At 56.2% G+C, this 170,494-nt stretch carries 145 protein-coding genes and 1 tRNA gene; 85 read left to right on the top strand and 61 right to left on the bottom strand.

Annotation, left to right across the window (positions count from 1 at the left end; translation table 11 throughout):
• The first annotated feature begins 245 nt into the window (after positions 1-245).
• Together VN577_04250 and VN577_04245 are read left to right on the top strand one after the other, a co-directional pair.
• On the top strand, positions 246-443 hold the full coding sequence (locus tag VN577_04250; GenBank protein ID HWR14015.1) for a hypothetical protein: 198 nt from the start codon (positions 246-248) through the stop codon (positions 441-443).
• Positions 444-484: 41 nt separating this feature from the next.
• Entirely contained in the window at positions 485-2,371 is a 1,887-nt protein-coding gene (locus VN577_04245) for a TonB family protein (protein ID HWR14014.1), read from the top strand.
• 6 nt (positions 2,372-2,377) lie between these two features.
• On the opposite strand, the gene VN577_04240 is transcribed toward VN577_04245, so the two are convergent.
• The 3 genes from VN577_04240 to rlmB are packed head-to-tail and all read right to left on the bottom strand — an operon-like array spanning position 2,378 to position 6,330.
• The gene (locus tag VN577_04240; protein HWR14013.1) at positions 2,378-3,808 is read right to left on the bottom strand and encodes an MBL fold metallo-hydrolase; all 1,431 of its coding nucleotides are present in this window, start codon (positions 3,806-3,808) and stop codon (positions 2,378-2,380) included.
• Between the two features lie 51 nt (positions 3,809-3,859).
• Complete coding sequence (locus tag VN577_04235; protein HWR14012.1) at positions 3,860-5,578, bottom strand: hypothetical protein; 1,719 nt, start codon at positions 5,576-5,578, stop codon at positions 3,860-3,862.
• The gene (gene rlmB, locus VN577_04230; GenBank protein ID HWR14011.1) at positions 5,578-6,330 is read right to left on the bottom strand and encodes a 23S rRNA (guanosine(2251)-2'-O)-methyltransferase RlmB; all 753 of its coding nucleotides are present in this window, start codon (positions 6,328-6,330) and stop codon (positions 5,578-5,580) included. Before rlmB ends, VN577_04235 begins: the two co-directional genes overlap by 1 nt.
• A 69-nt stretch (positions 6,331-6,399) precedes the next feature.
• On the opposite strand from rlmB, the gene VN577_04225 reads away from it, so the two are divergent.
• From VN577_04225 to VN577_04205, 5 genes are all read left to right on the top strand, one after another.
• Complete coding sequence (locus tag VN577_04225) at positions 6,400-7,578, top strand: acetyl-CoA C-acetyltransferase (GenBank protein ID HWR14010.1); 1,179 nt, start codon at positions 6,400-6,402, stop codon at positions 7,576-7,578.
• A 295-nt stretch (positions 7,579-7,873) separates the two neighbouring features.
• On the top strand, positions 7,874-9,643 hold the full coding sequence (locus VN577_04220; GenBank protein HWR14009.1) for an asparagine synthase-related protein: 1,770 nt from the start codon (positions 7,874-7,876) through the stop codon (positions 9,641-9,643).
• Between the two features lie 36 nt (positions 9,644-9,679).
• Positions 9,680-11,095 (top strand): N-acetylmuramoyl-L-alanine amidase, encoded by a 1,416-nt coding sequence (locus VN577_04215; protein HWR14008.1) that lies wholly within the window; start codon positions 9,680-9,682, stop codon positions 11,093-11,095.
• Positions 11,092-11,667: a hypothetical protein gene (locus VN577_04210; protein ID HWR14007.1), complete on the top strand. Its 576-nt coding sequence runs from the start codon at positions 11,092-11,094 to the stop codon at positions 11,665-11,667. The genes VN577_04215 and VN577_04210 overlap by 4 nt, the downstream gene beginning before the upstream one ends.
• 56 nt (positions 11,668-11,723) lie before the next feature.
• Complete coding sequence (locus VN577_04205) at positions 11,724-12,128, top strand: PPOX class F420-dependent oxidoreductase (protein ID HWR14006.1); 405 nt, start codon at positions 11,724-11,726, stop codon at positions 12,126-12,128.
• Between the two features lie 48 nt (positions 12,129-12,176).
• On the opposite strand, the gene VN577_04200 is transcribed toward VN577_04205, so the two are convergent.
• Both VN577_04200 and ribD read right to left on the bottom strand, forming a co-directional pair.
• Positions 12,177-12,824 carry a riboflavin synthase gene (locus VN577_04200; GenBank protein ID HWR14005.1) on the bottom strand — a complete coding sequence of 216 codons (648 nt, stop codon included), beginning with the start codon at positions 12,822-12,824 and terminating at the stop codon, positions 12,177-12,179.
• Positions 12,825-12,830: 6 nt separating this feature from the next.
• Positions 12,831-13,994 carry a bifunctional diaminohydroxyphosphoribosylaminopyrimidine deaminase/5-amino-6-(5-phosphoribosylamino)uracil reductase RibD gene (gene ribD, locus VN577_04195; protein HWR14004.1) on the bottom strand — a complete coding sequence of 388 codons (1,164 nt, stop codon included), beginning with the start codon at positions 13,992-13,994 and terminating at the stop codon, positions 12,831-12,833.
• 88 nt (positions 13,995-14,082) lie between these two features.
• On the opposite strand from ribD, the gene queF reads away from it, so the two are divergent.
• Complete coding sequence (gene queF / locus VN577_04190) at positions 14,083-14,490, top strand: preQ(1) synthase (protein ID HWR14003.1); 408 nt, start codon at positions 14,083-14,085, stop codon at positions 14,488-14,490.
• A gap of 47 nt (positions 14,491-14,537) precedes the next feature.
• On the opposite strand, the gene VN577_04185 is transcribed toward queF, so the two are convergent.
• The gene (locus tag VN577_04185; GenBank protein ID HWR14002.1) at positions 14,538-14,963 is read right to left on the bottom strand and encodes a BrxA/BrxB family bacilliredoxin; all 426 of its coding nucleotides are present in this window, start codon (positions 14,961-14,963) and stop codon (positions 14,538-14,540) included.
• A gap of 106 nt (positions 14,964-15,069) precedes the next feature.
• On the opposite strand from VN577_04185, the gene VN577_04180 reads away from it, so the two are divergent.
• Positions 15,070-16,110, top strand: a complete 1,041-nt coding sequence (locus VN577_04180) for a UDP-N-acetylmuramate dehydrogenase (protein ID HWR14001.1) — start codon at positions 15,070-15,072, stop codon at positions 16,108-16,110.
• A 6-nt stretch (positions 16,111-16,116) separates the two neighbouring features.
• On the opposite strand, the gene VN577_04175 is transcribed toward VN577_04180, so the two are convergent.
• Entirely contained in the window at positions 16,117-17,004 is an 888-nt protein-coding gene (locus VN577_04175; GenBank protein HWR14000.1) for a hypothetical protein, read from the bottom strand.
• A 130-nt stretch (positions 17,005-17,134) separates the two neighbouring features.
• Positions 17,135-17,533 (bottom strand): hypothetical protein, encoded by a 399-nt coding sequence (locus VN577_04170; protein HWR13999.1) that lies wholly within the window; start codon positions 17,531-17,533, stop codon positions 17,135-17,137.
• Positions 17,534-17,626: 93 nt separating this feature from the next.
• Here VN577_04170 and VN577_04165 point away from each other — a divergent pair, with 93 nt between their 5' ends.
• From VN577_04165 to VN577_04145, 5 genes are all read left to right on the top strand, one after another.
• Positions 17,627-18,559 (top strand): mechanosensitive ion channel family protein, encoded by a 933-nt coding sequence (locus VN577_04165; GenBank protein ID HWR13998.1) that lies wholly within the window; start codon positions 17,627-17,629, stop codon positions 18,557-18,559.
• On the top strand, positions 18,560-19,351 hold the full coding sequence (locus VN577_04160; protein ID HWR13997.1) for an SDR family oxidoreductase: 792 nt from the start codon (positions 18,560-18,562) through the stop codon (positions 19,349-19,351). It abuts the gene before it with no gap.
• Positions 19,352-19,454: 103 nt separating this feature from the next.
• Positions 19,455-19,757: a GlsB/YeaQ/YmgE family stress response membrane protein gene (locus tag VN577_04155; protein ID HWR13996.1), complete on the top strand. Its 303-nt coding sequence runs from the start codon at positions 19,455-19,457 to the stop codon at positions 19,755-19,757.
• 112 nt (positions 19,758-19,869) lie between these two features.
• On the top strand, positions 19,870-20,409 hold the full coding sequence (locus VN577_04150; protein HWR13995.1) for a sigma-70 family RNA polymerase sigma factor: 540 nt from the start codon (positions 19,870-19,872) through the stop codon (positions 20,407-20,409).
• Between the two features lie 79 nt (positions 20,410-20,488).
• A complete protein-coding gene (locus VN577_04145) occupies positions 20,489-21,130 on the top strand; it encodes a hypothetical protein (GenBank protein ID HWR13994.1) in 642 nt (213 codons plus the stop codon).
• Here the strand turns inward: VN577_04145 and VN577_04140 are convergent.
• Positions 21,127-21,498, bottom strand: a complete 372-nt coding sequence (locus VN577_04140; protein ID HWR13993.1) for a response regulator — start codon at positions 21,496-21,498, stop codon at positions 21,127-21,129. The two genes, VN577_04145 and VN577_04140, sit on opposite strands and share 4 nt — an antisense overlap.
• A 160-nt stretch (positions 21,499-21,658) precedes the next feature.
• Between VN577_04140 and VN577_04135 the strand changes: the two genes are divergently transcribed.
• The 3 genes from VN577_04135 (at position 21,659) to VN577_04125 (ending at position 26,132) form a co-directional block, all read left to right on the top strand.
• Entirely contained in the window at positions 21,659-22,528 is an 870-nt protein-coding gene (locus tag VN577_04135) for a hypothetical protein (protein ID HWR13992.1), read from the top strand.
• Positions 22,529-22,722: 194 nt separating this feature from the next.
• Positions 22,723-25,035, top strand: coding sequence for a S8 family serine peptidase (locus VN577_04130; GenBank protein HWR13991.1), 2,313 nt, complete (start codon positions 22,723-22,725; stop codon positions 25,033-25,035).
• A 2-nt stretch (positions 25,036-25,037) separates the two neighbouring features.
• A complete protein-coding gene (locus VN577_04125) occupies positions 25,038-26,132 on the top strand; it encodes an MBL fold metallo-hydrolase (protein HWR13990.1) in 1,095 nt (364 codons plus the stop codon).
• A gap of 51 nt (positions 26,133-26,183) precedes the next feature.
• Here the strand turns inward: VN577_04125 and gcvPB are convergent, their stop codons facing one another.
• Together gcvPB and gcvPA are read right to left on the bottom strand one after the other, a co-directional pair.
• On the bottom strand, positions 26,184-27,695 hold the full coding sequence (gene gcvPB / locus VN577_04120; protein ID HWR13989.1) for an aminomethyl-transferring glycine dehydrogenase subunit GcvPB: 1,512 nt from the start codon (positions 27,693-27,695) through the stop codon (positions 26,184-26,186).
• Positions 27,692-29,017, bottom strand: a complete 1,326-nt coding sequence (gcvPA, locus tag VN577_04115) for an aminomethyl-transferring glycine dehydrogenase subunit GcvPA (protein ID HWR13988.1) — start codon at positions 29,015-29,017, stop codon at positions 27,692-27,694. Before gcvPA ends, gcvPB begins: the two co-directional genes overlap by 4 nt.
• A 193-nt stretch (positions 29,018-29,210) precedes the next feature.
• Between gcvPA and VN577_04110 the strand changes: the two genes are divergently transcribed.
• A complete protein-coding gene (locus tag VN577_04110) occupies positions 29,211-30,167 on the top strand; it encodes a cysteine synthase family protein (protein HWR13987.1) in 957 nt (318 codons plus the stop codon).
• Positions 30,168-30,199: 32 nt separating this feature from the next.
• Here VN577_04110 and gcvH read toward each other — a convergent pair whose 3' ends face one another.
• The 3 genes from gcvH to VN577_04095 form a co-directional block, all read right to left on the bottom strand.
• A complete protein-coding gene (gene gcvH, locus VN577_04105) occupies positions 30,200-30,583 on the bottom strand; it encodes a glycine cleavage system protein GcvH (GenBank protein HWR13986.1) in 384 nt (127 codons plus the stop codon).
• Between the two features lie 90 nt (positions 30,584-30,673).
• A complete protein-coding gene (gene gcvT, locus VN577_04100) occupies positions 30,674-31,831 on the bottom strand; it encodes a glycine cleavage system aminomethyltransferase GcvT (protein HWR13985.1) in 1,158 nt (385 codons plus the stop codon).
• 85 nt (positions 31,832-31,916) lie between these two features.
• Complete coding sequence (locus VN577_04095) at positions 31,917-32,546, bottom strand: TonB family protein (GenBank protein HWR13984.1); 630 nt, start codon at positions 32,544-32,546, stop codon at positions 31,917-31,919.
• Positions 32,547-32,691: 145 nt separating this feature from the next.
• Between VN577_04095 and VN577_04090 the strand changes: the two genes are divergently transcribed.
• From VN577_04090 to VN577_04080, 3 genes are all read left to right on the top strand, one after another.
• Positions 32,692-33,513, top strand: coding sequence for an alpha/beta hydrolase family protein (locus VN577_04090; protein HWR13983.1), 822 nt, complete (start codon positions 32,692-32,694; stop codon positions 33,511-33,513).
• Positions 33,514-33,576: 63 nt separating this feature from the next.
• Complete coding sequence (locus VN577_04085) at positions 33,577-36,777, top strand: hypothetical protein (protein ID HWR13982.1); 3,201 nt, start codon at positions 33,577-33,579, stop codon at positions 36,775-36,777.
• A 750-nt stretch (positions 36,778-37,527) separates the two neighbouring features.
• Positions 37,528-38,322 carry a slipin family protein gene (locus VN577_04080; protein ID HWR13981.1) on the top strand — a complete coding sequence of 265 codons (795 nt, stop codon included), beginning with the start codon at positions 37,528-37,530 and terminating at the stop codon, positions 38,320-38,322.
• A gap of 71 nt (positions 38,323-38,393) precedes the next feature.
• Here VN577_04080 and VN577_04075 read toward each other — a convergent pair whose 3' ends face one another.
• A complete protein-coding gene (locus VN577_04075) occupies positions 38,394-40,790 on the bottom strand; it encodes a VCBS repeat-containing protein (protein ID HWR13980.1) in 2,397 nt (798 codons plus the stop codon).
• A 342-nt stretch (positions 40,791-41,132) separates the two neighbouring features.
• Here VN577_04075 and VN577_04070 point away from each other — a divergent pair, with 342 nt between their 5' ends.
• The 5 genes from VN577_04070 to VN577_04050 are packed head-to-tail and all read left to right on the top strand — an operon-like array spanning position 41,133 to position 46,785.
• Complete coding sequence (locus tag VN577_04070; protein ID HWR13979.1) at positions 41,133-42,362, top strand: glycosyltransferase family 39 protein; 1,230 nt, start codon at positions 41,133-41,135, stop codon at positions 42,360-42,362.
• A 17-nt stretch (positions 42,363-42,379) separates the two neighbouring features.
• A complete protein-coding gene (locus VN577_04065; protein ID HWR13978.1) occupies positions 42,380-43,825 on the top strand; it encodes an FAD-linked oxidase C-terminal domain-containing protein in 1,446 nt (481 codons plus the stop codon).
• Positions 43,822-45,099 carry an FAD-binding oxidoreductase gene (locus VN577_04060; GenBank protein HWR13977.1) on the top strand — a complete coding sequence of 426 codons (1,278 nt, stop codon included), beginning with the start codon at positions 43,822-43,824 and terminating at the stop codon, positions 45,097-45,099. Before VN577_04065 ends, VN577_04060 begins: the two co-directional genes overlap by 4 nt.
• Positions 45,096-46,409 (top strand): heterodisulfide reductase-related iron-sulfur binding cluster, encoded by a 1,314-nt coding sequence (locus VN577_04055; GenBank protein ID HWR13976.1) that lies wholly within the window; start codon positions 45,096-45,098, stop codon positions 46,407-46,409. Before VN577_04060 ends, VN577_04055 begins: the two co-directional genes overlap by 4 nt.
• 43 nt (positions 46,410-46,452) lie before the next feature.
• Entirely contained in the window at positions 46,453-46,785 is a 333-nt protein-coding gene (locus VN577_04050; protein HWR13975.1) for a hypothetical protein, read from the top strand.
• Between the two features lie 60 nt (positions 46,786-46,845).
• Here the strand turns inward: VN577_04050 and dps are convergent, their stop codons facing one another.
• The 3 genes from dps to VN577_04035 form a co-directional block, all read right to left on the bottom strand.
• Positions 46,846-47,343 carry a DNA starvation/stationary phase protection protein Dps gene (gene dps, locus VN577_04045; GenBank protein ID HWR13974.1) on the bottom strand — a complete coding sequence of 166 codons (498 nt, stop codon included), beginning with the start codon at positions 47,341-47,343 and terminating at the stop codon, positions 46,846-46,848.
• A gap of 78 nt (positions 47,344-47,421) precedes the next feature.
• Positions 47,422-49,551 (bottom strand): thioredoxin domain-containing protein, encoded by a 2,130-nt coding sequence (locus VN577_04040; protein ID HWR13973.1) that lies wholly within the window; start codon positions 49,549-49,551, stop codon positions 47,422-47,424.
• A gap of 22 nt (positions 49,552-49,573) precedes the next feature.
• The gene (locus tag VN577_04035; GenBank protein HWR13972.1) at positions 49,574-50,575 is read right to left on the bottom strand and encodes a M20/M25/M40 family metallo-hydrolase; all 1,002 of its coding nucleotides are present in this window, start codon (positions 50,573-50,575) and stop codon (positions 49,574-49,576) included.
• A 164-nt stretch (positions 50,576-50,739) separates the two neighbouring features.
• Here VN577_04035 and VN577_04030 point away from each other — a divergent pair, with 164 nt between their 5' ends.
• Entirely contained in the window at positions 50,740-54,276 is a 3,537-nt protein-coding gene (locus tag VN577_04030) for a PxKF domain-containing protein (GenBank protein ID HWR13971.1), read from the top strand.
• A gap of 63 nt (positions 54,277-54,339) precedes the next feature.
• Here the strand turns inward: VN577_04030 and VN577_04025 are convergent, their stop codons facing one another.
• The 3 genes from VN577_04025 to VN577_04015 form a co-directional block, all read right to left on the bottom strand.
• Entirely contained in the window at positions 54,340-55,119 is a 780-nt protein-coding gene (locus tag VN577_04025) for an alpha/beta fold hydrolase (protein ID HWR13970.1), read from the bottom strand.
• A gap of 192 nt (positions 55,120-55,311) precedes the next feature.
• Entirely contained in the window at positions 55,312-56,544 is a 1,233-nt protein-coding gene (locus VN577_04020) for an aspartate aminotransferase family protein (GenBank protein HWR13969.1), read from the bottom strand.
• 36 nt (positions 56,545-56,580) lie between these two features.
• Positions 56,581-56,817, bottom strand: coding sequence for a hypothetical protein (locus VN577_04015; protein ID HWR13968.1), 237 nt, complete (start codon positions 56,815-56,817; stop codon positions 56,581-56,583).
• Between the two features lie 338 nt (positions 56,818-57,155).
• On the opposite strand from VN577_04015, the gene VN577_04010 reads away from it, so the two are divergent.
• From VN577_04010 to VN577_03980, 7 genes are all read left to right on the top strand, one after another.
• Complete coding sequence (locus VN577_04010; GenBank protein HWR13967.1) at positions 57,156-59,972, top strand: ATP-binding protein; 2,817 nt, start codon at positions 57,156-57,158, stop codon at positions 59,970-59,972.
• Positions 59,965-61,398 carry a sigma-54 dependent transcriptional regulator gene (locus VN577_04005; protein ID HWR13966.1) on the top strand — a complete coding sequence of 478 codons (1,434 nt, stop codon included), beginning with the start codon at positions 59,965-59,967 and terminating at the stop codon, positions 61,396-61,398. Before VN577_04010 ends, VN577_04005 begins: the two co-directional genes overlap by 8 nt.
• 74 nt (positions 61,399-61,472) lie before the next feature.
• Positions 61,473-61,838: an STAS domain-containing protein gene (locus tag VN577_04000; GenBank protein HWR13965.1), complete on the top strand. Its 366-nt coding sequence runs from the start codon at positions 61,473-61,475 to the stop codon at positions 61,836-61,838.
• Between the two features lie 86 nt (positions 61,839-61,924).
• Positions 61,925-62,707: an ABC transporter permease gene (locus VN577_03995; protein ID HWR13964.1), complete on the top strand. Its 783-nt coding sequence runs from the start codon at positions 61,925-61,927 to the stop codon at positions 62,705-62,707.
• On the top strand, positions 62,707-63,534 hold the full coding sequence (locus VN577_03990; GenBank protein ID HWR13963.1) for an ATP-binding cassette domain-containing protein: 828 nt from the start codon (positions 62,707-62,709) through the stop codon (positions 63,532-63,534). Before VN577_03995 ends, VN577_03990 begins: the two co-directional genes overlap by 1 nt.
• Positions 63,535-63,575: 41 nt before the next feature.
• Positions 63,576-64,172, top strand: a complete 597-nt coding sequence (gene yihA, locus VN577_03985) for a ribosome biogenesis GTP-binding protein YihA/YsxC (GenBank protein ID HWR13962.1) — start codon at positions 63,576-63,578, stop codon at positions 64,170-64,172.
• A gap of 125 nt (positions 64,173-64,297) precedes the next feature.
• On the top strand, positions 64,298-64,510 hold the full coding sequence (locus VN577_03980) for a hypothetical protein (GenBank protein HWR13961.1): 213 nt from the start codon (positions 64,298-64,300) through the stop codon (positions 64,508-64,510).
• Between the two features lie 57 nt (positions 64,511-64,567).
• On the opposite strand, the gene VN577_03975 is transcribed toward VN577_03980, so the two are convergent.
• Together VN577_03975 and VN577_03970 are read right to left on the bottom strand one after the other, a co-directional pair.
• Positions 64,568-65,899 (bottom strand): APC family permease, encoded by a 1,332-nt coding sequence (locus VN577_03975; GenBank protein ID HWR13960.1) that lies wholly within the window; start codon positions 65,897-65,899, stop codon positions 64,568-64,570.
• 143 nt (positions 65,900-66,042) lie between these two features.
• Positions 66,043-66,756 (bottom strand): DUF5694 domain-containing protein, encoded by a 714-nt coding sequence (locus VN577_03970; GenBank protein HWR13959.1) that lies wholly within the window; start codon positions 66,754-66,756, stop codon positions 66,043-66,045.
• Positions 66,757-67,225: 469 nt separating this feature from the next.
• On the opposite strand from VN577_03970, the gene VN577_03965 reads away from it, so the two are divergent.
• From VN577_03965 to VN577_03940, 6 genes are all read left to right on the top strand, one after another.
• Complete coding sequence (locus tag VN577_03965; GenBank protein HWR13958.1) at positions 67,226-67,537, top strand: cytochrome c; 312 nt, start codon at positions 67,226-67,228, stop codon at positions 67,535-67,537.
• 260 nt (positions 67,538-67,797) lie between these two features.
• Positions 67,798-68,568, top strand: coding sequence for a 4Fe-4S dicluster domain-containing protein (locus VN577_03960; protein HWR13957.1), 771 nt, complete (start codon positions 67,798-67,800; stop codon positions 68,566-68,568).
• On the top strand, positions 68,568-69,746 hold the full coding sequence (gene hybB / locus VN577_03955) for a Ni/Fe-hydrogenase cytochrome b subunit (protein HWR13956.1): 1,179 nt from the start codon (positions 68,568-68,570) through the stop codon (positions 69,744-69,746). The genes VN577_03960 and hybB overlap by 1 nt, the downstream gene beginning before the upstream one ends.
• The gene (locus VN577_03950) at positions 69,733-71,430 is read left to right on the top strand and encodes an ATP-binding protein (GenBank protein HWR13955.1); all 1,698 of its coding nucleotides are present in this window, start codon (positions 69,733-69,735) and stop codon (positions 71,428-71,430) included. The genes hybB and VN577_03950 overlap by 14 nt, the downstream gene beginning before the upstream one ends.
• A gap of 3 nt (positions 71,431-71,433) precedes the next feature.
• The gene (locus tag VN577_03945; GenBank protein ID HWR13954.1) at positions 71,434-72,792 is read left to right on the top strand and encodes a sigma-54 dependent transcriptional regulator; all 1,359 of its coding nucleotides are present in this window, start codon (positions 71,434-71,436) and stop codon (positions 72,790-72,792) included.
• A gap of 42 nt (positions 72,793-72,834) precedes the next feature.
• Positions 72,835-73,374: an archaemetzincin family Zn-dependent metalloprotease gene (locus VN577_03940; GenBank protein ID HWR13953.1), complete on the top strand. Its 540-nt coding sequence runs from the start codon at positions 72,835-72,837 to the stop codon at positions 73,372-73,374.
• 36 nt (positions 73,375-73,410) lie between these two features.
• On the opposite strand, the gene VN577_03935 is transcribed toward VN577_03940, so the two are convergent.
• Positions 73,411-73,830 (bottom strand): ParB/Srx family N-terminal domain-containing protein, encoded by a 420-nt coding sequence (locus VN577_03935; protein HWR13952.1) that lies wholly within the window; start codon positions 73,828-73,830, stop codon positions 73,411-73,413.
• Between the two features lie 169 nt (positions 73,831-73,999).
• A complete protein-coding gene (locus VN577_03930) occupies positions 74,000-74,260 on the bottom strand; it encodes a hypothetical protein (protein ID HWR13951.1) in 261 nt (86 codons plus the stop codon).
• Positions 74,261-74,576: 316 nt separating this feature from the next.
• On the opposite strand from VN577_03930, the gene VN577_03925 reads away from it, so the two are divergent.
• Positions 74,577-77,081 (top strand): sodium-translocating pyrophosphatase, encoded by a 2,505-nt coding sequence (locus VN577_03925; protein HWR13950.1) that lies wholly within the window; start codon positions 74,577-74,579, stop codon positions 77,079-77,081.
• Between the two features lie 56 nt (positions 77,082-77,137).
• Here VN577_03925 and VN577_03920 read toward each other — a convergent pair whose 3' ends face one another.
• Positions 77,138-77,662: a YetF domain-containing protein gene (locus tag VN577_03920; GenBank protein HWR13949.1), complete on the bottom strand. Its 525-nt coding sequence runs from the start codon at positions 77,660-77,662 to the stop codon at positions 77,138-77,140.
• 137 nt (positions 77,663-77,799) lie between these two features.
• Positions 77,800-78,657 (bottom strand): hypothetical protein, encoded by an 858-nt coding sequence (locus VN577_03915; protein HWR13948.1) that lies wholly within the window; start codon positions 78,655-78,657, stop codon positions 77,800-77,802.
• Positions 78,658-79,090: 433 nt separating this feature from the next.
• Here VN577_03915 and VN577_03910 point away from each other — a divergent pair, with 433 nt between their 5' ends.
• Positions 79,091-79,711 carry a hypothetical protein gene (locus VN577_03910; protein HWR13947.1) on the top strand — a complete coding sequence of 207 codons (621 nt, stop codon included), beginning with the start codon at positions 79,091-79,093 and terminating at the stop codon, positions 79,709-79,711.
• A 97-nt stretch (positions 79,712-79,808) separates the two neighbouring features.
• Positions 79,809-80,480 (top strand): class D sortase, encoded by a 672-nt coding sequence (locus VN577_03905; GenBank protein ID HWR13946.1) that lies wholly within the window; start codon positions 79,809-79,811, stop codon positions 80,478-80,480.
• On the opposite strand, the gene thiO is transcribed toward VN577_03905, so the two are convergent.
• On the bottom strand, positions 80,464-81,525 hold the full coding sequence (gene thiO / locus VN577_03900; protein HWR13945.1) for a glycine oxidase ThiO: 1,062 nt from the start codon (positions 81,523-81,525) through the stop codon (positions 80,464-80,466). The two genes, VN577_03905 and thiO, sit on opposite strands and share 17 nt — an antisense overlap.
• 88 nt (positions 81,526-81,613) lie before the next feature.
• Between thiO and VN577_03895 the strand changes: the two genes are divergently transcribed.
• Genes VN577_03895 through VN577_03885 form a run of 3 tightly spaced genes read left to right on the top strand, consistent with a single transcriptional unit; the run spans position 81,614 to position 82,978 of the window.
• The gene (locus VN577_03895; GenBank protein ID HWR13944.1) at positions 81,614-82,108 is read left to right on the top strand and encodes a zinc ribbon domain-containing protein; all 495 of its coding nucleotides are present in this window, start codon (positions 81,614-81,616) and stop codon (positions 82,106-82,108) included.
• A 26-nt stretch (positions 82,109-82,134) separates the two neighbouring features.
• The gene (locus VN577_03890; protein ID HWR13943.1) at positions 82,135-82,488 is read left to right on the top strand and encodes a tetratricopeptide repeat protein; all 354 of its coding nucleotides are present in this window, start codon (positions 82,135-82,137) and stop codon (positions 82,486-82,488) included.
• Between the two features lie 43 nt (positions 82,489-82,531).
• Entirely contained in the window at positions 82,532-82,978 is a 447-nt protein-coding gene (locus VN577_03885) for a DoxX family protein (GenBank protein ID HWR13942.1), read from the top strand.
• A 13-nt stretch (positions 82,979-82,991) separates the two neighbouring features.
• Here VN577_03885 and VN577_03880 read toward each other — a convergent pair whose 3' ends face one another.
• Positions 82,992-83,252, bottom strand: a complete 261-nt coding sequence (locus tag VN577_03880) for a hypothetical protein (GenBank protein ID HWR13941.1) — start codon at positions 83,250-83,252, stop codon at positions 82,992-82,994.
• A 108-nt stretch (positions 83,253-83,360) separates the two neighbouring features.
• On the opposite strand from VN577_03880, the gene VN577_03875 reads away from it, so the two are divergent.
• Positions 83,361-83,915: a DUF2911 domain-containing protein gene (locus VN577_03875; protein ID HWR13940.1), complete on the top strand. Its 555-nt coding sequence runs from the start codon at positions 83,361-83,363 to the stop codon at positions 83,913-83,915.
• A gap of 64 nt (positions 83,916-83,979) precedes the next feature.
• On the opposite strand, the gene VN577_03870 is transcribed toward VN577_03875, so the two are convergent.
• The 4 genes from VN577_03870 to dnaE all read right to left on the bottom strand — a co-directional run bounded on the left by VN577_03870 (position 83,980) and on the right by dnaE (position 91,590).
• Positions 83,980-85,026: a 2-oxoacid:ferredoxin oxidoreductase subunit beta gene (locus VN577_03870; protein ID HWR13939.1), complete on the bottom strand. Its 1,047-nt coding sequence runs from the start codon at positions 85,024-85,026 to the stop codon at positions 83,980-83,982.
• Position 85,027: 1 nt separating this feature from the next.
• The gene (locus VN577_03865; protein ID HWR13938.1) at positions 85,028-86,866 is read right to left on the bottom strand and encodes a 2-oxoacid:acceptor oxidoreductase subunit alpha; all 1,839 of its coding nucleotides are present in this window, start codon (positions 86,864-86,866) and stop codon (positions 85,028-85,030) included.
• Positions 86,867-86,992: 126 nt separating this feature from the next.
• On the bottom strand, positions 86,993-88,042 hold the full coding sequence (locus VN577_03860; protein ID HWR13937.1) for an acetyl-CoA carboxylase carboxyltransferase subunit alpha: 1,050 nt from the start codon (positions 88,040-88,042) through the stop codon (positions 86,993-86,995).
• A 56-nt stretch (positions 88,043-88,098) separates the two neighbouring features.
• The gene (dnaE, locus tag VN577_03855; GenBank protein ID HWR13936.1) at positions 88,099-91,590 is read right to left on the bottom strand and encodes a DNA polymerase III subunit alpha; all 3,492 of its coding nucleotides are present in this window, start codon (positions 91,588-91,590) and stop codon (positions 88,099-88,101) included.
• Positions 91,591-92,147: 557 nt separating this feature from the next.
• Between dnaE and VN577_03850 the strand changes: the two genes are divergently transcribed.
• Both VN577_03850 and VN577_03845 read left to right on the top strand, forming a co-directional pair.
• Positions 92,148-92,981: a hypothetical protein gene (locus tag VN577_03850; GenBank protein HWR13935.1), complete on the top strand. Its 834-nt coding sequence runs from the start codon at positions 92,148-92,150 to the stop codon at positions 92,979-92,981.
• Entirely contained in the window at positions 92,974-93,963 is a 990-nt protein-coding gene (locus tag VN577_03845; GenBank protein HWR13934.1) for a 50S ribosomal protein L11 methyltransferase, read from the top strand. The genes VN577_03850 and VN577_03845 overlap by 8 nt, the downstream gene beginning before the upstream one ends.
• Here the strand turns inward: VN577_03845 and VN577_03840 are convergent.
• Genes VN577_03840 through VN577_03815 form a run of 6 tightly spaced genes read right to left on the bottom strand, consistent with a single transcriptional unit; the run spans position 93,931 to position 100,664 of the window.
• Positions 93,931-95,070 carry a nucleotidyltransferase family protein gene (locus VN577_03840; protein HWR13933.1) on the bottom strand — a complete coding sequence of 380 codons (1,140 nt, stop codon included), beginning with the start codon at positions 95,068-95,070 and terminating at the stop codon, positions 93,931-93,933. The two genes, VN577_03845 and VN577_03840, sit on opposite strands and share 33 nt — an antisense overlap.
• Positions 95,071-95,436 carry a lasso peptide biosynthesis B2 protein gene (locus tag VN577_03835; protein ID HWR13932.1) on the bottom strand — a complete coding sequence of 122 codons (366 nt, stop codon included), beginning with the start codon at positions 95,434-95,436 and terminating at the stop codon, positions 95,071-95,073.
• 34 nt (positions 95,437-95,470) lie between these two features.
• Positions 95,471-95,773, bottom strand: a complete 303-nt coding sequence (locus tag VN577_03830) for a PqqD family protein (GenBank protein HWR13931.1) — start codon at positions 95,771-95,773, stop codon at positions 95,471-95,473.
• Positions 95,770-97,107 (bottom strand): O-antigen ligase family protein, encoded by a 1,338-nt coding sequence (locus VN577_03825; protein HWR13930.1) that lies wholly within the window; start codon positions 97,105-97,107, stop codon positions 95,770-95,772. Before VN577_03825 ends, VN577_03830 begins: the two co-directional genes overlap by 4 nt.
• Positions 97,104-98,348: a hypothetical protein gene (locus VN577_03820; GenBank protein ID HWR13929.1), complete on the bottom strand. Its 1,245-nt coding sequence runs from the start codon at positions 98,346-98,348 to the stop codon at positions 97,104-97,106. Before VN577_03820 ends, VN577_03825 begins: the two co-directional genes overlap by 4 nt.
• A 33-nt stretch (positions 98,349-98,381) precedes the next feature.
• Positions 98,382-100,664, bottom strand: a complete 2,283-nt coding sequence (locus tag VN577_03815; protein HWR13928.1) for a polysaccharide biosynthesis tyrosine autokinase — start codon at positions 100,662-100,664, stop codon at positions 98,382-98,384.
• Between the two features lie 297 nt (positions 100,665-100,961).
• Here VN577_03815 and VN577_03810 point away from each other — a divergent pair, with 297 nt between their 5' ends.
• The 14 genes from VN577_03810 (at position 100,962) to VN577_03745 (ending at position 117,979) form a co-directional block, all read left to right on the top strand.
• Entirely contained in the window at positions 100,962-101,969 is a 1,008-nt protein-coding gene (locus VN577_03810) for a GDP-mannose 4,6-dehydratase (GenBank protein HWR13927.1), read from the top strand.
• Positions 101,970-101,991: 22 nt separating this feature from the next.
• Complete coding sequence (locus tag VN577_03805) at positions 101,992-103,200, top strand: glycosyltransferase family 4 protein (GenBank protein ID HWR13926.1); 1,209 nt, start codon at positions 101,992-101,994, stop codon at positions 103,198-103,200.
• Positions 103,197-104,369: a glycosyltransferase family 4 protein gene (locus VN577_03800; protein HWR13925.1), complete on the top strand. Its 1,173-nt coding sequence runs from the start codon at positions 103,197-103,199 to the stop codon at positions 104,367-104,369. Before VN577_03805 ends, VN577_03800 begins: the two co-directional genes overlap by 4 nt.
• A gap of 2 nt (positions 104,370-104,371) precedes the next feature.
• Entirely contained in the window at positions 104,372-105,730 is a 1,359-nt protein-coding gene (locus tag VN577_03795; GenBank protein ID HWR13924.1) for a hypothetical protein, read from the top strand.
• A 68-nt stretch (positions 105,731-105,798) separates the two neighbouring features.
• Positions 105,799-106,899 carry a glycosyltransferase family 4 protein gene (locus VN577_03790; GenBank protein HWR13923.1) on the top strand — a complete coding sequence of 367 codons (1,101 nt, stop codon included), beginning with the start codon at positions 105,799-105,801 and terminating at the stop codon, positions 106,897-106,899.
• A 147-nt stretch (positions 106,900-107,046) separates the two neighbouring features.
• Positions 107,047-107,922: an ABC transporter permease gene (locus tag VN577_03785; protein HWR13922.1), complete on the top strand. Its 876-nt coding sequence runs from the start codon at positions 107,047-107,049 to the stop codon at positions 107,920-107,922.
• 1 nt (position 107,923) lies between these two features.
• A complete protein-coding gene (locus tag VN577_03780; GenBank protein HWR13921.1) occupies positions 107,924-109,186 on the top strand; it encodes an ABC transporter ATP-binding protein in 1,263 nt (420 codons plus the stop codon).
• Entirely contained in the window at positions 109,176-110,264 is a 1,089-nt protein-coding gene (locus VN577_03775) for a glycosyltransferase family 4 protein (protein HWR13920.1), read from the top strand. The genes VN577_03780 and VN577_03775 overlap by 11 nt, the downstream gene beginning before the upstream one ends.
• Positions 110,264-111,382 (top strand): glycosyltransferase family 4 protein, encoded by a 1,119-nt coding sequence (locus VN577_03770; protein ID HWR13919.1) that lies wholly within the window; start codon positions 110,264-110,266, stop codon positions 111,380-111,382. Before VN577_03775 ends, VN577_03770 begins: the two co-directional genes overlap by 1 nt.
• Positions 111,383-111,420: 38 nt before the next feature.
• Positions 111,421-112,608, top strand: a complete 1,188-nt coding sequence (locus VN577_03765; GenBank protein HWR13918.1) for a glycosyltransferase family 4 protein — start codon at positions 111,421-111,423, stop codon at positions 112,606-112,608.
• Positions 112,605-114,959 (top strand): glycosyltransferase family 4 protein, encoded by a 2,355-nt coding sequence (locus tag VN577_03760; protein ID HWR13917.1) that lies wholly within the window; start codon positions 112,605-112,607, stop codon positions 114,957-114,959. Before VN577_03765 ends, VN577_03760 begins: the two co-directional genes overlap by 4 nt.
• Complete coding sequence (locus VN577_03755) at positions 114,956-115,678, top strand: class I SAM-dependent methyltransferase (GenBank protein ID HWR13916.1); 723 nt, start codon at positions 114,956-114,958, stop codon at positions 115,676-115,678. Before VN577_03760 ends, VN577_03755 begins: the two co-directional genes overlap by 4 nt.
• Positions 115,679-115,700: 22 nt before the next feature.
• On the top strand, positions 115,701-116,837 hold the full coding sequence (locus VN577_03750; GenBank protein ID HWR13915.1) for a glycosyltransferase family 1 protein: 1,137 nt from the start codon (positions 115,701-115,703) through the stop codon (positions 116,835-116,837).
• Between the two features lie 53 nt (positions 116,838-116,890).
• Positions 116,891-117,979, top strand: a complete 1,089-nt coding sequence (locus VN577_03745; protein HWR13914.1) for a glycosyltransferase — start codon at positions 116,891-116,893, stop codon at positions 117,977-117,979.
• A gap of 22 nt (positions 117,980-118,001) precedes the next feature.
• Here VN577_03745 and VN577_03740 read toward each other — a convergent pair whose 3' ends face one another.
• From VN577_03740 to VN577_03730, 3 genes are all read right to left on the bottom strand, one after another.
• Positions 118,002-118,964, bottom strand: a complete 963-nt coding sequence (locus VN577_03740) for a polysaccharide biosynthesis/export family protein (GenBank protein ID HWR13913.1) — start codon at positions 118,962-118,964, stop codon at positions 118,002-118,004.
• Between the two features lie 124 nt (positions 118,965-119,088).
• Positions 119,089-122,223, bottom strand: coding sequence for a LamG-like jellyroll fold domain-containing protein (locus VN577_03735; protein ID HWR13912.1), 3,135 nt, complete (start codon positions 122,221-122,223; stop codon positions 119,089-119,091).
• A 184-nt stretch (positions 122,224-122,407) separates the two neighbouring features.
• Positions 122,408-123,691, bottom strand: coding sequence for a sigma 54-interacting transcriptional regulator (locus tag VN577_03730; protein ID HWR13911.1), 1,284 nt, complete (start codon positions 123,689-123,691; stop codon positions 122,408-122,410).
• A 174-nt stretch (positions 123,692-123,865) separates the two neighbouring features.
• Between VN577_03730 and VN577_03725 the strand changes: the two genes are divergently transcribed.
• Positions 123,866-124,219 carry an ArsC/Spx/MgsR family protein gene (locus tag VN577_03725; GenBank protein HWR13910.1) on the top strand — a complete coding sequence of 118 codons (354 nt, stop codon included), beginning with the start codon at positions 123,866-123,868 and terminating at the stop codon, positions 124,217-124,219.
• 207 nt (positions 124,220-124,426) lie between these two features.
• Positions 124,427-124,747 carry a hypothetical protein gene (locus VN577_03720; protein ID HWR13909.1) on the top strand — a complete coding sequence of 107 codons (321 nt, stop codon included), beginning with the start codon at positions 124,427-124,429 and terminating at the stop codon, positions 124,745-124,747.
• Between the two features lie 52 nt (positions 124,748-124,799).
• Here the strand turns inward: VN577_03720 and VN577_03715 are convergent, their stop codons facing one another.
• From VN577_03715 to VN577_03705, 3 genes are read right to left on the bottom strand one after another with little or no spacing between them, the layout of a single operon-like run.
• Positions 124,800-126,953, bottom strand: coding sequence for an efflux RND transporter periplasmic adaptor subunit (locus VN577_03715; GenBank protein ID HWR13908.1), 2,154 nt, complete (start codon positions 126,951-126,953; stop codon positions 124,800-124,802).
• A complete protein-coding gene (locus VN577_03710; protein HWR13907.1) occupies positions 126,950-127,852 on the bottom strand; it encodes an efflux RND transporter periplasmic adaptor subunit in 903 nt (300 codons plus the stop codon). The genes VN577_03715 and VN577_03710 overlap by 4 nt, the downstream gene beginning before the upstream one ends.
• Before the next feature lie 11 nt (positions 127,853-127,863).
• Positions 127,864-130,266, bottom strand: coding sequence for an efflux RND transporter periplasmic adaptor subunit (locus VN577_03705; protein ID HWR13906.1), 2,403 nt, complete (start codon positions 130,264-130,266; stop codon positions 127,864-127,866).
• 144 nt (positions 130,267-130,410) lie between these two features.
• On the opposite strand from VN577_03705, the gene VN577_03700 reads away from it, so the two are divergent.
• The 3 genes from VN577_03700 (at position 130,411) to VN577_03690 (ending at position 132,470) form a co-directional block, all read left to right on the top strand.
• Entirely contained in the window at positions 130,411-130,749 is a 339-nt protein-coding gene (locus VN577_03700; protein ID HWR13905.1) for an STAS domain-containing protein, read from the top strand.
• 69 nt (positions 130,750-130,818) lie between these two features.
• Positions 130,819-131,781: a protein-methionine-sulfoxide reductase catalytic subunit MsrP gene (msrP, locus tag VN577_03695; protein ID HWR13904.1), complete on the top strand. Its 963-nt coding sequence runs from the start codon at positions 130,819-130,821 to the stop codon at positions 131,779-131,781.
• Positions 131,781-132,470 carry a protein-methionine-sulfoxide reductase heme-binding subunit MsrQ gene (locus VN577_03690; GenBank protein HWR13903.1) on the top strand — a complete coding sequence of 230 codons (690 nt, stop codon included), beginning with the start codon at positions 131,781-131,783 and terminating at the stop codon, positions 132,468-132,470. The genes msrP and VN577_03690 overlap by 1 nt, the downstream gene beginning before the upstream one ends.
• Here the strand turns inward: VN577_03690 and VN577_03685 are convergent.
• Positions 132,467-133,420 carry a YihY/virulence factor BrkB family protein gene (locus tag VN577_03685; protein HWR13902.1) on the bottom strand — a complete coding sequence of 318 codons (954 nt, stop codon included), beginning with the start codon at positions 133,418-133,420 and terminating at the stop codon, positions 132,467-132,469. The two genes, VN577_03690 and VN577_03685, sit on opposite strands and share 4 nt — an antisense overlap.
• A gap of 183 nt (positions 133,421-133,603) precedes the next feature.
• Between VN577_03685 and VN577_03680 the strand changes: the two genes are divergently transcribed.
• Together VN577_03680 and VN577_03675 are read left to right on the top strand one after the other, a co-directional pair.
• Positions 133,604-133,879, top strand: coding sequence for a hypothetical protein (locus VN577_03680; GenBank protein ID HWR13901.1), 276 nt, complete (start codon positions 133,604-133,606; stop codon positions 133,877-133,879).
• Between the two features lie 67 nt (positions 133,880-133,946).
• A complete protein-coding gene (locus VN577_03675; protein ID HWR13900.1) occupies positions 133,947-134,102 on the top strand; it encodes a hypothetical protein in 156 nt (51 codons plus the stop codon).
• A gap of 2 nt (positions 134,103-134,104) precedes the next feature.
• On the opposite strand, the gene VN577_03670 is transcribed toward VN577_03675, so the two are convergent.
• On the bottom strand, positions 134,105-136,237 hold the full coding sequence (locus VN577_03670; GenBank protein ID HWR13899.1) for a glycoside hydrolase family 97 protein: 2,133 nt from the start codon (positions 136,235-136,237) through the stop codon (positions 134,105-134,107).
• 205 nt (positions 136,238-136,442) lie between these two features.
• Between VN577_03670 and VN577_03665 the strand changes: the two genes are divergently transcribed.
• Together VN577_03665 and VN577_03660 are read left to right on the top strand one after the other, a co-directional pair.
• Complete coding sequence (locus tag VN577_03665; GenBank protein HWR13898.1) at positions 136,443-138,734, top strand: cbb3-type cytochrome c oxidase subunit I; 2,292 nt, start codon at positions 136,443-136,445, stop codon at positions 138,732-138,734.
• Between the two features lie 8 nt (positions 138,735-138,742).
• Positions 138,743-139,243 (top strand): transposase, encoded by a 501-nt coding sequence (locus VN577_03660; protein HWR13897.1) that lies wholly within the window; start codon positions 138,743-138,745, stop codon positions 139,241-139,243.
• Positions 139,244-139,276: 33 nt separating this feature from the next.
• On the opposite strand, the gene VN577_03655 is transcribed toward VN577_03660, so the two are convergent.
• Complete coding sequence (locus tag VN577_03655) at positions 139,277-139,813, bottom strand: redoxin domain-containing protein (protein ID HWR13896.1); 537 nt, start codon at positions 139,811-139,813, stop codon at positions 139,277-139,279.
• Positions 139,814-139,936: 123 nt separating this feature from the next.
• On the opposite strand from VN577_03655, the gene VN577_03650 reads away from it, so the two are divergent.
• From VN577_03650 to VN577_03640, 3 genes are all read left to right on the top strand, one after another.
• On the top strand, positions 139,937-140,197 hold the full coding sequence (locus tag VN577_03650; protein HWR13895.1) for a 4Fe-4S binding protein: 261 nt from the start codon (positions 139,937-139,939) through the stop codon (positions 140,195-140,197).
• Positions 140,198-140,317: 120 nt separating this feature from the next.
• Positions 140,318-142,669 (top strand): NADH-quinone oxidoreductase subunit NuoG, encoded by a 2,352-nt coding sequence (gene nuoG, locus VN577_03645; GenBank protein ID HWR13894.1) that lies wholly within the window; start codon positions 140,318-140,320, stop codon positions 142,667-142,669.
• Between the two features lie 204 nt (positions 142,670-142,873).
• On the top strand, positions 142,874-143,212 hold the full coding sequence (locus VN577_03640; GenBank protein HWR13893.1) for a cupin domain-containing protein: 339 nt from the start codon (positions 142,874-142,876) through the stop codon (positions 143,210-143,212).
• A gap of 7 nt (positions 143,213-143,219) precedes the next feature.
• On the opposite strand, the gene VN577_03635 is transcribed toward VN577_03640, so the two are convergent.
• Together VN577_03635 and VN577_03630 are read right to left on the bottom strand one after the other, a co-directional pair.
• Positions 143,220-144,206, bottom strand: a complete 987-nt coding sequence (locus VN577_03635; protein ID HWR13892.1) for an alpha-ketoacid dehydrogenase subunit beta — start codon at positions 144,204-144,206, stop codon at positions 143,220-143,222.
• Positions 144,207-144,227: 21 nt separating this feature from the next.
• Entirely contained in the window at positions 144,228-145,331 is a 1,104-nt protein-coding gene (locus VN577_03630) for a thiamine pyrophosphate-dependent dehydrogenase E1 component subunit alpha (GenBank protein HWR13891.1), read from the bottom strand.
• Positions 145,332-145,536: 205 nt separating this feature from the next.
• On the opposite strand from VN577_03630, the gene VN577_03625 reads away from it, so the two are divergent.
• From VN577_03625 to VN577_03605, 5 genes are all read left to right on the top strand, one after another.
• Positions 145,537-146,190, top strand: coding sequence for a PAS domain S-box protein (locus VN577_03625; protein HWR13890.1), 654 nt, complete (start codon positions 145,537-145,539; stop codon positions 146,188-146,190).
• 441 nt (positions 146,191-146,631) lie between these two features.
• On the top strand, positions 146,632-147,018 hold the full coding sequence (locus tag VN577_03620) for a DUF488 domain-containing protein (GenBank protein HWR13889.1): 387 nt from the start codon (positions 146,632-146,634) through the stop codon (positions 147,016-147,018).
• A gap of 8 nt (positions 147,019-147,026) precedes the next feature.
• Positions 147,027-147,632, top strand: a complete 606-nt coding sequence (locus VN577_03615; GenBank protein ID HWR13888.1) for a hemerythrin domain-containing protein — start codon at positions 147,027-147,029, stop codon at positions 147,630-147,632.
• A 12-nt stretch (positions 147,633-147,644) separates the two neighbouring features.
• A complete protein-coding gene (locus VN577_03610; protein HWR13887.1) occupies positions 147,645-148,310 on the top strand; it encodes a hypothetical protein in 666 nt (221 codons plus the stop codon).
• 61 nt (positions 148,311-148,371) lie between these two features.
• Positions 148,372-150,018, top strand: coding sequence for an AarF/UbiB family protein (locus tag VN577_03605; protein HWR13886.1), 1,647 nt, complete (start codon positions 148,372-148,374; stop codon positions 150,016-150,018).
• Here the strand turns inward: VN577_03605 and VN577_03600 are convergent.
• Entirely contained in the window at positions 150,015-150,773 is a 759-nt protein-coding gene (locus VN577_03600; protein HWR13885.1) for an alpha/beta fold hydrolase, read from the bottom strand. The two genes, VN577_03605 and VN577_03600, sit on opposite strands and share 4 nt — an antisense overlap.
• A 168-nt stretch (positions 150,774-150,941) precedes the next feature.
• Positions 150,942-151,856 (bottom strand): hypothetical protein, encoded by a 915-nt coding sequence (locus VN577_03595; GenBank protein ID HWR13884.1) that lies wholly within the window; start codon positions 151,854-151,856, stop codon positions 150,942-150,944.
• Positions 151,857-151,952: 96 nt separating this feature from the next.
• Here VN577_03595 and VN577_03590 point away from each other — a divergent pair, with 96 nt between their 5' ends.
• The gene (locus VN577_03590; GenBank protein ID HWR13883.1) at positions 151,953-152,474 is read left to right on the top strand and encodes a polyhydroxyalkanoate synthesis regulator DNA-binding domain-containing protein; all 522 of its coding nucleotides are present in this window, start codon (positions 151,953-151,955) and stop codon (positions 152,472-152,474) included.
• Here the strand turns inward: VN577_03590 and VN577_03585 are convergent, their stop codons facing one another.
• Together VN577_03585 and VN577_03580 are read right to left on the bottom strand one after the other, a co-directional pair.
• Positions 152,475-154,040 carry a wax ester/triacylglycerol synthase domain-containing protein gene (locus VN577_03585; GenBank protein HWR13882.1) on the bottom strand — a complete coding sequence of 522 codons (1,566 nt, stop codon included), beginning with the start codon at positions 154,038-154,040 and terminating at the stop codon, positions 152,475-152,477.
• A gap of 12 nt (positions 154,041-154,052) precedes the next feature.
• Positions 154,053-155,267 (bottom strand): hydroxymethylglutaryl-CoA reductase, encoded by a 1,215-nt coding sequence (locus tag VN577_03580; GenBank protein HWR13881.1) that lies wholly within the window; start codon positions 155,265-155,267, stop codon positions 154,053-154,055.
• Positions 155,268-155,418: 151 nt separating this feature from the next.
• Here VN577_03580 and VN577_03575 point away from each other — a divergent pair, with 151 nt between their 5' ends.
• The 3 genes from VN577_03575 to VN577_03565 all read left to right on the top strand — a co-directional run bounded on the left by VN577_03575 (position 155,419) and on the right by VN577_03565 (position 159,347).
• A complete protein-coding gene (locus tag VN577_03575) occupies positions 155,419-157,137 on the top strand; it encodes a GMC family oxidoreductase (protein ID HWR13880.1) in 1,719 nt (572 codons plus the stop codon).
• On the top strand, positions 157,115-157,525 hold the full coding sequence (locus tag VN577_03570; protein ID HWR13879.1) for a hypothetical protein: 411 nt from the start codon (positions 157,115-157,117) through the stop codon (positions 157,523-157,525). Before VN577_03575 ends, VN577_03570 begins: the two co-directional genes overlap by 23 nt.
• 220 nt (positions 157,526-157,745) lie before the next feature.
• Positions 157,746-159,347, top strand: coding sequence for a long-chain-fatty-acid--CoA ligase (locus VN577_03565; protein HWR13878.1), 1,602 nt, complete (start codon positions 157,746-157,748; stop codon positions 159,345-159,347).
• A 49-nt stretch (positions 159,348-159,396) separates the two neighbouring features.
• Here the strand turns inward: VN577_03565 and VN577_03560 are convergent, their stop codons facing one another.
• Entirely contained in the window at positions 159,397-162,579 is a 3,183-nt protein-coding gene (locus tag VN577_03560) for a carboxypeptidase regulatory-like domain-containing protein (protein HWR13877.1), read from the bottom strand.
• A gap of 485 nt (positions 162,580-163,064) precedes the next feature.
• Positions 163,065-163,140, bottom strand: a tRNA-Ala gene (locus VN577_03555).
• Between the two features lie 147 nt (positions 163,141-163,287).
• Between VN577_03555 and ribA the strand changes: the two genes are divergently transcribed.
• Positions 163,288-163,908: a GTP cyclohydrolase II gene (gene ribA / locus VN577_03550; protein ID HWR13876.1), complete on the top strand. Its 621-nt coding sequence runs from the start codon at positions 163,288-163,290 to the stop codon at positions 163,906-163,908.
• Between the two features lie 34 nt (positions 163,909-163,942).
• Here ribA and VN577_03545 read toward each other — a convergent pair whose 3' ends face one another.
• From VN577_03545 to VN577_03525, 5 genes are all read right to left on the bottom strand, one after another.
• Positions 163,943-165,040, bottom strand: a complete 1,098-nt coding sequence (locus VN577_03545) for a hypothetical protein (GenBank protein ID HWR13875.1) — start codon at positions 165,038-165,040, stop codon at positions 163,943-163,945.
• Positions 165,024-167,564 carry a protein kinase gene (locus tag VN577_03540; protein HWR13874.1) on the bottom strand — a complete coding sequence of 847 codons (2,541 nt, stop codon included), beginning with the start codon at positions 167,562-167,564 and terminating at the stop codon, positions 165,024-165,026. Before VN577_03540 ends, VN577_03545 begins: the two co-directional genes overlap by 17 nt.
• Positions 167,565-168,313: 749 nt before the next feature.
• A complete protein-coding gene (locus tag VN577_03535; protein HWR13873.1) occupies positions 168,314-168,766 on the bottom strand; it encodes a hypothetical protein in 453 nt (150 codons plus the stop codon).
• An 8-nt stretch (positions 168,767-168,774) separates the two neighbouring features.
• On the bottom strand, positions 168,775-169,551 hold the full coding sequence (locus VN577_03530) for an RHS repeat-associated core domain-containing protein (protein ID HWR13872.1): 777 nt from the start codon (positions 169,549-169,551) through the stop codon (positions 168,775-168,777).
• Between the two features lie 486 nt (positions 169,552-170,037).
• The coding region (locus VN577_03525) for a hypothetical protein (protein ID HWR13871.1) at positions 170,038-170,494 on the bottom strand (457 nt) is incomplete at its 5' end.

The following is a 170,494-nucleotide window of genomic DNA, read 5'->3' as shown; positions in this document are numbered from 1 at the left end:
GGCTGGGGGTGGAATCGCTGGAATCGGGGGCAGCGCTGGCTAAGTTGAAGCTACTACAGGAGTTTACGCGTAGCCGGTAACGCCGATGTCTAGGGCAATCCCCTAGGTAGAAATATTTTTGTGCTTGGGCTAATTTCGGTCTGCCGAATTGGGCCGTACTCCGTTAGCATACTAAGCACAGCTGGGGCGGATGCGTTCGCTCCAACCACACCAGCCGGTTTCCGGCCTGACCTTAAAGAGGACAAATGCAAAGCATTCACGACGTTCTTCGCCTGAAAGAACAGCAGATGGAGACACTCCAGAAAGAAATCGACGCGCTGAGATTGGCGATCAAGATCATGGACAATGCGGGTGTGGATTCAGGCCCGAAGCCGGTAGCTTCCGCGGCAAGCGCAAGCCAATCGGATGCGCGGCCAACGGGCACTGTTAAACACTTTCCGTGAGCAGAAATAAACAACCCAATGTTGGCAGCGGAGCAATAGCAATGGCGGAATCGGCGACAGCTCGGGCAGCAGTTTCGGAACGGAGAAAGTCGCAACGTAACTCGGTTTTCGATCACGTCCTGATCCCGGTGGAGATGGAACCGGCGGGGTTCGGGCTGATGATGGACGTGAGCGAGTCAGGACTTGGTGTGCAAGTGCTGAACTCGGTGGAAGTGGGAACGGACGTTGAGTTTTCGTTCACGCTTCCGGATTCGTCGATCAAGATCGAAGGCACGGGCCAGGTGACCCGCTACGACCATGAGGGCCGCGCCGGCATCAAGGTACATCAACTGAAAGGCGGCAGCGCGGGCGAGTTAAAGCGCTGGTTGAAGTCCCTGCCTGCATCGACGATCCAAAAGGGCTCGATGGAATCCGGCTCGGAAGCGGCGACGCTGGACCGGGTGCGCGAGGTGAAAGCGCAGATTGCCGCTCATCGGTTGGACCTGGAACGCTCACTGCAACTCATCGTCGAAAAGGTGATTGAGTTCACCGGGTCCCACGGCGCGGCCATAGCACTGGGCACCTCCGACGATATGGTGTGCTGCGCCAGTGTGGGGTTGGCGCCAGAACCCGGCGTGAAGATCGATGCAAGTTCAGCGCTAACGGGAGAGTGTATCCGTACGGCGAAGACGGTCCGTTGCGACGATACAGAACTGGACCGTCGGGTGGACCGTGATGTTTGCCGCGACTTGAACCTGAGGTCGTCGCTGATCATTCCGGTGATGAAGGGCGGCGACGTGCGAGGGGTGCTGGAAGCTTTTTCCCCGAACCCCAGGGCTTACGGTGAGCAGCACACGAGTCTGCTTGAGCGACTCGCGGAGATGACGTCGGAGCTTGCTTTCACAAACGCGGATAAAGTCGCAAAGCCAACGATCGTGCCACAGGTTGTGAAAGAGCGGAAGCCGTCGTTGCTAAACGCAGAGGTTGCGACTGCGGTGAAGACGGCGCAAGAAGCGAGCAAACCGGAGTCCGACGGGACGTCGGCGCTTGAGAGCATTGAGATCGGCGACCTCTTCAAGCAGGCGGTGTCAGGACCGGAGCCGGTGGCGATGGCAAGTTTGCCGGCGGAAGCTCCCGTGGAAGAAGCCGTCGAAACTACGCCGGTAACTTCGATGTTTGGGGCAATTCCCTTCGCGGACGAGGCGTTCCACAAAGCGACCAGGGAAACGACGCGTAGCCGGATGATGGTGATCATTCCCGCGGCCGTGTTTGTACTGCTGCTGGTGTTCGGCATCATTGCGTGGCGTTCGAAGAAGGCGTCAACGGATGCTCCTAAAGTGATACCGCCCTCTGAAGCGGCGAGCCAGCCGGTCGCGGCGGCTCCCGTGCAACCGGCTGCGACGCAGCCGGCGGAAAACCACGCTGCCAATCAGGCTACTGGGGATTCTGCTAAGAGTCCGGAAGCGAAGACAAGGCAGCCGGAACATGTGGCCGAAGATTCGGTACGCAGGCCAGCGGAAGACAATCGGTTGATCCTGACGCCGGGACGACAAAGCTTTCAAAGCGATGACGGGCCGATCAGCGCACCGTCGATCACGGGCATCAGCATGTCCCCGAACATGGGAAGCGTGAAGTTGCCCGCCAGCGCGAACACACCCGTGCTTTCCGTGTCCTCGAGCAGTCTTACCGGTGGAAGGCTCATCCAGAAAGTGAACCCGGTGTACCCGGTATTCGCGAAGCAGCAACGTTACGAGGGTGAGGTTGTGCTCGCGATACGAATCACGAAGCTGGGAACGGTGGAGAACATTCGCCGGGTGAAAGGAAACGCGGTGCTGGCCGGGGCCGCGATCAGGGCCGTCAGTGAATGGCGATACGAGCCGTACCGCCTGAACGGACAACCTCAGGACGTTGATACCAACGTCAGCGTGACTTTTAAGCTTCCGAAATAGCTAAAGTTATACGTGAACTTTTTCGCGGAACTCCGCGATGTCCACCTTCCAACCGAGTGTCTTCGTGATCGCCGCCTGCAACAGGCGTGAAGCTTCAGGCTCGCCGTGAACCAGAAAAGTCTGATCAGGCTTTCCCTGGAAGGTCCCCAGCCATTCGAGAAGCTCCGCAGTGTCGGCGTGATCGCTGAACTGCTCGATGGCTGCGACCTGCGCACGGATGGGAACAAACTCTCCGAAAATCTTCACTTCCCTTGCACCGCTCTTAATGGTGGCACCGCGCGTGCCGGGTGACTGAAATCCGATAAACAACACGAGGTTGCGCGGGTCGGGCAGGCGGAGCAGGAGGTGATGCAGGATGCGTCCGCCGGCAACCATGCCGCTCGACGAAACGATGATGCAGGGATACTTCACGTCGTTGATGCGCTTGGATTCTTCGGGAGTCTTGGCGAAGGTGAAACCCTCCCACTCCAGCGGTGATCCGAGCTTCGCAACCAACTGCCTGGTCTGATCGCTGAACTCTTCGGTGTGCTTTAGAAAGATTTTGACAGCTTCAATCGCCATGGGACTATCGGCGAAGACAGGAACCTTCGGGATCTCTCCGGCCTCCATCAGTTCCTTCAACATGAACAGAAACTTCTGAGTGCGCTCGACGGCAAAAGCAGGAACTACGACACTGCCGCCACGCTTGACCGTCTCGCGGATCAAGCGCGCCAATTCTGGGCGAGGATCAGTCTTGGGATGCTCGCGATTGCCATACGTGGATTCCATCACCAGCAGATCGGTACTTTGTCCCTCGGTGGGCCCGGAGCGGACGACACGGCCCGGCGCGACCTGCGAGTCGCGCACGCGTCCGATATCTCCGGTGAACATCATGCGCCGGAAGTCGCCGTTCAACTTTACCTTCGCTTCGACCATGGACGATCCCACGATGTGCGCTGCGCGCACGAAGCGGAAGCTGAAGTCGGGACGGAGTTGGACTTCTTCGCCGAAGTTCACCGGACGAAACTGAGGCAGGCAGTTTTGCGCTTCCTCGAAGGTGTAAAGAGGCAATGCAGGCGAGTGCTTCGACGTTTTCCGTTTGTTGTGGAAGGCCGCGTCTTCTTCCTGCAGGTGGCCTGAATCCGGCAGGAGAATGGAGCAGAGATCGATGGTGGCGGGCGTGGCATAGATCGGACCACGATAGCCACACTTCACGAGGCGCGGAATCCAGCCGGAGTGATCAAGGTGGGCGTGCGTCAGAATGACGGCGTCAATCTGTTCCGGCGGTACCGGCGGATCGGCCCAATTACGCTCGCGCCATTCCTTCGGGCCCTGAAACAAACCGCAGTCGACAAGCACCTGGAATCCCTGCTTGCCGCGTTCGTCGTTGGTGGTATTGATGAGATGCTTGGAACCGGTTACGGTACCGGCGGCGCCTAAGAACTGGATGTAGGCCAAAAGTTCACCTCGATATTGGTGTGAACGAAATGAAATTGTAAATGTACGGCGCTACTTCACGTCGAAACTGTTGTTTGACAGATCGGCTTCGGGGACACTTCCGTCATTGACGGTCACCGAAGTCGGTTTGCCCGGTACTGAGATGCGAGTTATTTCTTTCTGTCTGGCGCGAACGAGCATGGGAACGCTTTTTTCTCCGGTCGCGCTGTGCACCGTTACAGACACTTCAGCGCCCACGGCTCCGGTGTTCTCGACCGTCACGGCGACGACATGGGAGTTATTGAGTGTCTCGCGAGATGGTGCGCTTGCGATCTTGAAGTCGGGAAGGCCACGGTCGCGGTACACCCAGTCGTCAAAAAACCATTCCAAGTCCCGCTTCGAATGTGCGGCAACGAGACGCTGCACGTACGAGGGATCCTTGTCCTGATCGGCTTTGTAGTCCTTGAGCACGGCCTGAAGCGCGACATCGCCGATCAAGTCGCGCAGCATCCACCACACGTACATTGCCTTGAAGCGGAAGTAAACCTCGTCGGTAGTGGAGACGAGCGCTTGCCGAGCGTCGCCGGAGGGCTTGGTGTTTTCGGTATTCTGAAATTCGGCGGCAGCAAGCGGAGCCATGCGGCTTTCGAGGAAAGCCAGAGCCGAACGTCTTCCATCCTGACGTTCCCGTACAAGCGCCTGTGCGAATTGCGAGAGGCCGTCGCGAATCCAGCGGCGTGGGCTGTTCACGCTAGCCATTGCAAGCTGCTGCGCCATCTGTATCTCAGTAAGCTTTTTGTCTTTGCTGCTGAGCGGCGTGAAGAGTATGGCCCCTGATTCGAACGGAGCATCACCCGCATCCGGCAGTTCAACCACCTGGATCTTTGTTGTCGCCTTCCCGAACCAGTCTTCAAGCCATGGTTGAACTTTTTCCGCGGCCATGGCCGTGTCAGACGCGGCCGAATCATGGCCAGTCAGGAAGTACAGCGAAATGGATGGGCGTGACAACATTTCGAAAGGGGCGATGGCGAATGTGGGAACAGTCTCGGAGAGCTGCGAAAAACTGTAACTGGTACATCCGGTACGAGCACCCTCGACGGCACTGCTGCCACCACCGATACCTTCGAAGGTTCCGTTGGCCACGACGGTGTAGGAGCGATCTTCATCGGTGATCCAACAGACGCGGGTCTTCAGGACGCTGGCCGACTGGCGACGTTGCCAACCGGCAATGACATCAAACAGCGTGTTATCGGAAAGCCTGCCAACCTCAGTCGCAATTGGATACCAGGCAACGTGTCCGATGCCTCGAACCCCGGAGAAATCAGCACCGATGCGATCCCACTGGCTTGACAGCGCCTGGGCCGCTGGAACCCCAATCTGTGTAAGCCTGGTTGCGTCCTTCGGAATAGTGCCGCTGTAGCCGATATCAAGGACGACCGTTCCCTTTGGCGGGACGGGTTGAGGCAACGTAACAATAGCTTCCGTAAGCTTGCCGGTGTGGTCGATATCCGACGCAAAGGGCTGCTGCAAGTACTGAACCGGGGCGCCACCGACTTCAATCATGCGCCAGTCGAACGTAGACGATACCTGGAGAACCGCGACCGTCTGCGGATGCTCTGTGTCGTTGCGGAGAGTGACATTCCCGCGGACTGCGATGGCAGCTTCCTCGGGATTGGTGCGCACCTCAAGATCGTACTTTGTGAAGGTGAATGCGTTTCGGTCCAGCGAAGCGGCCGCAGCGAGCGGCGCCAGCAGCAAGACGAGAAGCAGAAATCGGAACAGCGAGGCCATCAGGACTTTTTCGGTTTCGACAGCGGGTTGCGCCGTTGGCGGACAACTTCGTACATGACGATCGCCGCGGCTACGGACACATTCAGGGACGGCACGCGACCCAGCATAGGGATGGAAATTAAGAAGTCGCACTTACGGCGAACGTGTTCGTGGAGGCCCGCACCCTCGGCGCCGAGGACCAGCGCACAATCCATGTTGTAGTCCACTTCGTCGTAGCTCTTGTCACCACGCTCGTCGAGACCAATGGTCCAGACATTGCGCTCCTTCAGTTCTTCCAGAGTGCGATTTACATTCGTCACCCGCGCGATGGGCATGTACTCGCTTGCGCCAGCTGAGGCTTTTGTGACAGTGCCGGTGACGCCTGCAGCACGCCGTTCCGGGATGACTACTCCGTCGGCTCCGGCTGCGTCTGCGGTGCGGATAATCGCGCCAAGGTTGTGAGGATCTTCGACTCCGTCGAGCACGAGGAGGAAGTGATGAGCGCCACGCTTTTCGACCAGGAGGTCATCGAGATCGCTGTACTGCTTCTCTGAGGTGATTGCGACAACGCCCTGATGCGATTGCGTGTTGGCGAGACGAGCAAGCTGGTCGCGCGATACCTGACGAACTTGAACGCCTGCATCCCGTGCGGCTTCGAAAATGACCTGGGCCCGGGCATCGCGACGTCCTGCCATGATGGCAACGTAGTCGAAAGAGCGTCCGCCGGCTTTCAGGGCTTCGACGACTGCATTGATTCCAAAGATGACGGCCATTGCTTCCACTAGTAGAACACAAATGTGCGATAAACGGCTGACCTGAAAGGCCTTTGCTAGACTCTTTCTGTGACAGACATTTTCATTCTTTCCGCTGTGCGAACGCCAATCGGCAAGTTCGGTGGATCGCTCGCATCTCTTTCCGCAGCCGATATGGGCGAGGTAGCCGCACGCGCCGCGCTCGAACGCGCCGGGGTTTCGGCCGATCAGGTTGAAGAAACGATTTTCGGCAACGGACGACAGGCAGGCGGTGGTCCGAATGTGGCGCGGCAGATTTCCATTCGCAGCGGCGTTCCGGAAACTGTCCCAGCCTACACGGTGAACATGGCATGCGCGTCAGGCATGAAAAGCTTGACGCTTGCGTATGACGGAATCGCAAGCGGCGACCGGGAGTGTGTGCTCGCCGGGGGAACGGAATCGATGTCGCGACTTCCCTACTACCTTGAGGCGCGTTGGGGATTGCGCATGGGGAACCAGGAACTCGTGGATGGTATGTATCGCGACGGGTTCTTCTGTCCGATGGCAAAAATGGTGATGGGTGAAACCGCCGAAGTGCTGGCGGATGAGAACAAGATAGGGCGGGAGGAGCAGGATCAGTTTGCGCTCGCTTCGCAACAGAAGGCGGAGAACGCGATCAAGGCAGGAAGGTTCAAGGATGAAATTGTTGAAGTAATCCTTGAGATGAAGAAGGGTAAGTCTGTGTTCGGAGTGGACGAACATCCCTTCCCTGGTGCGAGCATGGAAAAGCTGGCGAAGCTTGGCCCCGTGTTCTCAAAGACGGGGACCATCACGGCGGGCAATTCATCCGGCATCACGGATGGCGCAGCCGCGATGGTGCTGGCGAGCGGCGAATTCGTAAAACGAAACGGCTTGAAACCACTGGCACGGATCGTGGGGTATGCGTCGGCGGGAGTGAATCCAAGGACGATGGGAATTGGTCCGGTTCCCGCCATGCAGAAACTCGAGAAGAAGATTGGGCTTGGGGTGAAGGATTTCGACTTGGTTGAACTGAACGAAGCCTTTGCCGCGCAGGTCCTGGCTTGCGACCGGGACCTGCATTTTGATCGTGACCGCTTGAACGTAAACGGCGGCGCGATTGCACTCGGGCATCCGATTGGATGCACCGGAACGCGCATCACCGTAACGCTTCTCCATGAAATGTTAAAGCGGAACTCGAAGCGAGGCGTGGCGACGTTGTGCGTCAGCGGAGGAATGGGGATGGCGCTGGCGATCGAGAACGCGACGTAAAAAATTAACCCGTCATCTGGTTAGATGACGGGTCTTATCGAAGCTCTATCCGGTTTCGCAGCCTAGCTGGTGGATAGGCTTGTCGAACTCAGTCGGAGCCGCATGGCAGAGTGTTCAGATGACACCCATCCTAAGGGCAATCGGCAAGCCAAAGTGAGCGGTCATCAACGAACGCAGATTCAGCAACTTACAAGCCGCTTACTTGAGTAATTGGCGGTAACTTACTGCAAAACATTGCACATCGAGGATTGCACTTCTCCCACTCGCCTGCGTTATAGTCCTCGCAAGTGCTCCCGTGAATGGATTCCTTGCGGTTATCAACCTGGACGGATCGGCCGTCGACCGAGACGTGCTCGCGCGTATGTCGAAGGAGATGCAAGCGCGAGCTTGCGTCCGGCAGGAGACGTGGGTCAATGGTGAAGCTGGGTTTGCAGTCGGCTGGCCCGACGCAAGCACGCGCGAGGTTGCGGTGTCCGGTGAGATAACGGTGCTGGGGGATATCCGACTGGATGCGCGACAGGAGATTGGAGTAGGGGCTGGCGAGCTTTCGGATGCGCGGGTCATCGCTGAGGCTTACCGAAAGTGGGAGCGCGGATGCGTTGGGCATTTGCTGGGCGACTTCGCCTTCGTAGTCTTCGATTCGAAGAGGAATGAGCTTCTCTGCGCACGCGACCACTTCGGGATCAAACCTCTTTTCTACGCGGTAACGAAGTCGGCGCTGATCATCAGCAACACGATCGAATGTGTCATCGCACATCCGGAGGTCTCGGACGAGTTGAACGAGATCGCCCTGGCGGACTTCCTGTTGTTCGATCACATACAGGATACGAGCGCAACGAGTTATCGCGATGTCCTGCGATTGCCTCCGGCGCACCTTTTAACCCTGAACCGTGGCTTGAAGCTTGAGCGCTACTGGACACTTCCTACGGATTGCGTGACACGGTTCAGGAGTTCTTCCGAATACGTTGAACACTATGTCGAGCTGCTGAAGGTTGCCGTTCAAGATCGAGTTCGTGATCACGCACGCGTGGCCGTAATGATGAGCGGCGGCCTAGATTCGACTTCCGTTGCGGCACTGGCGAAGGCACAGGGCCGTGATGTGGCGGCTTTCACGCTCATCTCGGAAGCGAATGGGCCGGACCCGGAGAAGCGGTTCTCGAAGATCGCGGCCGATGCGCTTGGAATCCCTCTGGTTCAACATCATCAAGAGGCGTATCAGCCGTTTGCCGGATGGGACGAGTTGCCGCATCGGAAGCCTGAACCCAGCATGGATTTGTTTCCCCAAAGTGGAAACGACTTCTTCAGCAAGGTTGCGGAGTTTAGCCCGGCGGCGCTGAGCGGGTATGGAGGGGATCCGGGATTGTATCCGTCGGCGGAGTTTGTGAGGAAGTCGCTACGATCGGCGAAGGCGATTTCCCTGCTGGCTTCTTCCCTGTTGTATGTGCTCAGGCATGGCAAGTTGCCGAATGTAGGTTTGCGGACGGCGCTACGGCGTAAAGGCGATCCCGATCCGGGTCGCATTCCCGGGTGGTTGAATCCGGAGTTTGTGAAGCAATGCGATCTGGAAGAACGGTGGGTTGAGGCACATCGGTTGACAAGAGTGCCTGAGACGATGCGTCCGGAGGCATACCGAGTCTTGATGTCTCCGGGGTGGGAGCAACTGTTCTGGTTGCAGGAGGCGGGGTTCACGGGAGTTCCGCTGGAAGTTCGGCATCCGATGTTTGACCTGCGGGTGTTGAAGTTCCTGCTGGGGATACCTCCGATTCCGTGGTGTGTGGATAAAGAGCTGTTGCGGGTGGCGATGAAGGACCGGCTGCCGAAGGACATTCGGTTTCGACCGAAGACGACGGCGGGTACTGCCGTGCCGGTGGCAAACGGAATCGCTGTCGGCGATCTGAAGAGGTTTGGAATCGATCCGCTGATCAAGCAATACGTGAATTCGCTTCCGGAGGAGTTCCTTCCTTCAACGCAGTATGAAACGTGGAGCACATTGCGTCCGTGGCTCTTGAATCTCTGGCTGCGCAAGTCGCGGATACGCAAAACGGTGGAATCCGCGGAAGCGTAACGCTGTTAAACTTTCGGTTTGAGACATCGGCCACAATTGATTGCCTGGCTCGTGCTGCTTCTGCTGGCACTGGCGCCTGCCGCCGAAGAAAACCGGCTGGCAGTCTTCACGCCACAACTGACTTTCTCCGCCCCGGTGGTGGACCGCGATGGACGTGAATACGTCAGCGTGACGGATTTGTTTGATCCGTTCGGTCAAACGACTCTGGAGCGCGATGGAAAGAAGTGGAAGCTGCGAACGCAAGCTGGCGGAAAGAAGGTGGAGGCGGAATTCTCGGACGGATCGAATGAAGTCAAGCTGCGGGGTAAGAAAATTACCTTGAGTGGACCATTCTGGAGCCAGAACCAGCGTGGATATGTGCCGGTCGCCGCAGCACCGTTGCTGGTGACCCAGTTCACCGGACTAAAAGCAGATCTGCATGAGTATGCACGCCGGCTGTTTGTCTCGGATGTTTCGACGACGTACACGGTTGAGGTGCAGAAGGGGAATCCGCCGAAGGTGGTGGTGCACTTCTCTTCTGCGGTGAACCCCAGCGTGGCGACCGAATCAGGGCGAGTTCGGCTGACGTTCACGCGCGAACCGCTGGTGCCGGCAGCACAGAATCCAATGTCGCTCGATGATGCGACCATTTCACGGGTTCTGTTCACGGAAATCAACGGCGCTGCTGAATTGACATTCAATACCAGTAGCTCCGTGCTGGTGACCTTCAGCGATGGAAACAAAACGATCACGCTGACGCCACCACCGACCGTTGCCCAGAGTGCTCCGCCGCAGGCAGCAATTCCAATTCAACCGGGCACGGCTGCGACGCCGACTCCGACCGCTCCAGCGCCGACAGGTCCGGCCGCTCCTTCGGCACCGAGGTTCGTGGTGGTCATCGATCCGGCGCACGGTGGCAATGATCCCGGCGCTGCGCTTGGGGGCGGACTGTTTGAAAAAGATGTTGCCCTTGCCATCGCGCGTCGCATCCGCGCAGACCTGGAACAGCGCGGGATTTCGGGGATCCTACTGCGAGACAGCGATACGAACCTAACTATCGATCAGCGCGCAATCGCAGCCAACACCTCGCGTGCGGGACTCTATATCGCCGTGCATGCCGATACACTCGGCACCGGCGTACGGCTCTTTACGGCACGATTCAGTTCGCCAATCCATCTGCCGGATCACGGATTCCTGCCGTGGAACCTGGCACAGGCGAAATATCTGGACCTAAGCCACACGGTGGCTGCAAGCCTGATAACGGAGCTCGAAACGCGGCGTATCCGTGGCTCGCCGCTGGAAGCCAGTTTGAGGCCGCTGCGAAATATCGCGAAACCGGCGGTAGCGATCGAAGTTGCCCCGCCGCAGGATTCGGTGCAGGGACTGACGTCGGCGGTGTACCAGCAGGCAATTGCCAGCGCGATTGGAGCGAGCATCGCGAACCTGCGGCCGAGCCTGGAGGCTTCCCGATGATGCCCCGCAACTTGTTGATCACGATTGCGCTGCTGCTGGTGGCCGTGGTGGCTATGGGCGTTTACGGATATCACCTCCGCCGGGAAGCGTTGGAACTTCAGCAGAAGGCCGACGCGAGGCCGGTTGCGCCTCCTGTCGCCGGGACAGCGGAAAAAGTAGTCCTGTTCACACCTGACGACGCACGCGGAATTCTTTTGCAGCGCGAAGTGAACGCGAACCTGCCGTCCGAAAAGACTGCCCGCGCTCGCGAAGTTCTGCGGTTGCTCATCTCCGCCTGGCAGGACAAGAATTCAGCACATCAGATCGGCGCCGGGGCGGATGTCACGGAAGTATTCCTGATCGAAGGCAAGCGGGCCATCGTGGACGTGAATGGGATTTTTGCAGATCAGCACCGGAGTGGTGTGCTCGTCGAGGAACTAACGATGGCTTCCATAGCGAAGACGCTGGCGGCGAATGTCCCTGGAATCTCCGAGCTGAAATTGATCGTGGACGGTCACGAGCGAGAGACGCTGGCGGGGCACGCGGACTTGACCAATTTCTACAGCACCGATCTGCAATGGCAGACAGAGTGAGCGAAACGTTTTGCAATCGGACGCATCTTTAAGTTCAGCGGACGGAAGGAGGCTCGATGGCTGAAGCCGTTTCGATTCCTGAGAAGTACGCGGATCTCCTCTTAAACAAGGTGGCATTCGCTCATCTGGCGACGATCATGCCCGATGGGCGTCCACAGGTGACACCAGTGTGGTTCGACTTCGATGGCAAGAACATCATCATTAACTCCGCGCGTGGACGACAGAAAGACCTGAATATCCGGCGAGACCCGCGCGTAACGCTTTCCATCATGGATCCAGAGAATTCTTACCGGTATGTTGAGATTCGAGGACGAGTCACGGACATCACGCAGGAAGGCGCGCGCGAACAGATCAACAAACTGTCGAAGAAGTACCTGGGTAAAGATGTGTATCCGGGCCCGCCGGACGAAGTCCGAGTCACCTACATCGTGAAGCCCGAAAAAGTCCACGGATGGGGATGAGTTTGTGAAACTGGAGCCGAGGTGATATCAGCTCCAGTTTGCGGGTTACTAGAATCCCTGGCTGACGAGCCGATCCAGATCCATTGCGCCCTGGACGCGCTCACCGCCCATCATCTTCTCTACGTACTTTGCGATGATGTCGGTTTCAAGGTTGACTGGGTCGCCGGGCTTCAGCGACTTCAAGTTTGTCGCTTCGGTCGTGTGCGGAATGATCGCGATGGTCAGATGCTGGCCTTCGATCTTCGCCACGGTCAAGCTGATTCCCTCGACCGCGATTGAGCCCTTGTAGACGACGTACTTCATCATCTCAGCGGGAATCTCGATGTGCATCCAGTAATCCTGGGCGCCCGCAATTGGCTCCAGCCCCATGAACTTGCCGGTGCCGTCTACATGACCCTGAACAACGTGACCGCCGAAACGACCGTCAGCTTTCATGGGAAGTTCGAGATTCACCTCGGCCCCTTCGGAGATGCGAGAAAAGGACGTGCGCACCCAGGTTTCATCTGCCAAATCAGCCCCGAACGAAACTCCCGGATTGATCCGGACTGCCGTGAGGCAGACGCCACTGACAGCGATGCTATCTCCGAGTTTTAGTTCTTTCGACAACTGCTTGGACGTGACCGTCAGCCTGCGGGTTCCGCCCGTCGGTTCTATCTTTGTGACTTTGCCTGTTTCTTCCACGATTCCGGTGAACATGATTGCTTACTCCGTATAAGGATCTTTCAAATAACCTTCGACGGCGAAATCTTCGCCGAAGCGATGCAGACGCACTCGCCTGACCTGGGCGGCATCGGTGATGTTACGGAAGCCGCGCCCACCGGCGAATGATATGGATCCGGTACCGCCAAGAATTTTCGGCGCGTAGTACAAAAATATTTTATCGACCAAGCCGGATGCGAGCGCCACCCAATTCACGTTTGCGCCGCCTTCCACGAGAACGCTGGTGATCTGCTGTTCGCCGAGATGCCGCATAACTTCCGCGAAATCGGGATGCCCGGCCTCTCTCGCCATGGGTACTTGTACCACCTGCACTCCGCGTTTCTCCAACTCGGCCTTGCGTTTCTCTTCCGCAAATGAGCAGAAAACGAGTACGTCCTCGCGGGCGGTCACCACGAGGCGCGATTCCAGCGGCAGGCGCAAGCGAGAATCCAGCACGACTCTCAGCAATCTTCGGCGGCGCGGAAGACTGGTACGGTCGGTGAGCAATGGATCATCGGCGATGACGGTGCCGACACCCACTAGGATGGCATCCACCTGGTGGCGCAAAACCTGAACGTGTGCGCGTGCCTCTTCACTGGTGATCCAACCGCTAGTGGTTACGGCCGCTCCGAGGGCAGTTGGTGTTTCCGATTCTCCTGGCGGAGGAGCGATCTTACCGTCGAGCGTCATCCCCGACTTGAGGGTAATGAGAGGAAGTTTCGTGCGCACAAATTTTGCGAAACCCTCATTCAGATATCGCGCTTCCTCTTCGAGCAAGCCGACGTTCACTTCGATTCCCGCCGTGCGCAACTTCGCAAATCCATTGCCGCTTACTGCCGGATTGGGATCCTGGATCGCGGTGACTACACGCTTGATTCCGGCAGCGATGACCGCATCCGCACAGGGGCCGGTGCGTCCCTGGTGAGAACAAGGCTCGAGGTTCAAATAGAGCGTAGCCCCGTTCGCCTTCGGGCCCGCTTCTTCCATCGCGAGCACCTCAGCATGCTTCAGTCCGTCGTACGTGTGAAAGCCACGGCCGACGACGGCACCTGAGCCATCCACGATAACGGCTCCAACGCAGGGATTCGGCGATGCCAGTGCAATTCCCTGCCGGGCAAGGTCAAGCGCCTCACGCATGAATCGTTCGTCTTGAGGGTTAGAAGGCACTTATTTGATTGTCGCAAAGGCAGTGCGCATCGGGCTAGAGAGGAATGTCACAATTGCCGAAAGCTCGGGCTATTACAATAGAGCCGTAATGCCTCCCAAAAAACCAGCAGCATATACCGAAGAACACGCAAGGTCGGGCCTGAAGGCGCCCCTGCCCTCGATTGAAACTTTTCCCAACCATTATCCAAGCTACGAAGTGACGTTGGATAACCCGGAATTCACGTCGGTTTGCCCGAAAACGGGGCTGCCTGACTTCGGCACCATCACGATCACGTACATGCCAGACAAACTGTTGCTGGAGATGAAGTCGCTGAAGGAATACATGCTGGCGTACCGCAACATCGGAATCTTCCAGGAAAATGCGACGAATCGCATCCTCGAAGACGTGGTGAAGGCGTGCAAACCGGTGTGGTGCACGGTGGTTGGAGATTTCCGACCACGCGGAGGTATGGGCACAGTCGTAGAAGCGCACTGGCCGCGCAAGAAACGCCGCTAAAGCAAAGAGCCCGGAACGACTCCGGGCTCCGAGAACCTATTCCGCGCCTAACGGCTTGCAACTCCGCAGAATTTTTCGAATACCCTGGTGAGTTCGTTTGCGATGTCGTGCGCGTCGCGATGCTCGATGTCGCTGCGTTGCATCATGTGGAGGACCTTGCCGTCCTGCATCACGACAATGGAAGGAGATGTCGGCGGGTATGCACCGAAATGAGATCTTGCGGCTTCGGTAGCGTCGCGGTCTTGTCCGGCGAAAACGGTACCGATGTTCTCCGGTTTCACAGTGCTCTCGAGGGCCATGCGCACGGCCGGACGCATACGTCCTGCGGCACATCCGCACACTGAATTCACCACCACCAAGCTGACACCGGGACGCTTGATGAACTGTTCCACATCAGCGGCATTCCGCAGTTCCTGAACTCCAATACGAGTCAACTCCTCACGCATTGGAATAACCATGATTTCCGGATACATATGACCCCTCAATTCTCTTCTATTTGTTTGCCGGTCGAATTAAACACTATTTTACTCGGGATTCGCAACATGGATGGCCAGTATTGAAGATGTATAGTGATGCGAGATGAAGCTACAGGAAAACGTCCCCTTAGCACCGTATACAACTTTCGGCGTTGGAGGTCCGGCGAAATACCTAGCCGAAGCACTCTCTGAATCCGATGTTCGCAACGCAGTGGACTTCGCACGATCGAAGAATCTGACGCTGTTTGTGCTTGGGGGCGGAAGCAATCTTGTTGTGTCGGACGATGGCTACCCGGGAGTGGTTCTCAAGATTGGGATTCGAGGCACAGACATAAGCGGCGACCGCGAACGTCGCCTGTTCCAGGTGGGAGCCGGCGAAGATTGGGATACCTTCGTGGCGCAGACGGTGGAGGACAACTGCTCCGGCCTCGAGTGCTTGAGCGGCATCCCTGGCACCGTGGGGGCAACCCCGGTTCAGAATGTGGGAGCATACGGCCAGGAAGTCGCCGATACTGTCGAGCAGGTTTATGCCCTCGATTTGACGACAGGTCTTGTCCGAGAGCTTACGCCCGAACAGTGCGGATTCAGCTATCGCACGAGCATCTTCAACACGACGGAAAAAGGACGCTTCATCATTCTCGGAGTTCGATTCGCGCTGATCCCCGGAGGTGAGCCGAAGATCGCTTATCGCGATTTGCAGAGCTATTTCGCCGGAGGATCGGGCAAGCCTTCACTTGCTGAAGTTCGTAAAGCCGTTCGCGAAATTCGCCACCGCAAGGGGATGCTGATCGTGGAAGGCGATGACGACTGCCGGAGCGCGGGGTCGTTCTTCAAGAATCCCATCGTCAGTAACGAGAAGTTCGCTGATGTCCAGGGCATCGCTGAAAAGCGTGGAATTACAGTGCCGAGTTTCCCTGGCGGTGACGGCATGGTGAAGATTCCTGCCGCGTGGCTGGTGGAACAGTCTGGCTTCGCGAAGGGCTACACACGTGGTCCGGCAGGCATCTCCCGGAAGCACTCGCTGGCGATCGTGAACCGCGGAGGCGCAAAGGCCAGCGACATCATTGCTCTCAAGAATGAGATCCAAAGCGCTGTCGCCGGCCAGTTTGGGATCGAGTTGAAACCCGAGCCGGTATTTCTTTGATTACTTTTAGTCGGTAGGGCCGATGGCGTGCTCAAAGCTCAAGTAGAGGATGACGCCTTTTTGCCCCGAACTCGGTCCCACACCGATCGGCACGGCGACGCCGGGAACAATCTGTAATCCACTCTTCAAATTGTGCGCCCAGCGAATGCCCGGCGAGAGAAGCAGATCGTGTCCGCGCTGTGTCTGGCTCTTCCCCACCACCGACTCGTAACCGTACCAGGCTGTTTCCATCATCACGTTGAAATTCGGGCGCGCGAGCCAGATCAGACTTTGGCCAAGATTCCATCCGGTGATGGTAGCGCGGTCTCCAAGTTCGTTCTTCGCATGGGGGATGATGGTGGTTCCGGCGTTGATATGCGTAATGAACTTTCGATTGAGGTAAATGCTGAATGGGAGATTCCCCTGGTAGCCGATGCCTCCGGAACCGCGGCCGTAAATTGCGTTGCCGGTGGGCAGCAACAGGCTGAACCGCGGGCTGAACGAGAACCGCTGTCCGCCACCACCCACGAGTTGGTAACGATAGTTGAGGGCGACATCGCCTAGACCGCCGCCGCTGCCGGGATGGTCGGCAGAGTGCGACGCGACGAGGGTATAGCTCAACTGGTGCTTGGGGCTTCCGGGGAACGGCCACTCCTGGGTGAAGGAGTAGGCCCAGGTGTTCGAGTCCCAGTCGCGAGTAAACGTGCTGATGTGCTGGATTACGTTACGTTCCTGATTGAAGGCTTCCTCGATCAGAAAGCTGTTGTCTTCAATGGCAGAGACTTTCTGGGTGTCGCTGGATGGTGGGGGAGACGCGGTCTGGGCAGAGGCTGTGCCGGCCACGAGCGCCATGGCAAGAATAAGGACGGGAAGGGATTTCACTATGCCGGGTGCCATGTTGAAAATGACTTTCAATTTCAGTTCATTTTGCCCGTACGATTGCTTCTGTACAGTGACTTGTATCACAACCAATTGTTTACATGCCGCGGAGAGAAAGGCCATTAAGGTCGCCATGCCCCTGCCTTCCGAAGCCCGGCAACAACGACTACGGCCGTTGGACCGGCTTGGGCATGTTGTATGACGTTTTCATCTTGTCTTTGACGGACTTAGCCAGTTTCTCGATCTCCTCTGCCTTCTTGATCACGTCGAGTGAAAGGATGTCTTCATTCGTTTTGTCGACGTATTCCTTGAGCTGTGTCGCCAGTTCGAGAAGCTTGTCGGTATCTTCCTTCAACTTCTTCTGGCGATCCTTGTTCAAGTTCTTCATCTGTTCACGAATCTGCTTAATCTCGTCATCCTGTTGCTGGTTGCGGTCGCGTCCGAACTGGGGACCCGGAGAGCGAACAGAGGCGACATGGGCGGCTTTGGGCTGTGATCTTTGCGACGCCGGGATGAAGGTGCTGGATACGAAGAGAAGGAATATCGCCAGATAGATAGCGCGCACGATTGACCTCGATGAAAGGAACCCGTTTGGATTATACGATTCAGGAGCAACCCGCTTACGCCGCAGCCCGGCTGTTATAATCGCGCCGAAAGCATGTCTGGGCCCCTCGTACTGATAGACCTGAACGGACTCATGCCCACAAAAGAGTGGCATAACCTGCAGGAAGTGATGCAACAGTGGCGCAGTGACGCGCTCGAGTTGCTTCGCCACGACATACCGCGCATTCTGGTCATCCTGCTGGTTTCATTGGTCCTGCTGTGGTTTCTGCGCACGATCACGCATCGTATGCGCGCGTTGAGCAAGCGGCAGGCACTTCCCTCTGGAATTCGCTCGCAGCAACTGAGTACGCTGGCAGGCGTCATCAAGGGCGTCGGTATCTTCGTGATCACGTTCAGTGCTCTTATTCAGATCCTGGGCGTGCTGAATATCGACGTGAAGCCACTCATAGCTTCCGCCGGAGTTGCGGGACTAGCCATCGGGTTCGGCGCACAGACTCTCGTCAAAGACGTGATCAACGGCTTCTTCATTCTGCTGGAGAACCAATATGACGTCGGCGACGTGGTGAAGCTCGGGGGCACGCAAGGCACCGTCGAGGACATGACACTACGCCGTACCGTCCTGCGCGACGCCGACGGGACGGTGCATACAATTCCGAACAGCGAGATCAAGATGGTCTCAAATCTCACCCGCGACTGGACCCAGGTGGCGCTGCACATCACAGTGGCCTACAGCGAGGACAGCGAGCGAGTGATCAAGTTGCTGCGCGACATCGCCGAGGAGATGTGGAATGCGCCGGAGTTGCGCGACTTGCTCGTGTCGGCCCCCGAAGTGCCGGGAATCGATCGCATCAGCGGGGGCGATGTCGATTACCTGATGCTCGTGAAGACGCGTCCGGGAAAGCAGTACCAGGTGACCCGCGACTTACGTCAGCGCGTGAAAGGCTGCTTCCAGAAAAACAATATCCAGCCCGGCGGGCCAGGCCGGATGTACGTGGTGGATGCGGGAGAAGCTTCCAGGAAAGCCTAGATGGAAACCGGTCTGCGGGACAGGGTGGCGATTGTTGCAGCTGCGAGCCAGGGACTCGGGCATGCCGTTGCGTACGCTCTTGCCGCCGAAGGCGTGAAGTTGACGATCTGCTCACGAAGCGAGGAGCGCATTGTCGCCGCCGCGGCGCAGATTCATCGGCAGCATCGAACGGATATCCTCGCGCAGGCCGTCGATCTCACCAACGCCCAAGCGGTCACGGAACTGGTAGAGAGCACGTATGAGCGCTACGGGCGAATCGATATTTGTGTCGCTAATTCCGGCGGGCCGCCGTCGCGTGGATTTCTAGAGACTACGCCGGAAGAATGGCAACGTGCGTACGAGAGCAACTTCCTGAGCGTCGTGCACTTTGCCCGAGCCGTGATTCCCCACATGCAGAAGGCACACTGGGGCCGCTTCCTTGCCATCACATCAGTTTCATCCAAGCAGCCAATCCCCAACCTTGTGTACTCGAACGCATTGCGCCCTTCCGTATCCGCCCTGCTGAAGAGCCTATCCCTGGAGTTTGGGAAGGACGGGATTCTCTTCAACAGCGTGGGGCCCGGATACACCGCCACGGCACGACTGAAGGAAATTGCTTCGGCCAGGTCCGAGGCCACCGGAATCCCGGAAACGGAAATCTTTGAAAGTTGGGCAGCCGATACGTCCCTAAAGCGGGTCGGCACGCCGGAAGAAGTTGCCGACGTTATTGTCTGGCTCGCATCGGAACGAGCTTCCAACGTTACGGGCCAAACGATCCTGGTAGATGGTGGGTCGTATCGAGGCGTTCTGTAGCTTTCCATATCCAGCCACATTCGGCAGCTCTCGAATTGAGCCATCCCCCACCCGAACTTCCTAACTCCAAGTCTAGAACGACACCAAAACTGCGGGAGGAAACATGGGAGCCATAATCGGCTGGATCATCTTCGGTTTGATTGCCGGGGCGATCGCCAAACTGTTGATGCCGGGACGCGACCCAGGCGGATGGATTGTCACGATTGTGCTAGGCATAGTTGGCGCCGTGATTGGCGGATGGATTGGCAGTGCCCTTTGGGGCAGCTCCGGCGTGAATGACTGGAGCATCGGCAGCTTTGCTCTGGCCATCGGCGGGGCCATTCTGCTACTTGCGATCTACCGGATGGTAGTTGGCCGACGTCGCACAACCGGGACAGTGGTCGACCGCGACCGCTGGGCAGCATAAGAAAGCTTGCGTTCTTGGAGCGGAGGCCTAGACCGGTTCCGCTCCAAAACCTGAATCCTCCATTGCTTCCTCGTAGTCCAATGGCCTGATGACACCCGACTCAGGCGTTCCATTGCAAGCGTTACTCGAAAACCGGAAGGCGTTCGTCTCTTTCGTGCGCAAGCATGTGACCTCGGCCGAAGATGCTGAAGACATCGTGCAATCGGCCTTTGTTCGCAGCGTGGAGCAGGGTGACACGATCCGTGACACGGAATCGGTGGTGGCCTGGTTTTATCGTGTACTCCGGAACGCCATCATCGACCATTACCGGAAAAACGCGTCGGAAGCGCGCAAAGCCGAGAACCTTGCCCGTGAGTTCGGGGATGCTGTGGAACCCGCCCCTGAGATCCGAAACGAGATCTGCCAGTGTCTCTGGCCGGTGATGGAGTCACTGAAACCGGAATATCGCGAGGCGCTCAGCCTGGTGGACATCCAGGAAAAATCGCTCCGGCACCTGGCAGAGGGATCCGGCATCTCGGAAAACAACGCCGGGGTGAGGGTACATCGTGCCCGGCAAGCCCTCCGGAAACAGATCCAGACCACCTGCGGGAGTTGTGCAACCCATGGCTGCATTGACTGCCGCTGTAAGTCGAAATCAGCTGTTCACAACTGATGCGACCGAGTCGCTAAACCTGACATCTGGCGTCAGTTCCTGACGCATCTCAACGGACGTGGTTGTCTTGGGGACCGTAGTGCTGGAGATTCTCGCGGGCTTGATCCTGGTGACAGGATGGTACATTGCCTTTTCCCGCTACAACCGGCGCCAGGCGGCCGAAGTTCTTCTCTGGATCAAAACCGCGTTTTCCGGTCATGCCCAGATTGTGGGTGTGCATTGGAGCTCTGCTTCGCAATTCCAGGTCAGATTGCGGCTGGCGCCTAATATCTTCCAGCATTCGTTGATCGTGGTGAAACTGCTCCCACGGGAATTTGCCTTGCACTGGTTAGTCAGCAAGCTCCGCAACCGGCAGGAGCTCGCAACTTTTGAGGCAGACCTCGATATTCCCCCCGCCTTCAACCTGGAAGTCCACAATCAGCGCTGGTGTGGGCGGACTCGCCGGAGCACAAAGATCGACCCGGAACACAGTTCCATCGAGACCATCGGGCCATTTGTGATTACTACCCGGCAAGAGTGGGAGCGTGACATTACTTCGATGATCAACGCACTGGTTGCGTCGCGGGACAGTGACTTCCTGTCCGTGAGCTTCCGGCGCAATTCCCCGCATCTTTCCGCAACGGTGCCACTCCGGTGCCTGGCGCCCCAGAGCGCGATGGGAAACAATGTTTTCAATGTGTTGCGGGAACTAGCCGACTGTGCGGGCGCGTCGCGGTTCTAGCCCTTCAATTTCGACAACAAGTCTTGAGGATGCACCGGCTTCGCCAGGATCTCGAACTCGTGTCCCTGCGCGCGGGCATTTTCCAGCAGATCCGCAGTAGCGGCCTGTCCTGAAAACAGCAGTATCTTGCAGCTGGGAAGGAACTTGCGGATGTGGATGGCCGCGTCAATGCCGTTCATGTCGGGCATGATGACGTCGCTGATCACGAGATCGGGGCGAACGTCTTTGGCGCGCTCGACGGCGGCTGTGCCTGTGTAAACGGCAGCCGCGTCAAACCCATGCTGATTCAAGATGATAGCCAAAGTATCGGCTATCACCCGCTCGTCGTCTACCACCAACACTTTTGGTTTAGGCTGCGCAGTCGTCATCTTTGTAGCACGTTGTTGGATGCAAGATTCAGTTGAGGAGCAACTCGGATTTTCACGCCCCAAAAAGAATTATAGAGTATTCCCCTTTTGGAACAGTCCGTAGCGAGGCCAACCCCCTTCCGGCAGCATGGCTTCCTATGTGCGTTAACTGGAGTTTGCCATGCGCCAAACAGCGTTGTTGACTATCTTCCTTCTCGCCGTCCTTTCGGTTTCTGTAGCCCAGAATCCGGGTACGTCACCAGCTACGGGATCCGACTCCTCCGCCCAGCAACCAGATTACGCACCACCACCGGAGCCCGCTACCACGCCCCAGCAGAACGCTCCCATGGGGCAGGATCCGAATACGACCGCGCCTGCCGACCAGGATCAAAATGCGCCGGTATTCGATCAGCGTAGTGCCAGCAACAATACGCAGCAGTCCGGCGAATACAGCGTTCCCGCCGGCACCGAGATTAAGGCCGCCCTCGACAGCGCGCTATCCACGAAGACGAGCCAGATCGGAGACCAGTTCACGGCAACGGTCATCGAGCCGGTAAGGGACGCCGGTGGTGCCGTAATGATCCCGGCCGGAGCCAAGGTACGCGGCGAGGTGACCGAGGCCGAGGAGGGCAAGACGCTACCCGAACTGCGCGGCAAAGGACGCCTGAACCTGCGGTTCCGTGAGATCGAACTGCGCAATGGAACCGTGTTACCGCTGCTCGCAACCTTAACGTCGGTCAACAGCACCGAGAATGCAAAGACCAGTTCCAAAGCCGGTGATGAAGGAGAAGTGCAGAGCGGTCGCAGCGGCAAGGAAGCCGCAAAGGACATCGGAATTGGAGCAGCGGTCGGAACGGTGGCCGGATTGATTTTTGGTAGCGCGCTGAAAGGACTTGCCATCGGCGCGATCGCCGGGGGTGGATACGTGCTCGCAACCAAAGGCAAGGACGTAGAACTACCCGCCGAAACCGGTCTGAACCTGCGCCTCGATCAACCGATTCAGCTATCGCCGGGCGATGTCAACAACGCTGACGGTAGCGGGGTACAGTAGCTTTTCGGTTCAATCGGTAAAGGGCGGTCTCCGTGAACCGCCCTTTTGTACTTGCATCCACGAACGCCCCGCCTCAATTGTCCCAGTTCGGGATTTCCAGATTCCGGAATATAAAACTCTTTTGCTCCGCCCGACTAACTTGGGCGTATAGTGCGAGCCGCTAAGGACCCAATCTCTAACTTTCGAGGTGTGCTATGGGTGCAAAGCGTTTCATTGCCTTCTTTATGCATGAATCTGAAGCCGGCGCTGCCGCTTCTCTCATGAAGAACGCTACCGCGACTGACAGCTTCATGATCGGTGAGGTTGAGGACGTGGATATCGAAAAGATGGAAAAGGCTGGACTCAAGCTCCAACCGCTCGACGAACCAACTCCGCATCCGATCCGCAAACGCGAGCCATTTACCGCAACACGCGCCAAGGCCGCCGGACTCCCTACTGCCGGTGTAGCAGTGACAGCAGGAATTGGAGGAACAGCAGGAGCACGAGTTCCTGCTCCCGTACCGCCTCCTCTCTCCATGCCAAGCGCTCCGCCGCCGCTGGACAAACCAAACTACTATCGCGTCTACCTGGCAGGTCCCTTGATCGAACCGTGGAGAACAGCTCTGCAAGCAACGGGCGCGAAGATCGTCGAGAGCCTCCACGACTTTGGGATGACGATCCGCATTGCTCCGGCAGACATCGAAAAGGTGCGGAGATTGCCCTTCATCAGTTCTGCCGAACTGCATGATGAAGAGGACTCTCTGCCCCGTGCAGCAGATGTTGAACGTCTTCGCACCGAAGACCGGACCGGTGTTCGTGCGTACATCCCCTACGACCTCATTCTCCGCGAGGCCGATTCCCTTCCCACGGTTCTCACCTGGCTCAAACAACACAACATCGACGTGGCTGGGAAGGGCGTGAAGAAAATTCGTATCTATCTGCTCGAAGATTCGGACCTTCTTGAGCAGATCACTGCGATGCCAGAAATCGATCGCGCCGATCCCTATGTCCCCCCAAGGCTTCACAATGATCAGGCGCGAATCCTTTTGGGAGTAGACGGAAATCCCGGCCATGTACTCCCGCTCGAGGGCGATGGTCAAATTGTCGGCATTGCCGATACAGGAATCGACGAGAATCATCCAGATTTTACGAATCGGATAGTTAAGGCTGTCCCGCTAGGGCGGCCCGGAAACGCTACCGATACTCACGGCCACGGAACGCACGTGGCGGGTTCCGTCCTTGGCGATGGCAATGCATCGCAGGGTCTGTTCCGCGGCACCGCTCCGAAAGCGAAGTTATTTTTCCAATCGCTACTCGACTCCCAAGGAGGACTCGGCGGACTTCCTTTCCAACTCCAGGATCTTTTCGATGAAGCCTACCGGGCGGAGGTGCGTGTTCACAACAACAGTTGGGGTTCTGCGACCGCATCGTTCTATCGCATCAACAGCGAGGAAGTGGATGACTTCGTCTACAGCCACAAGGACATGGTGGTGGTGATATCGGCTGGCAACGAAGGCACCGAGCACGATCCTCCCGAGGGAACCCGTAACGCGGCGACCGGCTTCGTGGACTGGCTTTCCATCGGTTCTCCCGCCACGGCTAAGAACGCGCTTTGCGTTGGTGCATCCCAAAACAACCGCAATACCGGCGGATATGCCGCCTTCAAGTACGGTGATGCCTGGCCCGACCAGTTCACCCATGCCCCGATAAAAGATGAATTGGTCTCCGGCAATCCCGATTCCATGGCAGCTTTCAGCAGCCGCGGCCCATGTAACGACTATCGCATTAAGCCCGACATCGTTGCGCCGGGTACGGACATCATTTCGTGCAAGTCTTCCATGGCGCCCCTGAGGCATTTCTGGGGACCGCACGCGAACGCGCAGTATGCGTATATGGGCGGCACGAGCATGGCGGCACCTTTGGTGACGGGCTGCGCTGCGCTCATCCGCGAATACTACATGAAGCTGAACCCGAGCCACGCGCCAAGTGCGGCTTTAGTCCGCGCAACGCTGATCAATGGTGCTCGCTGGTTGCCTGGCGCATCGGCCGCAGCAGACTTCAACATGCCTCCGAATTACCACCAGGGTTTTGGGCGCGTGGATGTTGCCAACTCAGTACCGGCAGCCCCAGGTAGTGCGTTTCGGCTGCTCTTCTTCGACAACTGGCAGGATCCCGCGACGGCTCTCTTCCAATACACCGGCCAACGGTTTCGGTTCCAGTTTAGGACTGACGGTTCGCAACCATTGCGCATCTGCATGGCCTATACCGATGTGCCCGGGCGGGCGCTGCAAAACGATCTCAACCTGTTCCTGCAGGATCCCACTGGGAAAAAGTGGATGGGCAACGAACAGCTTCCAAACGGACTGCATCGTCCTGATCCCACCAACAATGTTGAGATCATACGAATACAGAATCCCCCTGCCGGCGACTACCTGATTCAAATCACCGCCACGAACCTGCTCCGTCCCCCGCAGGACGTGGCGCTCGTGGTTACTGGCGCATTTACTACCGACCTCGTGAGGATATGACCGTGCTGAAACTACACGTGGTACAAGCGGAGTTTGGCGATTGTTTGTTCCTGGAGTACGGAAGCGGTGGAAACTCAAAATTCATCCTGATCGACGGCGGGCCCGCCGACATATATCCACTGCACCTGAAACAATTTTTGGAGAGCATTCGCCAGCAAAGCAGTCCTCTAGAAGCGGCTGTGTTGAGCCATTCCGATGCGGACCATATCACTGGCCTGCTTGATTATTTTTCCGACCTTCAGACTTCAGGCGGGGCAGGCTCACTGCCCAGACCCGCGGTTCTTTGGCACAACTCGTTCTCGAAGACCATTGACGTGAATAACGCTCTCGCACCGCGGATGCAGACGTTGCAGGCCCAGTCGCCTCAGGCTTTCTCTGCCGATTCCGGCATTGCCATTCACGGCGTTGGTGAAGGAAATGCGTTGCGCCTGAAGGCTCTGCAACTGAATATTCCACTGAACGATGGCTTCCCCAACAGCCTTGTTCTAGCAGACACGGCCCCTAACCCAATCTCGTTCGACAACCTGGAACTGCATGTAGTTGGTCCGACTCAGGAGGATCTCGACGAACTTCGTCAAGAATGGGACGATTGGCTCAACGAGCACGAGGATGCAATTAACTCGGGCAATCCGTTCGTGATGGCGAATTCCGATCGCAGTGTCCCGAACTTGAGCAGCATCATGCTGTACGCGAAAGCCGATGGAAAGACAATCCTGCTCACTGGAGATGGCCGCAGTGACCATCTGCTGAATGGCCTGGAAACTGCTGGGCTTCTGCAAAACGGCAAGCTTCACGTGGATGTGCTCAAACTCATGCACCACGGCAGCGATCGCAATGTCACCAAGACTTTCTTCAAGAAGGTAACTGCCGACACTTACGTCGCATCTGCGAATGGCAGAGACGACAATCCTGATCTCGCCACGCTAATCTGGATCGCCGAAGCCGCACAGGAGCAGCAGCGCGAAATCACCATCTTCGTAACCAATGACACTCCGTCGGTGGCAAGTTTCAAAGAGCAGTACCCTCCGGCGGAGTACGGATATAAGCTGAAAATCATGCCGAAGACAAAACACAGTCTTGCTCTTGACTTGGCATGAACTAAAAAGCCCCACCTTTTCAGGGTGGGGCGGTATTTCGAAAGTAATTCTCTACTCAGCCGCTGACTGCGCTTTTGGTTTCCAGCGCAGGATTGGCTGTCTCGCTGCGCGTACTTCATCGAGGCGCGAGATGCGCGTGGTATGCGGCGCATTCAGTATGATCTCCGGATTCTCTTCGGCCTCTTGTGCAACTGCCTTCATGGCGTCGATGAAAAGATCGAGTTCTTCCTTCGACTCGCTCTCCGTTGGTTCGATCATCAGTGCTCCGTGAACAATCAGCGGGAACGAAACCGTGTACGGATGGAATCCGTAATCGATTAGTCGTTTCGCGATGTCGCCGGTCTTGATTCCCTTCTTCTGCTGGATGCGGTCGTTGAAGACCACTTCATGCAGCGACGGGGTCTTGTACGGCAGTTCGTACACGCCTTCCAACTTCTTGCGGATGTAGTTTGCGTTCAGCACCGCGTCTTCGGTCGTCTGCCGCAGACCATCCGGGCCGTTCGCCATGATGTAAGCCAGCGCGCGGACATGCATGCCGAAGTTGCCGTAGTACATCCGCACACGACCAATCGATTGCGGACGGTTGTACTCAAACCCAAGCAGCCCGCCAGCCTTCTCGACGACCACTGGTGTCGGGAGATATGGCTCCAGCACCTTCTTCACCGCGACCGGACCCGACCCCGGACCGCCACCACCGTGTGGCGTCGAGAACGTCTTGTGAAGGTTCAGGTGCATGACATCGACGCCGTTCTTGCCGGGCTGGGTTTTGCCGACCAAGGCATTCATGTTCGCGCCGTCCATGTAGAGCAACGCGCCCTTTCGATGCAGGATCTCGGCAACCTTGTGCAGCTCGGTTTCGTAGACGCCAATCGTGCTTGGATTGGTGAGCATGAGCGCGGCGACATCTTCCGTCACCTGCGCCTCGAGTGCGGCCAGATCGACCATGCCCTTGTCATTCGACTTGAGGTTCTCAACCGCATAACCCGCAATCGCCGCGGTAGCAGGGTTTGTTCCGTGGGCGGAATCGGGAATGAGTATCTTCTTGCGCGGATTCCCCTGCGCTTCCAGATGTGCCCGCACCATCAGGATGCCGGTAAGTTCTCCGTGTGCACCTGCCGCCGGCTGAAGCGTGATCGCATCCATGCCGGTGATCTCGATCAGGCAGTCGCTCAGAAGCTTCAGGATCTTCAGCGCGCCCTGCGATAGCTTCTCCGGTTGATACGGATGCGCATTCGCGAGACCTTCACGCCGCGCGGCCACCTCGTTGACACGCGCGTTGTACTTCATCGTGCAGGAACCGAGCGGGTAAAGGCCAGTATCGACGCCGTAGTTCCACGTCGAGATGCGTGTGAAGTGCCGAATGATCTCGATTTCGCTCACCTCAGGCAAAGCCGCGTCTTGTTTGCGCTCTACGTTGCCGAGCAACTTAGAGGCGTCCACTTCCGGCACGTCGAGCGGAGCCAGTTTGTAGCCCTTCTTCCCCGGCGAGGACTTCTCGAAGATGAGGCCTTCGTTCTGGATAACGTGCGTCGTCGCTTTCTTGATCTTGTCGTTGATGCTCACCGCGACACCTCCTTCGCGACCGCGTCAATCTGCTCGCGCGAGTTCATCTCGGTTACGCACCAGACAGCCGTATTGCCGAGTTCCGGATAAAACTTCTTTAGCACGAATCCGCCGATAATCTTCTGCTGGATCAGCGCTTCATTGATCGCGTAAGGATCAGCCTTCGACTGCACCACGAATTCATTGAACCGCGGCGCGCCGTCGAAGAGCACCTTCGCACCGGCCTTCTTGAACGCATCCGCCGCGTAGGCCGCCTTCGCGAGATTTTGCTTGGCTAATTCCCGCATGCCTTCGCGTCCGTAGATGGTCATGAAGATCGTCGCCATAAGCGCGATCAGCGCCTGGTTGGTGCAGATGTTCGAGGTCGCCTTCTCGCGGCGAATGTGTTGCTCGCGCGTGGAGAGCGTCAGCACGAATCCGCGCTTTCCGTTTTTATCGACGGTCTCGCCGACGAGGCGTCCGGGGATCTGGCGAACGAACTTTTCTTTCGTCGCGATCACGCCAGCGTATGGGCCGCCGAAGCCGAGCGGCACGCCGAACGACTGCGCTTCCATCGCAACAATGTCAGCTTCCACGGGAGGCCGCACGATTCCAAGCGAAACCGCCTCGGCAATCGCGACAGCTACCAAAGCACCTTTCTTGTGGGCCAGGTCAGCAATCGCCGCGACGTCTTCAATGGTGCCGAAGAAATTCGGAGACTGAATCAATACGCAAGCCTGGTTCGTTAGCGTCTTGTCGAGCTCGTCGAGGTTCACGCGACCGTTCTCGCCGAAGCCGACGTTCGCGATCGGCATGCCCTGATACTTGCCGTAGGTCGCCAGCACTTCGCGATATTCCGGATGAACGCTGCGCGCCACCACGCATCCGGTCTTCCCGGTGATGCGCTCGGCCATCATCACGGCCTCGGTTGCGGCGGTGGACCCGTCGTACATGGACGCGTTCGCCACTTCCATGCCGGTCAGTTCGCAGATCATCGTCTGGAATTCGAAGATCGCCTGTAGCGTCCCCTGCGCGATCTCCGCCTGGTAAGGCGTATAGGCGGTGAAGAACTCGCCGCGAGAGATGAGCGAATCAATGACCACCGGACGATAGTGGTTGTACGCGCCCGCGCCGAGGAACGAAGCGTAACCTTTGCCGTTTTCGTCGCCGCGCTGGCGGAAGTAATCGAGGATCTCCGACTCCGCCATCTGGCGCGGAATCTTCAGGTCGGTTGTCAGTCTTGCATTCGGTGGGATCGGCGCGAACAGGTCGTCGATACTTTTGACGCCTATCTCGCGCAGCATCTGTTCTCTGTCGCTGGGAGATTTCGGAAGATATCGCATGTAAGGTAAGCTCCCCTGCGCGCAAAATCCCGACGGTAGCGCTATCTGAAGATTTCGCGGCTCAGTGGGTAACCCCTGATTGTAAATGGAAGTGTCCGCGATGGGTATCGTCGCTTCTCAACAAAAATGCGACGTTTTCCACTTCCGGGAAATCCAGAGACTTAGCCTTAACCCAAACGAACTGAAGGACCCAATGCCTTATAGCGAAAACGTGTCTCTGGCGATCGGCAATACCGCACTCGTAAAGCTTCAGAAGATTATCCCCTCGAACGGCGCTGAAATATTCGTCAAGCTTGAGCTTCAGAACCCCACTGGCAGCATGAAGGACCGCATGGCCCTGGGGCTGATCTCAAAGGCCGAAGAAGACGGCCGCCTGAAACCCGGCGACACCTTGATCGAATACACCGGCGGGACGACCGGAGCGTCCCTCGCCATGGTCTGCGCGGCGAAGGGATACAAAATTCACGTTGTCAGCTCACGCGCCTTCAGCCAGGAAAAGCTCGACCAGATGGTCGCGCTCGGCGCCAAGCTCACGCTGGTTCCCTACGATGGCGGCGGCATTACCAAGCAACTTATCCTCCAGATGATCGAAGAGGCCCGCAGGCTCAGCCGCGAGCCTCACACCTACTGGGCCGACCAACTCAACAATGCTGACAGCATCGCCGGATATCACGCCTTGGGCGAGGAGATATGGGAACAGGCCGGTGGAAGAGTCGATGCCTTTATCCAGTCCGTGGGCACGGCGGCGTCGCTACGCGGCGTCGCAACTGTCCTGAAACGTCACAACCCGAAGGTGAAGATCATTGCGGTCGAACCGGGAGAATCCAATGTGCTCTCGGGCGGGAAGCCCGGCGCACATGACATTGAAGGGATCGGTATCGGCTACAAACCGCCGCTCTGGGACGACAGCATCGTGGACGAAGTCCTCTCGGTCAATACCGAGGATGCGAAAGAGATGGCGCGCGAACTGGCACGCAAAGAAGGCATTTTCGCCGGAACATCCTCGGGCGGAAACGTTCAGGCGGCGCTTCGCGTCGCAGAGAAGTTGGGGCCCCAGGCGAGAATTGTCACGTTGATGATCGACTCGGGATTGAAGTACGTGAGTACCGATTTGTATCGGCGAGAGGAAAACGAATCAGCACCGGCGTAGGCCGATGCTGATTCGTCAAACTCCAGGAACGGCTACTTCTCTTCCGCTACGAATGCCTCGTAATCAGCGGCAGACATCAGAGAATTCGCTTCGGCGGTGTTGGCCAGCGTGATCTTGATCATCCATGCGCCATGGGGATCGCTGTTCACCTTTTCCGGCGCGGTCGCCAGGTCAGCGTTCACTTCGGTTACCGTGCCGGAAACCGGAGCATAAAGGTCGCTGACGGCCTTGACCGATTCGACGGTTCCGAAGCTCTGCCCCGATGTGATCGACGCACCCACTTTTGGCAACTCAACGAAAACGATGTCGCCCAGCGCCTGCTGCGCATGGTCCGTGATGCCGATTGTGCCGGTGTTGCCTTCCACCTTGATCCACTCGTGCTCTTTCGTGTATTTGAAGTCCGCCGGATAAGCCATCTATCTCCCTCTCAATGTCTTGTATTTTCATGGCACCGATTTACTTGTGCCATATGACTCGAAAATGAAATGCGCGTCAGCCCCTGACCACTAAGTCTTCTTCGGCCTTTTATAAAACGGTGTGGGCACCACCTTCGCCTTCACCGCCTGGCCGCGAATCTCAACCGCAACTTCCGTGTCCACCGCCGAATGAGACGGAGGCACGTACGCCAATGCAACGTTCTTCTTCAAGAATGGCGCGGGCGATCCGCTCGTCACGTACCCTATTTCCGCTCCGATCGGACTCAGCACCTTGTACCCGTCTCGCGCGATACCTCGGTCCACCATTTCAAGCCCGACCAGAACGCGCCCAACACCTTTTTCCTTAGCCCGTGCCAGCGCGTCCTTACCGGTGAATTCCGGCTTCTCCATCTTGCAGAAGCGGTCCAGTCCGGCCTCCCAAACGTTGATACTGTCTGAAATCTCGTGTCCGTAGAGTGGAAGTCTTCCTTCCAGACGTAACGTGTTGCGAGCACCCAGTCCGCAAGGCAGGACGCCGAGGTCCTTTCCGGCTTCCATCACCTTGTTCCATACCATTGAGCTGGTCTTTTCATCGCTGGGAACGTAAATCTCGAAACCGTCCTCCGCCGTGTAACCGGTCCGCGCGATCAGGATGTTCTTTAGTCCGCAGACTGTCCCGTGCGTAAACCAGTAGAATTTCACCTTGCTTAAGTCGGCATCCGTTAGCCGTTGCAGCAGGTCGACGCCCTTCGGCCCCTGAATCGCGATCTGCGTGAATTGGTCGCTCAGGTCCTCTACTTTGCAGTTGAAACCTCGAGCGTTATCGCGCACCCAACCGAAATCTTTCTCGCGGGTTCCTGCGTTGATGACGATCAGGTAATCATCGTCTGCCATCTTGTGAATGATCACGTCGTCAACGAAAGTGCCATTCGGATACAGCATCGCCGAATACTGCGCCTGTCCGATGTTCAGCTTCGACGCGTCGTTCATGCAGATATGCTGGATGGCCGCGAGCGCCTCGGGTCCGTGGACGTGAATGTCGCCCATGTGGCTGACGTCGAAGATGCCAACACCCGAGCGCACGGCAAGGTGCTCTGCAATCAGTCCGCCGGATTTGCGGTCGCCAGACGGCGGATATTCCACGGGCATGTCCCAGCCATTGAAGTCCACCATCTTGGCGCCCATCTGACGATGAACTGCGTTTAATGCGGTTTTTCGGGGAGCATTCACTTCGACGGCAGATGACACAGGGAGCCCTCAGACAGAAGATTTCACCGCTAGCTCAACAAACGGCCTAGGGTATCACTCGGACTTATAGGGAATCAAACTGGCGCTAAGAGGGGAAGTTGAAGTAGACGTCGTGCTTGGAAGGGATCGGCTGGCCGTCCATGACGGCCGGGCGAAACCGCCATCTTTGTACTGCCGCGATGACTTTCTCGTCAATGTGCGGAGAGATGCTTTGTAGCAACTTGGTGTCGATCACGCTGCCGTCGCTGTCGATTGTCACCTCGACAATGACCTTGCCCTGAAGTCCCGGCGGCAGATCGGCATTGCTCACATCGGGCTTGGGGAAGATAACCGGGATTGCCGGGCGTACGTCGTGTCCGTTCGCCATTGCTTCGTAGAGCGAACCGTAGGGCGTTCCGGCGGTGGCGTTCTTGTCGGCGACTTCGCCCCGCTGGTCGAACTTCGGCTTCTCTTTGGGCTTGATTTTGTCGGACTTGGCTTTTGACTTCGGCGGTGCCGACTTCAGTGCCATCTTGTCGCGTTCGAGTGGAACCGGTTCGTCCGCGCCTTCCGGCATATAGGTCAGAACGTAAGTGGTTCTCGTTCCGCTTCCCAATTGTGTGTAATTTGGGCTGACGAAGATTGCCTCGGGACGATGCAGGATGATTCCCAGGACGATCAGGTGCAGACCGGCCGAAACGATCATCCCGTTGGATGGCCGCTTTCTAGTCGACATGGGCTCGGTCAGCATGTTGGGACAGTTTAGCCCTGTTTCCTTTGACGTATAAGTCTCGGAAAGGTGACGTTCGGTCACTGCACAGATTTCTGGGACGAAATTCAACCCGGTCGGGTCGGAACCGTATGCGGTAGGATGTTAGCCCATGCGAGCACTATCCAGACATCTTGCAGTCATACTCCTGCTGTCGCTTGCCGCTGCGGCGCAAGCTCCACAACTAAAAGAAGCCGAATTTCAAAGCAAGTCCATGGGACGTGCGATGCACTACCGCGTTTATGTGCCTGCGTCGTACGCGCAGGGAGAGAAAAGGTATCCCGTGCTGTATCTGCTGCATGGACTGTACGGAAACCAGAAAGACTGGTCGGACCGGACCGAGATCAAAAGCTACCTCGATGGCGCGGACCTCATCGTCGTGATGCCTGATGCGAATGATTCCTGGTATGTGAATTGGGATACGGATCCCAAGCAGCGCTACGAGGACTACATCATTAAGGACCTCGTCGCCGAGATCGAAAGCAATTATCGAATCGACGTGAAGCGCGAATCCCGTTTCATCGCCGGACTTTCCATGGGCGGCTACGGCGCGCTTAAGTTCGGGCTGAAGTATCCACAGATGTTCTCATTTGCCGGAAGCTTCAGTGGAGCCCTGAATGCACCGACGCGCCTTGAGGATCAAGAGCAGAACTTCGCCAACCAACTCGACAAGGCCTTCGGAGCGAAGGACAGCAAAACTCGCGCTGACAACGACATCTTGCGCCTGATTAAGGTCGCCGACGTGAACGCAATTCCCTATTTGTATCTCGACTGCGGCAGCGACGATTTCTTGCTACAGGCAAACCGCGACTTTGTTGCCGTTTTGCCAGGCTTGCATGTGCGTTATCAGTATCAGGAGCGTCCCGGGAAGCACGAGTGGCCGTTCTGGGATCGCAGCATCCGCCAATTCCTGCCGTTGTTGCAAGCGCACTGAGTTGTCGGGCGGTAAAAGCATCATCTATTCTTTGCACTCAGTTTTCTTAGTTCGGAGAGATTCGTGAGTCGACTGTTTTCGTTGCAGCGCCTGGTGACAATCACGTTTGCACTTCTGTTCGCGGTCAATTGCTTCGCCCAGCAGATCCCCGAGAACACATATCAGGACCTGCGGTGGCGGGCGATCGGACCGTTTCGAGCGTCGCGCGTCCGCGCTGCGACCGGGGTTCCGACGCAGCCGAACGTCTTCTATATGGCGCCGGTGAATGGCGGCGTGTGGAAGACGGACGATTACGGTCGAACCTGGCAACCGATCTTCGATTCGCAGCCGACGCAATCGGTCGGCGATATTCAGGTTGCGGACTCGGATCCGAATACCGTCTATGTTGCTTCCGGTGAAGGATTGCACCGGCCCGATCTTTCTGTCGGTAACGGTATCTACAAGTCGACCGATGGCGGCAAGACGTGGAAGTACACCGAAGCCCTAAAAGATGGTCAGCAGATTCCACGCCTTGCGGTCGATCCGCGCAATGCTGAGCACCTATTTGCAGCGGTTCTTGGACATCCGTACGGACCGAATGAGGAACGTGGCATTTTCCGTTCGATGGATGGTGGATTCACGTGGAAGAAAGTCCTCTACATCGACGAGAACACTGGCGGTTACGACGTAGTAATGGATCCGAAAGACCCGCAGGTGATTTACGCGACGATGTGGGAATCGCGTCACGCGCCGTGGGAAGACAAAAACGACTACAGCGGAACCAAGGGCGGCGTTTTTAAGTCCACCGATTACGGCGCAACTTGGACGAAGCTCACGAAAGGCTTGCCGGAAAATCTAGTGCAGGCGAACGTCGCGCTTTCGCCGAGTAATCCGAACATTCTCTACGTGGTGTTTTCGACGACAGAAAAATCCGAGTACGCGACGAACAAAGGAATGGGTTTTTACCGTTCCGACGATGCCGGAGAAACCTGGCGCAAAGCGGCAGACGATCCGCGCTCGGCGATGAAGATCGGCGGCGGCGATCTGCCGTACATCGAAATCGATCCGAAGAATCCGGACGTGGTTTACAGCGCCGGAATCATTCTGGCGAAGACCGCCGATGGCGGTAAAACCTGGACGAGCCTGAAAGGCGCGCCGGGCGGCGATGATTACCAGAACGTCTGGATCAATCCGTTCAACACCGACATCATCATGACCGTCGCCGATCAGGGCGCGGTCATCAGCGTGAACGGCGGCAAGACGTGGAGCAGTTGGTACAACCAGCCAACTGCGCAGTTCTACCACGTTATTACCACGAACGAGTGGCCGTACAAAGTCTGCGGCGGACAGCAGGAAAGCGGTTCTGCCTGCACGCTGAGCCGCGGGAACGACGGCTACATTTCGTTCCGCGACTGGCATCCGGTTAACGTGATCGAATATGGTTACGTTGCACCCGATCCGCTGAATCCCGAGGTCATTTTCGGCGCCGGCCGAACCGAAGTTTCCAAGTACGACTGGAAGACCGGGCAGACACAGAACATCACGCCGCTGCCGATCAAAGGCGACTTCCGAGCAGAACGCACACAGCCGATCATGTTTTCGCCGATCGACAACAAGACGCTGTTCTACGCCGCGAACGTTCTGTTCAAATCCACCGATTACGGGCAAACGTGGCAGACGATTTCGCCTGACCTCGCGCATCCGAATCCTGGAATTCCGCCTAGCGTGCCGATGGCAGCGAAAGATGCGAAGGCTGCCAAGCAACGTGGAGCGATCTACGCTCTCGGACTTTCATACAAAAACATCAACACCATTTGGGCCGGAACCGACGACGGCAAAGTCTGGATCACGCGTGACGGCGGGAAAAAATGGACCGACATCACGCCACGCGAGCTGACTCCGTGGAGCAAGGTCACGCAGATCCAAGCTTCGCATTATGACGACAACACGGCTTACATTTCCGTCAGCCGTTTTCGCGTTGATGATTTGAAACCGTACATCTATCGCACGCACGATGGGGGCAAGACGTGGCAGCTCGTCGTGAGCGGGCTAGCCGATTCGCCGGTTAACACCGTGCGCGAAGATCACCTCCGCAAGGGGCTGCTGTTCGCCGGAACGGAAACCGCCGTCTGGGTTTCGTTCAACGATGGCGACAACTGGCAACCGCTGCAATTCAATTTGCCGCATACCTCGATGCGCGACCTTTGGATCCACGACAACGACCTGATCGTTGGAACTCATGGGCGCTCGTTCTGGATTCTTGACGACATCACGCCGCTTCGGCAGGTGAAGGCGACAATGCCCGACGTTCATCTGTACGATCCTGCAACTGCCATTCGCGCGCGCCGCAGCACGCATGCCGAGACACCAATTCCTCCGGATGAGGCTTTGGCGCAGAATCCGCCAGATGGCGCGGTGATCGACTACTATCTCGCGCAACCGGCTTCGGGCGTCGTCACGCTCGAAATTCTTGATTCTGCAGGAAAGCTGGTTCGCAAATTCGCGAGCAGCGATCCGCCGGAGCTGACCCCAGATCAACTCAAGACCCAGATGATCCCGGTGTATTGGGTTCGCATAGCACCGAATCCCGCGACCGAGGCCGGCATGCACCGGTTCGTGTGGGACCTGCATTACACCGCGCCGACATCGGTGATGCATGAGTATCCGATCACCGCGGTGCCGGGGGACACGCCGCGCAATCCGCTGGGGCCGACCGCTGTGCCGGGTAAATACACCGTCCGACTGACCGCGAACGGCAAGACCGTGACCGTGCCGCTGACGATCAAGATGGATCCGCGCGTAAAGACCACACAGGCCGGTTTGCAGCAGATGTTCGCGGCTGAACAAAAGCTGGCCGATTTGGTCGAGCGCAGCTCGGTCGCCGTGTTGCAGGCGAAGTCAGTGCAGGAACAAATCGGCAAACTCAAGCCGACCGGCGCAGTCGCCGATGCGCTGAAAGCTTTCAGCTCCAAGGTAACTGCGGCGCTCGATGGTCCGGAAAATCCTCCGGCGGGTGCTGCGAAGGTCACCAGCCTGTCCGACCTCAACGATCATGCGTACACGCTGTACGGCCTGGTCGGGCAGGTCGATGCGGCTCCGACGGCGGCACAGTTGGCGGCGCTGGCTAAAGTCGAAGGCGAGTTCCCTGCCGGACTCGCGGCCTGGGAGCAGGTGGTCAAGACCGACCTGCCGGGTATCAACGCTCAGTTAAAACAGGCTGGCCTGGCGGAAATTAATCCGCAGCAGAAACCGGAGCATGGGCACTCGCAGGGGAACTTCGAGTAACTTCTTGTTTCGCCGAAAAACCAAGTTGTAGTGGTTAGTATTTGGTGGCGGAGTCCGGTGGTGCTCCGCCTACCACAGGATATTGTGGTTGGCCGATTTCACCGACGGGGGTACCCCCCACCCCCTCCCTACTAAGAAAACAAACCACTTGCACGACGGACTATGAAAACAAAGCACTTATAAGTTGATGATTTTGCAGCTACTTACGGCATGGATTTGATTTCAAAGAACTTAGCTGTGAGCACAAGATGTTGTGTTCAGCTCACTGGCTTTTAGCTGTTAGCTACTAGCAGCTAGGGCGGACGTCCACCCCGCACGCGACTTCATTACCTACATTTTCAGGATAGCAATTTGGGTGGGGGCATCATGCCAACATTTTGGGAAATATATTTCGAATGGAATCAAGATTTTGCAGCGAACGAAGGCGTTAGACCCCCTTGACAACATTTTTTTTCAAAATGGGAATGGCTGCTGTGGGCATCGGAACGTGCTAAGTCTGGACCATCGGGCAACAACTCACTGCCATTTACTCAAGAGTTAAAGTAAGCTTCGCAACGGAGGCAAGTAGCGGGCCGTGGGTAGTTCACTCTCGGCGTTCGCACTCGATTGCTTCCACCGAACTGTCACTTCGGCTGACCCAAACCGCCTGAGCGGAGGCCAGCGCCTTCGGGCGCAGCGTGCCGTCGGCCCTGCAGGTTAAGACCTCCGCCGGCTGTGCGTGGTCTCTGCAACGGCGGGAAAAGAGAACCTATGGAACTGCTGGTTGTTGCGATTCTTATCGTCATTATTGCGGGCTTGTCGGTGAAGATTTTCTTTTCCGTGTTCCGGCGCGTGACTGTGTACGAATTTCAGCGCGGGTTGAAATACAAGAACGGGCGAATGGTCGGCGTGCTCGAGCCTGGTGCCTACTGGATCTCCAGGCTGAATTCCGACGTCACACTGGTGGACGTGCGCTCGCGATTCGTATCGATCGTGGGACAGGAGCTGCTTAGCTCGGACGGGATCACACTGAAGCTGAGCATCGCGGCGCAATACGAGATTATCGATCCGAAACTGGCGGTGCACTCTTCTGAAAATGTGCATACAGCCATTTATCTGCTGCTGCAGATGGTGCTGCGCGACATCGTAACCGGAGCGAAGGCAGATGACATCCTAGGCCAGAGGAACCAGATTTCCGCACGGCTGCTGGAGATGGGCGTGCCACATGCGGAAAAGATTGGCTTAAAGCTGCTGGCTGCCGATGTGAAAGACATTACTCTGCCCGGCGAAATGAAAAAGGTGTACGCACAGGTCGTGAAGGCGCAGAAGGAGGGACAGGCGGCGCTGGAGAAGGCACGCGGCGAGACGGCGGCGCTGAGAAACCTGGCGAATGCGGCAAAGATGATCGAGGAAAATCCGAGCTTGCTGCAACTGCGCATGCTTCAGCACCTGGGCGACAGTTCCGGCAATACCGTAGTGTTCGGCGCATCTACAGGAGAAGTGGTCCCGATTCAGAGGAACGGGCGCAAGAAAGTCGAAAAGCCTGACGAAGAGAGCGGCGAGTAACCACGTCTGGCGAGAGCAGTGTGCAAAAAACAGGCCCACCAATACATGGTGGGCCTTTCTCTTTTACTTCCCTACTGGACGGTGATGTTGGCAGTGTCCATGAAGGAGCCGTATTTGTCCCATCCCTTCACGGTGATGCGGTGGCTGCCCACACCGATCGTCAGTGACTTGTCGACCAGGGTTGTTCCAGATGGACCTTGCCAGACAACGGATCCATCGAGGTATATCTGCGCGGCTGTGATACCCGCGGAGGAGCGAAGCGCGGCGTACACCCTTACGGGAGAAGACACGGTTGCGCCATCGGCAGGCTGGCAGAGGTTGACGGAGCGATCCGTGCTGGTGGTACAGGTGGTTTGACCATTGCCGGTGACTGAAATGGTGACGGACGAACTGAATGCGCCGTACTTGTCCCAGCCTTTTACGGTGATGCGGTGCGTACCCGCGCTCATGGAAAGACTCTGGTCGACGGTGCTGGTTGCAGATCCGCTGTGATACACGAGCGTGCTGTCGACGTAGATCTGGGCGTCAACGATACCTGCGTCGGAACGGAGGCCGGCAAGCACGCGGACCGGACTTCCCACGGATGAACCGTTGGCCGGTTGACAGATGTTTACGGTGCGGTCGGCAGTCGCGGTGCAACCTCCACTGCTGCCGCCGGAAACGGTGAAACTCGCGCTGCTGCTGAAGGCGCCAGTTTTGTCCCAGCCCTTTACTTCGACGAAATGAGTGCCGGAGGTGAAGATTACGTCCTGGTCGATGGTGCTGACCCCGGGGCCAGTCCTCATCACCAGCTTGTAGTCGATGTAGAGCTGAAGATCACTTAAGCCCTGATCGGAACGCGCAGTCGCGAGAACCTTAACGGGGCTGGTGAGGGTGGCGCCATTCTGCGGCGAGCAGAGGTTCACAGTACGGTCGGCTCCGGCAGGACACGAGCCCCCGCTGGTACCGGTCACGTTGAGGGTGAATGAGGTACTGAACGGCCCCTGGGTGTCCCAGGCCTTGACGACAATGTTGTGGGAGCCGGCGGAGAGCTTCAGGCGCGCACTGAGGCGATCCTGGTCGGTGGCGAAGTACCCGACATTATCGACATAAACCTTCATGCCGGAGATCGGCTGGTTGGAGCGCGGCGTGGCCAGGAAGCGGACATCGTCGGTGGATGACGTTGTACCCGGTGAGCAGACGTGAATGGTGCGGTCGCCACCGGGAGCGCAAGCCTGCGCGTCGGCGGTGGTGTTCAGCCAGACGAAAACCTGGCCGCCGAGAGTGCCCGCGACATCGAGTTTGCCATCCTCATTGAAGTCGCCGACGACAATCGACGACGGGGCACCTCCCTGAGTTTGGAGAAATGCTCCAGGCGCCAGAGTTCCATCGGCGTTCTGAGTAGCAAAAGCGACGCCATATGTGTCGCCGTTATAACTACCTCCGTAAGCGTAGGCGTACAGGCCGTAAACGACGTCGTTTCGCCCGTCATTGTTGAAGTCTGCGATGACAGGAGAGTTATACGATGACGATTCCGCGTAGCCGATTGCCGTGGGAAGCGGGACGGATAGTGTGGAAGTAGGCGAGGGGGCCGGGTTCAGGTATAGGTTCAAGCCCTGGCAAGGAGTGTGGCAGCCGGAATATGGGACGGCGAGGTCATGCGCGCCGTTCTGATCGTAATCACCAGTTCCGAGTTCGCGCGGTACGGAAAGTCCCGTAATGTCTTTGCCGGTGAAGGTGCCGTTGCCGTTGTTATAGAGGCCGTAGATGTCGCCGAGCTCGACGTCGCAGCCGGCGCCGCCAGCGATGAAGGCGATGTCGGGCCAACCATCGCCGTTGAGGTCGGTGGCGCTGATCTGGGTAAGCTGGTATCCGGTGCAATAGCTTTCAGGAAACGGCTTCGGGATGCCGACATTGTTCATGGTCAGGCCTAGAGCGAAGTTGCCGGTTCCGTCGCCATAGTAAACAGAAACGGTATTCGGAGGAGGAGTCTGCTGGGGATCGCCAGTGATGGAACCGGCAGCAATATCGATCTTGCCGTCACGGTTGAAATCGGCGACGGCGATAGAAATGGACTTGGTTCCGGCGTCGATGAGGCGAGCGGGCTGGAAGGTGCCATCTCCATTTCCGAGAAGGACGGCGATCTGGGGAGCGGAGCTAGTGCCGCTAACACCGATGATATCGACTTTGCCATCGCCGTTGGCGTCGACGGCGAAGAGCTGTGTAAGAGTAACTCCCGGGTCGAAGTCACGCCGCGAGAAGACACCGGTTCCGTCGCCGAACAGGATGGTGCCCTGAGAGCCGGATACGGTTAAGAGGTCTTGATGACCGTCGTTGTTGAAGTCGGCGCGTACGAGCTTATTGCCAGCATTGGCAGCGTACGGGACTGCTGGAGCGAAGGTTTGGGCAGAGGCTGCCGCCATGAAACAGAAGGCGATTAAAAGAGCAGTGAGCGACAGGAAACGGAGTGGTGTGGAAGGCAAAGACATTGATAGGGTCCCCAAAAGGCGAAGGTGGAGGAACTAGCAATATCTGAGTTAACTAAGTTGTAACTGGTTGCCTATTCTGGACAGAGCGGGATGGAACGCACAAGTTACGGGTGGGGTGTGAGTGAGGACAATGCAAAGAAGATTTCTGTTTCGGAGCGTAACCCTTTTTGGCCCGCCCAAGGCCCGGTATTAGTGAAGTAGATGATTGCAACTAATCCTTCCTCAAATCCTGCCTGTGCCCAGCGACAAAGTAGCTGGTAGACTTTCTGAATCTTGAATACCGCCGTAGCAACCCAACCAAAAAGTCTGTTTACGCTTGATGCCTCCTGGCGCAGGAAGTTGATGTGGATTGTGCTGATCGGCTTTCTGCTGCGGGTGGGCTTCATGCTGGCCGCGCATACGTATCGCCCGAAGGCGACAGATGGGACGTTCGGGATTGGCTGGGAGATGGGGCGGATTGCGCAGTCGCTGGCGGAGGGCAAGGGGTATTCGAGTCCGTTCCAAGATCCGACGGGGACGACGGCGTGGGAACCTCCAGCATATCCGTTTCTGATTGCCGGCGTGTTTAAGGTCTTTGGGGTTTATACACCGCTGTCGGCGATCATCCTGCTGACAATTAACAGCGCGTTCTCGGCGCTGACGGTGCTGCCGGTATTCTTCCTGGCGCTACGAAGCTTCAATCTGAAGATTGCGAAATGGTCGGCGTGGACATGGGGTGTATTTCCCTACGCCGGCTATTGGGCCGTGAAGTGGGTATGGGAGACGGCGATCACGACGTTTCTCGTGACAGTGCTGGCGCTCATCACAATGCGATTGGCGGAGGGACGCCGGAAACGCGAGTGGGCGTTGTGGGGAGCGCTGTGGGGTGTATTGGCGCTGACGAATTCTTCGGTGCTGTCGCTGGTGCCGTGTTTCGGACTGTGGGTGGTTTATCAGTTGCATCGGCAAAAGAAGGCGTGGTTCGTGCCAGCGGTGATTTCGGGAGTGCTGTTCTTCGCGATGATTACGCCGTGGCTGGTGAGGAACCATCGCGTGTTCGGCGAACCGGTCTTCCTGCGGACTAACCTGGGAGCGGAACTTCGATTTGGAAACGGGCCGGGTGCGATGGGCTTGTGGATGTGGTACGTGCATCCGACGCAGAACAAGATCGAATTCCAGCGCTATAAAGAGATGGGCGAACTCGCTTATGTGAAAGAACGCAAACGCGAGGCAATGGCATGGATTAAGGCGAATCCCGGAGCGTTTGCGCATGCGACGGCGGCGCGGATGACTTACTTCTGGACGAACGCGCCGTGGACCGGATGGTTCATGGATGCGCGAAATGTGTTTTTCTTCACGACATCAATCCTGGGCTTCATGGGCCTGATTCTGATGTGGAAACAACGGCGGCGAGCCTGGTTCGTGTATGGCGCTGCGATGCTGATTTATCCGGTTGTGTACTACTTTGTGTTCCCGCATCCGCGTTACCGGGCACCGATCGAGCCGCTGATGGCGATACTCATCGTTTTCCTGATCAGTCAGAGTAGTAATTTGCAGCGAAAGCATCCGGAATTGCGCGATTCAGAGGTGTAGAATCGGGGACAAGGTCCATGTCGATTCGCGCTGCCAGCAAAGAACTTAAGAAACTACTGGGCAAAGAGTCTGTACTCGATCGTCCGGAAGACCTGATGGTCTATGAGTACGACGCTTCCCTGGCAAAAGGCACGCCTGACCTGGTGGTGCTTCCCCAATCAACCGAGCATGTGGTCGCCATCGTCAAGACGGCGAACAAGTACAAGATTCCGATTGTTCCACGCGGAGCGGGAACAGGCCTGAGCGGCGGATCGGTGCCGCGGCAGGGCGGAATCGTGGTGACGTTCTCGCGGATGGGGCGCATCCTCGAAGTGGACGTGCCGAACCGGCGTGCGGTGGTACAGCCCGGCGTGGTGAACACGGAGCTTTCGGCGCGGGTCGCAAAGAATGGTTTGTACTTCGCACCGGATCCTTCGAGCCAGAGGGCGTCGACGATCGGCGGAAATGTGGCGGAGAACTCGGGTGGTCCGCACACCCTCGCTCAGGGCGTAACCGTCAATCACATAACCGGGCTGGAAGTGGTGTTGCCTTCCGGCGAAGTGGTGGAGTTCGGCGGCAAGGCCGCAGATTCGGTGGGATTCGACCTGACAGGATTTTTCACGGGGTCAGAAGGACTCATCGGAATCGTTACAAAAATTACGGTACGGTTGACGCGCGTGGCGGAGTCGGTGGCGACGCTGCTGGCGATCTACAACACGGTTGACGACGCTGCGAACACGGTGACGGCCATTACGTCAGCGGGAATCACTCCGGCGGCCCTGGAGATGCTGGATGGCGTGACGTTGCGCGCGGTGGAAGATGCGACTCATGCAGGATTCCCTAGAGATTCGGGTGCGGTGTTGCTGATCGAGTTGGAGGGATTGCGAGAGGCCGTCGAAGAACAGGCCGAGTCGGTGAAGGCAGTTTGTGAGCGACATCAAGCCCGGGATGTTCGTCGGGCAAAAGATGATGCGGAGCGCGCGCTGTTGTGGAAGGGACGCAAGACGGCGTTCGCGTCGCTGGGGCGGATTACGCCGGCATACTACTCGCAGGACGTGGTGGTGCCGAGGACAAAGATTCCGGAGATCCTGCGATTCATCGAAGGGATCAGCAAGAAGTACAACCAGCGGATCGGCAACATCTTTCATGCGGGAGATGGAAACCTGCATCCGGCGATCATGTTCGACCTGCGAGACCCGGCACAGGTAGAACGGACGCACCAGGCAGGATTCGACATCTGTGCGCAGTGCATCAAGATGGGCGGAACGATCACGGGTGAACATGGCGTCGGGATGGAGAAGCAGGCGCTGATGTCGCTGCTGTTCACGGAAGACGATCTTGATGTGATGAAGCGGCTACATGACGCCTTCAACCCGGAAGGAACGATGAATCCGCAGAAGGTGTTTCCGATGACACGTGGCTGCCGCGAGGGAGTGGTATCGACCGTACGTCCTCCGGAAGTGGTGGCGGAGGTGGCCGGATGAGCACGATGGCCACATCAGTGCGAATGAACGAATTGTCGTCGATTGTCGGCGAACAATACGTGGTGGAAGCGCCGCAGAAGCTGAAGGACCTGACGATCGACGGAGTAACGCCAGCAATTGCTGTGACGCCGGGATCGGTGGAAGAAGTCGCGGCGGTGTTGCGGTATGCGTACGAGCACGACTTGAACGTGGTGCCGGCCGGCGGATTCGTTCACCAGGAGATTGGAAACATCCCGACGGCCGTTGACCTACTGCTGCGAACGGAGAGGCTGACAGGGATTGAGCATTACGATCCGGGCGACCTGACGATCGGCGTGGGCGCCGGGGTTACGATCAGCGAGTTGCAGAGCCTGGTCCGCGATCAAGGACAAGTGTTCCCCATCGACATTGCAAACGCGGATCGAGTGACGATTGGCGGCGCCATGGCGGTTGCGGCGAGCGGACCACATCGGCACTTCTTCGGAGGACTGCGCGACTTCTGCCTTGGGGTGAGGTTCGTTACGGCGGAAGGCAAGGCGGCGAAGGGCGGCGGGCGCGTGGTGAAGAATGTCGCCGGCTTTGACCTGATGAAGTTGATGATCGGCAGCTACGGGACACTGGCGGTGATCACGTCGGCGAGTTTCAAGCTCTTCCCTCACCCGGTTGCGACCAGAACGTTCGTATGCGAGTTCGCATCGCTGAATGAAGCCATCGAGTTTCGGGATTTTGTGATGGCGTCTCCTTTGTCACCCATATGCCTGGAATTGCTGTCGCCTAAAGCATCTGTTGGTGGCACATGGACGATTGCGGTACGCGCAGGGGGAAGCGATCGCGTACTCGCGAGGTATGGGTCGGAGCTCGGGTCGGCGGTAACGGCGGCATTTGACGGGTCGCCGGAGCACACGTTCTGGGACCGCGTGGAAAAGCTGGGGAACGAGTCGCCGGTCAAGGTTGCAGTTTCGGTTCCGCCGAACAGCGGTGGAGAGGTAATCGGAACCATGGAGCGCCTGGCAGGTGAGAACCATCTCGAGTTACAGGCCTGGGGACGCATCGGAGTGGGTTTTCTGCTGATGGCATTGAATGGCGGCATGGCCGAGAACTACGTCGGGTGCATTCGCGAACTCCGCAAGAGCTTGCCACGAGATGCGTCGACGGTGGTGATGCGCTGCCCGGTATCGCTGAAACCTGAGATTAGCGTGTGGGGCACGAGTCCCAATAACATGGATGCGATGATGGCGGCCAAGCGCGCGCTTAGTCCGAAGGACAATCTGAATCGCGGGAGGTTCCTACTCTGAGTACCGCGCCTACGACGACCGAGACAGAAATTCCCAAGCACTCGAATTTCACGACAAACGATCGCCCCACATGGGAGCTGTACTCGAAGTGTATCCACTGCGGATTGTGTTTGCAGCAGTGCCCGACCTATCGCGTGCTCGGATTAGAGGCTGATTCTCCGCGCGGACGCATTTACCAGATCCTGCAAGTGGATGAAGGCCGGCTGCCGATACAGGATTCTTTCGTCGAGCACATTGACCGGTGTCTCGGATGCCTGGGGTGCCAGACGGCGTGTCCGTCGGGCGTTTCGTATGGCCACATCGTTGAACGCGCTCGAACGGAAATTGAAGCAAATTACAAGCGTCCGTGGCTTGAACGGAAGATTCGGAATTATTTCTACGGGACGGTGCTGCAGCGGAACGATGTCCTTATCCGCGGCGCGAAGCTGTTGCGGTTCTACCAGCGTTCAGGATTGCAGAAGCTGGTGCGAACGAGCGGAGTGCTGTCTCTGTTGGGACTGAAGAAGCTGGAGTCGCTCGCGCCGCGAGTGGATGACGACTTCTCGTTCAATGAATTCGGGATGGTGTTTCCGGCGGAAGGTGAAAATCGCGGACATGTAGCGTTGCTGGCCGGATGCATCGCCAGCGTTTCGTTCGCCGAGTTGAACCGGGCGACGGTACGCGTTCTGTGCAAGAACGGCGTTTCGGTGGTGCTGCCGGAAAAACAGAGTTGCTGTGGAGCGTTGCATGCGCACGCAGGAAGACTCGATGATGCGCGGGCACTGGCGCGGAAAAATATCGATGCATGCCTGGATGACAGCATCGATGCAATCGTGACGAACGCGGCGGGATGCGGCGGCACACTGAAGGAATACGACGAACTGTTGAAGGACGATCCGGAATATGCGGAGAAGGCGAAGCAGTTCGTGGCGAAGATGCGCGACATCAATGAATACCTGGCTGAGATTGGACCGCGTAAGCCATTGAGGCCTCTCGGCAAGCGAGTGACGTACCAGGACCCCTGCCACCTCGCACACGCGCAGAAGATCCGCACGGCACCGAGGCAATTGCTGAAGGCAATCGGAGCAGAAGTGGTGGAAATGCCGAACTCCGATATCTGCTGCGGAAGCGCCGGCGTGTACAACGTGGTGCAGAATTCGCTTTCGATGAAACTGTTGGCTGCGAAGATGGACGATGTACAGAGCGTGGATGCGGACGTAATTGCTACGGCAAACGTGGGCTGTATGCTACAGCTACGCGCGGGTGTGGAGCAGCGCGGGATGAAGAGCCGTGTGGCACATGTGGTCGAACTGATGAACGAAGTCTACTGATGTTTCCTCTTTCACTCTTCCCTCAGACAAACCTGGAGGTCTCATGGGTGCGTACCTTAAGTTCCTGATGCCGGCGTTAGTTGAGTTGGGCAAGCACAGTATTGCGACCTGGCGGCAGAACTCCGGCGCAGCAACACTGGAGGCACGTGTTGTGGAACTCGAAAAAAGCGCGCTGGCGGTTGACCAGCAGTTCACGGAGATGCGCTACACCATCGACGAGAACTTCAAACAGACGAAGGACAAGTTTGCCGCGGTAGCACAGACGATGCAGTTCTTGAGCGACAGGAATAACCGTTACTACAGGTGGGTTGCCGCCATGGCATTGTGGAACCTGATCGTCACAGTTGCACTGATCATCTTGTTAGTAAGGAAGTGATTTCCGTTTGACTAACAAAGCCCGCCGAGGAAATGGCGGGCTTTTTGCTTTCGGCCGGAGTTATGCCTGTACGTGAGCTTCGAGGAACCAGAGGTCCTTGTCAACCTGACGCGAGATCTCGGTGAATATGTCGGCGGTATCCTTGTCGCCGAGGCCGTCGGTCTGGTCGATGGCTTCGCGGACGAGCGCTGCAAACCTGGCAATATTCTTTACCAGTGCGCGCACGTGCTCGGTTCCGGTGATGGCTTCGAAATCGTATTCGGAAATGGAAGAGGCAGCCGCGGCCTGACGGAGAGTGCCATTTGCTACTCCGCCCAACTGGACAGCGCGCTCAGCGAGCAGGTCGGCATAATCATCAAAGTGCGGGGCGACCTGGTCGAACAACTCATGAAGCTGAAAAAACTGCGGGCCCTTGACGTTCCAATGAGCAAACTTCGTCTGGGTTTTAAGGTCGGTGGAATCGGCGAGGCGTGCGTTCAGGATCTCAATAATCCTGGATCGTTGGGGGATTTCGATACTGCTTTTAAACGTTTTGTCGTTCTGTAGTGCTGTCGGCATGATCCTCTATACCTCTACGGATTTGATTGATGCACGTGCCGCGCCGATGCATGAAATTGGCACAACTCACAGGCAGGTTCACCTCGATAAAACCTCGGCCAACGTATTGGCAAGCTGGTCTGGGCCACTCATGGGAGGCAGGCAGGTGAAGTTGGAGCACACGACGGCAACAGACTTCCCTTCCTGCACTGCGGGGATGTTCGGCACAGTTTCGGCAAGCGCGGGTGGAAGCTGTTGGACCTCAACGACGCGGATTAGCGACTTGTTCAGTGCGAACGGAGCAACTGCGGCCGCGTAGAGATGCTGGGCGGCCTGGTCGTTGCCGATGACGACAACCTGGGTATGAGGACGCATGAGCCAGACGGACGCAATGCCGTAGGTTCCGGCAAAGATGCCCACCTGTTCTGCCAGTCCGGCAAAAAGACCGAGGGTCTTTTCGGCCCTGACACGGTAAGAGACATCATTGGTGAATCCGTGAAGTTTCAGTAGAAGGATGGCGGCTGAGCTATTGCCGGAGGGAGTTGGCGAATCCTGGAAGGGCTTGCGTTGGGCGGTGAGAGCACCCAGTTGCTTTGCATCGGCGGATGATTTTGGAGCGTCGAAGAAGCCGCCAGCCTGCTCATCGTAAAAATTCCGGATGAGGTGATCGGCAATAGCGCGAGCGGACTCGAAGTAACGGATGTTGCCCGTTGCTTCGTAGGCGTCGAGGCAGGCGAGTCCTACGAATGTGTAGTCGTCGAGAAAGCCGCTGGATTTGCGATCGGCGGCCTTCGGATCGGAGTAGGCGATCACGTGCCTGAGTCCGGTCTGCGGGTTCCAGCCTTCCGCGAGGATGCGGTCAAGCGACTTGAGAGCGAATTGGCGGGCAGCATCAAGGCTGAGAACGGTGGCGGCTTGCAAGTAAGCGGAGATGCAGAGGCCATTCCAGTTGACGTACACGGTTTTGTCGACGTAAGGGGTTGGGCGCTTCAGGCGCGCAGCGTACATCTTCTGCTTCGCCGAATCGAGCAGATTGGAGGCACGGTCGATTTGCATGCCATTGCGGACGGCAATTTCTTCAAGCGACGACTTCACAAAGAGCACGTTTTTCAGATGATTGTGGTGCATGTCGCCGACTTCGCCGATGTCGTAGTAATCGGCGGCGACCTTCAGTTCGTCGCCGGTGAGGACGGCGCGAGCTTCGTCGAGTGTCCATGTGAAATAGTCGCCGTCGTCGTCCATGGAGTAGTCGGCATCTTGCGAGGCATAGAAGCCGCCACGCTCCCGGTCGCTGAGCCATTCATCCATCCAGCGAATGATGTCTTTGGCGACAGCAGCGAAGAACGGATTGCCGGTTGCCTGGTAGCCGTGAACGAAGTTTTTCAGCAGTTCGGAGTTGTCGTAAGACATCTTCTCGAAGTGCGGAACGACCCAGCGTTCGTCGACGGAGTACCGGTGGAAGCCTCCGGCGAGCTGATCGTAGATTCCGCCACGAGCCATTTTCTCGAGCGTCTTGACGCAAATCTCTTTTACATCCGGATCGCCAGTCCGCGCGTATCGATGCAACAGCAGATCGATTGCGGAGGAGTGTGGGAATTTGGGAGCGCTACCGAAGCCTCCGTGGCGCGAATCGAACATGCCCTGGGCGGAACCAACGATGTGGTCCACGATCTGAGGCGAGACAGGTTCCTGCTCGCGTCCGGCGAACGTTTCCGAGCGAGCAATCATGTTCATGACGGTCTGGGCCTGCTCGTCGACATCGGCACGCTTTTCTTTGAAAGCCTGGGCGAGGGTGAGCAGCACGCGCTTAAAGCTGGGCCGTCCGTAGCCATCAACTGGCGGAAAGTAGGTTCCACCGAAGAAGGGCTTGCCGTCGGGCGTGAGGAATGCGGTTAGAGGCCATCCGCCCTGGCCGGTCATCGCCGAGATGGCGGACTGGTACCGGCTGTCGATGTCGGGGCGTTCGTCGCGATCTACTTTAATCGCGACGTAGTTTTCATTGACGATCTGGGCGACTCCGGGATCGTCGTAAGACTCGCGGTCCATGACATGGCACCAGTGACACCAGACTGCACCGATGTCGAGGAGAATCGGCTTGTTCTCTCGCGTTGCGGTTTCGAAAGCTTCCGCGCCCCATTCGAACCAGCGAATCGGCTGGTGCATGGCAGAGCGGAGATAAGAAGACGAGGCATGAGCGAGCGAGTTGGTAGCGTGGGTCTGTGTGGTCATGAATGATTGTTTCCGAATGAACTTAGGCCTGAGCGGCGAGTTCGCGCCCAATCTGGTAATAGATGTCAACGGCGCGCATTAGCTGCTCTTTCTCAATGTATTCGTTTTCAGTGTGGGCGACGTGAATGGAACCGGGACCGATCAGCACGGGTTCTCCCCAATTGCTGAGTTTCGGGATATCAGTGGTAAAAGCGGCCACCATGCTGGGCAAACTGGGGAAGGTGCGGAGTTTCACAAAGGGTATTTCCAACGGGAACTCGACGCGAACGAGGTCGCGGACACCATCAACGATGTTGCGACGGATATCTTCCGAGGGTCCGACGAGGCGGATGAGGGCCTGGGCGCGGGCGTGATCGGAGATGACGTTGGGAGCACGTCCGCCTTCGATGACTCCGATATTCAAGGTTGAGGGGCCAATCTCAGGGTTGTTGGGCAGGTGCATCTTGCGGAGACGATGCATCGCTTCGACGAGTTTGTCGATGGCGGATTCACCGAGTTCCGGGTAAGCAGAGTGGGCCATCCTGCCTTCGGCGATGAGTTCGACGCGCAGAGAGCCCTTGGATGCCGTGGCGACCTTGTTTTCAGTGGGCTCGCCGTTGATGAGGAACTTGCTGCCGATCGGGTGTTCGTTGGCGACTTTTGCGCCAAGACTATCTTTCTCTTCTCCGACGACGAACAGCAGGCCCGCTGCAAAACCATCATCACGCAATCGAATGGCGGCTGCGGTCTGGGCGGCGATGATCCCTTTAGCGTCGCAGGCACCACGTCCATAGACGCGACGTTCATCTTCCCAAGAAGGAATAAAGGGAGGAACGGTGTCCATGTGGGTGGAAAAAACGACTGGCGGCACGGGCGAATGCGGGGGCAATGCAAGCACATTGAAACGATGACGCTCGACCGGGCCTTTCTGCACCTGGTAGCCGAGGCGGGAGAGGCGTTCTGCGATGAAGTCGCCCACTTGCGCTTCGTTTCCCGTGATGGATTCGATGTCGATCAGTTCGCGCGTGAAGCGGATAGGATCCATGTCAACAGGATATCAATTCAGGAACTTTATGCCGTTCGGGTGCACACTTTTGCGCTTTGAGGGAAGTAGTTTTCCACCGGCAGATCAAAAATGGGATTTTTCACCATTTTTTCATCGAGAAGTCATTGCAGACGGCAACTCTGGTTGGCATACTTCGGGCGTCTATGACTCACCGAAAATTTGCTTCTTCCTCTATCGCATTCCTGACGCTGGTGTGTCTGCTGTACATCTGCGTCTTATTTGTAACGCCAGCGTTTGCTGGATCTGATACCGTGGTGATCAGCGAGTTCCGTACGCGCGGTCCCCAGGGTGGTAACGACGAGTTCATTGAGCTTTATAATCTGTCCTCTTCCCCGGTCGCAATCGGCGGCTGGAAAATCAACGGGTCCAATTCCTCGGGAACAACCGGAACACGGGTCACCATCGCGGCCGGCACGGTACTGAATCCCGGTTGCCACTTCCTGGCGACGAATACAGCTTCGAGCGGATATAGCGGAAGCGTCACGGGCGATCAGTCCTACGCAACTGGCGTGACGGACGACGGCGGCATTGCACTGTTGAATGCGTCGAGCGTCATCATCGACCAGGTTGGGCTGAGCACCACATCGGCCTACAAGGAAGGGACCGTTCTTTCAATTCGACTGACGACCAATACGAATCGCAGCTACGAGCGCAAGCCGGGCGGCGCACTCGGAAATGGCCAGGACACAGATAACAACGCCAGCGACTACACTCTGTTGGACGGTACCAGCGGCACGCCTAATCCGCAGAACATGGCTTCGGCGTGCATCGGGCAAGAGCAAGGAATTACAGCGGCCGGAACGGTGAACCCTACCTCCGTCGACCAGGGCGGTACGGTTGTGTTCGTGGTGGCGGTGACGCCCAGTTCAACAACCGGCGTGAGCGTAACGGCGAACCTGACATCCATCGGCGGAGCCGACAATGCGCCGCTGTATGACGACGGAACTCACGGGGACGCGATCGCGGCCGATCTGAACTTTACGTTGAATTACACGTTGCCAGGCGGAGTGGCATCAGGTCCGAAAACGATCGTGGCCAGCGCTGTAGACGGACAGGGACATACGGCGACGGCGAACATCAACCTGTCGGTCAATGCGCAGCAACTGACGATCATGCAGATCCAAGGGAGCGGCACACGCTCTCCGTATGAAGGTCAGGCGGTGAAGACCACCGGCGTGGTTACGGCGGTGAAGAGCAATGGCTTCTTCCTGCAAGATCTCGATGGGGATGGCGATCCGACGACATCGGACGGGTTGCTGGTATTTACGTCATCGGCTCCGACAGTTGCAAAAGGCGACCTGGTGAACGTACAGGGTAATGTGCAGGAGTTCGCAAGTTCCAGCGATCCAGCTGCCGCACCACAGACGGAGTTGTCGGGTAGCCCGATTGTCGCGAAGATTTCGAGCGGCAATCCATTGCCAAACCCGGTTGTGATCACGGCGGCAGATATCAACCCGGATGGCGCTTTCGATCAGCTCGAGAAATACGAAGGCATGCGGGTGCACGTGGACACGCTGAACGTGGTGGCACCGACGGGCGGGTTCAAGAGCGAGGCGAACGCGACGGCTACGACCAACGGCGTGTTCTTCGGAACGCTGCCGGGATTGCCGCGGCCATTCCGCGGAGCCGGCATTGAGCAGCCTGCTCCGGTCCCGAATCCGCCGTGCTGCATTCCAACATGGAACAGTGAACCACAACGCATTCGCGTGGACAGCAGAGGTCAATCGAGTTCGACCGCGATTGACGTGGCCACGGGGGCGGTAGTCGGCGACCTGACCGGTCCGCTCGACTTCGGCCAACATGCGTACACGATCCTGACGGATACGGCTCCGACGATCCTTGCCCCGGGTAGCGATGCAATCCCGGTGCCGACACCGGACCTGAGCAAGGAATTCACCGTCGCGAACTTCAACATGGAGCGGTTTTACGACTCGACGAACGATGCGGGTGGCGATGCAGTACTGACGCCGACCGCATATGCGAACCGTTTGAAGAAAGCATCGCTCGCGATTCGGAACGTCATGAACATGCCAGACATTATTGGCGTGGAAGAGATGGAGAACCTCAGCACGATCCAGACGCTGGCGGCGCAGATTAATTCCGACGCCGTCGCTGGTGGTGCGCAGGATCCGCAGTACCAAGGATTCCTGGCTGAGGGCAACGATCCGGGCGGCATCGATGTTGGCTTCCTGGTGAAGACATCGCGCGTGCAGGTGAACAGCGTTGTTCAGTACAACAAGGACAGCACCTACACGGACCCGACGGACGGGCAGCAAGCGATGTTGAATGACCGGCCGCCGCTGGTGCTGGACGCAAGTGTGACGAACGAAAAGGAAACGACGAAGTTCATCGTGATCGTCAATCACCTGCGTTCGCTGACCGGGATCGATGGCAGCGATGGTCTTCGCATCCGCGCGAAGCGGAGAGCGCAGGCGGAAGAACTGGCAAACCTGATCCAGGGCTTCCAGACCGGCGACCCGACGGCGAATATTGTCAGCGTTGGTGACTACAACGCGTTTGACGTGAACGACGGCTACGTGGACATGATGGGGACGATCAAAGGGACGCCAACCGCGCCTGAAAACGTGTTGCTGGCAAGCCCTGACCTGGTCGACCCAGACCTGACAGATCTGCTGACACTGCTTCCGGCAGAACAGCAGTACTCCTATATCAATTTCGGGTCGGCCCAGACGCTGGACCACATCCTGGTAAACCAGGGGATGATGCCGAAGTTGTCGCGATTTGCAATCGCACGCAACGACGCTGACTTCCCGGAGGTATATAGAAGTGACGCAAATCGTCCGGAGAGACTGTCGGATCACGATATGCCAGTCGCTTACTTCAACCTGCCGGTCGACAAGACGCCTCCGGTTCTGACGCTACCTGCTGATTTCACGGTGGAAGCGACGAGTCCGTCCGGCGCGGTAGTGACGTACACGGTTTCGGCTCTGGACAGCAATGATGGTGCTACCTCGGTGCTGTGCAATCCGGCTTCGGGCAGCACGTTCCCGCTGGGCGTCAACACTGTTTCATGCACAACCGAAGATGCCCGTCACAACTCCACGACTGGCGAGTTCAAGGTCAGCGTTGTTGACACAACTCCTCCAGTCGTCACTGTGACTGGCGTTACCGATGGCGCGGATTACACACTGGGATCGGTACCTGCCGCAGGCTGCAGCACTACCGATACGGTGTCGGCCATCAGCACATATGCAACGCTGAGCATTACCGGCGGCACCGCGAACGGCGTGGGTACCTTCACGGCGACGTGCAGCGGCGCACAGGATGCGGCTGGGAACCTAGCTGCACCTGTGAGCGTCAGCTACACGGTGTCGTATGCGTGGAGCGGATTCCTGGCTCCGGTCAACGGAATCGGTCCTTACAAGGCAGGCAGCACGCTACCGCTAAAGTGGATGCTTAAGAACGGACAAGGCGGAAACGGAGGCAATCTGTCTTCGATTACGTCCCTGCAAATTGCTTACAACGGCGACTGCGCGGGAGTGGCGGATGGCGAGCCGTTCGATCCGGGTACGCCGGGAGCTTCCAGCTTGATGTATGACTCCACCACTGGACTGTTCCACTTCAATTGGCAGACCAAGGGTGTCGCACCGGGTTGCTACAGCATCCTGCTTGGCTTTGACGATGGAAAGACGCAGAACACGGTTGTGAAGCTAAGGTAGTAGTACGTTATGCAAACTGCAGGCCGGTCCCTTTCGGGCCGGCCTAATTTTTGTGGAGCGCAATCAGCGCAAGAAATCGATCACAGATTGATTGAAGAGTTGTGGGGTTTCCTCATACGGCAAATGGCCAACGCCAGGCAAGACTTGAAGCTCGGCGTGGGGAATACGTTTTTTTACTTCGGCAGCAGAGGAAGCATAGACGGCTGCGTCTTTTTCTCCCCAGAGCAGTAGGGTCGGCTGGCTGATGTGAGCATACGCATGCTCGAGTTCGCGCAGGTCATCGTGCCAGCAAGCGATCACGTTCAGACCATACTGCCATGTACCGGGAAGCGCGATGGGCGCCGTATAGCCTTCGAGAGTTCCCGGGGAAATGCGCGCCGGATCACCATATAGACGGGCCAGCCAGAATCGGGACGTTGCCTGGAAAGCCGTGGCGACTCTGGGAAACGTCAACTGGGCGAACCGAGTTGCGAGGATTTTCGTGATGAGTTTGCCGTGTGGAGACCAAGGATTCACTGGCGCAACGAGGATGAGCTTGCGAATCCGCTGTGGCGCTACGTTCGCCATCATCACGGCGACACCGCCTCCATGCGAGGTGCCGAGCAGATCGGTACTCTCGATACCGAGCTGATCCATGAGTTGAAACATGCGATCAGCAGAAGCACGTGCGCTGCAGTCTATTTCCGAGCTCCGGTCTGAGAACCCGGTTCCGAGAAGGTCGGGAGCGATGACGGTCCGAATACGGCCGAGTTCTTCGAGATTGAACCGCCAGGAGAAGGAATAACCTAATAATCCGTGAACAAGGAGCAAAGGCTGGCCACTGCCCGACCGTAAGTAGCGCATTCTGTGGGAGTTCAGGGACGCCCAACACTCCTCCGCGTGCGCGACGGGCGGCGGACTGACGGAGGTAGAGTTCACGATTTTTCCGAGGCTTGGCAACCATGAGGCGCATCTCAGGATTCTTATCTTTCGATATCGCCTCTGTCGCTTCTGTGAAGGGGAGTTCTCTCGAACTCCCCTCCTTTTTGTCTGTTCTCAGCTCAACTTCTTCTTCAGAACTTTCTTCAGGACCTTCAGCGCTTTATCGATGTGCTTTTCTTCCACGATAAAGGGAGGCAAAAACCGAATGGTCGTGTCGTGAGTGCTGTTCATGAGGACGCCTTCAGCGAGCGCAGCGTCCACGTAAGGACGTGAAGGTACGTTGAGTTCGAGGGCAAGCATGAGGCCACGACCGCGAACCTCCTTGGCGATGGAGAACTTCTCCAAAAGGTTCGTTAACTCGCCGTGGAAATAACTGCCGACCTTGCGAACGTGCTCGATCAGGTTAGTTTCTTCAACAATGGCAAGGTATTCGAGGGCGACACGGCAGGCGAGCGGCCCTCCACCAAACGTGGTGCCGTGCTTACCAGAACCAATGGATGCGGCAATCTCGTCGTTTACCAGGATCGCACCGAGAGGCAGGCCGCCAGCGATCGGCTTGGCGAGCGTCAGAATGTCGGGGACGATGTCGTGGTGTTTGAACGCGAACATCTCTCCGGTACGGCCGAGTCCGCACTGGATCTCATCGAGCACGAGTGCGGCGTGGTGCTGGGTGCAGAGTTGACGGGCCGTGTGCAGGTAATCCGCGGAGCATTCGAAGATGCCGCCTTCTCCTTGTACGGTCTCGAGGAAAACGGCACAGGTATCGTCGGTCACGGCTTCGCGAAGTGCGCCTATATCGTTGAGCGGAACGAACGTGACGCCATCCAGCAGCGGCTTGAAATCGTCACGATACTTGGCTGTAGCCGTTAGAGACATGCCGCCGTAGGTTCGTCCGTGGAAGGAGTTGGTGGCCGCAACAAGCTTGAACTTGCCCTCGCGGCCAGTCTTCCTGGCATAAGCGCGAGCGAACTTAATGGCGCCGTCGATGGCCTCCGTACCGGTGTTTGAGAAGAAGACACGCGGCAAACCGGAGAGTTCGACGAGTTTCTTTGCGAGTGGGCCTTGAAACTGGTTGTAGTAGAGATTCGAGACGTGTACCAGTTTGGCCGATTGCTCGCGAATGACCTTCACGATTCGCGGATGGGCATAGCCGAGAGCGTTAACGCCCAACCCGGAAACCAAGTCCAGGTACTTCTTGCCGTTTACATCCTGAACGAAAACGCCCTTACCCTTTTCGAGAACGACAGGAAAACGGGCATAGGTACCGAGGAGGTATTGCTTCTCCAGTTCCATGACATCCGACGTAGCGGAACTCTGCTCTTTGACTTCCATGACAGCTGTATCCAATTTGCGCTCCGTAATCTCCGAAAATACTAGTTCAGGTTAGTCGTCTTCCACCCAGCGACAGCGAATCTCGCCGCTATGCATGTCGGCGAGGATGCGTTGGGCGATATTGTCCAACTCGGCTATGGGGTGTTGCTCCCCTTCGAAGTAAACGGCGGGAGGACTAGCCAATGGCTCGGCCCAGACCTCGTAGGCACCGCCTCCGGTTGTGATCTCCAGATAATCGCCTTCCTTGAGGCGACGTTTCAACTCTTCCAGATTCAAATCTTCCGTCAAGCAATGGCTCCTGTTTGGCGGTTCAAGACATTGATTGTATTACCCAGAGCTCACTGTTGGTTATTTCAGTGATGAAGGAAATCTTTGCCGAAAGACGCAGTTACGGAATTACGGAGGCCTTAAGTCCTGAGGTATTCGGTGCTTACGGAAATCAAGATTCAAATCCCATTTTCGGAATTTCGCGTCCCGAAAAGCTGTTAAAATTATGTAAGCTCCTTTTTTTTAGACACTTACGCAGATTCATGGCCACGACTGATCTGGCAAGCCGGTTGCAAGTAGAGACAGAGCGGAAGCCTCGGTCGGCAAGGCTGGCTTCCTCCGGCAGTCCTCATCGGCCGATGACAAAAGATTTTCAAGTCCGGTTTCTCGCGCTGGTGCTGTTCCTTATCACGGCAGCCGCCGGAACCTTCGCCTGGATCAACTTCCAAAAGGAACGCCAGTTTGAAACGCCCTACGACGGTGTCTGGTGGATTGAACACAACGGCCACCTGCTGGCGCAACGGGTGGATGCCGATGGCCCCGGAGCCAGAGGTGGTATCCGGGTGGGCGACGTCGTTACGGCAATTAATGACAGCGAAATCACCAACATCGCCGGCCTGACGAGGCAGTTATACCGGACCGGGATCTATTCAAAAGCCAATTACGCCCTAGAGCGTGGAGACGTGCCGCTGAATGTGGCGGTGATTCTAGTCCCGTTCGATAAGTCGCTGAACTCGGGACTGCGGCTGATTGCGCTGATTTATCTGGGAATTGGGTTATACGTTCTGCTCAGGCGCTGGACGGCTCCACGGGCGACGCACTTTTACATATTCTGCCTCACCTCGTTCGTCTTTTATTCGTTCCACTACACAGGGAAGCTGAACTTGTTCGACTGGATCATTCTGTGGTCGAACGTTGCAGCACACATGTTGCAGCCTGCGTTGTTCCTGCACTTTGTGCTGACCTTCCCGGAGCCTAAGAAGGCGGTTCGCGAGAACTGGTGGCTGACACCGCTGATCTATTTGCCGGGCGCGATCCTGGTGGGCTTGCACGTGGTGGTGCTCACCCTGCTGGAACCGAGCGAGGTTCTGAGGTTCACTCTCGACCGGGTTGAGTATTCATACCTGGCGACGTACTTCGTTGTCGCAGTTGGTGTGCTGTGGCACAGCTATTACAGGGCAGAGACGCCGATCCTGCGTCAGCAGATGAAATGGGTGACGCGTGGCGCAACGCTTGCTGTGCTGCCGTTCACGCTGTTCTACGTAATTCCCTACCTAAATGGCAGTACGCCGGGAGCAATGATGAAGCTCTCGGTGTTGTGCCTTGTGTTCCTGCCGCTGACGTTTGGATACGCCATCTTCCGTTATCGCCTGATGGACGTGGACCTGATTTTCAAGCGAGGCATGGCCTACACGCTGGCGGCGGCATTCATCGCAGGTGTGTATTTCGCGGCCATCGGTATCGCGGCAGAAATCGTTCACAAGCAAGTACCAAGTGCAGGACCTGCCGGCCTGATCGCGGCCATGGTAGTGACGGCGCTGCTGTTCGATCCAATGAAGAACTGGTTCCAAGAGAAACTCGACCGGTTCTTCTACCGCAAGCGCTATGACTACCGTCGCACGCTGATTGAATTCGGACGTGAACTGAGCGCCCAGACCGATATCGATCGAATGCTGAGTTCGGTGGTGGACCGCCTTTCGCGAACACTGCTTGTATCGCGCATGGCGATATTCCTGTCTGATGATCAAAACTCGTTCACCCTGGCGAAGTCATTTGGCATGACGGGCACCAGCGACCTGGACTTGAGTTTCCTGACCGTACAGCGGCCGGAAGAATCGGCGGGACACCTTTTCTTCGACAACACGCACCAAGTGGTGAGAGAGACCCCGGGCGCGCAGACGACGATCGCGAAGTTGGATCTGAACTATTTCATTCGCTGCACGGTACAAGGGCGGACGATCGCCGTCATGGGATTGGGCAAGACCTCTGATGGGGATTTCCTCTCCAGCGAAGATGTGGAACTGTTGGAGACGCTGGCTGGCTACATCGGAATTGCAATCCAGAACGCGCGACTGTATGCGTCGCTGGAACAGAAGGTAGTGGAGTACGAGCGACTGAAGGACTTCAACGAAAACATCGTGGAGTCGATCAGCGTCGGCGTACTGGCCGTGGATCTCGAGGATCGCGTGGAGTTTTGGAATTCGCAGATGGAAGTGATGTACGCGACTCCTCGTGCAGAGGCTTTAGGCCGGCCCATCGGCGAAGTGTTCCCGTCTACGTTTGCGTCGGAGTTTTACCGCGTACGCCAGACGCCGGGCATTCATAACATGTACAAGTTCCGGCTGACGACACCGGCCGGAGACGCGCGAATCACGAACATTGCCATAGCGCCGCTCGTGACGAAGCAGTTCAACGTGATCGGGCGCTTGATCATCGTGGACGACATCACCGAACGGATTGAACTGGAATCGCAGCTTTCGCAGGCAGAGAAGATGTCTTCGATCGGCCTGTTGGCAGCGGGTGTGGCACATGAAGTGAATACGCCGCTGGCGGTAATCTCCTCGTACGCGCAGATGCTGCAGAAGCAACTCAACGGGAACGAGAAGCAGGCGTCTTTGCTGGAGAAGATCACGCGCCAGACGTTCCGTGCATCGGAGATTGTGAACAGCCTGCTGAATTTTTCGCGTACGAGCGGAAGCGAGTTCAGCCAAGTCGACTTGAACAAGGTGATCCATGAAACTCTCGCTCTCGTGGAGCATCAATTCAAGTCAGCGCGGGTCAAAGTGGATGAGCAACTGCTGGAAGGGCTGCCCACGATCAATGGCAACGCAGGCAAATTGCAGCAAGTCTTTCTAAACTTGTTCCTGAACGCGAAAGATGCGATGCCTGGTGGAGGCACGCTCACTGTCGCAACGGCGAACGGCGACGGCGTAAAAGTCACAGTATCGGATTCCGGCAGCGGTATCGCGCAGGAACATATCCAACGGATCTACGACCCGTTCTTCACGACGAAGAACGGCGCGCGCGAAGGCAGAAAAGGTACAGGATTGGGATTGTCAGTTACTTACGGAATCATCCAGGAACACGCAGGGAAAATTCAGGTGGAGAGCCGTGTTGGCGAGGGGACGACGTTCTACCTTGAGTTTCCACTGGTGAGGAAGGCTGTCAATGTCTGAGGCCGCGGTTATCTCTAGACGTCCCCACATGAGCGATACGAATTCACCCGGTACGATTCTAATCATCGACGACGAGGCTGCAATCCGGGAATCACTTCTGACGTTGCTGGAGATGGAAGACTACACCGTCCAAACGGCCGGCAGTGGCGAAGAGGGCTTGAACAAGATTGCGGAGCAGCCGTACGACTTGATTCTGCTGGACTATGCCCTTCCCGACCGCAACGGACTGGAGATCCTGCACGAAATTCGCGATCGCGATCCGTCGCTGGCTGTCATTCTGATTACGGCTTATGGCACGGTTGAAAATGCCGTGCTGGCGATGCAGGGCGGAGCGGCGAACTTCGTTCAAAAGCCCTGGGACAACGAAAAGCTGCTGGCGGATATCCGTGCGGCCATCGCACGACGCAGGGCGGAAGAAGAAAACGTCCAACTGAAGCGCGCCCTGAAGCAGCGCTACAACTTCGAGAACATCATCGGCAAGAGCGAGCCGATGCTGAAGATTTTTGATCTGGTGGCGCAAGTGGCGCCCAGCCGCTCAACGGTGCTGTTGCAGGGCGAAAGCGGCACGGGCAAGGAACTGATTGCGAAGGCGATTCACATGAATTCGCCGCGCAAAGACCGCCCGTTTGTTCCGGTCAATACCGGCGCGATGCCGACAGACCTGCTCGAGTCCACGCTATTTGGTCACGTGAAGGGCGCGTTCACGAGTGCGATCGCTTCCAAGAAGGGCCTGTTCGAGATTGCCGACCGTGGCACATTGTTTCTGGATGAAATCGGCACCATGGGCGTGGAGACGCAGGCGAAGATATTGCGCGTGCTCCAGGACAGAAAGTTCATGCACCTGGGCGGGGTGCAGGAAATCCAGGTGGACGTAAGGATCATTGCCGCCACCAACGTCGACCTCAAGCAACTGGTAAAGGAAGGCAAGTTCCGCGAGGACCTCTATTACCGGTTGAACGTGATTACGATCGACCTCCCAGCATTGCGTAGCCGCAAGGAAGATATTCCGCTGCTCGTGGAACACTTTCTGCATAAGTTCGCTGCTGAGAACGAGCGCGGGCCCCGGCAAATTTCACCGGAAGCGCTGCGCAGCCTGCTGGATTACACCTGGCCCGGCAACGTTCGGGAACTGGAAAACGTGATGGAGCGCGCAGTTGTGCTCAGTTCAACAAGCAACATCGGCGTTGATTTGCTTCCCGACAATATCGTTGGCCGCTCCGCCGGATTGCAACTGCTTGATCACCGTCCCGACGCGTCGCTGTTCGAATTGGTAGAAGAATGCGAACGTCGCCTGATTGTCGACATGCTGGAAAAATGCGCATGGAATCAGACAGACGCGGCGGAGCGGTTCCGAATACCACTTTCGACACTTAACCAGAAGATCAAACGCCTTAACATCGAAATTAAAAAGCGGGCACGCGAATAGCCTGCTCGTTACTCCCAGCTTTATTCACCTTAGCGTTGCATCAGGCGCCGTTGCTGTCTACATTAGGGGTGCGCATGGCCAACAATGAGTTCTCGGTAACGATTCGAAATGGTATCCACCCGGGGTGCGCCATCCTTTCTGTTTCGGGACCGCTGGTACTAGAGCACCTGGTGGCCTTCCAGGAAATTTGGGACTCTCATCCGGAGCCGACGCTTGTACTCGACGTGAGCGATCTTTCCTACATAGATTCCGCGGCAATTGGTTTCCTCGTGAACGCCTATGTGACGCGCGAGAAATCCGGCAAGAAACTGGCGCTGGCCGGCGTTCATGGCATGGCGCAACGGATCCTCACGGTCACGAGAGTTGGGCAGCTACTGAAGATGTACGATACGGTCGAAGAAGCCGAGAAGGCTCTTTATCGTCAAAGCGCCGCAAGCTAGAAGATCGGTAATCGGTATAGGCGCTTCATTTGAGCTTCTGTTATAGTTCCGCGTAGCCAATCCAAAGAAGTCCGGCTAAGCCCGACATGCAATTACGGTCTCCGACTGACATCGCTAAAGACAGTGTATTGGCAGTTCAGGAGTACTCCGTCCTGTGCATGCAGGCGGTTGCGAACCTGTTTCGGAAACCACGATACCTGGCCGACACACTGATGCAAGCTGACCTAATCGGCGTAGGGTCACTTCCCGTGGTCGCGCTGACCGGATTCTCCATCGGGGCCGTGCTCGCCCTGCAGAGTTCCAATACATTGCAACGCTTTGGATCGCTTTCGCTTACCGGCCAGCTCGTCAGCCTGACGATGGTCCGCGAACTGGGTCCTGTGTTGACGGGATTGATGGTTGCGGGAAGAAACTCCTCGGGTATCGCGAGCGAATTGGGATCCATGAAGGTGACCGAGCAGATCGACGCCATGCGGGCGCTTGGAACCGATCCGACGAAAAAGTTGGTTACGCCTCGGCTGATTGCCGCAGTGACAATGCTTTTCGTGCTGACGATCCTGAGCGACCTTGTCGGACTGGCGGGTGGTTGGGTGGTGGCCCGTTTTGCCTTGGGTCTCGATAGCAACCAGTACTGGTCGAAAGCCTGGCAGTCGCTGGAGTTTCCCGACGTCTTCATGGGCCTGACAAAGCCTTTGCTCTTCGGATTTATCATCGCGAGCGTCGGGTGTTATTACGGTCTCTCCGCTAAAGGTGGAACCCAAGGGGTGGGTCGCGCGACCACGCAGGCCGTGGTAGCAGCTTCCGTGCTCATTGTGGTCATAGACTTCTTCTTCACCAAACTCCTCATGGTCTTTATGCGGGTCGGCTGATGTCGACCGCTCCGCCCACGAACGATCAACTTGCAGTGGAAAAAACCGTGATCTTTGATCACGTGTCCATTGCCTTCGATCGGAATGTGGTGCTCGACGATATTTCGTTCGAATTGAACCGCGGTGAGACGAAGATGATGCTTGGCGTCCTGGGATCAGGAAAGAGCACCATCCTGAAGCTGGCACTGGGGCTGATCAAACCGGACAAAGGCGACATCTTTCTTCTGGGGCAACATGTGAATGCCATGAAGGAGGACGACTTATTCGAATTGCGACGCCAAGTGGGCATGGTGTTCCAGGAAAGCGCGCTGTTTGACTCGCTCAAAGTCTGGGAGAACGTGGGATACCGTCTTATCGAAGAGGGCGTACCCCAGGATGAGATTGATCGCCGAGTGCGCGAAGCGCTTCGGTTCGTTGAATTGGAACCCACGTTCGAGCAGTTTCCTTCGGAACTCTCCGGTGGAATGCGCCGAAGGGTGGCCATAGCGCGGGCCATCATTACGCAACCGCAGGTGATCCTTTATGACTCTCCGACGGCCGGATTAGATCCGGTAACCTCAACGACCATCATTGAACTCTTGGTGAAACAGCGGGACGTGTATCACACCAGCGCGCTGATGGCGACTCACCGGCTTCCCGACACCTTCACGATGGTATCGAACTACTTCGACGAGAAAGCCGGGCACATGGTGCCCATCCCCGAGGGTAGCAAGATTGAGGCACCCTCGACGTTTCTGATTCTCAGGGACGCCAAGATTATCTTCGATGGCACGGTACATGAACTGGTGAATTGTACCGACGAGTACATCCGCGAATACATCGCCTGACTTGCCAAGTGCGTCTGCAAGCTGGAAACTAGAAGGTTACGATGCGTGTCTCCGCCCAATTCATGCTGTCCGCAATGGACACTGTTCACTTCCCCAAGCTGGGGCCGCCAGAGGTGGCGTTCCTGGGACGATCCAACGTGGGCAAGTCGAGCCTGATCAACTCTCTTTTGGGAGAGAAGCTGGCCAAGACGAGTTCAACTCCGGGAAGGACCCGGAGCATCAATTTTTTTGCCGTCCGGCGGGCTGGGAAGGGCGGTCCTGAGCTCTATTTCGCCGATCTTCCAGGCTACGGTTATGCGAAGCTTTCGAAGGAAATTTCGGCGGAATGGCCGAAATTCATTGAACCCTACCTGGAGCAGCGCCAGACGCTCGCCCTGTGCATCGTACTGGTGGATACGAACATCCCTCCGCAGGAAAAAGATAAGCAACTGATCGAGTGGTTGAAGTTCAACCAGAAGCCGCACGTGATCGTAGGCACGAAAGCGGATCGTATCTCGAATAATGTTCTGAGTAATTCGGTCCGCACCTTGAAGCAGTCGTTCGGGGTGGAACAGATCCTTCCTTATTCAACGAAAACGGGGGCCGGGCGCAACGAATTGTGGCGTGAGATTGGCCAGGCCTGTGGGATGACGGAGTAGTCGGCAGCTCCGTTTTGGGACGCCAGCCGTTTCGGGAATCCAAGACAAAAAACTTCGCTCGTGATCAGGTACTTTCGTACCTCAACCGTGCTACGTTTCGGTCGATAGATCACTTGGAGCGGAGCATGACGTCTCGAACAATTCCCAAAATTTACGGCTACGAATCAACCGCACAATTTTGGATCGAGATACTGCAGAGGTTGCCGGACAAGCGCGCACGTTCAAGTCCGGCGCAGCGCATGGCTCGCCGGCTTCGAATCCATTGGAAATCGATGCTGGTGAGCCTGGCGTTCTGGGTCGTTTACGGGTACGCGTATCTCGTTATGTTCGCGAAGTAGGTCTGTTCCAAATGGTGATCTCCTGATATTCACGGGCGGGGCGCTCCCGCCCTCTCTTTATTGCGTCTGGCTGCTGAGCTTAGTGTTTCGGAGTATTAGGTATGAGAGAGGCCCAGCGGCCATATAGGCAGGTCCCCAAAGGAGGGCGGCCTTATCTCCGTTGATCAGCGCCCACGCAAACAGCGATAACGGGACAATCACTACCAGGGCCAACCCTAGTCTTCCGCCAGGGATTCGAAAGCCGCGAGGCATGTCGGGTGCGATACGTCGCAGGCGCCATACCGACAGCAGCGTCAACACCGACGTTGCAACACGAAGCCACATGTAGACGGCGATCAATTGCGGGACGCTGAAAAGAGCGAGACCAGCACACAAGGCGGTGGAAAGCAGGATTCCACGCACGGGTGTGCGAAAGCGGCGGTGCAACTGGGTGAGGCCCCGATGGAAGTATCCGTCCTCGGCCATTGTGAATGGCAGTCGTGCGGCAGACATGAGGGTGCTTTGGAGCCCAAGAAGAACAGAGATCATGGCAGCGCCAAACATGGCGATTGCCATAGGTTCCCCGCCGACTCTGCGCGCGACCGTAACGATGTAGCCGGTTGTCCAATTTTGCCAGTCGGCACTGGCCGCGATACCGCCCATGATCGGTAGCAGGAAGGTGACCATCGCGAGAGGAACCATCAGCGCAAGGCCGCGGGGGAAATTACGCTCCGGGCGCTCCACTTCTTCAATAACCGTCGAGAGTTGTTCGTATCCCGAATAGAGCCAAAGCCCCAGCGCCAACCCGACTCCGTAGACATCTCGCCATGGCTTCCCCGGTGGCGTGAGCGGCACGAATGGATTCACCTGCGCGTGCGTGAAGCATATGAAGGTAAAGATGGCGACGGGAATAAGCACCGTGAGCAGAAGAATCGCACTGACCTCGCCAACAGTCCGGATGCCGAGGATGTTTATGGCAGCCACGAGGAGCAGAAAGAAAATGGCGACAAGCCAGTGGCGCAATCCGAATGCGAGCGTGGGAAACAACTGCGCACAGTAGTCCGCGAGGATGACGGCATACGCGGCATTCATCAGGAAGGTGCCGGACCAGTTCCAGAAGCCACACTGGTAGCCAAGAAAGTCACCGAATGCCGCCCGCGTCCACCGGTAAAACCCTCCCTGAACCGGCATTGCGGTGGCCATTTCCGATGTAGCCAGCGACATGGGCAGGGAGAACAGCCAGGGCACGACCATCAGGAACAACAAAGACATGCCAGGGCCGGAGGTGGAAATCATCTCCTCGAAGCCGAATGGACCTGCGGCGCAATAAGCGTAAAGTACCGCTACGAATCCGCCGAGTTTCAGCTTTCGGAAGTGATGATCGGTTATCCGTGCCTGATCAGGTTTCACGGTATTTGCTTGAGTGCCCATGTCCGAAGAAAGGATTGACCCCTTGCCAAAGGTACGGAAGCTCTTCCAAGCGGTCAATTGAGTAGTCGAACGCCTGCTTGTGCCGGAGTGACGTCAGGTAGTTGAGGCAGGAACTGCCGAAGTTATCGCAGATACGCCTCTGTATCGAGCAGGCAGATGTCGGGTGATTCAGCCGCCAGATCGCGCAATATTTTCTGGTGGCCTGCTCCAATTAGCAGCAGGATGCGGTCATTGGGCTCGGCAATTCGATTGATGTTGGTGAAGATACGGAAATTGCGCTTATACCAGTTGGTGAGAAGGTCGGCGTTGCCGTACAGGGAATCGCTGTAGGGGGCGGGCTTGAGCAACGACATGTAGAGCACGGAGTCGGACTGGATGTATCGGTCGCTGTTCAGGAATCGCAGGTATTCCAGAACCGTGGAGGTTTTCATTAGCCGTTCCGATTCTTGAAAGATCGCCGGCGGTTCTTCTTTCGAGTTGGAAGCTTCTTCCTTAGAGACCGATGAGGGCTTCGGTTTGGGGCTTCCGATCTCGGCTGGTACGCGTCCATCCATCCACATTGGGAAGTCGACTGGGTATATAGAGGTGTGTCCAAGACGTTTGGCCAGGGCGAAGCCAATCTGGTTGCGCTCGTCGCGTGCTAGTTGGTACTTCCTTTTTAGAAAATCAGCATACTCGCGCGTCATCGCCTGCGTTTTGTAGTCAGCCTCGAGGGCAATCTTGGTTGGACCATAAGCGGCAACTTTATCGAGAACGTCGACGATTTCCTTCTGTCGCTTCGGGGCGAGGACGTCGTCCGCATCGACATTGAATTTGTCCTGGCCGGGATTATCCATGTGGTATGTGCCAAGGATCAGGAGCCTGGGCGAGGACGGGGAGCAGTTCGTTTCGAGCTTAGATATGTGCTCGTCGGTCTGTGCAAAACTCACTATGGAAAAGGTCAACCAAAGAAGGGCAATCTGCGTTCGTCTCACTCCGACTATTACGAGACTGCATCATCGAAAGTTCCCGTTTTGAGCTTGCTGTGGGTAGATTGCCGGAAAAAGGCTGCTGGTCAAGTGTTTACAGATTCATCTTTCCAGTTAGAAATGCTGCTGAAAAGCTCAACGGATGAAAAGTATTACTACTGCAACGGGCTGGAACTCACTTTTTGCTTAAAAATGCATCACTTCTATATGTGAGTTAAGTCACAGATGCAAAACTACTGAAAGTATGAGACTTGCTATGAAAATAACTGCCAGTCCGGACCGTTATATGGACGGCGGCAGCCCTAATACCCCGGAAAACGGGAGGAGAGTAGCAATAATGAAGACCATGAAACTTACGATCCTGGTGCTGGCGATTGCAGTCGCTCTGTTTGTGATGGTTCCGAGCCTGTCGTGGGCCGGTGAAGAAGGTGGCGCGCTGTACAAAGCAAAGTGTGCCATGTGCCACGGCGCTGACGGCGCTGGCAAGATGGGCCCCGCGCTGAAGGGCACGAAGTTGACCGACGCGCAGATTGCCGACCTGCTCACGAAGGGTGAGGCTGGCAAGAAAGCTCCCCACAGCAAAGCAGTCGCTGGCGTTTCCGCCGAGCAGGCCAAGGCAGTTGCGGAATACGTAAAGAGCTTGAAGTAACGGACGGTGTTCGAACCGCCGATTTGAACGGCATTACAGGAACTGTCGCAACGCAGTTATAAACACCGGACTAAGATTCGGTGGATGGCCAGAGAAGATCTGGCAGCTTGAGAAGTACTCGGGCCGGACGACCCTAACCGGCCGGCCCGAGACTGGATTCTGATGCGGCTCCTGTAACTTTCTGTTCTCGACAGAACGCATTCATAGCCCCGAACGTCCCGCCCTCCGCAAACGGGGTTCTCTCCCGGAGCCCTATTTCTATGAGCAAGGCACTCCTCTACGACGCCACGCTCTGCATCGGCTGTAAACAATGCGAAAGCGCCTGTGCAGAGGCGAATCAGCTGCCCTACGACGACAAGATCGCCGCCGAGACGCAGCAATCCGAAAAGAAGTTCACGGTTGTACTAAGCAAGAATGACAAGTTCATGCGGCGCCTGTGCATGAACTGTGAAGATCCCGCCTGCGCTTCGGTTTGCCCCGTGGCTGCGTTGCGGAAGACTCCAGAAGGCCCCGTCATCTATGAAGCAAGCCGCTGTATGGGGTGCCGTTACTGCATGGTAGCGTGCCCATTCGGCGTTCCTAAGTACGAGTGGGGCGCGCTGAACCCGAAGGTCCAGAAATGCACGATGTGCGGCAACAATGGACGGGTGCTGGCAGGCAGGCCAACAGCCTGCTCAGAAGCGTGTCCGACTGGAGCAACGAAGTTCGGCGAGCGCGATGAATTGATCGCTGAAGCCAAGAAGCGGATTGCCGACAATCCCAGCAATTACGTTCCTCATATCTATGGTCTCGAAGAAGTCGGCGGCACATCCGTTCTCTTGTTATCCAGTGTTGCATTCAGTGATTTCGGATACCCACAGAACCTTCCCGAAGATCGCCTGCCGCTGCGCACCTACAAGGTGCTCTCCCGCATCCCCGATTTCGTGCCGCTCGGCGGAATCATGCTGGGTGGCGTGTGGTGGATCACCCATCGCCGAGAAGAAGTCGCGGCTGCCGAAGGAAAGACCGGCGCCGGAAAGGAGCATAAGTAATGAAATTCAAACTTACTTTCTGGCGGGTGATCTTCATCGTCACCATTCTTCTGGGCATTTATTCCACGTATGTGCGTTTCTTCCATGGACTAGGAGCGTCCACGAACCTGAGCGATCAGTTCCCGTGGGGCGTATGGATTGGGTTTGACGTGCTGTGCGGTGTGATGCTCGCAGCGGGCGGCTTCACACTAACGGCGGCCGTTCACATCCTCAACATCAAGCGGTGGAAGCCGATCGTGCGCCCGACGATCCTTACTGCGTTCCTGGGCTACGTCCTGGTGTGTATCGCGCTGATGTTCGACCTTGGACGGCCCTACAACATCTGGCACCCGTTGATCATGCGCAATCCGCACTCGGTGATGTTCGAAGTTGCGTACTGCGTGATGCTGTACACGACGGTGCTGGCGCTGGAGTTCTCGCCCATCGTGCTGGAGCGGTTCAAATTGGAAAAGCCGATCAAGATCATTCGAGCGGTATTGATTCCCCTCGTGATCCTGGGCGTGATCCTTTCGACCCTGCACCAGTCTTCGCTGGGAACCCTCTACCTGATCATGCCGACGAAACTGCATGGGTTCTGGTATAGCCCGCTCCTGCCGGTGTTCTTTTTCATCTCCGCGATCTGCGTCGGATTGGCGATGACGATTTTCGAATCGACGATGTCATCGAAGCACTTCGGACGCGAGTTGGAACTGCCGATCCTGAAAGAGTTGGGCCGGGTGCTGATGATCGCGCTGTCGGTATACGGGGTACTTCGGCTGGAAGACCTGTATCACCGCGGGATGGTCGGAGCCATGTTCAAACCGGGCTACGAGATGTACCTCTTCTGGGTGGAAGCGCTGCTGTCGGTGATCCTGCCGCTGGTGTTCTTCACGCAGAAGAAGGTCCGTACGACTGCGGGAGGGCTTTACCTGGTTGCCGTGATGGTGGTGCTTGGTTTCATCACGAACCGCCTGAACGTCAGTCTGACCGGAATGGAAACGGCGGCTGGTCTGCACTACATCCCGAAGTGGACGGAATTTGCCATCACCGCGACGATTATCGCGGCCGGCTTCTTCCTGTTTGCGATGGCTGTGAAGTACCTGCCCATCTTCCCGGAACACGAACCACCTAAGTCTGAAGCACTGCCAACGCCTCCGGTGTTTGCGAAGGCGACGGCGATGAGCCATGCCAACGACTGATAAACAACCCGAGCGGCAGGCGAAGCCCGTCTCCTTCCATGGGAGATGGACTCGCCTGTCGCACAGCCTTGGGACCAAGTTATCGCTGATCATGTTATCGGCGATGGTGGTGATATTTGTATTCCTCGGCTTCGCGACGCTGCGCCTGCACCGCCGTCACCTGGAGAACAATACGCTGGCGGCTGCTGAACGCCTGAACGACACGTTGAAGCGAAGCGCACAGTACTCCATGCTGAACAATGATCGAGAAGGGCTCCACCAGCTCATTGTGGCCGTCGGAAAACAGCCGGGCATCGTAAAGGTGCGGGTGATCGACGCCAACGGCATAGTGAACTATTCCACCGATGCACGCGAAATCAGGCGCCAGATTGATCCAAAGACCGAAGCGTGCTCCGGTTGTCACCTGGAAAGTGGTACAAAATCCGAATTAAGCCGGCAACGACGATTCCGAATTCACACTGAGAATGGCCACCGGATTCTGAGTACCATCACACCGATCGAAAACCGGCCCTCCTGCAGTAATGCTGCCTGCCATGCACACTCGGAGAATCAGAAGGTGCTGGGTGTGCTGGATTCAAGTGTTTCTCTCGATGCAGCCGATGCCAACCTGCGTGAAAGCAGCTGGCAGCTGTTGAGCTACTTGATTGCAGCCCTAGTGGTGATGGGCGGTTTGATTGCCCTGTTCATCTGGCGCTTCATCGAGAGGCCAGTCACGCGGCTGATGAATGGCACCAAGCGGCTTGGGCGAGGCCAACTGGGATATCAAATCGAAACCACGTCACAAGATGAACTTGGTGAGCTTGCCGACTCTTTCAACCACATGAGCCTCGAGCTCTACAAGGCCAACGAAGAGATTACGGCCTGGGCGCAGACGCTTGAAAACAGGGTGGAAGAGAAAACCGTGGAGCTGCGAACCGCGCACGAACAGATGATCCATGTCGAGAAGATGACTTCGCTCGGCAAGATGGCCGCGGTGGTCGCACACGAGATTAACAACCCTCTCTCCGGCATTCTCACGTACTCGAAACTATTGCGGCGCTGGCTGGACCGCGTCGAGATCGAACAGGAACGCCGCAAAGAGATGTATGACTGCCTGCAATTGATCGAGTCAGAGAGCAAGCGCTGCGGCGACCTTGTGAAGAATCTGCTTACGTTCTCGCGCACTTCCCCGCTCAACATCGATTGGCATGACGTGAATGAGATCGTCAGTCGCTGTGTGAAGCTGGTGCAACATCATCTCGAGAACAGCAGTATCCAGTTGGACCTGGATTTCGATCCGCAACTGCCAGCGGTGCAATGCGATGCCGCGCAAATCGAACAGGTCATTCTTGCGCTGACCATGAACGCGATCGAAGCCATGCCGCGCGGCGGCAATCTTTGGATCCGCACTCGCTCTTTGCCGCAGAGCAAGCAGATCTCAATTCAGATCCGCGATGACGGAATGGGTATTCCACCCGAAGCGATGAAACACCTGTTTGAGCCGTTCTACACAACAAAAGAAGGCGGCAAAGGGGTGGGATTGGGAACGGCGATCAGCCGCAATATTGTCGAGCGCCATCGCGGGCAGATTGAAGTGGAATCTCAGCCGGGTAGCGGCACAACGTTTTACATCTTCATCCCGACGAGCGCGTTGAAAACGCCCGAGTCGGCCCCTGCGACTGCTTCGGCAGTCGCCCCGAGGTGATCTGTGAGTCAGAAGGCCAAGATTCTCATTGTGGACGACGAACTCAGTGTTCGCGATTCGCTCAATAAATGGTTCCGGGAAGAGGGATACGAGGTCCACGTCGCGGAAGACGCGAACGAGGCGTTGACCCGCATGGCCGAAACCAAGTTTGACGCTGCCCTGCTGGACATCAAAATGCGCGGCACGGACGGCATCGAACTTCAGAAGCGGATGCATGAGATTGACCCTGAGGTCATCGCCATCATGATGACCGGCTATGCGTCGGTGGAAACGGCGGTCCAGGCGCTAAAGAACGGAGCATACGACTACGTCACCAAGCCGCTTGACCCGGACGAGATCGCACACATCGTAAAGAATGCCTTGTCGCACCGTCGCGCGAGAGAGGAAAACGTACGCTTGCGTGAGACGGTAGCAGAGATCAGCCAGCACCCGGACATCATCGGCCAGAGCGCCGCCATGAAACGCGTGTTCGATGCGATCGAGACCGTTGGCCCAACGGATGCTACTGTCCTGATAACGGGCGAAAGCGGCACAGGAAAAGAGCTTGTAGCCCGTGCCATCCATGCCGCGAGCCAGAGACGATTCCATCCCATGGTGACGATTCACTGCGGTGCACTCACCGAGACGCTGCTTGAAAGCGAACTTTTCGGTCACGAAAAAGGAGCCTTTACCGGCGCGCAGTACCGCAAGAAGGGCAAGTTCGAAATCGCAGAGGGCGGCACGGTATTCCTGGATGAAATCGGCGACATCTCCCTGAAGACCCAGACCGACCTGTTACGAGTTTTGCAGGAGCGCGAGATTGTGCGCGTGGGAGGCAATCAGACGATCAAGGTCGATTTCCGGTGCGTGGCTGCAACGAACAAGGACCTCGAAGGCCTGATCGATGAAGGTAAGTTCCGTCCGGACCTTTTTTATCGGCTGAATGTTTTCCGGATTGAACTCCCTGCCCTGCGTGAACGGCGAGAGGACATTCCCGCCCTCGTCGATCATTTCATGCGTAAGTTCGCACTGCAGATGAACAAGAAGATCACGCGAGTCGCGCCTTCCGCCATGTACCTGCTACAGCAACATGCGTGGCCGGGAAATGTCCGGGAACTGGAAAATGCGGTCGAACGCGCCATGGTAGTGGCGCAAGAACCGGAGCTTCGCGAACAGGACTTCATTCTGAAGCCAAAGAACGGAACTACCCCGGACGCAAAAACTCTCGAGGACATTGAGAAAGCCCATATTCTGCGGGTGCTGGAGGAATGCAACTGGAACCAGACACGCGCAGCCGAGGTGCTCGATATAGATCGAGTAACATTGCATAACAAGCTGAAGAAGTATGGCTGGAGCCGCGCGACCGCCGAAACAGCACGCTAGGATTGGGGAAAAATCACCGAAACCGCTGACGGAATCATAGCCTTGAAGCGACTGCAGCTCATCTCGATCGGCGAACTCGACGGCATCGTCCTGGAGGGTTTAGCCGTAGAACTCGCGAACCATTTCGCGATCCCCTGTGAGGTACTGCCCCACACGATTGATCCGAGTTTTGCATTCCATGGAGAGCGTCGGCAATACCACTCAAGCAAAATCCTTGCCGAACTCGGGCAGTTTGTACGACCGCACACATGGCGGATCCTCGGCGTAACCGGCACCGATCTTTACATTCCCATTTTGACGTTTGTGTTCGGCGAAGCACAGATGGGCGGACCCGGTTCGGTGGTCTCGTATTATCGGCTGCGGCAAGAATTCTACGGACTTCCGGGCGATGGAGACCTTCTCCGTGAGCGACTGCTCAAGGAAGCGGTCCATGAACTGGGACACACCCTCGATCTTACGCATTGCGACGACTACCGATGCGCGATGTCTGCATCGCACTCGGTGGAACTGATCGACTTGAAGGAAAACGCATTCTGCAGCAATTGTGCAGAGCGGGTACTTTCGATGACGCAGATGGAATAGAGGGCGGTCCGGTTCGACCGCCCCTTTGAATAGACCCTACCCGGCAGCAACCGCCTCAGCAGGGTTCAACCGAGTCAGCAGGCTTCCCATGCCTGGGGCGTCAGAAAACTCCTCTTCCGACAAGGCTGGTTCGCCTTCCCGGGCCGGCACCAGCACGTACGTTTGGTAATTCGGAAATTGCCGGAGCTCGAATTCGTAGCCCACTTTCGGCTGAACAACCGCGACTCTAAGACGGAGCCTCTTCAAATTTCGCTTGAAACAAACGCGCAAAGCCTCATATCGATGGTTGCCGTCATGGATGTAATAGGTTCCATGGGGCGTGGGGGTCACGATGAGCGGCGGAATCACGCGACGGCAAGAGATCTGGCGAGTCCACATAGCGAGCACATCCCAGTGCTTCAGGGTGCTGGCCGTCTCCAGAAGATCGAAATCGACTTCCCTAAACACCAAGCTCACCCGCCCTCGCCAATAACACGGAGCGTTGTTCCAGAGCCAGGCTTGGCCTGCGGAATCGGAGATCCTGAGGCGTTTAGTACTAGTTTTGGAGCGAAAAATCACTGTACCCTCCATCGGAGCGTTAAAGGAACGTTGGCTGTTGGTTAAGGGCCGCGGTAAACGAGCAGCCTCAGCAGCGGAGGGTACAGAGGAAGGAGCAGTAATCGTCGACACTGGAATCGTGTTCAGAAACCGGGTTCAGAATCCCGGTCCTGACAGCCAACCCCAGAGTCGCTAAGACAGAGGCCAAAGCAAGTACCGCCACGAAGATGTCTTTGAACGTCTTCAGCGTCGGCGGGGCGTTCACCGGAATGATGGCCGGATACACCAGCAACACGAAAAGTGTCACAACGAGAATGCTGGTGATAATAATTGGTAGATTTCGTGCCATCGTCTTCGAGTATGTTGTGCGAGATTCAGGTAGTCAACGATATTCGAGAGTTGCTGGAAGCGGCTTTAGCCGCGGAGTTTCACACCAGGCCTGCGCGGCAAAGTTCATTGTCTGAACTAATTGAAATATCAAAGTTTGACCCGGTTTTGTGGCAAGTGTTATATATTGCGGCTTCGCGCTTTGTAGCTCGCGGACCGCATATGTCCTGCAACGCAAACAGTCCGCTGGTCAAAGCCGGCAGTTCTGGCCGGTCACATTACGTCGGAGCAACGTCCTAAAACTTTCGCTTTGTTTTCCGCAATTTTTGGAGGATGGAATGTATAACTGCGAACAACGGGGCGGCTTGCGTGCAAGCCTGCGCCGCTGGATTACCGCCCTGGGCCTGCTTATGCTGGCGATGAGTTCCGGTAGTTGGGCCCAGGAATCGGGACACGAAATGACAGGGGGCGAGGCTAGCCTGAAGCTGCCTGATCTTTCGAGCGTGACATTCATTGGAGGCATGAACGGTCACAATCTGCTCCTAATCGGCCTTCTATTTTGTGCGTTTGGGCTGCTGTTTGGACTCGCCATTTATATTCAGCTTAAGAACCTGCCAGTCCACCGGTCCATGCGTGAAATCTCGGAATTGATCTACGAGACTTGCAAGACGTACCTGTTCACGCAGGGTAAATTCCTGTTGCTCCTCTGGGTATTCATCGCGGTCATCATCGTCGCATACTTCGGATGGCTGTCACCCGTACCAAACAAGCCCATTTCGGTGACGTTGCCGATCATCCTCCTGTTCAGCCTGGTTGGAATCGCGGGCAGCTACGGCGTGGCATGGTTCGGAATCCGCGTGAATACGTTTGCGAATTCCCGGACGGCATTCGCATCCTTGGCGGGCAAGCCCTTCCCCTGCTACAACATTCCGCTCAAGGCCGGAATGAGCATCGGCATGGCGTTGATCAGCGTTGAACTGCTGATCATGCTTTTCATCCTGCTGTTCGTGCCGAGCGAATACGCTGGCCCGTGCTTCATCGGCTTCGCTATCGGCGAATCGCTGGGCGCTGCAGCACTTCGTATCGCAGGTGGCATCTTTACCAAAATCGCCGATATCGGCTCTGACCTGATGAAGATCGTCTTCAAGATCAAAGAAGACGATGCCAGGAACCCGGGCGTAATCGCCGATTGTACGGGCGATAACGCAGGCGATTCGGTTGGACCTTCGGCCGACGGCTTCGAAACCTACGGCGTTACAGGCGTGGCGCTCATCACGTTTATTCTGCTGGGCGTGAAGGATCCTACAGTCCAGGTTCAGTTGCTGGTGTGGATCTTCGTCATGCGCGTAATGATGCTGATTTCCAGCGCTGGCGCCTACTTCCTAAATGCCACCTTCGCCAAGAGCAAATACAGCCAGGCCGACGAAATGAACTACGAAACGCCGCTCACCACCCTGGTGTGGCTGACGTCGTTGATTTCGATCGCACTGACGTACGTGATCTCGTACTTCATGATTCCCGTGCTGGGAGCACATGGCGATACGACGCTGTGGTGGAAACTGGCCACGATCATCTCCTGCGGCACGCTGGCTGGCGCGATCATCCCTGAGTTTGTCAAGGTGTTTACCTCCACTGAATCGCGGCACGTGAAGGAAGTGGTGACGTCCTCGGAAGAAGGTGGCGCTTCGCTGAACATCCTATCTGGTTTCGTTGCAGGTAATTTCTCGGCTTACTGGCTTGGCTTCACCATGGTCGCGCTGATGGGCATCGCGTATTACGTCAGCACGATGGGTCTGGGATTGCTAATGGTTGCCGCTCCGGTGTTCGCATTCGGATTGGTGGCGTTTGGCTTCCTCGGCATGGGCCCGGTAACGATCGCGGTGGATTCGTATGGTCCGGTTACGGATAATGCGCAGTCGGTGTTCGAACTGTCACTGATCGAAACCATCCCGAACGTGCAAGCGGAGATCAAGAAGGATTTCAACACGACGGTAAACTTCGACCGCGCCAAGCACCTGTTGGAAGCAAATGACGGCGCAGGCAACACGTTCAAAGCGACGGCCAAACCGGTACTGATCGGAACGGCAGTCGTAGGCGCCACGACGATGATCTTCTCGATCATGATGGCTCTTACGCGCGGCCTCACCGAAAATGTGGAGAACCTTTCCCTGCTGCACGCGCCGTTCGTTCTGGGCCTGATCAGTGGTGGAGCCATGATTTATTGGTTCACGGGTGCCTCCACCCAGGCCGTAACAACAGGTGCCTACCGCGCGGTGGAGTTCATCAAGAAGAACATCCGGCTTGAGGGCGTGGAGAAAGCTTCCGTCGAGGACAGCAAGAAGGTTGTTGCCATTTGCACCCAGTACGCGCAAAAGGGCATGTTCAATATCTTCCTGGCAGTCTTCTTCGGTACGCTTGCCTTTGCGTTCGTGGAACCGTTCTTCTTCATCGGCTACCTGATCTCGATCGCGATTTTCGGACTATATCAGGCGATCTTCATGGCAAATGCCGGCGGCGCCTGGGACAACGCCAAGAAGGTCGTGGAAGTAGAGTTGAAGGCCAAAGGAACGGAACTGCATGCGGCGACCGTTGTCGGCGACACGGTTGGCGATCCCTTCAAAGACACTTCTTCGGTGGCGATGAACCCGGTAATCAAATTCACAACGTTGTTCGGGTTGCTGGCCGTAGAACTCGCGGTATCCCTCACTCACAGCGAAGGGAGTGGCCTCAGCCACGTGCTGGCTGCCGTTTTCTTCCTGATCTCCATGTGGTTCGTGCACCGGTCGTTCTACGGAATGCGAATCGGCACGGTTCGGGAAGAAGGACGCGCGGCAGCAAGATAAAGCAAGCAACTTATGGGCCGGTGCCAAGTGCACCGGCCTTTTTCTTTGCACGGATGCTACTCAGGACGACGGAGAAATTTGACATGCCGGTGAGGCTTCATGGAAGGCGGGATGTCGTCGAACTTCAGGAAGCTCATGGAACCGTCCACTTCGAGGACGCCAATGGAAACATCTTTGGCACTGGCAATGCCGTGCTCGCGTAGAGCCCGCTCCAGTTCATCCATGGTCACGTGTTCCTTCGCCATGTGCGACATCAGCACTTCGCCGTTGTGAATCAGCATGCTAGGCGATCCCTGAACGTATCTACGAAATTTGCGATTAATGCCCGAGTATTCGGCGATTGCCATGTTCAGGAGGAACAGCGTGGCGGCTGCCGCTATTCCGCCGATCAGCGAGGTATCGGGGCCTGTCATCGCATTCTGAACGGAATTGCTCAGGAGAAGCAGGAGCGTGAGATCGAACGGCGTCATCTGTCCCACCTCCCTTTTCCCTGAGATCCTGACCCCGATCAGGATCAGCAGATAGATGATGGAGGTGCGAAAAACTATCTGAAGGACGGCCGTACCGGACGCGGATAACATGGCGTGCTCCTGAGTGTGCGTAGCGCCCGTTATACTCCGCAAACGGGCGTTGCAGAAAGCCGTTTGTCTCAGGAGTCGCAAAGATCAAAGATAAGGCCCGACCGCATGGGCCGGGCCCGGTGTTCCCAGATGAAGTCTTAGTTAGCGGCTGGAGCCGGCATGTTCTTTGGGGTGCTGAGGTATCCGCTGATTGTGTTCTTGTCAACGGACATTACCACCACCTCATATAGGCTGCGGTCGCGTCCCGTGTAGAACTGCATGGGCTCGTTCATGGTCCGATCTTTCTTCTCGATGGTCCGATCGTCTGCAACCACGTTCATGCTGAACTTGCCTTTTTTGGCGTCGACCTTCTTAAGTTGCAGGCTGATGGTCGATACCGGCCGCGGTTTTTCGCCCTTGCGCAAGGTGAACTCGTAAATGTTGCGATCGCCTCGATGTTTCAGATATTCGAGTTCCTCGCGGGTGTGAGCGATGAGACCGCTCTGCAACCCCAAGTCGCCGATAGCCCGCTCGAGCTTGCTCTTGGTAGCCTCCAGGTCGGAGCGAGTGGTTGCAATATCTGTCTTTGCCCCCGCCACTTCGGTCTTCACGCCACCGATCTCGCCCGTAACGGCAGAGATCTTCTGTTCGCTTTCCTGACGCAGGCGTTGCTCGGAAACCTGCTGCTGGCGAGCTAACTGGTTCGTCTTGGTAGCAACTTCTTTCTGCGTTTCTCCCAGCCGGGACTGAAGCTCCTGAGAAGCCTGCTCAATGCTCGCTTCGGTCATGCCCAAGCGTTTCATGATGGCTGCGTTGTGGGCGGCGGCACTATCGGCAGCGGCCTTCTGTGCGGTTTCCAGGGATGCAACGCGACTGCGCATCTCGAAAATGAAAAAGAGAGAGAGCACTACGTAAAGAGCCGCAACGCCGATCAGAACGTTGCGAAGAGTGCTGCTGCTGCTTGTGGTGCTGACACTGTTCGCCGAAAGGTCGGCGTCCTTGTCTTCTTCGTACATAGGATCTCCTGAGTACCTGTATGCCACATTGTTCAGCAGAGAAGCTGAACCCGTCAATGAAGTGTAAACCCGACAGCCCTAGACCGGGTTACGGTGAAGGGACTATGTCGAAGGAGTGGGATTCTGAATGCCCAAAATGGAACATTATGAAGCAGCCGCTCTGCTCGTAGTGCCCGCATCCAAGAAATTGAAGGAATGGATTCGAAATGCCGCTATGATGGCGAATTTTCGGCAGACTGATTGCAATTGAAAGGGTACCAACTTCCCCGGTCACTGGGTCTTTTCAGCATCAAACGTGTCTAAACAGCACAGCTTCAGACACTTGGAAAGAAGGCCTCAAGACGATTGTTAAGGGCTACCCGACATCAAGGTGGCTATTCAACCTACGTTATTGGGCATTCGGGTACCAAAGATGAGGTTGGCAAAGGCAGTTATGAAACTAAGAAAAAGATTAACGCTCCTGCTATTGGTGCTACCGCTCGTCGCAGCCGGACAGAACCCGAATGGTCTGACCGGGACGACTCCCACCAGCCAAGGAGCAAAAGTCCCAGGTTCGAACGCTCCGGGCACTACCATGGCGGCAAGCGGGGCCATCAAGGTTCTTTCGCCGAAGATCAACGAAAAGGTTGAAAGCTCGGCGGTCACCCTGAGGTTTCAGCTACAGAACACAGGTATGGCTCCGGACCCGTCACCGACGTATCGGGTGCAACTGGATTCGCGCGATCCGGTAGAGATTACCTCGACGGAATATAGCTTCAGTGGAATTCCAGTTGGTGATCACGTAATCACGGTAGAACTGGTTGACGCCAATCACACACCGGTAGCAGCCTCTCAGACACAGGTCCGCTTTACGACAGTGGCGCCTGGCAGCAGCGCCAAGCAGACAAGCAGTGCCGAGACAGAATCACAGGATGTGACGCCCAAGTCGCAGGCGGCTGACTCAAACGGGTCGAAGAACCTCCCGTCGGCGGGTAGTGAGCTGCCGCTGCTTTCGATGGTCGGATTCGGAGTTCTCGTCGGAGGTGTTATCTCGGCCATGCGTACGCGGCGCTAGAAGCCATCCATCCGCTCTGTCGCGACACACTGGATTCCCGCATCTAAAAGACAACGAACCAGTCACCTTAGACTGCGGTGTGTCTGAAAGGCGGGGAATGGACAGCGGTTTCCTGAGAAACATTCCGAAGAGTTACGTTTCGTTCGCTCTGATCGTGTTCGGCACGGTGCTGGTGCTCTACGTGGCGAGCCAATACGGACAGATGTACCTGGAGCAGCGGCGAATGGAGCGAGCCTGGGTACAGGAACAGCAGCGCCGCGCAACGGAAGCTCCGGTCGCTGAGCAGGCGCACGCACCAAAAGATGACGGCATGGTTCGGCTGGTGATCCCCAAGATCGATCTTGAGTCCTTCATTGTGGAAGGTACAACCAGGAAGGCCCTGCTGGTTGGTCCCGGGCATATGACCAGGACTGCGGAGCCGGGCGAAGCCGGAAATGCCGTGATCACAGCGCACAGAGACACCTTCTTCCGGCACATTCATGAGTTGGACAAGGGAGACCAGATATTGGTGGAACGAGGCGGGAAACGGTTCGTCTACGAAGTTACAGGCAAGAAGATCGTGGAGCCGACGGATCTATCAGTGACTCGGCCTTCCGAGGGAAGCCAGGTAACACTCATTACGTGCTATCCAACCTACTTCATTGGCCCAGCTCCGAAGCGATTAGTCGTGTTCAGTAAACTGGCGAATCAGACGAATGAAAACGCTCCGGTAGCTTCTTCGCGAGACGGAAGCAAAGTGCAGCCAGCCAGTCTTACGGGCGCAAGGTGAAACGGGATGGGGAGAAACGGGAGATGTCAATCCCGGGTTCGTGACCTGCCAGGATTTGCGTCATTGCTGACGCAGTAGCTGGCGCGAGAAGAATACCGTCGCGATAGTGTCCCGTCGCGACGAAATAGCCCTCCAGTTCGGTCCTTCCAAGCATAGGCAATTCGTCTGGCGTACCCGGCCTCAGGCCTGCCCAACTGTCGTGGATACGAGCCTCCCCAAGCGCTGGAACCAGGTTCGCCGCACGTTGATGAAGTGCCTGAATGGCAGATGGATCGACCCGTTTGTCAAAACCGACATCTTCGACAGTAGCTCCGACCACAATGCGGCCGTCGGTTCGGGGGATCAAGTAAACACCATTCCCGCTGATGACATGGCGCAGAACGCGCCTATCGGGAACGAGGCACAACATCTGCCCTTTGATGGGACGCGCAGGAATGGGCACCGGTGAGAATTGCCCGCTCCACGCTCCCGCGCAGTTTACGACCGCGACACCGCCATACGTTGCCTTTGGCGTAATCGCACCAACAGTCCTTCCCTGCTCAATCGCAATCTCCTTCACTTCGGCACCGGAGATGAGTTCCACTCCCAGATGCTTCGCCGCCTTAACGAGCCCCTCAACCAGCTTTCGCGGATCGAGCCAGCTTTCCTGGAGTAGAACTGCCGGGGCATTGAATGCAATTTCAGGCTCGAGGCGACGAACTTCCTGATTATCGAGAATGGTGCCCTTCGGGGTCCAAGCCTCGATATTCTCTTCGACGAAGCGAATCTTGCCCTCAGACCGGTAGTCAACATCGACGCCCGATTCGTCCTGTATCTCGCGGACAAAGCTCGGGTAAAGCGCGGCGCTGAGCTTCGCCATTTGCTGGAGGGAGATGTCAGGCCCGATTTCACAATGCGCTATCATGCCTCCGGCTGCCCATGTGGCCTCGTGCCCGGGTTGGTGCTTTTCGAGCACAAGGACTGAAAAGCCGGCACGCCGCAAATTACACGCCAGCGATAAGCCGATCACACCGGCACCAATCACCACCACGTCAGCGGTTTTCACGAATCAATTCTAACTACTGTCGCAGGGATTTGTTTGACTGGGGGAACTTTCCCGATGCAGAATGCGTTCATTATCCAGGAGAGATTCTATGTACTGCACCTCGTGTGGTACTCCGATAGCCCCGCAACAGGCACTATGTTCGAAGTGCGGCGTCCCTACATCGCTGGGAGTGATGCAGGGTGGCGCGCGGCGCGTGGCGGAGCACTACCGGCTGTTAGCTATTCTGACCATTGTCTACTCTTCCCTGATTCTCATCGCCGGCATCTTTGTCCTGGTCATTGCTCGCGTGGTACTTTCCGGCATTCTCGGCATGGCCTCCAACGCGCCACCACCGCCGAAATTTGTCTTCCATCTGATCGCGCTTGTCGGGTGGTTGATTCTGGCCAAGGGTGCAGTTGGGATGGCGGCCGGTATCGGTCTGCTAAACCGTGTTCCGTGGGCAAGAACGCTGACATTGATCGTGGGATTCCTTTCGCTGCTCAGTATCCCAATCGGCACGGCCATTGGGATTTATACAATCTGGGTGTTACTGCCCAGTGGAGCCGAAAGGGAGTACAACGAACTCGTTTATAGCTCTCGCTGACATTGCGGCTGTGATTGAATAGACGAATGCCGGACGAACCGAAGCCCTTTTTTCGCAACGTGATGGACGACATGCTCGACGCAGAAACGGCTCGCCATATTGCCGAACAGAAGGCTGCCGTCGACGCGAACCCCTCATGGGCCGAGGGGCATTACCATCTTGCTCAACTCTATCGGATACAGCAGCGCGCTCAAGATGCCAAACGCGAGTTGCTCATCGCGCTTGAGATGAAGCCGCTTCTGGCGGAAGCACATATGGCGCTAGGCGAGATCTACATCTCCGAAGGGGATCTCGACAAAGCACGCGAACATGCCGAAATAGCCGCCCAACTCGGTAATGGGCGGCTACGCGATCAGTTGAGCCGCTATGGCCAGTTCTGATCCCATAGCAACACCCAGGTAAGCGGGCGAATCCAAAACCGTCATGAAGGCTCCGTTTCTGCTCGGACGCGCTCTGCTTGGCGGTTTCTTCCTATACAGCGGGATCAATCATTTCCGGCAACTCGAAGGAACGTCCCAATATGCCGCCTCGAAGAACGTGCCAGCGGCAAAAGTTGCGGTCGCACTCTCGGGCGCCGCACTCGTAGTGGGTGGTGGCAGCCTGTTGCTTGGAATAAAACCGAAGCTTGGTGCAGCGGCGATCGTAGGGTTTCTCGCAGGAGTCTCCCCTGTGATGCACGACTTCTGGAACGTAGAAGATGCCCAACAGCGACAGGGAGAAATGATCCACTTTTCTAAGAACCTTGCGTTGCTAGGATCGGCACTGGCTCTAGCCGGGGTGGAAGAACCCTGGCCCGCGAGTCTTACGCGTGACAAGCGGACCAAACTGCAGAAGGTTCGTGACCTGACGCGCAAGCGAGTCGCCGCGTAGAGATGCGCTTGCCCTAAGTTTCTTTTTGACGGTTTAGTTCTTGCATCACACTACTGATGAGCTCTTTCGCTTCAGTGAGCGACTTCATCACCAGTCGTATGTCCATGGCCGGTTTTCCTGGAAAGCGTTGCGATTGGCAATAAACGCCATGTTGTCCGATGAGTGCCATGGCATCGGTGACAATGTCCTGGGTCACGGCAAGTCGTCCCCGCGCCGTACCCATCATGAACTCGTACTTTTCCAGTTCGTCCCGGTAGTTTTCGAAAGCTGACATCCCTCGATTGTAAGGCCCGCTCGTGATCTGGGATAATTTCCCAGCCAGCAGAGTGGGATGCTGATCTGTACGCAGTCAATTCATGTAACCGATTCTTCAGGAGGAAACATGCGGAAGTTCGCAGTAGTTGGATATCTTGGCGTTTTTGTTCTTATCGCAATGCTGGTTTACGCCCAGCAGGATAAAAGCAAGCGTCCAAGCCCCCCGGGTTCAGCAACCGTAACTTTCAGCACCGGAAAGAAAATTACCATCGACTACAGCCGTCCGAAGGTCGCCGATCCCAAGACGGGCGCGACGCGCAAGATCTTTGGTGGCGTGGTCCCTTATGGACAGGTATGGCGTACCGGCGCAAATGAAGCGACCACCTTCGTCACCGATGGCGATGTGATGGTCAACGATCTGCACGTTCCGGCAGGCAAGTACACGATGTTCTCTATCCCTGGCGAGAACGAGTGGACGATTGTCATCAGCAAGGCGACCGGTGAATGGGGTACTCAGTACGACGAGAAACAGGACCTCGGACGCACGAAGGTAAAAGCGGGAAAGACTTCTTCCGCGGTTCCGCAATTCACTATTACGCTCAACAAGACCGGCGACAAGAAGGCCGATATGGTCTTTGAATGGGAGAGCACAAAGGTCACTACGCCGATCACGGCTCACTAAGACTTTTGCCGTAAACAACAAAAGCCCGCTTACGAGCGGGCTTCTTTGCTGCTTTCAAGCACGTCTATCGCAAGGCTTCCATGCACTCTTCCAGGACCTGCCGCGAAGGACGAACTCTCGATTCCGGTAACGTTGCCAGCGAATCATCCGTCACATTGAGCAGATCGATGAAACTTGGCGCACTCGGGTTCACGTACAGAACCCCGGTCAGAATCTCGCCCTCTTCATGCGCTTTTGCCAACCGACTGAGCGCCTGAAGTTTGCTGGTGGGGTCGTAGTCTTCCTCGAGTTTGTGGAGCCGCAGGGACGATCCGTCGTGCATAGTGACATCGATCGTCTGGCCGGCGTTGTATTCCACGCTTATGTCTTCGAATGCCGGGACGAACGTAATGTCGTGCAGAGGCTCCTCGTGATCCTTCGTGAACTTGTACGACTTGGTCGAGCCCTCGTGGTCATTGAAGGTCACGCACGGAGAGATAACGTCGAGCATGACCGTTCCCTTATGGGCAATTGCGGCCTTCAGCATGGAGAGCAGTTGCCTCTTGTCGCCGGAGAAAGAGCGTCCGACGAACGTCGCACCCAGGCTGATGGCCATCGCACAGGTATCGATCGGTGGCAGGTCGTTGATAACGCCAGTCTTCAAGACCGAACCAAGATCGGCGGTGGCGGAAAACTGGCCCTTCGTGAGGCCGTACACGCCGTTGTCTTCGATGATATAAATCATCGGCAAATTGCGCCGCATCAGGTGAACAAATTGACCAATCCCGATTGAGGCCGTATCGCCGTCGCCGCTGACACCGAGTGCCAGCAGATTCTTGTTCGCAAGCAGGGCGCCCGTGGTGACGGACGGCATGCGTCCGTGTACCGAGTTGAAGCTGTGCGACTTGCTCATGAAGTACGCCGGGCTCTTCGACGAACATCCGATGCCCGACATCTTGATGACACGATGGGGTTCGACACCCATCTCAAACATCGCGTCGATGATGCGTTCGGAGATCGCATTGTGTCCGCAGCCGGCGCACAGCGTGGTTTTACCGCCCTTGTACTCGATGACGGTCAGCCCGACTCGGTTAGTCTTGGGAGCTGGAGTGGAGGTTGGGGTCGATGCCATGTTATTTGCCCTCCTGTGACACAATCTCGTCGGTGATGCTGCGAGCGTCGATCGGTAGGCCGTTGTAGTGGCGTACGCTACGTAACTTGGTGCTCTGCGTCGGATCGAGATCCAGTTTGAGGAGATCGCGCATCTGACCATCACGGTTCTGATCTACGACGTACACGCGATCGTGACTTGTCACGAATTCATGCACCTCGGTCGTGAACGGAAACGAACGGACGCGCAGGTAGTCCACATCCATGTCGTATTCCTTCTTGAGCTGGTCGCGGCTCTCCGTCATCGCCCAATGTGTGGTACCGTACGCGATCACTCCCACTTTCGAAGTTCCGTTGGCCACGATCTGCGGCTTGGGGACAAAGCCACGCGCTGTATCAATTTTGTGCGCGAGACGATCCACGTTGTTGACGTAGTCGTCGGGACGCTCACTGTACTGGCCTTTCTCGTTGTGACCGCTGCCACGCGCAAACCATGCGCCAGCTGGGTGATCAATACCGGGCAGCGTACGATATCCCACGCCGTCGCCATCGACGTCTTTGTAGCGTGCGAATCCGCCCAGACGATCCAGGTCTTCCTTGCTCAGCACTTTTCCACGTTCAATCGGCTTCGTCGGATACTCAAACGGATGTGCCATCCAGTTGTTCATCCCGAGATCCAGATCCGACATCACGAAGACAGGCGTTTGGAATCGTTCCGCGAGGTCGAAAGCCTCCGACGCCATTGAGAAGCATTCTTCCGGCATGCTGGGAAACAGCAGGATGTGTTTGGTATCTCCATGGGAGAGATAAGCGGTAGAAAGCACGTCGCCCTGCGAGGTACGCGTTGGCAGACCGGTGGAAGGCCCTACGCGCTGAATGTCCCAAATGACAGCGGGCACTTCCACGTAGTATCCAAGTCCCGTGAACTCGGCCATCAGCGAGATGCCCGGACCCGCCGTAGCAGTCATGGAGCGCGCTCCCGCCCAGCCGGCACCAATCACCATTCCAACCGCAGCGAGTTCGTCCTCGGCCTGGACGATGGCAAAAGTACTCTTGCCGTCAGGGCCGATCCGGTACTTCTTCATGTAATCGATTAACGATTCGACCAGCGAGGACGACGGCGTAATCGGATACCAGGTCACGACCGTGACGCCGGCGAACATCGAGCCCAAGGCGGCCGCGGAGTTACCGTCGATGATGATCTTGCCCTTGTTCTCGTCCATCCGTTCCACCCAGAACGGATCCTGCTTCTGAAGATTGGCTACCGCGTAGTCGTAGCCCGCTTTCGCAGCGTTCACGTTGAGGTCGGCGGCCTTCTGTTTCTTTCCGAACTGCCTACGGATGGCCCTTTCCATCTCCGCCATGTCGAGACCGAGCAAATGGCCGAGGATGCCGGGGTACAACATGTTCTTTACTAATTTGCGCAGCTTAGCGTCGGGACAGACGGTGCCGACCAGCTTGTCAAAAGGAACGGAATAAAACGTAACGTCATCGCGAACCGCTCGCAGGTTCAGAGGTTCGTCGTAGAGCACCGCGGCGCCGGGAGCAAGGGATTTGACATCCTCAATCCCCGTCTCAGGATTCATCGCGACCACAAAATCGATTTCTTTTTTTCGCGCGATATAGCCGTGCTTATTGGCGCGGATGGTGTACCACGTGGGCAGCCCGGCAATATTGGACGGAAACAGGTTCTTGCCTGAAACCGGAACTCCCATCTGAAAAAGCGTGCGCAGAATTACTGTGTTCGCGGATTGCGAACCGGACCCGTTGACAGTAGCAACCTGAAGGCTCCAGTCGTTCACCACCCGCTGGCCTTCTCTGCCACTGCCGAGGTCGTGAACTGATAAATCGGTCGTAGCCATGACCTGACCTTTCACCCCAATGTGCATTACGTTGGCAGGGAGATGAGATTCATTATACGTGCTCAGGACGTGAGAGGTCACACGGGGTGTGTGACCCATACTCATCGATTTGTGAGGAAATGGAAATTACACTTCGTTGAAGAAACGCGCCATTGTGCGGAATTTCTCATACCGCGATTTCACGAGTTCATCCGCGGACTTTCCCTTCAACTCGTCGAAATGCTTCTTCAGCGACTCGTCAAGCAGCCGGGCGGCTTCGTCATAGTCGTTGTGTGCTCCGCCCGCAGGCTCCGGCACTACGTCGTCAATCAAGCCCAGCTTACGGAGGTCAGGTGCTGTGATCTTCATGGCTTCGGCCGCCACGTCGCGCTTGGAGGCATCGCGCCACATGATGGAAGCGCAACCTTCGGGCGAAATCACACTGTAGATAGCGTTGTCCAGGATGAGAACGCGATCCGCCACGGCAATGGCCAACGCTCCGCCGCTACCACCTTCACCGGTAATGGCCGTGATGATCGGGACTTTCAACCGCGCCATCTCGCGAAGATTGTAAGCGATAGCCTCTGCCTGGCCGCGTTCTTCGGCGCCCAGTCCGGGATAGGCACCCGGAACATCCACAAGCGTGAATACGGGGCGGCCAAACTTCTCAGCGATCTTCATCGCCCGGATGGCTTTCCGATATCCTTCCGGGTTCGGCATACCGAAATTCCGGTAGACCTTCTGCTTTGTATCGCGACCCTTTTGCGTACCGAGGACAAGAACCGGTTCACCATGGAACTTCGCCATGCCGACCACAATGGCCGGATCGTCTGAATATCGCCTGTCACCGTGGATCTCGCTGAAGTCGGTGAAAATGCGCTCAATGTAATCCAAGGTATAAGGACGCTGCGGATGCCGAGCGAGTTCAGTGCGTTTCCAGGAATCCAGGTGCACGGTAATCTGCGCGCGCAGGGCGTTTACCTGCTCATGCAGCGATGCCAACTGGCGGTGAGCGTCGGAATTTACTCCGGCGAGCGATTCCAGTTGGGTGATCTGCTTCTCTATTTTCTCGAGTTCCTGCTGGGCCTTTGTCGCCGATTCCATCTTTTCCAGTGATCCGTTCCCGGCATCGTTTCTAATTTGCTCGATGCCTGCGTCGATCAATTCTTGTACGTAAGACATTCCGGGAGCGGCCATGAATACTCCTTGGGGGATCTCTACGTCGTTCCGTTCCCAGTGCAGACTGCCCTGCACTAATCAACTACGCGCACGGTACCTTTTCCGCAGAGCTCTTCGACCCGCGAAATAAACGCATAGTCAGGCATTACATTATAGCCTTCGGCATCCATAACCACCATGAAGTCGCCGGTCCGCTCCAGGTCAAACAGCAGCCGGGCCTCTCCCCGATGCTCCGTCAGAATCTGGTGTAACTCGTTTACCGTGCCTTCGCTCATGCGCTCTACCGCAAGTTTCAGGCGGATCGACTTCGGGAGTCTCGGTTTCGCCTCGTCAAGTGGAGTGATGTCGCTGATCATCAACTTGGGATTCGAGCCTTCTTCTACTCTCACCCCCGCCTTGATCAGTACTGGAACTTCAAGCTTCAGCTTGTCTGCCAAGCGCTTGTAGGCGTCAGCAAAGCAGACGAAATCAACTTTGCCGTTCATATCCTCCATAGCGCCCTGCGCGTAAAGATCGCCCTTCTTTGACTTTGCAACGCGTACTCCGGTTAGGACGCCGGCAGTGGTGACATTCTCGTCCTTGCCGGTGGACTGGGTCATCCCGCAGATATCTTCTGTGTTCAGTGCGCGGAAATCGCGGAGCTTGTTCTGGTATTTCTCCATCGGATGGCCAGTAATGAAGAAACCGAGTATTTCCTTCTCGGCAGCTAACCGGGTGTGCTCATCCCAGTCGGGGACTTCAGGCAATGTATCGTTGCCATTGCCTTTCATCGTCGGAGCGTCATCGAAAACACCGAACAACCCGTGCTGGCCGGATTCAGCATCGCGGTGCGCCTTCTGAGCTCGCTCGATTGCCTTGTCCAATACGGCCATCAATTGCGAGCGACGCCCGAGCGAATCCATGGCGCCGGATTTGATGAGCGACTCAAGCACTCGCTTGTTTAAGAGGCGAAGATCAACCTTTTCGCAGACCTGGTAAATAGTAGAGAAGTTCGCGCTCAGTTCCTTGCGTGCTGCCACAATGGATTCAATTGCGTTATGGCCCACGTTCTTCACGGCCGCAAGGCCGAACCGAATCGCGTTGCCGTGGGGGGTGAAGTTTGCGTCGGAGACGTTGATATCGGGTGGCTCAACGGAGATCCCCATATCGCGACACTCGTTGATGTACTTGACCACGTCGTCGGTCGATCCGGTCACCGAGGTCAACAGCGCGGCCATGAACTCCACGGGATAGTGGGTCTTGAGATAAGCGGTGTGATAAGCCAGAACGGCGTATGCAGCCGAATGGGACTTGTTGAATCCGTACCCGGCGAACTGCTCCATTAGATCGAAAATCTTCTCAATTTTTTTCTGAGGGAAGCCTTTCTCCAACGCACCTTTTACGAAGCGTTCCCGCTGCTTGGCCATTTCCTCGGCGATCTTCTTGCCCATCGCGCGACGAAGCAGGTCTGCTTCACCGAGTGAGTAGCCCGCCAAAACGTTCGCGATCTGCATCACCTGTTCCTGATACACGATGACGCCGAGTGTTTCCTTGAGAATTCCTTCGAGTTCCGGAAGTTCATACTCGACCTTGCGGCGCCCGTGCTTGCGTTCGACGAAATCGTCAATCATGCCGCCCTGGATCGGGCCGGGACGGTAAAGAGCGTTCAGCGCGGTAAGGTCCTCGATTGTGTCGGGCTTGTAGCGGCGCAACACGTCTCTCATGCCGTGCGATTCGAACTGGAACACCCCAGACGTCAATCCGCTGTGGAACACCTTCTCGTAGGTGAGTTTGTCGTCCGTCGGAAGCTTTTCCAACTCGATGCGCTTCTTATGCCCCTGCTCGATCAAGGTCAGGCAGTCATCGATGATCGTCAGCGTCGTCAGGCCCAGGAAGTCCATCTTCAGAAGGCCGAGCTTTTCGACCGCCTTCATGTCGTAGGCGGTCACGATTTCGTCGTTCTTCGTCAGGTGGAGCGGAACCAGATCGGTGAGCGGCTGTGGAGAAATGACCACGCCCGCCGCGTGCATTCCGGCATTACGAACAAGGCCTTCAAGCTTCTTCGCGGTGTCGATGACTTCCTTCACCTGCGGCTCTTTTTCATACGCATCAGCTAACGCCGGTGAGTCCGAAAGCGCCTGGTCGATGGTGATGTTCAGCATAGCTGGCACCATTTTGACGATGCGATCCATCTCGCTGAACGGAACGCCCATCACGCGACCGGTGTCCTTGATGGCTGCTTTGCACGCCATCGTTCCAAACGTGATGATCTGCGCCACCTGCTCGCGGCCATACTTTTCGGTTACGTAGTGGATCACCTTTTCACGCCGGTTCATGCAGAAGTCCACGTCAATATCAGGCATGGACACGCGTTCCGGATTCAGAAACCTCTCGAAGAGAAGGTTGTTCTGCAACGGATCCACGTCGGTGATCGCCATTGAATACGCGACAAGAGACCCTGCGGCCGAGCCACGGCCTGGGCCCACCGGAATGTTGTTCTCCTTAGCGAAGCGGATGAAATCCCACACAATCAGGAAATACCCAGGGAACTTCATCTGCTTGATAATGTCGATCTCCCACTTCAGACGTTGCTCGTATTCGCTGAACGAATGCTTCAACCTGCCCTGGCTCTGCAACTCGCGCAGCAGGTTCATGCGCTTGGCGAAGCCTTCGCGGCAGACATGCTCGAAATACGAATCAATGTCGTAGCCTTCGGGAACGTCGAATTTCGGGAACGGGTTCGGAATCTTGTTGAGCTTTACGTTGCAGCGCTCGGCAATATCGAGCGTGCGCGAGAGCACATCCGGGGTATCGCCGAAGACCTTCAGCATTTCCTCGTAGCTCTTGACGAAGAAATCGTGGGTCCTGAACTTCATCCGATTTTCGTCCGACAACAGTTTTCCGGTCTGGATGCAAACCATCGCATCCTGTGCGAGCCAGTCATCCTCACAGAGATAGTGACTGTCGTTGGTGGCAACTGTGGGCAGTCCCAGTTCTTTGGCGATCTTGTATTGGTTCGGTAGGATGTCGCGCTCTTCGTCCAGACCCTGGTTCTGGACTTCCATGTAGAAGTTGCCCTTGCCAAAGATTTCCGAGAACTGCCCCGCTGCCTTCTTCGAAGCTTCGTAGTTCCCTTCCATCAAGCGCTCTGCAACTTCACCCTTCAAGCACCCGGAGAGGCCGATCAGTCCCTTGGAATGATCGTTAAGAAAACGCTTGCTAACGCGGGGTTTGTAGTAGAAGCCGCGCAGCGATGCCTCACTCGTGATCTTTACCAGATTCCGGTAGCCCTCTTCGCTCTCGGCGAGTACGAGCAGGTGATTATAGGTATCACCGTCCGGAGGAGTCCGCTTGATGTCGTGATCGTCCTTCTTCGAAATGTAAAGTTCGCATCCGATGATGGGCTTTACGCCCTCGGCTTTGGCAGCATTGAAGAAGCTCACCGCGCCGAAGATGTTGCCATGGTCGGTCATAGCGACCGCCGGCATCCCCAGTTTCTTGACGTGTTTTACGAGTTTGTCGACGTCGCAAGCGCCGTCGAGCATGGAATAGTCGGTATGTAGATGAAGATGAACGAATTGGGACATGGAAGGTCACTTCTATTTTACGTTCTCTCCGGCCAACTTACCTAGGCAGGAAAACTGGGCCGATATGTGGAAAAAAACGATATCCAACCGCCTCCCCGCGACCGGTATCTATGCTGTTCCACACGGTTAAATCAGCTACTTTCATGAGCCTAGTTTGGCAACAAATGTCGGATACGCGTGTGCTAGAATCGCGCAAAATCAGGGCTGTGAGGCAGATGAAAAGATGCGGGAAAATCCTAACCGAAAGCCGTACGTGAAACCTGCTTTGGTCCGTTATGGAGATGTCCAGAAACTCACGCGGAGCGGTGCACAAGGCCCGAACATGGACGCCAACTACCCCAATCCAGCAGCAACAACCAAGAGTGGCTTCTAACGGCAATCTGACCTGCGCCGCAGCCTCTGAATGCGCCCGGCCCATTTCAGACGGATTTACCTACTCTGGCTTCGGCATCCGTTTAGCTTCCGACTTTTCAGTTCCAGGTCTCCAAGCGGCCGAATCGTGTGGTCCCACTGACGTCGTCTTTCGGAAAGGAGTTCCTATTGCCGAAAGGGACGAGGTGCTGCTTCCGCTAGGTGAGAAAGATCACGGTTCTGAGCCGAACCTGCAAGTAACTCGATCAGCCGGCGGTCGTTACTATCGCTTGCGTTACCGGGACCAGAGCGAATTCGTGGTGCGTGACGACGGCAGCATGGCATGGGCGAACTGGCCACCGTCGTTGACGCTCGAAGATGCGGCTACATACTTACTCGGTCCGGTGATCGGGCTTGTACTGCGCCTTCGCGGAACAACTTGCCTGCATGCGGCGGCAGCCGAGATCAGAGACAGATTGGCTGTGTTTACCGGGACAGCAGGGGCTGGCAAGTCTTCGCTCTGTGCCGCGATGTCGTTGCGGGGACATCGCGTTTCTGGTGATGACGTTCTCCCCCTTTTTCAGAATGCGGGGCAATATACGGCTTGTGCAGCGTATCCGCGTGTAAGGCTGTGGCCTGACTCCACCGCAGCTCTTTGCGGAAACGCCGAGGCACTTGAACTCCTTACTCCCAACTGGGACAAACGATTCCTTGCAGTCGATACCACAGATCGTAGACTGATTGAAGGTCGTCCATCGATCGGATGTATCTACGTCTTATCCGGCCGGTCAGAAGGCGGAAGCATATCGATCGAAGAACTGAGTGCGCGCGAGGCTCTCATAGATCTTGTCGCAAACACGTACGCGAACTATCTTCTCGACCGGCGAATGAGAGCCGAGGAACTACAGTTCCTCTCAGGACTAGTGCATACGATACCTGTGTTCCGAGTTCGTGTAACACAGGGCTTGCACCTGTTGCCGCAAGCTTGTGATGAAATGGAACAACACTTTCTCGAAGTGATTTCAAATACCCGTGTATAACGTCTTCAGCTACGGCGCCATGATGGCAGATAAGCTTCGTATGGCGGCTTATCGACGTGCGCTGGAACGGCATGTCATGCCGGGATCAGTAGTTGTGGATCTCGGCGCCGGACAAGGAATCTTCAGCTTCATCGCATGCCAGCTTGGCGCAGAGCGCGTCTTTGCCATCGAACTCGACGATGTAATCAACATCGCCCGTGAATGTGCGGTTGCCAACGGTTTTGAAGAGCGCATCGAGTTCTTTCAGAAGAACTCTACGGAGATAAACCTGCCTCAGCAGGCTGACGTTATCGTTTCCGACCTGCGCGGCGTGCTTCCGTTTTACTCTGACCATTTTCGTGTTTTAGCAGATGCAAGGAGGCGCTTCCTCAAACCCGGTGGAGTAGTGATCCCCCACTCGGACCGCGTCTTTGCAGCCATCGTGGACGGCAAAGATCACCGTGGCAAACTCTTGCAGGGGTACAATTCGACGGGGTTCGACTTCTCGTCGGCGCTACATGCAGCGTGCAGCGAACCATGGAAAATGCAAGTCGCACCTGAGCAGTTGATCAGCAATGTGCATGAGTTCTGCCGGATCGACTACTCCACGATCGAGACCTGCGACTGCCGGCAAATCTTGGAATTCGAAGTGGTCGTCGATGGTCAGGGCGATGGGGTTCTCTTGTGGTTTGACACCGAGACTTCACCCGGGATCGGATTCAGTACCAGGCCCGGGAACGATACGGTTTACGGCCAAGGCTTGCTACCGTGGCCCGAAGCAGTGTCGCTACAGAAAGGTGACCTGGTCCGCACCTCCATAACGGTGAAGCAACTTGGAGAACGACCATTCTGGCGATGGGAGACGAAGATCTTGCGCCACGAGGCGATAATCAGAATGTTCGATCAATCTTCGCTTGGGGCACAACATCTGTCGTTGGAAAAGTTGAACGAACTCCGAAACAGGCAAGGGCTACTCGCGAGTTTTTCCGGGCACCAATCGTAAGACGCGCGCCACTCGCAGCAGGCGGTATCCCGCCGAGGCCCACGGCGGAAGTTCTACCGCCGTATATTCACCGATACCAGGAGTGAATGCGAAGCGCGTCAATTGCCGAAGGCGATCAACATTGCGATCGCGTACCGCCAACATCGAGCGATGCCAGCCGAAATAGCTGCAGGATTCTGCCCGAGACAGTCGCTGCAGTGCGAGAGCAATCTCCTTCTCCACGGCAGCTCTTTCTGGAACCGCATCGGTCTCGACTCCAAACACACGTGCGGCCAGCAGCACTGCAAACTTCACGATCTTTGTAACGCCATTCTTCCTGGCGATTGCTAAAGCTTCGTCCAGATTTAATCCTTCATGTAACACTTGAGCGATGTCGCCAACCCATAGCAAGCGAGACCAGTTGTGCTTCCAGCCATGGATCGCTAAGAGAACGAGCATGTCTTCAGCAGAAGGAACCGTTACCTGGAGATTGGCGAAGGTCATTTGTCTTTTCCGGACCCAGATCTCCTCCGAAGCGTAATCAACACCAAGTACCCTTGGCGCAGGAGACCACTGCAGTTCCACCAGAATCTTCAACTCCGGATGAAAGAACTGTTCCTCCGACGCGTTCCTCAGCAGTGCTGGACGAAGATGCTGCGGAATTCGCGTCACTCGTCGATACCCCAATTCATCGAGGACATGGCCTGCCGCCTCCACCTCCCGACAACTGACCAAGAGATCTAAATCCGAGCATTCGCGCAGTGAAAAATCGCCCCAGTACTGCTGCGCCAGAACGGGACCTTTATACGGAATCACGTCGAGGTGGCGGTTGCGGGTTTCTTTCAGTATTCGGACCAGTTCCTGCACAAGCGGAAAACTGCGGACCGTTGGGGCTTGCGAGCATTCACGTAAGCTCACTTGAACGGAAGTTTCGAGACTCTCGCCAACTTTGCTCTCCAACACGCGTCTGAATGCAATCGGATGAACGCGATGGTGGTGCGCATCCCTCAGAAACAATTGCCAATCAATGGCTTCAAATAGAGAAGGGTTGATGGGAGTCCAGTTCGCAGTAGCGTTGACGAGCGCAGAAAAGACGTTGTCGGACGAGACGCTCGATTGCGCAGGCACTCAGCTCTCTCGCAAAGGCAGTGGCTGAAAGTTCCGCGCACTGTCGGACCCGCCCAGCACGACCCGTTCGTCGAGTTCCACCCAGGCATGCGCGTCAAACGAGCCATCAAACCGGCTAACGCCTATCTTCAACTCGGCCGGATGCCCGTAGCTCCGAAGGAGTCGCGCTCCCGCAAGGCCCTGAACGAGGCAGTTACAACCGGGAACACGCCGTGAAACTGCTTCAATCGCCCACTTCAGCTCTTCCACCGAAGAGTTCTTCGGTTGGCTGTACACTCTGCCTCTCAAGTTCGACTTTAGCACCGCGTATGGGAGCACCCTTACGCATAACCACGCGTAAACAACACTCCTGGATGCGCGAAGCACCAACAGCTTGCTTGCTGCCGGCAAAGCGTTGAACTTAAGCAGTGGGTTCAGTTACCACCTCGATTAATCCGTTCTTAAGGAGATCAACAAGCAAATCATGTATGTCGGCCGCACACTGTTCAAGTGATACATCAAATTCTGCCGCGACTATAGCAGCGAGATCCCCAACTCGTTGCGGCGCCTTAAGGCGGTTCCATATAAATGTACCTACCGGATTGAGACCGTAGTACACGCCGTCATCCAAGTGCAGGATGACGGCCTCGCCTTGCACAGTACAGGACACCTGATCGCGAACCGCACACACGAGCATATTGTCGCTAACAGTCTGATAGCTCACAGTGTCTCCGGTAATGCGTCGTTTTCCATCCATTCGACTTCGTCCAGAGGCCGAATCTTGTGCTTGAACGGCGTGGCTATAGCGCCACAGAGTACGAAGAAGAGCAGAGCGTTGGCAGGGATATGAAGATTGAAATCCATCAAGCTGTGCACCAGCAGGCAAATGATGCCCGTCATCATGCCCAGCGTCAGTACACGTCCTTCGATATCGTGGCGTTCCCGGATCTTCCTTATTCCGTTCTGAAAAACGATCACCAGGAACCACGTTGCAAGTCCAAATCCGACGAAACCCGTTTCGACGAGCAGCTCGAGGTAATCATTGTGAGCGTGATTGACTCGCAAGTCAGTCCAGAAGCTCTGGTAACGCGGATACGCGCTCTCGAAGGTTCCCAGTCCGAAACCGGCAACAGGCTTGTCCGTGAACATGTGCAGCGAATCCTTATAGATTGCGATCCTGTACGCATCCGGTTTTTCGGAGAAACGCTTAAAGATTGAATCCGTCCCCAGCATCATTACCATGGCAACCACGATGGCTGTCGCTACGCCGATGACGAACAGCCCTCGCTTGCGATTGTGATCCCGGAATAGAAAAATCGATATGAACAAGCCCCCTGCAGCGAGACCAATCATTCCCCCGCGCGACCCGGAGAACGCTACGCTCACAGCCATGATGACGCTCGCAAAACCGAGTATCCATCTCCGGGGTCCGGTAGCGAGTACGGCGACGGCTGCCGTTACCGGAGTCAACATCTCCATCAATCCCGCATAGTGGTTGTGGTTTGCATAAGGACCGTAAATGGCGGCTGACTTCGCGGTAACCGTGCGCAAACCGTAGATCTTTCCGCTTCCCTCGAAAGCCAGAAGTATTGAAGCTGTAGCCAAAACGAACCCAAAGACAGCGAGGACCGTAAGTGCCTGGTGCAGGTTGCGGCGCCGCACGAACAGACCCGCCGCGACCAGCATCGCGGCTCCATACGCATAAAGATTCAGGAATTCCGATATGCTGGCGCCCCTAAAAACCGAACCACTTCCCACAATCTGCCAAACTGCCAGGCACGCAAAACCAGGTAGCGGGACCCAAACTAAATTTAACTTGATTTCTACACTGCTGAATGTCTTGTCCACTGCCCAGAGCAGAACCAGCAGCGCCGCACCTGCTCGCAAAAGAAATTGAGACCACGGTTCGGTACTTCCAAAAGCAAGCGGAGCGAACATGAGCAGCGCCAGCAGACCGGTCATTTGCGCAGATCGCATCCATCCTGGCGCTTCGGCTACCGTAGTCGGCGATACGAAATTCGGCGATGGCATGTCGAGGATGGCGGGTTTCTGTTTCATCGGCTCTCCAGCCTCACCTCGTCAATCCAAAGCGTGCCGCGGATCCGCCCTGTTTCCGGTGATCTCACGAGCGTAATGCGTACGAGTTGAGTCTTCGGCCCGGTCGTGAATTCGACCGATGCCTCTCTCCACGGAAAACTTCCCAAGGCTCCATCGGACAGTGCCAGAGTGGTTGAGGAATCATCATCTATGGCGGCAAACCTCAGACCGTTCGCACTTTCCAGTTCCTCGCCGTGCCAGAACCCACGCAGCACGTATTTCGTGTCAGGCTTCACAGGGACTAGCTGATATAGGCCGGCATCCGCAAAGGAACCGGCATCGAGTTGTATCGCAATAGACCGAGTCCCGCCGTGAAAGGCTGAAGTGTCGACTGCGATGTTGATTCCAGTTTGATTGTTGACTCTCCAATCGAATCCGGCATTCAGCAGATTGCTTTCGAAGTCTCCATTTACCAGGAGGTTCCCTGGTTCCACCTTTGCTGAAACCGAGGGATCCGCACGCCCCACAACAGTCCAAACTTCTCGTGCTTTCGCGATATCTCTCCGGGCAATCAGGCTGTCAACGTAGAATCTCGTGTCCTGCCAGAGAAGCTTCTCCCTCGAACCCATTACGGACGGCCACACCTGGTCCGCGAGAGCGGCATGATCCCGACCAATCAACCACTCCATAAGGTACAACTGGGACTTCGCTGTCGCGGGGATACCCTCCATCATCGAATCGACATTGCCGTCGAACAACCTGTACATCAGCGCAAGAACCGACTCGCGACGATCAGGATCATTCGCAACAATCTCTCGCATCAGCGGAAGGGCCTTTAACAATTCGCCCTGCACGAGAAAAAGATTCGCGGCTTGCCACTGAACCCGGATGTCTCTCGGCGCGTTGGAGAGTGCGGCTAGAATCGCCGCATTTTGTGCGGTTGGGTTGTGAAGGCGTGCTTCCGCGTCCGCAATTGCAAGCCACGCCTCGGCAGAACCTGAGTCCAGTTGGAGCGTTCGCTGTAGGTGAGCTTTCGCAGCGGCAGGATCTTCGTGCAGGGAAAGTTCGCCCAGGAAGTAATGATATTTGGCGTCATAAGAAGTCAGGCGAACTGCTTTGCGGTAGCCTTTGACTGAGCCATCCCGCGACACATACCACGCTGCTGCTTCGCGGAAACTCAGTAGTACCATTACCAGCGACAGGAATGCACAACTGCCAACGAAGGCAGCCTTGCGGAAAGGACTCGGAAAATAGATCCGCATGTTTCAAGTACCTGGCTTGCAGTTTCTGCCTGCCTAGGCGTGCGTGTCTTCGCTGTAACGGCCATATCCGCCGTACTTTGAGCCGTAGTAGTAATGGTGGTAGTAGTCCGGCGAGTCGACATCTACGGCATTTACCACCACGCCAAGAACGTTGGCATTCACCTGCGCGAGTAATTCCCGAGTGCGGCGCAGCGCCGCCTTCGTCGTGCTCCCGGAGCGGACCACCAGCACCACGGCGTCCATGTCCACTGACAACAGAATCGAGTCGGTCACCGAAAGAGCCGGCGGCGTATCGAAAATGATGTGGTCATAGTGCTCACGCCATTGCTCGATGCACTGTTTCATCAGGTTGGATCCCAGCAACTCTGCCGGGTGCGGCGGAGGCGGTCCCGCGGGAAGAAGAAAGAGGTTTGGAAGCTGCGGCACTTGCGCAACGGTGTTCTCAAACCTGCTGCTGCCGGTCAGAATCGTGCTCAGTCCCGTGCTCGGCTTGATGTTGAAAGCCTTGTGCACGCTGGGACGACGCAAATCCGCATCGACCAGAAGTACGCGCGCGCCTTTTTGCGCGAGCACCACGGCCGTGTTGATGCTCGTGGTGGTCTTCCCTTCCTGCGGCAGCGCGCTTGTTACGAGCATCACCTTGGGTGCCGCGCCGGTCGAAGACAGCAGGATGGCCGTCCGCAATGCACGGTACGATTCCGAAACATCCGACTTCGGGCGGCGGTAGGCGACAACTTCCACGCCTTCCTTGGCGTTGGCACTCTCGGCCAGTGCCTTCTGACGTCTTGTACGCGGCATGGCGTTGTCGTTGGACGGGATAATTCCCAATGCAGGCAACGTCGTAATCGCCTGCGCTTGCTCCGGTGTACGAACCGTGTTGTCCACTGCCTCAAGCACGAATGCCAGTACCACACCACCTACGAGTCCCATCGCAAACGCCAGCATGATGTTGCGGCGCTTATCCGGCTTGGAGGGCGCAAGCGGAACTCTTGCTACATCAACGACGCGAATATTGGACGACCGCAGGCCGGCTGAAACGCTCGCTTCTTTTAATTTCTGCAAGAGCCCTTCGTACAATTGGCGGTTTGTATCGACGTCTCGTTTCAATAATGAATATTCGATCGCGCTCTCGTTCAGCTTGTTGGCCTGCTGCTTTTGGCTTTCCAGGGCTCCGCCAAGAAGAGTTTCGCGTTGCGCGGCTGTTTGGTAGTCGGTCTTGATTCGGCCAGCGAGCTTCTCGATTTCCGAGTGCAGGTTATTCTGAACCTGCTGCAACTGGTTGTTAAGTTCGCGAATCCGCGGATGCGCGGGGCCCAACTGGACTTCGGCCTGTGCGATCTGAGTACGCAGATCTGCTTCCTGTTGCCGCAGCCGACCCAACAGCGTCGTGGTGTCGCTGCCGCTGATCAGTTCCGGGCTTCCGGAAACTGCCAGTCGATAACGGGCTTCTTTCTGTATGCGGTCCGCCTCAGCTGCCGTCAATTCCTTGTTGAGCTCGTCTAGCTTCGCCGTAACGATATTCTGTTTTTCGTCGATACCCAGAATCCCGTGCTCTCGCTGATAGCGAACCAATTTTTCCTGCGAAACTTCTACTTTGAGTTGCAGGTCGGAAAGCTGCTTCGACAGCCAGTCCGAAGTTTGCATCGCCGATTCGAACTTCGTTTTGAAGTTCTGCTCGATATAAACATTAACCAGCGTATTTACGACTTTCGCAGCCATCTGCGGATTGGGGTTCGCAAATCTGATTTCGATGATTCTTGTTTTTGGAACAATGGACAGCCGCAGCCCACCCTGCACGAATCCCATCATCGCTGCTTCCAGAGACGGCTCGACTCCGGGAGAATATGACAAAACCTCGCTCCCGGCGGCGTTTCGATTGAAAGTAGGATCCTTGTCCAGTTGCAGCGCCTTCGCGGTCGCAAGCGCAATGGCGTCACTCTGCAGAATCCTTATCTGCGTGTCCAGCATGGTGTAGTCGTAATCGTAGGAATCGCTGGTGAGTCCTTCCGCCGTGCTCTTAAAGCCCAGGACGTCATTGTTCTCGTGACCGATGGCAATCCTTCCGGCGGCCTCATAGACAGGCGTGGTGCGGAGCGTTACGATTGTCGCAATCGTTACGACGACAATGATGGTTGCCAAAATCGTCCAGCGGTGCTTTCTTAACGTAGGCCAATACTGGAGCAGTCCGTTATCATTGGCCGGCAAGTTTCCGGGCGCGACGGCGGCGGCGTAACGGTACGAATGAGCGCCTGCTGATAGAGTTGACTCACGGTTCAGCGGAGTCAGGCTGGTTATGTTGGAAGTCTCCGTTTCCATGCCCACCCTGTATCCGGACCGATACAAATGGGATCCGGATAACTATATTGATTATGCAGAGTAGCGCGATTTTAGCATCGGCTAAAACACCGGTATTTACATATAAGACATCGGGGAGTCATAAAGGTAACGTACTTGTTTTGACACTCTAGGGGACGAAACCTATACTCCAACGGCTTAAAACCGGACAATATCGGAAGTTCTAACGCAGTTGGCAATCGAATTCACTCGGCCCGTTTTGGGTCTGAGTTTTGAATGCCAGTTCTCTGCGTGATCACAAGATTTACTGAGGAGTAAATGGCGAAACGAGCATTGATCACGGGAATCTCAGGGCAAGACGGTAGTTACTTGGCTGAACTCCTCCTTGAGAAAGGCTACGAAGTACACGGCGTTGCGCGTCGCATGGCGATTGAAAACCCTGAACATCGTCTGCATCGAATCCGTCACTTGATTGGAAAAGTAGAGCTCCACGGGGCGTCCCTCGAAAGCTATCCGAGCCTTTACCAGGTCATCTCGAAGATTCACCCGGACGAGATTTACCACCTGGCCGCACAGAGTTTTGTCAGCTACTCCTTTGAGGACGAATTCACTACCATGGGCGCAAACGTGAACGGCACGCATTACATGCTGGCGGCTGTTCGCGAACTGGCGCCCAAGGCGCGCTTCTACTTTGCCGGGTCCAGCGAGATGTTCGGTAATCCGCCGCAAGTACCCCAGAACGAGGAAACGATCTTCCGTCCCCGTTCTCCCTACGGCATCTCGAAGGTCGCTGGATATTACCTGACTCGCAACTATCGTGAAGCCTACGGTCTTTATGCCTGCTCGGGAATTCTCTATAACCACGAGTCGCCACGTCGCGGACTGGAGTTCGTCACCCGTAAAATTACTTCCCAAGCCGCAAAGATAAAGCTGGGCCTGGCTGATGAACTTCGACTTGGCAATCTCGAGGCACGTCGCGATTGGGGACATGCCCGCGAATACGTACGCGGAATGTGGCTCATGCTTCAGCAAGACCGTCCCGATGATTACGTTATTGCCACTGGCGTCAATTACTCAGTGAAGGACTTCGCCGATCTGGCGTTCTCGCTCGTCGGGCTGAATCTCGAAGACTATCTCAAGATCGATGATCGTTATAAGCGCCCGGCGGAGGTCGACAACCTGCTGGGGGATTGCTCCAAGGCCAAGAAAGCGCTCGGCTGGGACTACAAGCTCACCTTGAAGGACCTGGTCCGAGAGATGGTCGAGTCGGATCTGGAGATATTCTCGCAACAGGCGGGTAGCAAGTCCGCAGCGGCAAAAGCTTGAACAGGAGAGCGTAGCCGGACTGATGCACATCGCGTTCCTGAATCCGTCCGGCCAACTCGGTGGCGCTGAACTCTGCCTGCTGGACATGCTCGCTTTCTTGCATCAAAGCCGCCCGGAATGGCGGCTCACGGTGATTCTTGGGGAACCCGGCCCGCTGTCCTCACGCGCTGCAGCCTTGGCCGACGTCCAGGTCTTGCGGTTTCCCCAGCGTGTCGCGTCGCTCGGAGATTCAGGCGCGACCGGGCGATCAGCTCTATTCGCTTCCACTCTGCGTGCAGCACCGGCGGCGATTGCGTACCGTCGAAAATTGCGCGCTACCCTCCACGGCAGCAACCCCGACATCATTCACACCAATGGCCTCAAGATGCACCTCCTGGGCGCATGGGCCAAGCCACGGAATGCAAAACTGATCTGGCATGTCCACGACTATGCCAGTTCGCGACCGATTATGGCTCGCCTGTTAAGTCGATTCCAGTCACAGGCCGATCTGGTCATCGCGAATTCCGAAAGCGTCGCACAAGATATCCGTAAGCTGCTTCCGGGCAAGAAAGTGGTCCCAATCCTCAACGTGGTTGACCTCAACGAGTTCTCCCCGCAGGGCCCCATACTACCCACGCCGGGTATCGCTCCAGGCACTGTCAAAGTGGGTCTCGTTGCAACCATGGCCTGGTGGAAGGGACACCGGCTGTTCCTTGATGCATTGGCGAAACTCGATCGCCGTCTGAACGTCCACGGCTTTGTTATCGGTGGTGCGTTGTACCAAACGGCTTCACAACAACAGTCGGTCAACTCGTTGAAGGAGTATGCGAATCGGTTGGGAATCGCTGACCGCGTCACATTCACTGGTTTTGTCGACAATCCCGCCGCTGCCATGCGCATGCTTGATGTGGTGGTTCATGCCAGCACAGAACCCGAACCATTCGGTCGCGTGATCGTGGAATCCATGGGCTGCGGGAAGCCAGTGATCAGCAGCGGAAAAGGTGGGGCTGCCGAGGTCTTGCGGATGGGTGAGTTCGCGCTCACATTTGAATCGGGTAACTCCGCAAGCATGGCCGGAGCCATTTCCCGACTGGTGCAAGATGTCAATCTCCGCTCACGGCTTGGCAGTAATGGATTGAATGCAGCGCGACTCCGATTTGGCCGCGAGAGGCTGGCAACGGAACTGATACCGTTGTATGAAGAATGTTTGATGAATCGCGAGCGTAACAAGGCGCGCGGAGCGCATGCATGAGCGTCTCCGCGGAGCCTGTTCATGGAGCACCGAACAGCCTTCGGCAAACACTCCGCATTCTGCATTTGCATTCCGGCAACATGATGGGCGGTATTGAATCGGCCCTGCTCACGTTTGCAGAATTTGCTTCAGGCTGCCCTGAGCTTCAGCAGTCGATTGCCTTGGCGTTCAAAGGAATTTTCGCCGATTCCATAGGCTGCGCCGGAATGAAAGTTCACGAGCTGCCGTCGGTTCATTTGCGAAATCCGGTCTCGGTCATTCGCTCCCGGCATGCACTTGCCCGCCTGCTGGATCAATTTCCGTTTGACGTAATCATTTCCCATTCAGCCTGGTGCCAGACGGTTTACGGGCCAGTCCTGAAGAGATCCCGAATCCCTGTAGTATTTTGGCAGCACTCTACGCTCGACGGGCACTGGCTTCAGCGACTGGCATCCCGCCACATTCCTGATTTCGTCATCTGTAATTCGGCACATGCACGTGCAACACTCGCGAACGTTTATCCTGATGTCCCCAGTTCCGTACTCTTCCACCCGGTCAAAAAAGTGACGCCGTCAGGCGACCCGATGCAGCTCCGAATTGAGCTCAGAACGTCTCGCGATGACGTCGTAATCCTGATGGCCAGTCGCATGGAGCGCTGGAAGGGACACCTCAATCTGATTCATGCTGCCGCGAAGCTTTCGGCCGCCTCACCCTGGACAATATGGGTCGCCGGGGGACCGCAAACAGATGCTGAACGCAAATATTTTGAGTTGCTTGAAAACGAAGTCGCGCGGCTGAAGCTCACGGATCGTTTCCGCTTCCTCGGGCAGCGACGAGATGTGCAGCTGCTCATGCATGCCGCCGATATTTTCTGTCAGCCCAACGAGGCGCCCGAGCCCTTCGGGATTGTCTTCGTCGAGGCTCTGCAGGCCGGACTGCCCGTCGTCACTTTCGCGATGGGTGGTCCGTGCGAAATACTCGACGGGAATTGCGGGGTGCTCGTGCCGCCCGAGGATATTGACAGCCTTGCGCGCTCTCTTTCTGCACTCATCGATTCCCCTGAACTGCGCGCCAGATTTCGCTCTGCGGGCCCCGAGCGAGCAAAGTCCTTGTGCGACCCGGCCCACCAAGTTCAATCTCTTTATAACCTGCTGTTTAGTCTAGTTCAGAAGAGAGGTCCGGCGGCTTAAGTATGGGTATAGCGATTTGCGTCTTCGCATTTGTGACTACATACGTACTGGCTCGCAAATCGCTCACTCGCGGGATCGCAGCAGTTTTTGCCTTCGGTTACATCTTTGGCATCTTCCGGGCTAACGTGCCGGAAACTGCGTCGTACTTCATCTTCGATTCCTCCGTTCTCGCTCTCTTCATTTCGCAGCATCGTCTTATTACTCAGCCATTCCTTACGCACGAAGGGCAACGGCTCAAGCACTGGGTCGTGGGTCTGATGCTATGGCCCATTCTCCTTTTTCTCGTACCGCTGCAGGATCCGATGGTTCAACTCGTCGGACTCCGCGGGAATATCTTTCTGTTGCCCTTCATCCTGATCGGCGCACAGCTCAAAGACGAGGAGATTTACCAGCTTGCACTGTGGCTTGCGGCACTCAATGTCGCGGCCTGCATGGTCGGCGCTGCGGAATTTATTTTCGGCATCGAGCATTTTTTCCCTCGGAACGCGATCACCGAACTTATTTATCGAAGCAATGATGTCTCCAGCGTGAACGCGTATCGCATTCCCTCCACATTCTCGAACGCTCATTCCTATGGCGGCATGATGCTCATTTCCCTGCCCTGGATCGCCGGAGCTTGGGTACAACGACACGCTAAGATGTGGCATAAACAGCTCCTGCTAGCCGGAATCATCACAGGAATGATCGGCGTTTTCCTGAGTGCCGCCCGTATTCATTTCGTTGGGCTCATTATCGTGATTACGGTGTTCACCTTCTCGACACGTCTGCGCCCCGTGTACCGTGTGGCTTGGATCCTGGTGTTAGTCGCTGTTGGATACCTGGTGGCCAGCAACCCTCGACTACAGAGATTCACCACGCTCAGCAACAGCGAGTATGTCACCACCCGCATTCAGTCCAGCGTCAACGTCAGTATCTTCGACGCCATTTACGAATACCCGTTCGGCGTCGGTCTCGGTGGGGGCGGGACCAGCATGCCCTATTTTCTAAGCGATCGGGTCTTTCGCCCGGTTGTGGTGGAGAGTGAACTTGGGCGCATTCAACTTGAAACAGGATTGATCGGCACCGTGGCCTGGCTCGGATTTTTCCTTTGGGTCTTCACCCGCCCGCGCCCCACCCGGGACAAACCTTGGTTCCTTGGCGTTCGTATGTCGTGGTTTCAGTGTCTTGCGTTCTGCCTTACCGGGTTCATCGGCATTGGTCTTCTGACGGCCATTCCTCTAACTGCCATGCTGATGCTATTGCTGGGCTGGATGGCCTGCTATCACGACAAGCACACGAGAGTATTCGCTTCACCTGCACATTCAACGTTCGTCAGTCGACCGGTGGCGAATCGCAATGATCGGCAGGTCCCATTGCGATGACACTGCCCGCACCAAATACGCGAGCCCCCTGGGTTCTGGTTTGTGGCGGGTTTCACAATGCCGGCGGCATGGATCGGGCAAACTACGCGCTAGCTCAAGCTCTGCTTACCCAGGGGCGAACCGTACATCTTGTCGCACACGAGATCAGCGATGATCTGCTGTGCCACCCCGCCGTAAAATCCTTCCTGGTCCCCCGGCCATTGAAGTCGACGCTGCTAGCGGAGCGCGTACTCGAGCGCATGGGACTCCGAGTCGCTCACCAGGTCAGATCCCAATTCCCCGACGCACGGGTCGTCGTCAACGGCGGCAATTGCGCATTTCCCGACATCAACTGGGTACATGCGGTTCATGCCGCCTGGCGTCGGTTCGACCATGAAGCACCTTTGTGGTTCCGAACCAAGGGCGCAATCCACAAGCACAAGGCTATCCGTGACGAGAGGCGTGCACTGACTGCCGCACAACTCGTCATCGCCAACTCAGAACGCACCCGGCGTGACCTTCTCTCCCTAGGCGTTCCCGGACACAAAATTCATACCGTCTATCTCGGTAGCGATCCTGCTTGGCAGTCGCCGACCCTTGGCGCACGGGAGACCGCCCGCCGCAATTTCGGGTTACCCTCTGACGCAATTGTCGTCTGCTTTGTTGGTGCTCTCGGCTACGACCGCAACAAGGGTTTTGATGTGCTCCTGCAAGCCTGGAAGAGCCTGAAGTTGCCCGACGCTTATCTTCTTGCCGCCGGTGGAGGACGCGGGTGGGATCGTTGGCACGAGCAGGCCCGGCGCGAAGGACTTTCACAAAGCGTTCGTCTGCTGGGTTTCACGAAGGACGTCGCCAGCGTTTATGCGGCGTCCGATCTGCTGGTGAGTCCGGTCCGCTACGAGGCTTTCGGGCTCAACGTCCAGGAGGCGATCTGCTTCGGTCTACCCGCAATTGTCAGCAAATCGGCAGGAGTCGCGGAGCTTTATCCACAATCCGCGGAACGCTTCCTCCTCCACGACGCAAATGACGCAGCTGAACTGGCGGAATTGATTGCGACGTGGGCTCGCGACAAAGAATCGGCCCAAAGAATTTTTGAACCGATTGCTCAAAGAATGCGCACTCGCACTTGGCAAATAATGGCGAATGAGATTGTCGATCTCGTCGAGTCCACGGATAAACGACCGTGCTGACGACGAAAGCTCGCAGTCCACTCAGGTATTTCACTGGGAAGAAACGGTAACAGTCTTGTGGCCCAGAGTATTTTTTGGAAATCGGCAGCACGGAGCACGAAATTCTTCTGTTAACCTATTCGGCAATATAGGATCAAATTCATCATTGTGAGCAACCAGTCTTTACCAACGGATGCGGTTGAAGCGCCTGCGTATGTCCTTCCTGAGCGTCCGCTGCTCACGCTTGTTCCCAGTCGCGGATGGGTTGCGCTCAATCTCGCGGACGTTTGGGCGCATCGTGAACTCCTTTACTTCCTAACCTGGCGTGACATTAAGATTCGCTACAAGCAAACGGCTCTTGGCGCCGTTTGGGCATTGATTCAGCCTTTATTCCCGATGCTCATTTTCACGCTCTTCTTCGGACGACTCGCAAAGATGCCGTCTGATGGAATCCCGTATTCCGTTTTTGCTTATGCCGGGTTGCTGCCGTGGACCTTCTTCGCCGCAGCGGTGACCAATAGCTCTACTAGCATCGTGGGAAGTTCAAACCTGATCACCAAGGTATATTTTCCGCGGATGATCATCCCGGCCGCCTCCGTCCTCGCGGCGCTCGTGGACTTCGCAATCGCATTCACTTTACTTGCCGGATTGATGGTATGGCACAAGATTCCCATTTCGCTGAACGTCTTGATGCTGCTTCCCTTAATATGCCTGCTGACACTGCTCGCGTTGGGCGTAGGGCTTCTCTTTTCCGCCTTAACGGTGAAGTTTCGTGACATCCGGTTCGCATTGCCGTTCCTCGTGCAGGTCTGGATGTTTGCCACTCCGGTGATCTATCCCGCGAGTCTGGTACCGGAAAAATGGCGCTGGGTGTTGGCTTTGAACCCGGGCACCGGAATCATCGAAGGCTTTCGTGCGGCCCTGTTCGGACTTCCCTTCCAGTGGGCTTTTCTCGCATACTCCATTTGCTTCGCGATCATGATGCTCATCTACGCCGCTTACTCGTTCCGCCGCCTGGAGAAGACATTCGCTGATTTGATCTGAGATGAAACCGATCATCCAAGTCGAGGGAGTGAGTAAGCAGTACCAGATCGGAGCGCGTGAAGTCCCGTACCAGACGCTGCGTGAATCGCTGATGCAGATGTTTCGCCCACGCCGTCATGCTCCGACCGAATCCATCTGGGCTCTACGCGATCTGTGCTTCAATGCGCTCCCGGGAGATGTGATCGGCGTCATCGGACGCAACGGCGCAGGAAAGTCGACTCTGCTGAAGATTCTCTCCCGTATAACCGAGCCCACCACCGGACGCATCGATCTCTATGGACGAGTGGGCAGTCTCCTTGAGGTCGGTACTGGATTTCATCAGGAACTGACCGGGCGCGAGAACATCTTCCTGAATGGCGCGATCCTGGGCATGAAGCGTGCCGAAATCGTCCGAAAGTTCGACGACATCGTCGCCTTCGCAGAAGTCGATAAATTCATCGACACTCCGGTTAAACGGTACTCAAGCGGGATGTATCTGCGCCTGGCGTTTGCGGTGGCCGCATTCCTGGAATCCGAAATCCTGCTTGTCGACGAAGTGCTCGCGGTCGGCGATGCCAGTTTTCAGAAGAAGTGCCTCGGCAAGATGCGCGATGTCAGCGCCAGCGGACGAACCGTTCTCTTCGTAAGTCACAACATGGCGGCTATTGAGGGTCTTTGCAGTCGCTGTCTGTTCATTTCCGAAGGCAAGTTGATTGGCGATGGCCCTCCACACGAGATCGTCACCAGGTATCTCGCTGCCGAAGCGGTTCCCGAAAACGCCGCCCGCGAACTGATAAAACATCCTGGACGCCGTGGAGGCATGAAACCATATCTCCGGAACGTTTCAATCCAGTCACAAAACGGATTGCCGGCCTCCGCTATTCGGATGGGGGAAGGTCTTTCGCTCTTCGTTGAGTTCCACTTCCTCTTCCAGCGCCATAAGCCAAACCTCAGCGTCACGGTGAAGAACAATTACGGCGTGCCGGTCTTCACTGCTTCCACTCATGTTCAGAAGCAGTATCAGGTCTCGGAGCAATTTGGTGCCGGAACTGTCGTTTGCCATCTCCGCGACTTGCCGCTGCTGGCGGGGACCTACTCCGTCGATCTTTTTCTTGCCGAGGAATACCACCTGCTGGACGCCGTTTACGACGCGATCTCTTTCGAGGTAATCCCGGTTGACGTCTTTGGTAGTGGCGAGGTCCCGCAAGCAAATGATGGGACTATCTTCTGGCCCGCCGAATTCGAGTTTCATGGCTTGAAAGGCGCCAAAGCCGATGCGCGATAAGGGTCCGCCGCGCGTCCTGCACATAGTTCCAGCATTGTTCGGTGCCAAAGGCGTCTTAGGTGGAGCGGAACGCTACGCCCTCGAACTTGCACAACACATGGCCGATGTCGTTCCCACTCGTTTGTTCACCTTCGGAGATGCGGACAGAGCGGAGCGCGTGGGCAATCTCGACGTCCGTGTCGTCGGAAATCCCTGGCACGTTCAGGGCTCGCGCTCCAATCCATTTGCATTCGCGCTGTTTGCTGAAGCTTCTCGGGCCGACGTGATTCACTGCCACCAGCAGCACATTCTTGCCAGCAGCATGGCAGCGGCGTTTGCGAACCTTGCCTCGAAGAAGATTTTCGTTACCGATCTGGGTGGTGGCGGATGGGATGTGTCTGCCTACATAAGTACTGACCGGTGGTATCGCGGGCATCTACACATAAGCGATTACAGCCGAAGCGTTTTCAATCAGGAAGGCAAGTCCTGGTCTCATGTCATCCTCGGCGGCGTAGACACGAAAAAGTTTTCGCCCGACGCTACCGTGGCCCGGGGCAGTTTCGCCTTGTTTGTCGGTCGCCTTTTACCCCACAAGGGCATCAACTATCTCGTCGAAGCGATGCCTCAGGATATGCCGCTCGAAGTCATTGGACAGCCGATGCGAGACGAATTCTTTCGGGATCTACAAAAACTTGCATCCGGAAAGATGGTCGCCTTCCACCACGACTGCACCGACTACGACATCACGCAAGCTTATCGATCTGCTCTTTGCATCGTCCTTCCGAGCGTTTACCGCAATCTATACGGAGAGGAAACAAAGGTCCCAGAACTTCTTGGGCAGACTCTGCTCGAAGGAATGGCGTGCGGCACACCCGCGATTTGTACCGACGTCGCGAGTATGCCCGAGGTAGTGGAAGACGGAGTTTCCGGTTTCGTTGTGCCACCCAACAATCCAATAGCCCTCGGAGAGAGACTCAACTGGCTCCGAAACCATCCATCGGAGGCCGCGGCGATGGGCCGTGCTGCGCGGGAACGCGTGCTGACGAAGTTCACGTGGCCTGCGGTCGTGCAGCGCTGTCTGGAGATATACGCGCACTGATGCAAACCTGGCACATCATAACGTGCGAATATCCGCCACAGGTCGGGGGCGTCAGCGATTACACCCGCCTGCTCGCCCAACATCTTGCTAAATCAGGCGAAGAAGTCCACGTCTGGGCGCCCTCCTGCCTGGAGGTATCTTCTGAGGCGCGCGAATCGACTGTTTTTATACATCGCACTCTCGGTGATTTCAGCCGCCGAAACTTCGCTCACACAGAAGCTCGACTCCACCTTGAAGAATCGCCACGCATCCTTCTCCAATACGTGCCACATGGCTACGGCTACCGCGCCATGAACATCTGGCTATGCCGCTGGATAGAATCTCTGGCCCGAAAGAGTGCCTCAGTTGACTTGATGGTCCACGAGCCCTACCTCGATTCGTCCGGAACCTGGAAACAACGCCTTGTCTCGCAAGTTCAGCGCCGCATGATTCGCACCCTGCTCCGCTCGTCGAAGCGGGTCTTCATTTCGATTCCCGGCTGGAACCGCTACCTACAACCCTATGCTCCAAGCCACATCACGCTCGAGTGGCTGCCGATACCGGCCACAATCGAACAAAGACCCGTCGTTCGAAGCAAGGCGGCGGTTCCTCGTGTCGGCCATTTGGGAACGTACCCCGCCGGAATACGCGCTCTCCTCGAACCCGCACTCAAGGAACTCTTGCAGCAACATCCCAATTGCGAACTTCTGCTGATGGGCCGCAACAGTGCTGACTTTGCCGTTAGACTCGGAGCATCAACGCGAATCAAGGCTACCGGCCTCCTGCGCGACGCGGAGGTCTCCCAGCACATCTCCTCGTGCGATCTCATGTTGCAGCCGTACCCAGACGGCCTCAGTACCCGCCGCACAAGTCTTATGAACCCGCTGTCGCACGGAATAGCGGTAGTTACAAATAGTGGCCATCTCACCGAAGATTTCTGGCCTTCTACCGGCGCCGTTTGCCTTACAACTCCTTCTAACCTCGGCGCCGAGTGCTTGCGTCTTCTCTCCGATCCCAACGCTCGGTCAAACCTAGCTGAGCGCGGAGAACGTCTGTACCGGTCCCGCTTTGATTGGCCCCTCGTCGTATCCGCGCTAAGGTCATCGCCCGAGTCGCGGACTGCCGATGCAAAGTATTAACAGCTTCAACAACTTCTCACGCTAAAATACGCACATCAATGCGCATCGCATTTGTGAATCACAGCCGGCGTAAGGTCGGCGGAGCCGAGGTCTATCTCGGCGCCGTGATTCCCGCATTTGCACGTGCTGGTCACGAACTTGCCTGCTTATTTGAGGACGATCCCGATTCCACTCACGATCGGATTTCGATCCCCGACGAGGTACCCCAATGGTGTGTTTCAGCCTCTTCCTCAACGATGGCGTTAGCGTCGTTGAGAGAATGGCATCCGGATATCTGCTTCGTGCACGGATTACACGACCCGGACCTGGAGGCTGCGGTAGTTGCTCTCGGTTGTGGCGCCCTGTACGTCCATAACTACTACGGTACCTGTATCAGCGGGAACAAAACTGTGGATGGCAGCACGCCTGGTCCTTGTCAACGTCAGTTCGGACCCCAATGCCTGCTCCACTACTTTCCCGATCACTGCGGTGGACGCAACCCTTTCACCATGCTGTCTCGCTATCGCCTTCAGAGTCGTCGTCTTGAACTGATGCGACGTTATCGCGCGCTAATAGCGAACTCCGGATACATGGCGCGAGAGCTGTCAGCTCACGGCTTACATTCCGATTGTGTATACCCGTTCACAGGAAGCGTAAATGCAGCACCACCCTGTTCACATGATTTCGCGACCGACCCGCTTCGACTGATGTTTGCCGGCCGTATGCATGCGCTGAAGGGTGGCCATCTGCTCATCGATTCTCTTCCCGATATTCAACGTCGGCTTGCCAGACGGCTGTCTCTAACTTTCGCTGGCGACGGCCCAGAGCGCGGAAGTTGGGAGAAACAGGCTCGGACAATCACCTCCGAGGCAGTCGCGTTCGAATTCACGGGATGGCTGTCCGCAGTTGAAGTTCAGAGACGGATCGCCAATTCGCACCTGTTGATCATGCCGAGCATCTGGCCGGAACCATTCGGTCTTTCCGGACTCGAAGCCGGACAGCTTGGCGTCCCAACCGTCACCTTCGCCGTGGGCGGCATACCAGAATGGCTTCACGACGGCATCAACGGGCACCTCGCTTCGCTTCCTGCCACATCACGATCGCTTGCGGATGCCGTCGTAAAATCGTTGAGCGACCCCGATCATTACCGTCAACTTTGCACCGGCGCTTTTGCCCGCTCGGCGGCCTATTCGCTCGATGCCCACCTCGCGCAATTACTGCAGATTTTCGAGAGGTGTACCGCTTGAAGCCCCGGCTACTCTTCATAGTAGAAAGCGGCACTGACGTAAGGCTGATCGAAGGGCTGGCCGACAACTTCGAGCTCACGGTCCTCGCTCGGAAAATTGAGGGTGGTGTGGAGATCAGCCGACAGCCATCCACCAGGATATGGATGACGGTCGGCCCTGCCGGACGGCTTGCCTTCGCCCGCTTTGTTTTCGCGGAATTGGTTCACCGTCGCTCCGAGATCGACATCGTTCTCGTTCAGGGCTACAGTCTTGCGGCTCTCGCGGCGAACATCGTCCGACAGTTCACCTCCGTACCGGTCATCATGCTGGTTTGTTCGCCCGTCGAGGCTTACTACCATTGTCGACTTCTTCACCCGTATGGCCGGCCATATCAGAAGCGGGAGGCCACCATTGTCGCGCTCCTCGCTCGGCTCAACGCGCTGCTTGGCGAAAGGTACCTAGTTCTAAGCGAGTATCTTTCGGGCGTGGTCCGCCGTTACGGTGCTCGCACCGTACACACGATTCCGATCTACGGGGTAGACACCAGAATCTTCGAACCGCCTCTCGTTTCTAAGGAAGAATTGAAGTCGCAACTCCGCCTTCCGAGGACCGGTACGCTGATTTTCTTCTCAAGCAGAGTCGCTCCCGAAAAAGACAGTGAGACGCTCCTGCGAGCCGTTCGCACCCTTGTCGACGAGGGGCACGATCTGTGGCTCTTGCATCGCAGTGGAGGTTATCGTCAGTTTCTGGCGGATGCGGAGAAGTTCGGCGTTCACACTCGCGTTATTGCAACCGATGCCGTTCATCCGCATCGCGAGCTTCCTCTTGATTACCAGGTTTGCGATATCTGTGTGCAAGCAAGCAGAGAAGAAGGCCTCGGCTTTTCGCCACTCGAAGCACTGGCGTGTGAAACCCCTGTCATCGCCACCAGTGTCGGCGGCCTTCGCGAAACCGTTGTCGACGGGCATACCGGATGGACGTATCCGGTCGGCGACCATCACGCACTCGCAGCCAGGGTGCGCGAAGTTATTGCGAAGCCGGAGGAGGCGAAGCGACGCGCGCGCGAAGGTCGCACGCTCGTTGTCCAGAAGTTCGACCGAAGACGCGTTTTTGATGATTTTTCCGACCTCGTGCGACGCATTCTCCTCACGAGTGGCAAGAGTTTCACTGAAGAATTGCCCTGCGCCGCGTCACCGCCCATCGCTCCTTTGCGAATCGTTCTCGCCATCCATGTTCGCCGCGATGAGCACACAGCCGTATATCGCAACACCTGCCAGCGTGCGATGTATTTCGAGAGCCGCGGACACAGGTGCACCATTCTGACCACCGACGACTTTCCTTGGATACAGAAACTGGGCCATCGCTTCACGCCGATTCTCTTCCCGATTGCGCTCGCAAACTGGTTCCGTACACGGGACGATGAGATCGATGTTGCCATGTTCCACAGTTACGCTGGCTGGCTGATCACATTTCTGCGACGCCACTTCAACAAGTTCAAGTCGCTCAAAACCTCCATCATGTTTCACGGACTCGAACCCCTCTACTTCGAGCAACTTGCCCGCGAGGTGCCGCTGTCCTTTCGCTATCGTTTGCTACAGGGCAAGATTGTTCCAGCGCTCCTAAAGTGCTCTTGCCTCGAAGCGGATCTGCTCATGTGCTTGAATTCTCAAGAGGCGCAGTTTCTTGTGGATCACAGGTGGGCAACACGCGACAAAACTAAAATCGTAAGCAATCCTGCGCCCGACAGCTTCTTTCATATTCATCGCACTTACGCGGCTCGTGCCACCCGACTTCTTTTCGTGGGTCAATGGCTGCCCATGAAAGGGATCCGGTACCTCCTGGATGCTTTTATTTCCCTGCACCAGCGTTACCCTGATCTGCAACTTTGCTGTGCCGGCACTCTGGCTTCGGAGGAGGAAGTTCTCAAGGAGTTCCCCGAAATCGTTCGTGGTAGCGTCTCTGTCAGGCCGCGTGTCAACCCACGCGAGTTGCTTGAACTTCACGAACAGGCCGACATTTTTGTCCTGCCGAGTTTGTCGGAAGGCTCGAGCGTGGCGCTAATAGAAGCTATGTCCAGCGCCCTGCCGATTGTCACAACACCAGTCGGCGCTGCACCAGACCTGCTGCTTGATAAACGGGACGCCATCTTCGTGCCCGTCCGTGATGCGCGATCGCTGAGCACTGCCATCGAGTTCTTGATCGACAAGCAACAAAATCGTGAAAGGTTGGGACGCGCGGCCCGCAAAGCAGCGGAATGTTTACAACCATCTGTCGTCTGGAAGGGACACGCGAACTGCCTCGATGCGATCGTCTCTGGCCATGCGCACCCGTCCGCTCCGAAATACTCGGTTGCGACTGGAGGCGCGGAATGAGTGTGCCCCCTGTCGCGACCACCAGTTCCCGCGAAGCGTACGACACATGGCATTTGAAGCCGGACATCGACATCGAGGCCAATACCCCGTGGCATTCGATGCTGAAGCCCCTTCTGCTTAACGAGAAACTCTCCGGCAAGCGCGTCCTTGAAATTGGATGTGGCCGGGGTGACTTCTCCTGCTGGCTCGCCATCAATACTCGCGCCCATTTGACAGCAGCTGACTTCTCCTTCTCGGGTGTAACTAGGGGAAAGGAACTGGCAAGTTCACTCGGGCTGGATATTGATTGGGAAGTCACCGATATGCAGTCGATCGCCCATTCGGACAGCAGTTTTGATTACGTTGTTTCATGCGACACAATCGAGCATGTTCCCGATCCGCGCCGAGGCGTATCGGAACTCGCCCGCGTTCTTCGTCCCGGAGGGAAGCTGTTCCTCACTACCCCCAACTATCTGAACCTCATGGGGCTGTATCGCGGATATATGAGGCTCAAAGGTACACCCTTCACCGAAACCGGACAGCCCATCAACCACCTCGTCATGCTGCCGCGAACTCTGCGTTGGATCCGTCATGCTGGTCTTCGGGTATTGCGTCATGAATCGCGGGGCATGTATCTGCCCATTCCGGGGCGGCCCTGGATGCTCGTCGATAAACTCGATCATCCGCGCGTGATCACAAGATGGTTAGGGCTTCACTCCATGGTGGTTGCAGGCAAATAGCGTGGAGACATCCGCCAACTCGATGCAATCACCGGCTCAGGCGATATCCTGTCGGCCGAAGCGAGTCGCTATCGTCTGCGATTTTGCGGAAGAGAATTGGCCCAGCATGGACCTGGTCGCGGATATGCTTTACCAGAATCTGTCCGGCCAGCACACCGAGTTAGCAGTAGGGCTAATACGACCTATGCTCCGATACGGTGCCACATCCCCTGGCAAAGCCAGCCGCCTATACGGACGTTTCGTGCAATATGCACGACATCTGCGCACTATTCGCGATCAGTTTGACCTGTTTCACATCGTGGATCACAGCTATTCCCAACTGGTCCACGATCTGCCGCCTGAACGCACGATCGTAACATGTCATGATCTGGACACGTTCCGCTGCCTCATCGAGCCCGCGCGTGAACCGCGCTCTTTCGCATACCGGCTGATGACCCGCCGCATTCTGCGCGGCTTCCAAATGGCAGCGCATGTCGTCTGTAATACAGTCGCTACTCACGATCAGATTCTGCGACACCAACTCATCGCGGCGAACAAATTGACCGTTATACATAACGGTGTCCATCCGGATTTGAGTCCTGAATCGGATGCCGCTGACCATGCGCTTGCCGAGACAATTCAACGGCCAGCCGGAGTAGTTCCCGAACTCCTCCATGTCGGAAGCACCATCCCGCGCAAACGCATTGATCTGCTATTGAAGATATTTGCCTCCGTGCGACAACAACTCCCGTCGCTTCGACTTCTTCGCGTCGGAACCCCGTTCACAATCGAACAACAACGACTCATGAACGATTTGCAGTTGACGCAGGCCATCGATTTCATCCCGCGGCTGACTCCGTCGATGCTCGCGGCCGCCTATCGCCGAGCGTCGGCAACGCTTCAACCGTCGGAAGCCGAAGGATTTGGTTTGCCCGTGATTGAATCAATGGCCTGTGGAACCCCCGTGGTTGCGTCTGACATCCCAGCCCTGCGAGAAATCGGCGGCGCAAACACTTGCTTCTGCCCCGCTGGCGACATTGGCCGCTGGACGGATGCGATCCTGAGAACTCTTGCTTCGCCACCCAGCCATACAGCTCTGCGTGAGCACGCTCGGCACTTCAGTTGGGAAGCGCACGCGGCGAAAGTTGCTCAGATCTACGAGCGGGTGCTCGCAAAATGACCCGGCCGCGCATCCTCCACGTTGGCAAGTTCTATCCACCTTTCAAGGGCGGAATGGAAACGCATCTCCAGGAGCTTTGCCGGGCAATATCGCACCAAGCCGATCTCGATGTGATCGTCGCAAACTCTTCAACTCGTACCGTCCACGAGTCCGACGGTCTTATCCGTGTTCATCGCATCGGGACCTTGGTGAATGTGGCTTCCGCCCCAGTTTGCCCTGAAATGGTGAAATGGATTCGCAGCACGCCCGCCGATATCATTCACCTGCACTCGCCGAATCCCACCGCCGTCATTTCCTATTTCGCTTCACAGCATCCGGCACCGCTGGTCGTTACACATCATAGTGACATCGTCCGCCAGCAATGGCTCAAATACCTTTATGAGCCTTGGCTCAAGCGTTTGATGTCCCGTGCCGCCCGTATCATTTCCTTCTCGCCAAACTATCTCGATAGCTCTGCAACGCTTTCGCCGTATCGCGACAAATGCCGAGTCATCCCTCATGGGGTCGATGATCAAAGATTTCGCGATGTCGATCCAAACTGCGTCGCAGAACTCCGGCAGCGTTATGGAAGCAAAATCGTTCTCAGCGTCGGGCGGTTGGTCTATTACAAAGGATTTGAATATCTCGTCCGCGCTATCGCCCAGACTGACGCCAGTTTGCTGATCATAGGCACCGGCCCGCTGCATGAGACGTTGCAAACCCTCGCACGAGATTCTCGCTGCGCCGACCGCATTCACCTCCGGGGCGAAGTTTCCGATCTCCGGCCCTACTATCACGCTGCGGACATATTTGCGTTGCCATCCATCGCTCGCAGTGAAGCCTTCGGCATCGTGCAACTCGAAGCCATGGCGTGCGGCACACCAGTAATCAACACGCAACTTGATTCCGGGGTTCCCTTCGTCTCGAAACACGGCGTCAGCGGACTCACGGTCCCCCCGGCCAGTGTCGAGGCTCTTTCGCAGGCAATCACGGTTCTCCTTCGCGACCGCGACATGCATCGCCGTTTGTCGGAAGGCGCCCGCCAAAGAGTCCGGGAGTGTTTCACTCTCTCCGGCATGGCGCAGCAAACTATGGAATTGTATGAGGAAGTTATTGCAGAAACTTCAGCCAGACAAACAAGAACGGCGGCCGCGCAAGCGTAACCGCCGCCTTGAAGTGTTTCCGCTAAAAGATAGCCAGCCCCGTCGCGATTTGCAGAATTGACTCGGTGCTGCGCTTTGCCAGCGCCTTGGCTGCGCTGCCGGGAATCACCAGAATGTCGTCCGGCACGAGTTCCATGTCGTCTGCTTTTGCCGCCAGGATCGCCTTCAGCGGCACTTTGATTTCCTGCGGTTTCCCGCCCGCCCGACGAATCAATCTCGCTTTGCCGAGTGCGGCCGTTCGATTGGGACCTTGCGCCAACGCCACTGCTTCAAGCACGGTCATGTGCTCCGAGTGTTCCATTACGTATCCACCCGGCCTCACCACGTCGCCCACCACATACACCACCCCGCCTTTGGATACAACGATCGTGTCGCCCGGATAAACCTCAACGTTGCTGTCCATCGATCTCGCGGGATCGTTTGTGATCATCACCTTGTCCGGCTCATTCGGCCTGTCGCGATGCGTAATCGTCACCAGTTTTCCGGCTTTCACCGTGAATCCGCCGGCCAGTGACACCACATCGTAAAGCCGCCGCGTGCTCATCGCCGGATACACGCCCGGGCGGATCACTTCCCCCATGATCGAAATACCCTGAGAAGCGTAATCCTTGATCAGTACCATCACGTGCGGATCACGGAAGTAATTGCCCGCTTTCATGGCACTTGCAATCTGTTCTTGGGCTTCTTCAATCGTCTTGCCTCCCACCCCCACAACTCCAACTAACGGCAACGAGACCTCACCCGAATCGGCCACGCGCACGTCGTGTTTGTAATCCGACACTCCATACACGCTCACCTCGATGAGATCACCCGGACCCACCCTTAATTTCCTTGAAGATGGCGGGGCGAGTGCCGCGTTAGCGCTGTTGTTCGAGCCAGGCACTGGAACCTGCGGTTCCACAGTTTGACATAACGAGCTCGATACAAATAAGCAGGCAAAACACAGAAGTAGAAAGGCAACAAAACCTGTCGACCGGCGGCGCATGAAACTCCTTGGAAGTTGCCCGAAGTTTAGCACAGCATCCTTGCCCAACCGTCTCGCTTCCGGGCCTGAGCGTTATTACTGAGGAAACCCACCCTGTGTCGAAACAGGGTGGGTGTAGGGTGAACTACTCGATGTACGCCACAGCGTACCAATGCACGTTCGCAGGACGCGTGTCCCAATTGGGCGTATCCACTCGAACTGCGATGGTATCCCCGGCTGCGACCGCCTGGTTTAACGAAATATCGGTTCCCGCAGTCGCGGTGCTGTTATAGGAGAACGAAGTCCCGCCAACACAATTTGCCTCGCTGTTGATACAAACTCGATGGGCCACCATTGCCGCCGAACTTGCGGCAACAGACAGGTTCTGTCGAACGTAAAATGGGTTCAGTATTCCGCCTTTCGGAATTTCGATCTTCGCCAAGTCAAAACTGGTGTTGTTCCCGCCGACCAAATCCCCGCCAAAATAGTACGTCCCGCCGCTTTCTAGTTCGTTGCTGCCGGTGCTCGACAGCGTCAGGGTATAACCAGTGCCTGCGCCCTGATCGGGCGAACAGATCAAAGTTCCACCGCTGCTGATCCCGCTCACTTTGTCTGTCCCGCTGCAGGTTTGGTTCGTCCTCACTGAGGTAGTCTGAACCGCGTTCATGTTGCTCGCAAAGGGAATGCTCATGTGTTGTTGGCTTGCCCCTGTGATTTGGATCGGGTTCGTCGGCGAACTCACAACGTGGTAGACCCACTGCGGCGGCGTTCCCACCAGGGAGTAGTTTCCCGCCACATGCACCAGGGATCCTCCACCGAACACTCCCACGTGGGGAGCACCGTTCGACGTTTCCAGAACGCCACCATTCATAACGAGGTTTCCAACGTTGACTTCTGCCAGCGTGTACTGGACTGTCACCGGATTCGTTTCGTTACTGAACACCGGTTGGTCAATGACGAACGACGTGTTCGCGTTACCTTTTAGTACCGCGCCGATCTCTGTCCCGTTGCTCGCCTCAACCCAAAGCCCGTGAATGGTCGCGCTGGATGTGTCGATATACAGCGGATACTTGCCGCCTGTTAACGCAAGGTCTGTCATCGTGAGAACACCACTTGCCGCGCCGATTCCGAGCGCAAACTGCGCAGTCGATTGCGCTGTCACCCTCACGCTCGTCAACCGATTGAGGTAGCAATTGTTCAGGAACTGCAAACCCCGCCGCGCGGACGAAACCTGCACATTTTCGATCAGGCTGCTGATGACGTAGATGAACTCCGGCCCGGTTCCTACGAATGAAAGATCGCTCAAATGCAAATTCCCAACCTGCCCCATGCCCCCGCCGAATCTCCTCAGGAACAAGTGCTCAGGACCCAGCCAGGTACTGGCAGTCGTAAATTGGTCGAACTGGCTGTCGAAATTCAAGAGGAAGAGCGTAGACGCATCGCTCGTGAACTTCGCGGTAGGTGATGCGAAGTTGCCGCTGTATCTCGCGAAATTCGAGATCCGCACTGAATCTATCCAGCCCTTAGCCATCGGATTCAGGAAGGTGCTTTCCATGAATCCGGCGACTCGAGGCCCAATTACGAAGTCTTCACCCGCGGCCTGCGAAATCGTTCCCGACGCCGCCGTGCTTCCCTTGAGTTCCCCGTTGATAAACAACCTTAACGAGCTTCCGTCGAAGGTCATGGCTATATGCGCCACGCTCCCTTGCGTGACCGCGTTCGCGGGGGAGGTCACCGACTGCAACACTCCGCCTACATTCAAGGAAGCCGTGATGCTATCTCCGGTTACATGCTGAATCGAGAACGCGACGTTTGTCGTCGTTGTTACCGTGCCTGAAGAGGAAATGATGTTGTACAGCCCCGCGCTCACCGACTCATCCGGCTTGTAGTAAAACTCCACTGTCAGGGCGTCGCGGCCGTTCAGTTCCACTGCGCCACTCTCTCGCAGGTTAAGCAGGTAATCGTACCCGCCGTTCAGATACATTGAGTTCCCCGGCCCGGTCACCAGTGACTCACCTGTCGGCAACGACGGATAGAGCGACGTCGGAGGCGACACCACCAGCACCGCGCCCTGATCGGCCGAGTAACCAGTGATCTCGCTTTGGCCTCGCCCCGCTCCGAAGAACCGGATGCCCTTCGTGATGTGCAATGGCTTACTTACATGGAAAATCCCTCGCGGGACATAGACGGAACCATACGGACCATTTCCCTCACTCGCCGCATCGATTGCCGCCTGGATCGCCTGCCAGTCATCCGCGCCGTCGTTGGGCTTCGCGCCGAAGTCTTTTACGTTGTAAACGCCGCGATAGCTTGCGTCACCCCGCAGGTCGATGATCGGCACCTTGTTGGGATTCGCGAAGCTGTCGATTCCGGGATATTCGCGCGGAATCACCACAGAACCGGTCGCTCCGGCATCGTTGATCGCTGCCTGAATCGACGGAAATTGCGTTGCAAACCGCATGCCTGCCAATGTGATTGGCGTGTCATTTTCGCGACCAAGCTTTTGCGTCAACGCCCCTGCGAGTCCGGCCATTTGTAGGTCGATGTAATGCCGGTTCACCGCATGGTTCGTGCTCGTTGGATCTCCCGCCAATATCAGAGCTCCAGTCATGGTGTCGCCGGACTTTCGCACGAACTCCCCGGTGCTGACGGACGCCACCTGCGCATCCACGTAGCTCTTGTTCGCCACAGCCGAGGCAACTCTCGGCATTGGAACCAGCGGGGACGCAACGAACTCCTTGATACCGGCAACCTGCTCATCGCCGATCTTGTGCAGGACCGAAGCGCCATCCGCCTTCAACGCCAGCGTCGAATCGACATATTGCCGCGACGCAAACTGCACCGCCACCGAAGCCGGTGCCAATTGCGACCTCACTTCGGCCACCTTAACCGGACTCTTCCGCGGAATCGTCCAGTACTCGGTGCTTGTTGTTCCGTCATTCAACTTCAGAGTCACTTTGTAGTACGTGCCGGATGGGTTCGCGCCCTCGTTTGGCGCGAGCGCCACCGTCACGTTTCCCCCTGCTCCGATCCCCAGCGACATTGTGCCGGCCGCGACAGGCTTTCCGTCTGCCGTCACAAACGCAGGCCATGACAGCAAAATCTGTCCTGCCGCTGGCGCTCCGTCCGCCCGATAAACGACATCGCTCACCACCGTCGTTGCGGGTCCGGCCTCTGCTCTGCCGCCAACCATAATGAACACCAGTGCCGCCACCAGCGCCGACACAATACCGCGCCCGATCCTGCTTCGCCCGAAGCAGGCCAAAATTCCAAATTTCATGGGATTCCCAGCCTGAAATGAAAAGAAGTTTTCTAAAACCCTACTATTTCAAGCTTAGCGTTTTGAAAGGGGGCATCATGCCAACATTTGGAAAAATATATTTGCCGTTATCTCAATGACTTACGCGAAAAAAGCTGGCTTGACCCCCTTGACATCTCTTTTCCCGGATTGGGAATTCTGGCTTTCACAGCCCGTGCTTATGACACAGGTACTTCATCTGTCGCTCAGAAATGTTCAACAGCTTCGCCGCCTTGTTCTTTACCCCTGAGGTCCTTCGCAATGCGGCCCGCACATATGCCGCTTCGATGCGCTCCATCTCATTCGGAAAATCCAGCCCCTCTTCCGGAATGAGCAGCGATTCGTTCCGCGCATGGCTTGCGAACAGAACCGACTTTGGGAGGTGTCGTGCTTCAATTGTGTCGCCAGTAACCATCAGTACAAGCCGCTGTACCAGGTTTTCGAGTTCGCGGACGTTCCCTGGCCAGTTGTAATCCTCCAGAATCTCTATCGCCTCTGGCGCAATATGCTTCTGCTGCAGGCCCTCCAATGCGCAGAAGTGCTTCAGGTAGTGATCGACCAGCAGAGGAATATCTCCCTCTCTCTCTCTCAAGGGAGGCAGGTCTAGCGGCACCACATTGATGCGGTAGTAGAGGTCCTCGCGAAACCGCCCCGCCTTGACCATTTCCTCCAGGTCCTCGTTGGTCGCCGTGATCAACCGGAAATCGATCGCACGCCCTGTGTTGCCACCGATCCGGCGGACCTCCCGGTCTTCCAGTACTCGCAGAAGTTTGCTTTGTAGTGGGAGTGTCAGGGTTGCGATCTCATCCAGAAACAACGTTCCCGTGTGTGCCAACTCGATCTGTCCCGGTCGCGCTCGATCTGCTCCGGTATAGGCGCCGCGTTCATGTCCAAACAACTCGGTCTCTATAAGGGATTCCGGCAGTGCCGCGCAGTTCAGACTAATGAACGGCTTCGCACTCCGCCGCCCGAGTGAAACCATAGCTCGTGCGGCCAATTCCTTGCCTGATCCGCTCTCTCCTCGGATCAGCACCGTCGTACCGCTGTCCGCCAGCCGCAAGATGGCTTCGTACACCATTTGCATCGGCTCGCTTGCTCCGATCAGACCGGCGAGAGAACGACGGTCGGAAGTGACGCGAACCATGTCCGCCGCCTCCGAAGCATCTCCATTCAGGCAGGCCATGACGGCACTTTGCAGCTTGTCGGGATCAACGGGCGCAATGAACACATTCTGGATAATGCTGCGTATGCGTCCGGCTGCCTGCCGTGAGCGTGTCAGTCCAATCACGCGGAGTTGCGGGAATCGTTCGCAGATCGAATAAGCCGCATTCTCGGATTCGCGTGGATTCCCGCCGATGGAATCCAGATCCAACACCAGCAGGTCCTGCGGAATCGACGACAGCACCGTGAACAGTGAATCTAGATCCGGAACCTGCGCTACGTTGGCCACAACCGAAAGCTCCGCATCAAGCGCGGCGCAAGCCTCCCCGTCGCTCGACAGAATAAGCACAGGACGTCGATCTGATTTCCTGGGAACCGCAGACGAAGACATGGCACTATCTGGGTCGGAAAGGTTAATGTGATTCCCGGCAATTTGCTATAAAAAACGCATTCGAGGCGCAAGATGAAAGAGAAAATCATCGTCTACGAGAAACCCACCTGCACCACTTGTCGCGTTGTGAAAAAGGAGCTTACGGAGAAAGGGGTCGAATTCCAGGCGGTCAATTACTTCGAAGAGCCTCTCACGGCAGAAGGTCTGGGTAATCTACTCAAGGCAGCCGGCCTTCGGCCTGCCGACGCTATCCGCAAGAACGAACCTGCTTACAAGGAGCACGTTGCCGGGCGCGACCTAGACGACGCTGCCCTGCTCCGACTCATGGCCAAGCATCCCGAACTTATCCAGCGTCCCATCGTCGTGAAGGGTGGTAAGGCCGTTATACCGAGACCGATTGAAAAGCTGCGAGACCTCGGTCTGTAAACAATCTCGGCGGACAATTTCTGTACCTGGCTAGGGACAGAAATTGTCCCAGGACAAAACTGGTCCTTACCAAAAGCCGTCTGAAACCTAAAAAACGGGCGAATTGTTTGCTTTTTGCTTCCAGCTGCCCTTGGCACGCCGAGTGCTCTAGAGAAGGACAAGACTAGGGGCTCAGAAAATCACTGTAAAAAACTGGAGGCTATACAGATGGAAAAGAAATCTTTGATTGCCAGCCGTGACGTTGTCCGCAAAGCTATTATCGCCACCACGCCCAATGCGGTTGGCACTTCTGTAACGAAGGTAGCAGCGAAGGCTCCCGCAAAGCTCGCCGCAAAAGCGCCGGCAAAGCTTGCTGCAAAGGCTCCTGCAAAACTCGCTGCCAAAGCTCCAGCCAAACTAGCCGCCAAAGCACCGGCAAAGCTTGCTGCAAAGGCTCCGGCGAAGCTCGCTGCCAAAGCGCCAGCCAAAATGGCCGCAAAGGCTCCCGCAAAGCTCGCCGCGAAGGCCGTCGGCAAGGCTGCTCTGTAAACAGAACCAATCCGGATTCAGGCCGCTCGCGAATGAGCGGCCTTTTTCATTGCTAGTAAAGCCGTCGCCCCGCGAAATCTTTCACGTTGCCCCAAAACTTGCCAAACAAACTTTGGTTCCTGAGTATGATCTTGGCTTCGCCGGACATACCCGTTTTCAAATCTCCTGGATTAGCGATTCGCACATCGACAACATAAAAGGCCGGCGGCCTAAGACCCGAATATTTGCTCTCCGCCATCAATCCCGGCGGCACATCGGACGGAGCAACGCCGATGTAATCGACCTGTCCCTTTACCAGCGACCAGCGGGACTTCATTCGCACCGATACTGGTGCACCGGCGTGGATCTCCCGGACTTGGTATTCCGGCAGGTACAGTCTGGCTCGCATGGTGCCCAGGTTCTCGATGGTCGCCAGCTCAGTACCCTCCTCCACGTAACGTTTTTCCAGGTCGCGCGGCCGGGGCGTTGTTACCACCCCGGCAATTGGCGCCGAAGGTAACAATTCGCTAGCCCGGCTTCGGGCGGTCTCCTGCACACTCTCGGCCCTGTTGAATTCCGCCTGCGAGGACCCAAGAGATGCGTACTGCAACTGGGCCCTCACGTAACGGGATTTCGCAACCTCCAGCTCCGCAGAAGCCTTCGCCAGTTCGCCCTCGATTTCGAGATTCCGCATTTGCGCGATGGGCGCCCCGGCTTGAACCTGCGACTGTTCTTCCACGTACATCCGCTCGACAAAGCCAGGAACCTTCGCTCTCACCACCGCCTTCTCCACCGGCTCGAGCACAAAAACGCCATTAGCGGTCTTGTGGAACACCGGCACGATAAGCACAACGGCGAGCCCCACCAAGAGAGCGACCCGAGTGGTTGGACTCGTAGCCGTCTTCAATTCATCCAGGTTGTGGAGGAACACAGTTTTCATAAAAGCACCAAACCGGAGAATGCGTGATTTGAAAATCTTCCACGCCACCAGTCCCGCCGGAACGAAGGCCCATTCCGGAGTAAAACGATGGAACACGTTGTAAGTGAACCGCGACACGGCAAAGAGAAGAAGGTAGCTGTATGCGCCGGAAAGCAGAGCGTACGGCACAAACAACCATCTCCGCCTCGGCGGAACGTAGTCGTACTCCACGGGAAGCCGGAACACATGCTTCTTAACCCAACCGGAGACAAACGCCGTCGAACGTTCCTTCAGCTCCGAAACTCCCACGATCTCTGCCAGCGCGTAATACCCATCCAGCTTCATCAGTGGGTTCATGTTGACCACGAGGACTACCAGCCCCGTAATCATCATCAGCTTGTATGACCATTCGTGGACCATCGTCCCGCCCGGAGTACCCCACCAGATGATGGTCGCGATGGCGCAGAACACCATCTCGATCCACACCCCGGCGATGATCGCCCACAATCGCTCCCTCCGTCCCACGCGCGCCCACAGCTCAGTGATCTCGATCGCAAACGCTGGTGCCAGATAAATCAACTGGAATCCCATGTTGTGCACCGAGGCGCCGTAGTGTTTCGCGGTAAGTCCATGTGCCGATTCGTGAAAGAACGCCATGAACAGGAATAGCAGCCAGAACTCCAGCAAGTCGCTCGCGCTCTTTTGCGTGAAGGTGTAATAGAGGAGAGTATCGCGCCCGATCTCCGACCACCGGCTCACCCAGATCCATGTCATGAAGGCAAACAGGCCCATCGTCAGCGCTGTAAACCACGGCGTGTAGATGAACCACAGCTTCTCGTGAACCCAGGTCAGGAACTTGTCCGGGTCCCATCCCTTGAAAATGATGTGTGACAGGTCAGAGAACTTGCCCTTCTGCTTGACCCTGCGAGTGCGTTCGTCCTTCAGCTTCTGGCTGAGGGTGATATTCCGTTCTTGCGCCGACTCATACCAAAGTCCCGTATCGACGGAAGCGAGAGCGAATCCCTTGACGTCTTCCTCCGGGATCGCAGTGCCTGTTTGCTCGAGATAGGCTTGGGCCACCTCTGCAATATCCCTTTCGCCGTCAAACAGCTTGAAGAGATCAAACTGCGGCTGCTCGAGGTAATACATCGCGCCCTTTTCGGGCACGAACACCACCTTGATCGGCTGGCCGTTGTCATCAATTTCGTCGCGTACGATCAAGTCCGGGTTGAACTTGAACTTGCGCTTCGCGACGACTTGCGTCGGCAGCTCCGGCAACGCCTGCACAAGTGCTTCAGCTAGATTCATCGAGAGGTTTCAAGACGGATATTGCTGACCATTCCTGGACGCAACGAACCGGTCGGTCCAACTAGTTCTGCCGTGACATCAATCGTGCCACTCGCCGGATCGATGACCGGACTTAGCAGCACCACCTTCGCCGCGTACTTCTGTTCCGCCATCTCGCTCGGAACCACCTCCAACATCGTCCCTCGCCTCACTTGGGCAGCGTACTTCTCGGGAAGAGTGAACTTCACGCGCATTGGCGAAACCGCCGTAACCCAGAACAGACGGTCTCCATTTGCCACCCGCTGCCCCAGTCGCACATAGCGACGCGCGACTACACCGTCGAAGGGCGCTACGATCCTTGTTTTCTCCACTTCCAGTTCAAGTGATTCTGCCACGCTGTTCGCACGTTGCAGGTTTTTCTGTTCCCTATCCAACTCATATTTCGTAGCCACGAGTTTGAACCGGTCGTGATCCACCTGGCTTTCGGTGATCAACTTGTTCTCCCACATCTTTTCGCTACGATTCAGATCCGTTTCCGCCATTTTTACCGTGGCTTCCCAGTTCTTAAGGTCGGCCTCAATACTTGCCGATTGCGCCCTGGCCGCGTCGCGGTCTGCTTTTAACTGACGATCGTCCAATCTCGCCAGCAACTGCCCTTTACGCACGGAGTCACCTGCATCTACCAGCAACTCAGAGATAATCCCATCTCGCTGCACCGCTACATCCAGTTGGTTCTCCACGGTGATTGGCCCGGAAGCAACGAACTCCGTATCCTCCGTAGGCACTGGCTGAATCTGTTCGGAAGCGCTCTTGTTCGCGTTGGAAGTTGAAGTTGCGTTCGCCGGAGTGGACGCTGTTTTACACCCCAAGTGCAACGCCAACGCAACCAGCAGCCCCAGAGAAATGATTGCCCTTCTCACGCGTCCCTCCCTCAGAAGCCGAACCATGACCACAACTTGCCCCACATCCACATCCCCGGACGCCGGAACATCACGTACCCCGCCGACTTCCATCCCGTCCAGATCTTCGCGGTGCCTTGCATGCCCGGTTTCACCAGCCTGTCCGGATTCGGCACATCCACCCGCGCATAAAACATCCGCTGATCTCCGACAGGTTCGCTTTTCGGGCTGATCACCAGCACGTTGCCGCGGAACGTCTTTGTCGGATAACTGTCGAGTTTGACGCCTGCCGACATCCCAGCCTGCAACAGTGGGACGTCCTGCTCTTCGACAGCTACATCGACAACCGCATGTGAGGTGTCGGCGATCTCCGCAAACTTTTCACCGGCATCCAGCTTTCGGCCAGTGAAATTCTCAACGAACGGTGTCGTCACCACTCCATCGACAGGCGATCGTAACTTCGCTCTTTCGATCTTCTCGCGCAACCTCGCCGCCTCCGAGGACCACAGCGCCACATTCGCGCGCTGGACACCCGCCGTTGTTCCGTCGTTGGCCGCCAATGCCCGGTTCATTTCCGAAACCGCGCTGCTGTATTTGGCTTCCGCCTCCGCCAGCAGACGTCGAAACTCCCAGTCATCCATCTCGGCCAGAATCGATCCTTTACGCACTGCATCGCCTTCACGCACCAGGACGCGCTTCACCACGCCATCGAACTCCGGTTGCACCATAGCCGTTCGCGTCGCAGTAACGTTTACGTCGCCCGCAATTCGCAAGGGAACCGGGAAGAAAAGCAGGAACAGCACCACCGCTGCCGCCAGAAGCCCAACCCTCACACGCCGTTGCCTGTCCATCCCCATGAACTTGCGCTTGCGCTCCATGATGGGGCCGATCACGTTGATGAACGGCACTTCCTGGTACAACTGTGCATTACGGAGCGCGACGGTCGCCTGTCCGGAGAGAATTTTGATCAGTTCGATATGAGCTGAGCTTAGGAAGTCCGGATCGCTGCTCTCATAGACGAGCAGTCCCAGTCGCCCCTGATCATCATTCAGCAGCCGCGCGTGGAATCCTTTCACCCCGGTTTGCGCGAAATAATGGCGGAAGCTTTCCTTCGTCTGCTCGGTCGAGCCCGTAATCTGTTCGTCATGCTGTTGGACAGTCAGATCCTCTCGTGTAAACGAGAGCCACTCCACCAGATTTCGAAGAGCAATCACGGATGGCTCTCCGAAATTGATCTTGAGCATGCCAGAGACTGCTCTCAACTGCAGTTGCCCGTTACGCTCCAGCGCAATTGCGCTGCGCTCATATGGGATCACTGCCTGCGGCCCATTCACAATGGTCTGGAGCACCCGGTCTAGATTTAGCGTGGACGTTATCTCGCTGCTGACATCCACCAGCGTCTGCAGGATTTGCGCCTTGCGCTCCGACTGCAACAGCGCCGCGTTGTGCAGCGCCCCCGAGGCCGTCTCGCAGATCGTTGTCAGCAGGAAGAGATCGTCTTCATCAAAGGGCTGGCCATCGAGCCGGTTGATGATTTCCGCCACGCCAACACAATGTTCCTTGTCGAGAAGTGGCGCCGCCATCAGCGAAAAAATGGCGCCTGCCTCCACTCCCCCGTTACGCTTTGCAAGTCGTTCATCGGCACTGTCTACGGCACTCGGCTCACCACTCTCGGACACATCGAACGCATGCCCCTCACCTGCTTGTTGCGTTGATCCGATGTGCATCGTCGGATCTTCGCCCGCCGAGTTCGTCAGCAACAATGTCTGGCTGCTCTCCACCATCCACAGGTTTACAGCCTGTACGTTCAGGATTTCGCGAAATTTGGACGCAATGATCGGAAGCAGCTCTTCAATTTCGATCGTGGCGTTGAACGTCTTCTCCAGGTCGTAGAACTGCGTCATCCTCGAGATCGATTGGAGTTGCGAGTTTCGCTCGCGCTCGTAGTCAAGCGAAGCCGCAATAGCTGTGGAGGACAGCCGCAACGCGCCGGAAAGTAACTCCTCCAGTTCAGGGCGAATGGCCTCCGAAAAGGAAACGATCTCAACCGCTGCAATAACAGAATCTTCAAGGAGGATTGGCAACAAAGCCCAACTGACTACCGTTCGACGCAAGTCGAGATGGGCGTATGCCTCGCGCGCAAGTTCGGCTCCATCAAAGAGCAGGAACTGCGGGTGAACGGCGAGTCCCTGCAACACTTCAAGGTTGGCCGCCAGTGTTGCATCAACTTTCAACTCGCCGACTGTTGCTTTTGAACGCCACACCGACCCGCTCTCTGTGTCTTCCAACACATAGACGACCACTCCGCTGTCGGGAATGATCATCTGAATTAGCGATGCGATCTGGCGCGCTCGCGGACTCAATTCGCGTTGCGATAGCAGCGCTGACGCGAACGCTGCGATATCAAGAACTCGAACCGCCCCCTCGGTACCCATTGTCCGTTCCTACCCCACCCCTGAACATGGACCCAACCCCAAGACTTGCCAAAACAATCCTTTTTGGCTACTTTGGGCGCGAACTGTATCAGACGGTCGGGCCTAGGTCAACGAACCTTAATTGCTCATTTTTCGGGGGACTTGGTGGATCTTTCCTTAGTGAAGCAGGCAGATGTTCAGGTTGTTCGGTTGCGTGGACGTCTAACCCTCGGGCAGGCCGTGGACTCCTTTCGCGACGCTATAGAGCAGTCCATCAGTGCGGGCGATACCCGCATTCTGATTAACCTCTCTGAAGTCCCGCTCGTCGATTCCAGCGGCATTGGCGTCCTCGTTCGCAGCCAGACAGCCGCGAAACAACAGGGTGGCAGCATCAAACTGGTGCAGCCCACTGCTTACACTCAGAAAACCCTTAAGATGGTCGGCCTCCTGGACCTCTTCGAGGTTTACGACTCCGAGGAAGACGCCGTCGCATCCTTTAACTAGGCTCCAATTGCCGAATTTGAAACTTTTCTCTCAGTTGGGCGTCTGAATTCTAGGAGCGAATTCGGCGCCATGCTGATCAAGAAGCCCTCGGACATCCCTTCTTCGGAAATCACCCCACGGGAAACATATTTGAACCGTAGGAAATTCATCACCGGAGTCGCCCTCGCCGGAGGAGCCGTGTTGTTGGGCAAGTACTTGGATTCGCACGGCACAGCCCCTGAAACCGTACAGGCGGCCAGCAATCTCAACATTTCCGGCAAAAGCCCGTTCAGCACCTCTGAGAAGCAGACCCCTCTCAAAGACATCACCAGCTACAACAATTTCTACGAGTTCAGTAGCGATAAGTACGAACCCGCTCGCCTCGCCCAGTCGCTCCAGACTAGACCCTGGACTGTAGAGATTTCCGGCCTCGTCAAGAAGCCCCAGAAACTCGATATCGACTACTTCCTTACCAAGTTCCCACAGGAAGAGCGTATCTTTCGACTTCGCTGCGTCGAGGGATGGTCCATGATCATTCCTTGGGTCGGCTTCTCGCTCGGCGACCTCCTCAAACAGGTCGAGCCACTCAGTAAAGCGAAGTATGTAAAGTTCACCACGAAATATGATCCCAAGCAGATGCCCGGGCAGCGCTATGGCGTGCTCGATTGGCCTTACATCGAAGGACTTCGCCTCGACGAAGCCATGCATCCGCTCGCGACTCTTGCCACCGGCATGTATGGAAATGAACTGCCTAAACAGGACGGCGCTCCAATCCGACTAGTTGTGCCTTGGAAGTACGGCTTCAAGAGCATTAAGTCAATCGTTAAAATCGAACTCGTAGACAACCAGCCAACGACCACATGGCAGGCCGCCGCACCGAATGAGTATGGCTTCTATTCCAATGTGAATCCCGAAGTCGATCACCCGCGCTGGAGCCAAAAGAAAGAACGTCGGATCGGCGAGTTCCTCAAGCGCGATACCCTCAAGTTCAATGGTTACGGAGATCAGGTTGCGCAACTCTATGCCGGTATGGATCTGAGAAAGAATTTTTAGTGTTGATAAGCAACGCCCAAATCCGCGCTTTGAAAGTACCTATATTTCTGCTGTGCCTGGGTCCGCTCTTTACGCTGATTTGGAAGGCCCTCCACGACCTTCCTCAAACGGCAGGCATTCCTTTCATCGCCCAGGGTGCGGATCGTTGGAGCCTCGGTGCCAATCCCATCGAAGTCATCACTCGCTCAACCGGCAAGTGGACGCTCATTTTTCTTCTTCTCACGCTTGCCATCACTCCGGCGCGCAAACTCTTTCGCCAGCCCTGGTTAGTACGTTTCCGCCGGATGTTGGGACTGTTCGCCTTCTTCTATGTCGTACTTCACTTTCTCACCTATATCTGGCTAGACAAGTTCTTCGATTGGCACGAAATGCTCATCGACATCCAGAAGCGCAAGTTCATCACCGTGGGCTTCAGCGCCTTCGTGCTGCTCATTCCACTCGCCTTAACCAGCACCAGCGGATGGATTCGCCGCCTCGGCGGCAAGCGATGGGCACGTTTACACCAGGCCATCTACATCAGCGCGATGCTTGGCATCTTGCACTTCCTCTGGCTTGTGAAGTTCGACACTCGCCGCCCCATCTACTATGGCACGGCGCTCGCAGCCCTGATCCTTTACCGCGCTGTCGTCGTGCTCTACCCGAAATTTACCAGTTCCCCACACCTGAAGAACTCGTACGCTCAGGACTAAGCCGCCGGACGTTTGCGCAGCGGCACTCTTTCCTCTTTTTCACCTGGGGTCTTTTCACCTTTCTCCTTCGCCTCGGCCGCGCCTCGTTTCGCGGCAGCATCCTCAATAACCGAGTTGATCTCCCCTCCGATCAGGATCGCCAGGCCTGTTATGTAAAACCACAGCAGCAGAATGATTACCGCGCCCAACGCACCGTATGTCGCGCTATACGAATTGAAGAAGTGCAGATAGACACGGAAAACAAAGGACGCTGCCAGCCAAAGCACCATTCCGATCACCGCGCCCGGCGTCACCCAATGCCATGTCCGCTGTTCCACGTTTGGAGCAAAGTAGTACACCATGGCGAATACAACGCTCAGGCAGACCAGCGCCAGCGGCCATTGAACGACTTTCCATGTGACCGTAAGAGCGCCACCGAGCCCCACATGCTGCGAAACAAAGTCAGCAATGTTGCCACCGAACAGGATCACCGCCAGCGAAATCAGGGTCAGAGCGGTCACTCCAATCGTCAGTGCGATCGCCACTGATCTCTTCTTCCACCAAGGGCGGCTCTCCTCCACCTCGTACGCAATGTTTAGCGTGTCCATGATGGCCGCCATGCCCGCCGAGGCCGACCACAGAGCTGCCAAAATTCCGAAGCTCAGCTTTCCGCCTCCGCTTGCCTGCGTGGTCTGGTCCAGAGTCTGGCGCACAAGTTCCGAAGCCGAAGGCGGCATCGCCCGCGCCAGGTAATCCAGCAAGGATTGCCGCAGTTCTGACCCCGGTCCCGCCATCAAACCGAGCACCGCTGTCGCGAATATCAGTGCTGGAAACAACGCGAGAAAGAAGAAATACGCCAGTTCTGCGGCACGACCGAATACGTCATCGTCGCCGTTGATTTCCGCCCAGACGCGCCGCCCAAGCTGCGGGACAGTGAGCCCGCCCAACTCCCAAGGTGAAGGTGAAGCCATAACCACTCCGATTGTTCGATATAGAGACTGTGTAATTGGAGCGGATGCCCCGACGGCGGTTTGCCTGCAAAGCAGTGGCAGCTCAGTAAGCCTTTTGAATGTCGATGCAAACGGTAGCTCGCCACTCAAATCGCATTACGAGCGTAATTTGCGAGTCCGGGCGTCATAGAGCAAGCTGTGCGCATGGCTGTCGTTTGGAATGACGAGAGAATGACCCCGGAACGCCTGATCCAGTTGCTCGAGCAGGAACATCGTCACTGGCTCGAGACGGCACTTGCGTTTGAACGATTGAAGACTTACCTGACCGGCACCTTTTCCCTGCAGGATGCCGACGACAATGTGCGCCAATGTAAGCAACGAGCCCAGGCTCTGGAGGAAACCATTCGTCAGCTCCGGGAGGAGTATGGTACATCTCAGTCAGGCCCGGGCCAGTTTACAACCATGTTGATGATTCAGTAAGGCCGCCAGGTGCGGCGTTTTGATGACCGGGCAACATACGCAGCAGCATCTCGCATCGGAGGTCATCATGCAGAATCGATCAAACGAAAACGCTCCCGATCCGGTTTGCGAGAATGAGATCCTCGATTGGTTCTCTGAAATGGGAATCGGCTTCGCCCCGAAGCCCGAAAAGGATGCTCCCCAACGGTTTAGTCCGGGTGATGATTTCAAAGACGCGGCATAAGCCTATTTCGATACGACGCTGATTGCGTAGCCGCCCCCTGGCGCACAGTATTCCGTCAACTTGGTCCTGCTGGTCACGTTCATCTTGTTGATTGTGTACGCCTGCGGATTTGTTTCATAATGCGCATTCTTCGCGTCCGCGTAGATGGTCGCTGCGTATGTCTTCGCCGGATCCAGGAAGTTCAAAGTAATTTCTGAAGTTCTTCCGTTCTCATCGCAGCCACTGCCAATAAACCAGGTGTCCTTCCCTTTTGCTTTGCGCGCTATCGTCAGGTAATCGCCGGGTTCCGCCTCCAGCACCTTTGTGTCATCCCAATCCACGGCCACATCTTCGATGAACTGAAATGCGTCCAGGTGCTCGTTGTAGTTCTCGATCAGGTCCGCCGCCATTTGTAGCGGGCTGTACATCAGAACGTAGAGTGCCAACTGACGTGCCAGCGTCGTGTGTACAAAGTTGTTGTTCTTCGGATTGAATGTGCTGATTCGCGTCTGGAAGAATCCCGGTGTGTAATCCATCGGACCGCCAATCAGCCGGGTAAACGGAAGGATCAGTGTGTGATCGGGATTGTTTCCTTCCATGGCTTCGAACTCACCGCCTCGGGCGGCCTCGTTCGCAATCAAGTTTGGATAGGTCCGCGAAAGTCCTGTCGGCCGTACCGCTTCATGCGCATTCACCATGATCCTGTATTCGGCCGCCTTCTGGATCGCATACAGGTAATGGTTCACCATCCACTGCCCATAATGATGCTCGCCGCGCGGGATGATGTCCCCCACGTAGCCGCTCTTCACCGCGTTGTAACCGTTCGCCACCATGAACTTGTACGCTGCATCCATGTGTCGTTCATAGTTGCGGACTGAGCTAGAAGTCTCATGGTGCATGATGATCTTCACGCCCTTGCTAGCCGCATACTGCCGAACTGCCTGCAAGTCGAAGTCTGGATAAGGTGTCAGAAAATCGAACACGTAGTCTTTGCTCTTCCCGAACCAATCCTCCCAGCCGATGTTCCACCCCTCCACCAGCACGGCGTCAAAATGATGCTTCGCCGCAAAGTCGATGTACTCCTTCACATGTGCCGTCGTTGCGCCGTGCTTACCGTTCGGCACTGCCTTCGAGTAATCGAATTGATCAAGCTTGACGTTGTCGGCGTCCGTATAAGACCACGTGCTCTTGCCCGTGATCATCTCCCACCACACACCGACATACTTAATCGGCTTGATCCACGAGACATCCTTGTACTTCGTCGGCTCGTTCAGGTTCAGGATTAGCTTTGATTCCAGGATGTCGCCGGCCTTATCACTCACCATCACCGTGCGCCACGGCGACACCACCGGCGTTTGCAGATACCCCTTATCGCCCCTCGCATCCGGCGTCAGGTGCGATTCCAGCACAAAATTCTTATCGCCCAGCTCCAGCGACATGCAGGAGTAATCCACCAGAGCCGCTTCATGGATATTGATGTACAACCCGTCCTGGCTTTTCATCATGAGCGGTGTTTGCACGCCCGTGTAGAAGGGAGTCTGCGATGCATTCGGCGTGATCGACCGTTTCATCAACCCAGGCACTTGCGACAGGTTCGACGTTACCGTCTTGTATTCCTGCGTGTCGTAGTCACCCGGCAACCAGAACGCCTTATGATCTCCGGTCAGGGCAAACTGCGTCCGCTCTTCCTTCACCACGAAATACGAAAGTTTCGGTTGTCGCGGAAATTCATACCGAAACCCCAGCCCGTCATCGAACACGCGGAACCGCACCACCATGGTTCGTTCCATTTGCGCTTGCGTCAGCGTGACGGACAGCTCGTTATAGTGGTTGCGGATCTTTCTCACCTCGCCCCACACCGGCTCCCAGGTCTCATCGAACGTTGCCGTCTTCGCCTCGCCCAACGCGAATCCATCCCGAAGTGCCGGAGCATTCTTCAGCTCGAAACCCAGCCGGCTTGGCTTGATCACCGCTCGCCCTTTGTACGCCAGGCTGTATGTCGGCACGCCGCCCGCCTGAAGGCTGAAGCTGAGCACAACATTTCCATTTGGGGACTTAATTTCCTGGCTCGCAGCCAGAATTGCGATAAGGCAGATCCAGACAACCGTCACCACCCGCAGCGACATGAAGGGGCTGAAAACGCGTTTTGGCTTCATCGGCCCCGAAGTTTACTCCAAACTTCACGAACGAAACAGTCACCCGCACCATGTCCTGGCTGGCGGCCTATTCTGCTTGTTACACATCGTAGTACGATATTTCGCATCCTAAATGGAGTGCACCGGCTGCTCTCGATCCTCGAATGCTTATCATCGATTCCAGATACGAGTCATTAACGCTCCGTAACGATTAGGAGGCTGCCTGATGCAGGCACAGGCCAAACAGCAGTTGCTGATATCACGCGGCTGGGTTCAAGCCGTCGCGATCGTGATCTTGTTCGGGTTCTTCGTCTTGGGCTTCTTGGCTTACGAGACCTACACAGACGAACCGCCGATCCCAAAACTCGTCACCGATGCTTCCGGCACTTCTCTGTTCAGTCAGGACGACATCATGGCCGGACAACAGATATTCCTGCGCAACGGCCTGATGGAATACGGATCCATCTTCGGGCACGGTGCCTATCTCGGCCCTGACTTCACGGCAGACTACCTGCATCGTGCTGCACTTTTCGTGGCCGAATACTACGGTAGCAGCAACTCCGATCGTGCGAAGCAGCAGACCATCACGGACTTCAAAACGAATCGTTATGACAGCTCAAGTGGCACGTTGATTTTCACCCCTGCCCAGGCACATGCTTTCGCCGAACTGGAAAAATACTACGCAGCATATTTCGGTGAAACGAACACGAAGTACGGACTCCGGCCGCAGGCGATTACGGATCCCGAACAGATTCATCAGCTCACTGCTTTCTTCGCATGGACTGCGTGGGCCTCCGCGGCCTTAAGGCCTGGTTTGGATTATTCGTATACGAACAACTGGCCACCGGAGCCACTGGTCGACAACCACGCCACCGCCGATGCGATCGTTTGGAGCGTCCTTTCGCTGATTGCTTTGCTTGGTGGAACAGGACTCCTGCTCGCGGCCTTCGGCCGATGGAACTTCTTGGGCTGGCACGGACGTGAACGACAGGCCATTTCTTTTCGGCCGCCGGACCAGGTATTGCTCACCCCTGCGCAGCGCGCATGTGCTTGGTTCTTCTTCGTTATGGCAGCGCTGTTCCTGGTGCAGACACTTGTGGGCGGTGCAACGCAGCATTACCGCGCCGACATATCAAGTTTCTTCGGATTCGATCTAGCACGGCTCTTCCCTTATAACATCGCACGCACTTGGCACGTTCAACTCGCCATCTTCTGGGTTTCAACGTCTTATCTCGCGGCCGGCATCTTTCTCGCGCCCATGATTGCTGGCAGTGAACCGCGTCGACAAAACTTCCTTGCCTATCTGCTCCTGTCGGCTTTAACCATCGTTGTTGTAGGCAGCCTGGCCGGAGAATTTGCCGGAATTCAAGGATGGCTTCGCAATCAGTGGGTCTGGTTCGGAAATCAGGGATTCGAATACCTCGACTTAGGGCGATTCTGGCAGATTTTGCTCACCATCGGCCTCTTCTTCTGGGTCACAATCCTCTTTCGCGGCCTGCGCGGCAAGTTGCGGACACAGCACAAGGGCAACATGCCTTGGCTGTTTTTCTTCGCTGCCCTATCGATCCCTGCCTTCTATGGCGTCGGCCTCCTTGCACACCCGGGTTCTCACTTCACAACGACCGATTTCTGGCGGTTCTGGGTCGTCCACCTTTGGGTGGAAGATTTCCTCGAACTGTTTACCACCATCATGGTGGCTTACATCTTCGTGCTGCTTGGCGTGGTGCATGAGCGAGTAGCGCTCACGATGGTATATCTGGACATGATTCTGTATTCCGCCGGCGGCGTGATTGGGACGATGCACCATGTCTACTTCTCCGGCGAGCCTTCGATTCACATGGCTTTGGGCGCCTTCTTCTCGGCCGCGGAAGTGATTCCGCTGACCTTTCTGACACTTGAGGCGTGGAGTTTCCTGCAACTTGGTGCTCACCAGGAAGGAAAGACGCGAAGCGCATTCCCCCATTACTGGGCTGTCATGTTTCTCGCTTCCGTCGGCTTCTGGAACTTCCTCGGTGCGGGCATCTTCGGATTCTTGATCAATCTTCCGATCGTCTCTTACTACGAAATCGGCACGGCTTTGACCGCGAATCACGGCCACGCTGCCATGATGGGAGTCTATGGAATGTTGGCCGTCGGGCTGGCGCTCTTTTGCCTGCGCTACATCATCCCTGAAAGACACTGGTCTGATCGCGCCGCCAAGATTAGCTTCTGGTCGCTGAACCTGGGCTTGGCCTGGATGGTGTTCGCGACACTGTTTCCGCTCGGCATACTGCAGCTATATCACTCTGTCACCAATGGATACTTCGACGCTCGCGGCCTCAAGTATCTAAGTAATCCCACCAACGCTCTGATCGAATGGTTGAGGTTCCCTGGCGACGCTGTGTTCATCATCGGAGGAGTTTTGCCGGTCCTCTATCTCTGCTGGCTCGGAATTCGCCATATGTCATCCGGAGTCACGCAGGAAGAGCCCCGGGAAGTGCTCTTCACCGAAGTGGTTGGGGCCGCCGAAGAAGGATAGCAAGCGCAATGGATGCTGAATTCATACTCGCTTCCGGTTACGCGGCCTTTCTCGTTTCGGTGTCTGCGGCGCTCGAAGCCGTAGCGCGGTACACGCATCGGCGAGCCCAGACAAGCAGCACGCAAGGCTTCACATACGTTCCGGAGAACGATCTCTGGCGGTGCCCCAGCGGCCAGCACCTCCATCGAGAGTCATACGATGAGACATTCCGCATAGCACGGTACCGGGCACAACCTCATCACTGCAATAACTGCACCATGAAGTCTCGCTGCACCGACTCCAATTCTGGCCGTGTACTCGAACACCAGCCCGAGAGTTGGGTGCAATCAGGAATGCGAAGGTTCCACCGCGGCATGTCGCTCACGCTGCTTGCGCTGGCGGCAATGATTTTAGTGATTGAGATTGTGCGTCAACAGCAGCGGCCCGAGCAGATATTCATCGCTGGCTTTCTTCTGTGCCTTGGGCTCGCTGGAATCCGACTCGCAAGCTCTTTGCGGACTCAATCTTGAACCGCGTCTGGGTGACTGCGCATTCCGGTCGAATCACTGTACCGGCCATTCCGGAGGCTCACACTCGGGGCATTGAGCCTCGACGAACTCAAGCCAATTCAGAATATCCGGCAACGAAGGTAGCGCCTGTTGATCTTTGGTACGGTAAGCTCCGAAAACCTCTCCGAACCGATCGGTGATGTACACGGCCGCGCTGTCTCGCCCCTGAGCATCAATTGCACCCAGCAACCGATGTACGTGCTTCTCCGGATCCGGCAACACTGGGTACGGCAGTTTCAGCCTTTGTGCTTCATCGCTGGCTTGCTTACGCGAGAGCCCCATAATCGCGAGTACCTCGGCATCGTACCTGCGAATTTCTTCGTAATGATCTCTGCTCTCACGCAGTAGTTCCTCGGCATCGCGGTTCTGGTCGGTCACAATCAACACCAGGTTCAGGCGTCCTCGATAGTCGGAAAGGTGGATCGGTTCGCCTTTGGATGACACGAGCTCAAAATCACGAAGCAGGTGTCCCTTCGTGGGCAATTCGTCGGCCGAAATCAGCTTTCCGCCGGCAATTTCTGCTTGTGACATGGCAACCTCCCCCGATGATACATCGTATAACGATAGATTAATCACGAGCCGCATTGGTTGTGGGAGGACTTATGTCATAGACCTCCTCGCGCGCACTTTCTACCTTCATAGCCGGAGACCCATATGGCGTATGTAATTGCAGAACCGTGCATTGGGACAAAAGATACAGCTTGCGTGGACGCTTGCCCCGTGGACTGCATCCATCCCAGAAAAGATGAAGCAACCTTCGAGACAGACACTCAGTTGTACATTGATCCTGTCGAGTGTATCGACTGCGGAGCTTGTGTGCCCGTTTGCCCTGTTTCCGCCATCTTTGCTCTCGACGACCTGCCGGAAAAGTGGAAGCAATTTTCGGAGATCAATGCCGCTTACTATCCACGCTGAGTCTCAACATGCCTTTCGCCTGCAACACTGTTCGACCTGGGGCGACAGCAATGTCTCGGCATGGGTTCGCTATCCAGTGAATATCGTATTACGATATAGAGGCGGATTAGTCGAGGTGTTATGTCGGATGTCACCATCACCGTTGACGGAAAGAAAGTAACTGCTCCGGCCGGGACATTGCTGATCGAGGCATGTAAGAGGGTGGGCATCGAAATCCCCTCTTTCTGTTACTACCCGAATCTCTCACTGCAAGGCGCCTGTCGCATGTGTTTGGTGGAAATTGCGAAGATGCCCAAGCTCCAGACCGCATGCACTACAGTCATCACGGAAGGCATGGTCGTCACCACCGAGAGTGCGACTGTCCGGCAGGCTAGAAAGGCAATGCTGGAATTCGTACTGGAAAACCATCCTCTCGATTGCCCCGTATGCGACGCAGGTGGCCAATGCGAACTCCAGGACGCGACCCTCAGTTACGGAGCATCTGAGTCCCGCCTCATCGACATCAAGAATCATCGCGACGAGCAGCAATGGTCCCCCATTGTGTATTTTGACCGCCCGCGCTGCATCATGTGTTATCGATGCGTTCGCGTGTGCGGAGAAGGCATGGATGTGTGGGCGCTCGGCATCGCCAATCGCAACTCCTCCCAGCTCATCGTGCCGAACAAGGAAGACTACCTCCAGTGTGAAGAGTGCGGGATGTGCATCGACATCTGCCCTGTCGGCGCACTGACGTCCGGGCCTTACCGTTACAAGACCCGTCCATGGGAAATGAAGCATGTCGCCACCGTCTGCACGCATTGCGCTGATGGGTGTACGACTACCCTTGGATTACGACCCACCGAGGGGCGAATGCAGATCATTCGCGGCAGCAATCGCGACAAAGCAGGAATCAATGGTGATTTCCTGTGCATCAAGGGCCGATACGCATTCGACTTCGTGAATCGGAAAGATCGACTTACCGAACCTCTGATTCGGCAAGACGGTCGATTGCGCCCTGCCACCTGGGACGAAGCTCTTTCCCTGGTGGTGAGTAAGTTCAAGGAAACCAGGGACACGAAGGGTGGAGCGGCGATCGGGGTTATTGGATCAAACCGGCTCACGAATGAAGAAAGCTATCTGCTCCAGAAGTTCGCCCGCCTCGTACTACAGACAAACAACATTGACCATCATCGCACGACTGATTACCCGGGCTTCGTCCGTGCTCTGCGTCAACATGGCGCGAATACCGCGACGATGCAGGATGTATTCGAAGCATCAGCGATCCTCGTAATTGGCGGCGACCCTACCTACCAGCATCCACTGCTGGCTTGGCAGATTCGGAACAATGTTCGTCTGCATCATGCCCGGCTCTACTTGGTCAATGAACGCGAAATTAAGCTTAAACGGCAGGCGACGGAGTTAGTGCAAACGCCTCCTGGTACGCTCAGCCAGGCGGTCGCGAATCTCGCCAATTCCAGCGGCATCCCATCCGATGCTCTCAAGCCGGTCGCTTCGCAATTGTCTGCTCTCGCCGAGCGCATACGTCAGGAAGAAGACCTCGTAATCATCTTCGGTTCGGAACTAACCGGATCTGCCATAGAAACACTCGTTCGGTTTGGATCGGATCTTTCGGGAAGCAAGTTCATTTGTTTGGGCGATCATTCGAATTCCAGAGGCGCAGCCGATATGGGGATCTTCCCAGATTTGCTGCCCGGATATTTATCTCTCGATAAACGATCAAAGCTTCAAGAAGCTTGGGGCGCGGAAATACCGGCGACGCCGGGACTGAACCTTCTGCAGATGTTCAGTGCCGCTGGCGAAGGGAGTCTATCGTCACTCTACATTGTCGGAGCTAACCCGATCCTCCGTTATGGACTCGATCCATTCGCGCTCAGGAACACGTTCGTCGTCGTACAGGACCTTTTCCTGACTGAGACGGCAACCATCGCAGATGTGGTTTTGCCGGCAGCGAGTGCCTACGAGAAAGCTGGGACATTTACGAACACCTGCGGCGAAACACAGCGACTGAGAAAAGCCGCGGATATCCCGGGATCACGATCGGACCTCGAAATCTTTCTGCGCATGGGAATGCACATGGGATTGCGTCCAGCACTTCCAGTTTTTCGCGGAACTGGTGTTCAGGCCGACATAGGGCAATCGCGAGGAGCGCAATCGGGAGAGGCAGACCGCAACGCAGTTTGGGTGGTGCGTCAGAACCTTGAACCGCGCCTTAGCCCCTTTGATCCCGAACTCGTCATGCAGGAGATTCGTCACCTTGTACCGGGCTATTCGTCCATACCCCTGAATTCCAAAGACGCCGCGGAAGGCAGCTTGCCCACTCCCAGTGATCCAAACCTAATCTTGCCCTCAACGGATGATCTATTTTCGTCCGGTACATTTGGACGCTACTCGGACATTCTCGACGATGTCTTGGAAAAGCGGATCGATCTTCCGTACGAGGCTGCCGGGCCCTCCGAAGAGAGCGGCACGTGACTCTAGAGCAATTCGCTCATTGTCACCACTTGCCTCCTGACTGGCTGGAATTGCGCAGCCAGTGTGAACAGGTGGTGCGGAAGTCCGATTTCTGGTATCGCCCCGAACTGCAGGACGACGCACGTCGCCTTGCAACTCAAGCTTCGAACATACTCTCTACTGTCGTGAAGCAATCATCAAAATAGCGAGGAAGAAGAAAAAGCAATGTCGGCGAACGACTACACATTTGTACCCAATTTGGTAAATGAGTTTGCGATCCCTGAAAACGGAATCATCAGCCGCGTCCTGCACAAGGACGAACGCCTGAATATCACGTTGTTCGGATTTTCGGCGGGACAGGAACTCTCAACCCACTCGGCTCCCACGCCGGCGCTGATTCAGGTGCTCGAAGGAGAAGCTGATATCGATCTCGGCAGCGACACGGTTCAAGTCAAACCGGGTTCGTTCATCCGTATGGCGCCTCTCCTCTCCCATGCTGTCCGAGCCAAGACGCCATTTCGAATGCTCTTGGTTCAGGTCAAGGAAGCTGCGCGGCAGAAGTAGTACGACCCTAGTAGCGTATTGTCCTTTCCATGGCAGCCACAATCTTCTCCACGGACGGCATATAGAAATGCTCGAGCGGCGCCGAGAATGGTACGGCCGGAACATCCGGCGCAGTAACACGGGTGATCGGTGCATCGAGGCAGTCGAAAGCCTGCTCAGCGATGACGGCCGAGATCTCGGCGCCGATTCCCAGCGTGCGATTATCTTCATGGACGATCACCACCCGATTCGTCCTGGCGACGGATTCTAGAAACGTGTCTTTATCGAGCGGCACCAGCGTACGCAGATCGACTACCTCCACATCCACTCCGTGCTGTTGTTTCATTTTCTCCGCTGCCTGCAAGCTTAATTGGAGCGTGTAGCCGTAGGAGATCACGGTGAGGTCGCTCCCGCTCTTCTTGACCTCGGCCTTCATGAGCGGAACCGTGAAATCCTCGTCAGGAACCTCTTCTTTCACCGAGCGATACAGCTTCTTATGCTCGAAAAACATGACGGGATTGTCATCGCGAATGGCTGATTTCAGCAGTCCCTTGGCGTCATATGCTGTCGAAGGCGCAACCACCACCAGCCCGGGTGTGTGAATGAACCAACTGGTGTTCGTTTGCGAATGGTAGAGACCACCACCCACGCCACCGCCGTAGCAAACGCGTACCGTCAGCGGACACGTCTGGGTTCCTGCGCTACGGTAGCGAAGCTTCGCCGCCTGCTGCGTGATGGCATCCATCGCCGGAGTAATGAAGTCTGCAAACTGTATCTCCGCCACCGGTCGCATTCCTGCCATCGCCGCGCCGATCGACGAACTGACAATCACTCCTTCCGCCAGCGGCGAATCGATAACCCGATCCACTCCAAACTTTTCCTGTAGTCCCTTTGTTGCTTTGAAGACACCGCCCATTTTGCCTACGTCTTCTCCGATAATGAAAACCTGCTCATCTCGCGTCATCTCTTCGTCGAGTGCCGTATTGATTGCGTCGATATATGTCATGACTGGCATTGCATAAACTCCTGAAGACTCTTAGCGGCCGAGTTTCGGCTCCCATGTTTTCGGCGCGAGTTCCCGCTCCCGAATGTCGAACGAATAAACGTGGTCCAATGCCTCTTCGGGTTCCGGAAACGGAGAAGCTTCCGCGAACGCAATCGCCTGCTCGATCTCCGCTTCGAATTCCTTCAGCAAATTCTGTTTCCAATCATTCGTCCAGATACCCTGCTCTTCTAGAAAGCGTTCCATTCTCGGTATCGGATCCCGCCCCTTCCATTCCTGCACTTCTCTCGGCTCGCGGTACTTCGCAGGGTCAATCTCCGAGTGTCCGTACCAGCGGTAGGTCTTGCATTCAAGCAAGGTCGGTCCCTGCCCTTCCCGTGCGCGAGTAATAGCGGTTCGTGCTGCCTGGTAGACCTCCACCACGTCATTCCCGTCTACGGTCACGCCGGGAATTCCGTAAGCTTTCGCCTTTTCGCTGATATCTGTGACGGCCGTCTGCAGGGTTACGGGCACGGATTCGGCCCAGCCGTTATTCTCAACCACAATCACCATCGGCAGTTTGTGAAGCCCGGCAAAATTCACGGCTTCATGCCAGAATCCCAGGCTGGTAGAACCCTCACCAGAAAGCGCTACCACCACGTTCCGTTGCTGCCGCATCTTGTACGCCAAAGCGATGCCGGTCCCAATATTCAATTGCGCCGCGATCGTAGAAGCCGGGGTGATGATGTTCAGGGGAGCATACCCGCAATGGGCCGGAGCTGAGCGACCCTGGTCCGGACTTGTTTTGCGTCCATAGATTTGGGCAAGCAACTGTGGCAGTGGCGTGCCTTTCATGATGTGGGTGATGAAGTTCCGGTGCGATGGCGCGATTGTGTCTTCCGGCAGCAGGTCCATCGTCACTCCCACCTGCGTCGCCTCTTGTCCCACGGCGGCAAAATAATTCCCGGCAAACCGCCCCTGGCGGAAAAGTATGCGAATGCGTTCTTCGACCGTCCGGCACTTCAGCATGTAGCTGTATAGCCGTTGCAGCGTCTCCACTGCGAGCGGAAGCGACTTCTGTTCGTATTCCCCTATGGCGAATGCAGAATCGCCTGCAAAGTTCGGGAACGTGGTTATTCTCTCTACTTGGGTTGCCATCCTAAACTCTCAATCCGGCTGAAATCCCGTTCCAGCACCGTCATCTCGCACTCTATAATGAAATATCGTGCCACGATATGATGTGACATAAGTCATGCCGGAACGGCTTCAATGCGTGTTCAATGTCTCTATGATCGGGTCCTTCGGTGAAATGCCGCAATGACTACGGCGTACCATTAGGAAGTACGGAAGTTCCAGGACGGCGATGCTCGACACGGAATTGTTTGCACTATTCGAGAACACAACCGATGCCGCTTTCGCGGTGAACGAAGAGGGCAAGATCTGTTCATGGAACAAGGCCGCCGAGGCTTTATTCGGATTCACTGCAAACGAAGCACTGCAAAATACCTGCTACAAACTGCTGGAGGGCATGGGGCCGCTCGGAACCCGCGTCTGTCATGAAAGCTGCAGCGTTTTGGAATGTGCCGGCGGGAAAACCTCGATCCCCAACTTCGACCTGAACGTGAAGTCCCGTTCTGGCGAGCGCTTGTGGATCAACATGTCCACTATCGTCTACGACAATCCGCGCACCGGCCGGCGATTGCTGGTCCACCTTGCCCACGACATCACCGAACAAAAGAAGACGGAAGAGCTGGTCCAGAAAGTACGTGAGTTCTCTCGCCAGATTGAGGAACAAACTCCCGCCCCTGGCCGTCCGGCGCCTGTCGCATCATTGACCGACCAGGAGAAGCAAATTCTGCGTCTATTCGCCGAAGGCAAGGAGTCTGATCAGATCGTGGCGACACTCGGCATTACGCGCCAGACCCTTCGGAATCACTTGCATCACATCAACCAGAAACTCCGCACGCATAATCGACTCGAAGCGGTAATGCACGCCATCCAGCGGAAGCTCATCTAAGTCGCACCGCTAGTTACGGACATCACTCCCAACCAGTACGCCCGGACCATTGCGCCTGCTTGCCTCCCGGGGCGAAATTGGAGTTGTTAACGAGCGATGAGCCAGCGAGGTGCTCCAGCATGGTTTCCCATTGTGCCAACCCCAATTGCAAGGTTCCATTCCACTATTTGAAAGGTGGCCGGCTTTACCGGTTTGAGATCAAGTCACCGCAAATACCTTGTGCGGATGTCCCGAACGCGATCTGCAGCCAGAAACCTTCACGGGCTACGGTCTTCTTTTGGATGTGCATGGAGTGCAGCCGTAGCTTCTCCTTGAAGTTCGATCCATCAATGGGAGTTGAACTCGTACCGCTTGCAGATCCCAGACAAGTTGGAAGCGCACCCGTAGTCGTTGAGCAAGCCTCCGCGCTGCCCGATCAACGTACTGCATGAGGAGTCTCACATGATTCACTTGAAACGTGTCTACGAACCAGTTTCGAAACAGGATGGCAAACGACTCCTGGTCGAACGTCTCTGGCCAAGAGGAGTGAAAAAGGTGAATGCCCATATCGATGCCTGGCCGAAGAACATTGCGCCCAGCCCGGAGCTTCGGAAGTGGTTTGCGCATGATCCGGCCAAATGGAAAACATTCCGTCAACGTTATTTCGCGGAACTCGACGCTAACCCCGGAGTATGGGAACCCATCCTGGATGCTGCTGAAAGCCATCGCGTGACCTTGATCTTCAGCTCGCACGATGTGGAACACAACAATGCGGTGGCACTGAAGCAATACCTGGAGCACAAAGCCTCAGCCCACCACGTACCAGCCGGCCGGAGTAAGGCGGCATAGGAGGAATCATGAAAAACATCATTGCAGTACTCGAACATGAGCATCGGGAAATTCAGAAGGTCGTTACGTTGATGTCGAACCTCGCCCGCGAGATGGAGCGCGGCGGCACATGTGAGGCGGCCCTCCTCGACGAGATCGTGCAATTCATGAGGATCTTCGGCGAGCAATGCCATCACGGCAAAGAAGAGAAGGCGCTGTTCACCTTGTTGGAAAGCAAAGGCGTTCCTGCCAATGGATGCCCGATCGCCGCACTTGTTGGCGAGCATCGCCACGGGCACGAGTTGCTGAATCAACTCGAAGCAGCTTCCGTCGCCTGCAAGGCGGGCGATGTGAGTGTGCGCCCAGCACTGATCAACTCACTTAAGTCACTGGTCAACCTCTATCAGCAACATATCTGGAAAGAGGAATACCTCCTATTCCCAATGGCAAACAAGGTTCTTTCTGCCAGTGACTACGATACCTTGTCTCAACAATTCGAAGCCGTTGAATCGCAGATCGGCACCGATGTCCATCACGCGATGGAAGCGATGATCGATTCCATCCGGGAACCGCAACCGTTGTCGAAAGCCGAAGACAACTCGCCAGTGCCCCAATGTTCGGTTTGCGAATGCTAATCGGAGACGGCGATGAACATTCTGGACTTTGCCGCAGCCAGGAAGAAGCAGTTAGCCGGCCTTCAACAAATACGAACGGAGAAGAAAATGTCTGCTATCAATGCGCGTAACGACGGTCGAGTACGGGAACCCGCGCCCACTTCGGGGCCAATGTTGAGCTTCAACCTTCAGGAAGAAATCCACCGGTTGGAATCGGAACAGCCGTGGCAGGCCGAGCATACGGCAAACACGTTAGTGAAGTATCCGGACCTGCGCATCGTCCTCGTGGCTTTGAAAGCCGGTGGAGCGCTGCACGAACATCGGACATCCGGTCGCATTTCCATCCAAGCCCTTACCGGCAAACTTACACTTCACCTTCGGGACGAAATCCTCGAATTGGCGGCCGGACAATTAGCAACCCTCGATCACGATCTTGTTCACGACGTCGTTGCCCAAGTGGATAGCGTATTTCTCTTGACCATAGTTTGGCCTGAAGGAAGAAACAGGTCCGTTGAATCAAGTGTCACCACGGAAGCTTTTTCGCATTGGTTCGCAACCATGCAACCGACGGATCGCGTTGTCCCCATCAATCGAGCCAGGCAGCAGCGAGAACGGGGCCTAGATGAAACGCTCGCAGAGACCTTCCCCTGCAGCGATGCCATGTCATCCCTCCCGAATCCCCTAGTCTCGGCTGGGTGAATAGGCGGTCGCCCCAAATCACTGACGTTCGCAACGCCCCGAGGGTATTCTGCTCGTTGGCATGAAGCTGTTGTCACATCCTGCCGGGAAGATCACTTCCCGCAAAGTTGAGTGGCAATTACCTCCGGTCCTGCCGCTGCACGGATCAATCAAGGAGAGATCTGCGGCTCTCGTTGAATCTCTGAACTCTCCGATTGGGCCAATGCTGCGACAGCTACTGGCGAAGTGGATTGCAGATCAGGCGGTGCCTGCCGCCCGCCTAGTTCCGAAGCGGTTTGAAAACTGGCTGCCGGTGGTCCGCGATGCAATGTGCTTTGTCGTGCTCAATCTCTCAGCCGATAGATTAGCTCCAAAAATCATTCAGCAACTTGATCTTCCACCCCGCACGCGAATCGAGACAAGACTGTTACTTCTTATTGCCAAAGTTCCCGGCTTGCAGAAGCTCGGACAGATCGTGGCGCGGAATAGACACTTGGGGCGTGCCTTGCGGCGATCCCTTGTAAAACTTGAAAACGGAATCCGTGATGTAGAAGCGGGAGAGGTACAGAGACTCATTCGTCGGCAACTCGGACAAAAGCTCGAGGATCTGCAGGTGCGAATGAGGCCGACTTTGCTGTCAGAGGCAAGCGTTAGCGCGATCGTCCGATTCACGTGGAAACAACCCGGCTCCGCAGTACGCCGTGCTGGGGTGTTCAAAGTCCTCAAGCCGTACATTCCCAGCTATTTCAAAGAAGACCTGCAACTTCTTCAGGGACTCACAGAACATTTTGGATCGAGACTAGATCAATATGGATTCGCTGCCGACGCACTGGCCGATACTTTCGGGAAGGTCCGCCGACTGCTTGCACATGAGGTTGATTTTTGGGGTGAACAGCGAACCCTAAGCGCGGCAGCAAAGGTCTATGCATCGACTCCCAATGTAAGGGTTCCACACGTCATTGCCGAGCTCTGCACTGACTCCATCACGGCGATCACCGAGGAAAAAGGAGCGAAGGTCACCGATTGCGGAAGATTGTTGAGCCGGAGTGAAAAGAAGGAATTGGCAAGGAGAGTAATCGATGCCTTCGTAATCGTGCCCCTCTTCTCACCTGATGAGCAGATCTTGTTTCACGCCGACCCGCACGCCGGAAACATTCTTTACGACCGTGCCACAAGGAAACTCGTAATTCTCGATTGGGCTCTCACCGAGAGCCTTAATCGATCGCAGCGCCGAAACCTGGGACTGTTGTTGTTCTACTTCGCTTTGCGCGATCCCCTTGGAACGACTCGCTGCGTCCTTGCGCTTGCTTCCCCGAAGCGAAGCTCTTGCAGTCGTAAAGATGTTCTTGAGCTCGTATCCGGCTACCTCGAAGATATGAAGCTTTCTCATTTGCCCAGTTCGGTGGATGCGATGCGTCTGCTGGAATGGTTAACGGCAAAAGGCGTGCGCTTCCCTTCTCCGTTGATTATGTTGTCTAAAGTCTTGTTCACACTGGATGGTGTACTGCACGATCTTGGCGTTGATGATTTGAGCATTGGAAACGTGGTCTGCAGGCATCTTCTCGCCCGGTCGGTTCGCTCGCGCCATTTGTCGCTCTGGCCCTTGCGTTCGAAAGATCTGATTTACCTGCACGCGAGCGCACTCCTTTACCCTGCCAGAATGTGGATTGGGATAGAACGAGCCACACTCAAGTGGCTTGTAAAAGAAAACGTGCAGAGTTCTGTCTAGCGGGCTTGGTGCAGTCGGCTGGCAATAATCGAGTACACCGAAGCGTTGAACGCCATGCCGATGTGCGTTCCGGGCACCTCGAAATCTTTTTCCGGATCTTCCGTTCTGCAATAGCGCCAGTCGACAATGCCGTCGTCTTTCGTGTAGATAGCGGTCTCTAAGACCGTGTCGGGTATGCGACATCGCAGCGACTGCAGGAAGTCACACGTGCAACGAGCTGTATAACAATTCGGAAGTACGCCCTCCCCGTGCTCCGCGATGATGTGTTTGCGAACAGCAGTTGCGGCACGAAGTACCGACTTATGAACAACCGTTCCACGAAACGGCGCACCCAGGGTAGTGACGGACGCGATGTGATTGGGGCGTTGAGCAGCGACCGATCGCGCAATCACGCCTCCCAAACTGTGGCCAATCAAATGGATTTTCCGTCGGGTATCCGCAAGCGCTTTCTTGATGGTCTGCGACAGGCGATATTCGATGAGAAGGTTGGGGCACTCAGCATTCAAGCCGATACCGGAGAGGTAGGCCTTGTACCCGATTCTGTTCAGCCAATTACGCAGGTTGGTAAGGTAGAAGTCTGTGCCTAAGAAACCGGGGACGAGAACCACAGCGGAATCGTCCCCTCGTTGAATACCGAGTCCGTAATATACGGGCGACGCATGCAGCAACAGCATTTCAGCCCCAAACAGCGCTTCCTTCCAAATAGGAATATCAGCCGCTGCTTCGTCTTCGCGAATGCCGAATGCCGGAGCCATGGAGGAGCTTTGCAGTTTACGTGTCAATGTCGGTGAGAAGCCGGTGCCGGTATCATACCGGAAAATCATCGGCCCCAACATAGATTGATGAAACCTGCATATTTCCTGTTGTCTGTGTCATCGTCGGTGTCTGGAGGCTGGCTCCGCTACGGATCCGGCCTCCACTGCTTATGCCGCCGCAGCGACCGCCTTTCGGGCTCGTTTCACACGCCGTGCAGGGGGAGCGGACTTGGTAGACTTGGCGCCGTTGCGCGGCTTCATCATTGAGTCGATTAAAGCCTTTTCGGCTTCCACGAAGTTCCTCACGCCTTCTCCTGTGAAGTTCGCCATGGGCAACAGCCGAGCAGGATTCAGCAGGCCCATCGCTCTTGTGGCGGTGTCGAGGTTAACAGTCATCTGTTCGCCGGCAACGTCGAGGAGCTTCTTCTGCGCCTCGATGAAAGCGCCGACGCCTTCGCGCGCCAGTTTGGAGAGCTCAGTGGGTTTCATCTTCTCGGCTGGTTTGCCGCTGGTCGCCTTGGTGGTTTCCTGGGCAACAATATCAAGGAACTTCTTCTGGCTTTTGACGAAGTTATCCATTGCTTCATGCGCCAGTTGCGACATGTGCGACGTATCGTAACCTTTGCCGGACTTGACCGACTGAAGCCAGTTCATAGTTTGTTTTTTCGTCATGCGCAGGAATTCATGTTGCATCTCGACATAGGTGTCGATGCTGCGACGAATTCCGTCAGTAAGCGCAATCGCGGGAGCAGATCCGCCTGTCCTCTCTTTAAGGCCATTCATGATCACTTCGTTTTCCTGTTGCACGAGCGTCAGCAGGATCCTTTGCGCCTCGATAAAACTGGAGGTGCCTTCAACCGCCAGTTCCGTGAGCAGCGCTGTGGGCGAATTCTCAGGGTCGGAGAGTGTGTCCCGAAGGCTCTTCATCGCCATCGCGTTCTGCCGCATGGCGACATCTACGAGCACTCGTTGGGTAGCAAAGAAGCTTTCAACGCCCTGCTGAACCCAGCCGGATAAAAGCGAAAAGAACGAGGAAGGGGGGATGTTACGAACCGGAGGCTCCGCTTTCGATTCACGTGGCATTACAACCTCCTTTGCTGCAACGCAGCATAAGAGAACAGTAGGCTTGACCATTGCCTGTGTCAATGTAATATTGCATCGCAGCAGAGGGTTTAGTCGGTGGAGAACAGAAGAGTCGTCATCAAGAAATACGCAAACCGTAGACTCTACGACACTTACGCCAGTCGATATGTCAACCTGGACGACATTGCAGCACTGGTCCGAAATGGGAAAGACGTTCAGGTGGTCGATGCAAGGACAAAGCAGGACCTTACGCGCGTGGTGCTGACGCAGATCATCGTGGAGGATGCGAAGGGGCGGCCGTCAGCGCTCCCTCTGGAACTGCTGAAGCAATTAGTAATGGCAACAGACCACGTCCGGCAGGAGTTCATGGCCTGGTACCTGAAATCCGCCTTTGACAACTACCATACCGTTCAATCTGCACTTCAGGATGGCCTCGTAAAACTGGGCTCAGCCGTCCTCTCACCTCTCGACGCCGTACGGCAACTGCTGCCCAACCCAGTGGCATCCACGAACTCAGAAGAACTCGAGCGCTTACGCAGACGGATATCGGAACTGGAGTCTGAACTCAGGAAGAGTCGCGGTAACACCCGGAAGACGGCCGCCACGAAGAATCACTAGCTATCCAGCGGCAGTCATTGCCATCGCTCTGACTGGCTCGGCCGTTGTCGCCCTAGGCGGTCTTCGGGTGGCTGTCTCTACGATTCGGGTCGGTGCCTTCTTCTTGCTGGTAGTCCGTGTTACAGGCACGCATTTGTACAGTTTCGCAAAACTGGAAGCGAGTAGCGTCGGCAACAGTTCCAGGTCTGGAATGCCATTTACATCACCTGTGAAACCGAAGAAAGCCTTGCCGTTGTAGGTGAGCACCGCGCAGTTCATGCCCATGGTTCCGCCGATCGGGACGTATGGGTAGCAGGCGACGAGCCGATGCCCGGCGATGTAGAGAGGTTCCGGCGGACCCGGCACATTAGTGCAGATCAGGTTGCAGAGGTTCAAAGGCAACTGGCTTACCAGTGGTCCGAGAAAGGCCTGCAAGGGAGTTGGTATCACTCCCATCATGGTCCCGCAAAATGCAATTAACTCCGCCAGCTTCGTGTTCTTTAAAAGCTGCGTTCGTTCATGCACATCATCCAGCAATTTCGGTACACTCGTCTTCCCGAGCGGAACGCTGACAGGTACAAAGCTGATTCGATTACCCAGGTCTCCATTCTGGGCTCTGCTTCGCGAGCTCACCGGGATAACCACTCTCAGCAGGCGTTTGTCCGAAGCTACGTGATGCGCTCGCAGATAGCCGCCTACAATCGAAGCCACCAATGCCAGCACCACATCGTTGACGGTTGTTCCGAAGTGCCTCTTAACAGCCCTGATCTCATTGAACGGAATCTCCGCCCACACGAACTTCTGTGGCCCTCGGCAAACAACGTTGAACGGGAGCGGTTCCGTTGCGCTCAGCGATTCAGGAGCCATGTTTCTCAGTTCATCGAGTAAAGGACCGTGAACCTTGTCGTTGTCATGATCTTTGTCGGTCTCGTGGGTTCCATTCGCAACCACTTGCTGAGCAAACGTGAGCAACTCCGATTCGGCATTCAGAATTCGATCAATGTTGTAGAACACTGAAGATGCCATGCTCTCCAGTACTCTGCTGCCGGCGTGAGTGAATGGCGCCGCGCCAGCCTCTTTTTTTCTCGATCCGCTGCTTCTCGGATCAGGAGATCTGTCCATGATCACTTTCATCAACTCGACACCCGAGATTCCGTCCGCTACCGAATGATGCACACGCAGCAACACCGCGCTTTTGTTTTCTTGAAGGTGTGTGAAGAGGGTCATATCCCAAAGCGGTCGGTGCCGCTCAAGTCGTGTGCTTAAGATCTCCTGCGCTCGCTTCTGGAGTTCGGGTTGGTCACCGCGCCTGAGTCTGACCTCGCGAATATGGTTCTCTATCCGGAAATCTGCATCACGTTCCCACGTGGGAACGCCGAAGATCCAAGCAGGCGGAACGACCTTGTGCTGAAATCTCGGGACCTCCGACAACCGTCCCTTGATCTGTCGACGTAGCGCGTTCAGTGTCAGATTTCCATCGAATATACAGAGTGAAGCCACATGGAGCGGCATACCGTCGCGTTCAAGATATAGGAAGAGCGCGTCGCCGAAAGAGAGACATTCACGATCGGATATTGCGAGCGTCACGTTAGTGATCCTTTACCGGCGATTGCGACCCAGGTTCTCGTGGGCTGTAACCCAGTCGCCGTGTACGATGGCGCCGACGAGAGAAGTTTCACCGGCTAGCACTACTGCGGCACAGATCTCCGCAAATTTCTGTACCTTCCCTGCTCCATAGCAACCCAGAAGCTCCAGGCATTGTCGCTGCGTCGCCAGGCCTGTTCCCCCGCCATATGTCGCGACAATCAGCGAAGGCAGAGTGATCGACCAATAGAAGTTCCCGTCCGGAAGCGAACGTGTATAAGTGATCGCTGCATGCGATTCCGCGATGTTTGCCGCATCTTGGCCGGTAGCGATGAAAAGGGCAGCGAGGCCGTTCGCTGCGTGTGCGCAATTACTCGATGCTCCAGCAAGAAACGCACCGGTCATCTGCACTTCCCGCATGCGGGCCAAATCGGCAATATCAATGTGCAGGTACTTGTGCAATAGGTCCCGCTGCAGGATAGCTTCCGCGACCACCCTCTTCCCGCGCCCGGACAAAACGTTTATGTGCGAGTGTTTCTTGTCAGTATCGATATTCCCGGTGAGGAAATATTCACATTTTCGCGGATAGTTGCGCTGTATCCACTCGCAGGCCGCATAGGTAGCTTTGCTGCTCATATTTTGTCCAGCGGCATCACCGGTCGAGTAATTGAAGCGCAGAAACCTCAGTGGCCCTACGGCAAATTGGTTGATGCTCTTGAGCCTGCCTATGCGCGTGGTTTCTTCTGCCTTCTTCCGAATCTCCTCCAGATGCTCATCTATCCAGACTCCGAATTCTCGGGCTTCAACTGCATCGGAGAAACTAAACACGGGGGCTCTCTGCATGGCATCGTCCACCACCGTCGTCTTGATTCCTCCGCACGCACTTAGCAGACGCATTCCGCGGTTATAACTGGCGACCAGTGCCCCTTCTGTCGTCGCGAGTGGAACGTAGAATTCACCCTGGGCGTATTCACCATGAATGGTCAGCGGGCCTGCAACACCAATCGGAACCTGCGCAACCCCGATGAAATTCTCGATGTTCCCTCGAACCACCGATGGGGAGAATGAGTACGAAGCAACATGGTTCAGCTCGACTTGTGCGACATCCTCCAGAAACTTTCGTCGCTTATCGGCACAATCGGTTGTGTAGTCGTTCACCCGATCGCGCGGAACTGATCGACGCGAATGCAGCAGGCCAAGGACTTCTTTCTCGGAAATAGCTGGCGCCATAAATGCCCCCGATTGGAGCTGGCGATCATGGGCACTGGCGGCCCAAGTGGTACAGAGATCATAGCCTCAGCCGCCAGAGGAAATACCGTCCTCATAACGCGAAAAGTTACGACTTTCCCAAAATGGCACGGGCTTCTACGTACATTTCGGCTTGAACAAGTTCCCGGCAGGCGTTGTCATTACTGAGATGGCGACGCCGCAAGAATTCGATTTCGACTTCATCGTGATCGGCTCCGGATTTGGCGGAAGCGTTAGCGCGCTAAGGCTCACCGAAAAGGGATTCCGCGTCGCCGTGATGGAAATGGGGCGTCGCTGGACACCCGACAATCTGCCCTCATCCAATTGGGTCCTTCACCGCTGGTTGTGGCGCCCTAAACTCGCGCTCCGCGGCTTCTTCAACATGCGGTTTTTCCGGCACATCACAATCCTCCATGGTTGCGCTGTCGGAGGAGGCTCCATCACCTACGCGGCTACGCTTCTCAGGCCACCCGACGCGGTGTGGGACTCGGGATCGTGGGCGGGCCTCGTTGATTGGAAATCGGAAATGCCCGGCCATTACGGCACTGCTAGCCGCATGCTGGGCGTTATAGAAAACAGGATCCTCGGTCCCGCAGATATGCTTCTTCGGAAGGCTGCCGACTCAACCGGCGTTGGCAACACGTTTTACCGGACGCACGTTGCCATCTTCCAATCTGCTACTGGAGAGGCTACGGGCGAGAGTGTCCCCGATCCCTTCTTTGGAGGCGAAGGCCCAGACCGAACGCCTTGTCGCGCCTGTGGCGGTTGCATGATGGGCTGCCGTCACGGAGCGAAAAACACGCTCGATCTGAATTACCTGTATCTGGCGGAGAAATACGGGGCGCAGATATTCCCGGAAACCAAGGTGGTCGATGTTCGCCCGTCAGGCGACTCGACCGACGGAAGTACCGGATACGAGATCGACGTGGTGAAATCCACATCGATACTGCCTCACAAGCAGCGTTTTACCTGTCGAGGCGTGGTCTTTAGTGCTTCTTCGCTGGGAACCATGGAACTGCTTTTCAGGCTCAAAGAGAAGAATTCCTTGCCTCGGATCAGCAGTCGGCTCGGAGATCACGTGCGCACCAACTCGGAATCGTTGATCGGCGTGCGCATCCCTGGATCGGGTGACGACCTTTCCAAAGGAGTAGCTATTGGTTCCGGCATCTACATCGACCAGCATACCCATATCGAGGCTGTTCGATATCCCGACGGGTCGAATGCGATGAGTTTGCTTTCGACCATCCTCACGCGCGGATCTCCTGGCCCAATCCGGATTGCCAAGTGGGTAATCGGTATATGTACATCGCTGCTGAAACGGCCACTTCATACATTGCGTGTGCTGATGCCGTGGAGATGGGCTCGAGAATCAGTGATCCTGCTATGCATGCAAGCCCTCGACGCACACATCAGTATGCGCTGGAGCCGTCCGTGGTTTTGGCCCTTCCGTAAGGTCATGGTAAGCACGGGTGACCCCATCCCCACCTACATTCCGCAAGCAAACGACTTCGCCGAGAAATTCGCAGCCATCGCTGGCGGAACGGCCATGAGCATGCTTCCTGAAATCCTTTTCAACGTTCCGGGCACTGCGCACTGCCTCGGAGGTTGCGTCATCGCGGCCACACCCACTGACGGCGTTGTTGACGCCAGGCATCGTGTCTACGGATACACCAACATGTATATCTGCGACGGCTCCGTTGTCGCGGCGAACCTTGGCGTCAATCCGAGCCTTACCATCACCGCGCTCGCTGAGCGTGCCATGTCTTTTATTCCAGTGAAGAGCAAACACGCGTGGAACGATGCTGCTCACTTTCACACAGGAGCCGAACATGGAAACCTTGCCGGCAGTTGAAGAAGCAAAGGCCCTGATGAATGAGGCGATCCACTGGTCAGTGATGAAGTGGCTTAGAGAGAAGAAACGCGTCCGCAAGGTTGCGGATGCCGCGAACGCCGCCTTGGACAAGTTGCAGGCTGAAGTTCACGCTAAATGGAATACGGAGCAGAAACGGGCTTACGCCGACGTCAATTGCAGAGAACCACTCGCCTGCCGTTTACGTCAGGCCGATGCCGATGCTCGCAAAGCGCGTGACGACGCTGAGTCTACATTCGACGAAGCCGAGCGAGAACTGAGCACTTCACTCGCTCGTGAAGGTTGCCGAAAAGCGATCGCCTCCTGGGATCTCCTGCAGAGCGCGATTGAGTTGGCTGAAAGCGCAATCCCTAAACCCTCAAAACACTAGTGTCGAAATTCGATTCCCGCAATGGGAATTGCGTATTTCGGCGCTTTGATTCAGGGTCTCATCTACCGAAGTTGTAGGAAGATATGTGAGGCGTTGGACACAAAGGACGGTACTTTGCCGCTTCCAGCCTGGTTCGACGCTTCAAGCCAGGGGAAAGTTCGGTTCCTGACATTCGCTCAGATTCTGGTTGCCATTCTTATCGCAACAAAAAGGAACTCCGATGAACCTGCCGCTCACACCTATCCGATTCCTTCGTTATGCACGCGACCAGTTCCCGAATCGCACCGCAGTGGTTTGCGATCAGCAGCGGTTTACATACGATCAATTTTCAGAGAGGGCTTTGCGGCTTTGTGGGGCGCTCGCGTCAATTGGCGCTCGACCCAACGAGCCTGTCGCATTCTTGAGCACAAATTGTCATCGTCTGCTGGAGGCATATTACGGCGTGTTGGAAGCTGGCTGTATCCTGCTTCCGCTCAATGTCCGTCTTACACCTGCCGATCTGGCCTACATCCTGAACGACTCAGGAGCCAGGCTCTTGTTTCTCGAATCGAGATTCGCTCCCCTCGTGCCTGCTTTGAAGAAAATGGTGCCCACGCTCGAGCAGATGATATTGCTCGATGGCCGCCACGATGTCTCTGGTATCTCGCCCGATAACTACGAGGACCTGCTTTCGCGATCCGCTCCTGTTGAATGTGACTTTACGAAAACAGACGAAAACGCCACTGCCGAACTCTTTTACACCAGTGGCACTAGCGACCGGCCCAAGGGTGTGATGTTGACCCACCGCAACATCTACCTGCACGCCCTGAGTGTCATCGTCGCGCTTCAGACATCCCCTACCACCATCGGACATCTTTCGTGCGAGGACATCCAGTTACACACCATCCCGCTCTTTCACGCGAATGGCTGGGGGGCCGCCCACGTCGTGACTCTCGTTGGTGCCACGCACGTGATGATGCATCTCTTCGATCCCGAGCATGTATTTCGACTCATACAGCAGGAGCGCGCCCAGAGTTGCTGCCTCGTCCCGGCCATGGCTGTCGCCCTTGTCAATTCGGAGGCACGGACCAAGTACGACCTTTCCAGCCTGAAACGAATCATCTTTGGTGGCGCCGCCGTTTCGCCCGCTCTCGTTCGTGAAGTTCAGCAAAAGCTGAACTGCGTGTGTTTCTCTGGTTATGGCTTGACCGAAACCTCCCCGGTCCTCGCTCTATCTCCTCTCAAGGCAGGCCTCGACCGTACCGCCGATGGTGTACTCGAAGCGAAAACCGGATATGCAATACCGGGGGTGGAACTCCGCGTTGTCGGTGCAGACGACGAGGATATCCCCGCCAATTCACAATCCGTAGGTGAGGTCATCGCTCGCGGAGACGGCATTATGGCGGGATACTGGCGGCAGCCCGACGCCACTCGGCGTGCACTCATGGATGGATGGTTCCACACAGGCGATCTTGCGACGATCGATGACAACAACTACATCCACATTGTGGATCGTCAAAAGGACATCATCATCAGCGGCGGCGAAAACATCTCCTCTCTTGAAATCGAAAGCATCCTGGGCTCCCACCCGGCGGTTCTGGAAGCGGCCGTAATTCCTGTACCGGACCCCCACTGGGGAGAAGTTCCACGCGCCGTTGTAACGCTCAGGCCCGGTTCGTATTGCACGGAAGACGAGTTGCTTGGTTTCTGCCGCTCACACCTCGCCCACTATAAGTGCCCCCGGCTGATAGATTTCGTGGATTCGCTGCCCAAGAACGGGCTCGGGAAGGTCCTGAAATACGAGCTACGAAAGAAGTATTGGCAAATGCCTGCGGCCGTGTGACTGGACGGGAAGATAGGGGGAGGGATTTCGCCTCCCCTTTTTCTTTAAGTCAGAAGATGAATTTCAGCCCGAACTGGATCTGTCGCGGATCGAACGCAGCCTTGAACCCCAACGGCTGCGAGCGATCGAGTTCACGTGTCCCCTGGAAATTGTAAGGGCCGTTCAGCAAGTCGATGTTATATGGACCGAGTTGGAATGGATTTCGGTCCGCCGGAAAGACATCATTCACTGCACTGAAATTCGTGTGGTTGAGGATGTTTGTTCCTTCGGCCAGGAACTGCAACTTCTTTTCAGTGTTCTTCCCGAGATAAAACGACTTCGTCAATCGGAGATCCATCGAGAAGAAGGCCGGTCCAAGACCCGAATTGCGAGGAGCATGCCACGGGCGCGCATACAGTGACTCACCCTTGGTCCCGTTCTGCATTCCGGGTACGCGAACCGTGAATGGTATGCCACTCCGTAGCGAGACAATGGGCGAGATTGTAATGTCGGCCAAAGCGGTCGACAGGAAACCTCCACGCTTGAAGGGAGTGAAGTACACCGCGTTTGCAACGAAGTTGTGTTTGATGTTGAACGAAGAGATCGCGCGCTCCAGTTCCATTCGCGTTGGGCGGAACGGCATGAAGTCATTGTTGAAGTCCGTGTTGTCGTCGATGGTCTTGCTGAAGCTGTAGTTCACTTGCATCTGCAAGCGCGACGTACGCCGAGACAACGAGGTAGTCAGGCCGTGGTAGATAGATTTGCCGATCGATGAATAGATCTCACGCTGCACCAACGTCGGATCGATCGCCGCATAGATGGGACCGATGAAGTCATCAACCACCCCGGTCTCCTTCACGTTACCGTCACGAGGCAACTGGAGATGTAATCCCCGGTACATGTGATATGCAACGTCGAAGCTGGTGTTGTGAGCGAGCTGGCGCTGGACGCTTAAACTCGCCTGTATCGAGTATGGATTCGTATAGTCGTCGGAGGGCTGTAGAACGATCCGGCCTGGGAGTCCCGGACCCACCGGTAAACCCACCGCAGCAAGGTCCGTTTCGTTCAGCTTGCGAAACGGGAGCTTCCCGCTGGCAATGCCCATCTTCCAGAGTTTGACGATCGTCGTATCCGGAGGATTCAGACTCAGGTTCGTCGCTACTTGGTTGATATATCGGCCGGAATCATCGAGAAGGTTCACGATGTAGCTGATGAAGAAGTTCACAGGCGCAACAAACATGCCGCCGCCCAAACGCACCACCGTCTTTCCTTCTCCGTCCGGGTTCCATGCGATCCCCAGCCGCGGAGAAAAGAAGAGGTGGCTCGGCAGCGGTGCAGGTTCAGCGTCGTAATCAATGCGCCCGCCAAAATCCATCGTCAGGTTATTCGTAATCTTCCACGAATCCTGCGCATACACGCCAAAGTAGTGCCCCCAGTCCGACCAATTCGGATTCCCATAACCCTGCCGGAATGCAACTGGAATCCCTAGAGCATAGGATTGAAGTGCGCTGAGGTTCGTTCCGGCGGTTCCCAGTGCAGGAAGCCCGTGCGTCAGGTTGTACTGCACGAGAGCGCTAGCTTCCGCGCTGCCCAGCGGATAAATGCCGGCCACGATGGGGATCGTTCCATCGTAAAACTGGAACTGCCCTCCAAACCAAAGCTCATCATGAACAAAATAGCTGACGGGTCGATACGAGCCGCCGAACTTCATCGTGTGCTTTCCGAAGGTCAATGCCAGGCTGTCTTCGAATTGAAAACGACGCTGACGACAGAAGTAGGGCTCGTACTGCTCTCCTCGGAAGTTACCGAGGCTCCCAATCCGCAGGTATGTCGTGTTGGGTGCTGCAACCAGCACATCTGCTGTGTCGCTCGGAACCACTTGCACTCGCAACTGATTAACCAGCTTCGGGCTGAAAATGTGGTTCCAGTTACCGAGCAGGGTGTAATCGCGCCAATACTGGATGGTTGCGTCGTCAGGAGAATTCAGCGGGTCCAGCACGTACATTCTGCTGGCGTCATCTTGCATGAAAGAAAACCGGAAGGAGAATGCGTCACTTTGATTCGGTTGCAGGTCAACGCGGGTCACCCAGTTGTGGAACTTCTTCCAGTCGTTGAAGACGCCTGAATTCGGATCCAGCAATTTTGATGTGTTCGGGAAATTCTTCGGGGTTAGCAGGTACATCAATTGTCCCCCGATCCCCTGGAGCGCCGCATCGCCGGAAGTCATGAGTCCATTGACATAGTTCAATTGCTCCGCATTCGACTGGATGCCCTGCGCCTGTGAGCTCGTCGAGTAGCTTCGGAATTGCGGGGTGTCCTGCTTCGTGAATTCATAGGCAGTAAAGAAGAACAGCTTGTTCGGGATGATTGGGCCGCCCAGACTAAAGCCCGGCACAAAGTTTTGTTCGAACGCCTTATCCCCGCTTCTCGGCGCGAAGTAGTTCGAGGCATCGGTGTGCTCGTCCCGGAAGAAGGCATACGCTGTTCCGCGCCACGCGTTCGTGCCGCTCTTCGTTACCAGGTTGATTGCAGTTCCGGTTGTGAAACCAAACTCTGCTGCAAATGAGCTTCGGTTTACCTGGAATTCCTGGATCGACTCCAACGGTACATGCGGCGTTCTAAGCTGGCCCGAGCCGTAGTCGCCTTCTCCGCCATCGAGTGTCACCAGGTTATTTCTGCCATTACTGCCGCCGATCGAGAATCCGGAGCTCTGGAAGCCGGAGAAGCCTGGGTTCTGCGCCCGTGGCGCCTCGCTCCTTGATACTCCCGGTAGCGTAAAAATCGAGTCGGTGAAATCTCGGCTCACATTGGGCAGTTCGGCGATAACGTCCATGCCCAACGTATTCGCCTGCTGTGTCTGATCAACCTGAACGAACTCCGCATTTGCAGAGACTTCCACAGTTTCGATCATCGCACCCAGTTGCATGTGGACGTCAAGAACTGCTGCTTGACCGATACTCACCGTGAACCTTGCCAAAGCTCTGGCAAAGCCCTTTGCCTGCGTCTCTAATTCATAGTTGCCGGGTGGAAGCAAAGGTACAACGTAGCTTCCGTTGGCATCAGAGTTTGTCGTTCGGGAGAATCCTGTATTCGGGTTTTTAACAGTGATGTTTGCCCCTTCAATCCATTTGTTCTGTGGATCGAAGACGGTTCCTTTTAGAGTTGCTGTCGCGTAGTCTGCCTGCGCTAGTGCTGGAGGCGCGACCATAATGACTGCGAGCAAGAAGAGGAGACATAGCCCGACGTTGCGCATAGTTCTTCCTCCGTTTTGCCGTTAAGCAGAATAGGGAGGCCGGGCCGTCGTAGTGCAACGACACCCTGCATGCAACATCTAGTTAGAATTCCAATGAGCTGGGCGCAAACGCCGCACTCCTGGTTTACGGATGGCTGGCGAAGTGCGGATCGGATACAACGCGCGGAGTTCGTCCGAAGCAGCTCCCAATTTGCTGCCAAACGAGCCGAACATAGTTAATCACTGTCGACAATTGTCGGCTCCGGTCGTGTTAACGCCATTCTCTGACATTCCCAATATGGCACCGCCGCGCACCCTCTTGGGGGAACCAAAACCTACGCACCTTCACAGCATCCCCGCAGCGGACCTAACAAAACGAATCGCCTCCGAGACAGAAGACTTGCGTTAAGCCTAACGCTTCGGATGCTGGAGTCTTTAACTGGAATTTAATGGGAACGATTGGAAGGAGATTGCAACCAGGGACGGCTGCTAAGTGATTGAAAACATGGTGGACGTGACTGGGATCGAACCAGCGACCTCATCGTTGCGAACGATGCGCTCTCCCAACTGAGCTACACGCCCACGTTCGATTTCTATTCTAGCAACCATTCCTCATTGCGCCAAGACTCGCGCCTACAAACCCAATCACCTACGCTCAGTGATGCGCGTCTCACACCTCTCCGACGCCCATCCCGTGCGTCATCCCGAGTACCCGCTTATAATTTAACTGTGACCCCTTCCAAAGTCGTAAACAAGGTCGCTGAGGCCGACTTCCCCACTCGGTGGGGACATTTCCGCATTTTCGGATTCGAAGGACATTTCGAAACAACCGGCGAGCGTCGCAAGGAAACCGCCGTCGCGCTCGTCATGGGCGACATTCACTCCACCGCCCCACTCGTGCGCGTCCACTCGCAGTGCCTCACCGGAGACGTCTTCCACTCGCTCCGTTGCGACTGCCGCCAGCAGCTCGAGCTCGCGCTCGCCATGATCGCCGAAGCCGGCGCCGGCATCCTCGTTTACGAGCAGCAGGAAGGTCGCGGCATCGGGCTCATGGCCAAACTCCAGGCCTACGCACTCCAGGACCAGGGCCTCGACACCATCGAAGCCAACGAGCGCCTCGGCTTCAAGAACGACTACCGCGAATACGCGCTCCCCGTCGAAGTCCTCAAGGCCCTCGACGTCACCCAGGTCCGTCTTCTTTCCAACAATCCCGACAAAGTTGCCGCCGTCGAAAACGCTGGAATCAAAGTAGTCGAACGTGTCCCCTGCGAAGTCGAACCCGGCTCCAAGTATTCAGAGTTTTATTTGAAGACGAAGAAAGAAAAGATGGGGCACCTCTTCACGCGCTAGGTCTACGCCCGTTTCTGAACTCACAGTTCTGAACTCACGGTACCGAACTTTCGTAGACCTCCATCACCCTCGGCGACACCGCCTCTTTCGGAGCCACAAACTCCGGCATGTGCTTCGCCGCTCCTAGATCGGCGATCGCCGCACGCCACAGTTGCTCCTTCTGAGCTTCATCAGTGAGCAGGAAGTATCGACATAGCCTGCTCGCTCCCAGGTAGAAGCGCGCCAGCGCATCCATCTTCGTCTCCGTTCCCGAGTACGCCGAGAGCTGATTCTCGGCAGCCGCGTAATCGCCTTTGTAGTAGGCCTGAAGCGCAGACTTGAGTGCGTGCTCATCTGCCGCAGGACTGGGTGCAACCGTCTCGGCGACAGATTCCGTCTGCGGTACGCCCTTCTGCAAATTCGCAATTTTCTCTTTCAGATTCAGCGGACCGTTGGCCTTGATCGCCGCGGCTTTTCGGTAGGCCGAAAGAGCCCGTCCAGAATCACCGGACTTTTCGTACCTTGCGCCGTCGTTCATCGCACGATTGTATTGATCGATGTTCCCGATATACTTCTGCGCCTGCGCCTGGTAGCTTCCCGTGATCCCAGCCAACAACTGCCGAGCGCCGGCGAAGTCGTTCTTCTCATACGCAGCCACGCCTTTATCGAGATTGGCTTTCATCACCGACTCGGCTTCCTTCCGCCGCGCCGCGTCCTCAGCCAATTTGCGCTCCTGCTCTTTGTTCTGTGATTCCTTTTCTGCCTGGGCCCGGGCAGCGGCTAATTTCTCCAGCCACTCCTTTTTAAGGTTTGCGTACGACCCGCTCTGAATCGCTCGGAATTCGCTTTCCGCAGAATCGAAATTCTTCATCGCCATTGCGGCTGCGCCCCTGTTCACATGCTTGTGATCGGCCTCTCGCTGTGCCTCAGCGGCCTTCCGGTACTGATCGCATTTCGCACGCAGCTGCTTATTCTTCTGATCTTGCGCCGACGCGGGACAAACCACCGATTCCGCTTGCTCGACCTTGCCAGCCGCCGCCGCAGCATCTGCCTGCTCCAGCAGTTGCTTCGTCGTCGAACGGTCGGCCGCGCCAGACCCGACCGCCACCACGGCGACCGCCACGCACATCAGCGCTCTAGCGATAAGACTCAAGCAGCTTCTCCACGTCGACAGGTTGGAACTCGTGTACGTATCTGGCAGGCTGTCCTGCCTCCACCCGGAGTTGGCCGATGTGCTCCACCCCGTCCGGCCCCTTCATCTGGATCGCGTAGTCACCGGCCGGGACTACAACTAACACCGGCGTCGCCTTATTCACTGGGATTGGCGTGCCGCCCTGTGGCCGGACCTCAACCACCGTTGCCCACGGGATCGCATCGATTGCCAGGTTGACAGATGCCGGAACCGCCGCCTGTTGCGGAACCGGTTTATGCCGAGGCCAGAACTTCACCGCCGTCGCCACTCCGACCACAACCACCAGCATCACGACTGCCGCAATCATCATCCCTGCTCTGCTCGGCGCTCGAGCCGGTTTCCCGATAAGAGCAGGCGCTGCAGTTAGAGCAGGAACAGGTGCAGGGGCAGCAACAGGAACAGCAGCAGGCGCGACGACCGCTTCTACTTCCGCTACCTCCGGCTCCGGTTCAACCTCTGGCGCTGCTGGCTTCGGTTCCGGAGGTTCGCTAGTCCCGATCACCGTTTCAGCGCTGTCGGAATTCCCGAAAGCAGCCGGAACCGCAACCACCTGCTGCGAGCTGAAATCCATCGTGGGATTCTCACCCACGGCCGAGCCTCGTGGTGCCTCGCCCAAAGGCGGTTGTGAAAACGGTGATAACTCGGCGGCAGCCTCCTGCCCTAACTTTTCCTTTACTTCCCGGAGCGACTCCTCCAGCGCCGACTGCAGTCGCGGGTCCGTCGGGAACCGTCGCACCGCGCCCGAAGCCATCTCCACCGCATCTTTCAGATTCCCGGCCTTCAGTAGCCCTTCGATCTCCGCCACGCAGGAGAAAACCTCTCGTTCCCGCTTCGCCAGCAATTGCAGACTCTCCGCCTGCGCCTTCTGTCTTACCAGTACCGGATCCGCCGGAAACTTCTTCAGCCCCAGCTCTGCGTGCCGGAAAGCCGAATCGTAATCGGCAGCATCCAGGAACTCCTCCACCTCATGACACCAGAGTTCGATTTCCCGACGCTGTTTCTCTTGTGCCGCCCCGGTTTGCGCAACCTCTTTAATGGCTGCCAGCTCACGATGATTCGGCTCCAACGCCTCCGCTTTCAGAATGATTCCCTGGGCTTCGGTGAAATGCCTTGACGCGATGCTGTTCCGCGCGTGCTCGATCAGCTCACGAAATTCTCGTTCCTTCGCTTCGGTTTCAATCGCTGTCGCAATGGAAGCTCGAAAAAGTTGCGCTTGCGTATTGTGCGGATCGGCTTGGAGCGCATCGTCGATCACCTTCTTGGCGATCTCCAGTTGGCCGGCCTTTCGGGCTGCCTCCGCCAACTGTTGCAGCTTCCCCGCCTGCTCCTTGCGCACCATCTCCTGCTGAATCACTTCGCGGAAGCTGAGCAGATCGGGATCGGTCTTCGCGATGTTGATTGCCGCGCTGATCCGTTCCATCGCTTCCGTGAACTTTCTGCCGGCAAATGCCTCCTGCGCCTCGCTCCTCAGTTGTTGGATCCGCTGGTTGTTCTCGTTCTGCTCCAGCAATCGCTGAACGTCCGCCATCGCCTGGATCGCCGACGGATTCTGGATATCCAGCTTTAACACCTGCGATAACAGGTTGCGCGCGCCGGTCAGGTCCGCGGCTACGATCCGCGCCCGCGCCTCGTCCAGGCATTCATCGATCGCTTCCCTGTCCAGCCGTTCTTTCACCCCGGCCAGTTCAAGTCCGAAATCGTCCGCCGTCCGGTAGCGCTGGTTGCAGTCCTTGGCCGTGGCCCGCTGAAGGATGCGGTCGAGTTCAACCGGATAATCACTCAAATAAGTACCGAGCGATGGCACCGCATGATGGAGAATCCGTGTGATGATGGCTGCCGTCTGCGGCGCATCGAACGGCAGATGCCCCGTCAGCAACTGGAACATCATCGCGCCCGTCGCAAAAATGTCGGCTCTTCCGTCCACCGGTGCACCATTTAACTGCTCCGGCGAAATGTAATTCAGCGTCCCGATAATCTGTCCGGTACGAGTCAGGCCCTTGTCCACCGTATGAGCGATCCCAAAATCCAGCAGCTTGACGCTCCCATTCGGCTGCACGATCACGTTGGCGGGCTTAATGTCGCGATGGACCACACCCTGCTGATGCGCATAGTGCAAGGCGCTGCATATCTGGATAATGAAGTCCAGCTTCTGCGCCATCGGCAACGGCTGCCCCGACTCAATCAACCTCTCCAGCGATTGCCCGTTCAGGTACTCCATCACGATGTAGGCATTTCCATCGTCATCGCCCAGGTCGTAAATGGTGACAATGTTCGGATGTTGCAGGGTGCCGGCCGCTTGGGCCTCACGATAAAAGCGCTGTAGCACGGCTTCGTCCTGGCGGAAGCGCTCCGTCATCTTCTTAATAGCGACCAAACGTCCAATCTTGGGATCCACCGCCTTGTAGACGATGCCCATCCCGCCCTCGCCGATCACATCGAGAACGTTGTATTTCCCAATCTTGGGAGTCGCTGAAGGGCTAGCCATGGCCGATTGACACAATCCGGAGCCGGCGACACCTGACCCACCGACTCAAAGTGCCCAGAATTGTACACTCGTCACACCGTTGTTGGAATCGCCCGCCGACCGATGGCGTGGCGCACCCTTCCTTCTGAATCGCACACAGTGGTGGGTGCCCCATCCTTTAGCCGCGAAGCGGCGTAAGGGTGGGGTCAGAACCTGTCGCTGTTGCGCGGACATTCTGTGCGCGTGCCATCCTGGCTCGCATTAACCTCGCCGCAGGCGAGGTGACACAACCGGGAGCCCAACGCGTAAGCGTTGGGTTCTCGAACACACAGTCTCCGTCCCGTGGCGGTGCGCAGCACCGCACCTTAACCACACCTTTCGTATTTTGCCGATCTTGTTGTGCTGTAATCCCCTTCGGAGACCGTCACTCCACAACCCGACCCTAAACGTCGCGCGGGTGAAGGAAAGGCCACCGCATCAGTCCGCATAGCGGACGTCATTCAATAGCCCCGGTGGAGTGCGCCTTGCGCACGGAACCCGGGGTTAGCATCGTCGAAGCCTTTCAGAAGCGGTGCGCAGCACCGCAACGCGATGAGCCCTTTCCACGGTCGTGTGAGACGGCAGGCAGCCTAGAGTCTGTACTTCATCTGCGGTTGGATGGGTGCGCCACCCGCTGGTAACGTCGTAGTATCTGGCGCGGTAGTCCGAACCCGCTGTCGTAAGCATATCCACCCGCGCCGTAGGCATACCCCGCCAGTGCCAGACCACGCTTACTTCTTTTCGAGCTCTATCCGTACCCCTTGATCCTGATCTCCTATGTAGTACTCCATGTTAACGGTAGACCATGGCTTCGAAACCATGATCTGAGTACCGTAGGGAACAGGAAGCTGCGTGCTGCCTGCTGTAATCGAGTAGAAATTAACTTGTATCTCTTGCCGCCCTTCTCGTGAAACTAGTTTCCATGTTCCAGTACCTGCATCCAGATTTGCACCCCTCTGATCGCCATACAGTAAACCTGGCATTTCGGAGGCGATGAATGTCCCGTCTTTTTGCAGGAGTATTCTTGGAGACGCGTTCTTAAGTGGACTTGGTAGTACTTCTCGTGACCCCTGCTTCATTACCCATGTTCCCGCAAGATCGCCGGCTGCTATGTTAGCCCGATTGCAGCCGAGAACACCTACGAGAGCGAGCAACGCGAGCGGCCATAGTTTTATCTTAGTCATTGGTCTTCCTATTTCGCATTACACCCACATCGGTTACTTAGGTTCTCGTGAAAATCGAACGATTGGTAAGTTTGCGACATCGGTGCGCGACCAAAGGGTTCCCCTAACGGCCCGGACTCAATCAATATATCCAGTGGGTCGCCGATATTGTTTTTCCACCAACCTGTGTAGCCAAGCACAGGAGGGTGTGTCGCTGACGAAATCGTCGAGAGATTCCAGACGTGGATATTAAGAGTCCCGTTCGTTACGCTGTAATCAAGACCGTACGTCCCGAGATAGGTAACTGCAAGATTTCCGGTCAGTCCGCCTGTAAAGAGTGTCGAATAATCGCGTAGGTATTTTGGAACTCCTTGTGCTCCGTTCAATCTATAGTTGAACGAACCGGAGCTAGGGAGTGTCCCACTGCACACATCGTTTATGAGATCCTGGATATGTTCATGCTGCCTCAGTTTCTCTGTAAATGGATCGCCATCACTAAAGAAGTGAGCGTGTGGACCAGAGCCGGTTAGCCATTCCCAACCTACCTGCCATGGAGAAGCATTGTCCTTCAGTCCGTATGGGTCGACCAAGTTGGTCGGGCTGTTGTGAACATAGGCGTAAAAGTCGATCCCGCCACCAAATGCCGCCGGGTCCTCCGATATGAACCTTCCTGTATTTGGGTCGTAGTATCTGGCGCGATAGTAATAAAGTCCGGTCTCTTCGTCGTACTCCCGTGCCGTGTAATCACACGCCGTTCCCCATGTGTTCCCCGTGTTGTCATAAGCATAGACGGCTACGTTGTACATCAAAAGCTCATTGGTTTTCGCCGTTCTTCTGACCGTGCGGTTGCTGGGAGGCCATAACGAGCACCACTTCTGTCTGCAGCGCGATGCTCGTTGGCCAGTGAAAGTCGTCAACCGCAACACAACAGGCTCATGTCTGGGCCGCCCTTCTGAGAACTGCGAGCTGTTCATTGAGCGACGCCTTGATCCTAGGAGGCGGACTGGCTTGCGAAATGGCAGATTCCGCGTCAGGTATCGGAAGGTGCAGGTAGAAACAACCACCCGGATTAAGGTTCTTTGCTTCAAGTGCTCGGAAACACACGACATATTCTTGCTGTGAAGGGTTCAAGAAAAGCTCGGATACGAAACATTGATAGTGCTCTCTTGAATACCGATCAAGCACCGTGAATAAACGTGCTTCTTCGTCTGTGGTCATAACCATTAAGTGCTAGCTGTAGAGCCATCTCAATTCGGACCGGTCGGCAACAGGGGCAAACTCCATTATTAACTTCAGTTGCTGGTTTGCGGCTTTTGCCCTGGAAGCGGTCCCAGGCACCACCAGCATGGCGGCGGGTTGTGGCGGACATGATAGTCCAATTCCTCCCAGCGGTTTTCAAGCCACCGTTGCCATTCCTTAGGAACTTCAAATGGATTTGTTTCAGGTTCGGGTTTTTTGTCTTTGTCGCATTCGTCCTTGCAACATTTCCAAGTCGCAATCTCGAGCCCCAAGCGCAAACTGTGCCCGGCGTCAGGTTTCTCCCCATTTTGCAGAAGCATGCCGATTTCCAACGAACGCACAAGGATCGAGTGCTCAAGCATTTTCAAATCACTTGCTCTGTTTCGTCCTTTGGTACAGAGGATTTCGAGACCGGCACCAGGATCGTCATGAAGTCGTCCATCAAACGGAGCTTCCTTCCAGGCTTGATGGATTAGACCTGCGGGATCAATGTAGTTCGTTGGGCTATTT

The sequence above is a fragment of the Terriglobales bacterium genome (assembly GCA_035561515.1).
Lineage (GTDB): Bacteria > Acidobacteriota > Terriglobia > Terriglobales > Acidobacteriaceae > DATMXP01.
This window is presented reverse-complemented; position numbering and strand designations above follow the sequence as displayed.

Excerpts from the sequence above, each read along its gene's own strand:
- VN577_04250 (HWR14015.1), top strand. The coding sequence starts at position 246 with ATGCAAAGCATTCACGACGTTCTTCGCCTGAAAGAACAGCAGATGGAG.
- VN577_04245 (HWR14014.1), top strand. The coding sequence starts at position 485 with ATGGCGGAATCGGCGACAGCTCGGGCAGCAGTTTCGGAACGGAGAAAG.
- VN577_04235 (HWR14012.1), bottom strand. The coding sequence starts at position 5,578 with ATGGCCTCGCTGTTCCGATTTCTGCTTCTCGTCTTGCTGCTGGCGCCG.
- rlmB (HWR14011.1), bottom strand. The coding sequence starts at position 6,330 with ATGGCCGTCATCTTTGGAATCAATGCAGTCGTCGAAGCCCTGAAAGCC.
- VN577_04210 (HWR14007.1), top strand. The coding sequence starts at position 11,092 with ATGATGCCCCGCAACTTGTTGATCACGATTGCGCTGCTGCTGGTGGCC.
- VN577_04205 (HWR14006.1), top strand. The coding sequence starts at position 11,724 with ATGGCTGAAGCCGTTTCGATTCCTGAGAAGTACGCGGATCTCCTCTTA.
- VN577_04200 (HWR14005.1), bottom strand. The coding sequence starts at position 12,824 with ATGTTCACCGGAATCGTGGAAGAAACAGGCAAAGTCACAAAGATAGAA.
- queF (HWR14003.1), top strand. The coding sequence starts at position 14,083 with ATGCCTCCCAAAAAACCAGCAGCATATACCGAAGAACACGCAAGGTCG.
- VN577_04185 (HWR14002.1), bottom strand. The coding sequence starts at position 14,963 with ATGTATCCGGAAATCATGGTTATTCCAATGCGTGAGGAGTTGACTCGT.
- VN577_04180 (HWR14001.1), top strand. The coding sequence starts at position 15,070 with ATGAAGCTACAGGAAAACGTCCCCTTAGCACCGTATACAACTTTCGGC.
- VN577_04165 (HWR13998.1), top strand. The coding sequence starts at position 17,627 with ATGTCTGGGCCCCTCGTACTGATAGACCTGAACGGACTCATGCCCACA.
- VN577_04160 (HWR13997.1), top strand. The coding sequence starts at position 18,560 with ATGGAAACCGGTCTGCGGGACAGGGTGGCGATTGTTGCAGCTGCGAGC.
- VN577_04155 (HWR13996.1), top strand. The coding sequence starts at position 19,455 with ATGGGAGCCATAATCGGCTGGATCATCTTCGGTTTGATTGCCGGGGCG.
- VN577_04140 (HWR13993.1), bottom strand. The coding sequence starts at position 21,498 with ATGACGACTGCGCAGCCTAAACCAAAAGTGTTGGTGGTAGACGACGAG.
- VN577_04135 (HWR13992.1), top strand. The coding sequence starts at position 21,659 with ATGCGCCAAACAGCGTTGTTGACTATCTTCCTTCTCGCCGTCCTTTCG.
- VN577_04130 (HWR13991.1), top strand. The coding sequence starts at position 22,723 with ATGGGTGCAAAGCGTTTCATTGCCTTCTTTATGCATGAATCTGAAGCC.
- gcvPA (HWR13988.1), bottom strand. The coding sequence starts at position 29,017 with ATGCGATATCTTCCGAAATCTCCCAGCGACAGAGAACAGATGCTGCGC.
- VN577_04110 (HWR13987.1), top strand. The coding sequence starts at position 29,211 with ATGCCTTATAGCGAAAACGTGTCTCTGGCGATCGGCAATACCGCACTC.
- gcvH (HWR13986.1), bottom strand. The coding sequence starts at position 30,583 with ATGGCTTATCCGGCGGACTTCAAATACACGAAAGAGCACGAGTGGATC.
- VN577_04095 (HWR13984.1), bottom strand. The coding sequence starts at position 32,546 with ATGTCGACTAGAAAGCGGCCATCCAACGGGATGATCGTTTCGGCCGGT.
- VN577_04090 (HWR13983.1), top strand. The coding sequence starts at position 32,692 with ATGCGAGCACTATCCAGACATCTTGCAGTCATACTCCTGCTGTCGCTT.
- VN577_04080 (HWR13981.1), top strand. The coding sequence starts at position 37,528 with ATGGAACTGCTGGTTGTTGCGATTCTTATCGTCATTATTGCGGGCTTG.
- VN577_04075 (HWR13980.1), bottom strand. The coding sequence starts at position 40,790 with ATGTCTTTGCCTTCCACACCACTCCGTTTCCTGTCGCTCACTGCTCTT.
- VN577_04070 (HWR13979.1), top strand. The coding sequence starts at position 41,133 with ATGTGGATTGTGCTGATCGGCTTTCTGCTGCGGGTGGGCTTCATGCTG.
- VN577_04065 (HWR13978.1), top strand. The coding sequence starts at position 42,380 with ATGTCGATTCGCGCTGCCAGCAAAGAACTTAAGAAACTACTGGGCAAA.
- VN577_04060 (HWR13977.1), top strand. The coding sequence starts at position 43,822 with ATGAGCACGATGGCCACATCAGTGCGAATGAACGAATTGTCGTCGATT.
- VN577_04050 (HWR13975.1), top strand. The coding sequence starts at position 46,453 with ATGGGTGCGTACCTTAAGTTCCTGATGCCGGCGTTAGTTGAGTTGGGC.
- dps (HWR13974.1), bottom strand. The coding sequence starts at position 47,343 with ATGCCGACAGCACTACAGAACGACAAAACGTTTAAAAGCAGTATCGAA.
- VN577_04040 (HWR13973.1), bottom strand. The coding sequence starts at position 49,551 with ATGACCACACAGACCCACGCTACCAACTCGCTCGCTCATGCCTCGTCT.
- VN577_04035 (HWR13972.1), bottom strand. The coding sequence starts at position 50,575 with ATGGATCCTATCCGCTTCACGCGCGAACTGATCGACATCGAATCCATC.
- VN577_04030 (HWR13971.1), top strand. The coding sequence starts at position 50,740 with ATGACTCACCGAAAATTTGCTTCTTCCTCTATCGCATTCCTGACGCTG.
- VN577_04025 (HWR13970.1), bottom strand. The coding sequence starts at position 55,119 with ATGCGCTACTTACGGTCGGGCAGTGGCCAGCCTTTGCTCCTTGTTCAC.
- VN577_04010 (HWR13967.1), top strand. The coding sequence starts at position 57,156 with ATGACAAAAGATTTTCAAGTCCGGTTTCTCGCGCTGGTGCTGTTCCTT.
- VN577_04005 (HWR13966.1), top strand. The coding sequence starts at position 59,965 with ATGTCTGAGGCCGCGGTTATCTCTAGACGTCCCCACATGAGCGATACG.
- VN577_04000 (HWR13965.1), top strand. The coding sequence starts at position 61,473 with ATGGCCAACAATGAGTTCTCGGTAACGATTCGAAATGGTATCCACCCG.
- VN577_03995 (HWR13964.1), top strand. The coding sequence starts at position 61,925 with ATGCAATTACGGTCTCCGACTGACATCGCTAAAGACAGTGTATTGGCA.
- VN577_03990 (HWR13963.1), top strand. The coding sequence starts at position 62,707 with ATGTCGACCGCTCCGCCCACGAACGATCAACTTGCAGTGGAAAAAACC.
- yihA (HWR13962.1), top strand. The coding sequence starts at position 63,576 with ATGCGTGTCTCCGCCCAATTCATGCTGTCCGCAATGGACACTGTTCAC.
- VN577_03980 (HWR13961.1), top strand. The coding sequence starts at position 64,298 with ATGACGTCTCGAACAATTCCCAAAATTTACGGCTACGAATCAACCGCA.
- VN577_03970 (HWR13959.1), bottom strand. The coding sequence starts at position 66,756 with ATGGATAATCCCGGCCAGGACAAATTCAATGTCGATGCGGACGACGTC.
- VN577_03965 (HWR13958.1), top strand. The coding sequence starts at position 67,226 with ATGAAGACCATGAAACTTACGATCCTGGTGCTGGCGATTGCAGTCGCT.
- VN577_03960 (HWR13957.1), top strand. The coding sequence starts at position 67,798 with ATGAGCAAGGCACTCCTCTACGACGCCACGCTCTGCATCGGCTGTAAA.
- hybB (HWR13956.1), top strand. The coding sequence starts at position 68,568 with ATGAAATTCAAACTTACTTTCTGGCGGGTGATCTTCATCGTCACCATT.
- VN577_03950 (HWR13955.1), top strand. The coding sequence starts at position 69,733 with ATGCCAACGACTGATAAACAACCCGAGCGGCAGGCGAAGCCCGTCTCC.
- VN577_03930 (HWR13951.1), bottom strand. The coding sequence starts at position 74,260 with ATGGCACGAAATCTACCAATTATTATCACCAGCATTCTCGTTGTGACA.
- VN577_03925 (HWR13950.1), top strand. The coding sequence starts at position 74,577 with ATGTATAACTGCGAACAACGGGGCGGCTTGCGTGCAAGCCTGCGCCGC.
- VN577_03920 (HWR13949.1), bottom strand. The coding sequence starts at position 77,662 with ATGTTATCCGCGTCCGGTACGGCCGTCCTTCAGATAGTTTTTCGCACC.
- VN577_03915 (HWR13948.1), bottom strand. The coding sequence starts at position 78,657 with ATGTACGAAGAAGACAAGGACGCCGACCTTTCGGCGAACAGTGTCAGC.
- VN577_03910 (HWR13947.1), top strand. The coding sequence starts at position 79,091 with ATGAAACTAAGAAAAAGATTAACGCTCCTGCTATTGGTGCTACCGCTC.
- VN577_03905 (HWR13946.1), top strand. The coding sequence starts at position 79,809 with ATGGACAGCGGTTTCCTGAGAAACATTCCGAAGAGTTACGTTTCGTTC.
- VN577_03895 (HWR13944.1), top strand. The coding sequence starts at position 81,614 with ATGTACTGCACCTCGTGTGGTACTCCGATAGCCCCGCAACAGGCACTA.
- VN577_03890 (HWR13943.1), top strand. The coding sequence starts at position 82,135 with ATGCCGGACGAACCGAAGCCCTTTTTTCGCAACGTGATGGACGACATG.
- VN577_03885 (HWR13942.1), top strand. The coding sequence starts at position 82,532 with ATGAAGGCTCCGTTTCTGCTCGGACGCGCTCTGCTTGGCGGTTTCTTC.
- VN577_03880 (HWR13941.1), bottom strand. The coding sequence starts at position 83,252 with ATGTCAGCTTTCGAAAACTACCGGGACGAACTGGAAAAGTACGAGTTC.
- VN577_03875 (HWR13940.1), top strand. The coding sequence starts at position 83,361 with ATGCGGAAGTTCGCAGTAGTTGGATATCTTGGCGTTTTTGTTCTTATC.
- VN577_03870 (HWR13939.1), bottom strand. The coding sequence starts at position 85,026 with ATGGCATCGACCCCAACCTCCACTCCAGCTCCCAAGACTAACCGAGTC.
- VN577_03865 (HWR13938.1), bottom strand. The coding sequence starts at position 86,866 with ATGGCTACGACCGATTTATCAGTTCACGACCTCGGCAGTGGCAGAGAA.
- VN577_03860 (HWR13937.1), bottom strand. The coding sequence starts at position 88,042 with ATGGCCGCTCCCGGAATGTCTTACGTACAAGAATTGATCGACGCAGGC.
- dnaE (HWR13936.1), bottom strand. The coding sequence starts at position 91,590 with ATGTCCCAATTCGTTCATCTTCATCTACATACCGACTATTCCATGCTC.
- VN577_03825 (HWR13930.1), bottom strand. The coding sequence starts at position 97,107 with ATGAAACAGAAACCCGCCATCCTCGACATGCCATCGCCGAATTTCGTA.
- VN577_03820 (HWR13929.1), bottom strand. The coding sequence starts at position 98,348 with ATGCGGATCTATTTTCCGAGTCCTTTCCGCAAGGCTGCCTTCGTTGGC.
- VN577_03815 (HWR13928.1), bottom strand. The coding sequence starts at position 100,664 with ATGGAAACGGAGACTTCCAACATAACCAGCCTGACTCCGCTGAACCGT.
- VN577_03810 (HWR13927.1), top strand. The coding sequence starts at position 100,962 with ATGGCGAAACGAGCATTGATCACGGGAATCTCAGGGCAAGACGGTAGT.
- VN577_03805 (HWR13926.1), top strand. The coding sequence starts at position 101,992 with ATGCACATCGCGTTCCTGAATCCGTCCGGCCAACTCGGTGGCGCTGAA.
- VN577_03800 (HWR13925.1), top strand. The coding sequence starts at position 103,197 with ATGAGCGTCTCCGCGGAGCCTGTTCATGGAGCACCGAACAGCCTTCGG.
- VN577_03795 (HWR13924.1), top strand. The coding sequence starts at position 104,372 with ATGGGTATAGCGATTTGCGTCTTCGCATTTGTGACTACATACGTACTG.
- VN577_03790 (HWR13923.1), top strand. The coding sequence starts at position 105,799 with ATGGATCGGGCAAACTACGCGCTAGCTCAAGCTCTGCTTACCCAGGGG.
- VN577_03780 (HWR13921.1), top strand. The coding sequence starts at position 107,924 with ATGAAACCGATCATCCAAGTCGAGGGAGTGAGTAAGCAGTACCAGATC.
- VN577_03775 (HWR13920.1), top strand. The coding sequence starts at position 109,176 with ATGCGCGATAAGGGTCCGCCGCGCGTCCTGCACATAGTTCCAGCATTG.
- VN577_03770 (HWR13919.1), top strand. The coding sequence starts at position 110,264 with ATGCAAACCTGGCACATCATAACGTGCGAATATCCGCCACAGGTCGGG.
- VN577_03765 (HWR13918.1), top strand. The coding sequence starts at position 111,421 with ATGCGCATCGCATTTGTGAATCACAGCCGGCGTAAGGTCGGCGGAGCC.
- VN577_03755 (HWR13916.1), top strand. The coding sequence starts at position 114,956 with ATGAGTGTGCCCCCTGTCGCGACCACCAGTTCCCGCGAAGCGTACGAC.
- VN577_03750 (HWR13915.1), top strand. The coding sequence starts at position 115,701 with ATGCAATCACCGGCTCAGGCGATATCCTGTCGGCCGAAGCGAGTCGCT.
- VN577_03745 (HWR13914.1), top strand. The coding sequence starts at position 116,891 with ATGGAAACGCATCTCCAGGAGCTTTGCCGGGCAATATCGCACCAAGCC.
- VN577_03740 (HWR13913.1), bottom strand. The coding sequence starts at position 118,964 with ATGCGCCGCCGGTCGACAGGTTTTGTTGCCTTTCTACTTCTGTGTTTT.
- VN577_03735 (HWR13912.1), bottom strand. The coding sequence starts at position 122,223 with ATGAAATTTGGAATTTTGGCCTGCTTCGGGCGAAGCAGGATCGGGCGC.
- VN577_03725 (HWR13910.1), top strand. The coding sequence starts at position 123,866 with ATGAAAGAGAAAATCATCGTCTACGAGAAACCCACCTGCACCACTTGT.
- VN577_03720 (HWR13909.1), top strand. The coding sequence starts at position 124,427 with ATGGAAAAGAAATCTTTGATTGCCAGCCGTGACGTTGTCCGCAAAGCT.
- VN577_03715 (HWR13908.1), bottom strand. The coding sequence starts at position 126,953 with ATGAATCTAGCTGAAGCACTTGTGCAGGCGTTGCCGGAGCTGCCGACG.
- VN577_03705 (HWR13906.1), bottom strand. The coding sequence starts at position 130,266 with ATGGGTACCGAGGGGGCGGTTCGAGTTCTTGATATCGCAGCGTTCGCG.
- msrP (HWR13904.1), top strand. The coding sequence starts at position 130,819 with ATGCTGATCAAGAAGCCCTCGGACATCCCTTCTTCGGAAATCACCCCA.
- VN577_03685 (HWR13902.1), bottom strand. The coding sequence starts at position 133,420 with ATGGCTTCACCTTCACCTTGGGAGTTGGGCGGGCTCACTGTCCCGCAG.
- VN577_03680 (HWR13901.1), top strand. The coding sequence starts at position 133,604 with ATGGCTGTCGTTTGGAATGACGAGAGAATGACCCCGGAACGCCTGATC.
- VN577_03675 (HWR13900.1), top strand. The coding sequence starts at position 133,947 with ATGCAGAATCGATCAAACGAAAACGCTCCCGATCCGGTTTGCGAGAAT.
- VN577_03670 (HWR13899.1), bottom strand. The coding sequence starts at position 136,237 with ATGAAGCCAAAACGCGTTTTCAGCCCCTTCATGTCGCTGCGGGTGGTG.
- VN577_03665 (HWR13898.1), top strand. The coding sequence starts at position 136,443 with ATGCAGGCACAGGCCAAACAGCAGTTGCTGATATCACGCGGCTGGGTT.
- VN577_03660 (HWR13897.1), top strand. The coding sequence starts at position 138,743 with ATGGATGCTGAATTCATACTCGCTTCCGGTTACGCGGCCTTTCTCGTT.
- VN577_03655 (HWR13896.1), bottom strand. The coding sequence starts at position 139,813 with ATGTCACAAGCAGAAATTGCCGGCGGAAAGCTGATTTCGGCCGACGAA.
- VN577_03650 (HWR13895.1), top strand. The coding sequence starts at position 139,937 with ATGGCGTATGTAATTGCAGAACCGTGCATTGGGACAAAAGATACAGCT.
- nuoG (HWR13894.1), top strand. The coding sequence starts at position 140,318 with ATGTCGGATGTCACCATCACCGTTGACGGAAAGAAAGTAACTGCTCCG.
- VN577_03640 (HWR13893.1), top strand. The coding sequence starts at position 142,874 with ATGTCGGCGAACGACTACACATTTGTACCCAATTTGGTAAATGAGTTT.
- VN577_03635 (HWR13892.1), bottom strand. The coding sequence starts at position 144,206 with ATGCCAGTCATGACATATATCGACGCAATCAATACGGCACTCGACGAA.
- VN577_03630 (HWR13891.1), bottom strand. The coding sequence starts at position 145,331 with ATGGCAACCCAAGTAGAGAGAATAACCACGTTCCCGAACTTTGCAGGC.
- VN577_03625 (HWR13890.1), top strand. The coding sequence starts at position 145,537 with ATGCTCGACACGGAATTGTTTGCACTATTCGAGAACACAACCGATGCC.
- VN577_03620 (HWR13889.1), top strand. The coding sequence starts at position 146,632 with ATGATTCACTTGAAACGTGTCTACGAACCAGTTTCGAAACAGGATGGC.
- VN577_03615 (HWR13888.1), top strand. The coding sequence starts at position 147,027 with ATGAAAAACATCATTGCAGTACTCGAACATGAGCATCGGGAAATTCAG.
- VN577_03610 (HWR13887.1), top strand. The coding sequence starts at position 147,645 with ATGAACATTCTGGACTTTGCCGCAGCCAGGAAGAAGCAGTTAGCCGGC.
- VN577_03605 (HWR13886.1), top strand. The coding sequence starts at position 148,372 with ATGAAGCTGTTGTCACATCCTGCCGGGAAGATCACTTCCCGCAAAGTT.
- VN577_03600 (HWR13885.1), bottom strand. The coding sequence starts at position 150,773 with ATGGCTCCGGCATTCGGCATTCGCGAAGACGAAGCAGCGGCTGATATT.
- VN577_03595 (HWR13884.1), bottom strand. The coding sequence starts at position 151,856 with ATGCCACGTGAATCGAAAGCGGAGCCTCCGGTTCGTAACATCCCCCCT.
- VN577_03580 (HWR13881.1), bottom strand. The coding sequence starts at position 155,267 with ATGGCGCCAGCTATTTCCGAGAAAGAAGTCCTTGGCCTGCTGCATTCG.
- VN577_03570 (HWR13879.1), top strand. The coding sequence starts at position 157,115 with ATGGAAACCTTGCCGGCAGTTGAAGAAGCAAAGGCCCTGATGAATGAG.
- VN577_03565 (HWR13878.1), top strand. The coding sequence starts at position 157,746 with ATGAACCTGCCGCTCACACCTATCCGATTCCTTCGTTATGCACGCGAC.
- VN577_03560 (HWR13877.1), bottom strand. The coding sequence starts at position 162,579 with ATGCGCAACGTCGGGCTATGTCTCCTCTTCTTGCTCGCAGTCATTATG.
- VN577_03540 (HWR13874.1), bottom strand. The coding sequence starts at position 167,564 with ATGGCTAGCCCTTCAGCGACTCCCAAGATTGGGAAATACAACGTTCTC.
- VN577_03535 (HWR13873.1), bottom strand. The coding sequence starts at position 168,766 with ATGACTAAGATAAAACTATGGCCGCTCGCGTTGCTCGCTCTCGTAGGT.
- VN577_03530 (HWR13872.1), bottom strand. The coding sequence starts at position 169,551 with ATGTACAACGTAGCCGTCTATGCTTATGACAACACGGGGAACACATGG.